We start from the raw sequence: 229136 nt of genomic DNA on the forward strand, positions 1-229136 counted from the left end.
GCGGGGGGACCCTCGTCGCCTCTCGACCCACCCAAAGGGAGGCGGCCCGGAACCGAGGGTGCCGGGCCGCCGTGAACTGCGCGTGACTACGTGATTTTCACCGGGTTGACGACATCCGCCACCAGCACCAGCAGGGTGAAGCAGACGAAGATTCCGGCCACCACGTAGGCCACCGGCATCAGCTTCGCCACGTCGAAGGGACCCGGGTCGGGGCGCTTCAGTACGCGGGCCACGTTCCGCCGCAGCGACTCCCACAGGGCGCCGGCGATGTGGCCGCCGTCGAGGGGCAGCAGCGGGAGCATGTTGAACAGGAACAGGGAGAGGTTGAAGCCCGCGACCAGCATGACGAACATCGCCAGCTGCTGGGTGGCGGGGATGTCCAGGGTGAAGATCTCGCCGCCGACGCGGGCCGCGCCGACCACGCCCATCGGCGAGTCGGGGGCGCGTTTGCCGTCGCCGAAGGCGGCGTCCCACAGGCCGGGGATCTTGGCGGGCAGGGCCGCGATGGAGTCGACGGCCTCGCCGACACGGTCGCCCATCCAGGTCAGCGACTCGCCGAAGTCCTGCTGGACGATGCCGGTGGCGGCGCTGAAGCCGAGGAATCCGGCGCTGACGTACTTGCCCTGGACGATCTGGCCGCTGGAGTCCTTCTTGGCGACCTGGTTGGTGGCGATGGTGGCGTGGAGGGTGACCTCCTCGCCCTTGCGGTCGACGACGATCGGCACGTTCTTGCCGGGGCTCTGCCGGATGAGGTCGGAGAGCTTGTTCCAGTCGGTGGTCCGCACCCCGGCGAAGGAGACGATCTTGTCGCCGGGCTTGAGGCCCGCGGCGGCGGCCGGGGAGGCCGGGTCGCTGTTCTTGCAGGTGTCCCGGTTCTCGCTCTGCGCGATCACGCACTGGGACACCGAGCTGACCGTGGTGGTCTGCTGCGAGATGCCGAAGCCCATCAGGACGGTCAGGAACAGCGCGACCGCGAGGATGAGGTTCATGAACGGGCCCGCGAACATCACGATGACCCGTTTCCAGGGGGCGCGGGTGTAGAAGAGCCGGGTCTCGTCGCCGGGCTTGAGCTCCTCGAAGGCCGCGGAGCGGGCGTCCTCGATCATGCCGCGCCAGGGCGAGGTGGAGCGGGCGGTCAGCTGTCCGTCCGGGCCGGGCGGGAACATGCCGATCATGCGGATGTAGCCGCCGAAGGGGACGGCCTTGACCCCGTACTCGGTCTCGCCCTTCTTCCGCGACCAGATGGTCGGGCCGAAGCCGACCATGTACTGGGGCACGCGGATGCCGAAGAGCTTCGCCGTGGACAGGTGCCCCAGCTCGTGCCACGCGATCGAGACCAGCAGGCCGAACGCGAAGACGACTATGCCGAGGATCATCATCAAGCTCGTCATGCACGCGCCTCCGCGGTCGCCGTCTGCGCTGTCAGTTCCCGGGCCCGGGCCCTCGCCCAGGTCTCCGCTTCGAGGACGTCCGACACGGTGAGCGAGGTTCCCGTGACCGGTGTGCCGTGCTCCTCCACGACCCGTGTCACGGTCTCCATGATCCCGTTGAAGGGCAGCTCCCCGGTGCGGAACGCCTCCACGCACTCCTCGTTGGCCGCATTGAACACCGCCGGGGCGGTGCCCGCGAGCTCACCCACGTGCCGGGCGAGGTTCACCGAGGGGAACGCGTCGTTGTCGAGTGGGAAGAACTCCCATGTCGAGGCCTTGCTCCAGTCGAAGGCCGGCGCCGCGTCCGGGACGCGCTCGGGCCAGCCGAGCCCGATGGCGATGGGCCCGCGCATGTCGGGGGGCGTCGCCTGGGCGATCGTCGATCCGTCCGTGAACTCAATCATCGAGTGGACATACGACTGAGGGTGCACGACCACCTCAATGCGACTGAAGGGAATGTCGTAGAGGAGGTGTGCCTCGATGACTTCGAGCCCCTTGTTGACAAGGGTCGCGGAGTTGATCGTGATCACCGGGCCCATGGCCCAGGTGGGGTGCGCGAGGGCGTCCTCGACCGTCACGTCCGCCAGCTGGGCCTTCGTACGGCCGCGGAACGGACCGCCGGAGGCGGTCACGACGAGCTTGCGCACGTCGGCCCGGGTGCCGGCCGCGAGCGCCTGGAACAGGGCCGCGTGCTCGGAGTCGACCGGGATGATCTGACCGGGCTCGGCCAGCGCCTTGACCAGCGGGCCGCCGACGATGAGCGACTCCTTGTTGGCGAGCGCGAGGGTGCGCCCCGCCTTCAGGGCGGCGAGGGTGGGCGCGAGGCCGATGGAGCCGGTGATGCCGTTCAGCACGGTGTGGCAGTCGGAGGCGGCGAGCTGGGTGGCCGCGTCCGGGCCGGCGAGGATCTCGGGGAGCGGCTCCCCGGCGCCGTAGCGGCTCGTCAGCGCCTCGCGCAGCTGCGGTACGACGTCCTCGCGGGCGACCGCGACGGTGCGTGCCCGGAGCCGGTGCGCCTGCTCGGCGAGGAGGGTGACGCGGCCGCCGTTCGCGGAGAGGCCGGTGACCCGGAAGCGGTCGGGGTTGCGCAGCACGAGGTCGATGGCCTGGGTGCCGATCGATCCGGTGGAGCCGAGGATCACCACGTCCTTGGGACCGCCGCCGGTCACGGGGTCGTAGACGAGGTGCGGGTCGGCGAGGGCGCGTGCGTGGCGTCGCGGGGCGGACGGGGTTTCCGGGCCGCGCCCTCGGAGTGCTGGACTGTCGCTCATCCCTCCATTGTGGCCGTAAGGACGGTGTGTGAGGACAGCGCGTCCCCCTCGTCCCCCGCACGGGGGGTCGTGAGGGACGCGCTGTCCGTGACCGGTCAGCGGATCGGCCGGTGCACGTTGTCCTTCTCCGACGGTCCAGGGGCCGCCTCGGCGATCCACGGGCCCTCGCCGGACGGGTCGACGATGCCCTCCTCCAGCCAGGTGTAGGTACCGGACATGACGCCCTTGACCAGCTTGCGGTCGAGGTCGTCGGTGTTGGTCCACAGGCGGTTGAAGAGTTCATCGACGCGGATGCGGGCCTGGCGGCAGAAGACGTCGGCGAGCTGGTAGGCCTCGCGTCCGTGGTTGCCCTGGCTGCGCAGGAGTTCGGCGCGGACGCAGGCGGCGCTCATCGCGAACAGTTCGGCGCCGATGTCGACGATCCGGCCGAGGAAGCCCTGCTTGGTCTCCATCTTCCCCTGCCAGCGGGACATGGCGTAGAAGGTGGAGCGGGCGAGCTTGCGGGCGTGCCGTTCGACGTAGCGCAGGTGCGGCGACAGGTCGACCTCGTGCTTGAACTCGCCGTAGGAGACCGGTAGTTGTCCGGGTCCGGCGACGAGTTTGGGGAGCCACTTGGCGTAGAAGACGCCTGCGTTGGCGCCTGCCTTCGCCTTGTCCTGGAGGGACTTCTCGGGGTCGATCAGGTCGCCGGCGACGGTGAGGTGGGCGTCGACCGCCTCGCGGGCGATGAGGAGGTGCATGATCTCCGTCGAGCCCTCGAAGATGCGGTTGATGCGCAGGTCGCGCAGGACCTGTTCGGCGGGGACCGCGCGTTCGCCGCGGGCCCGGAGGGAGTCCGCCGTCTCGAAGCCGCGGCCGCCGCGGATCTGGACGAGTTCGTCGGCGATCAGCCAGCCCATCTCGGAGGCGTACAGCTTGGCGAGCGCGCCCTCGATGCGGATGTCGTTGCGGTTCTCGTCGGCCATCTGCGAGGAGAGGTCGAGTACGGCCTCCAGGGCGAAGGTGGTCGCCGCGATGAAGGAGATCTTCGCGCCGACGGCCTCGTGGTGGGCGATCGGCTTGCCCCACTGCTCGCGGGCCGCCGACCACTCGCGGGCGATCTTCAGGCACCACTTGCCGGCCGCCACGCAGGAGGCGGGCAGCGAGAGGCGGCCGGTGTTGAGGGTGGTCAGCGCGATCTTGAGGCCGGCGCCCTCGGGGCCGATGCGGTTGGCGGCGGGCACGCGGACCTGGTGGAAGCGGGTGACGCCGTTCTCGATGCCGCGCAGGCCCATGAAGGCGTTGCGGTTCTCGACGGTGACGCCGGGCGAGTTGGTCTCGACGACGAAGGCGGTGATGCCGCCCTTGTGGCCCTCGCTCTTCGGTACCCGGGCCATGACGACCAGCAGGTCGGCGACGACGCCGTTGGTGGTCCACAGTTTCACCCCGTCGAGGACGTAGTCGTCCCCGTCGGGTACGGCCGAGGTGGCGAGCCGGGCCGGGTCGGAGCCGACGTCGGGCTCGGTGAGGAGGAAGGCGCTGATGTCGGTGCGCGCGCACCGCGGCAGGAACCGCTCCCGCTGCTCGTCGGTGCCGAAGAGCTTGAGCGGCTGGGGTACGCCGATCGACTGGTGGGCCGACAGCAGTACGCCGATGGCCGGGCTGGCCGAACCGACCAGTGCGAGGGCCTTGTTGTAGTAGACCTGGGTCAGGCCGAGGCCGCCGTACTTGGTGTCGATCTTCATGCCGAGGGCGCCGAGCTCCTTGAGGCCGTTGATGACCTCGTCGGGGATGCGGCCCTCGCGCTCGATCAGGGAGCCGTCGACCTTCGTCTCGCAGAAGTCGCGGAGTTTGGCGAGGAACTCCTCGCCGCGCTGGGCGGCCTCGGTGGAGGGGGTGGGGTGGGGATGGACCAGGTCGAGCCGGAAGCGGCCGAGGAACAGTTCCTTGGCGAAGCTGGGCTTGCGCCATTCCTGTTCCCGGGCGGCCTCCGCCACCTGACGGGCCTCACGTTCGGAGACGGTGGGGCGTCCAGCGGAATCGGAGGGACTGGCGGACATGAGGCTCACCTCGCCGCGAATCGGGATCTTGGGCCGTTATGGTTACCGACGGGTGCTACCCGATCGTATGTACCCGATCCCGGGCGGCCCCACCACCCCGCGCGCAGCCGTTCGGCCGAACAGGCGCGTGAACGGGTGGCTCCGCGGTGTTGCGCCGGAAGCCCTTACCGGGGGACCGTTCGTGTTGACCCCCACGACATCGGCATCCCCTGTGTGAGAAAAGCTGTCGAAGCGCTTCGACAGACTATGGACACCCACCCGCGCTAGAGCTAGTGTCGAACCACCCTCACACCCGCCCCTGTACGTCATGCGCACTGTCGAAGCGCTTCACACCGCTTGGAGAGCTGGATGGTCACCCTCGCCGAGGTCGCCCAGCACGCCGGAGTCTCGGCGAGCACGGTGAGCTATGTCCTCAGTGGCAAGCGGTCCATCTCCACGACCACCCGGCAGCGGGTCGAGCAGAGCATTCGGGAGCTGGGCTACCACCCGAACGCGGGCGCGCGGGCGCTGGCCAGCAGCAGGTCGAACATCATCGCGCTGATGGTCCCGCTGCGCACCGACATGTACGTGCCGGTGATGATGGAGATCGCCATCGCGGTCGCCACGACGGCCCGTACGCACGGCTACGACGTCCTGCTGCTGACCGGCGAGGAGGGCCCGGACGCGGTGCGCCGGGTGACCGGCAGCGGGCTGGCGGACGCGATGATCCTGATGGACGTGGAACTCGACGACGAGCGGCTGCCGTTGCTGCGCGGCACCGACCAGCCGTCGGTCCTGATCGGACTGCCCGCCGACACGTCCGGTCTGACCTGCGTCGACCTGGACTTCAGGGCGACGGGCGCGCTGTGCGTGGAGCATCTCGCGATGCTCGGTCACCGCGACATCGCTGTCATCGGCGAGGCGCCCGCGGTCTACGAGCGGCACACCGGCTTCGCCGAGCGCACCCTCGACGGACTGCGGTCGCGCGCACAGGAGTTGGGCGTACGACTGCTGCACCGGCCGTGCGAGGGCGGGTACGACGCGATGGCCGTGACCCTCGCCCGCATCCTCGACGAGCGCCCGAGCACGACCGGGTTCGTCGTGCAGAACGAGTCGGCGGTCGAGCCGATGCTCGCCCTGCTGCGCCAGCAGGGCCGGGCCGTCCCCGAGGACGTGTCCGTGGTCGCGATCTGCCCGGAGCAGGTGGCCGTGCAGGCCTCCGTGCGGCTGACCTCCGTGGCCATCCCCGCGCAGGAGATGGGCCGGTACGCCGTGGAGCACCTCATCGCCAAGCTCGACGGCCGCGGCACGGACGACGTCGTGCTGATCGCACCGGAGCTGACGGTACGGGCGAGCACGGGCCCGGCGCCCTCCGGCTCTTCCTGAGACCCGCCTTCCATCGCCCTGCGGGGCACCACTGTGTCCCGGCCGGGACATGTCCTTTCGGGAGCACCCTTCGTGAATCAGCCTGCCGAAAACCAGACCCAGGTCTCACTCGCACAGTCGTCCCCCACCGTCGGCACCTTCCGTGAGCGGGACGGCGCGCTGGAGTGGAGCGGCCGCCAGGAGACCCTCCGTATCGAGCCGTGGGGCCCGGACGCGGTCCGGGTCCGGGCGCGGCTCGGCGGCCCGATCCTGCACGGCCTGCCGGGCGCCCTCCTCGACGAGGCGCCGGCCACCGAGAGCAGCGTCAAGATCGGTGACGGGGAGGGGCAGTTGACGGTCGGTGCGCTGACCGTGCACGTCGACGCCGAGGGCCTGGTCCGCTTTCTGCGCACGGACGACCTCGGGGAGCTGCTGGCCGAGGAGCGCGCCCACTTCTGGTGGCCGGGCTCGCGGCTGTACACCGCCGTCGGCAACGGCCACCACCGCCTGGAACAGCGGTTCGCTGCCTACGACGACGAGAAGCTGTTCGGCCTGGGCCAGCACCAGCACGGCCGGCTGGACCAGAAGGGCCTGGTCCTGGACCTGGTCCAGCGCAACGCCGAGGTCGGCATCCCGGTGCTGGCCTCCAGCCGCGGCTACACCCTGCTGTGGAACAACCCGGCGATCGGCCGGGTGGAGCTGGCGGGCAACGGGACCCGGTGGGTGGCCGACTCCGCCCGGCAGATCGACTACTGGATCACGGCCGGCTCTCCGGCCGACGGCCAGCGCCGCTACAGCGCGGTGACCGGCCGTACGCCGATGCTGCCGGAGTGGGCGGCGGGCTTCTGGCAGTGCAAGCTGCGCTACCGCACGCAGGACGAACTCCTCGCCGTGGCACGGGAGTACAAGCGGCGCGGCCTGCCGATCTCGGCGATCGTCTGCGACTTCTTCCACTGGACGCACCTGGGCGAGTGGAAGTTCGACCCGGCCGAGTGGCCGGACCCGGCGGCGATGGTCCGTGAACTGGAGGCGCTGGGCATCAAGTTGGTGGTGAGCGTGTGGCCGTCGGTGTCCCCGCTCTCCGAGAACCACCCGGTGATGGAACAGCGCGGCTACTTCATCGGCACGCAGTACGGTCCGACGGCCCACGCCGACTGGCCGGACAAGGAGGTCGCCTCGACGGTCCAGGTGGCCTTCTACGACGCGACGAACCCGGACGCGCGTGAGTTCGTGTGGTCGAAGGTGCGGGACAACTACCTGCTTCCGTACGGGATCACGGCGTTCTGGCTGGACGCGTGCGAGCCCGAGCTGAAGCCCGGCTTCCAGGAGAACCTGCGGTACTGGGCGGGCCCCGGGCTGGAGGTCGGCAACATCTACCCGGCGGAGAACTCCCGGACCTTCCACGAGGGTCTGCGGGCGGCGGGCGAGGAGGTCGTCACCCTCAACCGCTCGGCGTGGGCGGGCAGTCAGCGCTACGGCGCCGCCCTGTGGTCCGGCGACATCGGCACCGACTTCCCGACGCTGCGCCGCCAGATCGCGGCCGGCCTCAACACCGCGCTGTCCGGAATCCCCTGGTGGAACACGGACATCGGCGGCTTCCACGGCGGCGACCCGGACGACCCGGCGTACCGCGAGGTCATGGTCCGCTGGTTCCAGTTCGGGGCGCTGTCCCCGCTGATGCGGCTGCACGGCTTCCGCGACCCGGGCATGCCGCTCGGCCCGGAGATGACCGGCGGCCCGAACGAGGTGTGGTCCTACGGCGAGGAGGCGGGCGCGATCCTGGAGCGGTATCTGCGCCTGCGCGAGCGGCTGAAGCCGTACGTGCTCCAGGTCATGCGGGAGGCGCACGAGGAGGGGCTGCCGGTGATGCGGCCGCTGTTCCTGGAGTTCCCGGAGGACCAGGCGGCCTGGTCGGTCGACGACGCGTATCTCTTCGGCCGGGACCTGCTGGTCGCTCCCGTGCTGACGGCGGGCGCGACGGCCCGCACGGCCTACCTTCCGGCGGGCGCGACCTGGACGGACGCGTGGACCGGGCAGACGTACGAGGGTGGTGCCCGCGTGACCGTCGACGCTCCGCTGGACCGCATCCCGCTGTTCCTGCGGGACGGGGCGCGGTTGCCCGTGCGGGGCTGAGCCACGTCGGGCTGCTGCCGCGTCGTCGTGGCTGGTCGCGCGGTTCCCCGCGCCCCTCAAAGCAGGTCAGTCGCGGCAGACGTGGGCCAATGAGCGGCCCAGGGCCGCGGTGTGGAGCAGGTCCGGGTGCTTCTCGTGGTGGACCTCGACGGCGGCCAGGAGGAGTTCGGGACGGCAGGACGGCGCCGCGCGATCCGCGGTGCTGTCCGCCAGGGACCGGACCAGGTCCGTGTTGATGCGGTTGATGGTCGCGCGGACGACGCTCAGGTCGGGCTTGGTGTTCGGGGCCCGGTCGGGGTGGGCCGTCCACTCGGCGAACAGTGCGCGCTGGACGAGCTTGTTGGCCTCGATCTGGTCGCGGAAGACGCGCCGGATCTCGTCGGGGTCGGCGCCGATCTCCTGTGCCTGCGCGGCGACCGTGTCGAGGACCTGCTGTTCGCGTGCCGGGTCGTCGATGGGGCTGTCGGTGCCCCACTTGGCGGCCGCGACCAGGTCGGCGGTGGCGAGGCGGTCGGCGGCGAGGGCGGCCACCGGCCGAAGGGCGTCGGAGGGGTACCGGGCGGTCGCGGAGGCCGCCGCCGCGGTGCCCGGCACGGCGAGCAGTGCGGCGGCGACGGTCAGGACGGTGCGGTGGGGGGTGGAGATTCGCATGCGCCCATGAAACCCCACCCCCGACCGCCGTCGGGTCAACTACTGCTGACGCTTTCGCTGTTGACGGTGAAGTTCAGGCCACCGGACGAGGACGTGATCTCGAAGCCGAACTGCAGGTCGCCGATCGTGACGTTGCCGAACCAGCCCTTGGTGTCCTTGATCCACTTCAGGATCGGCAGGACGTTGACGGTGCCGGAGCTGGAGTTGGACGTGCGGACGAACGAGAACACGTCGTTGGAGCCGTTGTTGCCCTTGTAGACGGTCCAGGTGTGGCCGCCGAGCGTGACGGTGCCCTGCGAGGTGCCGAGCGGACCGACGGCTCCCGTCTTGTTCATCCAGAGCATGATCTCGTACTTGTAGTTGGTGTCCCAGATGTCGTAGGCGGTCTCGTACGCGCCGGACGACGGGACCGTGACGTTGTAGCCGCTGGAGAGCGAACCGAGCGAGGTGATCGACTTGTTGATCACCTTCTTGGCGTTCGGGTAGGACTTGATGCCGCCGGTGTTGGGGTGGTCCGCCCACACGCCCCAGTTGGTGCCGGAGTTGGCCCAGATGCACTGGCTGCCGGCGCCGGAGCCCCAGATGTCGTTGTAGAGCGTGTAGCCGTTCAGGGTCGTGCTGGCCCACTGGTCGCAGGAGTTCCATACGGCGGCCGAGGCGGGGGCGGAGGCGAGGCCGACGGTGGCTCCGAGCGCCAGAGCGGGGGCGATCACGGCCATCGTGATCCGGCGGCGGAGGGTGTTTGCTGCCATGGTGTCCCTTCCATGGGTGGGGGGAGTTGCGGGGGTGGTCACCACGCCCCCAGGGTGAGGACGTGGTCTTCCCCGGCGACGAGGTCGAGCGGGGTCGCGCCGGAGGAAGTCCTTAGTTCGACGCGGTGGGTCCGGGTGGGGCGGATCACCGCTTTCGCTTCCCGCGGGTTCCAGGTGAGGTCGAGTTCGGCCCCGAACCTGGTGCGCAGGCCGGTGAGCCGGCCGGTCGGGCACACCGCCGGGAGCGCGGGCAGCAGGACCAGCCGGTCGGGCGTGGACTGTACGAGCGTCTCGACGAGCAGGGCGGGCAGGGTGTGGGCGGCGTCGGCGTTGTAGACGTCGCGGTTCGGGTAGTGCGCGCTCATCAGCGAGGCGTGGAAGAAGTCCCCCTCGAGCACCTGGCCGAGGGCGTGCGCGACCCGTTCGCCGTCGCGCAGACGGGCGGCCACGAGGGCGTGGTGGAGATGGCCGTGCGCGGAGTCGTTCTCGGCGCCGCGCAGTTCGAGGGCGCGGTGGGCGGCGGCCGCGAGGTCCGGGGTGTCGTAGGGGTTGATCTCGTCGAGGGGCCAGACGCCGTAGAGGTGGCTGAGGTGACGGTGGTCGTAGGTGTCGTCGAGGCCGGGCCAGGCCCATTCGGCGAGGGCGCCGTCGGCGTTGACCCGGTGCGGGGGCAGCCGCTCGGCGAGCACGCGCCAGCGGTCGGCCTCGGGGGTGCCGGGGTGGTACGCGGCGGCGGTCATGAGGGCGTGCCGGGCGGCCGAGAGGTCCATGGCCGCGTTGATCACGCCCCAGCCGGCGTTGGCCGGACGGTTCTCGGGCGAGTAGGAGGGCACGACGACCGGTCGGCCGTCCTGATCCACCCGGCTGAGGAAGTCCTCGTAGAAGAGGGCGACTTGGGCGAGAATGCCGGCTGTGCGGGGGTCCCGTTCGCCGCGGGTGTCGTCGTGGTCGACGAGCGGCTTGAGCAGCCAGTCGGCGCCCGCGGTCCACAGGTGCAGCGGGTATTCGCGGCTGAAGTGGTACGACAGCCCGGACTCGCCGTCGGTGTGGGCGGGGGCGACGACGCCCCGGCAGCCGAGGACGGTCCGGGCGTTCTCGGCCCAGTCTCCCTGTTGACGGTCGATCAGGTCCGCCAGGGCGGCGGTGACTTCGGGGAGGGCGGTGGCCGCGGCCGAGGCGGTCTGGAGGTTGAGGTTGGCGTCGTTGGTGAAGGCGCCCGACCAGGCGGTGTCCCAGTCGCCGGTCCACAGGCCCGTGAGGCGCGGCGGGTTCAGGCCGCTCGCGGAGAGCAGATGGTAGCGCCCGGCGGCGAAGAGGCGTTCCAGCAGGGCGGGACTCGCCGGGCGGGTCAGCAGCTCCGAGCCGGGCAGCGCGCGTTCGGCGGGGTCGGCGCCCAGGTCGAGGGTGACGCGCTCGTAGGCGGTGCGGTGCAGGGCGGTGTGGCGGGACAGCAGGGTGGCGTACGGGTCCTGGCCGGCCGGCAGCAGGTCCCGCAGGGCGCGGGCCTGCGGGGTGGTGTCCAGCTCGCCGGAGTGGCGCAGTACCCGGGTGAGCAGCAGCACGGATGCCGCGCCGGTGACGCGGACGCCGGGCGGTGTGAGGGTCGTGACTCCACCGGTGGCGACGACGAGCGTCAGCCCCGTGTACGCGGTGTCGCTGCCGGGGTAGCGGACGCGCAGGGTGAGCAGCGCGCCGTCCGCGGTGAGGACGGCGCCGTCACCGACGGCGAGCCGCGTGGGGGCGTTCGGGAGGCGGTGGTCCAGGGCGATGCGCAGGTCGGCGGTGGTGACCTGCTGGACGATGACGTCGTCGGCGCGTGAGACGAAGACGCGGCTGCGCCAGTCGTCGCAGGTCTCCTCCACGACACCGGTGGGGAAGTCGACGTTACGGCGGTAGTGGCGCGGTGGGTCGCCGGGCGTTCTGCGCAGCCGTACCTGGAAGGCGGGGTGGAAGGGCTGTACCCACTGCAGGTCGCGGCCGTCGGTGAAGGTCTCGGCGGCGTGCAGGTCACCGGCGAGCAAACGGTCCTGCAGCAGCGGGAGCTGTTCGGCGAGCCGGGGCGGGCGGGCGCTCTCACCGCCGTTGGGGCGGACCAGGGTGTGCTGGGTGACGACCACCCGCTCGTCGTTCGGATCGCCGAACACGAGTGCGCCGTGACGGCCGTTGCCGCTGAGGAAGCCGTCCTCCCAGCGCGCGGCGGGCCGTGCTTCCCAGGTGCCGTGCATGATGTTCATGGGCGCAACACCACCACGCCGTAGCGCTCCAACGTGCACGGGCCCTCGAAAGTCGCCCGGGTGAGCAGATCACGGTGGCTGCCGGGCAGCTCGACGGTGACCGCGTCGCGGCCGTGGTTCAGCAGGAACAGCAGGTCGCCCCGGCGTACCGCCTCGACCTGGTCGGGGAGACCGGGCAGGACGGGGTGGCCGCCGGCCTCGGCCGCGATTGCGGTGAGCAGGTCGCGCAGGGCGTGCGGCTCGGGCAGCGTGGACAGGTAGTGCGCCCGTCCCCTGCGCAGCACGGCGGGCATCCCGTCGAGTTCGCCGCCCTTGTACGTGACGTCCGCCGTGGTGTCGGCGTCCTTCTCGATCTCCTCCGACCACAGGGTGCCGAGGAACCCGTCGGTCCGGACGTTCTCGTCCTCGTCCAGGGGCCACCACTCGTGCAGGGTGCGGATGCCGAACAGTTCGCGCAGCCGGGCGTCCATGCCGCCGGCCCGCACCCGGTCGTGCTCGTCGGCGATGCCGGTGAGGAAGCCGCTGACGAGGGTGCCGCCGTCGCGGACGTAGGCGAGGAGGTTGTCGATCGCCGTGTCCGTGAGGGCGTACGCCTGCGGGACGACGACCAGCTTGTAGGCGCTCAGGTCGTGTTCCGGACGGGCGAAGTCGGTGGCGAGGTGGGCCTGCCAGAGTGCGCGGTGCCAGGCGGTGAGGATGCCGGTGTGGTCGACGAGCGTGGAGAGGCGGCCCTCGTGGGCGCCGGCCCACCAGGAGTGCCAGTCGTGCAGGATCGCGATGTCGTTGCGCGTGTGACTATCCGTCACTTCAGCGCCGATCAGCGCGAGTTCGGCGCCCAGCTGCTTGGTCTCCTGGTACGTCCGCCCCTGTTCCCCCGCGTGGCCGACCATGCCGGAGTGGAACTTCTCGGCGCCCTGCCGGGACTGGCGCCACTGGAAGTAGCAGACGGCGTCGGCGCCGCGGGCGACGGCCTGCAGGGACCACAGGCGGTTGAGGCCGCGCGGCTTGGGATGGTTCACCCCCCGCCAGTTGACCGCTCCGGCCGCCTGCTCCATCAGCATCCAGGGGCCGCGGGCCTGGGAGCGGGTCAGGTCCTGCACCAGAGCCCCGTGCTGGGCGCCGAACGGATCGCGCGGGTCGGGGTAGAGGTCGACGGAGACGACGTCCTCCTCCTCGGCCCACCGCCAGCCGTCCTGCCCGGCCCACAGCGGCATGAAGTTGGTGGTGACCGGGATGTGGGGAGGGGTGTGCCGGCGGACGATGTCGCGTTCGGCGACGTAGCACTCCAGGAGCATGTCGGAGGTGAACCGCTTGAAGTCCAGCACCTGGGCCGGGTTCTTCAGATAGTGGGCGTGGCGGGGCGGCAGGACCTCCTCCCAGTCGCCGTAGCCCTGACTCCAGAAGGCCGTTCCCCAGGCGGAGTTGAGGGCGTCGAGAGTGCCGTGGCGGTCACGCAGCCAGCGGCGGAAGCGGGCGGCGGCCTCGTCGCCGTAGTCGTAGGTGCAGTACTCGTTGTTGATGTGCCACATCGTGAGGGCGGGGTGGCGGCCGTAGCGGGCGGCGAGGTCCTCGGTGATGGCGGCGGCGTGCCGGCGGTAGACGGCGCTGGAGTGCGAGAAGTGCTGGCGGCCGCCCCACCACTCGGTCCGGCCGTCCTCGTCGCGGGGCAGGGTCTCGGGGTGCAGGCGGCCGAGCCAGGGCGGGGGCGAGGAGGTGGGGGTGGCGAGGACGACGCCTATGCCGTGGTCGTGCATCAGGTCCATCAGCGTGTCCAGCCACCCGAAGTCCCGCTCCCCCGACCGGGGTTCGAGCTTCGCCCAGGAGAAGACGCCCAGGGTCACGGAGTTGACGCCGGCGTCCTTCATCAGCCGGACGTCCTCGTGCCAGGTCTCCTCGGGCCACTGCTCCGGGTTGTAGTCGCCGCCGAAGAGGATGCGGCCTCGGGTGGCGTCGGCCAGGGCGGCCCGACGGCCGGGACGAGACGCGAGCATGACATACCTCGATCTGTGAAAAGAGGGGGACCGCGGCGGCCCGAAGGGATCAGCCCTTGATCGCGCCGGTCAACATGCCCTTCTTGAAGTGCCGTTGCACGAACGGCGACAGCACGGCCACCGGCAGCAGCGCCATCACCATCACGGCCATCTGCACGGCCAGCCCCGACAGCTGCCCGGTCCTGATGGCCTGCCCCAGCCCCACCGGCGCCTGCTGCTTCTGCACCAGCTGGATCATCACGTTCTGCAACGGCATCATGTCCTGGTCGTTCAGGTACAGCGACGCGTTGAACCAGGCGCTCCAGTACCCCACGGCGTAGAACAGCGTGATCACCGCCAGCACCGCGCGGGACAACGGCATCACGATCTGCCACAGGATCCGGAAGTCCCCGGCCCCGTCGATCCGCGCACTGTCGATGAGTTCCTGCGAGATGCCCATGAAGAACCCGCGCAGGACGAGGATGTTGAACACGCTGAGCGCGCTGGGCAGGATGAGCGCCAGATAGCTGTCCGTCAGCCCGATGGACTGCACGAGCAGATACGTCGGGATCAGACCGGCGCTGAAGAACATGGTCGCCAGCAGGACCATCAGGATCCAGCGGTGCCCCAGCGAGCCGGTCCGCGACAGTCCGTACGCGCACAGCACCGACACGGCCATGGAGAACAGCGTGCCGACGAGCGTGATGAGGACACTGATGATCGCGGCCCGGGTGACCTGTCCCCCGCCGAGGAGCTCCTTGTAGGCGATGAAGGTGATCCCCTTGGGCACCATCACCAGCCCGCCGGCCTCGCTGATGGTCTTGCGCGAGGACAGGCTGGTGACCACGACGATCCACAGCGGGAAGAGGATTCCCAGGCAGGCCAGACCGAGGACGAGTCCCTTGCCCGCCACTCCCGCCCTGCTCGGCTCCTCCTCCCAGGAGGGCCGGGGCGGAGCGGCCCAACGGGACTGCTCGCGTGCCGGTTTCGTCATCACGGCGGTCACTTCTTGTACACCCCCTGCTCGCCCATGAGATGGGCCACCTTGTTCGCGGCCAGCACCAGTCCGATGCTGACGACGCCCTTGACGAGGCCGGCGGCGGCCGCGTAGCTGAAGTCCTGGTTGCGGACGCCGTTCCACCACACGAAGGTGTCGAGGACCTCTCCCGCTCCGGGGCCCACGGCATCCCGCTGCAGCAGGATCTGCTCGAAGCCGACGGTCAGCGCGTCACCCACGCGCAGCACCAGCAGCAGGGCGACCACCGGCCGCAGCGCCGGAAGGGTGACGTGCCACATCCGCCGCCAGCGCCCGGCACCGTCCATCGCGGCGGCCTCGTAGAGGTCCGGCGGGACGGAGGCCAGCGCGGCGAGGAAGACGATGATCCCCCAGCCGGCGTCCTTCCACACGCTCTGCGCGGTGACGAGGAACTTGAAGGTCGACGGGTCGGTCATGATGTCCAGCCCGTCGAAGCCGTGCTGCCGCAGCAGCTGCGACAACAGCCCCGCCCCGCCGAAGAGTTGCTGGAAGACGGCGATGACCAGGACCCAGGAGAAGAAGTGCGGCAGGTAGAGGATCGCCTGGGAGACCGCCCTGACCCGGGGCCTGACGACGCTGTTGATGAGCAGCGCGAGTCCGATCGGGATCGGGAAGTAGAGCACGAGCTGGACGAAGAAGAGCACCAGCGTGTTCTTCACCGCGTTCCAGAAGGCCGAGTCCTGGAAGATCTGCTGGAAGTTCTCCAGGCCCACCCAGGGGCTGTGCAGGATCGAGACGATGCCGTTGTCGCTGACGTAGGGGTCGTAGTCCTGGAAGGCGACCACGTTGCCCAGGATCGGCAGGTAGTTGAAGATCAGGACCAGCACGATCGCCGGCACCGTCATCAGGAGCAGGGTGCGGTCGCGCCGGAACCTGAGCCTGAGGCTCAGCCTGCCCGGCTCGTTCTTCTCCCGGGAACCGGTGGCGCCGCCGGACGCCACCGGGGTCTCGACCGGTGTGCTGGCCTCGGCCCTCCGAGGCACCGTGCTGTGGGACACGGCGGATCTCCTTGCCTCGGTACCGGGTCAGCTCGCCGCCGAGCCGTTCTCGTCGAGCAGCTTCTTGTACCAGTCGCGCAGTCTGTCGCCGCCCTTGCTCTTCCAGTCGGAGATGAACTGCTGCATGTCGCTCATCTTCTTGTGGCCCCGGACGATGTCGTCCTCCAACTGCTCCATGTCGTTGGTGAGGTTGGTGTAGCGGTTGGGCTCGACGATCTGCAGGCCCCAGAAGGACGACTTCTTGGTGAAGTCGCCCATCCGCTGCTGCCAGCCGACCATGCCCTTGGTGTACTCCGGGAGGTCGGGGTGGGCGATGGTCGAGGCGGGGCTCGCGACCATGACGAACGCGTTGATGACCTCGTTGTTGCCCTTGTCGGTCTTGACGGGCACGCCGTTCTTGAGGGTGTAGTGGGTGCCCTCGACGCCGTAGTTGGTCATCATCCACTCCTTGGTGCCGTACGGCGCCGCGGTGACGTTGGCGACGGCCAGCACGTCGCGGATGACGGACTCGGAGGCCTTCTTGTTGACGAAGGCGAAGATGCCGGCCGGGTTCGCGGCCCACAGGACGGGGTTGCCGCCGTCGTGGCCCCACAGGTCCATGCCCCAGATCTTGAAGTCGGGGTTCTGGGCGGCCTGGACGGCCTGCTGCGCGTACCAGTTGGAGATGTCGTTGTTCCAGATCAGGAACTCACCGGCGGCGAACTTGGCGCTGGGGTCGGTGGCCTGGCTCTTGCCCAGCTTGAAGTCGGGGTGGACGTATCCGGCGGCGAACAGCTTGCGCGTCCACTCCAGCGCCTCGAGGTACTCCGGGGTCTCCATGCGGTGGGTCATCTTGCCGTCGACCATGGTCCAGCTGAGCGACTTCTCCCCGCCGCTGATCACGCCGAAGGTGTTGAACGCGGTCCACTTCATGTCGCCGCACGCCCACCGCTTGGTCCTGGGGCTGGTGATCTCCTTGGCCAGGGACATGAACTCGTCGGCGGACTTGGGTACTTGGTAGCCCTGCTTCTCGAAGAGGTCCTGCCGGTACAGCGGCACGATGTTCTGGACGTAGGACGCGGGCATCGGCAGGCCCATCAGCTTGCCGCCGAAGATGGAGCGCTGCCAGGCGTCGGACGGGATCGCCGCCAGGTTCGGGTACTCCTTGACCTTGTCCCCGGAGAGATACGGGCCGAGGTCGGCGAACTTGCCGACGATGGCGCTGGGTATCTTGGCGGTCATGTTCCAGCCCGGTATGACCACCACGTCCGGGATGTCGCTGGAGGCGAGGACCGCGCCCAGCTTCTGGTCGTAGGTGTTGCCGTCCTGGTTCTGCCACTGGACGTCGACGCCGATCATGGAGTTCGCCGCCGTGTAGTAGGCGCAGTTCCCCTTGGGCGGCGAGCCCCAGAACGGCGACATGATGGTGACCTTGCCGCCCTTGCCGAGCTTCTTGGGCACGGAGGTCTTGAGGGTGTCGACGTCGAGCTTGCCGGTGAAGCCCATGGACGACCCGTTCTTGGACGGGATGTCCGGGCTCACCACGTTGCTGGCCACGTAGGCCGGCAGGATCTTCTTGGCGTTCTTGCCCGAGGTGGTCCCTCCGCGCGACCCGCCGTCCGAACTGCCGCAGGCGGCGAGCAGTGGCATCCCGCCCGCCACCGCTGCGGTGGCGACCGCGGTGGAGGCGAGGAAGCTTCTCCGGCTCGTCCCGGAGGAGCCGGCAGAACCGGAAGCGGCGTTCGGCGTCATTGCGTCAACCCTTCATGGCGCACCAGGACACCCGGCGGTGGCCGTCGGCTGTGGTGTCTCGAGTGGAACTGGCTGAGCTGAAGCGATCCTTCGACCATTGCGGCTCGCGATGTCAGTCGAAGCGCTTCGATGTGTTGTGAGGTTAGGTGAACACCCATGGGTGCACAAGGGTCGCTCCCAACATTCCTCGGAGCCGGTCCGGCCGACCTTTTCTTCATGCACCGCTTGAAGTGTTGGTGAGCGACCCTTGACACCCGACCGTCCGTCGAATGAGCATCGAAGCGCTTCGAAAGCGCCCGGCCGCTCCATCGCAAGGGGATCCCCACGTGACCGAACAGACGCCGTCCACGCCGCCGTTCCGCGATCCGCACCTGCCGTTCGCGAAGCGCATCGACGACCTGCTGCAGCGGCTGACGCTCGATGAGAAGTTCTCTTTCCTGCACCAGTTCACACCGGCCGTCGAGCGCCTGGGCGTCGCCGCCTGGCGCACCGGCCAGGAGGCCCTGCACGGTGTGGCGTGGATGGGTCCGGCGACGGTCTTCCCGCAGGCGGTCGGCCTCGGCGCCACCTGGAACACGGACCTGGTGCGCCGGGTCGGCGAGGCCGTGTCCAAGGAGGTCCGCGCGATGCGCGCCCACGACGACCGCGTGGGCCTCAACGTCTGGTCCCCGACGGTGAACCTGCTGCGCCACCCCCTGTGGGGCCGCAACGAGGAGGGCTACTCGGAGGACCCGAGACTGACCTCCGCCATCGCCACGGCCTACACCCGTGGCCTGCGCGGCGACCATCCGACGTACTGGCGCACGGCCCCCGTCCTCAAGCACTGGCTGGCCCACAACAACGAGACGGACCGGGCGACCTCGTCCAGCTCGGTCCGTCCGCGCGTGCTGCACGAGTACGACCTGCGGGCCTTCCGGGAGACGGTCGAGGCGGGCGCGGTCGCCGGGGTGATGCCCGCGTACAACCTGGTCAACGGCCGCCCCAACCACGTCTCCCCGTACCTGCGCGAGCACCTGCGGGCCTGGACGGACGAGGAGCTGCTGGTCTGCTCGGACGCGGGCGCGCCCTCCAACCTGGTCGACCACGAGCACTACTTCGACACCCACGAGGAGGCGACGGCGGCCGCGCTGACCGCCGGCGTGGACAGCTTCACCGACCACGGCACGGACAGCTCCCAGATCGTGGGGCGGGCCAGGAAGGCGTACGAGCGGGGCCTGTTGACGGAGGCCGACATCGACACGGCCGTCCGCCGCCAGCTCTCCGTGCGCTTCCGGCTCGGCGAGTTCGACCCGCACTACGACCCGCACGCCGGCACCGGGGAGTTCGACACCCCGGCCCACCGCGCCCTGGCCCGGGAGGCGGCGGAACAGGCGATCGTGCTGCTGCGCAACGACGGCCTGCTGCCGCTCGCCCCGGACACCCGGATCGCGGTGGTCGGCCTGCTGGCCGACGAGTGCAAACTCGACTGGTACAGCGGCACGTTGATCCACCGCTCCACCCCGCTGGAGGGCCTGTACGAGCGGTTCGGCGCCGAGCGCGTGGAGTTCGCGGAGGGCGTGGACCGCATCCGTCTGAGGACCTCCGCCGGCGCCTTCCTGCACGTGCCCGAGGCGCCCGAGGTGGCGGACGGCGTGCGCGGCGCCGAGGGCGCCCTGGACCCGGCCCTGCTGGCCGGCCGCACCGACCTGCCGCCGCTGACCACCGACGCCACCGGCACCGAACTCGCCCTGATCGACTGGGGCGAGGGCCTGCTGACCCTCCGCGCGCCCGACGGCCGCTACCTCTCGGTGGCCGACGACGGATATGTGCGGGCCTCCGCCGACCAGCCCGGCGGCTGGGTCGTCCAGGAGACGTTCCGCCTCGAACCCCACGAACACGGGCACCTCCTGCGGCATGTGGGCACGGGTCGTCACGTCTGCGTCGCCGCCGACGGAGTGAAGGTTGCCGAGGGCGGTCCCGAACTCGCCGGGCCGGAGCCGGAGGTGTGGGAGCTGGTCGTCGCCGAGCGCGGTGAGGAGGCCGTGCGCAGGGTCGCCGAGCGCGCGGACGCGATCCTGGTCTTCGCCGGGAACGATCCGCACCTCAACGGCCGCGAGACCGAGGACCGTACGACGCTGCGCCTGCCGGCCCAGCAGGAGCGGCTGCTGCGCGCGGCCCGCTCGGTGAACCCGCGCACGGCTCTGGTGCTGGTCTCGGCGTACCCGTACGCGGTGGACACGACCGCTCTGCCCGCCGTGCTGTGGACGGCGCACGGCGGCCAGGCGGCGGGGACCGCGCTCGCCCGCGTCCTGTCCGGCGACGTCTCCCCTGCCGGCCGCCTGCCGCAGACCTGGTACGCGGACGACGCCGACCTGCCCGGCCTGCTCGACTACGACGTGATCGGCGGCCGTCAGACGTACCTGTACTTCGAGGGCACGCCGCTCTTCCCGTTCGGACACGGCCTGTCGTACGCCTCGTTCTCCTACGGCGATCTGACGACCCGGGTGGACGGCGGCTCGCTGCACGTCGGCTTCACCGTCACCAACACCGGGGACATGACCGCGGACGAGGTGCCCCAGCTGTACACCCGCGCCGTGGAGCCCTCCGTGGCCCGTCCGCGCCGCGAGCTGCTCGGCCACGAGCGCGTCACCCTCGGCGCGGGCGAGAAGAGGGAGCTCTCCTTCGAAGTCCCGCTGTCGGCCTTCGAGTTCTGGGACGTGGCCCGGGGCGGCCCACGTCTGGAGCCGGGCCCCTACGACATCCTGGTCGGCGCCTCCAGCGAGGACGTCCGCCTGCGGACGACCCTGCGGCTCGACGGCGAGCCCGGCGCGCCGCGCCCGGTGCTCCGACGGGGCCTGGAGGGAGCCGACTTCGACGAGCAGAGCGGTGCCGCGATCGTCGACCGGACGAAGACGGCCGGTGACGCGGTGACGCCGCAGGAGGGCCGGACGGCCGAACTGCTCTACCGGGCCTGCGACTTCGGGGACGGTGCCACGCGGCTCGTCGCGACGGTCGCCGGACAGGGGGTCGTGGAGCTGTCCGTGGACGGGGGCGCGCCGCTCGCCGTACTGGCCCTCGACACCGCCACGGCGACGCCGTACGACTACACCTCGCTCGGCGCCGGTGTCGCCGTCGAGGGCGTGCACGACGTGCACCTGAGGCTGCGCGGCCCACTGCGGCTCGCGCACGTCGGCTTCTCCGGTTGAGGGTCCGGAGCAGGCCGACGACATGAAGGGGCCCGGCACCGGAAGGCAGCGGTGCCGGGCTTCTTCGTCCAGGAGCCTAGCTGGAAACGGTTCCCATCAACCAGAGGTGCGGGTGCTTCAGAGCGCGAGGCCGGTCAGCACCAGCACCCGCTCGTAGGTGTAGTCGTCCATCGCGAACTTCACGCCCTCGCGGCCCACACCGGACTGCTTGGCGCCGCCGTACGGCATCTGGTCGGCGCGGTAGGAGGGCACGTCGCCGATGACGACACCGCCGACCTCCAACGCCCGGTGGGCCCGGAAGGCGGCCTGCAGGTCGTGCGTGAACACCCCTGCCTGGAGGCCGTACTTGGAGGAGTTGACCGCGGCGAACGCCGCGTCCTCCCCGTCCGTCTTCTGCACGGTGAGGACGGGCCCGAAGACCTCCTCGCAGGAGATCGTCACATCGGCCGGCACGTCGGTGAGGACGGTGGGCGCGTAGGAGGCGCCGTCGCGGTCGCCGCCGGTGAGCAGGGTCGCGCCCGCCTCCACGGCCTCCTTCACCCAGGACTCGACGCGCCTGGCGGCGTCCTCGCTGACCAGCGGGCCGACGTCCGTCTTGTCGTCGCTCGGGTCGCCGGTGACCTGGGCCTCGACGGCGGCGACGATCCGCGGCAGCAGACGGTCGTAGACCGAGGCGTCCGCGATGACCCGCTGCACCGAGATGCAGGACTGGCCGCCCTGGTAGTTGGAGAAGGTCGCGATACGGCCGGCGGCCCAGTCCAGGTCGGCGTCGGAGGCGTAGTCGCCGAGGACGACCGCGGCGCCGTTGCCGCCCAGCTCCAGCGTGCAGTGCTTGCGGGGCACCGAGTCCATGATCGCGTAGCCGACCTTCTCGGAACCGGTGAAGGAGATGACCGGCAGGCGCTCGTCCTGAACGAGGGCGGCCATCTTGTCGTTGGCGACCGGAAGGATGCTCCAGGAGCCCGCCGGCAGGTCGGTCTCGGCGAGCAGGTCGCCGATGATCAGGCCGGAGAGCGGGGTGGCGGGCGCCGGCTTGAGGATGATGGGCGCGCCGGCGGCGATCGCGGGGGCGACCTTGTGGGCGCACAGGTTGAGCGGGAAGTTGAAGGGCGCGATGCCGAGGACGACGCCCTTGGGGAAGCGGCGGGTCAGCGCGAGCCGTCCCTGGCCGCCGAGGTCGGTGTCGAGCCGCTGGGCCTCGCCGCTGTTGAAGCGCCGGGCCTCCTCGGCCGCGAACCGGAAGACGGACACGGCACGGCCGACCTCGCCGCGCGCCCACTTGATCGGCTTGCCGTTCTCGGCGGAGATCAGCCGGGCGATCTCCTCGGTGCGCTCGGCCAGACGCCGGCTGACGTGGTCCAGGGCGGCGGCGCGGACGTGCGCGGGAGTGGCGGCGAACTCGTCGCGTACGGCGTACGCGGCGGCGACGGCCTCCTCGACCTGCGCGTCGGTCGGCACGCTCACCCTGCCGACCGGGCTGCCGTCCCAGGGGGAGGTGACGTCGAAGGTGTCCTCGCCGGTGACCTGGCGGCCGGCGAGCCAGAAGGCGGTGGTGGAAGTCATTGTGCGAGTCCCGGCCCTTCCCGTTGGGGTGCTGTTCGTGGCTTTCGGGTCCACGGTAGGACGGGCCGTCCCAGGAGGTGTTTGTCCAGGGTGTAGCAGTGGCGGCCGCCGACGCTACGGTTTGGCGCCTCAGCCGTGCTCCGTCGCCACCGCCTTCAGGGCCAGCCACAGCTCCATCCGCACGTCCGGATCGTCCAGCGAGCGCCCCAGGATCTCCTCCACCCGCCGCATCCGGTAGCGCAGCGTGTGCCGGTGCACCCCCAGGTCCGCGGCGGCCGCGTCCCACTGGCCGTGCCGCGACAGCCAGGCCCGCAGCGAGGCCACCAGGTCGCCCCGTCCGGTCGCGTCGTGTTCGTACAGCGGCCGCAGCAGCCCGTCGGCGAACGCCTTCACCGCGTCGTCGGCCAGCAGCGGCACCACCGACCCCGCCGCCAGCTGCTCGTGCTCCACGTACGCCCGGCCCCGCCGACGGGCCACCGACAGCGCCTGCTCGGCCTGCTTGTAGGCGGCGGCAGCGGCGACCGGCCCCACGGGCGCGGACACGCCCACGACCAGCTCCCCCTCGTCGGTGCCGCCCGTCTGCTCGCGCACCGCCGTCCCGGTCCGCGCGGCCTCCAGCGCCGCCGCGTACTCTCCGCAGGCCGCGACCGCCGCGCCGCCGTCCGCCGCGAGCACGATCAGCCGCATCCCGTCGCCGTCGCCCTCGGGCACCACCAGCACGGCCTCCCCGGCCCGCGCGGCGGCCGACTCCACGGCCTCGGCGAGCGCGGCCAGCGGATCGCCGTGCGTGGCGTTGGCGGCCACCGCGGCGGGGGCGTGCGAGTCGACGGACATCCGTGGCGCCGCCGGGGCCGCCTCGGCGACGATCATCCGGAAGGGCGCGTCGAGCAGCCCGCCGTACAGGCCGCCGGCCACGGCCCGCGCGTGGTCCGGCTCCCCGGCGAGCAGCATCCTGAGCACCGCGGCTCCGAGCCGTTGCTCGGCGGCGTGCAGGGACCGCGACCGTTCCGTCGTGAGGGTGAGCAGGGCGATCGCCGAGTGGACGGCGTAGCGCTCGGCCGTGCCGGGTGCCGCGGCCGTTCCGACGGCCAGCGCGGCGCGCGGCCGCCGCCCGGTGCCGAGCGAGTGCAGTTCGACGCGGTCCTCGTTCTCCGGGCCGCCCACCACCGACGACGCCGGCGCCGGCCGCTCGCGCAGCCGCTCCACGTCCGCCGTCAGCCGCGCGGCCCGCCGGCCCGCCCACTCCGGCGCGGTGGCGACGACGGTGCCCGAGGCGTCGTAGAGCGCCGCCCAGCCGTCGACCTGCGAGGCGAGCGCGGACAGCAGGCCCTCCGGGCCCTCGGCGATGGCCTGCTTGGTCAGCTCGCGCTGGGCGGCGAAGCCTGCCGTCACCGCCCGGTACTGGTCCGCCGCGTTGGCCGCGGACACCGCCTTGCTGATGGCCAGGAACGGGGTGCGGCGCGGCACCTCGAGGAGCGGCAGCCCCTCCTCCTCGGCCGCGTCGACGAGCGCCTTGGGTGTCTCCTCGTAGTTGACGCCGACGGCGAAGCCGAGCCCGACGACCCCGGCCCCCACCAGCCGCTTCACATACCGGCGCATCGCCTCCGGGTCCTCCGCGTCCAGCGTCAGCGCGGTGATCAGCAGCAGCTCCCCGCCCTCCATGTACGGCACGGGATCGGCGAGCTCGCTGACGTGGGCCCAGCGGACGGGCACGTCCAGACGGTCCTCACCCGCCCGCACGGTCAGCTTGAGCGCGGAGTGGTGGACGAGCGCGGCGAGGGTCAGGGGCATGAGGCCTTCAGGTCTGCGAGGCTCGGGCAAGCTGCGGGGATCGGGCGAACCTTGTGATCATTTGGCCTTCACGTATGAACGCCCTATGGCGATTCTGCCTCACCGTACGGTCACCCGGTCACCCGAAAGCACGGACCCGGAAGATCACTGACCCCGCAGATCCACCAGCAGCGGAGGTGCGTGTTCGCCCTTCACGTCGGTCAGTGACAAAACCGCGTGGCCCGGTGGCACCCCGTGCGCCAGCTCGGACGCCGACCAGCGCTCGCGTTCGACCTGGCGGACGGTGACGGCACGCTGGGTCGGCGCCTTGCCGGTGATCACGCGGCGCAGCATGTGCAGGGCCTTCCCGGCGGGCGTCTCGGCGATGATCTGCCGGTCGGTGACGTCCCGTGCCTCGATCCACTCCTTGCCCCACACCTCGGCGAAGTCCTGCCCGTCCCACGGGGTCAGACCGGACAGCGCCATGCGGCACCCGGCGGCGCCGAGCAGCGGACCGCGCAGCGGCCTCGGTACGTCGTCCAGGGTGCGCAGCGTGAGCACGGCTCCCGCGTTCGCCGACCGCAGCCGCTGGATGCCGCGCACCGCCTCCGGGGTGACGACCCCGGTCGCGTCGTCCAGCACCAGACAGGCGAACAGCGACCGGTCCTCGCGCACCGCCACGCTCGCCGTGAACTGCGCGAGCACCAGCCGGGCCAGCATCCGGGAGGCGTCCGCGTGGCCGCGCTCGGGCAGGTCGACACGGACCCGCACCGGGTGGTCGAGGGCCTTCAGCGAGAACGGCTGCGTCTGTCCCGAGGTGTCGAAGAACCCGGCGAAGGCGGGCCGGTCGAGCAGCGCCACGCGGTCCGCGAGGACCGCCGCGACATCCCCGGGGTGTGCCGACTGCCGCTCCCGGGCGTCCAGTTCGCGCACCAGCGACTCCTGCCCTGAGCCCTCCAGGGCCGTCCGCAGCGCGGCCAGCGGACCGGGCGCCCCGTCCAGCAGCTGCCGCAGCTCCGGTACGGAGGGGAAGCGGCCGTGGACCGCCCGGAACGGCCCGAGGAGCTGGGCGAGCACGGTCGTGGAGCGCCGGCTGTCACTGCCGGGGTGCGGATCGGCGAGGTCCCCGACCAGCGCCTCGGCGAGCACGGCGGCGGCCTCGTCCGGGTCGCTCGTCCCGCCGTACAGGTCCAGGTCGTACACGGATTCCGGGTTCCCGATGCGGACGACCACGTCGTAGGCGTCGGCCGGTCCGAGCCCGGCGCCCGCCGCGCCGACCACCACGACCGCGGCCCGTCCGGCGAGGGCGTGCAGGCACAGCGACTCGGCGAGCGGCCGGATCACCGTGCCGGTCTTGCCGGAGCCGGCCGGGCCGACGGCCAGCAGGGAGGTGCCGAGCAGGTCGGGGCCGAGGGCGAGGCCGGCCCCGCGGTAGGCGTAGGGGTTGCGGGGGTCGTCGGCGGCGGTGCCGAGCCGCACCTGGCCGGTGAGGAGGTCGTGGCGGGCGATGCGGGCGGGCAGGTCCCGTTCGCCGGAGGGGTGCAGACAGGCGGCTGAGCCGTTCTTGAGCACGGCGCCGGTGAAGGCGGCGAGGTCGTGACGGCCGTTGCGCACGCCCTGCCAGGCACGGGAGATGCGGGCGTGGTCGACGTCCCGCATCAGACCGGCGCGGGCCTCGGCGGCGAGCCGCTCGGCCGCGTCGACGGCGCCGACGGCGCGCAGCTGGGGCCACTCCGCGGGATCCTGTTCGGGAGCGGGAGGTCGTTCGGTACCGGCGGCGGGCGTCCTGCCGCTCCAGGCGGGCGGGCCGTAGCGGCGCCAGATCTCCGACCAGCGGCCGAGCCGGCCCACACCGATCATGATGACCACGGCGATGAGCACGTAGTAGGCGTAGACGACCACGACGGAGGCGAAGCTGTGCGGCGAGGCCCAGGAGTCGGGGATCATCGCGTAGAGCGGGAGCAGCCACCACCCGCCGAGGTAGCCGTTCCACAGCAGCGACCAGATCAGCCAGCCGACGAGGAAGGCGATCAGCGCACCGCTGATCAGCTGGCGGGCGGGGATGAGCTCCGGCTCCTCCGCCGCCCGGGGCCGGTGCCCGAACCGCCACACACCGGGCAGCGCCTCGGGCCGCGGCGTCCGCAGCCAGGCCAGGAACGCCGAGCCGTCGGGCCGCGGCGGCACGCCCGGCGCCTCCGTGGGCCTCGGTGGTACCGCGGAGCGTGCCCGTGGCACAGGATTCGCATGCGTACCCCGCGCGTCCTGCGTCCCGTCGCTGTCCATCGCCCTCGCTCCCTGACCAGCCGCTTCCGTCGACCTTCAGCGGTCAATCTAACGCCCTCGCCAAGGGAGTTCACCGATTACGGGGCCGGGCGGCGCGGGACGGTCCGGGCGGGGTCCGGCGCCGGTGCCGTGCCGCCGCCCCGGCCCGGTGGCGGCCACCCGGCTCGCGCGCTATGTCCACGGCGGACAACGCCGATCGCCGACAACGCCCACATGGAGCATGCCCACTCCCCTCCCCCCGTCCTAGCCTGCGAGAAAAGAAGGCAAGAAACCGCAATTCCCCCCAGGAGCCCCTCATGAGCGCACTTCCGCAGGAGCGCCGCGTCGTCACCGCCATCCCCGGCCCGAAGTCGCAGGAGCTGCAGGCCCGCCGCATCGCCGCGGTCGCGCAGGGCGTGGGCTCCGTGCTGCCCGTGTTCACCGCGCGCGCGGGCGGCGGGATCATCGAGGACGTCGACGGCAACCGGCTGATCGACTTCGGTTCCGGCATCGCCGTGACGAGCGTCGGCGCCTCCGCCGAGGCCGTCGTACGCCGGGCGTCCGCGCAGCTCGCGGACTTCACCCACACCTGTTTCATGGTCACCCCGTACGAGGGCTACGTCGAGGTCGCCGAGGCGCTCGCCGAGCTCACCCCGGGTGACCACGCGAAGAAGTCGGCGCTGTTCAACTCCGGCGCCGAGGCCGTCGAGAACGCCGTCAAGATCGCCCGCGCGTACACCAAGAGGCAGGCCGTCGTCGTGTTCGACCACGGCTACCACGGCCGGACCAACCTCACGATGGCGCTGACGGCGAAGAACATGCCGTACAAGCACGGCTTCGGTCCGTTCGCGCCCGAGGTGTACCGCGTGCCGGTGGCGTACGGCTACCGCTGGCCCACCGGCCCGGAGAACGCCGGTCCGGAGGCCGCCGCGCAGGCCATCGACCAGATCACCAAGCAGGTCGGCCCGGACAACGTCGCCGCGATCATCATCGAGCCGGTGCTCGGCGAGGGCGGCTTCATCGAGCCCGCCAAGGGCTTCCTGCCGGCGATCCGGAAGTTCGCCGCCGACAACGGCATCGTCTTCGTCGCGGACGAGATCCAGAGCGGCTTCTGCCGGACCGGCCAGTGGTTCGCGTGCGAGGACGAGGGCATCGTCCCGGACCTGATCACCACCGCCAAGGGCATCGCGGGCGGCCTGCCGCTCGCCGCCGTCACCGGCCGCGCCGAGATCATGGACGCCGCGCACGCCGGCGGCCTGGGCGGCACCTACGGCGGCAACCCGGTGGCCTGCGCCGGCGCGCTCGGCTCCATCGAGACGATGAAGGAGCTCGACCTCAACGCCCGGGCGAAGGAGATCGAGGCGGTCATGAAGTCCCGCCTGACCGCCATGGCCGAGAAGTTCGACATCATCGGCGACGTGCGCGGCCGCGGCGCGATGATCGCCATCGAACTGGTCAAGGACCGCGCGACCAAGGAGCCGAACCCGGAGGCGACCGCCGCGCTGGCGAAGGCCTGCCACCAGGAGGGCCTGCTGGTCCTGACCTGTGGCACCTACGGCAACGTGCTGCGCTTCCTGCCTCCGCTGGTCATCGGCGAGGACCTCCTCAACGAGGGTCTCGACATCATCGAGCAGGCGTTCGCGCGCATCTGAGCAAACGGAATCCGCAGCTCACCCACAGGATGTGCGCCATGTGGCTTCCGCCGAGCGGCAGGCCGTGTGAAGAACGTGTGCGGGGTGGATGGCGGGACGGGATTCCGTCTGTCTTCGGCCACCGAGCTGCCGTAGGTTCTACCCAGATGAGAGATACACCCCGCCCACAGGGGACTGTGGGCGAACTCAGGCCGTGGCCTCCCCAGCTACGACCTGGTCGTGCCCTCGCGCACACTCCCGGAGCTTCCGGCTCCGGATCTCCTCACCGATCGGACAGTCGCCCGCCCCAAACCCCCCGGGGTGGGCGTCGATCCGGTCTGGACGGCCGCCTCGGAACCACCCCCCCTGTTCCGGGGCGGCCGACCCTCCTCTTCCTCCTTCTCGGGCTTCCGGCCCTCTGCTTCGGGCTCATCACCTGGCAGGTCGTCTCCGGCGGCCTGCTCGTGCGCGTGGACGAGCGGGTCAGCCACGCCCTCGTCGACCCGCAGCGCTTCTACGGCGCCCTCGCCGACCTGGGCAGCGTCACCGTCGCGGTCCCCGTGCTCGCCGTCGTCATCGGGTACGTCGCCTGGCAGGGCCGGTCCGCCGGTCTGTACCGGTGGTGGCTGCCGCCCCTCGCGGCCGCCGTACTGATGGCCCTGGTCCCGGCGCTGGTGGTGCCGCTCAAGGTGCTGGTGGACCGTCCGGGCCCGCCGGTCACGGGCCCCGGCACCGGCTACTACCCCTCCGGCCACACCGCCACCGCCTCCATCGCCTACGGCGCGGCGACCCTGCTCCTCCTCCCCTGGCTGCGCGGCATCAACATCCGCCGCGCAGTGGTCGCCGCCTGCGCCGTCGTCAACCTGGCCGTCGGCTACGGCCTGGTCCGGCGCGGCTACCACTGGCCACTGGACGTCGTGGCCAGCTGGTGCCTGTGCGCCATGCTGCTGACGGTTCTGTGGGTGTTCCTCGGCCGAAGCGGCCGTCAGCCGAAGTAGCCGTCGAACGTCTTCTGGAACTCCCAGTTCGAGTAGCGGTCCCAGTTGACCGACCAGGTCATCAGGCCGCGCAGGGCGGGCCAGGTGCCGTGGGTGGGGTACGAGCCGCAGTTCGACTTCTTCGTCAGGCAGTCGAGGGTCTTCACGACCTCGGCCGGCGCCACGTAGCCGTTGCCCGCGTTCGTGGACGCCGGCATGCCGATGGCCACCTGGTCGGGGCGCAGGGGCGGGAAGACGTTGTTCGGGTCGCCCGCCACGGGGAAGCCGGTGAGCAGCATGTCGGTCATGGCGATGTGGAAGTCGGCGCCGCCCATGGAGTGGTACTGGTTGTCGAGGCCCATGATCGGACCGGAGTTGTAGTCCTGCACGTGGAGCAGGGTCAGGTCGTCGCGCAGGGCGTAAATGACCGGCAGATAGGCCCCGCACCGGGGGTCCTGGCCGCCCCACTTGCCGGTGCCGTAGTACTGGTAGCCCATCTGCACGAAGAAGGTCTCCGGGGCCATCGTCAGAACGAACTTCGCGCCGTACCTGGCCTTGAGCGTCTTCAGCGCCGAGATCAGATTCACGATCACCGGGGTCTTCGGGTTCTTGAAGTCCGTGTCGTCGGCGTTCAGGGACAGGGAGTGGCCCTCGAAGTCGATGTCCAGGCCGTCGAGTCCGTAGGTGTCGATGATGTCGGAGACGGAGGAGACGAAGGCGTCGCGGGCCGCGGTGGTGGTGAGCTGGACCTGGCCGTTCTGGCCGCCGATCGAGATCAGCACCTTCTTGCCCGCCGCCTGCTTGGCCCTGATCGCCGCCTTGAAGTCGGCGTCGGACTCGGCGTTCGGGCACTCCGTGACCGGACAGCGGGTGAAGCGGATGTCGCCGGAGGTGGCGGAGGTCGGCTCGCCGAAGGCCAGGTCGATGACGTCCCAGCTGTCGGGGACGTCTGCCAGGCGCGTGTAGCCGGAGCCGTTGGCGAAGCTCGCGTGGAGGTAGCCGACCAGGGCGTGGGCGGGCAGCTGCGAGGTGCCGCCCGAGGACCCGGCCGTGGTGGTGGCGGTGACGGCGGCCGACCTCGCGGACTCTCCCGCGGCGTTCACGGCGGCGACCTGGAAGCCGTACGCGGTGGAAGGGGACAGGCCGGTCACGGTGGCCGAAGTACCGCTCGCCGTCTGGACCTTGGCGCCGTCGCGGAAGACGGCGTAGCTCGTCGCGCCGGTGACCGCCGACCAGGACAGGGTGGCGGAGGAGGAGGTGACGGCGGTGACCGTGAGACCGGTGGGGGCGGCCGGCGGCTGTCCGGCGCTCGCGCCCGGGCCGACGAGGGAGACGTCGTCGGCGTAGTACGCGCCGGTGCCGTACCAGCCATGGGTGTAGATCGTGACCTTGGTGGTGGCCGGGCCGGTCCGGAAGCCGGTCGTCAGCCGCTGCCAGTCGGGGGCGGACTGGGTCCAGGCGGAGACGTCGGTGGTGCCGGTGCCGGACGCGCCGAGGTAGACGTAGGAGCCGCGGACGTAACCGGACAGCGTGTACTGCGCGTCCGGCTGCACGGTCACCGTCTGCGCGCACTGCGCGTTGTCGCTGCCGGCCGGGGTCGCCTGCAGTGCCGAGCCTCCGCTGTGCACGGGCGAGCCGACCGTCGTTCCCGCCGTGCAGCTCCAGCCGTCCAGGCCGGACTCGAAGCCTCCGTTCTGCGCGAGGTCCGCGTCGGCCGCACGGGCGGCCGACGAGAGCGCGGTGATGCCGGGCACGGCCAGCAGGGCGGCCGTGAGCGCGGCGAGGACGGGCCTGGTGCGTCTGGGGCGATCCACAAGGGCCTCCGGACAGGGGGAAATTGGAGGGTGGAGCGCGCCCAACTTGGTCCAGACCAATCTGGTTGTCAAGGCCTTCCGTCGTCAGCCGCCGTCCTGGGCCAGGCCCGCCGCCGCCTCGTGCATCGCCAGTTCCAGCAGGGCCGGGTCGGTGAGGGTCCCCGAGCCGTCCGGGGGCACCAGCCAGCGGACGCCTCCGGTGGCGCGGCCCGGGTACGGCACCACGATCCAGGTGCCGGCCCCGGCCGTGCGGATGCCCGTGCCCAGCCAGCGGGCGGCCGTGCCGGCCGGCACGAAGAAGCCCATCCGGTCGTCGCCGAAGTCGACGAGGACCGGGCCGAGCTGGTCCAGCACCCGGGTCAGCACGTCGAGCGTGGGATAGCCGAGCTCGCCCGGCAGGATCAGCACGTCCCACGCCTTGCCGGCGGGCAGCAGCGCGACCCCGAGGGGATTGCGCTCCCACTCCCAGCGGCAGGCCTCGGGATCGGGAGCCACCGATGCCAGCCACTCGACCGCCGTCCTCGCCCCGGTCATGAGAAGACCTCCCTCTCTGTCGTGGACGCTTCTCGCGTCACGAGGGAGAGGGAGGTCCTCGGCCGGCATTACGCGGCTTCCGGGAACTTCCTCGAAGTGAACCGGATCACACGCGCCGGGGGCGGGTCAGCTGTCGAAGCCGAGTCCCAGTCTGTCCATCGTCCGCAGCCACAGGTTGCGGCGCCCGCCGTGGGAGTCGGCGCGGGCAAGGGACCACTTGGTGAGGGCGATGCCCGTCCAGGCGAAGGGCTCGGGCGGGAAGGGCAGCGGCTTCCTGCGGACCATCTCGAGGGAGGTGCGCTCGGTGGCCTCGCCCGCCAGCAGGTCCAGCATCACCTCGGCGCCGAAGCGGGTGGCACCCACGCCGAGGCCCGTGTAGCCGGCCGCGTACGACACCCTGCCCTGGTGGGCAGTGCCGAAGAACGCCGAGAAGCGCGAGCAGGTGTCGATCGCGCCGCCCCAGGCGTGCGTGAAGCGGACGCCCTCCAGCTGCGGGAAGCAGGTGAAGAAGTGCCCGGCGAGCTTGGCGTAGGTCTCGGGCCGGTCGTCGTACTCGCGGCGCACCCGGCCGCCGTAGTGGTGGATCGCGTCGTAGCCGCCCCACAGGATGCGGTTGTCGGCGGACAACCGGAAGTAGTGGAACTGGTTGGCGCTGTCCCCGAGGCCCTGGCGGTTCTTCCAGCCGACCGATGCCAGCTGCTCCTGGCTGAGCGGCTCGGTCATCAGCGCGTAGTCGTAGACCGGGACCGTGTAGGCCCGCACGCGCTTGAGCAGGTTGGGGAAGATATTGGTGCCGAGCGCGACCTTGCGGGCGCGGACCGAGCCGTACGGGGTGCGTACGGCCATGCCCGCGCCGTACGGCTTCAGGTCGAGGGCGGGGGTGTGCTCGTAGACGCGGACGCCGAGCCGCAGACAGGCCCGCTTCAGGCCCCAGGCGAGCTTGGCGGGGTTGAGCATGGCGACCCCCCTGCGGTCCCACAGGCCCGCCTGGAACGTCGGTGAGTCGACCTGCTCGCGCACCGCGTCGGCGTCCAGGAAGTCGACGCCGTCGGCGAGCCCCTCGCGCTCCATCTGCTCGTACCAGTCGCGCAGTTCCCACGCCTGGTACGTCTCGGTCGCCACGTCGATCTCGCCGGTGCGCTCGAACTCGCAGTCCAGGTCGTGCCGGGCGACCGCCTTCTCGATCTCGTCGAGGTTGCGGGCGCCCAGCTCCGCCAGCTTGTGGATCTCCTCCGGCCAGCGGGCGAGGCCGTTGGGCAGCCCGTGGGTGAGGGAGGCGGCGCAGAAGCCGCCGTTGCGGCCGGAGGCGGCCCAGCCCGCCTCGCGGCCTTCCAGCAGGACGACCTCCCGTGCGGGGTCGCGTTCTTTGGCGATGAGCGCGGTCCACAGTCCGCTGTAGCCGCCGCCGACGACCAGCAGGTCGCAGGTCTCGGCGCCGGTCAGCGCGGGCTCGGGGTGGGGCTTGCCGGGGTCTTCCAGCCAGTACGGGACCGGCTGGGCTTCGGAGAGTGCCTTCGTCCAACGGCTCATGGCGCTCGGGGCCATGATTTCAACTCCCTACAGAGGGTTTTCCGGAAAAGGCCTACGCCTTTTGCCTGTTACGACGGTTGCCGACGACCATGGAGGTCAGGACCAGCAGGACGGCGACCAGGAACATGGTCGTACCGATGACGTTGATCTGGACGGGTGTGCCGCGCTGTGCCGAACCCCAGACGAACATGGGGAAGGTGACGGTCGAGCCCGCGTTGAAGTTGGTGATGATGAAGTCGTCGAAGGAGAGCGCGAACGCGAGCAGCGCGCCGGCCGCGATGCCGGGGGCGGCGATGGGCAGGGTGACCCGCAGGAAGGTCTGCGCGGGGCCCGCGTAGAGGTCCTGCGCGGCCTGCTCCAGGCGCGGGTCCATCGACATCACACGGGCCTTGACCGCGGTGACGACGAAGCTCAGGCAGAACATGATGTGGGCGATCAGGATCGTCCAGAAGCCCAGCTGGGCGCCCATGTTCAGGAACAGGGTGAGCAGCGAGGCGGCCATGACGACCTCGGGCATCGCCATCGGCAGGAAGATCAGCGAGTTCACGGCGCCACGGGCCCGGAAGCGGTAGCGGACCAGCGCGAAGGCGATCATCGTGCCGAGGACGGTGGCGCCGATCGTCGCCCAGATCGCGATCTGCAGGCTGAGCGACAGCGAGCCGCACATGCCCGCGACCCCGCACGGCTGTTTCCAGGCGTCCAGCGAGAACTGCTGCCACTCGTAGTTGAAGCGGCCCTTCGGTTTGTTGAAGGAGAACACCGTCACGATGACGTTGGGAAGAAGCAGATATCCGAGCGTCAGCAGTCCCGCGATGACGACGAGATTGCGCTTGAGCCATTTGACGAAGGCCATTTAAACCAGATCCTCCGTCCCGGACCTGCGGATGTAGAAGGTGACCATGATGAGGATCGCGGCCATGAGGATGAACGACAGGGCCGCGGCCGTCGGATAGTCGAGAATTCTCAGGAACTGCGTCTGGATGACGTTTCCGACCATGCGTGTGTCCGTGGAGCCGAGCAGGTCCGCGTTGACGTAGTCGCCGGCCGCCGGGATGAAGGTCAGCAGCGTGCCGGAGACCACGCCCGGCATCGAGAGCGGGAAGGTGACCTTGCGGAAGGTGGTGAACGGCTTGGCGTACAGGTCGCCCGCCGCCTCGTGCAGCCTGCCGTCGATGCGCTCAAGCGAGGTGTACAGCGGCAGGATCATGAACGGCAGGAAGTTGTACGTCAGACCGCAGACGACGGCGAGCGGTGTCGCGAGGACGCGGTCGCCGGCCGTCCAGCCGAGCCAGTTGGTCAGGTCCAGGACGTGCAGCGAGTTGAGGGTGTGCACGACCGGGCCGTTGTCGGCGAGGATCGTCTTCCACGCCAGGGTGCGGATCAGGAAGCTGGTGAAGAACGGCGCGATCACCAGGATCATGATCAGGTTCCGCCAGCGTCCCGCGCGGAAGGCGATCAGGTACGCCAGCGGGTAGCCCAGCAGCAGGCACAGCACGGTCGCGGCGGCCGCGTAGAGCACCGAGCGCAGGAACTGCGGCCAGTACTCGCTCAGCGCGTCCCAGTAGGTGGCGAAGTGCCAGGTGACCTTGTAGCCCGTCTCCAGGGAGCCCGTCTGCACGGACGTGGAGGCCTGGTAGATCATCGGCAGCGCGAAGAAGACGATCAGCCAGAGGATGCCGGGCAGCAGGAGCCAGTACGGCACCATGCGGCCGCGTTTGCGCGGGGGCTTCTTCTCCGGCGCGGTGGGGGCGAGAGGCGGCGGGGCCTCGGTGACGGCGGCCATCAGGCTGCGTCCTCCTCGACCTCGGCGACACCGGCGTCGATGTCCTGTGCCGCGTCCAGGCCGAAGGTGTGCGCCGGGTTCCAGTGCAGGACGACCTCGGCGCCGGGCACGAGCCGGGCGTCGCGGTCGATGTTCTGGGCGTAGACCTCGAACTCGGGGCAGACCGGGCTGTCTATGACGTACTGCGTGGAGACGCCGATGAAGGAGGAGTCGGCGATCCGGCCGGTGATGCAGTTGCGGCCCTCGGAGATCTCGCCGGCGTCGTCGGCGTGGGTGAGGGAGATCTTCTCCGGGCGCACCCCGACCAGCACCTTGCCGCCGGCCGTGGTGGGCGCGGAACATCGCGCCTCGGGCAGCACCAGCTTGCCGCCGCCCGCGCGCAGCACGATGTCGTCGCCGCTCTTGGTGTCGACCTCGGCCTCGATCAGGTTGGAAGTGCCGAGGAAGTTGGCGACGAACGTCGTCTGCGGGTTCTCGTACAGGTCGGAGGGCGAGCCGAGCTGCTCGACGCCGCCCGCGTTCATCACGGCGACCGTGTCGGCCATGGTCATGGCCTCCTCCTGGTCGTGCGTGACGTGGATGAAGGTGATGCCGACCTCTGTCTGGATGCGCTTGAGCTCCAGCTGCATCTGCCGGCGCAGCTTCAGGTCGAGGGCGCCGAGCGGCTCGTCGAGCAGGAGCACCTTGGGGTGGTTGATCAGGGCGCGGGCCACTGCCACGCGCTGCTGCTGGCCGCCGGAGAGCTGGTGCGGTTTCTTGCGCGCCTGCTCACCGAGCTGGACCAGCTCCAGCATCTCCTCGACCTGCTTCTTCACGCTCTTGATGCCGCGCCGGCGCAGACCGAAGGCGACGTTCTCGAAGATGTCGAGGTGCGGGAAGAGGGCGTAGGACTGGAAGACGGTGTTCACCGGGCGCTTGTACGGCGGCAGGTGCGTGACCTCCTGGTCGCCGAGGTGGACGGCGCCCGTGGTGGGTTCCTCCAGGCCGGCGATCATGCGCAGGGTGGTGGTCTTGCCGCAGCCGGAGGCACCGAGCAGGGCGAAGAAGGAGCCCTGCGGGACCGTCAGGTCGAGCGGGCGCACTGCGGTGAAGCCGTTGTCGTACGTCTTGCTGATACCGGAGAGGCGGACGTCGCCGCTGTTGTCTGTCGTCGTCATCTTCGTCACGCCCCTGTGAGCTTCGCGAACTTCTGCTGGAAGGCCGTCTCTTCCTTCGCGCTCAGCGAGCGGAAGGCGTGGGACTTGGCCTGCATGGCCTTGTCGGGAACGATCAGCGGGTTGGTCGCCGCCTTCTTGTCGATCTTGGAAAGGTAGGGCACCACTCCCGCGACCGGGCTCACGTAGTTGATGTAGGCGGCGAGTTCGGCGGCCGGTTCGGGCTCGTAGTAGTAGTCGATGAGCCGTTCGGCGTTCGTCTTGTGCCGGGCCTTGTTGGGGATCAGCATGTTGTCGGTCGACGTCATGTAGCCGCTGTCGGGGATGACATAGCCGACGTCCGGGTTGTCCGCCTGCAGCTGGACGATGTCACCACCCCAGGCGACGCACGCGGCGAAGTCGCCCTTGGTGAGGTCGGACGTGTAGTCGTTGCCGGTGAAGCGGCGGATCTGGCCCTTGTCGACGGCCTTCTGCAGGCGGGCGATGACCGCGTCGTAGTCGTCGGCGGTGAACTTCCCCGGGTCCTTGCCCATGTCCAGCATGGTCATGCCGACGGAGTCACGCATCTCGGTCAGGAAGCCGACCCGGCCCTTGAGCTTGGGGTTGTCGAGCAGGTCGGAGATCGACTTCACCTCGACGCCGTCGAGGGCCTTCTTGTTGTACGCGATGACGGTCGAAATGCCCTGCCAGACGTACGAGTAGGCGCGACCCGGGTCCCAGTCGGGGCTGCGGAACTGGTCCGAGAGGTTGGCGTAGGCGTGCGGCAGGTTCGAGGCGTCCAGCTTCTGGACGTAGCCGAGCCGGATCATGCGGGCGGCCAGCCAGTCGGTGAGGACGATCAGGTCCCGGCCGGTGTCCTGGCCGGCGGCGAGCTGCGGCTGGATCTTGCCGAAGAACTCGTCGTTGTCGTTGATGTCCTCGGTGTACTTGACCGCTATCCCGGTCCGCTTGCGGAACGCGTCCAGCGTCGGGTGGTGTTTCTCGCTGTCGTCCACGTCGATGTACTCGGGCCAGTTGGAGAAGTTCACCACCTTCTCCTTGGCCGAGTGGTCGTCGGCGGACACTCCGCCGCTCGTCTTGCCCGCGGCGGGGATGCCGCAGCCGCTCAGGGTCGCGAGACCGCCGACGGCGAGCGCGCCGCCGGCGGAGGCACGTATCAGGGACCGGCGGGTCATCGCCGCCCGGCCGTTGCGAAGGCTGCGCCGCATCGCGGCCGCCACGACCGGTGACAGGCGGTCGGGCTCGTACTGCTCCATGCGCGTGGTGCCCTTTCGGGAGTGGCGGCCGCGGGTCGGGCGGCCTTTCCTGCTGCTATCGGTCCCCGAAGATCGTGCGGTGCCAGTCCTTGCGGGCCACCGCCGTATTGTCGAACATGACGTGTTTGATCTGGGTGTACTCCTCGAACGAGTACGAGGACATGTCCTTGCCGAAGCCGGACGCCTTGTACCCGCCGTGGGGCATCTCGCTGATGATCGGAATGTGGTCGTTGACCCACACGCAGCCCGCCTTGATCTCGCGGGTTGCGCGGTTCGCCCGGTAGACGTCCCGGCTCCAGGCGGAGGCGGCGAGGCCGTACGGGGTGTCGTTGGCGAGGGCGATCCCCTCGTCGTCGCCGTCGAACGGCAGGACCACCAGCACCGGGCCGAACAACTCGGACTGGACGATCTCGCTGTCCTGGGCGGCGTCCGCGACCAGGGTAGGCCGGTAGTAGGCGCCCTTGGCGAGTTCACCGTCGGGCGCCTCGCCGCCGGTGACCACGCGCGCGTAGGCACGCGCCCGCTCGACGAACCCGGCGACCCGGTCGCGCTGGGTGTGGGAGATGAGCGGGCCGAGGTCGGTGCCGGGGGCGAACGGGTCGCCCAGCCGGACGGTCTCCATCAGGGCGGCCGTCCGCTCCACGAACGCGTCGTACAGGGGCCGCTGCACGTACGCGCGCGTGGCGGCCGTGCAGTCCTGCCCGGTGTTGATGAGGGCGCCCGCGACGGCGCCGTGCACGGCCGCCTCCAGGTCGGCGTCGTCGAAGACGACGAAGGGGGCCTTGCCGCCCAGCTCCAGGTGGAGGCGCTTGACGGTCGCGGTGGCGATCTCGGCGACGCGCTTGCCGACGGCGGTGGAGCCGGTGAAGGAGGTCATGGCGACGTCGGGGTGTCCGACGAGGTGCTCGCCGGCCACCCGGCCGGTCCCGGTGACGATGTTGACGACACCGTCCGGGATGCCGGCGTCCGTGGCGGCCTGCGCGAACATCAGCGAGGTGAGCGGGGTGAGCTCGGCGGGCTTGAGCACGATCGTGTTGCCCGCGGCGATCGCCGGGAGGATCTTCCAGGCGGCCATCTGGAGTGGGTAGTTCCAGGGGGCGATCGAGCCGACCACGCCGATGGGCTCGCGGCGGACGTACGAGGTGTGGTCGCCGGAGTACTCGCCGGCGGACTGCCCCTGAAGGTGCCGGGCGGCGCCCGCGAAGAACGCGGTGTTGTCGATGGTCCCCGGCACGTCGAACTCACGGGTCAGCTTCAGCGGCTTTCCGCACTGCAGGGACTCGGCGCGGGCGAAGTCCTCGGCGCGGTCGGCGAGCACGGCGGCGAAACGGTGCAGGGCGTCCGAGCGGTCGCCCGGGGTGAGGCCCGCCCAGCCGGGGAACGCCTCGCGGGCGGCGGCGACGGCGGCGTCCACGTCGTCGGTGCCGGCCAGCTCGTACGTGCAGACCTCCTCGCCGGTCGCCGGGTCGACGACGGCGTGCGTGCGGCCGGACGTGCCTTTCGTCAGACGGCCGCCGATGTACTGGGCGCCGTCCGCGAAGCGGTCCTGCGCGGGGAATCGGTCCGGGGTGGCGGTACCCGGGTTCTGCATGTCGCTCTCCTCCGCCGTCGCCCCGCTGCCGAAAAGGGCGGGTGGCGTAGCTCCAGCTCGATTTGAGTGCCGATCCTGACAGAGCAATAGCGGTCCTACAAGTGATTCCGTTGTTGCCTTTCGGTTACGCGACGGAATCTGTCGACCAGGTGTCGAGTGACCGCGGAAAAGGGAGGACGGAGTGTCAGTGGTGGCTGCGAGACTCGCGTGCATGGAAAGGATCACGGGGAGTATCGACTCGCGGGAAGCCCTGGTCAGGGAGGTCCGCGCGGGGTCGAGGGTGAAGTACCTGCATTTCTGGGGGCACCGTCCGCTGCCGGACGGACGGATCGGCGCGAGCTGTCTGAGTCAGTGGTGGCCGGCGCCGTTCACCGTGGACGGAGTGACGTACGGGACCGCCGAGCACTGGATGATGGCGGGCAAGGCACGGCTGTTCGCCGACCCGGAGGCCGAGCAGCGGATCCTCGCCGCCGGGCACCCCTCGCAGGCCAAGAAGGCGGGGCGGCTGGTGCGCGGCTTCGACGAGGAGACATGGCGGCGCGAGCGGTTCGCCGTCGTCGTCGAGGGCAGCGTCCACAAGTTCGCCGCGCACCCGGAGCTGCGGGAGTTCCTGTTGAACACCGGGGACCGGGTGCTGGTGGAGGCGAGCCCCGTGGACCGGGTGTGGGGCATCGGCCTCGCGGCCGACGACGAGGCGGCGGCGGACCCGGAGCGCTGGCGCGGACCGAACCTGCTGGGCTTCGCACTCATGCGGGCCCGGGAGCGGCTGCGGCAGGAGTGAGCCGCCCGGGCGTCGGGCGCGGTGCCCTCGCTGTCAGACCTGGGGCAGGAGCGGGGCCGTGACGCGGGGCGCGGAGTTGTAGGAGGGGCCGTCGTCCACGTTGTTCCGCTCGTCGTTGACGGCGGCCACGATCGCGAAGACGATCAGGGCGATCGTGGCGATGCCGAGCACGATGCCGACGATGCCGGTGACGAAGCCGGCCTGCGCCTGACCGCGGTTGGTCGCCTCACCGCGGTCGGCCCGCCGCTTGCCCTTGATACCGAGGATCACGGCGAGGACGCCGAGTATCAGGGAGACGATGCCGTAGAGGCAGAACAGGCAGCACGACAGGATGCCCAGGATCATCGCCGAGGTGCCGAGGCCGTTCTGCGGGGGCGGCTGCATACCGGGCCAGCCGTAGCCCTGCGGGTAGGCGGGATAGCCGTAGCCGCCGGGCGCGCCGGGGTTCTGCGGTCCGGGACCGGTGGGCGCGATGGGCGGGGGCGGCACGGCGGACTCGGACCAGCCACCGGGGGCGGCGCCCGAGCCGGGCGGGGCATAGCCGGGGGCTCCGTAGCCGGGAGCGCCGTAACCGGGGGCTCCGTGAGCGGGCGTACCGGGGCCGGGGTAGCCGTAGCCGGGGGTTCCGGGGGCGGGGGTTCCAGGGGCGGGAGTGCCGGCTCCGGGCGGCGCGAAACCGTCGGAGGGCACGGACGTCACGGTCGCCTGGTCGTACACGGACGGCGGCCGCGGCGAGCCGGGCGGCTGATCACGCGGCCCCTTGTCCAGCGACGTCTTGCGCTCGGGCGGCGCCCACGGATCGTGCTCCGGCGCCGCGCCCCCACCCGGCTGTGTCTGATCCGCCACGTCCCCGTCCCCCTCGCTCGATGGTCCGGCCATCGTAAAGCCTCGACCTGCCCGTACGACGGGCCGGTAGCCGACCCGCGCCGTCCCCGCCGTCCGCCGCCACCGGCGTCCGCCAACCACCGCCGAGCCCGGCCCGCGGGCGGTCTGTCTACGATGACCACGATTCACCGATCAGCCGATCACCCGCGTCCCGCGCCCACAGGGCACCGGACGCCGTTCCCGGGGAGGAACCTTGACCGACCACCGCGACCTGCACAGCTTCATCGCCGGACTGCCGAAGGCCGAACTCCACGTCCACCACGTCGGCTCCGCCTCCCCCCGGATCGTCTCGGAACTGGCCGCCCGCCACCCCGACTCCAAGGTCCCCACCGACCCCGAGGCCCTGGCCGACTACTTCACCTTCACGGACTTCGCCCACTTCATCGACGTGTACCTGTCGGTCGTGGACCTCATCCGCACCCCCGAGGACGTACGCCTGCTCACGTACGAGGTGGCCCGGGACCTGGCCCGGCAGCAGGTGCGCTACGCCGAGCTGACCATCACGCCGTTCTCCTCCACCCGCCGCGGCATCGACGAGCGGGCCTTCATGGACGCCGTCGAAGACGCCCGCAAGGCGGCCGAGGCCGAGTTCGGGACGGTGCTGCGCTGGTGCTTCGACATCCCCGGCGAGGCGGGCCTGGAGTCGGCCGAGGAGACGGTCCGGCTCGCCACCGACGACCGGCTGCGCCCCGAGGGGCTGGTCTCCTTCGGGCTCGGCGGACCCGAGATCGGCGTGCCCAGGCCGCAGTTCAAGCCGTACTTCGACCGGGCCGTCGCCGCCGGACTGCACTCCGTGCCGCACGCCGGCGAGACCACCGGCCCGGAGACGGTGTGGGACGCGCTGACGCATCTGCACGCCGAGCGCATCGGGCACGGCACCCACTCGTTCCAGGACCCGAAGCTGCTCGCCCACCTCGCCGAGCACCGCATCCCGTTGGAGGTCTGCCCGACCTCCAACATCGCCACCCGCGCGGTCCGCACCCTCGACGAGCACCCGGTCAAGGAGTTCGTGAAGGCCGGGATCGTGGTGACGATCAACTCCGACGACCCGCCGATGTTCGGTACCGACCTGAACAACGAGTTCGCGGTCGCCGCCCGCCTCCTGGACCTCGACGAGCGGGGCGTCGCCGCCCTCGCGAAGAACGCGGTCGACGTCTCCTTCCTGGACGAGCCCGGCAAGACCCGCATCCGCGAGGAGATCGACGCGTACACCTCGGCGTGGCTGGCCCCCTGAGCCGTACCGCCTTCGCCGGCCACCACAATGGGGCCATGCAGAACCTGACCGCCGTGGCCCACCGGGGCGACCCGTACCGCGTCCGAGAGAACACGGTCGACTCGCTGCGTTCCGCGCTCGACCTGGGCGCGGACGCAGTCGAGATCGACGTACGCCTGACCAGGGACGGCGTCCCCGTGCTGCTGCACGACGCGACGCTCAAGCGGCTGTGGGAGCACGACCGGCCGCTTCGGTCGCTGTCCGCGGACGAGGTCCGCGGCCTGACCGACGGCCGGATCCCCACGCTCGCCGAGGCCCTGGCCGCCACCGAGGGCAGCCGGGTGATGATCGACCTGCCCGGCACTCGGGACGTGCGGGAGGCCCGCCGGGTGGTGGACGCCGTGCGGGAGGCCGGGGCACGGGAGCGGGTGTACTACTGCGCGGGCGCCGAGGAGATGCTCGCCGTGCGGGCGGCCGACCCGTCCGCGGAGATCGCGCTGACCCGCACCACGCTGGCGCCCGCGCGTCCCGTGCTGCTGGAGGCGGTGCGCCCGCGCTGGCTCAACTACCGCTTCTCGCTGGTCGACCGGGCCCTGGCCGCCCGGGTGCACCGCGACGGCCTGCTGCTCTCGGTCTGGACCCCGGACACCCGCCGCTCGATGCGCCGCCTGATCGACCTGGGCGTCGACTCGATCACCACGAACCGCGTCGACGTCCTGCGCGCGCTGCGGGAGGCGCCCTACACGCGGGAGCGCTGAGGCACCGTCGCGGGATCGGCGGGCGTCGCCCGGGTGACGTACTGCGGGACGGGGGTGTCGTCCTTGCCGGTGTCGCGGACCAGGCCGTAGCGGATCGCGCCCCGGGCGGGGCCGGTGGTGATGTCCTTCTCCGCCGCGTCCCAGGTGCTGGGGAAGACGCTGAGGCCGTAGTCGGCGCCGCGTTCGTTGACGGTGAGGGTGACACGGCCGTCGAGGTAGAAGTACTCGTTCTGCCACATCTGCTGGGTGCCGGCGGGCAGTACGTCATAGCCGGTGGCCTTGCTGCCCATGCCGGTGGCGGTGGGGTCGGTCCCGCCGACGGGGTCGTCCATGCGGCGGCCGCCGCCCGAGGCGACGTGGAAGAGTCTGCCCTTCAGACCGGTCCAGGAGGGCGGGACCAGACCGCCCGGGCGGTACTGCGGGGAGATCTGCCAGCGGACGAGGACGTATCCCGTGCCGGTGAGGGTCACGGCGTCGCCGCGGTGGTTCAGGACGGCGTGCGCGCCGCCGGTGCTGGTGACGCCGGACCCGGGGCGGCGGGGCAGGACGGCGGGCGGGGTGTCGGGGTCCGGTGCCCTGTCCACGGCGTCGACGACGCTGCCGTAGAGCGCGGTCGTCCTCTTCGTCGCCGACGGGGACGGGCTGGGCGACGCGGAGGCGGACCGGGTGGGGGCGGGCGGGCGGTGGGTGCTCGCGGCCGTGGGGGCGGCCGCCACGCGCGGCGGCGGCGCGTCGGGGGTCCGCGTGACGACGTACGCGCCGCCGACCGCGACCGTCACGCCCGCCGTCACCGCGACCGCCGGCTTGGTGAGCAGGCCGAGGATCTTGGCGGACCAGCCGGCGGACGAGGCGGCTGCCGCCGTCTTGCCGCCGAGGGCCAGGGAGAGGGTGAATCCGGCCGGGAGCGGGACGAGCGCGATGCCGACGAGCAGGCGTTCGGCGGGCACGACCGCCTCGCGGGCGTCGCCGCAGTAGCCGCAGCCCCTGATGTGCCGGGCCAGCCGCTTGCGCCAGACCGAGTCGGGCCGGCCGTCCCAGCGGGCGGTGAGCTCGCGCAGGTCCGGACAGGCGCCGTCGAGGGCGCGCACGATGCCGCGCGAGGTCTCCAGGCGTTCCTTCACCCGCTGGACGCGCACGGCGGCGTGCTGCCTGCTGATGCCGACGGCCGCGGCCAGCTCGCGCCGGCTCAGCTCCCCCGCGACCTCCAGCCACCACAGCGACAGCAGTTGCCGGTCCTCGTCGTCGAGCCAGCGCACCGCCTCCGCGACCTCCCGCCGCTGCCCCGCCAACTGCAGCCGCAGCACGGTGAGTTCGGCGAAGTCGGTGGTCTCCCCGGCCGCACTCTCGTCGAGCTGCCGGGGGGTCCTGCGGCGGGCACGGTCCCGGATCTGGCGCATCGCGATCGCCATCAGCCAGGACCGGAAGCTGTCCGGGTCGCGCAGTGAGCCGAGGTGGTCGACGGCCCGCAGCATCGTCTCCTGGACGACGTCGTCGACGTCGGCGTGGCCGTTGAGGGCACGGCCGACGACGTTGTAGACCAGCGGCAGCCAGCCCGCGACCAGGTCGTCCAGCGCCCGCCGGTCACCGGCCTGCGCGGCGGCGATGGTGGCACGCCACTGCCGTCCGGCTCTTTCGTCCACGTCCGTACTCTCCCGGCTCATACGCTTCGCGACCGCACCTTCTCAGTCCGACCGGTCGTGTTGTCCATGTCGGAGGTCACAGTCGGGGACGCGGAGGGGACGCCGGCGATAACACTTTTTCCGCGCGCCCGGGGCGGAAGGCGCTTCCCGTAAGGGCGATCCCCCACAACTCCTGTCTCCAGTAAGGGACTTGCTCCGGGAACCCTCAGGGCCCGGCCCCTCCTCAGCGACGATCCCCGTGCGCCCGCACCGGCCGAGGATGATCTCGACACCCACCGCCGAAACCTCCGGAGCAGCCCATGCGTGCCCGTGTCTCGACCGCTCTCGCCGCCTCCCTCGTCCTCGCCCTGGCCGCCGGTCCCCTGGCGGCCCCCGCGTTCGCCGCCCCCGCTCCGGCGTCCGCGCACGACACGTCCGGGCCCGACGCCGAGGCCCTGCGCGCCGCGATCGCCGGCCTTCCCGACGCGGACGCGACCGCCGCGCTCATCCGGGTCGGCGGCGACGGGACCTGGAAAGGGACGGCGGGCGTCCGGGACGTCCGCACCGGGGCGCCGGCGCTGGAGAACGGGCGCTTCCGGGCCGGTTCGGTGACGAAGGTGGTCACCGCGGCGATCGTGCTGCAGCTGGCCGCGGAGGGCCGTATCGACCTCGACGGCACCGTGCAGCGCTACCTGCCGGGTCTGCTCACCGCGGACTTCAAGCCCATCACCGTACGGCAGTTGCTGAACTACACCAGTGGCCTGCGGTCGGGCGCGTCCCTCGGCGACACGGTCGAGGAGGGCTATCCGCACCGGTTCGAGACGCTGACCCCGCGGCAGGTCGTGGCGGCCTCCGTCGCCAAGGGCCCGGCGTACGACCCCGGCACGCACCAGGACTACGACAACATCCACTACACCGTGCTCGGCATGCTCATCGAGAAGGTGACCGGGGACTCCTACGCCCACCAGGCCGCGGTACGGGTCTTCCGGCCGCTCGGCATGCGCGACAGCTCGTTCCCCGTCGGCGCCGACCCGCGCGTCCACGGCCCCCACAACCGCGGATACGACTGGATCGACGGCGAGTTGACGGACGTGACCGACTGGAACATGACCGACCGCAAGGCCGCAGGCGACCTGATCTCCACCACCGCCGACCTGCAGAAGCTGCTGGTGGGGCTGTTCCGCGGCCGGGTGGTGCCCGAGCCGCAGCTGCAGGAGATGTTCACGCTTCCCGACGTGCCCGGCGCGCGGTACGCGGCGGGGCTGGAGCGGTTCGAGCTCAACGGCAGGGTGATCTGGGGCAAGACCGGCTCACGGCCCGGCTACGCCACGGTGATCGCCGCCACCCGCGACCTCTCCCGCACCCTCGTCTACTCGGTCGACTCCACCGACGCCAAGGGCGACGGCCAGGCCACCGCCGAGCGTTTCGCCTACCCCGCCTTCAACCGCTGAGGCCACCGGGGCGGCCTGCTCCAGCCGCTCCAGCCGCTTGATCTTCTTCCGGACGACGTAGAGCGGGATCACTCCGAACACCCCGAACGACATGTCGATCAGCGACCACCAGAAGGGGATCCCCCGGATCGGCCCGCAGACCAGCGCGAGCGGGATGATCCCGGCGCAGGCGATCATCGCGAACTCGACGACCCAGATGTTGCGGACCGGGTCCCGGTACGGCCCGTAGAAGGCGACCGCGATGACGAGGTGGGCGAAGGCCAGCCAGTCGGTGCCGTAGAGGAGGAAGGGGTAGTCGGCGTCGGCGGTGTCGAGGCCGCGCCGGACGTGCTCGATCCAGTCCATGAGCGCGGGGAGGTGCTGCGGCACGGACAGCGACCGCAACAGGGTCTCGGCCCAGTGCAGTTCGTGCACCAGTGGGAACGCGGTGGCGCCGCTGAGCACCAGGCAGACGACGAAGAGGACCAACCAGGCGCGGATGCCCTTCAGCAGGGCGGCTCTGTCGCTCATGAGGGCAGCGTACGCCGCTGTTGAACACGTTCAAAAACTGGGTCCGGGTATCGCCGTGTGCTCCGCCCGCCTATCGCCGCGCGCTCTGACCGGGTGACGCTCCGGGCACGCTGCGGACGGCGGACGGTTCCACCGAGGGGACGCCGGTCGGCGTGCGGGTGGACCGGGTCGAGGACGCGGTGGTGGGCACGGAGCGGGCCGACTCGGTGGGGCCGGCGGTCGGCCTGCCGGTCCGGGGGTCCGGGGTGGGGTGGGGGCTCGACGGGCGGGGGGTGGGCGAGTCGGGCGGCCGGGTCGAGGGGCTGCTCACCGGTGGCGGAGCGAGGGGGGCCACCGGGGAAGGGCGGGTGTCCGAGGCGGACAGGCGCAGCGGAAGGATGGCCAGGGCCGCCACACCGCAGGTCAGGGCGGCGCCGGCGGCGGCCTTGAGGAAGCGGCGGCGGGCCGCGCCGCGACGGATGGCCCGGTAGCGGCCGGGGGGCGGGCCGAGGTGCCGGGCGGGCGGCTGGAGCAGGACCGTGAGCGGGTCCTCGGGGTCGATGTCCGGGCCCTCGTCAGAGTGTGTGATCAACGCTTCTCCTCAGGTGGGCGCGGAGCAGTTCGCGGGCCGCGTGGAGGTCCGCCTTGACGGTCCCCTCCCGGCGTCCGGTGAGGGCGGCCACCTCCCGGATCGGCATGTCAGCGTAGTAGTGGAGCAGGATCGGCACGCGCAGGCGTTCGGGGAGGGACTGCACGAGCAGGCGCACCGAGGGGTCCGTCTGTTCGGGGTGCGGGGCCACCGCCGCCTCGGTCTTCGCGCGGCGTACGGCGCGGCGTTCGCGCTCCAGCTTGCGCCAGTGGTCCCGGACGATGTTGGCCGCGGTGACGTAGAGGAAGCCGCTCGGCTCCGCCACGGTGGTCCAGCGGGCCCAGAGCCGGGTGAAGGCCTCCGAGGCGATCTCGTGCGCGGTCTCGTCGTCGTCGACCAGCCGGCGGACCCAGCCGGCGAGGCGCGGATAGAGGGCGGCGAACAGCTCGGACGCGGCCTTCTCGCGGGAGCGTTTCAACGTTCTCCATGGTCGTGGGGGTGCGGGGCGGCTCTGGGAGGAAGAGCCCGGGCCGGGGCGGATCGTTGCCCCGGCCCGGATTCTGTGACGCGGTTCAGGGGCTTGCGGAGGTCAGCGCCGCGAAGACGATCACGTTGTCGCGGTAGCCGTCTCCGGTACGGGCTCCCCCGCACGTGATCAGGCGCAGCTCGGGCCGGTCCACGTCGCCGTACACCTCCTTCGTGGGGAAGTCGGCCTTGGCGACCGTGCGGACGTCAGTGACGGCGAAGGCCGCATCCGTGCCGTTCTCCAGGCGCACCTCGATCCGCTCGCCCCGGCGCAGGTCCTTCAGGTGCCGGAAGACGCCGTCCCCGTAGGCGCCGACCGTGACATGGCCGAGGATCACGGAGGGTCCCCGCTGGCCGGGTGTCGGCGAGTGGCGGTACCAGCCCGCCCGGTCGTGCGCCTGGACCGGCGGGACCTGCACGGTGCCGTCCGCGGCCAGGCCCAGCCGCAGTACCGGGGTGTCGACCCCGATGGCCGGTATCCGGAGCCCGACCGGGACCGATCGCCCCACCGCGGACACCGACTTGGCCGGTGGCCGGGCGGAGGACGACGGGGCGCTCGCGACGTGCCCGGCGGTGTTCCCCCCACCGCCGCCGCAGCCCACGAGCAGGGCGGCCAGCGCCGCGGCGGCCAGAGCGCGCCCGGCGAGCGGCCTCATGCCCCGTTCGCCCGCCGGCGGCGCAGGAGGAGGACGGCGCCGCCGCCCACGACGACGGCCGCGGCGGCACCCCCGCCGATCAGCGCGCCCCCGGACCCCGACGAGGTGTCGGCCACACCGGTGTTCGGCGCTCCGCTGGGCACGACGGACACCTGACCGCGGGACGGCGCGCGGGTCGGCTCGGCGCTCGCGCGTCGGCCCGGGACGCTCGGGACCGGGGAGGGCTCGGTGGAGGTGCTGGGCCGCTCGGTCGGCGTGGCGGCGCTCGGCACGGGAGAGGGGGCCTGGGACGCCCCGTCGGCGAACGCGGGCATCGCGCCCGCCAGTACGGCGGTGCAGGCAAGTGCCAGGGCACTGAGGCCGGTTCGGCGCATGACTGGGTCTCTCTTTCGTCGGTCCGCCCGGCCGGTGGTCGGCCGGCGGGCTGTGGGGTGGATCGAGCGGAGAGACGAGGCGGGGCCGGAACGGGTTGTAAAGAGAAGGCAAAGCCGTCGAGGCCGCGATCGGCGCACCACGGCCCAACCACCGTGCGGGAAAGGCCTCTTGCCGAACGGCCGGAGAACTTCTCCACGTCCGAGGGCAATTCGTGACGACCGTGTGTGCGGGTTGCCAAGGAGGCTTGCGGCCGCAGTTGGCATGACGTAAGTACGTGAATCATGAACCTGTTCACCCGTGCGTCGTCCCTGCGCCGCCCGGCTCCCCCCACCGCCCCCGCCCCCACGACCCCGGCACTCCCCCAACGCAGGCCGGGTCAGCAGCAGTCGGCACCGACCGGGGTGCTGGACCCCTCCCTCGCGCCACTGACCGGGGAGTGGGTCGTCGACCCGGCGCACAGCCGTATCGGCTTCTCCGTCCGGCACGCCCTGGTGACCACCGTGCGGGGGTCGTTCGCGGAGTTCGAAAGCCGTCTGTACTTCGACGGTCGCGACCCCTCGCGCTCACGGGCCGAGATCGTCCTGCACACCGCGTCCGTCGACACCGGTGTGGAGCAGCGGGACGCCCACCTCGTCGGCCGCGACTTCCTGGACGCCCGCTCCTACCCGCAGATGCGCTTCGTCAGCACGGCCGTACGCCTGGTGGGAAACGATGTCTACCGCATGACGGGCGACCTGACCATCAAGAAGGTCACCCGCCCGGTCGACCTGGAGCTCACCTACATCGGCCATGTCACCGACGCGTTCGGGGACGAGCGCGTCGGCTTCGACGGCACGACCACCATCAACCGTTCCGAATGGGGCCTGACCTATGACCAGCGGCTGGCGGAGGGCGGCGCCATGGTGAGCGAGAAGGTGCGCCTGCAGTTCGACATCGCCGCGATCCGCATGTCCCGCCGCTGACGGGGGCGCGCCGCCGTCGACTCACAGCCCCACGATCGCGTTCCACCGCTTCGCGAACCCCACCCGCTCCTGCGACGTGATGTCCCGGGCGATCACGAGCCGCTTGCGCATCTCGGCGTCCGGGAAGATCAGCGCGTTCTCGGCGAGGGCCGCGGTGTCCTTGTCCTTGGCGGAGGCGAGGACGTCCCGGGCGGCGGGCACGGGGCAGACGTAGTTGACCCAGGCGGCGAGTTCGGCGGCGACCTCGGGCTCGTAGTAGTGGTCGACGAGCCGCTCGGCGTTGCGCTTGTGCAGGGCGCGGTCCGGGATCATCAGGGAGTCCGACCACAGTTCGGCGCCCTCCTCGGGCACCACGAACCGGATGTCGGGGTTGTCGGCCCGCAGTTGGATGACGTCACCGGAGTACGCCTGGCAGGCCAGGACGTCCCCGGTGACCAGGTCCTTGGTGTAGTCGTTGCCGGTGAAGCGGCGGATGTGGCCGCTCGCGACGTACTTCTCCACCTGGTCGCAGACCTTGTCGAAGTCCGCGGCCGTCCACCGGGTGATGTCGACGCCGTTGCCCTGCATCAGCAGCGCGAACGCCTCGTCCAGGCCGGACAGCAGCGTCACCCGCCCCTTGAGGTCGCCCGCCCACAGGTCGGCGACACCGCGTATCTCGCGGCCGAGCTTCTTCCGGTTGTACGCGATTCCGGTGATGCCGGACTGCCACGGCACCGTGTACCTGCGGCCCGGGTCGAAGGCGGGCGAGCGCAGCAGCGGGTCGAGGTACTCGGCGACGTTCGGCTGCTTCGACCGGTCCATCTGCTGGACCCAGCCCAGCCGTACGAAGCGCGCGCACATCCAGTCGCTCATGACGATCAGGTCGCGGCCGGTCTGCTGGTGGTTCATCAGCGCCGGACTGATCTTGCCGAAGAACTCGTCGTTGTCGTTGATCTCCTCGGTGTACTTCACGGAGATCCCCGTGCGCTTCTCGAACGCCTCCAGCGTCGGGCGGCTGTCCGGGTTCTTGTCGTCGGTGTCGATGTACAGCGGCCAGTTCGCCCAGGTCAGCTTCTTCTGACGGGCCGACAGGTCCGCGACGGCACGCTCACCGGGCCGCACGTAGGCGGCGGGCACCCCGCAGCCGGCCACCCCGCCGAGGAGCGCGAGCAGCAGCGAACGACGGGAAAGCGCAAGGTTCTTCGGTGTGAGGGGCATTGCCGCAGCATCCCGCCCCCGACTGTGCACCGACAATCGACGCTGCGTCGAGGACGCAGGCGGGGGGACCGGACACCTTGTCGATGCCGGTCCCACTCACCCGCTACGCCCTACGCGTCCAGCGACGTCATCACGTGCTTGATGCGCGTGTAGTCGTCGAAGCCGTACGCCGACAGGTCCTTGCCGTAACCGGACTTCTTGAACCCGCCGTGCGGCATCTCCGCCACCAGCGGGATGTGCGTGTTGATCCATACGCAGCCGAAGTCCAGCTTCTTCGACATCCGCATGGCCCGCCCGTGGTCCCTGGTCCACACCGAGGAGGCCAGCGCGTACTCCACGCCGTTGGCCCACTCCACCGCCTGGTCCTCGTCCGAGAAGGACTGCACGGTGATGACGGGCCCGAAGACCTCCTTCTGGATGATCTCGTCGTCCTGCTTCAGCCCGGAGACGACGGTCGGGGCGTAGAAGTAGCCCTTCTCGCCGACCTGGTGGCCGCCGGCCTCGACCTTGGCGTGCGCGGGCAGCCGCTCGATGAACCCGGAGACCTGCTTGAGCTGGTTCGGGTTGTTGAGCGGGCCGAACAGCACGTCCTCGTCGTCCGGCTGCCCCGTCTTGGTCTCGGCGGCGGCCTTCGCCAGCGCCGCCACGAACTCGTCGTGGATCGCCTCCTGCACGAGCACGCGGGTGGCCGCCGTACAGTCCTGCCCGGCGTTGAAGAAGCCCGCCACGGAGATGTCCTCGACGGCCTTGGCGATGTCGGTGTCCTCGAAGACGACGACCGGCGCCTTGCCGCCGAGCTCCAGGTGGACCCGCTTGAGGTCCTTCGACGCCGACTCCGCGACCTGCATGCCCGCACGCACCGACCCGGTGATGGAGGCCATCGCGGGCGTCGGGTGCTCGACCATCAGACGGCCCGTCTCCCGGTCACCGGTGATGACGTTGAAGACGCCCTTCGGCAGGATGCCGCCGATGATGTCGGCGATCAGCACGGTCGACGCCGGGGTGGTGTCCGAGGGCTTCAGCACGACCGTGTTGCCGGCCGCGATCGCCGGGGCGAACTTCCAGACGGCCATCATCATCGGGTAGTTCCACGGCGCGACCTGCGCGCAGACGCCGACCGGCTCACGGCGGACGATCGAGGTCAGTCCCTCCATGTACTCGCCGGCCGACCGGCCCTCCAGCATCCGCGCCGCGCCCGCGAAGAAGCGGATCTGGTCGACCATCGGCGGGATCTCCTCGGACCGCGTGAGCCCGATCGGCTTGCCCGTGTTCTCGACCTCCGCCGCGATCAGTTCCTCGGCACGCTCCTCGAAGGCGTCCGCGATCTTCAGCAGGGCCTTCTGCCGCTCGGCCGGGGTCGTGTCGCGCCAGCCCGGGAAGGCCGCGGCGGCGGCCGCCATCGCGGCGTCCACGTCCGCCGGCCCGGACAGCGGCGCGGTGGCGTACGCCTCGCCGGTCGCGGGGTTGACCACTTCGGTGGTCCGTCCGTCGGCGGCGTCCCGGAACTCACCGTCGATGTGGTTGCGCAGACGACGTAGCTCGGTGCTCACTGCCGGCCCTCCAAGTTCGAGTGGATCCAACGTGTCCATTGGCTGAGACACCCACCCTAATCGGCAAGCCCACGTTTTCAACACCCCCGATCGCACCAAGGCTGCGAAATCCGCAGGTCTCAGTCGCGTAAACAACGAATTTCATCGGTCCACCCTTGCGGAACTGTCGAGACGTCGTGCACAGTGAGGGCGTGGCCAGTCGAAGCGCAGAGCACAGGGACTCGACCCGCGAGTCCAGGAACGGCACCCCTCATCTGGATGCCGTCTCCCTCGCCATCATCGAACAGCTCCAGGAGGACGGCAGGCGCCCGTACGCCGCGATCGGCAAGGCCGTGGGCCTGTCCGAGGCGGCCGTGCGCCAGCGCGTGCAGAAGCTGCTCGACCAGGGCGTGATGCAGATCGTCGCCGTCACGGACCCGCTCACCGTGGGATTCCGCCGGCAGGCGATGGTCGGAGTCAACGTCGAGGGCGATGTCGAGTCCATCGCGGACGCGCTGACGGACATGTCGGAAGTCGAGTACGTGGTGATGACCGCGGGCTCGTTCGACATCCTCGCCGAGATCGTCTGCGAGGACGACGACCACCTGCTGGACGTCATCAACAAACGCATCCGGGCGCTGCCCGGTGTGCGCTCCACCGAGAGCTTCGTCTACCTCAAGCTCAAGAAGCAGACCTACATGTGGGGAACCCGATAACCGTGAGCCAGAAGGACCTCAGCAAGACCGCGTACGACCACCTGTGGATGCACTTCACCCGCATGTCCTCGTACGAGAACTCCCCCGTCCCCACGATCGTGCGGGGCGAAGGCACCTACATCTACGACGACAAGGGCAAGCGCTACCTGGACGGTCTCGCCGGTCTGTTCGTGGTCCAGGCCGGTCACGGCCGCACCGAGCTCGCCGAGACCGCCTTCAAGCAGGCCCAGGAGCTGGCGTTCTTCCCGGTCTGGTCCTACGCCCACCCCAAGGCCGTCGAGCTGGCCGAGCGGCTTGCCGACCACGCGCCGGGCGACCTGAACAAGGTCTTCTTCACCACCGGCGGCGGCGAGGCGGTGGAGACCGCCTGGAAGCTGGCCAAGCAGTACTTCAAGCTGGTCGGCAAGCCCACCAAGTACAAGGTCATCTCCCGCGCGGTCGCCTACCACGGCACCCCGCAGGGCGCCCTGTCCATCACCGGCCTGCCGGGCCTGAAGGCCCCCTTCGAGCCGCTCGTCCCGGGCGCGCACAAGGTCCCGAACACCAACATCTACCGCGCCCCGATATTCGGCGACGACCCGGAGGCCTACGGCCGCTGGGCCGCCGACCAGATCGAGCAGCAGATCCTCTTCGAGGGCCCGGACACGGTCGCCGCGGTCTTCCTGGAGCCCGTGCAGAACGCCGGCGGCTGCTTCCCGCCCCCGCCCGGCTACTTCCAGCGCGTGCGCGAGATATGCGACCAGTACGACGTGCTGCTCGTCTCCGACGAGGTCATCTGCGCCTTCGGCCGCCTGGGCACGATGTTCGCCTGCGACAAGTTCGACTACGTCCCGGACATGATCACCTGCGCCAAGGGCATGACCTCGGGCTACTCCCCGATCGGCGCCTGCATCATCTCCGACCGCCTGGCCGAGCCGTTCTACAAGGGCGACAACACCTTCCTGCACGGCTACACCTTCGGCGGCCACCCGGTCTCGGCCGCGGTCGGCCTCGCCAACCTCGACCTCTTCGAGCGCGAGAACCTCAACCAGCACGTCCTGGACAACGAGGGCGCCTTCCGCGCGACGCTGGAGAAGCTGCACGACCTGCCCATCGTCGGCGACGTCCGCGGCAACGGCTTCTTCTACGGCATCGAGCTGGTGAAGGACAAGGCCACCAAGGAGTCATTCAACGACGAGGAGACCGAGCGCGTCCTGTACGGCTTCCTCTCCAAGGCCCTCTTCGACAACGGCCTGTACTGCCGTGCCGACGACCGCGGCGACCCGGTCGTCCAGCTCGCCCCGCCGCTGATCTCCAACCAGGAGACCTTCGACGAGATCGAGCAGATCCTGCGCGCGACGCTGACGGAGGCGTGGACGAAGCTCTGATCCTCCTTGAGGAACGTACTCAAGAAAGATCAATCACGGCCCCGGTGCCGCCCGTTCGAGTGAGAAACGGGCGCCCGGGGCCGTGTGCTGTCCGGCCTTCGGGCTACGGCTGCCTAGCGTGCGAGTGACCGATCGGCCCTGTCTTCGTTCCCCCGCACGGGGGATAGGCACGGCAATAACGGATCTGAACCGAGGTGTACGCCCATGGTGGCCCCGCCGGACAACGACGTGCTCTGGGCACGCGCCCTGCACTTCCAGCACAGCGACGGCTCGCCCGCGCTTCTCGGCGTCTCGCTCGGCGTCCAGGAGGGCGAGATCCTCGCCGTCAGCGGTCCGCGCGGCAGCGGCAAGACGACCCTGCTGCGCTGCCTGTCCGGACTCGTGCCGGCCCAGCGCGGCGAGGTCTGGTTCAACAGCGTGCCCGTGCACACGATGGGCCCGCTCACCCGTGAGCGCCTGCGGCGCGACCGCTTCGGCTGGATCGACCCGGCGCCGGTCCTCGTCCCCGAACTGAACGTGTGGGAGAACGCCGCCCTCCCCCTCATGCTGCGTGGCACCGGCCGCCGCCTGGCCAAGACGACCGCCCTGGAGTGGCTGGAGCGCCTGGACATCGGCGACCGCGCACGCAACCGACCGCACGAACTCACCCAGGCGGAACGCCAGCGCGTCGCGATCGCCCGGGCCCTGGCGCCCGCGCCGACGGTCCTCTTCGCCGACGAGCCGACCGCCCCGCTGCACCGCGCGGACCGCGCACACGTGCTGCGGACGCTGACGACCGCGGCCCGCTCGCACGGCATCACGGTCGTCCTGGCCACCCACGACCCGGAGACGGCGGCCCTCGCCGACCGCACCGTGTCCCTCCTGGACGGCCGCCGGGTGAACACCCTCCACCTCCCGGCGTTCCCGGAAGCCAGATCGACGGACCAGGAGAGGCCCGCGCAGGCCCGGAAAGCAGAACCCGGAAGCCGAAGGAGCGGGCCGCACAGCCGAGGAACCGAACACGAAGGCCCGACGAGCCGGGCGCGTGCCCGGGAGACGGGTCCCGCGGGCCGAGCAACCGACGAACGCGAAGGCCTGACGAACCGGGGCCGGGAGACCGGTCCCGCGGGCCGAACAACCGAACGCGAGAGCCGGGCGAGCCTGGCACAGTGCGAGGACATGGGTCCCGCGGGCCGGGAGACCGAACGCGAGAGCCGGGCGAGCCGGGCGCAGGGCCAAGGGGCCGATTCCACGGGCCGAGGGGTGCAAGCGGACGGCGGAGCGGGTCGGCCGGAAGGCGAGGGGCCCGAGCCGGAAGGCCACGCGGCGAAGCCGGAAGGGCGAGGGGCCGAGACGGAAGGTCAGGGGGCCGCGTGCTCGCTCTCCGTCTGACCCGCGGCGCCCACCCGGCCGTACACCTGCGCCGCCTCCTGGTGGCCATGGCCTCGGCGGGCACGGGCTTCCTCCTCCTATGCACCCTCGGCCACGCCCTCGGCCACCCCGACTACCCCTCCGCCTCCCTGTTCCGCCTGGCCTGGTGCCTGACCCCGCTGGCCGCCACGGTCCACTTCGCGGTGGCGGTGGCCCGCACGGACCCCGCCACCAGGCCCCGCCCCGGCCTCTCGGCCATCGGTCTCGGACCGGGCCGCCTGATGACCATCTCGGCCACGACCACGGCCCTGTCCTGCACGCTGGGCTCGATGACCGCCCTGCTGTTCTTCCTGCACCTGCGGGGCGACCTCACGGGCATGCCGTTCGACGGAGCGGCGTCGCTGTTGCTCGCCGCGGACCAGCCGCTGCCGCTGCCGGCCGCGCTGACGCTGCTGGCGCTGGTACCGGTGATCGCGTCGGTAGCGGTGATGCTGGTGCTCAGGCCGAAGGAGACCCGCCCGAAGCCGGCACCGGGCGCGGACCGCTCCTTCGGCCGCTTCGGCGCGTACCGCAGGTCGACGACTCGGGACACCTTCGGCGCGTACGGCCGTTTCGGCGCCCGCCTGCGCCCGCTGTCGGCGGGAACGCCCGCAGGCGAGGCAGCGGGCCCCCGGCCGGCACGCGCCGACGGGACGCCCCTCGCGGACGTCGCGCCGCCCGAGACCGGCCCCGACGGCCACGACCGTCTCCCCGCGCCCCGCAAGCCCCCCGCCGGCCTGCCCTGGGGCATCGCCACCCTCACCGCGGGCCTCGCGGTGGAGGCGTACGCCGCCGCGGCCACGAACACCCGCAGCCTCGCCCTGCCCGGCAACCTGGCGTCCACCACCCCGGCCGTACTCGCCGGCCTCCTCCTCACGGCCGTGGGCCTCGCCCTCACCGCCCCCGGCCTGACCCACCTCACCGGCCGTCTCCTCCAGTCCGCCCGGCCCGGTGCCCTGCGTCTCCTCGCGGGCCGTGTGCTCATGGAGGAGGCCGGCCGCATCGGCCGCCCCCTCGGCATCGTCTGCGCGATGGCCTCCGCCGCCTTCGCCATGACCGCCCTGTACACCCCGGAACCGGACGAGCCCGCCTTCGGCCCGCTCACCACCCTCGGCACCCTCCTCGTCACCGGCTGCACGATCGCCACCCTCCTCACCGCCGCCGTGGAGGCACGACAGGCCAGGGCCGACACCACGGCCGCACTCCAGCGTCTGGGCGCCCCCGCCACCATGCTGCGCAGCGCGGCCGCCCTCCGCGCCGCCGCCCTGCTGGCCCTCTTCGGCCCGCTCACCCTCCTCGTGGCCGAGCTGGCGGCCCTGCCCCTCACTCGCTGAGAACCCGTAGGAAGAAATTCGCAGGCAGAAGTTCGTGGGCAGAAGTTCGTAGAAGAAATTCCCCGAGCGCCGATGAGTCGCGCGCCGCACCGCGGTCTACCCACCGAACAGCACGAACACCCGATGGGAGAGACCCGCATGTACCAGCAGATGATCTTCGTGAACCTGGCGACCAACGACGTCGACGCGTCGAAGAAGTTCTTCACGGAGCTCGGCTACGCGATCAACCCGCAGTTCAGCACCGACGACTGCGCCTGCGTCGTGATCAGCGACACCATCGTCGCGATGCTGCTGAGCAAGCAGCGGTACGCGGACTTCACCAAGAAGGAGATCGCGGACTCGACGAAGACGAGCGAGACGCTGATCTGTCTGAGCGCCGAGAGCCGCGGGAAGGTCGACGAACTGGTCGACAAGGCCATCGCCGCGGGCGGCACGGCGACCGGCGAGACCCAGGACCACGGCTTCATGTACGGCCGCGCCTTCGACGACCTCGACGGCCACACCTGGGAGGTCATGTGGATGGACCCTGCGGCCGTCCAGAGCTGAACGCCCTCCGGCCTCACGACAGCTCGGGCGGCTCCGGGTTCCACCGGTACCGGACGTCCTCCTCGGCCGGGCGGCCAGGACCTCCCTGAGCTCCCGTGTCCCTCCGTCAGGGTTCCCCGCCCGGTCGACGACGTTCTCCTCCTTAGCATGGCCGGGTGCAGACCAGCCCGGCCCATGCGGCCCACCACGACGAACGCGAGATCGAGACGCTCGAGGACTTCGACGCGACCGTCTCGGCCCGCGGCACCCTCGCCGGCTACCGAGTGCAGGCCGTCGATCTGACGGACCGTACGCGGGAGTTGCTCACCACCGACACCGCGGGCGCGGTCTTCCTCGGCTGCCCGATGCGGGAGGACGCGGCGCAGAAGATCCGGACCGACGGCGCCCTGGTCTTCCCGCCGGTTCCGGACCTCCCCTTCGATCCCTACCGCGGGCACCTCTACACGGCCGACCAGCTGTTCGCCTCGCTGGAGAAGGGGTACGAGCAGACGCCGGACGCCCTGGCCTACGCCTGGTTCCAGCGCACCAAGGCGGACGGCGACATCTTCGCGTCAGCGCTGCGGGCCGTGCACGACGACTCCATCTCCGACGCCCTGGACGAACTCCTGCGCGGGGCGCGGGTGGTGGGCGTCATGGGCGGCCACGCGATGGCACGCGGCACGGAGGCGTACGCGGGCGCGGCACGCCTGGGTCGCGAACTGAGCCGCGCCGGGCTGACCGTGGCGACCGGTGGGGGGCCGGGGGCGATGGAGGCGGCGAACCTGGGCGCGTACGCGGCGCCGTACGAAGACGAGATGCTGGAGGAGGCCTGCGAACTCCTCGCCCGGGCACCCTCGTTCACGCCGTCGGTCACCGACTGGGCGCGGGCGGCCTTCGAGGTGCGCGGCCGCTGGCCGAAGGGCAACCACTCGGTCGGCATTCCCACCTGGTTCTACGGCCACGAGCCGCCGAACCCCTTCGCCGCCTACATCGCCAAGTACTTCGCCAACGCCACCCGCGAGGACGGGCTGCTGGCCCGGTGCAACGCCGGCGTGGTCTTCCTGCCGGGCGCGGCCGGCACCGTACAGGAGATATTCGACAACGCGACGCCCAACTACTACGAGTCGCGGGGCGAGCCGACGCCCATGGTGCTGGTCGACCGGGAGCACTGGACGCGGCGGCTGCCGACCTGGCCCCTCTTGCAGGCACTCGCCCGGGAACGCTCGATGGAGTCCCGTATCGCCCTCGTTGACCGGATCGAGGAGGCCCCGGAGGCATTGAAACGTCTCGGTGGTTAATAAGCGAGTAAAGCCAACCCGCGGTGCAGGCCTTTGGATTGACACTCCTTATGGAACGCTTATAGACCTGTGAGCCTCATGGGGATGGTGAAGCCTCACCTCACCGTCGCGTCACCTCCCCTACAGCCCCCCGCAGTTGTGCCATCCCGTGAAGGGCAAACGTGTCCATAACTCGCCGCACCGCGCGTCGTTCAGCGCAGATCCTGGGCGTCGCCGCCGCCTCCACCGCGCTCGCCGTGAGCGCCGCGGGCTCCGCGCTCGCCTGCAACATCAGTGAGTTCTCCGCCGAAGCCAAGTGCGACGGCAGCAAGGGCGTCATCGTCGTCACCGACAAGGACGCCTCCGGCACCCCGGCCACGATCACCGTGTTCCTCGAGAGCAACGGCGCCGACGCGAAGCAGATCGGTGAGCAGGACGTCACCGGTTCGCGCGAGGGTGTCACCGTCACGTTCAACGAGGACTGGCAGCCCAAGGCCGAGTACCGCGTCCACGTCACGGCCGGGAAGGACAAGGACCACCCGATCGTCGACAAGGACATCACGCCGAACCTGACCACCCCCGCCGAGGGCTGCTCCAAGGGCGAGTCGACCCCGCCGGCCACCCCCTCGCCGTCGGAGTCCGCCTCGACCCCGGCCTCGGAGTCCCCGACCCCGTCGGCCTCGGAGAGCAGCACCACTCCGGCGGGCAGCACCGACAACGAGCCGTCCCCGGCGGCCGGCGACTCCAACCTCGCCGAGACCGGTGCGAGCTCCAACACCGGTCTGATCGCCGGTATCGCGGGCGGCCTGGTCGTCGTGGGCGGCGGCGCCGTCTACTTCGGCATGCGCCGTCGCGGGGCGAACAGCACGCGCTGACGCCTCACTTCGCAACACGCTGTGGCCCGTCCCCGTATCCCCGGGGGACGGGCCACGGTCGCGTTCAGCCGAACGTCGCCCGCTCCAGCCAGAACTCCAGCAGCTCCCGCTCGCCGACGACCTCCAACCCCGGGCCGTCCAGGGGCAGTCGGCGGTAGAAGGCGAGCAGCACCGAGGTGAGCGGCCCGCGCAGGGCGACCGTGGCCTTCTCGTGCCCGCGCCGCCAGACGAAGCCTTCCCCGGTGCCCTCGACGAGCCACTCGGCGTCCAACTCCGGCGCGGCGTCGGTGGCGTGCAGATGAAGGCTGCCGCCGGTCCGCAGCGGCGGCTCCGTCTCCCTGCGCCGGCCCATGAACTCCACGATCTCCAGCCACTCGTCGATCGCGTCGGCCGCGATGTCGGGGGCCACGTCGTACGGCACTCCCGCGGCGAGCGTGGCGTCGGCGCGGTGGACGGTGATCTCGTGGGCCATGCGGCGGGCCCAGAAGCCTGCGGTCTGGGGCTCGGCCCAGCTCCATACCTTCGCGTCGGGACCGGCCTCGCGCAGCGCGCCCACGACCAGTTCGCCGGCCTCCGCCAGCCAGGCGTCGAGGGCGGCCGCGTCACCGGGGGTCTCGGGGCCGTCGCCGCGCGGCACCAGTTCGTCGGCGATGTTCTCCGCCGCCCGCGTCCGCACCAGCGTCCCCGCCCAGCGCAGGGCGCCGCCCATGTGCAGCACGAGCTGTTCCAGGGTCCAGTCGGGGCAGGTGGGGACGGTGGCGGACAGGTCGGCGCCGGAGGTCACCACCGCCCTCAGCCGGCCGACCTGGTGGGCGATCTCGGCACAGTAGCGGTCATGCGGAAGGAGTGTCATGTCCGCACCCTACGGAGGGAGTGATCAGTTCAGCACCACGATTTCGGCCGCGTCGAACTCCACCCCGACCGTGTCCCCGACCTCCGGCGCCGCCCGCAGCGCGCACGCCGCCTCCAGCCGCGGCGCCTCCCTCGGCTGCAGGTGTACGGCGACGTGGGTGCCCCTGAAGGTGCGGGCGGCGACCGTGCAGCGCAGCCCCTGGTCGGCCGGGACGAGCCGGACGCCGGCCGGGCGGACGAGGAGGACGTGGCTGCCCTGGGGGGCGTCCTCGGGCACCGGCACCTTGCCCCAGGGGGTGTCCGCCGCCTCCCCAGCGACCGTCCCCTCCACGACGTTGTCGAAGCCGAGGAAGCGGGCCACGAACTCGTCCGCCGGCCGCTGCCACACCTCGAGTGGCGTACCGGACTGGGCGATCCGCCCGTCCCGCATCACCACGACCCGGTCGGCGAGCGCGAAGGCCTCGCCCTGGTCGTGCGTGACGGCCAGCACGGTCGTGCCCAACCGGCCGAATAGCTCGCGGAGTTCGACCACCAGCCGCTCCCGCAGCGAGCGGTCGAGCTGGCCGAGCGGCTCGTCCAGCATCAGCAGCCGCGGCCGCGGCGCCAGCGCCCGGGCGAGCGCCACGCGCTGCTGCTCGCCGCCGGACAGCGAGGCGACGGCCCGGCCCGCGGCCCCCGGCAGCCCGACGAGCTCCAGCAACTCCCTTACGCGCTCGCCCTGTTCACCCTTGGACGCCCCGTGCATCCGCAGCCCGAAGGCGACGTTGCCGCCCACGTCCCGCTGCGGGAACAGCTGGTGGTCCTGGAACATCAGCCCCACCCCCCGCCGGTGCGCGGGCACGCCCGTCTGATCCCGCCCGTCGAGCGAGACCCGCCCGGAGTCCAGTTCCTGCAGCCCCGCCACCACCCGCAGCAGCGTCGACTTGCCGCTGCCGCTCGGCCCGAGCACGCACACGACCTCGTGCTCGGCGACGTCGAGGCCGACGGCGTCGAGCACGGCCCGCCCACCGAAGCGGACGGTGGCGTCTTCCAGGCTCAGCAGCATTCAGAACTCCCCGTTCCGGTCGGTACGCAGCCGCTCGAGCACCAGCAGCGCCACCGCGCACACCACCATCAGAATCGTCGAAAGGGCCATCGCCTGGCCGTAGTTGAGATCACCGGGCCGGCCGAGCAGCCGCGCCACGGCGACCGGCAGCGTCGGGTTGTCGGGCCGCGCGATGAACACGGTCGCCCCGAACTCCCCGAGCGACACGGCGAACGCGAACCCGGCCGCGACCAGCAGCGCCCGCCGCACCAGGGGCAGATCGACCTCGCGCCACACCCGCCACGGCGAGGCCCCCAGCACGGCCGCCGCCTCCCGCAGCCGCGCGTCCACGGCCCGCAGCACCGGCAGCATGGTCCGTACGACGAAGGGGGCGCCCACCAGCGCCTGGGCGAGCGGCACCAGGATCCACGACGAGCGGAGGTCCAGCGGCGGCCGGTCCAGGGCGATCAGGAAGCCGAAGCCGACGGTCACCGCGGAGACGCCCAGCGGCAGCATCAGCAGCGCGTCGAAGCCGCGCACCAGCCGGCCGGCGTCCCTGCGGGCGAGGGCCGCGGCGGCCAGCGCGCCGATCACGACGGCGATGGCGGTGGCGGCGAGGGCGTACTGCAGGGAGTTGCCGATCGCCTCGATCGGCGGGACGAGGAAGGTGTCGTCGTCCTTCGTCAGCGCCCGGTAGTAGCCGAAGTCCGAGCCGCCGAACGAGCGTTGGACCAGCACGGCCAGCGGGAGGAGCAGCAGTACGGCGATGGTGGCGAGGACGCCCGCCAGCAGTGCCCACTGCCCGGCCCCGCGCGGCCGCCGGGCGGTGCCGCCCGCGTCCACCAGCCGCAGGGCGCTCTCCCGCCGCCGTACCGTCCACGCGTGCACGGCGAGGATCGCGCCCACCGCGACGAACTGCACGGTCGTCAGGACGGCGGCGGTGGACAGGTCGAAGATCTCCGACGTCTGCCGGTAGATCTCGACCTCCAGCGTGGAGAAGGTCGGGCCGCCGAGGATCTGCACCACGCCGAAGGAGGTGAAGGTGAAGAGGAAGACCATCAGCGCGGCGGCGGCCACGGCGGGCCCGAGTGCAGGCAGGGTGACCGTGCGCCAGGCCCGCAGGCGGGACGCGCCGAGCATCCGGGCCGCCTCCTCCTGCCTCGGGTCCAGCTGCCCCCACAGCCCGCCGACGGTCCTGACGACGACGGCGTAGTTGAAGAAGACGTGCGCCAGCAGGATGGCCCACACGGTCGTGTCCAGCCGTACGCCCCACAGCTCGTCCAGCAGTCCCCCGCGGCCCACGAGCGCCAGGAACGCCGTACCGACGACGACCGTCGGCAGCACGAAGGGGACGGTGACGACGGCCCGCAGGACCTGTCTGCCGGGGAAGTCGAAGCGGGCGAAGACGTACGCGCCGGGGAGCGCGATCAGGAGCGTGAGCGCGGTGGAGGCGAGCGCCTGCCAGGTGGTGAACCACAGGACGTGCCGGATGTCGGACTGCGTGACGACGTCCGCGATCCGACCGAGGTGCCACATCCCGTCCGCCTTCAGCCCGCGCGCCACGATCGCGGCGACGGGCCAGGCGAAGAACACGGCGAAGAACGCGACGGGCAGGGCCATGAGCCCGAGCCGAGCCGCGCTCCCCCGCCGCGTCGGACGCGGGGCTACTTCAGTACGAGTGACGTCCACGACTTGACCCACTGGTCACGGTTGGCGGCGATCTTCGTCGGGGCCATGGTCTCCGGGTCCTTGGCGGCGGGGCCGTACTCGGTGAACTCCTTGGGCACCTTCGCGCCCTCGACCACCGGGTAGACGAACATGTTCAGCGGCATGTCCTGCTGGAACTCCTTGCCGAGCAGGAAGTCGATGAACGCCTTGCCGCCCTTGGTGTTCTTCGCGTTGCTGAGCAGACCGGCGTACTCGATCTGCCGGAAGCAGGTGCCGTACGAGACCCCGGTCGGCGCGGTCGTGGGCCGCGGGTCGGCGAAGACGACCTCGGCGGGCGGCGAGGAGGCGTAGGAGACGACGAGCGGGCGGTCGGCCTTGGCCTTCTTGCCGCCGGCCGAACCGGAGAACTCCTGGTTGTAGGCCTGCTCCCAGCCGTCGACGACCTTCACGCCGTTGGCCCTGAGCTTCTTCCAGTAGTCCTGCCAGCCTCCGTCGCCGTACTTCGCGGCGCTGCCGAGCAGGAAGCCGAGGCCGGGCGAGGAGGTGGAGGCGTTCTCGGTGACGAGGAGGTTCTTGTAGGCGGGCTTGACCAGGTCGTCGAAGGACTGCGGCGGGGTCAGCTTGTGCTTGCTGAAGTACGCCTTGTCGTAGTTGACGCAGATGTCGCCGTAGTCGATGGGGGTGACCCGGTGCTTGTCCTGGTCGACGCGGTAGGGGGACTGGACGGTGTTCGCGCCCTTGGCCGCGTATGACTGGAAGAGTCCGTTGTCGAGGGCCCGCGAGAGGAGGGTGTTGTCGACGCCGAAGAAGACGTCGCCCTGGGGGTTGTCCTTGGTGAGCAGGGCCTTGTTGACGGCCTGGCCGGCGTCGCCGCTCTCGAGGACCCTGACCTTGTAGCCGGACTGCTTCTCGAAGTCGGCGAGGACGCTCTTGGAGACGGCCCACGAGTCGTGGCTGACGAGCGTGACGGTCCTGGAGTCGCCGGACGACTGGCCGCCGGACGACGATCCGCAGGCGGACAACGTGATCAGGCCGAGGCCGACGGCCGCGGCGACGAACGTCTTGGTGTGCACTGAAGTTCCTCCTGGGTGACCAGGAAGAGACGCGGCCCTGCCCGGAAGGATCTGGGCAGGGCGCAACAGCTTGAGTGATGACCGAACTTCCTACCCAGAATGACCTGGGCAAGGTTCAGAGGGTCTGCGGCCCGGTTGCCGCACTCTCAGCGCTGTGGCGCTCCCCTGTCGGAATATGAATATGTATGGACGGCCTCAGGTTACCGCTCGGTGGCCGCGAGCTGACCGCAGGCACCGTCGATCTCCTGCCCGCGGGTGTCCCGGACGGTCACCGGCACCCCGTGCGCGGCGATGGCCTCGACGAACGCCTTCTCGTCCTCGGGCCGGGAGGCGGTCCACTTCGAACCGGGCGTCGGGTTGAGCGGGATGAGGTTGACGTGCACGGGCTTGCCCCGCAGCAGCCGGCCGAGCCGGTCGCCGCGCCACGCCTGGTCGTTGATGTCGCGGATGAGCGCGTACTCGATGCTCAGCCGCCGCCCGCTCTTCTCGACGTACTCGAACCCGGCGTCGAGCACCTCCCGCACCTTCCACCGCGTGTTCACGGGGACGAGGGTGTCGCGCAGTTCGTCGTCGGGGGCGTGCAGGGAGATCGCCAGCCGGCACTTGAAGCCCTCGTCGGCGAACCGGTGGATGGCGGGCACGAGCCCGACGGTCGAGACGGTGATCCCACGCTGGGACAGCCCGAGCCCGTCCGGGGCGGGGTCGGTGAGGGCCCGCACCGCCCCGACGACCCGCTTGTAGTTGGCGAGCGGCTCCCCCATCCCCATGAAGACGATGTTGGACAGCCGAGCAGGTCCCCCGGGCACCTCTCCGTCCCTGAGCGCCCGCATCCCGTCGACGATCTGATGCACGATCTCGGCGGTGGACAGGTTCCGGTCCAGTCCCGCCTGCCCGGTGGCGCAGAACGGACAGTTCATCCCGCAGCCGGCCTGCGAGCTGATGCACATGGTCACCCGGTCCGGGTACCGCATCAGCACGGACTCGACGAGCGTGCCGTCGAACAGTCGCCACAGCGTCTTACGGGTCGTGCCCTGGTCGGTCGACAGATGCCGTACGACGGTCATCAGCTCGGGCAGCAGCGCCTCCTGCAGCTTCCCGCGCGAGCCGGCCGGGATGTCCGTCCACTCCGCCGGGTCGTGCGCGTACCGCGCGAAGTAGTGCTGCGAGAGCTGCTTGGCGCGAAACGGCTTCTCCCCGATCTCGGCCACGGCGTCCTTGCGCTCGGCGGGCGTGAGATCGGCAAGATGCCGCGGCGGCTTCTTGGCTCCACGGGGGGCGACGAAAGTGAGTTCTCCGGGCTTCGGCATAACCCTTCCAGTGTGGCAGATCATCGCCGGCGGCCCAGGCCGGAGCGGGGTGGGGGTGGTCACCCGCGGGTGCCGACTGTCAGCGTTGGTCGGCTTCGGACGGCCCAGGGACGGCCCAGGACTCGGTCGGCCCCGACAAGCCACGCCCAGGCAGCGGCATCACCGCCCCTCACTCCAGCTGCATGGGAGCGACCTGGAGCTGTTCCCTGTATGGCCATGTGAAGGTGCGGTCGGGTTCGAGACGGGCGTCCCCCCAGTGGATGGCATGGATGCCGTTCTCGGCGTCGGCTGTGAAGAACACACAGACCAACCTGGTGGAAGCTCCCAGCTCCTCGAACGCTTTGAGTCGTGCCCACGCACGTGGCGAGCCTGTGGTGAGCGATGGGTCCGCCCTGGAGGCACTGCCATCCTTATCAGGTCGATCACGGCCCCCCGGAAGCTGGAGGGATCCAAGCCTCGCGACGGTCTCTCGACCGCTGGGCGCCGCTCTCGTCCGTTTACGTTCGCCGCCGTTGGTGTCAGCCGTTGGTGTCAGGCACTCCGACGGGCTTGACACGCGGCCCTGCGATCGCCTGCACGACAATCAGAACGATCACTTCGACGACCAGCCACGTTGCCTGGCGGAGAACACCGGACACCGTGTCGCCGTTGATCACGCACGCCATGACGACAGTTGAGTGCCTACCTCGGGATCGCCGCGGTTGTGCTGGCACTTGGGATGGTGCTTGCGCGCCGTAGAAAGTCCGTAGTCCAAATCACGGACGCGACGTCGACTTGGTCGGGAATGACGATTCTGAACATCGCGATCAGCGTGGTGTCCCTGCTTCTCGCTGTGGCGAGCCTCTGGGTGCGCTGGGCTGCCTGGCAACACCCTGTGAAGTGACCTTTCCACTCGCTTCGTGAACGCACGTTCGTAGGTCGGTGGAGTCTCAATGGACCAGTCAAGTCCCTGTGGGAGCGATCAGTAGCAGAAGTGAGCTACGGGCCACCAGCGACCGGGCCCTCAGCGCGGTGTGTGGTCGTGGGCGAGGGCGTTCTCGCGCAGGTTCGGTTCCTGCCGGAGTGTTCTGGTGAACCATGCGCTGTAGCGGTTCCCCAAGAAGGGAGCCGAGGCTCCGTGGAGGATGACGCTCAGGCTGACGGTCACAGCGATGACCCTGCTCAGCAGCGTTCCCCCGGGCAGGTGTTCTTCGAGGGCGAGCAGGCCGAACACGAGGGAGGCGAGCCCGCGCGGACCGAACCAGCCGATGTAGGCCACGGAGGTGACGCGCAGCCCGGTGCCGATCAGCGCGAGAGCGACCGGCAGCATCCGGAGGACGGTGAGGCTGAGCAGCGCGTAGACGACCATCCGCCACGTCAGGTGCTGGAGCGTCGGTCCGAGGATGACCGCGCCGAACACGAGGAAACTCAGCGAGGCGAGCAGCAGGCCGAGCCGTTCGGTGAACCTCGTGCTCTGCGCTGGATCCGAGTCCTGGGGACGGAGGCCCAGACCGGTGGGCGTCCCGCGCAGGTGGATGCCGAAGGCCAGGCCGGCGGCCCAGGAACCGATGAAGCCGCTTCCCTCGCCCATGAGGCACAGCGCGTAGGTGACGGCCGGAACGGCGAGGGCCAGGAACTGCCGCCAGTCGGAGCTGCTCCACCCGCGGGCCAGCGACCAGCGCAACAGGCTCGCCCCGGCCCAGCCGGCCGCGATGCCGATCGCGCCGCTCAGCAGCAGTGCCCGCAGGAACGTCTCGGCCACACCCGGATGACCGTGGCCCTCACCCGCCGCCGCGAGTGCCAGCACGAAGAACGGAAGCGCCAGACCGTCGTTCAGACCGGACTCCACCGTCAGGCCGCCGCGGACCAGGGGCGGCACCCGCTTGTTGGAGAAGGCCTGCTGCCCCAGCGCGGCGTCCGTCGGCGCCAGGATGATGGCGGCCAGGGCCAGCTCCCACACACCCAGGCTGGGGAGCAGGGGCCAGGCCGCCAGCCACCCCAGAGCCATCGTGGCCGGCAGGCCCACCGCGAGCAGCCGCAGCGGCAGGAACTCCTCCCGGCGCAGGTCCCGGGCCCTGATTCCCGCGGCGTCCGCGAACAGCAGGAGCACCAGTGCGCTCTCCAGCAGCGTTCGCGTGACCTCGGGATCCTTCGCACGGTCCAGCAAATCCAGGCCCAGGGGGCCGATCGCCACACCTACGAGCATGAACACCAACGGTCCCGAGAGCACCGTGGTCGACAGGCGCCGCGAGAGCATCCCGTAGCCGATGACCACACCCCCGGCGGCCACGACGGCCCAGCCGTTCATCCGCACTCCTCACATCGGACATCCGTCGTCGCCGGGGCGGCTGCGCCAGGGTCAGCTAGACGGGTTTCCGGCGCGTCCTCTCACCGTCCGGCCGGGCCCCGGAAACCTTGGGCCGAACCCGCCCGGCCGGCTCGGTTGGCCCAACGGCCGTCGGCGATCGGCTTCGCCGTGGCGCGACCCCGCCGACCGGAACCGCTTCCGATGAACGCCCTGCTCACCTGGTGTCGGCACCGTGTGACAATCGGAGTCGACTGGTGTTTGTGCACAAGTGAGGTGGTCTCGATGGCGGTGACGGTGCCGGTGGGCGATGCCCGGGTCGCCGCGGTGCGTGCCGCTCTGGAGCCCTTCGGATGGCAGTCGTTCACGGCCGAGCTGGTCTGCCGCCGTGCGGTGGCCGCCATGGACGGTGGGCAGGCATTTCCCCGCCCACGTGGTCCGCGGAACGGGCGCGGCCCGCAGCACGAACTCGCCGAAGCGCTGGTGGAGGTCCTGAGGGCCTGCCGGTGGCGGTCGCTCACCGTCGACGGTCTGAGCCGGCTGCTGGTGGGCGCCGCGGAGATCTGGCGACACGAGCGGGCCTGGTTCGACATCCGGCTGGGCCTGCTGCTGGACGGCATCGGCTGACCACCAGCTGGCCCGGCCGGGCACTCACTGCCGGGCCATGTGCATGCGCATCTCGCTCGGCGCGTCGACGATCAGGTCGCCGGACAGGTCGACGGTCACGCCGTGCAAGGTGCCGGTGAACCGGAACGGCGCCCGGTAGTCGGCGGTGACGGCCGATCCGGGGTTCGCGCCACAGCACATGCCGCCCGGGTTGAAGGCGACCGGGGTCGTGAACGGCATGTCGATCTCGCCGACCAGGCGGTCGTCGACGTAGAGCTGAGCGCGGCCGGGCGAGCCCTTGCCCGCCGCGATGTCCGGGCTGCCGGTGGGCTCGAACTCGAAGCGCAGCGTGTGACGGCCTTCGGGGACGGATTCGCCCGACGCCACGTGGTGCAGTGTGCGGTGGACGTAGTTGTGGGCGTAGTGCAGACGGTTGTCCTTGACGTAGAAGGACCAGCCTCCGGCGTTAGTGCCCTGGCACAGCAGGACGCCCTCGGCGCCGCCGGGCGGGATCTCCACGTCGGCGGTGATGCTGTGCGGGCGGTTGAGGACCCGGGGAGCGACGGCGGCCGGCAGGACCTGCGTGTCGGGGCGGAACGTGTAGCTGGTCCGGGCCTGGGTGATCTGCGGCCGTTCGAGCATCATGCGTTCTAGGGCGCTGCCGTCGATCGGCAGCACGTTGTACTTGCCGGCCTCGACGTACCACATGGCGATCATCTCGATGAGTTTGCTGCGGTGTTCCTCGGCGAGGTCGCGGGTCTCGGCGACGTCTTCTTCGACGTGGTAGAGCTCCCAGTGGTGGGCGTCCAGGTCGTCCAGGTCCGTCATGGAGATCGGGGTGCCGAACGGCTTTCCGGCCTCGACGAACGAAGGGCCGGGCCAGGGGCAGACCGCGCGCCACCCGTTGTGGTCGATCGCCCGGTGTCCGAACATCTCGTAGTATTGGGTGCGGTGTCGGGTCGGGGCGGCGGCGTCGTCGAAGGTGTGCGCGAAGCTGACCCCGTGCAGGGGCGACTGTGTGACGCCCCTGATGGTGGCGGGCGGCTCGACCCCCAGCACGTCGAGCACGGTGGGCACCATGTCGATGATGTGCGCGAACTGGTCGCGGACCTCGCCGCGGGCCTGGATGCCCGCCGGCCAGTGGACCAGGAACGGGTCGCTGACGCCGCCCCGGTAGGTCTCCCGCTTCCAGCGCCGGAACGGCGTGTTTCCCGCCCACGTCCAGCCCCACGGGTAGTGGTTGAACGTCTCGGGGCCGCCGATCTCCTCGATCCGCGCCAGGCTCTCCTCCAGGGGCTCGGGCGCGTTGTTGAAGAACTGCAGCTCGTTGGTCGTGCCGGTGACCCCGCCCTCGGCGCTGGCGCCGTTGTCGGAGACCACCATGACCAGCGTGTTGTCGAACTCGCCGATCTCTTTCAGGAAGGCCATCAGCCGGCCGATGTGGTGGTCGGTGTGGGAGAGGAACCCGGCGAAAACCTCCATCATCCGCGCCGCGAGGCGGCGGGCGTCCGGCGACAGGGACTCCCAGGCCGGCACGTCCGGGTCGTGCGGGGACAACTGGGAGTCCGCCGGCACGATGCCGAGCTGTTTCTGCCGGTCGAAGGTGCGCTCGCGGTACGCGTCCCAGCCGTCGTCGAAGACGCCTCGGTAGCGGTCCGCCCACTCCTTGGGCACATGGTGCGGGGCGTGCGTCGCGCCGAGGCAGAAGTGCAGGTAGAAGGGCTTGTCCGGCGCGACCTGCTTGGCGTCCGCGATGAACGACATGGCCCGATCGGTCAGGTCCTCGGTCAGGTGATAGCCCTCCTCCGGCGTCGCCGGCTGCTCGACCTGGTGGTTGTCGTACACCAGGTCCGGATACCACTGACTGGTGTCTCCACCCAGGAAGCCGTAGAACCGCTCGAAGCCCCGCCCCAGGGGCCACCGGTCGTACGGCCCCGCGGCCGACTCCTGCTCCGAGGGCATCAGGTGCCACTTGCCGACCATGTAAGTGTTGTAGCCGTGCTGGAGCAGCATCTCGGACAGCATCCCGTTCTCGAACGGGATCTGTCCGTTGTAGCCGGGATACCCGGTGGCGAGCTCGGTGATCGACGCCATCCCGTTGGCGTGGTGGTTGCGGCCGGTCACGATGCAGGAGCGCGACGGCGAGCACAGCGCGGTGGTGTGCATGTTGCGGTACAGGAGCCCGCCCGCCGCCAGCGCGTTCAGGCTGGGCGTCTCGATCGGGCTGCCGTAGCAGCCCAGCTGCCCGTACCCGGTGTCGTCCAGCACGATCATCAGCACGTTCGGCGTACCCGGCACTGCCCGTACAGGCTGCGGCCACGCCGGAGTGGACTCGTCTGTCGTCCGGCCGATCACTCCGGGGAACGACCGCCCCGGCTTGTACTCACTCCAGGATGTCTGCGGCATTCCGGGTCTCCGATTCCGCCGGCGCACGACGCCGTCCTGCCGGCACTTGACGTCTCTGAGACATGAGGCACGCCGTGGACCACCTGCCGGGTCGCCGACCCGTACCGTCCATCCACGAGAAACGCCCTGCGCCGTACCAGGCGCCTGCCCTGGGCCGTCGAAGGCGCGCCTTCAACGCTAGGCCAGGAAGGATGACGCCGCCATCCGGACAGGCCGCTTGGCCGCCGCGCCCAGGACCTACGCGCCGGTGCTGCTGGACTCGGAGGAGAACATCAAGGCCCTGGCACGAACAGTCAGGACCGTGCCGACGGGGCCATCGATGCCGCGTGATACCGCGTTCGGCGTGCCGGGTGTGGACATCGGTCCGGCGAGGCCGATGCGCTGATCTGAGCGACGGCCCGGCCGCAGCCCCGACGACCGATCGTTCGCGGCCCGGGGCACGAAACAGGCCGTCGGCCGTGCCCTTCCCCGCAGGGAAGAACACGGGAAACCCACTCTGACCTGGGGGGATATCACACGTCAAAGTCCTGGGAGGCGATGACCCCGGGCTGCGTTAGCTGGCGCACGCGGTCGGCGTAGCGACTTTGGCCGGGAGCTGCTTTGGCGCGAGTGATCATGGCCCCGTAAGCTTCCGGCGCGTCGGGCAGTCTGTTGACCTGCCCGTTAAAGCACGACGTTGGGGCCATGATCTTCGAGGCTCGCGCCAAAGTGGCTGGCTAAAGCCGTGGAGCCGACCGCCCCAGCCACCACGTGTTCTGACCTCATGCTCCGTGTGCCTGCCTCTTGGGCGGGAGCGGGCAGCCGGCGGTGCCGAGCGGGGCGGAGACATGAGCGCGGGCGCCGCCGGCCGCCCGCGCCCGCCCGGAGGAGCGAAGCGACGACGGGTGCTTGATGAAGTAGGGAAAGTCTTATCCCGCTGGATGAGGGCCTTCGACCTCGGCTACGCCGCTACATCGCCCGGCGCCTGGCCGTGCTCGAGGTATACCGGGGCGCTTGCCGCTCGGGCATCGATCGCCGCGAGAATGCGTCGGGCTAGACGAGGGATCGTCCGATCCGGGATCTCGTCCGGGGCCACGAACGTGACGCTCTTCAGCTCCTCGCCCTGCGGGCGGATGTCCTCCACGGCCTCTGGGGCAAGCTCGCCGCCGTCGAACAGGTACAACACCTTGTCGCCCTCGGTAGCGCTGGGCGCCCAGTCGACGGCCAGGAGGCGGCCGAGCGTCGGCGTGATGCCGAGTTCTTCCTGTACCTCGCGGCTGGCAGCCTGCAGCGGAGACTCACCGGTCTCGACGTAGCCCCCGGGGACGTCCCAGTAGTCCTTGTACGTGGGCACCACCATGAGGACGCGCCCGCCGGCATCGAAGAAAAGCGCACCCGCTGCCATACGCGGATGCGCCATCTTTGCTTCGTGCTCGTTCGCTGCCATGCAGCCGAGCGTACCCACCTAGACCACATGCAGCCGATCGGCGAGATCCGCCATGGCCCGGCTCGGTCGGCCGCGCTGGTTGCGCACCCACGTGAGTACGAGTTCACGGGCCAGGTAGTGACTCCGCAGCTGCTCCGGCGCCCAGGACTCGGCTTCAAGGATCAGCGCCAGAGCGTCGTCGACACGGTTGTACGCACTGAGGGCACGGGCTACCTCGATGTGGTGCCGCGTCCGCCGCTCCGTCGGGAGGCTGCTGGTGTCGATACGCGGCCCGAGGTCGACGGCTACCTGCATGTCGCCCAGCTCGGCCGCGGTGGCCACACGGTGGATGTCGACGTTGGTCGGGCCGAAAGCGGTCCACATGTGGTTCGCGTCCTGCCCGAGTCGGCGGGCTGCTTGGTCGGCCTCGGCAAGGAACTCGCGCACGGTCGAGCGCTGGTCTGCTCGGGCCGCCGCCATCGAGCCAGCGAGGAAGAGCGTCCCATAGATCGACAGGAACTCCGGACTGGCGGCCCCAGAGAGGCCCGGGCGAAGGTAGTCGGACGCATCACCGATGAGCTGTACGGCGGCGTCGAAACGACCGGTCGACAGAAGGCAGTGCCCCACGGACCGGAAGAGTGAGCCGATGACCGTGAGATTGCCGGACTGCTGTGCCGCGCCCAATCCGCGATCGGCGGCGATCCAAGCGAGGTCTACCTCGCCCACCTTCCCGAGAACCATGGCGGCGCTGTGATAAGTGAGCGCAAGCAGCTCGCTCGCCTGCTCACGCTCACGGCCGTCGTAGGACTGCGCGGCGATGAGAGCGTCCGCCAGCACCAGGGGCAAGCGCCGGGTCGCGAAGCCGTAGCGGGAAGCCTGGTAGGCATCCATGATCTCTACGACGCTGGTGCGAAGCTCGTCCAAGGGCGTGGGGTCACCCTCGGTCGGCACCCCCAACAACGGTGTCAGCTGCCGGTAGTTCATCAGCGCCGACCGAAGTGCCGGCACCGTGCGGTTGCCGCTGTCAGCGGTCCACTCCATGAGAGTCGGTTCGGCGAGCAGGTCGCCAAGGGACACATCAAGGGCGTCGGCCAGGGTCTTGATGACCGAGAGCCGGTCGAGCTCCATGCGGTTGTTCTCAGCCTTGCTCAACCAGTCGACCGTGCGGCCGACGAGCCCGGCCAACACCTCTTGGGACATGCCGCGCCTACGGCGGTACCAAGCGACTCGCTCACCGATCGTCAGGTTCGTCGTCATTCCTCGCATGGGAAGAGCGTCCACCCGTCTGTCTCTGCGGACCCGGAAAAATTCTCTGGGGGGAAATTTCTTCCGGGTCGGTGAGTTCCTTCGGCCCTAGCGTTGCTCACAGGCCGAGGGGCTGTCAGATCGGAAGGGCAACGAAGGGGCTGTGAGCGTGCTGAGCCCGGCAGAGAAGCAAGAACTGATCAACCAGGTAAGGGGACTTGGTGAAGAGCTGGCAGAGGTTGCGCGTCGAGCGGACGCCTTGGTCATCGCCCTTGAGCCTGCTGCCGAACCAGGTCCTCCAGCTGGTCCATCCGCTCCGCAAGGCGGCGCACATCCCGACGGACCTCGGACAGGTACTCCGTGATCTGCTCAAACTCGGGGCTGCGCTTGGCGGAACCGCCTTCGCCAGGCAACGCGGCAAAGCTGCCCTTGCCTTGGTGGGAGATGGCGTAGCCGTCCTCGCGGAGACGCGAGATCGCCTGCCGGGCGACTGTGCGAGACACGGAGTGCTGCGCCATCAGGTCCGACTCTGAGGGGAGCTTGTCCCCCGGTGTGAGCTCTCCGTCGCGGATCCGGCGCTTGAAGTCGTCCGCGATCTGCAAGTACGCGGCACGTCCGGCAGTGAAGTCGGCCATAGCCCCTCTCAGTGGTTGTCGTACCTAGTGCAGCACATCCCGCTGACAGGCGTCGAGACAACCACTTGACACACCAAGTAGTACAGGTCCATGCTCTATTCCAAGATGACGTACTAAGTACGTTAGGTTTATCGATCCCAGGAGCGCGTCATGCGTCAGATTCCCGTCGACACCTCCAACGCGACCGTGATGGTCGCCAAGGCTCCGCAGCCGAAGGTCAAGGACCGCCGCACCGGTGAGATCGCCATCGACAAGGACGGCGTCACGCTGATGACCGTGGAGGTCATGTTCTCCACGCCGGACGAAGTGGAGATCCTGAAGCTCACCGTCCCCCAGCCCGGCGTCTCCGAGGACCTCGCCATGGGTACGCCGGTCGCGCTGACCGGCCTGGTCGCCTCGGCGTGGGAGAACGAGTTCAATGGGCAGAAGCGGCACGGAATCGCCTTCCGCGCGGTCGCCGTGACCTCGCTCGCCGACGCCGCCTCGAAGCCCCAGGCGGCCTGACCATGTCCTGGTTCATGGTTGCGCTGGTGCTGGTCGTCGCTGCCGCAGTCATCCTGCGGTGGCGGCGCCCCGCCTGGTACTGGATGACCTTCGGGGTCACCCTCGCCGCCCTGCGGGTCCTGGTCCGCTACGCCTCCGTCATGGACGCCTGCGGGCTGACCGTCCCGCCCTCCCGTTGGCGCCTTGCTCTAGCCCGGATGACCAACCGTCCGGCACCAGAGTCCCGCGCTCCCCGCATCCTGCGACTGCGGCCAACCCGGACCGGCCTGGTGCTCCGGCTCAAGCTCCGCCCCGGACAGGACGCCTTCGACGTCTCCGCGGCAACAGACCGGCTCCGTCACTCCTTCGGCCTGTACGGCGTCACCTCCCGCGAACTTCGCTCCGGCGTCGTCGAGTTGCGGATGACCGGCTATGACGTGCTCAAGCGGGTGCAGATGCCTGCCAAGACCGAGACTCAGCCGATGCGAGTTCCGGTCGCCCTGCGCGAGGACGGCGCGGTCCACTACCGCGACTACCGCACTGTCCCGCACGGCCTCACGCTCGGCGCCACGGAATCCGGGAAGTCCGTCTACCAGCGCAATCTCGTTGCCGGGCTGGCCGCGCTGGATGTCGCCCTGGTCGGTATCGACTGCAAGCAGGGGGTCGAACTCTTCCCGCTGGCCCGCCGCTTCTCCGCCCTCGCCGACAACCCTGACACCGCCCTCGACCTCCTCGAAGCGCTGGTCACGCACATGGAAGGCGTCTATCAGCTGATCCGGGCCAACCAGCGGATCACGGTGGACGTACCGGATTCCGAGATCGCCGCCGACATCTGGGACCTACCCGCCGACATACGTCCCGTCCCGGTCGTGGTCCTGGTCGACGAGGTCGCCGAACTCGCCCTGTTCGCCACCAAGGACGACGAGAAGCGCCGCGACCGCATCATCACCGCCCTGGTCCGCCTCGCCCAGCTCGGCCGCGCCGCCGGCATCTACCTGGAAATCTGCGGACAGCGCTTCGGCTCCGAACTCGGCAAGGGCATCACCATGCTCCGCGCCCAGCTCACCGGCCGAACCGCCCACCGCGTCAACGACGAATCCTCCGCCAACATGGCCTTCGGCGACATCTCCCCGGACGCCGTCCTCGCCGCCATCCAGATCCCCACCGACACCCCCGGCATCGCCGTCACCGGCGACGCCTCCGGCGGCTGGGCCCGCATCCGCGCCCCGCACACCTCGCTGCGCGAGGCCGTCAACATCTGCAACCGGCACGCCGACCGCACCCCGGATCTGCCCGCTCTGGCGGCCTTCCGCCCTGCGGTCGCCCCGCTGCCCTCGGCCCGCGTACGGCTGTCCAAGACAGCCCCGGCCACCGCCTGACCCCTCCCCGCTCCACCGGTCGGCGCGACCGCCTTCGCGCCGGGTCCCTACCCGCCCCATGCCTACTGAAGGGAGAGCACGTCATGTGCCCCGACTGCGAGGACTTCGCCCGCACCGTGCTCCTGCTGGGCCAACTCGCCCTCTACGCCGACGTACTCGACGCTGACCACGGCTTCATCGAGGCGGTGGGCCCGTCCCTCGCCGCGTCCCTGCCCGAGCCGCCGCCCGGTACGTTCCCGCCCGGCTCCGACCCGACCGACGGTCCCGACTACCCCGGCGGCTCGTGATGGCCCGCCCTTCATTCCGCGTGGACGCCGTCCTCGTCCAGGCCGTCATCGCCGGAGCGCTGTCCTTCGCCCACCTTCACGACCTCGCTGCCGCTGCCGGACAGGACGGCTGGAAAGCCTGGGCCTACCCGATCTCGGTGGACCTGCTCCTGGTCGCCTCTTGGCGGCGGCTGCGCAGTGAGGGCCCGTCCCGGCTGGCCTGGTGCTGGTTCCTGATCGCCCTGGTGGCCTCACTCGGCGCCAACGTCGCGACGGCCGGACTCCTCGACCTCCAACAGGTCCCGGCCTGGCTGCGCATCCTCGTCGCCGCCTGGCCCGCACTGGCCTTCATGGGCGGCACGCTCCTCGCCCACTCCGCCACCGACCACCCGGCACCCGAAGTGCCGGCCACCACGCCCGAGCCCGAGCCGGTCACCTCGCCCGAGTCCGAGACCCTCCCGGCCGCAGTCACCGAGGCCGAGGAAGCCCCGGCACTCCCGGCCGCCGATCCCCCGGCACCCGAACCCGCGGCCCCTGCTGCCCCGGCTGCGCCCGCCGTTCCGGTCGCTCTGGTCGACCACGCCCGCAAGGTCGCCGACGACTACCGGACCCGCACCGGAACACCGATCGACACCGACACCTTGCGTGCCCGTCTCGGCGTCCCGCCCCAGCTCGCCAACGCCATCGCCGCCCAACTCGCCTGAGCCGAAAGGACACGACCTCGATGCCTGCCCGCGACCACTTCCACTCCGTCATGCGAATCGGCCCCGTGCAGATCGGCACCCACCGCGACCGCCACGGCCAGACCAAGCACGCGGCCGTGTGCACCAACGACCGCTGCGGCTGGTCCTCCGACTACTCCAGTCAGTCGGCCGCCCAGCTCGCCGCCCGCACCCACCGCTGCCGCGTCCGCTAGGAGGCACCACTCATGGACGTCCCTCTCTGGTTCGCCCTCGCCGTCGTCGGCTACCTCGGCTGCAAGCTCATCCGCCCGCCGCTCTGGCTGGTCCTGGTGCTGCTCCTGGGCGGCTACCTCATCGCCGAAAGCTTCCTCGCCCCGGTCATCGACACCGCCGTCAAGTAACCACCCGCGAAGGAGATCCGCCATGATCCGCCCCAAGATCCCCGCCATGCCCCAGCCGACCGGGCTCATCACCCCGCCCGTCGTCGAGCCGACCACCGTCATCCAGCAGCCGACCACCGCCCCCGCGTCGGTCGCCCCGGTCACGGCGTCTGCCCGGCCCACCATCCAGCTCACCCCCGGCGCTGTCGTCGCCCTGATCGGTGGTGGGACGGCCGTGGTCCTGGTCGTCGGCGCGGTCCTGGTCTCGATGCTCCTCGCGGTCGCCATCACCGGCGCCTCGGTGGCCGTCTGCGCCCTGGTCATCCGCTCGCTCATCAACACCGAGGCCAAGCGACGCTGACCGGCCCCCGGGCGGCCTCAACCGCCAAGTCTCCGCTGCCCGGGAGCCCTGCCCATTCCGAACCCGAAGATCCGGAAGGAACCTCCAGCATGACGCACCGCGTCACACCGCCGCCCCGCATCTGCCCCAACTGCGACGGCTTCGCCTCCGCCGCCATCACTCTCGGCGGCCGCGACCCGCACGGTCACCTGCGCACCATCACCGCGCACTGCCCGGCCTGCCAGGGCACCGGCACCACTCACCGCCGCACCCGCCGCACCCGCCGCACGCGGGAGGGCGCCCGTGCCTGATCTGCTCCTCGACCCGGCCACCCTCGGCGACCTGCTGAGGGTGGCCTCGGCCGATGACTATGACCGCTGGAATGAGCAGATCCGCCGCACCGGAGGCTGCGCCGACCCGATCCACTTGACCGGCTGGACGATCGCCAAGGACAAGACGACCGGCGAAACCCTGCATCACTACTCCACCGAGAACGAACCCGGCGGACGTCTCCGCGTTGCGTGCGGCAACCGCCGTGCCTCCCGCTGCCCGTCCTGCGCCTGGACGTACGCGGGCGACACCTACCACCTCATCCGCGCGGGCCTGGCCGGAGACGACCGCCGCGACATCCCGTCCACCGTTCGCGAGCACCCCCGCGTCTTCGCTACCCTCACCGCCCCCTCGTTCGGCCCAGTCCACAACCGGCCCGACCAGGGCATCTGCCGCTGTGGCACCCCCCACCCTGCCGACGACCCCGCCCTTGGTACCGCCCTGGACTCGAACACCTACGACTACGCAGGCGCCGTCCTCTTCAACAACCACGCGGGCAATCTGTGGCAGCGCTTCACCACCCGCCTCCGCCGCGAGATCGCCGCCCGCGTCGGCATAACCCGTCGGGAACTCGCCGACCACGCACGCGTCTCGTACGGCAAGGTTGCCGAGTTCCAGAAGCGCGGTGCCCTCCACTTCCACGCCGTGATCCGGATCGACGGCCCCGAGGGACCAGGCACCCCTCCCCCGGCCTGGGCCACCGTGCAGCTGCTCGACGACGCGATACGCGCCGCCGCCGCGCATTCCTACACCTCGGTCTCGGTCCCGGCCGCCGACGACCAACCCGCCCGCACCTTCCGATGGGGCACGCAACTCGACGTCCGCCCCGTCAAGGCCTTCGGAGACGGCTCCGACATCACCGAACAGGCCGTCGCCTCCTACGTCGCCAAGTACGCCACCAAGGCCGCCGAGAACACCGGCACCCTTGACCGCCGCATCGGCGAACTCTCCGAACTCGACCGCTACCAGGTCCCCGACCACACCCGCCGCCTGATCGAAGCCTGCAAGCTGCTCGACCCCCTGTACCCCGATCGCCGTATCTGGGCCTGGGCACACATGCTCGGCTTCCGGGGCCACTTCAGCTCGAAGTCCCGCCGCTACTCGACCACCCTCGGTGAACTCCGCCAGGCCCGCGCCGACTTCCGTGCAGCCCAGGAACGCGAAGCCCTTGGCCTGGACGACCGCGAGCCGGACACCGTCCTCGTCCTCTCCGACTGGCAGTACGCCGGACACGGCCACACCCCCGGCGAATCCGCCCTCGCCGCCACCATCGCCCGCGACCTCCAACTCAACCGCGAGACCGCCCGCGAAGCCCTACGCGACCAATCCGCCGACGAAAGGGAGTGGTGACATGTCCTCCGAGCTGCCGAGCCGCTTCCTGACCCCCGACGACTTGGTCGACATGTTCGAGCTGCCCAGCGTCGAGACGGTCTACCAGTGGCGCCGCAAGCGCACCGGCCCCCGCGGCTTCCGCGTCGGCCGGCACCTGCGCTTCGACCCGAATGACGTACGGGCCTGGGTGGACTCCCAGATCGGGGAGGCTGCCTGATGGCCGGGCATATCCAAGACCGCTGGTACAAGACCGAGCCGGGGTCAGACGGCAAGCCGGTGAAGGTGAAGACTGACCGCTACGGCAGCGGGCTGCGTTATCGGGCCCGATACGTCGGTCCCGACGGCACGGAGAAGAGCCGGTCCTTCCCCGACCGCCAGAAGCGCAAGGCGGAGGAGTGGCTGGCCGAGACGGCGGCCGACATGTCCCGTGGTCAGTACGTCGACCCCAAGGCTGCCCGGATGACCTTCCAGCAGTACGCGGAGCGCTGGATCACCGGGCAGACGACCGACCTGAACACCCGTATCGGAGTGGAGATGCGGCTTCGACGGCACGCCTTCCCCCGCATCGGGGCGCGTCCGCTCGGGTCCTTCCGGCCGGTCCACATCCGCGAGTTCGTGCGTGACCTGGAGACCGACTCGACGATAGGCGACAGCTACGCCCGCAACATCTACGCCAACGTCCGCGCGGTGCTGTCGGCCGCCGTGGATGACGGCCACCTCGCCCGGAACCCGTGCTCGGCGGCATCGGTCCGCCCGCCGTCCGTCTCGGCGGCTCGGGTCGTGCCCTGGCTCCCGTCCCAGGTGCGGGCGGTCCGCGACGCGCTGCCCGAGCGCTACCGGGCCATGGTCGACGTGGGGAGCGGCTGCGGTCTCCGCCAGGGCGAGATCATCGGTCTGTCCGAGGACTCCGTGCGCTTCGACGGCGACACGGTCAGGGTCACCACTCAGGTCAAGCTGATCCGGGGCACAGCCGTCTTCGCTCCGCCCAAGGGCAACAAGGAGCGGGACGTGCCGCTGCCGTCCTCCGTGGCCTCTGCCCTGCGCCGGCACATGGAGCGTCACCCGCCCGTGGGCATCAAGCTGCCGTGGGGTCGGCCGGACGGCCCGCTCACCGAGCGGCGTCTGATCTTCACCAACACGGTCGGCGGCATCGTCTGGCGGAGCAACTTCAACTTCCACGAGTGGAAGCGCGCTCTCGCCGCGGCCGGTCTCATCCCTACGCCGGAATCCGGCAAGCCGCACGCCTCCGCCCGGCAGCACGGAATGCACGCCCTCCGCCACTTCTACGCCTCGGTCCTCCTGGACGCGGGCGAGAGCATCAAGGCCGTGAGCGAGTACCTCGGCCACGCCGATCCGGCGATGACACTGCGGGTCTACGCCCACCTGATGCCCAGCAGCAGCGAGCGCGCCCGCCGGGCCTTGGACGACGTCTTCGGGACGGCACAGGAGCCCTGACGGCCCAGGGACGGCCCACCGGGCACAAGACGGCCCCCTACTGGCGACAAAACCGCTGGTAGGGGGCTTCTTCATGCCCGTGAAAGATCAGTTCTCCGGGCTTAGGCATGGCCGTACCAGTGTCGCAGATCAATTCCGTGCCCCGGGATGCCCGGCCCGGTGAGGCAGCCCGGGGTGCTCTGCCACGGGGGTCGCGTCAAGCGGCCGTCTGTTCCAGCTTGTCCTTCAACAGGCGCTCGTTGCGGGGCATCTCCCTGCGGGCCTGGCGGCGGACGACGAGCGGCAGCAGGAGCTTGCCGATGCCGTGGCCCTCGAAGTCGAGGTCCATCGTCACGTGGGTACGACGGCCGTCGTCGAGGGGCGTGAGCTCGGCGTGGAACCTGCCCCTGACCGGGCCGTCGATTCCGTGCACGGACCAGGAGTGCTGCGGGTCGTACTCGGTGCACTCCATCGTCATCGGAACCTCGCGCCGACCCATGTGCCGGGTGACACGGACGCGGGAGCCCAGACCGAAGGGGTGGTCGTCGAGCTGTTCGGCGGAGACCGCGCTCAGCTGCCATTCCGGCAGGTGGGAGGGGTCGATGACGTACGCCCAGACATCCTCGGGACGGCGGTCCACGTCGAACTCTTCATGGATGGCGGTCATGGCGCCTCCTCTTCGGGACATTCCCTTTGAGGGCTTATACCGGGATCGTCCCACTCGCCCGACGGCCGCGCCATCGAGCGAGCGGGACTTCACAGGCCTGTCAGCCCATCCCGACGAACAGCACCAGCAGCAGCCACACCACGGGAGCCGTCGGCAGCAGCGAGTCCAGGCGGTCCATGATGCCGCCGTGGCCCGGCAGGAGCGTGCCCATGTCCTTGATGCCCAGGTCCCGCTTGATCATCGACTCGCCGAGGTCGCCCAGTGTGGCACTGCCCGCGACCGCGAGGCCGAGGACGAGGCCCTGCCACCAGGCGCCGTCGTCGATCAGGAACTGCATGCACAGCGCGCCCGCCACCATCGCGAACGACACCGCGCCGAACAGGCCCTCACGGGTCTTGCCCGGGCTGATGCGCGGCGCCAGCTTGTGCCGGCCGAAGCGCCAGCCGACGGCGTACGCGCCCGTGTCGCTGACCACCGTCAGGAGAAGGAACGTCAGGACGCGCCAGGGGCCGTCGTCGGCCGTCAGCATCATGGCGACGAAGGTCGCCAGGAACGGGACGTAGAAGGCCGCGAAGACGCCCGCCGTGACGTCCTTGAGGTAGCCCTCCGGCGGCTCCGTCATACGCCAGACCAGGATCGCGAGTGCCGTCAGAGCCATCGCCACCCACGCGCCCTCGGCACCGCGCACGTATCCGGCGACGACCATCGCGGCGCCGCCGAGTGCCAGCGGAACGAGGGGCGCCTTGATGCCCTTGCGCTCCTGCAGCCGGCTGGTCAGTTCCCACAGGCCGACGACCACGGCGACCGCGATGACGCCGACGAAGACGGCCTTGACAACGAACAGCGACGCGATGATCACCACGCCGAGCCCGACACCGACCCCTATGGCCGCGCCCAGGTCGCGCCCCGCGCTCTTCTTCTGCGGCTGCGGCGCCGGCTGGGGGGCGTCGGGCATGGGCTCCGGATTCTGCTGCGCCGCCGGGTGGGGCGGTGCCTGCTGCATGTCGTAGGTCTGCGCCTGCGGCGATTGTTCGCGGAACAAGGGGCCGCTCAGCCGAGCGGCCCCCCGGTCGTCATCCTGGTCTTCGCCGTATCGAGGCACGGGTCCGTCGGGCGCGATGGGCATGGGGCGAGTCTGCTGCGCCTCAGGCGCATCGTACGCGGGACCCGCCGGGGCGGCCCCCTGGACAGGCCCCTGGTCGGTGGGCCCCCAGTAGCCGCCCTGCGACCCGGTGTGTGGCGGCGCTCCCCAGGAAGAGTCGTTCATCAGACCTCGAGCAGCTCCGCTTCCTTGTGCTTCAGGAGCTCGTCGACCTGTGCCACGTACTTGTGGGTGGAGTCGTCGAGTTCCTTCTCAGCACGGCGGCCCTCGTCCTCGCCGACCTCGCCGTCCTTGATCAGCTTGTCGATGGCGTCCTTGGCCTTGCGGCGCACGGAACGGATGGACACGCGCGCGTCCTCGGCCTTGCCCTTGGCGACCTTGATGTAGTCGCGACGGCGCTCCTCGGTGAGCTCGGGGAACACCACCCGGATGATGTTGCCGTCGTTGCTCGGGTTGACGCCCAGGTCGGAGTCGCGGATGGCCTGCTCGATGTTGCGCAGGGCCGTCTTGTCGAACGGGGTCACTACCGCCATGCGCGGCTCCGGCACGGAGAACGAAGCCAGCTGGTTGATCGGCGTCGGCGCGCCGTAGTAGTCGGCCACGATCTTGTTGAACATCGCCGGGTGCGCACGACCGGTACGGATCGCGGCGAAGTCCTCCTTGGCGACCACGACGGCCTTCTCCATCTTCTCCTCGGCCTCGAGGAGGGTCTCTTCGATCACCACTTGCTCCTGCGTGTCTTGAGTGAGGCCCGGCTGCGGTTCCTGTGGGGCGGCGGCCGGCTGCGTCGCGTCTTCTTCCTGCACGGTTCCCGACCTGCGGGACATTGTCCATCCCCCGGTCAGGGTCCGTAGGTGTTGCCTGTCAGTCCCGGCTGTCCTGGTCACCCACAAGCGTGCCGATCTTCTCACCCTTGACGGCGCGGGCGATATTGCCCTCGACCAGAAGCTCGAAGACGAGGATCGGAAGCTTGTTGTCGCGGCACAGCGTGATGGCGGTGGCGTCGGCGACCTTGAGGTCGCGGGTGATGACCTCGCCGTAGCCGAGGGAGTCGAACTTGACGGCGTCCGGGTTGCGCTTGGGGTCGGAGTCGTAGACCCCGTCGACACCGTTCTTGCCCATCAGCAGCGCCTCGGCGTCGATCTCCAGGGCGCGCTGCGCGGCGGTGGTGTCGGTGGAGAAGTACGGCATGCCCATACCGGCGCCGAAGATGACCACGCGGCCCTTCTCCAGGTGGCGCACGGCACGCAGCGGGATGTACGGCTCGGCGACCTGCCCCATGGTGATCGCGGTCTGCACCCGGGAGTCGATGCCCTCCTTCTCCAGGAAGTCCTGGAGGGCGAGGCAGTTCATCACGGTGCCGAGCATGCCCATGTAGTCCGAGCGGGCCCGGTCCATGCCGCGCTGCTGGAGCTCGGCGCCGCGGAAGAAGTTGCCGCCGCCGATGACGACCGCGACCTGGGAGCCGTCGCGGACGACGGCCGCGATCTCACGGGCGATCTTGTGCACCACGTCGGGGTCGACCCCCAGGCCCCCACCACCGGAGAAGGCCTCACCGGACAGCTTCAGCAGAAACCGGCCGCATACTTTGCCGTCGTCGCTCTTCTGGGGCTTGGTGGTCATGGAGATCCCGCCTCTTTCACGTGTTGCACATACGAAGAAGGCCATTGCCGCTGGGGTGGCATTTCGCTCCCATGCTCGGCAATGGCCTCCTCGTCAGATCCGCTGTCGTCCGTCACCCGCTGACAACTGCGTACGACCCTATCGGGGTCGCGCGCCGATCGCGGTACGGACTCAGATGCCGACCTTGATGCGCGCGAAGCGCTTCAGGGTGACACCGGCCTCGTCCAGGACCTTCTGGACGGACTTCTTGTTGTCGAGCGCGTACGGCTGACCGAGCAGCGTGGCGTCCTTGAAGAAGCCGTTGAGGCGACCCTCGACGATCTTCGGCAGGGCGGCCTCGGGCTTGCCCTCGGCGCGGGTGGTCTCCTCGGCGATGCGACGCTCGGACTCGACGACCTCGGCCGGCACGTCCTCCTTGGAGAGGTACTTCGGCGCGAAGGCGGCGATGTGCTGGGCGACGCCCTTGGCGACCTCGGCGTTCGGCTTGTCCAGCTCGACGAGGACACCGATCTGCGGGGGCAGGTCGGGCATCGTGCGGTGCATGTACGCGAGGACGTAGCCGTCGGAGTACTGCGCGAAGCGGTCCAGGACGATCTTCTCGCCCAGGTTGGCGTTGGCCTCGTCCACGAACGCCTGGACGGTCTTGCCGGCCTCGATCTCGGAGGCGAGCAGGGCGTCGAGGTCGGCCGGGGAGGTCTTCGCGACGTGCTCGGCGATCGCGGTGGCGACGGCCTGGAACTTCTCGCCCTTGGCGACGAAGTCCGTCTCGCACTTCAGCTCGACCAGGACGCCGGAGGAGTTGTCGTCGGCGATGATGGAGACCACGGCGCCGTTCTCGGCGGAGCGGCCCTCGCGCTTGGCGACGCCCTTCTGGCCCTTGATGCGCAGCGCCTCGACGGCCTTGTCGACGTTGCCCTCGGCCTCGTCCAGCGCCTTCTTGCAGTCCATCATGCCGGCGCCCGTGAGCTCACGAAGCTTCTTGACGTCGGCGGCGGTGTAGTTCGCCATGAGTCTGTGAATCTTTCTCGAAGTCTGGAAGATCGAAGATCTACGGGGTCTACCGCCCTCATGTAGCCGGGGGCCGCCGACTCTCCGCTGATCTACGGGTGAACGGCGGGGGCGGACTTGATGTCGCCGCCCCCGCCGTCACCACTGACGCTGACGGGTCAGGCCTGCTCGGCGTCCGCGGCCGGAGCGGCCTCGGCGGCCGGAGCCTCGGCCGCGGGGGCCTCGGCAGCGGCCTCGGCGGGAGCCTCAGCGGCCTCGGCCGGCTTCTCGGCCTCGGCGGCGGGGGCCTCGTCGGCCTTCTTCTCACCCTCGAGCAGGTCGCGCTCCCACTCGGCGAGCGGCTCGCCCGCGGCCTTCTCCTTGCCCTCGGTGGCCACACCGCTGCGGGCGATGAGGCCCTCGGCGACGGCGTCGGCGATCACGCGGGTGAGCAGGGTGACGGAGCGGATCGCGTCGTCGTTGCCCGGGATCTTGTAATCGACCTCGTCGGGGTCGCAGTTGGTGTCGAGGATGGCGACGACCGGGATGTTGAGCTTCCGGGCCTCGCCGACCGCGATGTGCTCCTTCTTGGTGTCCACGATCCAGACGGCGCTGGGCACCTTCTGCATCTCGCGGATACCGCCGAGGGTCTTCTCCAGCTTGGCCTTCTCGCGCGAGAGCACGAGAAGCTCCTTCTTGGTCAGACCCGAGGCCGCGACGTCCTCGAAGTCGATCTGCTCGAGCTCCTTGAGGCGCTGCAGACGCTTGTAGACGGTGGAGAAGTTGGTGAGCATGCCGCCCAGCCAGCGCTGGTTGACGTAGGGCATGCCGACGCGGGTGGCCTGCTCGGCGATGGCCTCCTGCGCCTGCTTCTTCGTGCCGACGAACATGACCGTGCCGCCGTGGGCGACGGTCTCCTTGACGAACTCGTAGGCGCGGTCGATGTACGACAGCGACTGGAGCAGGTCGATGATGTAAATGCCGTTGCGCTCGGTGAAGATGAAGCGCTTCATCTTCGGGTTCCAGCGACGGGTCTGGTGACCGAAGTGGACGCCGCTTTCCAGCAGCTCCCGCATCGTGACGACGGCCATGGCCGTTTCTCCTTGAGTTTCTCGGTTGTGCCGCGGGGACCGGACGGCTCCCGCGCCTGACGCCCGCGTGCGCCTTGCCGCGAGGGACCGAGAGGCGCTGACACCGGCTTGTGACCACCTGATGTCGGGGCGTGCGAAGTCGACCCGGTGACCCGGATCGCCAGAAGAAGTGTACGGGACCGGCGGGGCACCGGGTGACGCCGCTGTCCACAACCCGGAAGTCGTCCACAGATCCCGGCCATGATCGGCTCGGGTGCGGGACGGTTTCCCCATGCGAGCGAAGCGATACGTACCCCTGACGGCGGCGGCGTTGCCGGCTCTGACGTGGGCCGTTCTGACCCCGTGGGCGTGGGCGCAGCCCCCGCCTGTCCCGGCGGCCTCCTCCCCCGGCGCCCCCGCGATCGGCCGCGCCTGGCCGGTGGGCGCCCACCCCGTGGTCCTACGGGGCTGGGAGGCCCCGGCGACGGTCTACGGCCCCGGTCACCGCGGCGTGGACCTGGCGGCGCCGGCCGGGACTCCGGTACGCGCCGTGGCGGCCGGCCGGGTCTCCTTCGCGGGCCGGGTGGCGGGCCGGGGCGTGGTGTCGGTGGAGCTGACCGGGACGGCTCTGCGCACGACGTACGAACCGGTCCGGGCGTCCGTGCGCAAGGGGGACGAGGTGGCGGCGGGCGAGGTGGTGGGGGTGGTGGAGCGGACGGGTGCGCACTGCGCGGTCGCGTGCGTGCACTGGGGCCTGCTCAGCGGGCGGACCTATCTGGATCCGCTGTCGCTGCTCCCGCCGTGGCTGCTGCGCGGTGGGCCCTCGAGACTGCTGCCCGTGCTCGGAGTGCCCCTGCCCCGGCCGGCCTCAGCCGCGTACGCCCCGTAGCGCCATGCCCACCGCCGCGTCCGCGACCACCGCGGGGTCCTCGGCGCCCAGCTCGATCCGCCGCACGGCCGCGTCCACGACGCCCTGCACCAGCATCGCGGCCAGCCGGGGCTCCGCGTGTCCCATCTCCGCCAGCGCCTCGACGATCATCGCGACGAGCCCGCCGTGCGCGGCCCTGATCCGCTCCCGCGCCCCCGCGTCGAGCTCGCTCGCCGAGATCGCGACCACGGCCCGGTGCCGCCGGTCCCCGACCAGCTCCAGCTGCCGCCGCACGTACGCCGCGATCCGGTCCTCGGCCGCGGCCTCCCGCTCCATGGCCGCCCCGACCTCGGCCGCCCACACGGGGAAGTCGACCTCGCACAGTTCCTCGACCACCGCGGCCCGCGACCGGAAGTACTCGTACACGGACGACCGCGCCAGCCCCGTCCGCTCGGCGAGGGCCGGGAACGTCAGCGCCTCCGTCCCGCCGTCGGACAGCAGGGACCGAGCCGCGTCCAGCAGGGCGGCTCGCTGCATCGACCGGTGTTCGGCCACGGAGGCCGCTCGAATCCTTGGCACGTCAACCACTTTACGGACGCACCACCCCTGACGGGAGCGAGTCACGCCCTCCGGCGGGCCGTCACCGCCCGAAGCCGGCCAGCTTCGCCCGCAGCTGCAGCACCGACTTGGTGTGGATCTGGCTCACCCGGCTCTCGGTCACCCCGAGCACGTTGCCGATCTCGGCGAGCGTGAGCCCCTCGTAGTAGTAGAGCGTGACGACGGTCTTCTCCCGCTCCGGCAGGGTGTTGATGGCCCGCGCCAGGAATCGTCGCAGCTCCCGGTCCTCGGCCACCTCCACGGGGTTGTCCGCGGCGGTGTCCTCCAGGGTGTCCATGACGCTCAGCCCGTCGCCGCCCTCACCCCCGACGTGCAGCAGCTCCTCCAGCGCGACCACGTTCGCGAGCGACAACTGACTGAACACCGCGTGGAGTTCGTCCACCGCGATGCCCATCTCGGCGGCCACCTCCCCCTCCGACGGCGTCCGTCTGAGCCGCGCCTCCAGCGTCGCGTACGCCCGCTCCACGTTGCGCGCCTTCTGCCGCACCGAGCGCGGGATCCAGTCCAGCGCCCGCAGCTCGTCGATCATCGCGCCCCGGATCCGGGTGATCGCGTACGTCTCGAACTTGATCTCCCGGTCGACGTCGAACTTCTCGATCGCGTCGATCAGCCCGAAGACGCCGGACGAGACGAAGTCGGCCTGTTCGACATTGGGCGGCAGACCGACGCTCACCCGTCCCGCCACGTATTTGACCAGCGGCGAGTAGTGCAGGATCAGCTGCTCCCGCAGCCGCTCGTCCCCCGTCGCCTTGTACGACCGCCACAGCTCGTCGAGCGTCGAGGGAGCGGGCGGCCGCACGCTGCCACCGTCACGGGCGGCTGGGGGGATCGCCGCCCGGTCGGACCCGGAGGTGTGCTGGGGCATTCGTCGCCTTGTGCCGTTCTGCCGTGAAGTACGCGTTCTACGTAAAGTGCGTCGGAATCCCCGTGAGCGTAGCGTGACTGGAGCGTCGCGGTGGGCGAGGAGCGGCGCGAAACGGGTACGCAGATACGTTCCGAGGGGTGCCCCACCCGCTCACGGCGATTGCCGTGCGTGACCGTCCGGGACCATCCCGCCGGGCGTTTGCCCTGGTGTCAGGCGTTCCCCCGGACGGCCGAACACGCTCCGTCGACATCGACGGCCCCCTCGCGCCCGGAGATCACGGCCCGGCGCGTCAACTTCCAGCCGTCGCCGTGTCGTTCGACGTAACCGAGTGATCGGAGTTCGTACAGTCTCGCGACCGCGTCCTCCTGCGAGGTCTGCGCGCCCCGCGCGACGGCGGCGGCCGACGCCGTGCCACGCCCGGGCAGCGCGGCGAGCACGCGCCGGGCGGCGGCCTCCAGCAGGTCCCGGGGCAGCACGGGTCCGCGCCGTTCCGGTGCCAGCTGACCGATGTCGCCGACCAGTTCGACGACCTCCGCGGGGTCGGTGACGAGCACGGCGTCGCCCCGCAGGAGTTCGTGCACGCCCGCCGACAGGCCGCTGGTGGCGGGGCCGGGCACCCCCATCGTGTGCCGGCCGAGCCGCTGTGCCGCCCGGGCCGTGACCAGCGAGCCGCTGCGGTGGGCGGCCTCCACGACGACGGTGCCCCTGGTCAGGGCGGCGATGACCCGGTTGCGGACGACGAAGCGGCCGGCCGTCGGGTGCTCGCCGGGCGGCAGCTCCCCGACGACGAGTCCCTGTTCCGCGATCCGGTTGATCAACTCGGTGTGCCCGCGGGGGTAGGGCCGGTCGACCCCGCAGGCCAGTACGGCGACGGTGGCGCCGCCGGCGGCGAGCGCGCCCCGGTGTGCGGCGCCGTCGACTCCGTAGGCACCGCCGGAGACGACCACCCAGCCGTGCTCGGCGAGACCCGCGCCGAGGGTGGCCGCCATGTGGGCGCCGTACTCGGTGCAGGCGCGGGCGCCGACGAGGGCGACGGATCTCAGCGCCCACATCCGCAGACTGGGCCGGCCTCGCACCCACAGGCCCAGGGGGCGGGCGTCACCCAGGTCGTCGAGCTGGCCGGGCCACTCCGGGCCGCCCGGCGCCACGAACCGCACACCGGCGTCCCGTGCGGCCCTCAGGTCCCGTCCGGGGTCGGCCTCCCGGGCCCGCCCGAGCATCCCCGTCCACCGATTGTCACTGACGCCGGCCGGCTGCGGCCCCCCGACCCGCAGGACCCGCGCCACCTCCACGACCCCCCACTCCCGAACCCACCGCCCCCCGACCGGATCCCCGGGCTCGAAAACCCGACCGAGCAGCACCCGCGCGAGCAGTTCGTCGTCCAGGTCCTCGTCCGCGCTCATGTCAGCGCCCCGATGGCCATGGGCGCGCCCCTCGGCACTCCCGTGCGCAGCTGCAGCGCGAGGGCGACGTCCGTGGCGTCGGGCCTGTCGTGACCGACGAGATCGGCGACGGTCCAGGCGACCCGCAGGACGCGGTCGAGTCCGCGGGCGGTCAGGACGCCGCGCTCCAGGTTGCGCTCGGCCTCGTCCATCGCGCCGCTCGCCGCGTGCCAGCGGCTGCGCAGTTCGCGGCCCGGGATCTCGCTGTTGGTCCGCCAGGGTGTGCCGGCGAGCCGGGCCGCCGCCCGTTGCCTGGCCGCCCGTACCCGGTCGGCGACCGCCGCCGTCGACTCGCCGCGTGCGCCGCGCTGCGTCAGCTCGGCGCGCGTGACCCGGTCCACTTCGACGCGAAGGTCGACGCGGTCGAGCAGCGGCCCGGACAGCCGCGCCTGGTAGCGGCGGACGGCCGAGGGCGGACACTCGCAGAAGTCGTCGGTCCGCGAGAAGCGGCCGCAGGGGCAGGGGTTGGCGGCGAGCACCATCAGGAACTTCGCCGGGAAGCGCACCACCCCGGCACTGCGGGCGATCACCACATGACCGGCCTCCAGCGGCTGCCGCAACGCGTCGAGGGCCCGGCTGCTGAACTCGGGAGTCTCATCGAGAAAGAGAACACCGCGGTGCGACAGGGACACGGCCCCGGGCCGCGCGACTCCCTGTCCGCCGCCCACGAGCGCCTGCATGGTCGCCGAGTGGTACGGGGCGCAGTACGGGGCGATGTCGATCAGCGGCTTGCCCGGTGGCAGCAGACCCGCCACCGAGTGGACGGCCGTGACCTCCAGGGACTCCTCGCGCGTGAGCCGGGGCAGGATGGCCGGGAGCCGTTCCGCGAGCATCGTCTTGCCGGCGCCCGGCGGCCCTTCCAGGAACAGGTGGTGTCCACCCGCCGCGGCGACCTCCACCGCCGTCCGCGCCGAGATCTGGCCGACGACGTCGGCGAGGTCGTGGCCCTGCTCGTGCTGGGCGGCGCCGAGGCTGTGCATACCGGTGGCCGCGCCCGTGCCGGGCACCCGCAGACCGGCGAGGAGGGGGTCCGGGCGGCCCAGCTCGTCCGGTTCCTCCTCGGGTACCGGCTCGTCCGCCAGGACGGCGATCAGCTGCCGCAGGCTGCGCACCCCGAGTACGGAGACACCGGGCACCAGCGAGGCCTCGGCGGCCGCGCACTCGGGCACGACCACCTGCTCGTATCCGGCGTCCGCCGCGGCGAGCACCGCCGGCAGGATGCCCCGGACCGGGCGCACGCGGCCGTCCAGTCCGAGCTCCCCGATCATCACGATGTCGGCGAGCACCCGAGGATCGATCCGCTCGGAGGCACCGAGCACCGCGCAGGCCACGGCGAGGTCGAACCCGCTGCCGGCCTTCGGCACCGAGGCGGGGCTGAGGCCGACCGTGAGCTTCTTCTGCGGCCACTCGCCGCCGGAGTTGACGACCGCGGCCCGGACCCGGTCCCGGCTCTCCGTCAGGCTCTTGTCGGGCAGCCCCACCAGGGTGAATGCGGCCACTCCCGGTTCCAGGTCGGCCTGGACCTCGACGACGACGCCTTCGACGCCCACCAGCGCCACCGCGCACGTTCGAGCGAATCCCATTCAGGCCACCCCCCGCGCATGCTCGACCCGGGCGGCTCCACGCCTGGGCAGGACCACGCCGACCAGGTCGATGCGGACCCCTCCTGGTGGGGCTCCTCCGTATGCGTGGATCCACTGCTCGGCCAGGCCGCGCAGCCGTCGGGCCTTCCCTGGGGTGATCGCGGCCATCGGGTGCTGGAAGGAATCCGCCCGCCGCGTCTTCACCTCGCAGACGACCAGCACCTCGCCGTCCCGCGCCACGATGTCGATCTCTCCGGACCTGCCGCAGCGCCAGTTGCGCTGCAGCACCGTCATTCCGGCCTCGGTCAGCCGGCGGGCGGCGAGGTCTTCTCCGTACTTGCCGAGTGCGCTCCGTGCGTTCATGTCGGCACCACCTCCGGCGCCAACCGTCACGCATCCCGCCCCACCGATTGGATCTTGGTGGACGACCGATCGGTTGTGGAAAACTCCGTCACCCACAAGGGCGACGCAAGAAGGCCAGGCGCCTCAGCTGCCCGGCAGCTCCAGGTCGCTCTTGTTGAGCTCCTCGATGTTCACGTCCTTGAACGTCAACACGCGGACCTGCTTCACGAAGCGCGCCGGCCGGTACATGTCCCACACCCAGGCATCCGCCATCGACACCTCGAAGAACACCTCACCCTGAACCGAGTGGACCTGCATCTCGTAGTCGTTGGTCAGGTAGAAGCGACGCTCGGTCTCGATCACGTATTTGAACAGACCGACGACATCGCGGTACTCCCGGTAGAGCTTCAGCTCCATCTCGGTCTCGTACTTCTCGAGGTCCTCGGCGCTCATGGCATGTTCCCCTTCAGCCGTGCGATCCCCCCATTGTGCGCCAGTCCCGTGCGCCCCCAGTCGATTTCCGGGTCACGGGACGACTTCCGGATCGAGGGTCACGGGCCTGGCCGGGGGACCTTCGTCGAGCAGCCGGCTCAGCAGCTCGGCGAGTCTGGTCGGATACACCGTCTCATGTGCCCGGGTCAGTTCCGCACACGTCCACCACCGCGCACCGGCCACGCTGCGCCGCTCCAGCTCCGTCAGGGCCGTCGCCCGCGTCGCCGTCTGGGCCGTATGTGCCAGGTAGTACCACTCGTCCTGGTCCCAGCGGCGGCCGGCGAACGGGAACGAGCACATCCGCCGCCACAGCACCGGCCCGAGCTCGACCTCGGTGATTCCGGTCTCCTCGGCGAGTTCCCGCAGGGCGGCCTCCTCACGACTCTCCTCGCCCTCGAGTCCGCCGCCGGGCGTGAACCACCAGTCGTCGGCCGGATCGTCCGGCTCGTGGCCGTGCAGCAGCAGGATGCGGTCATCGGGGTCCAGCAGGACGACCCGCGCGACCCTGCGCAGCTCTCGCGGTGAGGAGTCCTCGTGTGCGTCGGTCACCTCAGCGGGCACCCACGGGCTCCGTCCGCGTACGGGCGCGGCGGTTGCCCAGCCGCTTGGCGATCGGGCCGTAGGCCCCGCCGCCGAGGACCAGGACGCCTCCCACGACGATGAGGGTGACGATCACCCGCAGCGGTCCCGGCGTGGACAGCGCGCCGAGCGTCGCGAAGCCGGTCGGACGCTCCAGCATGCCCTTCGCGGGCCAGACGACGGCGTCCACGCGGGCGGTCACGGCAGAGCGCGCGACGGTGCCCTGGGCGGCGTCGCTGAGGTGGGCGGAGGAGTCCAGGGAGCCCGAGCGCTCGTCACCGAGCAGGAACAGGCGCCCCTTGGGGACCTTCACGGTCGGGATCTTCTTGTCCTCGACGGCGCCGCCCTTGAGGTAGCCCTCGTCGATCTGCTTGCCGTTGACGGTCAGCTTGCCGTCGGTGCAGCAGGAGACGGTGTCGCCGCCGACGGCCACCACGCGCTTGACCACGGAGGCGTTGGTCACCCAGGTCTTGTCGTTGAAGACGACGACGTCGCCCCGGCGGATCTCGCTGCCGTCGACGCGCTGCGCCAGCACCCGGTCACCGGCGTCGATGGTCGGTGTCATCGAGGTGGTCGGCACCGTGTACGGCCGGTACACCACCGCTCCCCAGCCGAATCCGCCGAGGAACAGCACAATGCCCAGCGCGACGGCCAGTCCGGACAGTCGCTGTCCGGCCTTGCTGCCCACCGGGCCCGTGCTCTTGCCACCGCTGCGCGGTGCCGTACGTGTCGTGCTCTCGCCACCCATGGACCCGCACCCTACCCGGCGGTACCTGACCCGGTCAGCCCCTCCGGGCCGCACCCGGGTCACAACTGCACCAGGGCTTCACCAAGCCGCCGCGGGCCGGGTCCGTGGACGGACTGTCCGTGAACAGGCTGTCCGTGAACAGGCTGTCCGTGGACGGGCTCAGCGGGTCTCGGCCGCCGAGGCCTTCCTACGACGCCACAGCGCGACCGGCACGACACCGACGAGGGCGACGGCGTTCGGCGCGGCCGTGAGGGCGGCGGAGGCCGAGGACTTGTCGTTGATGCCGGTCTGGTCGAAGGTATCCGGGATGGGCAGGTTGTCCCAGCGGTTGATCGGCCAGGCGATGACGATGGCGCGGCCCACGACGTCCTTCACCGGGACCATGCCGTGGTGCTTGTCGTTCTGGTTGTAACGGGAGTCGCGCGAGTTCTGGCGGTGGTCGCCCATGACCCAGATGTAGCCCTTGGGGACCTTCACGGAGAACTGCCCGCCCTGGTCGTCGACACTGCACGGGGTGTTGCCGGCGTAGACGAACGACTTGTCGTTCAGCGCCTTGCCGTTGACCTTCAGCGGGCCGGTGCCCTTGCAGGAGACCGTGTCGCCGCCGACGCCGATGACGCGCTTGATGAGGTCCTTCTCCTCGGCGGACGGCATCAGGCCGATCCAGCTGAGGACCTTCTGCACCGGGTTCGGGTTGGGCGTCGGCTCGCCGGCCAGCCAGTTGTCCGGGTCGTGGAAGACGACGACCTCGCCGCGCTCGGGCTTGGAGCCGAACCAGGGGGTGAGCTTGTCGACCAGGACCCGGTCGCCCTGCTGGAGGGTGTTCTGCATCGAGTCCGAGGGGATCGAGAACGCCTGCACCAGGAAGGTCTTGATCAGCAGCGCCAGGACCAGCGCGATACCGATCAGGATGGGCAGCTCCTTCCAGAAGGAGCGCTGCTTCTTCGCCCTGGGCGCCGAGTCGCCCGGCCCCTCGCCGTCGGTCCGGGTCTGCTCACCGGGCATGGTGCCGTCCTCGCCGGTACCGGAGTCACTCCCGGAGGTCACGGCGCTGTCCGCGGCCGGGACGGCTTCCGCGGGGCGTCCGCGATGCTCCTCGCCGTCGTGTCCGGACCGTGCGCCAACCGCCACATCCCCCACGCCAACTCCTCACTCTGTGCCGCCGCCTGCCCCATGCGCGGCGCAGGCCCACCACTCCCATAACGAGCGGGAGTTCCGCAGGGCTCGGGAGCTGGATCGCTGTCTTCAGATCGTCTGGGGCAACCCTATGCGACAGCTCGGGCGCGGCGGTCGTCCCCGACACGGAGTTGGAAACGGAAGCGAAAGTTTTAGGTTCGTCGAGCGAGGTCCAGTGGCCGAGGGGCCAGGCGATGACCTTGGCCCGCCCCACCACGGAGTCGACGGAGACGGTGCCGCCGTAGGCGGTGTTCATGTGGGCGCGGGAGTCCGCGGAGTTGCCTCGGTGGTCGCCCATCACCCACAACCGCCCCTGGGGGACGGTGATGTCGAACTGCTGGGTCGACGGTGCGTTCCCGGGGTACAGGTAGTCGCCCTCGGTCAGGGGCACCCCGTTGACGGTCACCCGCCCCTGATCGTCACAGCACTTGACGTGGTCACCGCCGACGCCGATGACCCGCTTGATGAGGTCCTTGTCGTTGGCCGACGGCAGCAGACCGATGAAGGTGAGCCCTTCCTTGATCTGCTTGACGACGACGGGATCGTCCTTCGTCGTGGTGGTCTGCTCGCCCGCGAGCCAGCCACCGGGGTCCTTGAAGACGACGACGTCCCCGCGCTCGGGCTTGGAGCCGAACCAGGGTGTGAACTTGTCGACCAGGACGCGGTCGCCGATCCGGATCGTCTGCTCCATGGACCCGGAGGGGATGACGAACGCCTGCACCAGGAACGTCTTGAGGACGAGAGCTATGAGGACGGCCACGCCGACCAGGAGGGGTATCTCCTTGACCGCGCTGCGCCGGCGCTTCCGCTTGACCTTGCGCTGCAGCTTGCGCCGCTCGGCGCGGGTACGGCCGCCGCTGGGCGCGGAACCCGACGTCGGTCCGGAGGTGCGGCGGGAGCCCGTGGGCAGCAGGTTCTCGGTGCCGAAGGTGCCGTAGCCGCCGCCGCTCGGCTCGGGGCGGCGCGGTTTGCCGCGGTTACCCATGGGCACCGCCGGCCGTCGCGGACGCGGCGGGCACGCGCGCGTAGGCGCCCGGTCGCTGCAGGCGGGTCCAGTGGGCGGTGGGCCAGACGATCCAGTCGGCCCGGCCGATGACGTCGGAGACCGGAATCATGCCGCCGCCGGGTGAGCCCAGGTGGTCGCGGGAGTCGCTGGAGTCGCTGCGGTGGTCGCCGAGGACGAAGAGGGTGCCGTCGGGCACGACGACATGGAAGGGAACCGTCGACGGGCTGTCCCCGGGGTGCAGGAACGCCGACTCGTCGACCGACCGGCCGTTCACCTCGATCCTCCCCTCCTTGTCACAACAGACCACCCGGTCTCCCCCCACTCCCACGACGCGCTTGATGTAGTCCGCGTTCCCGAAATACCCACTTCCGTCGAACACCACAACATCGCCGCGCCGCGGCTCGGCACCGAAACGGTACGCCAACTTATTTACGAGAACGCGGTCCCCGATCCTCAATCCGTCTTCCATGGATCCGCTGGGAATCTGGAAGGGCTGGACCACGAAAGCGTTGAGGATCAGCAAAAAGACCAGGCAGACCAGCAGCGTCAGGGAGATCCGGCCGCCGGGCAGCCACTCGGTGATCCGCGACACCAACGCGAAACGCGACCGTCCCTCCACAGCCTCTGGTTCAGGGCGGGAGGAGCGGTCGCGCTCCGTGTGCTGTGCTTCGGTGTCCATCGGGGCGGAATGTTATCCGGCCCCCATGTGAACACCCGCGCGAGCTCAGTTGTCGCGCTTCTCCTTGATCTTCGCGGCCTTGCCGCGCAGCTCGCGCAGGTAGTACAGCTTGGCGCGACGCACGTCACCGCGGGTGACGAGCTCGATCTTCTCCACGATCGGGGTGTGCACCGGGAAGGTGCGCTCGACGCCGACGGAGAAGGAGACCTTGCGGACCGTGAAGGTCTCGCGGACACCGGCGCCCTGGCGGCGGATCACAACGCCCTTGAACTGCTGCACACGGGAGCGGTTGCCCTCGATGACGCGGACGTGGACGTTGACGGTGTCACCCGGGCGGAAGGCCGGGAGGTCGCTGCGCAGCGACGCGGAGTCGACGGAGTCGAGCAGGTGAGACATTTCGTCTGCTTTCTTCGCTGATGCCACAGGTCATCAACGGGAGTTAGATGCTTCAGGAGGATGCTGTCCGTGTCGGGACGGGCGTCGTGTCCCCCTGTGGCAGGGGCGCACGCCGGACGACGCACAACAGCGGCCTATTCTTCCACGCCCTGAGTCCTGCGCCAAAATCGGCCGTACGGCTCCCCCTCCGGGTCAGGCGTCCAGCCCAGGATGGAGAGCATCTCGCGGTCCTTCTTGTCGAAGGCCTTGGGCTCGCAGCGCTCGATCAGGTCGGGCCGGTTGGCCGTCGTACGCCGGAGGGCCTCGTCGCGGCGCCAGCGGGCGATCTTCCCGTGGTGGCCGCTGAGCAGCACGTCCGGGATGCCGCGGCCGCGCCACTCGGGCGGCTTGGTGTAGACGGGGCCCTCCAGGAGGTTGGCCATGGCGCCGGGCGCGAAGGAGTCGTCGCGGTGCGACTCGGCGTTGCCGAGGACGCCGGGCAGCAGCCGGGCCACGGCCTCCGTGACCACCAGGACGGCCGCCTCGCCGCCGGCGAGTACGTAGTCGCCGATGGACACCTCGTAGACGGGCATCCGGGTCGCGTACTCGTCGATGACCCGCCGGTCGATGCCCTCGTAGCGGGCCGGCGTGAAGACCAGCCAGGGCCGCTCGGAGAGCTCGACGGCGAGTTCCTGCGTGAAGGGGCGGCCGCTGGGCGTGGGGACGATCAGCGCGGGCGCCCGGGAACCGGTCTCGTAGCCGTCGGCGAGGACGTGATCCAGGGCGTCGCCCCAGGGGTCGGTCTTCATGACCATGCCGGGGCCGCCGCCGTAGGGGGTGTCGTCGACGGTGTTGTGGCGGTCGTAGGTCCACTCACGCAGGTCGTGCACATGGACGTCGAGCTGTCCACGCGCGCGTGCCTTGCCGACGAGGGAGACGTTCAGGGGTTCGAGGTACTCGGGGAAGATCGTGACGACGTCGAGGCGCATCGCTTACGACTCTTCCCGCGAGGAGGCGATCTCCGCCTTGTCGTCGATCAGACCGGGCGGCGGCGTGATGACGGCCTTCTGCTCGGCGAGGTCGATCTCGGTGACGATCTCCTCGACGAAGGGGATCATCACCTCGCTGCCGTCCGGGCGCTCGACGATGAAGAGGTCCTGGGACGGCAGGTGCGAGATCTCGGTGATCCGGCCGATCTCGACCCCGTCGGCCGTGACCACGTCGAGGTCGATGAGCTGGTGGTCGTAGTACTCGTCCTCCTCCTCGGGGAGCTCGTCCGGGTCGACCTCGGCGATCAGCAGGGTGTTGCGCAGGGCCTCGGCGCCGTTGCGGTCGTTCACGCCCTCGAACCGCAGCAGGAGCCGGCCGCTGTGGACGCGGCCCGTCTCGATGGTGAGGGGACCCGTGGAGGACGGGTCGGTGGCCAGGACGGCGCCGGGGGCGAGCCGCAGTTCGGGCTCGTCGGTACGGACCTCGACGGTGACCTCGCCCTTGATGCCGTGGGCGCGGCCGATCCGCGCGACTACGAGCTGCACTTCTCAGGATCTCCTGTCATACGACTACGGGCCGGGGACGGCCCAGTGGCCCTCCCCGGCCCGAGCCGGTGCTGCGTTTGGCGTCAGCGGACGTGGTCGACGTCGACGAGGTCGACGCGGACACCACGGCCGCCGATTGCGCCCACGACGGTGCGCAGAGCGCGCGCGGTGCGGCCGTTGCGGCCGATCACCTTGCCGAGGTCGTCGGGGTGGACCCGGACCTCGAGGACGCGTCCGCGGCGCAGGTTGCGGGAAGCGACCTGCACATCGTCAGGGTTGTCGACGATGCCCTTCACGAGGTGCTCGAGAGCCTCCTCGAGCATGCTCAGGCCTCGGCCGACTCGGACTCGGCGGCGGCCTCGTCCTTCTTCTCCGCCTTCTTCTTCTGGGTGATCGCCTCACCCTTGCCCTCGTCGTCCCCACCCAGGGCCTCGAACGACGGGCGCGCCTTCTTGGGCTCGGCCACGAGCAGCGGAGCCGGGGCGGGCTCGCCCTTGAACTTCTGCCAGTCGCCGGTCTTCTTCAGGATGGCGAGAACCGGCTCGGTCGGCTGCGCGCCGACACCCAGCCAGTACGCCACGCGCTCGGCGTCCACCTCGATGACCGACGGGTGGTAGGTCGGGTGGTACTTGCCGATCTCCTCGATCGCACGGCCGTCACGGCGGGTGCGGGAGTCGGCGACGACGATGCGGTAGTGAGGCGAACGGATCTTGCCCAGACGCTTCAGCTTGATCTTGACTGCCACGGGAGTGGGTTCTCCTGGATTTGACGTGGTTGGGCACGGCGAGAGAGCCGCGTGGGGTTGCGGTACCCGAGTGCCCGATGGACGCGTCAGCCGGAGGAGAGAGGGGTCCTGTGCGGCTGTCGAGTACAGCTAGCCATTGTGCCACACCTCGAGGGTCGCCTCGGACCGGCGGTTCCCGGCGCCGGGCATGCGGAAGCGGCACCCGGCCTCGCGCGCCGTCACGGCGTCCGCACGGCCCGGCGCTGCCGGGTGCCGCCCGCGGTCCACTCGTGCCGGCAGAGCGGCACTGCTTCCCGCGAGCGGCGGTCGGCTCCCCCGACCACGGTGCCCGGATCCCGGCAGCCACGAGTTGCCGGCGCTCCAGGGCGCGCGGTCAGGCCGCCCCGACGACCTCCGGGATCCGGAACGGCTTGCCGCAGCCGCCGCAGACGATCGGGGCCTGGGCCAGGACCGAAGGGACGACCCGGACGTTGCGACCGCAGTCGCAGACGGCCTTCACCCGCACCCCGCCCCCGGATGAGCCGTGGCGGGCGGCGGGGCCGCGGAAGCTCTTCGGGGTGTCCGCCGCCGTCGCCACCGTGTGGGCCTTCAGCGCGCGCTGGAGGCGGTCGATGGTGGGACGGTAGCGGCGCTTGGCCTCGGGGTTGAGCGTGACCAGCGAGAAACCGCTGCTGGGATGCGGCTCCTCGGGGTGGTCCAGGCCCAGCTCCTCGGCGATGGCGAGGAATCGGCGGTTGTGGTACCGGCCGGCGCGGGAGGTGTCGCGCACGCCGCGCGCGGCGGCGATGCCGTGGACTGCCTCATGGAGCAGTCGCTCGAAGGAGAGCTCGTGCCCGCACGCGGACGACGACTCTCCGATCAGGGACTCTGGCGCGGCGAGATCGGGCAGCTCGGGGTGGTACCGCTGAATGTCGGCCCACGCCTGTGCCAGCTCCGCGGCGAGAACAGGTGGTGTCTGTGTCGTGCTCACGTAATGACAACGAGCGGGGGTGCCGCTGTGTTCCTATTCCGGGGCATCCCAAATAATTTGCACGTACCCGTCAGTTGCCGCTGATGCGTGGAGACGAGGGCGGGTGCGCTGATCTGCGGAGAAGCCTCGCAGCTCGTACCAAGCCGGTACGTAGCCTGACGTACGCCCCGCCGCGTAGATCGCGTCCACGCGTGGGTGCGGCTGTGCTCCGCGGATACGCAAGAGGCGTTTCGGTCGCTCTCGCGCCGGAACGGCCCTGCCTCAGTAAGCGCCCGAGAGGGCAGCGACGTTACCGGGCGCGTGCGCACCCCCCGTCGCCGGCCCGTCGGCGCAGAGCAGACACCCTACGGGCCCAGGTTGCCGGAATGTGAAATCTCGCCACTCGGACGCCGAACCCTCAAGCCGGGGCCCACGAGCACTGGACGAGCGGTCGAGTGCGGAGTTACCTGGCATACGGGGGGAGTGCGAGCGCACGTCACGGGGGCCAAGGAATCGGGCACAGCTGCAACTCTCGGCGGATTGGGGCGCTTTACATGACACCTACGCTCGTGCGGCAGCACCGGACTCACGCGGGCGCGAAACCCCGTGTGGACCTGTGTGCACGCGCGCGTGACTGGTCCGAGATCCAGGAGCGGATGCTGGTGCCGCTCTACGAGGCCGTCTACGAGCGACTCGAGGTCGGGACCGGCACGCGCCTTCTGGCCCTCGGTTGTGGCAGCGGGCTCTCCCTTCTCATGGCCGCTTCCAGAGGCGCGGCCGTCACCGGTGTCGAGCACTCCTCCCCCGAACGGCTGGCCCTGGCGCGGGAGCGGCTGCTGCCGGACGCGTGGGACGCACGCGGGCGTGCGGACGTCCGGATCGTCGACGGTCCGCCCGGGGACCTGGGGACCGCGGGCGGCGCGGAGACGCCCGCGTACACCCTGGTGACCGTCTTCGAGCCCCTCGGGTGGGCAGGGGACTCGGAGGGGGTCGGCGGGCTGCTGCGGGCGGCGATACCGCTCGCCGAGCGCGGGGCACCCGTGGTCCTCGCCGGCTGGGGTCCGCCGGAGCGCTGCGCCACGGCGTCCGTGCTGCGGGTGGCCGGCAAGCTGGCGGACCCGCTGCGCGGCGCGGGCAGCCCGCGTCCCACCCTGCGCGACGACCTGGAGGAGGTGGCCCAGCGGTCCGGTCTGCGGCCGGACGGCTCCGGGCGGGTCGCCTGCCCCTTCGGATACGCCGACACGGACAGCGCGCTCAAGGGGCTGCTGTCGACCGGTCTGTTCGACGCGGCGATCTCGGCGACCGACCGCACGCAGGTCAACAAGGAGTTGACGGAAGCGCTGCACCCGTATGTGCGCGGCGACGGCACGGTGTGGATGCCCAACGTCTTCCGGTACGTGATCGCGCGCGTCCCCTAGGCGACACGATTGGCCGAAAGCAGCGGGGCCGGTCGTCGTCGCGACGCAATGTCGTGACGACGACCGACCCCGGTGGGCCGCACGGTCAGCCCATGAACTTCTTGAACTCGTCCGGCAGCTCGAAGTCCTGCGGGGCCTGCTGGCCGGGTACGCCGAAGGCGCCGCCGCCCTGAGCGGCCGCCGCGCGCCGGGCGGCCTCCTCCTGCTCCTGCTGCTTGCGCTTCATCGGGTTGCCGGAGCGCTGCTTGCCCTTGGCCTTCTTCGGCTGCTTCTTCGCGCGGCCGGGGCCGCCGCCCATGCCCGGGATGCCCGGCATACCGGGCATGCCGCCGCCCTGGGCCATGCGGGACATCATCTTGCGGGCCTCGAAGAACCGCTCGACGAGGTTCTTCACCGCGCTGACCTCGACACCGGAACCCTTGGCGATACGGGCGCGGCGGGAGCCGTTGATGATCGTCGGGTCCTGGCGCTCGCCCGGCGTCATCGACTTGATGATGGCGGCCGTGCGGTCGACGTCACGCTCGTCGAGGTTGTTGATCTGGTCCTTGATCTGGCCCATGCCGGGCAGCATCCCGAGGAGCTTCGAGATGGAGCCCATCTTCCTGACCTGCTCCATCTGGGCCAGGAAGTCGTCCAGGGTGAAGTCCTGGCCCTTCTTCGACGCCAGCTTGGAGGCCATCTTCTGGGCCTCTTCCTGGCTGAACGTCTTCTCCGCCTGCTCGATCAGGGTGAGCAGATCACCCATGTCGAGGATGCGGGAGGCCATCCGGTCCGGGTGGAAGGCGTCGAAGTCCTCGAGCTTCTCGCCGTTCGACGCGAACATGATCGGCTTGCCGGTGACCTGGCGGATCGACAGGGCGGCACCGCCGCGGGCGTCGCCGTCGAGCTTGGACAGCACGACACCGTCGAAGCCGACGCCGTCGCGGAAGGCCTCGGCGGTGTTGACCGCGTCCTGACCGATCATCGCGTCGACGACGAAGAGGATCTCGTCCGGGGAGACGGCGTCGCGGATGTCCGCGGCCTGCTGCATCATCTCCTGGTCGATGCCGAGGCGGCCGGCGGTGTCCACGATCACGATGTCGTGGACCTTGGACTTCGCGAAGTCGATGGAGTCCTTGGCGACCTTGACCGGGTCGCCGACGCCGTTGCCCGGCTCGGGCGCGTACACCGCGACGCCCGCGCGCTCGGCGACGACGCTCAGCTGGTTCACGGCGTTCGGACGCTGCAGGTCGGCGGCGACCAGCAGCGGCGAGTGGCCCTGCTCCTTCAGCCAGTGGCCCAGCTTGCCCGCGAGGGTGGTCTTACCGGCACCCTGCAGACCCGCCAGCATGATCACGGTGGGCGGCTGCTTGGCGAAGCGCAGGCGCCGGGTCTCGCCGCCGAGGATCGTCACGAGCTCGTCGTTGACGATCTTCAGGACCTGCTGCGCCGGGTTCAGCGCGCGGGAGACCTCGGCGCCGAGGGCGCGCTCCTTGACGTTCTTGATGAACGTCCGCACGACGGGCAGCGCCACGTCCGCCTCGAGGAGCGCGATGCGGATCTCGCGCGCGGTGGCGTCGATGTCCGCCTCGCTCAGACGCCCCTTGCCGCGCAGATTCTTGAAGGTCGCTGAGAGGCGATCGGAGAGAGTGTCGAACACGGCGGCGTCGGTCCTCGGAGTCGGGGGCAGTGTGAGCGTCTTCCAGGGTATCCGGACGCGCAAGACAATCGTCCCCGCCCGGCACCTTCCAGGGTCTGTCGTTCGGATCAGCCTGGCTGTGACGTGCGCTGCCTTGCAGCCGGCCCGAGCGGGGTCCGGTGCGTGCGGCCGCAAGGCGGAGGAGGGCGTCGACGCGGAGCATCGGCACGCGGCGACAACGCCGCGGAAGTGCGTGCCAGACCCCGCGACGCCGGGATGATCCGAACGACGGGCCCTGGGTCACCCCCGCAAGGTCTCCTCCAGCTTGCGTGCCACGGAGGCCGCCTCCTCGCCGGGCAGCGGCACCCCTTCGGCCCCGGTGACGTAGAAGGCGTCCACGGCGTTGGCGCCGAGCGTGGACACGTGCATGCTGCGCACCCGCACCTTCGCGTCGTCCAGCGCCCGCCCGATGCGGTGCAGCAGTCCGGGTGCGTCCTGCGCCCGCACCTCGATGACCGTGGCGTGCCGGGAGGCCGCCGAGGCCACCGTCACACGCGGCGGCGGCGCGACCACGCCCCGGCGGCGCGGATACGCGGCGTCCCGCTCGGCGAGGCGTCCGGCGATGTCCAGGGAGCCGTCCAGGGCCCGTACGAGATCGGCCCGCAGACGGGCGGCCTGGGGCAGGGAGCCGTACTCGGCGGCGACCCGCCAGTCCAGCAGCAGGACCGCGCCCTCGACGCCGTCGGGCAGGTCCAGGGCGCGCAGCTCGGCCGTGCGGACGGTCAGCCGGTGCATGGCGAGGACGCCGGCGACCGCGGGCAGCACGCCCGGCTGGTCCGGTACGGCGATCAGCAGCTCCACGCCCAGCGGTTCGGGGTCGCCGGAGGGCTGGTCGTCGGCCGGCGGCTCGGTCTGCGCGCGCAGGGACAGCACGGGGCTGCCGGTGGCGAGCGCCTCGATGGCGAGGCGTTCCTGCTCGGCCGTGGGCGCGGCGGCCTCGGGCTCGTCCGGCGCGTCCCCGGAGAGCGCCGCGTGGACGCGCTTGACGAGGTCGGCGACGAGCGAACCGCGCCAGGACGACCAGGCGGCCGGGCCGGTGGCAAGCGCGTCCGCCTCCGTGAGCGCGTGCAGCAGCTCCAGCGTCCCCTGCGAGCCGACCGCTTCGGCGACCGACCGCACGGTGGCCGGGTCCTCCAGGTCACGCCGGGTGGCCGTGTCGGCGAGCAGCAGGTGGTGGCGTACCAGGGCCGCGAGTACGGCGACGTCCTCGCGGTCGAAGCCGATGCGGGCGGCGACGTCGCGGGCGATGATCTCGCCGGCCACCGAGTGGTCGCCGGGCCAGCCCTTGCCGATGTCGTGCAGGAGCGCGGCGACCAGGAGGAGGTCGGGGCGGTGGACGCGGCGGGTGAACTCGGAGGCGCGCACGGCTGTTTCGATCAGGTGCCGGTCGACGGTCCAGATGTGCACGGCGTTGCGCTGCGGCCGGCAGCGTACCCGCTCCCAGTCGGGCAGCAGCTGGGTGATCAGGCCCTCCGCCTCCAGCGCCTCCCACACCTCGATGGTCGGACTGCCCGAGCCGAGGAGGGTCACGAGCTGTTCGCGCGCCTCGGCGGGCCAGGGCGTGGGCAGGGGGCGCACGAGGGACGCCATGCGCCGTACGGCGTGCAGCGAGAGCGGGAGGCCGGCCTGCGCGGCGGCCGCGGCGGCGCGCAGCGGCAGGACGGGGTCGCGCTCGGGGCGCGCGGCGCGGGCGAGCACCACCTCGCCGTCCTGCTCCACCACGCCCTCCGCCAGGGGCGAGCGCTCGGCGACCGGCTTTCCGCCGCCCAGCATGGCGCGCAGCCTTGGCCGCACGGCGCGCGATCGCAGCACGCGCCCCACCTCGCGCCAGGTGACGTCACTGGCGTAACTGATGACCCGCGCGGCCTCGTAGACCTGGCGCAGGAGGGTGTCGGCGTCCAGGAGGCCCAGCTCGGCGGCGACCTGGTCCTGTTCCTGGAGCGCGAGCCGGTCGGTGGCGCGCCCGGTGGCGAGGTGGAGCGCGTCGCGGACGTCGAGGAGCCGGCGCCGGGCGTCGTCGAGGCCCTCGCGGGGGGCGTCGGCCAGCCAGGAGGCGGCGACGGCGCGCAGGGCGGTGGCGTCGCGCAGGCCGCCGCGGGCCTCCTTGAGGTCGGGTTCGAGGAGGTACTGCAGCTCGCCCTGGCGTTCGGCGCGCTCGGAACAGAGCTCCTGGAGTTCGGGGAGGCGTTTGGGCGCCTGGTTGCGCCAGTCGGCGAGGACGGCGGTGCGCAGGCCGGCCGTCAGACCCAGGTCGCCGGCGATGTGACGGGCGTCCAGGAGACCGAGTTGGACTTTCAGATCCTCTCCGGCCGTCTTGCGCGCCTCCCCCGGGGTGCGCACGGAGTGGTCCAGGGAGAGGCCGAGGTCCCAGACGGGGTACCAGATGCGGTCGGCCAGGGCGGCGACCGCCTTGGGGTCGCTGCCGTCGTGGAGCAGGACCAGGTCGAGGTCGCTGCGCGGGGACAGCTCGCCGCGGCCGTAGCCACCGACCGCGATCAGCGAGGCGCCGCGCAGTCCCTCGGCGCCGGCGGCGAACAGGCCGGTCAGCCATTCGTCCGTCAGCCCCGAGAGGGCCGCACGGCGCGGCGGCCCGGACCGCGCCCCCTCCGTGAGGAGACGCAGCCGGGCCGCCGCGTAGCCGCTGGGTCCCGAGTCCTCTGCTTCGTTGTGCACGTTCGTACTCGACACCCGGCAGCTCCTGTTCTTCTTCTGTCAGAGCGCGTCGGGGCCGCGCTCGCCGGTCCGGACCCGGACGGCCGTCTCGACCGGGATCGACCAGACCTTGCCGTCACCGATCTTGCCGGTTCGGGCCGCCTTGACGACGACATCGATCAGCTGCTCGGCGTCGTCGTCCTCGGCCAGCACCTCGATGCGGATCTTCGGCACCAGATCGACGGTGTACTCCGCACCGCGGTAGACCTCGGTGTGGCCCCGCTGACGACCGTAGCCGCTCGCCTCGGTGACCGTCAGGCCGTGGACTCCGAAGGCCTGGAGGGCTTCCTTGATCTCGTCGAGCCGGTGGGGCTTGACGACGGCGGTGATGAGCTTCATGCGTCCACCTTCTTGCTCGCGGCACCGACACCGGCCGGGACCGTGCTCTTGACCGCGCCGCCACCGGCGCCGCTGAAGTCGTATGCGGTCTCGGCGTGCTCGGCCTGGTCGATGCCGGAGACCTCCTCGTCCTCGCTGACCCGCATGCCGATGGTCTTGTCGAGGATGAAGGCGAGGATCGCGGAGGCGATCAGCGAGTAGGCGAGGACACCGAAGACACCGGCGCACTGGATCCAGAACTGGTGCATGCCGCCGCCGTAGAACAGGCCCTTGACGTCGGACTGGCCCTTGCCGCTGGCGAACAGACCGATGAGCAGGGAGCCCGCGATACCGCCGACCATGTGGACACCGACGACGTCGAGCGAGTCGTCGTAGCCGAACTTGAACTTCAGGCCCACGGCCGCGGCGCACAGGACACCGGCGATGACGCCGACGGCGATCGCGCCGAGCGGGGAGACGGCACCACCCGACGGGGTGATGGCGACGAGGCCCGCGACGGCACCGGAGGCGGCGCCCAGCGTGGTGAACGCGCCGTGGCGGATCTTCTCGTAGGCGAGCCAGGCGAGCATGGCGGCGCCGGTGGCGATCTGGGTGTTGACGAACATCAGCGGGCCGACGCCGTCGTCGTTGCCGAGCCAGGAGCCGGCGTTGAAGCCGAACCAGCCGAACCACAGCAGACCGGCGCCGAGCATGACCAGCGGCAGGCTGTGCGGGCGCATCGGGTCCTTCTTGAAGCCGACGCGCTTGCCGATGACCAGGATGACGCCGAGCGCCGCGGCACCGGCGTTGATGTGGACCGCGGTACCACCGGCGAAGTCGATCACACCGAGCTCGAAGGCCCAGCCGCCGGTGCCCCAGACCCAGTGCGCGACCGGGAAGTAGACGATCGTGGCCCACAGGATGAGGAAGAGGGTCCAGGCGCTGAACTTCACCCGGTCCGCGAGCGCGCCGCTTATCAGAGCGGGCGTGATGATCGCGAACATCATCTGGAAGATGGCGAAGACGAACACCGGGATGGTGTAGCCCGGCCAGAGGTCCATCTTGTCGATGCCGGCCCAGCCGACGAAGTCGCCGGTCCAGCCGATCACTGAGCCGTGGTCGGTGCCGAAGCTCATGGAGAAGCCGTAGAGCACCCACAGGATGGTCACGACACCCATGCTGATGAAACTCATCATCAGCATGTTCAGGGTGCTCTTGACACGGACCATGCCTCCGTAGAAGAAGGCAAGACCGGGGGTCATGATCAGCACAAGCGCGGATGCGATCAGCATGAAACCCGTGTTCGCGGATGACAGCTTGGGTGCCTCCGCGGCAAGCGTGATGGCGGCTGATGCCATCGGCGTCTCCTCGTCGGTTGTACGGCCCCGTGCGGGTCGGAGCGTGTGAGCGGTCCGGTCATGAGGGGTGGGCCGGTTATGCGCCATGAGATTGGCGCAGCGCGGTTTCGGTGGAAGCCCCTGGTTGTTTCACCGGAGTGACGAAGACGCCCTGCGTGTTACGGATCGATGAATTGCCAGATGCCCGGCCGGGCGATCGTTATCGTGGCGCAACCTTCGAGGAAGGCGAAAACCGGCCGCGGCGGGCCTTCCGATGACCTGGCATGGGGGAGCCGAGTCGGGCAGTTCGGGAGGGCCGGCCGCGGCCGGGGTTCAGGGAGTTCAGACCGCTTCGGCGGTCTCGGGGAGCTCGATCGCGAGCTTCTCCGTGAGATCCACGACCTCGGCGAGGTCGCCGAAGTCGCGTACAGCCGTGTCGACGGTCTTTCGGATACGAGTGTTGACTCGCTCGGAGCGGACCTTCTTGGCGATGTGCATGGCCTGCCCGGCCAGCACCGCGCTCTGCCCGGGCTCGCGCCGCAGCAGGTGCACGGTGGCCATGCCGATCAGGTTGAGCGCGTACGACCGCTGGTGCTCGGGGTCCTCGGCGAACAGCTCCACGGCCCGCTGCATGAGGGGCTCGGACAGGGACGCGTACGTGGGGCTGCGGCCGGCCACGTAGGCGAGGTCGCGGTAGGAGTGGCTGTTCTCGCCGTACAGCTCGGCCTCGGAGAAGAAGCGGATCCAGTCGGGGTCCGGCTCGTCCCACTCGTCGACCTCGCCGAAGGTGTCCTCGGCCATCCGCACCGCCCGCTTGCACTTGCCGGGCTGCCCCATGTTGGCGTAGGCGCGGGCCTCCATCGCATACAGCATCGACTGGGTGCGCGGACTCGCGCAGTCCCGGCTGCCGTACTGCGCGAGGTGGATCAGCTCCAGGGCGTCGTCGGGCCGGCCGAGGTGGATCATCTGGCGGCTCATGCTGGACAGGACGTACGAGCCGAGCGGCCGGTCGCCGGCCTCCTTGGCGGCGTGCAGGGCGAGGACGAAGTACTTCTGCGCGGTGGGCTGCAGTCCGACGTCGTACGACATCCAGCCCGCGAGCTCCGCCAGTTCGGCCGCGACCTTGAACAGCCGACGGGTGGTGCTCTCGGGCTGGGGTTCCTGGAGGAGGTCGGTGACCTCGTGCAGCTGGCCGACGACCGCCTTGCGGCGCAGGCCGCCGCCGCACTGGGCGTCCCACTGGCGGAACATCACCGTGGTGGACTCCAGGAGGTCCAGCTCGGGCTGGGAGAGCCGGCCGGGGCGGCGGCTCGCGGCGGACTGCTCGGCCTCCGGCTGCGGGGCCTGGGGGCCGGGCACCAGCCAGCGCTGCATCGGCTCGATGAGGGACGGGCCCGCGGACAGCACCAGCGAGGTCCCGAGGAAGCCGCGCCGCGCCAGCATCAGGTCGCTGCGCGAGAACTCGCTGAGCAACGCCACCGTCTGAGGGCCCGTCCAGGGCAGGTCGACGCCGGTCGCCGAGGGCAACTGGCGTGCGGCGCGCAGGCCGAGGTCCTCGACGGAGACCACGCAGCCGAAACGCTCGGAGAACAGGTCGGACAGGATCCTGGGGATGGGCTCGCGGGGGTTCTCGCCGTCCAGCCAGCGACGCACCCGGGAGGTGTCGGTGGAGATGTGGTTGGCGCCCAACTGGCGTGCCCTGCGGTTGACTTGGCGGGCGAGTTCACCCTTCGACCAGCCGCTGCGCACGAACCAGGACGTGAGCAGCTCGTTCGGGCGCTTGTCCGTGCTGGTCGCGGTTGTCCCGCTTCCGCCGTTGCCGCTCACTGGAACGCCCCCATCCCTGAGACCACTTGTCGCTGAGTGCGCCAAGCCCTATCAGAATGCCGGTAAATAGGGCCTCCCGTCCGCCGGTTCTCACCCTTCGAACGGAAAGCCGACTTGCCTCCGGCATACCCACGAGCGCATGTGCCCCCAGGCCTCGCACACTCAAAGTAATCCCACGATCACGCTTCCAGCCATGGCGATCCCGGAAACGCCACCATTCGCCACCCCATCGAATGAACTAACGGTGGCCTTCACACGATTCACTTGACATAGGACGGCCAGGAGTAGGCGGAGCGATGCACTCAGGGGCGCGCACCGCCGAGTTCACCACCCGGGGCACTTCGGAGCGCCGTCTGGACCGAGCGGATCCGGTGACCCGGAACACGCAGGGTCACGTTCCGCATCCGCGTCGTAACCACCGGTGCGTCGGACACGTTGGAGGGGGTATGGGCTTCACGATCGGCGGCATCCGGGAAATCCGCTCCGGCACACGCAGGCGCGGTCGTTCCTCGGAGAGCACCACCGCGGTCGCCGAGTTCACCGGCCTGTGGGGCTGGGACGTCGTGGCAGGGGCGCGAGCCGCCGCGGGCGCCTGCTCCTGCGGCCGGGTGGACTGTGACGCGCCGGGGGCGCACCCGCTCAATTTCGCGCCCCAGGTCCAGGCCGGCGCCACCCTCGACGAGGTCACCAAGACCTGGGGCGAGTTCCCCGGAGCGGCGGTGATGCTCCCCGTCGGCCGGGCCTTCGACGTCATCGAGGTCGCCGAGACCGCCGGCCGCAACGCCCTGGTCCGCCTGGAGCGCATGGGTCTCCCCCTCGGCCCGGTCACCGCCACGCCGGACGGCCGCGCACACTTCTTCGTCGCCCCCGGCGCCGCCGCCGAACTTCGCGACCTGCTGTACCGCATGGGCTGGGACGACCCCACCGCCCTCGACCTGCGCGGCCTCGGCCCCGGTACGTACATCACGGCCCCGCCTTCGGACCGGGGCGGGCTGGGTCCGGTGCGCTGGCTGCGGCCGCCGGCCCTGGACTCGGCGACCAGGCCACCGGCGGCCCGGCTGCTGCTGGGGACGCTGGCCTACGTGGCGCACCGGTCACGGGCATAGCCGGCACACGGAGAAGCGCCCGCCTCCCGGACCGTACGGGAGACGGGCGCTTCTTGGGCCACGTACCGGACTCGGCAGGTGGTGGGGTCACTCCCCGATAAGGGCGTCAACGAACGCCTCCGGCTCGAACGGCGCCAGATCGTCGGCGCCCTCCCCCAGTCCGATGAGCTTGACCGGGACGCCCAGCTCGCGCTGCACGGCGACCACGATGCCACCCTTGGCCGTGCCGTCCAGCTTGGTCAGGACGATGCCGGTGATGTCGACGACCTCGGCGAACACGCGGGCCTGGACGAGACCGTTCTGCCCGGTGGTCGCGTCGAGGACGAGCAGCACCTCGTCGAGCGGCGCGTGCTTCTCCACGACCCGCTTGACCTTGCCGAGCTCGTCCATGAGGCCCGTCTTGGTGTGCAGGCGGCCGGCGGTGTCGATGAGCACGACGTCCGAGCCCATCTCCTTGCCCTCCTTCACCGCGTCGAAGGCCACGGAGGCGGGGTCGCCGCCCTCCGGCCCGCGCACGGTGTAGGCGCCGACCCGCTCGCCCCAGGTCTGCAGCTGGTCGGCGGCGGCGGCACGGAAGGTGTCGGCGGCGCCGAGCACGACGGAACGCCCGTCGGCCACCAGGACGCGGGCGAGCTTGCCGGTGGTGGTGGTCTTGCCGGTGCCGTTGACGCCGACGACCATCACGATGCCGGGCTTGCTGGTCTCCGGCTCGGTCCTCACCGTGCGGTCCAGGTCGGGGCCGACCAGCTTCAGCAGTTCCTCGCGCAGCAGGCTGCGCAGCTCCTCGGTGGTGCGGGTGCCGAGCACCTTCACGCGCTCGCGCAGGCCCTCGACCAGCTCCTGGGTGGGCTGCACACCGACGTCGGCGGTGAGCAGGATGTCCTCGATCTCCTCCCAGGTGTCCTCGTCGAGGTGCTCGCGCGACAGGAGCGTCAGCAGGCCCTTGCCGAGCGCGTTCTGGGAGCGGGAGAGTCGGGCACGGAGGCGGACGAGCCGGCCGGCGGTCGGCTCCGGCACCTCGATCTCGGGGACTTCCAGAGCCGGCGGTTCCTCGACGACGACCGGCGCCGAGCCGTCGGGTAGATCCACCTCCTCTATCGTCCGGCGCGGTTCGTCGCGCGGCGTCTCGGCCTCGTCGCCGACGTGCGGCTCGGCCGGAGGGGCGGTGATGTCGGGCGCTGCGGGCGGCGGCGGGGGCAGCGACTTCTTGCGCCGGCTGCCGACGATGAGCCCGCCGAGCGCGCCGAGCACGACCACGGCGATGACTACAGCAAGGATGACGGTTTCCATAACCCGTCCAGTATCGGCCATGGCCCAGGCCGGGCCCAGTGCGGAGTGCGTGCCGGTCTCGTGGGTTCCTCCAAAGAGCCGCGCGCCCGGGACGGCGGCGTCTTGCGCACCCATGGCGATCTGACGCTGCGTCAGCTAACGTCCCCCGCACATCCGCCCGGCGAAGGGGACCCCCATGCCCGTCACGGTCGTACGCTTCAACCTCGTCGCGCCCGGCGCCACCCCCGCCGAGCTGGGCGCCCGCTACCGGGCCGCCCTGGAGATGGCCGCGTACGCGGACCGGCAGGGGATCACCACCGTGCAGACGGAGGAGCACCACGGCGTCGCGAACAACTGGCTGCCGTCGCCGTTCGCCTTCGCGGCCGCCGTGTTCGGGGCGACCAGCCGGATCGCGGTGACCGTCTCGGCGGTGATCGGTCCGCTGCACGACCCGCTCAGGATGGCGGAGGAGATCGCCGTACTGGACCTGCTGAGCGGCGGGCGGCTGGTGACGGTCGCCGGGATCGGCTACCGCCCCGAGGAGTACGCGCTGTTCGACGTCGACTGGAAGCGCCGCGGAAAGCTGCAGGACGAGCTGCTGGAGACGCTGCTGAAGGCGTGGACCGGCGAGGAGTTCGAGTACCGGGGCCGTACGGTACGGGTCACCCCGCGCCCCTGCACCGAGCCGCACCCCCTGCTGCTGGTCGGGGGCTCCTCCAAGGCCGCCGCCCGCCGGGCCGCCCGTCTCGGCCTGCCCTTCTTCCCCAGCGCGCACCTTCCCGAACTGGAGGCGTACTACAAGGAACGGCTCGTCGAGTACGGCACCGAGGGCTGGACCATGATGCCGACCGCCGAGACCCCGCTGCTGCACATCGCCGAGGACCCCGACCGGGCGTGGGGCACCTACGGCGAGCACTTCCTGCACGAGGCGCGGACCTATGCCTCCTGGCAGTCCGGGGAGATCCGGTCGGCGGTGAAGTCGGCGGCGACGACCGTGGACGAGCTGCGCGCGGAGGGCGTGTACCGGATCCTGACGCCGGACCAGTGCGTGGAGCAGGGGTTGGACAACCTCGTCCTGCATCCGCTGGTGGGCGGGATGCCGCTGGAGGAGGGCTGGCGCAGCCTGCGGCTGTTCGCGGAGCGGGTGCTGCCGGAACTGGAGGGCTGAGCCGGCCGACATCCCGTGGGCCCGAGCCGGGCGGTCTCCCGTGAGCCCGAGCCGGGCGGTTCCGCGTGAGCCACGCACCGCCGCCCCCGTCCGGACGGTGAATCCGGGCGGGGGCGGCGGACGGTACGAGGAGAGGGGCAGCGGGGATTGGGCCCTTCTCCCCGAGTCGGTGCGGGCGTTCAGCCCATCTCCTCCAGCGTCTTGCCCTTCGTCTCCTTGACGAACTTCCAGACGAACGGCACGGAGAGCGCGGCGAAGACCGTGTAGATCACGTAGGTCGCGGAGAGGTTCCAGTCGGACAGCGACGGGAAGCTCGCGGTGATGGCCCAGTTGGCGATCCACTGCGCGGAGGCGGCCACGCCCAGCGCGGCGGCGCGGATCTTGTTCGGGAACATCTCGCCGAGCATGACCCAGACGACCACACCCCAGGACAGGGCGAAGAAGAGGACGAAGACGTGGGCGGCGATCAGGGCGGTCCAGCCCTGCGCGGCGGGCAGCTTGCCGTCGACGAGGTCGAAGGAGAAGGCCCAGGCCTCCAGCGCGAGGCCGATCACCATGCCGACGGAGCCGACGATGGCGAGCGGTCGGCGGCCGACGCGGTCCACGAAGATCATCGCGATCACGGTGCCGATGATGTTGATGATCGACGTGGTGAAGGAGTAGAGGAACGAGTCCGTCGGGTCGACGCCGACCGACTGCCACAGCGTCGAGGAGTAGTAGAACGCGACGTTGATGCCGACGAACTGCTGGAACACCGACAGGCCGATGCCGATCCAGACGATCGGCTTGAAGAAGAATCCGCCGCCGAGCAGGTCCTTGAAGGTGGACTTGTGCTCGCTCTTCATGGCGTGCTCGATCTCGGCGACGCGGGCGTGCAGGTCGGCGCTGTCGCCCTCGACCTCGGCGAGGATCTCCCGGGCCTTCTCGCGCTTGCCGACGGAGATCAGGAAGCGGGGGGACTCGGGGATCGCGAGGGAGAGCAGCCCGTAGAGGACCGCCGGGATCACCATGACGCCGAGCATGACCTGCCAGGCCTCCAGGCCCATCAGCTTGCCGCGCTGGTCGCCGTCGGCGGCGTTGAGCAGACCCCAGTTGACCAGCTGGGAGATGGCGATGCCGATGACGATCGCCGCCTGCTGGAAGGAGCCGAGCCGGCCGCGGTACGCCGGCGGGGCGACCTCGGCGATGTAGGCGGGGCCGATGACCGAGGCCATGCCGATGGCGAAGCCGCCGACGACCCGCCAGAAGGCGAAGTCCCACAGCGCGAAGGGCAGCGCCGAGCCGACGGCGCTGACCGTGAACAGCACGGCGGCGATCTGCATGACCCGGATGCGGCCGATCCGGTCGGCTATGCGGCCGGCGGTCGCGGCGCCGATGGCGCAGCCGATCAGGGCGATGGCGATGACCTGCGCGAGCGCCGCGGAGCCGATGTCGTAGCGGTCACGGATGGCCTCGACGGCGCCGTTGATCACGGAGCTGTCGTAGCCGAAGAGGAAACCGCCCATCGCGGCCGCGGCCGCGATGAAGATGACATGCCCGAGATGATCGGGATGAGCCGTTCCGGCTCCGGACTTCTGTGCCTGCGCTGTGCTCACGCGTTCAACTCCTCGGGCCACCGGCAGCGCTGCCGGGTGGGGGACCCTTCCAGGTAGGTGGTACCTGAAGGTAAAAGCAACATTGCCGAGACTATGCCTTCAAGTTTCGAAGTCAAGAGGGCCCACGTGTGAGTTTTTTGCGCAGGGGTAATGGGCAAGTGTTCAAGTCTTGAAGAGATGTGGTGGGGGCGGCGCTCAGCGCAGTCGCTGGCTGATGACCTTCGACACGCCGTCGCCTTGCATGGAGACGCCGTACAGGGCGTCGGCGACCTCCATCGTGCGCTTCTGGTGGGTGATCACGATGAGCTGGGACGCCTCCTGCAGCTCCTGCATGATCCGGATCAGCCGCTGCAGGTTGGTGTCGTCGAGCGCCGCCTCGACCTCGTCCATGACGTAGAACGGGCTCGGGCGCGCCTTGAAGATCGACACCAGCAGCGCTACGGCGGTGAGCGAGCGCTCGCCACCGGAGAGCAGGCTCAGCCGCTTGACCTTCTTGCCCGGCGGCCGCGCCTCCACGTCCACGCCCGTGGTCAGCATGTTGTCCGGGTCGGTCAGGATGAGCCGGCCCTCGCCACCGGGGAAGAGCCGGCTGAAGACGCCCTCGAACTCCCGGGCCGTGTCCCGGTAGGCCTCGGTGAAGACCTGCTCGACGCGCTCGTCGACCTCCTTGACGACCTGCAGCAGGTCGGCGCGGGTCTTCTTCAGGTCCTCCAGCTGCTCACTGAGGAACTTGTGGCGCTCCTCCAGCGCGGCGAACTCCTCCAGGGCGAGCGGGTTGACCTTGCCGAGCTGCTGGTAGGCCCGCTCGGCCGCCTTGAGCCGCCGCTCCTGCTCGGCCCGGTGGAAGGGCTTCGGCCGGTTGCGCGGATGCTCGGGGTCCTCGGGCAGCTCCTCGCCCTCGGCGGGCGGGGAGGGCGGTACGAGCTGGTGGGGGCCGTACTCGGAGACGAGCCCCGCCGGCTCCACGCCCAGCTCCTCCAGCGCCTTGGTCTCCAGCTGCTCGATCCGCATCCGCTTCTCGGCGCCGAGGACCTCGCCGCGGTGCACGGAGTCGGTGAGCTTGTCGAGCTCGGCCTTGAGGTCACGGCCGGCGGTGCGGGCGGCGGTGAGCTCCTGTTCCCGGCGGGCCTTGGCGGCCTCGGCGGCCGTGCGCTCCTCCTCGGCGCGGCGCAGGGACACCTCGACGTGCGCGAGCAGCTGGCGCGCGCCGGAGGCGACGGCCTCCGCGACGGCCGCCTCGTGCCGCAGCCGCGCCCGCCGCTGCTCGGCACGCGCGCGTGCGTCGCGCTCCGCGCGGGCGGCACGGTCGAGGGAGTCGGCGCGGCCGGACAGGCCCTTCACCCGCTCTTCGTGCGTACGGACCTGGAGGCGGGCCTCCATCTCGGTCTGGCGGGCGTTGGCGCCGTCGGCGGCGAGGCGGTCGCGGACGGAGGTGTCGGGTTCCTCCTCGACCGGCATCTCCTCTGCGACGGCGAGGCGCTCGGCGAGTTCCTCGACCTCCTGGAGGGCCTTGTCGAGGGCTTCCTGGGCGCGGGCCGCCGCCGCGACGGAGCGCTCCGCCTCGCCGGCCGCGCCTCTGGCCTGGCCGGACAGCCGGCCGAGCTGCTGGGCCACGGCGGACTTCTCCCGGTCGGCGGCCCTGCGGCGCTCGCCGAGTTCCTCGACGAGGGTGGTGCACTGCCCGCGGCGCCCCTGCGCGGCGTGCTGGGCCTCGGTCAGCTCCTCGCAGCGGACGGCCAGCTCCTCCAGCTCGGCCGCGGCCTCGTCCACGGAGGCCTGCACTTCGAGGAGGCTCGGGGCGCCCGCGGAGCCACCGTGGGCGAAGTGGGCGCCGAGGAGGTCGCCTTCGGCTGTGACGGCGGTCAGGTGGGGGTTGGCGTAGACAAGGTCTTCGGCGTCTTCGAGGGTGCCTACGACGACGATGCCTTCGAGGAGACGTTCTACGGCCGGCATGAGGTCGGAAGGGCCGCGGACGAATGACGCCGCGTCAGGTTGTGGCGCGTCTGCGGGTTCGTCGGGGCTGGTCGCGCGGTTCCCCGTGCCCCTTGGGGGCGTCTCCGGGGACCCTGCCAGGATGAGTGACGCACGTCCACCGTCCTGCTTGCGCAGCAGGCGGATCGCGTCCGCCGCAGCCGAGGGGGACGTCACCGCGATCGCATCCGCCGCCGCGCCGAAGGCCGCCGCCAGCGGGACCTCGTAGCCCGGGGTGACGGTCAGCAGTTCGGCCGCCGGGCCCAGCAGGCCGGTGAGACGGTCCTTCGCGCCGAGCAGCGCTCCCGTGCCGTCCTTGCGGCGCAGGCCCAGCGCCAGCGCCTCGTGGCGGGCCTGGGTCGCCGCGCGCCTGCGTTCCGCCGCCGTGGCCGCCTCGCGGGCGGCGCTCAGCCGTGCCTCCGCCTCTGCCAGCGCGGCCTTCGCCGCCTCGTGCCGCTCGGCCAGCTCCGTGTCGCCGGCGTCGAGTGCGTCGACCTCGGCCTTCAGGGACTCGTACTCCTCCTGCGCGGCGACGGCACGCTCCTGGGCCTCGTCCCTCGCCGCGGCCAGGCGGTCGATCTCGGCCTGGGCGGAGGCGGCGCGCGACCGGGCCGCGTTGACCTGCCCGTTCAGCCGGGCGAGGCCCTCGCGGCGGTCGGCGATGGCGCGGGCGACGTCCTTCAGGCGCCGCTCCTCCTGGGCGAGTTCGCGCTCCAGCTCGGCGCGGTGCGCGACCGTGTCCTCCAGGGCCCGCTCGGCCGCCTCCAGGGCCGCTTCGAGTTCGGCCTCCTGCTCCCGGATGCGTGCCGCCTCGCGTTCCATGTCCTCGGGGTCGCGTCCGCGCCGCTCCTCCGGCGGCACCGACGTCGCGCTCTTCACGCGCGCGTCTGCCAGCGAGATCGTGCCGCGGACGCGTTCGGCGAGCTGGGAGAGCTCGTACCAGGTCTGCTGGGCCCGCTGGAGGCGCGGCGCGAGCCGGCGGACCTCGTCCTCCAGCAGACCCTCGCGCTGGAGCGCCTTCCTCAGCTCCTGCTCGGTGGCCTCCTTGCGTTCCTTCAGCGCGGCCTCGTCCGCGACCTCGGTCTGCAGCGCCTGGCGCAGTCGTACGAGATCGTCGGCGAGCAGGCGCAGACGGGCGTCCCGGAGATCGGCCTGGATGACGGCGGCCCGGCGGGCGACGGCCGCCTGCCTGCCCAGCGGCTTGAGCTGGCGTCTGAGTTCGTCCGTCAGGTCCTGCACGCGCGCGAGGTTGGCCTGCATCGCGTCCAGCTTGCGCAGGGCCTTCTCCTTGCGCTTGCGATGCTTGAGGACGCCGGCCGCCTCCTCGATGAAGGCGCGGCGTCCCATGGGGTCGGCGTGCAGGACGGAGTCGAGCTGGCCCTGGCCGACGATGACGTGCATCTCGCGGCCGATGCCGGAGTCGGAGAGGAGTTCCTGGATGTCCAGCAGGCGGCAGGTGTCGCCGTTGATCTGGTACTCGCTGCCGCCGTTGCGGAACATGATCCGCGTGATGGTGACCTCGGCGTACTCGATGGGCAGGGCGCCGTCGGAGTTGTCGATGGTCAGGGACACCTCGGCGCGGCCCAGCGGCGGGCGGCCGGTGGTGCCGGCGAAGATGACGTCCTCCATCTTGCCGCCGCGCAGCGACTTGGCGCCCTGTTCGCCCATCACCCAGCTGAGGGCGTCGACGACGTTGGACTTGCCCGAGCCGTTCGGCCCCACGACACACGTGATGCCGGGCTCGAACCGGAGCGTGGTCGCCGAGGCGAACGACTTGAACCCCCGGAGGGTCAGGGCCTTGAGGTGCACGCCGCCGGACTCTACCTTCCGCCGGTATCTCACTCCATGAACCCGCGGTTTCACCCTTGAACGTGCAGGGCACACCAAACGTTAAAGAGAGTGAAAGGGTGCGGGGGAAAGAAAGAAGGGACGCCGAAGCGTCCCTTGCAAATCTGACAATTCAGCGGCTGATACGGGCAGCCCAACCACTGCTGTCGTGGTGCGATGCAGTGATCAGGTGAGCGCAGGCTCCGCCTGGTGTGCGTCGATGCTCTCCATGATCCTGTCGTGAGAAGCGGCAGCCGTCAGGGCGTCGTTCTCGGCCTGGATCCGTCCGAGCTCGGATTCCAGGTCCTGGACGCGCTGCTGGAGCCGTCGCATCTCGGCGAGGAGTCGAGGGTCGGAGCCGCCGACGTAACCGAGAAGCGCCTTTGCCATGATGGATGGTCCTCCACACTGAGTGACCGACCGAAGCGGTGTGGGTCGTGAGGGATTCGCACCCGCGGTGCTTGACACTGTTGAGTTCGTGCTGCCGTTCATCCATGCCAAACAGCTAAGGTGCGCGGGGTGCTTTCAGCGTCTCACCAAAAAGTTTGACGGTCAACACGATCACGCCCGTATTGGCGGGCATCCGGGGGGCACGCGGCCTGGAACTGGCGGCGTTGCGACTCCCGCGGGCCTCTTGGGGCGTGACGATCATCCTTGCGTGCGGAGCCTGCCAGAGCAAGCCCGTTCTTGGCAACCACCAGGCAATTTCCGCTCGGGGCGGGCGCCGGAGCCCTCTCCCTCCGCTTCAGCCTGGCCGGTCTCCCGGAAACGGCTCAGCGGATGGCGAAGCCCTCGTACCCGCCGCGGGGTGTGTCCCAGATCTCGGTGACGCCGTCCACCCGGCCGGGCGTGTCGTCTCCCTGGAGCCACTCCAGCAGTCCTTCACACCGCTCCCGCGCCCCCTCCGCGACCACCTGGACCCGTCCGTCCCCCAAATTGAGAGCAAAACCACTCAGGCCGCCGAGCTCCAGTGCCTTGGCCCGCGTGAACCAGCGGAAACCCACACCCTGGACCCGTCCGCGCACCCAGGCGACCAGCCGTACATCCTCGCTCATGGGTGCAACCTAACGGGCCAATGTCTCTCCGGGCACTTCCTCCCCTGGCGCCATGCGGTACCGTCCCCTGCCAAGCAATCTCACACGAAACTCACTCGAAGGTGTGAGTTTTGTGATCATGGTTGACCGGGGGGACGTGTCGACCGCCAGGACGAGGAAGGCCAGGACATGGGACGCCACCGACGCTCCGCCGCCGGCCGCGCCGCCACGGGCCGCGCCACGACAGTCACAGGAACGGACGGCTCGTACGCGGGCGGCTACGACCCTCAGCAGTACTCGTACAGCTACGACCCGCCGGAGTCGTTCGCTCACGACACGCGGGAGTCCTTCACTCACGAGGTGCGGGAGTCCTTTGCTCACGACGCGCGGGAGTCCTTCGCGGCAGGCTCCACGCCCGCCATGGGCACCGCCCCGTACCTGAACACCGACGAGTACGCCGAGACCTCCGCGCGCAGCGCCGCGTACTTGTTCGCCACGGAGGACGACTACCGCACGGTCTTCCCCGAGCACGGGCCCGCCTCCGGCAAGGACGCCCGCCGAGGCGGATCGCGTCGGCGCAAGAAGCGCGCCGCGACACCGGTGAAGACCGGGCTGCTCGGCGTCTCGGCTGCCGTCGCCATCGGCACAGTCGCCGTGGCCACGGGCGCGATGCCCGGGCTCGACAACTACAAGCTCGGCGGCGGCGCGGGCGGCGACAAGGCGCAGGCCGCGAGCTCGCCGACCAACTCGGCCAGCGAGCAGGGCGGCGCCTCGGGCAGCGCCGACAACCGTGACGAGGGCTCCTCCACGAGCCGCGGCGCCGGCCGAGCGGCCTCGCCCGCGCCGAGCGTGTCCGCCTCCACGGCCGCGCCCACCCAGGCCCCGACGAAGAAGCCGAAGGCCACCCCGAGCAAGAAGCCGAAGGCGACCACGCCCCCGAAGAAGGAGAAGACCTCCGCGCCGGCGGCCTCCGCGGTGGCGACGGTGTCCACCCAGGCCGCCGCCGAGGCGGAGGTGTTGCGCCTGGTCAACGTGGAGCGGGCCAAGGTCGGCTGCAGCCCGGTGGCCGCCAACAGCGCGCTCACGGACCTCGCCGAGAACTTCAGCGACGCCATGGCCGCGCAGGACTTCTTCGACCACACCGACCCCAGCGGCGCCACGCCGTGGGACCGGGCGGCGAAGGCCGGGATAGCCAATCTGGGCGGGGAGAACATAGCCCGCGGCCAGGCGGACGCCGCCGCGGTGATGGACGCCTGGATGAACAGCCCGGGCCACAAGGCGAACATCCTGAACTGCGACTTCAAGACCCTGGGGGTCGGCGTCCACTTCGGGACCGGCGGTCCTTGGTGGACGCAGGACTTCGGCTACTGAGATAACCGCAGGTCAGACACCTAAGAACCTTCCTGGGCCGTCTCCGGGCCGTCATCCGCAGGTTCGTCGTCCTCGAAGACGCGGTCCACGGCGGCCCGGGTCCGGGTCTCACTCGACGGCATCAGGTGCGTGTACGTGCGCAGCGTGAAGCCGGGGTCATGGTGACCCAGGTACTCGCTCAGCGCCTTGATGCTCTCCCCCGCGTCCAGGAGCACCGAGGCGTAGAAGTGCCTCAGCGCGTGCATCCCGTTGTCGCGGCCTGTCTCGACACCCACGGCCCGAAGCGCAGGACGCCAGACGCGATCGTTGAAGCGGTTCCGGTCCAGCGCCAGGCCGGCGGAGCCGGTAAAGAGGAGCGATGCCGTGACCGGTGGGCCGTCGAGGGTCTTCCACGGCAAGGTGATCTGCGCAGCCGGGTGACGCTTCGGGTGAGCGGCGAGCGCGAAGGCCACAGACTCGGGCAACGGCACGTCACGCTCTTTGCCTCCCTTCGGCGGAGCGAAGATCGGCCGGTGACGTTGGAGCAGCTTGACCTGCCGCACGACGTGCACCACCCCGCCAAGGAAGTCGACCCGCCTTTCGTGGGACGACGGGGCGAGACTCGAACATCAGCGCCAAGCGTTTCGACCGAAACGCTTGCGGGCGGACCGGATTCACCCTGAAATCGGCCTTGACATGCGCACCCGGGGGAGAACGTGTACTTCTACTCATACCTACCCGTCCTCTTCTCTCCAGGGAGCTTGAAATGTTGACCAATGTCCTCGGTTCTGTTGGCAATTTTCTGGAAATCGTCATCGGCGCCCTCTTCTGAGCAAAACAGGAGCCCCGAAGGGGTGTCCTGACCAGGGCTGTCGCAAGGTCGAGGTGATCTTGTGAGGGCCAGGTCAGAGTGTGCGTGACCAGAAAGACCGTAGCTCCGTTGGGGCGAGTGACCTGTGGGGTCGCTTACCCCTAACGGAGCTTCGGTGTTTCGTGAGTCTGCCATGCCCGAGACAACGCTCCGCGAAAATTGGCCCCCTGCCGCTCCCGGAAAATCGACCCCTTGGGGTTTGTTCAGTCGCGGAGTGGCCGGCCTAGCGGTGACCGTTACTGCCCTGACTGCTCCCGAGTCTTCACCCCGGAGGAGCTAAAGGCGCTGCGAGAACGGCAGAGTCGAGAAAGCCAATCCGGGCTTCGAGTGCGGTACAGCAGCGAAGTACAGCAACCGTGGTGACCGCAGGCCACCGCCCCGAACCGATAACGTCCCCGTGACCAGGGCGGGAGACCTCCGTGACCTCCCCGCCCGTAGTTCGCATCGAGGGGCATGGGAAAGCACGACCGTCGTGGCGGTGTCAGTCCTGCCGTGCACAATGCCGTCCATGAGTGAGCGCTACGAGGTCGTCCTTTCTTGCTACTTGCGCGACGACACCCCCGAATGGGTCATGGCCGCCCTGCGGTGGCACTTGGGCATGGACGCCGAGTTCCCCGAAGGTCTCGATGACCAGGACGAGTATCTGTACCCACTGCTCGTCCCGGACAACTACGCCAACCGCCGGATACCAGGTGGAGACGTCGTGTCCCTCCGTCGCGAGGTGCAAGAATTCACGAGCTCCGGGGAGCGGTACGAATGGGAACTCTTCGCACGCAAGGGCTGGATCGACGACTCCATGCTTTACCTCCGGGGCCTGTTGGACCTGCTCGCCCCACACATCGCGCAGCCCGGCTATGGGGGCCACTTCCGACACATATCCGACACCGAAGTGACTGTCTTCGACTTCCGCGAGGGAGCGTACGAGCCCATCAAGATATGGGGTGTCGACCCGCGGTGACCGGACGGCAAGGGATTCGCGTCCCGCTCGCCCCATCGGAGGCAGTCAGCGGAGAATGACGGAGCGGCCGTTCCAGGACGAAGAGCGATCGTGCCACATCCGTGCCAGAACGGGCGGGGAGTCACGGGGAATCGGCGTACACCGAGGCGCGTGCCGCCGGACTCTGCTCTGGGCGGGGAACCCGCAGGTCACAGCATGCGTTGCCCCACCTCGCTCCTGAAGCGGTGCGCGGCGACATCTAGGTAGCGATCCGCCGTATGCCAGCACGCCGGCCGCGCTGTCGCCATGGGCGTCCGCCCAGCCGACCAGGACGAGGAACTCCCACCACGCTTGGAGGCAATCGGACCGGACACACGCCGAGGGCCTGACCACCCTGGTCAGGCCCTCCGTGCGGTACAGCGTCGATCTGTCAGTGCTTGAGGGAGCCTTTGGACCGTTCTTTCGCGCCGCGCGTCATCCCCCGTGCTTCGAGAGCGGCGCCTTTTGCTTCGAGGGTTCCTTTGTGCACAGCGTGGGCCGCCTTCCGCACAGTCTTTCCGACCACCTGTTCGACCTTCGCCTTGGCCCGTTCTCCGGCACTCATCTCAATACCTCCGCGGAGATGTCACTGGCCGTGTGCCCTTGAAGCAGGCGACAAAACCAGTCTGGGGGATGTGCCGACCATGGACGGCCGAGTGCACCCTGGCTCGGGCCGTGCGGGGGTGCTCAATGACGACCAACGCTGACAACCACCGACAGCTAAGTCGCAGGTCGCAGCGTTGATCAACGGCACGGCCGCAGGTCAGAGACCCGGCCCGTCACTTCTTCGGCTACTGGTCCGGTACGGCGGTCAGGCGGCGCGGCCCTGGAGGAACACCCGCGCCGTCTCCGTGACGCGGCGGCCGAGGTGCTCGGCGGTCTGGATGTCGGCCTTGTGGACGGCGTCCGGACCCTCGTCGACGTTGGTCTGGGCGGCCGCGCCGGCGAAGACGCCGAGGCGGTTGAGGTCGTGCTCGCTGCCCTCGCTGTTGTTCCAGCCGGGGTGCAGACCGAGGTTGACCCAGTGCATGCCGTGCTGCCCGGCGAGGATCTGGAAGAACTGCAGGGTGTGCAGCTTGTCGCCGCTCTTGGAGCCGGAGTTGGTGAAACCGGCGGCCAGCTTGTCCTTCCAGTCCTGGCCGAACCAGCGCTTGGAGGACGCCTCCGCGAAGACGTGGAAGGCTCCCGACGCGGTGCCCATGTAGGTGGGCGAGCCGAAGACGATCGCGTCGGAGCGGTCCAGCGTCGCCCACTGCTCGTCGGTGATCTCATCCACGTTGATCAGGTGGACCTCGGCACCCGCTTCGGCGGCACCGGCGCGGACGGCCTCCGCGAGCACGGCGGTGTGGCCGTAGCCGGAGTGGTAGGCGATGGAGACAACAGGGGTGGTCACGATGCGAACTCCTGGTTCAGCAGGTCAGTGGCAATGACGAAAGGAAAGCACTAACTTCGAGTTAGTGCAACCTGCCGGTTAGCGCTGCTTTCGAGTACGCTTGAGGTATGGACATCACGCAGGAGCGCGCGGAGGCGCGTGACCTCCCCTTCAACGTGTTCGCCAAGGCCTGCCCCTCGCGCGGCACGCTGGAGCACGTCACGGGCCGCTGGGGCGCGCTCACGCTGGGCGCCCTGCACGAGGGCTCGCTGCGCTTCAACGAGCTGCGCCGCCGGGTCGACGGCGTGAGCGAGAAGATGCTGTCCCAGACGCTGCACGCGCTGGAGCGCGACGGCCTGGTGCACCGCGAGGCGCAGCCGACCAACCCGCCGCGCGTGGACTACGAGCTGACGCCCCTCGGCCGGGACGTCGCCGAGCGGCTGCTCGGCCTCATCCACCTGCTGGAGGGGCGCATGGACGACGTCCTCGCCGCCCGGTCCCGTTACGACGAGACGCGCGGCGCCCTCTGACACTTCGGGCAGAAGTAGCTGGACCGGTTCATCCAGGGGCGTCGGCGCATCGGCGTACCGCACCTCTTGCACGGCAGGCCCTCACGGCCGTACGCGTCGAGGGACCGGTCGAAGTAGCCCGACTGCCCGTTGACGTTGACGTAGAGGCTGTCGAAGCTGGTGCCGCCGACGGCGAGGGCCGCGTTCATCACGTCCCTGATGTGACCGATGAGTTCGGCCGTGCGCGGGCGCGTGAAGCCGGCCGTCGGACGCTCGTAGTGGACGCGGGAGCGCCAAAGGGCCTCGTCCGCGTAGATGTTGCCCACTCCGCTGATCAACGACTGGTCCAGCAGGGCCCGTTTGATCGTCGTGCGCTTGCGCCGCAGGGCCTGGTGGAAGGCGTCCTCGTCGAACAGCGGATCAAGGGGATCGCGGGCGATGTGCGCGATGACGTCGGGCAGCCCCACGGGGGTGTTGTCGTGCAACGACAGTCCGCCGAAGGTGCGTTGGTCGACGAAGCGGAGTTCGGTGGCCAGGTCGTCGGCGAATCGGACGCGGATGCGCAGGTGCTTCTCGTCGGCGGCCGACTCCGGCTGGACCAGCAGCTGGCCGCTCATGCCGAGGTGGGCCAGGACCGACTGGTGGGTGTCCTCCAGGGGCAGCCACAGGTACTTGCCGCGGCGGCTGGGGACGCCGACGCGATGCCCCTTGAGCCGGTGCGCGAAGTCGTCCGCCCCGGCGATGTGCCGACGCACGGCACGCGGGTGCAGGACCTCGGCGTCGGCGACGACGCGGTGGGCGACCCACCGCTCCAGACCCCGCCGGACGACCTCGACCTCGGGCAACTCGGGCATGCGCTCCCCCGTGACTACCGGTGAACGGTCCGAGCGCCCGCCCCACGGCGGGGACGGGCGCTCGGGACGCGCTGTACGTCGGACAAGACTCTTCTGTCAGGCCGAGACGGAGGTGGGGCCTTCGCCGTCCTGGGCGGCCTTCTCGGCGGCCGCCTTCTTGGCGCGCTCGTCCGCCGCGGCCCGGATGGACCGCCAGGCGGACTCGGCGGCCTGCTGCTCCGCCTCCTTCTTGCTGCGGCCGGTGCCGGTGCCGTACGAGACGCCTCCGACGCGGGCGGCAGCAGTGAAGGTCTTCTCGTGGTCGGGACCGGTCTCCGTGACGAGGTACTCGGGCACGCCGAGGCTCTCGGTCGCGGTGAGCTCCTGGAGGGAGGTCTTCCAGTCCAGGCCGGCTCCGAGGTTGGAGGACTTCTCGATCAACGGGTCGAAGAGCCGGTGGACGAGCTCGCTCGCCGCATCGAGACCCTGGTCGAGATAGACCGCGCCGATCACCGCTTCCAGGGTGTCGGCGAGGATGGACGCCTTGTCCCGGCCGCCCGTGCCCTCTTCACCACGGCCGAGCCGGATGAAGGAGCCCAGTTCCAGGCCGCGGCCGACCTCCGCCAGCGCACGAGAGTTGACCACCGCGGCCCGCAGCTTGGCCAGCTGGCCCTCGGGCAGGTCGGGGTGGGTGCGGTACAGCGTGTCCGTGACGACCAGGCCGAGCACGGAGTCCCCGAGGAACTCCAGCCGCTCGTTGGTCGGCAGACCGCCGTTCTCGTACGCGTAGGAACGGTGGGTCAGCGCTCGCACCAGAAGGGCGGACTCGAGCTTGTACCCGAGCCGCCCTTCCAGAAGCGTGTGGGACGAGGCTGTGTTGTCCGCCTTCTTCTTGGCGGGTGGGTCCGCCTTGGCGTCATCCGCCTTCTTGGCAGTGGACACGGTGCCTCTCACCAGCCGCTCAGACCTCGAGGACCTGGCGCTTGTTGTAGGTGCCGCAAGACGGGCACGCGATGTGCTGCTGCTTGGGCTCGTGGCAGCGCTCGCACGCAACCAGGGTGGGGACCGCAGCCTTCCACTGCGACCGGCGGTGGCGCGTGTTGCTGCGCGACATCTTCCGCTTCGGAACAGCCACGGCTACTTCTCCTGCTTCTCGTCGACGCCCGGTTCGGCGCCGCTCATCTCGTCCTTCTCGCCGTCCTGCATGGTGCCGGCGAGTCCCTGCAAAGCCGCCCAACGGATGTCGACGGCGTCGTGGTGGTGGTCCGGGTCGTCCGCGAGACGTGCTCCGCATTCGGCGCACAGTCCCGGGCAGTCTTCCTGGCACACCGGCTGCATCGGCAGTGCGAGCACCACCGCATCGCGCAGCAGAGGTTCGAGGTCGAAAAGTCCGTCCTCGAGGAAGAACCTGTCCTCGTCGTCCTCGGCGTCGTCGCCCGGTTCCGCGATCACACGGCCCCGGTCGTCGGCGTCAGGGTACGTGAACAGCTCCTGGAATTCCGCTTCGACGTCCAGCTGAAGCGGCTCCAGACACCTTACGCACTCTCCCTCGGCCTGTGCACGGGCGGTGCCTGTGACAAGCACCCCTTCCATGACCGACTCGAGCCGGAGTTCGAGCTCCACCGGGGCGCCTTCCGGCACTCCGACGACTCCCTGGATTCCGAGGTCCTTGGGAGCGTCGATCGAGCGGGTCAGCCGCTGCAGCGCACCAGGACGCCGACCCAGCTCGTGTGTGTCGAACACGAGAGGGTTTCGATGGTCGAGGCGAGCGTTGGGAGCCATTCCTGCTTTCGATCTTCGAGCTCAGAGGGACGCCGCCCTTCGGTGTCCCCGGGCAGCGTTGATCGCGGACGTACGCGCGACCGAAGAGCCAGGATACTGGACCTTTCGCTCACGGCCCAATCCGGTGGTTCCTTACTGGCCGCGACCCTGCTCGTACGCCCTCAGCTGCTCCGGCGTGATCATGCCCGTGTCGAAGAGGCTGGTCTCGTCGAGGGCGTACGACTGGTGCGGCTGCTGGGTCTGGTTCGGGTCGTACTGCTGGGTGTCGTAGCCCTGGTAGGCATAGGGGTCGGCCTGCTGGTAGCCGTAGGCGTCCTGCTGGGCGTAGCCCTGTTGCTGCTGGTACTGGCCCGCGTACGGGTCGGCCTGCTGCTGGTAGCCGTATGCCGGCTGCGGTTCGGCGTAGTCCTGCTGCGGGACGGGCTGCTGCTCGGCCTGGGCTTCCTGCTGCGTGAGGGCGGCGAGGTCGGCCAGGTAGTCGGCGTCGCTGGAGTGCTGGAAGGACGTGGTGTCGTCGGCGAGGGCACCGAGGTCGTCGGTGGCGATACGGCCGTGCAGCTTGGCGCGGCCCTTGCCGACCGCCTCCAGCGTCTTGGCCAGCACAGCCTCGAAGGCGCCGAGCTTGACGTCGACGTAGGCGTCGGCGTCCTTGCGCAGGGTCTCCGGGTCGTGGCTGCGCTCGGGGGCGTCCTCGTCCTCGTAGCCCTGCTCGTCGAGGCCCGGGCCGGTGCCCAGCAGCTTCTCGCGGCCGCGGCCGACGGAGCCGAGGGTCTTGGTGAGGACGACCTCGAAGTTGGCGAGCTTGGAGTCGACGTAGTCGTCGGCCTCCGCACGGACCTCCTCGGCCTCCTGGCGGGCCTCGGCGAGGATCCGGTCGGCCTCCGCCTGGGAGCGGCGGGCGATCTCGGTGTCGGAGATCAGCGAGCCGCGCTCGGCGTGGGCGCCCTGGATGATCCGGTCGGCCTCCTGGCGGGCCTGCTCGACCAGCTGCGCACGGTCGCCGATCAGCTCCTGGGCCTGGGCGAGGGAGTCGGGCAGCGCCGCGCGCACCTCTTCCAGCATCGAGAGCAGTTCGGCGCGGTTGACCACGCACGAGGCCGACATGGGCATCGACCGGGCGCCGGAGACCGCGGCCACGATCTCGTCGAGCTTCTTCTGCACGTCCACCGTGTGCTCGCCACTCTCTACCGATGTGTTGGAGACGGACGGGACGACTGTAGTCCCATCAGTTCTGGCGGAGGCGCTCGTTGAGGGCTTCGAGGACGGTCGGCGGTACGAGGTGGGAGACGTCGCCTCCCCAGGTGGCGACCTCCTTGACGAGCGAGGAGGACAGGAAGCTGTAGGTGGGGTTCGTCGGCACGAAGAGGGTCTCCACGCCCGACAGGCCGTTGTTCATCTGGGCCATCTGCAGCTCGTAGTCGAAGTCGCTGACAGCGCGCAGGCCCTTGACGATGGCCGGGATGTCGCGCTCCTTGCAGTAGTCGACGAGCAGGCCGTGGAAGGCCTCGACGATCACGTTGCCGTACTCGGCGGTGACCTGGCGGATCAGGTCGATCCGCTCGTCGATCTCGAACAGGCCCTTCTTGGACTTGTTGATCATCACCGCGACATAGACCTCGTCGTAGAGGCGGGAGGCGCGGGAGATGATGTCGAGGTGTCCGTTGGTGATCGGGTCGAACGACCCGGGACAGACGGCGCGGCGCACTTGTGTTCCCTCGCTCTCCGGTCCGGTCATCGTGCGTCTTCGCACGTAGAGGCGGCGCGACCGTACCAAAACGTTCCCTCGCCGTAGCGACGGGCCTTGACCGCGTCGAAACCCTCGGGCCACCTGAATTCTCCGCCTCTGGTGCTGCGCTCCACGGTGACGATCGCCTCCGGCGCGAGCCAGTGTTCAGTGCGGAGTGTGAGCAGGATCTCGCGAAGATCGTGATCTGTCACACGGTACGGGGGGTCCAGGAAGACGAGGTCGTACGGGGCCGTCGGCGCCGACTGGATGATCTGCTCGGCCTTGCCGGACCTGACCTCGGCGCCGGGGAGGCCGAGGCTCTTGACGTTCTCCCGGATCGTGCGGGCCGCTCTGGCGTCGGCCTCGACGAGGAGGGTGTGGCTCGCGCCCCGGGAGAGGGCTTCCAGGCCGACCGCCCCCGAGCCGGCGTACAGGTCGAGGACGCGTTCGCCGTCTAGGGGGCCGCCGAGGAGGGACTGCCAGGTGGAGAGGAGGCCTTCGCGTGCGCGGTCGGAGGTGGGGCGGGTGCCGGTCCCTGGCGGGACGGCCAGGCGGCGTCCGCCGGCTGCACCGGCGATCACGCGGGTCATCTTCGGTCCTTGATGGTGAGCGGCTTTACGTTCAGTGTGGCTGGTCGCGCGCACGCGGCGGTAGCCGCATTCAATGGTGCCCCGCGCCCCTGACAGGAGTCTCCCTCACCCCTTCTCCAAGTACTGCTCCCTTTCCTCGTCCAAGAGGGCGTCCAGGGCCGTCCGCAGGCCCGGGAGGCCGGTCAGCTCCGGGTCCGCCGCGACGACCGCCGCCGCCTCCTCCCGCGCCTCCGCGATGACCTCCTCGTCCTCGATGACGGCGAGGACTCGCAGGCTGGTGCGGGCGCCCGACTGGGCCTGGCCCAGGACGTCGCCCTCGCGGCGCTGCTCCAGGTCGATGCGGGAGAGTTCGAAGCCGTCCAGGGTCGACGCCACCGCGGTCAGGCGCTGGCGGGCCGCGGTGGCCTCCGGCATCTCGGTGACCAGGAGGCACAGGCCGGGGGCCGAGCCGCGGCCCACGCGGCCGCGCAGCTGGTGGAGCTGGGAGACGCCGAAGCGGTCGGCGTCCATGATCACCATGGCGGTGGCGTTCGGGACGTTGACGCCGACCTCGATGACCGTCGTGGCGACCAGGACGTCGGTGTCGCCGGCGGCGAAGCGGCGCATCACGGCGTCCTTGTCGTCGGGGTGCATACGGCCGTGCAGGACTTCCACGCGCAGGCCCTGGAGGGGGCCCTTGGCGAGTTGCCCGGCCACGTCGAGGACGGCGAGCGGCGGGCGCTTCTCCGCCTCGTCCTCCGGGGACTTCTTCTTGCCGGACTTCTTGGGGTCGTCCTCCTCGTCGCCGATGCGGGGGCAGACGACGTACGCCTGATGGCCGTTCTCCACCTCCTCGCGGACGCGCTCCCAGGCGCGGGCCAGGAAGTGGGGCTTGTCGGCGGCCGGGACGACGTGGGAGGCGATGGGTGAGCGGCCCGCGGGGAGCTGGTCGAGGACCGAGGTCTCCAGGTCGCCGAAGACCGTCATCGCGACCGTGCGGGGGATGGGGGTCGCCGTCATCACGAGCAGGTGCGGGGGCTGCTTGCCCTTGCCGCGCAGGGCGTCGCGCTGCTCGACGCCGAAGCGGTGCTGTTCGTCGACGACGACCAGGCCGAGGTCGTGGAACTGGACCTTGTCCTCGATCAGCGCGTGTGTGCCGATCACGATGCCGGCCTCGCCGGTGGCCAGGTCCAGCATCGCCTGCCGGCGGGCGGCCGTGCCCATGGATCCGGTGAGGAGCACGACCTTCGTGGCGTGCTCCGCGCCGCCGAGCATGCCGCCCTCGGCCAGCTCGCCCATCATCTCGACGACGGAGCGGTGGTGCTGCTGGGCGAGGACCTCGGTGGGCGCGAGCATGGCCGCCTGCCCCCCGGCATCGACGGTGGCGAGCATGGCACGCAGGGCCACCATGGTGTTGTGGGTGACCGTGAAGTTGTCGGTGACATAGGCGTGGCCGGGGTGCGCGACGCTGATGCACTGGACCGGCTTGCGCCCCACGTACTCGACCGCCCTGACTCCGCGCCGGAAGGTGCTGTGCTCCGGTCGGGAGCGGACCCGTTCCGCTTTGCGTGTCAGCCGGAACGGGGCGTACTCGTCAGGCAGGGCCACCGAGACATTGAAAGCGGCCTTGTTCGGCAGGACCTGCGCCCGGCCGCCGAGCGACCGCACGAGCCAGGCGACGTCGTCCGCCAGTCGCCGTGAGGCCGAGCAGAGCGAGATGCTCATGCCGTCCGCATGGATGGTTCCGTCGGTGTCCAGAAGGCCTTGCAGCAGGGCGAGACGGTTCTTGATCGACGTGTTCTTGAACCGGTCGGGGATGAATGTGCCGTGCGACGTCACGCCCCACAGGTGCAGGTCCCGCAGCACTTGGATCACTGGGTTCCGCAAGCCTGCGGCACGCTGTGCCGACTGAATCGTGAAGTCGCGCTTCGAACCCCTCACCGGCACGAGGCGGCAGTCGGGCGCCACGGCTGCCGCGACGGCGTCACGGATCTCGTCGTCGATCGTGGACAGGTGCAGATCGTGCCGGAAGGAACCGTCCCCCAGGAGGAGGCCGAAGAGGTACGGATCGAGCGGCAGCCCTGAGTCGTCCCCGAGTTCGACGGGAGTTGCCGCCGGGATGTACCACTTCGAGGATCCGTCGGCTTTGAACGTGTCGAGACGGATCTCCCGGGTCGTCATGACCTTCGGTGCCTGACCCCGATGCCGTCCGCAACTCGTGCCGACGATCCAAAGATGTTCGTCGTCGCACTCCACGGAACTTCCGTCGGAGAGCACCAGCCGCCAGACATCGCGCTCTCCTTGCGGAAAGACACCGTCGATCAGTGCGATCTCCCCGTCCGGCACGACGACCTCGTCTCCCACCCGCATGTCCCCCATCCGGCGGAATCCCGTGGGTGTGAGCACGAGCGAATCCAAGGGCTGGGCCTTGCCGGAACCGACCTCTCCCTGCAGCAGTCGGTGCATCGGGTGTTCGGTGGCGAGGTCGTCGAAGATCTCCTTCGAGACCTTCCGCTGGCCCTCGGTGAGGGTGAAGGGGAGGCGGTCGTCGAAAGCGGTGAGAAGGCCGTCCGGTCCGGGTCTGCGGGCCACCGCCGGGAGCTGGGCGTCGGCGTGGCGGCGGCGGGCGAGGGCGACCTGCAGGACGAAGGCCTCGTCCCACTTCAGGCGGGAGCGGGCGTCCTCGATGTCGGCCTTGGTGTGCGGCCGGTGGATCTTGAGCAGGGCCTCGTGGAGGGTGACCAGGCCGCGGCCCTCGCGGAGGGCGGTCGGGAGGGGGTCCACTGCTTCCTGGGCGCCGGGCAGGACCGTCTGGATCGCCTTGCCGATCTTCCAGGACTCCAGCTTGGCGGTGGCGGGGTAGATGGGGATCAGCGCGCCGGCCCAGCTCTCGACCGTCTCCTCGCTGTCGCCCCGCAGCAATTCGTAGGCGGGGTGGGCAAGTTGGAGACGGCGGTTGAAGACGGAGACCTTGCCGGAGAACATCGCGCGGGTGCCCGGCAGGAGTTCCTTGTGGGGCTTGTGCACGCCGTTGCCGAAGAAGACCAGTTGGAGGCGGCCGCTGCCGTCGGTGATCGTGACCTCCAGCCGCTGGCCCTTGCCCCGGGGGGCCTTGGCGGAGGCGAAGGTGTGCAGGCGGGCGTCGGCGACCATGGCGACCACCGTGACGTGCTCGTCCATGGGGAGGTCGGCGAGGTGGGTGAGCTGGCCGCGCTCCTCGTATCTGCGCGGGTAGTGGTGCAGGAGATCGCCGACGGTGTGCAGGCCGAGGTGCTCGGCCATCACCTTCGCGGTGGCGGGGCCGAGCACCTTTTTCAGTGGTTCTTCCAGTGCGGGCACGAGATCCATTGCACACCACGCCACTGACAATGCCGTAAACGTCTCGGGAAACCCCTGGTCAGCCGGGCTGTTCGGGCTCTAGGATGGCGCGCTCCGGCCATCCCCGCGGTCACCGCCCCACCCGGGACCGCCCGACCCCGCGCCGTCCGAAGTCCCCCCACCGGCGCTGCGACGATGGACTCCCAGACCTCGAAGTCATCCCAGCCGTCCCAGTCACCCCAGCCGTCCCACACCTTCCAGGTCGACCTGCGCGGCCTGGTGGACCTGCTCTCGCACCATCTGTACTCCAGTCCCAGGGTCTACCTGCGCGAGCTGCTGCAGAACGCCGTGGACGCCATCACCGCCCGGCGCGCCGAACAGCCAGACGCCCCGGCCCGGGTGCGGCTGTACGCGGAGGCCGGGTCGCTGCGGGTCGAGGACACTGGAGTGGGGCTCACCGAGGCGGACGTGCACAGCCTGTTGGCGACCATCGGGCGCAGCTCCAAGCGGGCCGAGGGCCTGGAAGCGGCTCGCTCCGACTTCCTCGGGCAGTTCGGCATCGGCTTGCTGGCCTGTTTCGTGGTGGCCGAGCGGATCCGGGTGGTCAGCCGCAGCGCCCGTACGCCGGACGCGGCGCCCGTGGAGTGGACGGCGAGCGACGACGGTTCGTACACGGTGCGGACGTTGGGGCCCGAGGCGCGGCCGGAACCGGGCACCACCGTGCATCTGGTGGCGCGGGCCGGTGCCGGGGAGTGGCTGGCGCCGGAGCGGGTGCTGACGCTGGCGCGGGACTTCGGGTCGCTGCTGCCGTACGACGTGCGGGTCGGCGAGGAGGCGGTCACCGACCTGCCGGCGCCCTGGGACCGCTCGTACGTCTCCCCCGCGGGCCGGCGCGTGGCGCTGGCCCGGCACTGCCACGAACTGTTCGGCTTCACACCGCTGGACTCGATCGAGCTGGACGTGCCGCTCGCCGGCATCCGGGGCGTGGCGTACGTCCTGCCGTCGGCGGTGAGCCCCGCCCAGCGGGCGACGCATCGCGTGCACCTCAAGGGCATGCTGCTGACGGAGCGGGCCGAACAGCTGCTGCCGGACTGGGCGTTCTTCGTGCGGTGCGTGCTGGACACGGACAGCCTGCGGCCGACGGCGTCGCGCGAGTCGCTGTACGAGGACGAGACGCTGGCCGCCGTGCGGGAGGCGCTCGGGGAACGGATACGTTCCTGGCTGACCGGGCTCGCGGCCGGGGATCCGGAGCGGCTGGCGGCCTTCCTGTCGGTGCACCACCTGGGCGTGAAGTCCCTGGCGCGGCACGACAGGGACATGCTGCGGACGATGCTGCCGTGGCTGCCCTTCGAGACGACCGACGGGCGGCTGTCCCTGGAGGAGTTCGCGCAGCGCCACCCGGTGGTCCACTTCACGCGGACGGTGGAGGAGTACCGGCAGGTCGCGCCGATCGCGTCCGCGCAGGGCATCGGGGTGATCAACGGCGGTTACACGTACGACAGCGAGCTCGTCGAGGCGCTGCCCTCGGTGCGGCCGGGGACGGTGGTCGCGGAGCTGGACGCGGACACCGTGACGGCTCATCTGGACGCGGTGGACCCGGTGGAGGAGCTGGCGCTGTCGGAGTTCCTGGCGGCGGCGCGGGCGAAGCTGGACTCCGTGCAATGTGACATTGCACTGCGCGCCTTCCACCCCATCTCCGTCCCCGCCCTCCACCTCGACGACCGCTCCGCCCGGCACGAACAGGCCCGCGCCGAGGCCGAGGAGCGGGCCGACGACCTGTGGGCGGGCATCCTCGGCTCGCTGCGCGGCAGCGCCCCGCGCGCGCGTCTGGTGCTCAACCACCTCAACCCGCTGGTCCGCAGGATCGGTTCGCTGGGCGACGCGGAGCTGATCGGCACCGCCATCGAGTCCCTGTACGGGCAAGCGCTGCTGATGGCGCAGCGGCCGCTCAGGCCGACGGACACCGCCCTGCTGAACCGGGCGTTCCTCGGCCTTCTGGAATGGGCCACCCACGGAGAGTCCACGCACGGAGAGTCCGCACACGGGGAGGACGGCCGCTGATGGCTGAGATCACGGACTTCGACTCCCTGCGCCGGGAGATGGCGGTCAACTCCGAACGGCCGGAGGGTCCCGCCCGCAACGCGCGCGCGGAGCAGTTGCTCGCCGAGGCCGAGAAGCTGGGCATCCCGCTCGCCGTGATCGAGGCGCTCGGACACCAGCTGAAGGTCTACAACTACAGCTCCGAGAAGGACAAGATGTTCGTCCCCTTCGCGCGCCTGCTGCGCATGTGGGACGAGCGGCCGGAGGACTTCGACGAGTACGAGACGCACTCGCTGCACTGGGTCTTCAAGTGGATGTCGTCCGGCATGCTCGACCAGCCGCACGTCCCGCTCGCCTCGATCGAGAAGTGGCTCGGCGAGATGGAGCACCGCTACCGGCTCGCGGGGCACTCGGAGAGGGCGGTGCGCGGCGCCGAGTTCAGTGTGGCCGCGCACGTCGGTGACGTCCCGCGCGCGGAGCGGGCGTACGCCGCCTGGCTGGCGGCGGACCGGGACAGCATGGCGGACTGCCACGCGTGCGAGCTGCACGGACAGGGCTGGTGGCAGGCGGAGCGGGGGCGGGACGCGGAGGCGCTGCTGCTGTGGCGGCCGGTCCTGGAGGGCGAGTTCAGCTGTGCGCACGAGCCGCACACGGTGCTCGCGTCGTCCCTGGTGCCGCTGCTGCGGCTGGGCCGTACGGACGACGCGCGCGCCAACCATCTGCGGGGCTTCCGGCTCGTGCGGCCGATGGAGAGCATGCGGGGCGCGTACGCGGACCACGTGGAGTTCTGCGCGCTGACCGGCAACGAGGCGCGCGGCCTGGAGCTGCTCGCGGAGCGGCCGGCGTACTTCACCGACACCGGCCATCCGCGCAGCCGGCTGGACTTCCTGGCCGTGGTGGCGCTGCTCATGGGCCGTCTGACCGAACTGGGCCTCGGCGACCGCGAGGTGCCCGGCCCCACCGGCCGGGCGTGGCGCGCGGCCGAGCTGGCCACGCACGCGCGTGCGGAGGCTCTCGCGCTGGCGGCCCGTTTCGACGAGCGCAACGGCACGGCGTACGTGAGTGAGCGGGCACGCGCGCGTATGGGGCAGCGTCCGCTGGCGGACCGGCTGCCGCTCGGTGTGCGCGCGGTGCGCCCGGTCTCCGTGCCCGTGCCGCCGGCACCGGTCCCGGCGGCCGCGGCGGCGGACGTGCCGGACCTGTCCGCGCTGTTGGCCGAGGCCCGACGCCTGTCGGACAGCCTGCGCCCGGACGCGGTCGAGGCGTGGGCGGCGGTCGCCCGGGCGGCCGAGGGCGTCGAGCTGGACGCGCGTGACCGCGCGGAGATCGTCGACCACGAGGCGATGGAGCGGGGCCCCGAGGGCGCCGAGCTCTTCGAGCGGGCGGCCGAGCTCTACGCCGCGGCGGGCGACCTGGGTGAGGCGCTGGCGGCACGCACGCGTGCGGCGTACGTACGCGCCCTGACGGGCCAGGTGGACGAGGCCCTGGCGGCGGTGGCCGAGCCCTACGACGAGATCCTCGCCCTGTACGCCGACGACGCCACCGGCGTACACCAGACGGCGTCGGTCCTCATGGGACGGGCACGGATCCTGATGCGGCGGGTGGTCGAGTCGGACGAGGCCCCGGAAGGCGACCGCGAGACGGTTCTGGGTGCCGCCGAGGCCGCTGTTCGCGAGTTGCTCGCGTTCGTCGGCGGGTACGACGGTGACGACGTGCGGATCGTCTCCCGGGACGCGGAGGCGCGGGCCATGCTCGCGGAGCTGGCGGTGCGGCGCGGGGATCTCGAAGAGGCCGTCGCGTTGTTCGGGCGGGCCTCGGCCGGCTTCGTGGGCGCGGGACTGCCCTGGTTCGCGGTGGAGTACGAGGCCCGGCTCGCCGGGCTGGCGCACCACCTGGGCGACATCGCCGAGGCGGAGCGGGCGCTGCGGGCGGCCCTCGCGCACGGCGGGCCGCATCTGGAGGCGGTCGGACGGGCCCAGTTGCATCTCCAGCTCGCCGAGGTGCTGGGCGGCCGTGGACAGGCCGTGGAGGCCGCCGAGCACGCCCTTGAGGCCGCGCACTGGGCCGACGAGGCCGGTGAGGGCCCGACCCTGGGCGCGTGGGCGCGGCACCAGCTGGGCGGACTGCTGCTGCGGCAGGGCAGGTGGGCCGAGGCCGCGGAGGTGCTGGAGTCGGCGCTGCCCGACCTCAGCGAGGAGACGCACGGCGACGGGGCGGTCGTACAGGCGCAGTGGTGGCTGGGTGACTGCCTGAGCGAGCTCGGCGAGCACCGGGAGGCGGCCGACCGGCGGCTGCGGGCCGCCGAGATCGCCCGGCACTGGCCCGAGCAGCACGACCACGCCACGCTCGCCCACCTCGCCGCCGAGTCGCTGGGAGCGGCGGGGCTGCCGGCCGAGGCGGAGCTGGCGTACGCGCGCGCGGGCGAGCTGTGGCGCGTGGTCGGCAACGTCCACGGACTGGTGCGCTCCCTGCGTGCCCGCGCGTGGCTGGCGCTGCGGGCGGACGACGGGGCGGACGCGGCGCGGCAGCTGATGGCGGGCGCGGTCCACGAGTGCGAGGCGGCGGCCGACGCAACGGACGACGAGGAGGCGCGGGAGCGGCTGGTCGCCGAACTCGGCCACACCCACCGCCAGTTCGGCGACCTGCTGGCCCGCTCGGCCGCGGAGGACGCCGACGACGACGCGATCCGGGCCACCCTGGAGGAGGCTCTGTCCCAGGTCGTCGAGGCCGCCGCGGTGTTCGCCTCCCTCGGGGAGGGTGCCCTGGACGGCCGTACCGGCGCCGAACTCGCCGCGGGCTGGCTGGAGACCGACCTCGGCCGCTCCGAGCGGGCGGCGGCACGCGCGCGTGCGGTCCTCGCCGCCTACGACGGAGCGGACGGCACCGACGAGACGGCGCAGGCGCGGCGGGCCGAGGCGGAGCAGATGCTGCAGGTGGCGCAGGAGCAGGAGGCCCGGTAGGCAGCGGCCGTCACTCCACGCCGATCAGGAGCAGCGCCCCCTGCCGTCCGCCCCGGTAGACCACGGTGTCCACGGCGAGGTGGGTCTCCCGCACGCGTGCCTCCAGATGGTCGGCGATGGACTCGGGCGCGTCGTCGCCGAGGACCAGGGTGACCAGCTCGCCGCCGGCCTGGAGCATGCGGTCCAGGACGGTCTCGGCGGCGGCGGTGACGTCCGAGCCGATCACGGCCACGTCCCCTTCGATGAGGCCGAGCACGTCACCGGCCTGGCAGATGCCGGCCATCGTCCAGGACTGGCGCTCGGCGACGCAGACCTCCGCGTAGCGGGTCGCGCCGGCCGCCGAGGTCATCGACACGACGTCCTCGTCGAAGCGGCGCTCCGGCTCGTGCACGGCGAGCGCGGCGATGCCCTGGACCGCGGAGCGGGTCGGGATCAGGGCCACCCGGATGCCCTCGGTGCGGGCCTGCTCGGCCGCCGCGGCCGCGGTGTGCCGCAGGTCCGCGTCGTTGGGCAGCAGCACGATCTCGCGCGCGTGGGCCCGTCGTACGGCGTCCACGAGTTCCCCGCTGGCGGGCGGCTCCCCGGGGCGGGCGAGGACCGTGGTGGCCCCGGCCTCGCCGTACAGCCCGGCCAGGCCCTCGCCGGGTACGACGGCCACCACCGCGCGCTGGACCCTGGGCCGCGGGGGCCGCCCGCCGCGGGCCGTGTGGACGTCCCCGGCGCCGAAGTGGGTGATCCTGATCCGGTACGGCCGCCCGGCCTCGACACCCGCCTCCACGGCGGCGCCCGCGTCGTCCACGTGTACGTGGACGTTCCACAGGCCGTCGCCGCCGACGACGACCAGGGAGTCCCCGAGGGCGTCCAGCCGTTCCCGCAGCCGCGCGACGGCCGCGTCCTCGGCCTCGAGGAGGTAGATCACCTCGAAGGCGGGGCCGTCCTCCTCCGCGGCGGAGGTGCCCGCCGCGCACTCACCGATGTCGTCCGGGCCGCCGTCCACGCGCGCGTGGGGCGCGGCAGCGTCCCCCTGTGGATCGCCTCCGGGCTCGTCCACCGTGTCCGTGGGGCCCGCGGCGGCCGCGACCGGCCTGGGCGTCTCCCCGGTGAACGTCTCCACCAGCGCCCCGAGCACCGCCACCAGTCCCCGGCCGCCGGCGTCGACCACCCCGGCACGTCTGAGGACGGCCAGCTGCCCCGGGGTCGCGGCGAGGGCGGCGCGCGCCCCTTCGTAGGCGGCCCTCGCCACCGTCCCGCAGTCGCCCTCTGCCGCGTGGGCCGCGTCCGCGGCTGCCGCGGCGACGGACAGGACCGTGCCCTCGACGGGATGCGCGACGGCCTGGCGGGCGGAGTCGGCTGCGTGCCGCAGGGCGAGCCGAAGACCGGCGCCGTCGGTGTGAGGCGTCTCACCGTCGGCGGCGAGGACCTGGGTCATGCCGCGCAGCAACTGGGCGAGGATCGTCCCGGAGTTGCCCTGGGCGCCTATCAGGGCCCCGTGCGCCATCGCACGCACGGCGTCGGCCAGCGCGGGCTTCCCCGATGCCCGGGAGTCCACCTCGTGGGCGGCGAAGACGGCCTCGACCGCCGCGACGGCGGACTCCACGGTGAGGTACAGGTTGGTGCCGGTGTCCCCGTCGGCCACGGGGTACACGTTGATCGCGTCGATCTCCTCGCGCGCGCTGCCGAGCGCCTCCAGCGCGAGGCCGCACCAGGTGCGCACCGCGAGAGCATCGAGGAATGTCTGCGGCACCTGCGCCACCTGCGCCTCCTGTAGCTGCTGGACTGGACGCAGCGTAGACCGCGGAGGGGTGTCCGCCGGAAGAGGGCCGGGGGCTGGCTCCTGATCAGCCATGGTAGTTTCGTTGTACTGGCGCAGTCGTTGTATGCTGCTCCGGTTGCCCGATGCAGATCGGGCTTTCCCACCTGGCAACGCCACTCAGATCACTGATCCTGCGATCTCGATCCCGGCATGCCGGGAACCAACCGTAAGTGCATCTGAAGTCTTTGGAGTGACCCGTGGCTGCCAACTGCGACGTCTGCGGCAAGGGGCCGGGCTTCGGCAACAACATCTCGCACTCGCACCGCCGTACGTCCCGTCGCTGGAACCCGAACATCCAGCGCGTCCGTACCGTGGTCGGCGGGACGCCGAAGCGCGTGAACGCTTGCACCTCGTGCATCAAGGCCGGCAAGGTCTCGCGCTGACGCCCACAGCTGAGCGCGCGGCCACTGCTGGTTCGCTGCACTGAGCCGGTCCACCGAGAGGTGGGCCGGCTTTTTGCCGTACCCGGCGGCGGACCTGACAGGCTGGGCGCATGCGCTTCGGGATCCTGGGCCCACTGGAGGTTCGCACCGACGACGGCCGCCCCGTCGACCCCGGCGGTCCCCGTCCCCGCGCCCTGCTCACGCTCCTGCTCCTCGACGCGGGCCGTACGGTCTCCGCCGAGCGCCTCGTCGACGGCCTGTACGGCACCCGGCCGCCGGCCGGTGCGGCGAACGCGCTCCAGTCGCAGGTCTCCCGCCTGCGCCGCCGGCTCGCCCCGCACACCGAGATCGAGGCGACCCCCGCCGGCTACCGCATCCTCACCGCTCCGGACACGGTCGACGCCCACCTGTTCGAGCAGCTGGCCGCACAGGCGCGTGCCGTCGCCGCGGATCCCCGGCAGGCAGCGGCGCGACTCGCCGACGCCCTCGCCCTGTGGCGGGGGCCGGCGCTGTCCGACCTCCCGGACGCGCAGGCCGAGGCCGCGCGGCTGGAGGAGTTGAGGCTCTCCGCGTTGCATGACCGGATCGAGGCGGATCTGGCGCTCGGGGGCGGCCCTGGACTCGTACCGGAGCTGCGGACGCTGCTCGCCGCCCATCCGCTGAGCGAACGGCTGTACGGACAGCTCATGCGGGCCCTGCGGGCCGACGGACGGCCCGCCGAGGCGCTGAGGGTGTACGAGGAGGCCCGGCGGACACTCGCCGACGAGCTGGGCGCGGACCCCTCGCCCGAGCTGGCGGCGCTGCACCTGGAGCTGCTCCAGGGGCGGAGCCCGGGCGCCCCCGCCTCCCGGTCCAGCTCACCCGGTTCGTCGGCCGCGAGCCCGAACTCGCCCGCATCGCCGCCCTCCTCACCGACTCCCGCCTGGTCACCCTCACCGGCCCGGGCGGAGCGGGAAAGAGCCGCCTGGCGATCGAGGCGGCCGCCGCACTGGCGGGATCCCCCGCACCCTGCTTCGTCGAGCTCGCCCCGGTCACCGACGGCGGGCGGATCGCGTACGCCGTGCTGGCCGCTCTCGGCATGCGTGACGGGTTCCGGTCGCCCGCCACCGACGTCACCGACCGTCTGCCGGCCGTCCTGGAGGACCGTGAGCTGCTGCTCGTCCTCGACAACTGCGAGCACCTCGTCGAGGACGCCGCCCGGCTGGCCTCGCTGCTGCTGTCCACCTGCCCCGGCGTACGGATCCTCGCCACCAGCCGTGAGTCCCTGGGGATCACCGGTGAGGTGCTGGTCCCCGTGCCGCCGCTGCCGCCGGAGCCGGCCGTCCGGCTCTTCCTCGACCGGGCCCGGGCCGTGCGCCCGGACTTCGTCGGCCACGCGCGCGTGGCCGACGTCTGCGCAGCCCTCGACGGGCTGCCCCTCGCCATCGAGCTCGCGGCGGCCCGGCTGCGCACCCTGACCCCGGACGAGCTGGCCGACCGCCTCGACGACCGGTTCCGGCTGCTCTCGCGCGGCGACCGCTCCAAGGCGCCCCGGCACCGCACCCTGCGCGCGGTCGTCGAATGGAGCTGGGACCTGCTGGACGAGGAGGAGCGGGAGCTGGCGCGGCGGCTGACGGTGTTCTCCGGGGGCGCGACCCTGGAGGCCGTCGAGGCGGTGTGCGGGCTGCCGTATCCGGAGGACGTGCTGGCGTCGCTGGTCGAGAAGTCGTTCCTGGAGGTGTCCGAGGGGCGCTACCGGATGCTGGAGACGATCCGGGTGTTCGCGGCGCAGGAGGCGCCGGACCTCGGGGACGCCCACGCCGCCTACTTCCTGCGGCTGGCCGAGCGGGCGGAACCGCACCTGCGCGGCGCCGAGCAGCTGCCCTGGCTGGCCCGGCTGGCCGCCGAGAGCGCCGATCTCGACACGGCACTGCGCCACCTCGTACGCCACGACCCCGCCGGCGCCCTGCGTCTCATGGGGCCGCTGTCCTGGTTCTGGCGGCTGCGCGGGGTGCACGGCGAACGGGTCGCGACGGCACGGGAATTGCTGGCCGCCGTCGGGGAGGAGCCGCCGCCCGGGCTGGAGGAGGAGTACGTCCTGTGCGCGATCAACGCGCTCTCCGGAGCGGGCGAGGAACCGGAGCTCATCGCACGGGTGGACGACGTCCTCGCGGCCTACCGGGGGCCGTTGCGGCTGCCGTACGTCCTCGTGCTGTGGGCGGTCGCGGCCGGTCCGCGGCCCGCGGCCGACGACCACGCCCTCGCCCTGGCCGGCGGCTCCCCCTGGGCGCAGGCCCTGCTCGACGTGGGCCTCGGCTTCCGGGCGCAGTTCGCGGGGCGGCCGCCGGAGGCCGAGGAGTTCTTCACGCGGGCGCTTCGGGGCTACCGGGCCACCGGTGACCGCTGGGGCCTGGCCAACTGCCTCGACCCGCTCGGCATGTTCGCCCACACGCGCGGTGAGACCGAGCGTGCTCTGGAACTGCTCGACGAGGGGCTGGCGTACGTGCGGGAGCTGGCCGCGCCGGAGGAGACCGCCGACCTGCTGCGCACCCGGGGCATCGTCCTGCTGCACCGGGGCGACGCGGCCGGTGCGGAGGGCCACTTCGAGGAGGCGCTGACCCTGGCGCGCGGCGCCGGGCTGCCCGACAAGGTGGCGGCCGCCCGGCGCGGCCTCGGCGACGTGGCCCGGCTGTCCGGGGACACGGCACGCGCGCGCGTGCATTACGAGGACGCCCTGCGGGAGTGCGCCGCCAACTGGTTCAGCGTCGGCGAGACCGTCCGCGCGCTCATCGGGCTCGGCCGCACGGCCGCCGCCGAGGGGCACACCGAGGAGGCGGTCGACTGGTTCCGGCAGGCGGCCGGTCTCGCCGTGGAGGGGCCGGGCGACCTGGAACTCGCCGACGCCGCCGAGGCCCTGGCGTCCGTCGCCGTCCCGGAGCGGGCGGCCGAACTGCTCGGCGCCGCGGCGGCCCTGCGCGGCGCCGGCAACGCGTTCGACCCCGATGTCGTACGCACCGAGCGGCACGCGCGCGCGGAACTGCCCGCGCGGGCGTACGACAAGGCCTTCGAGCAGGGGCGCGCCCTGCGGTCAGCGGCGGTCAGCGAACGGTAGGGGGACGGTCAGCGCCTCCGCCGAGGCTCTTCGCATGACGAAGAACCTCAGCGACCTCCGAGTCCTGATCTCCGGCGCGAGCGTCGCCGGCCCCGCCCTCGCCCTGAACCTGGCCCGTCTCGGCGCCCGGGTGACCGTCGTGGAGAAGGCTCCGGAACTGCGCGGCGGCGGCTTCGCGGTCGACTTCCGCGGCCACGTCCACCGCCGGGTCCTCACCTCCATGGGCATCTGGGACGAGATTCACGCCCGTCAGACCCACATGGGCCGCCAGACCGTGGTCGACGCGGACGGGAGGCCGCGCGTCGACCTGCCCGCGGACATGATGAGCGGCGACGTGGAGATCTTCCGCGGCGACCTCGCGCAGATCATGTACGAGCGGACCAAGGACGACGTCGAGTACGTCTTCGGCGACTCCGTCGCCACGATGGCCGAGGACGCGGACGGCGTCGACGTCACCTTCGACAAGGGCGCGCCCCGCCGCTTCGACCTGGTCGTCGGCGCGGACGGACTGCACTCCCGCACCCGTCGGCTGGTCTTCGGCGACGAGTCCCGCCATCTGCGCTTCCTCGACCACTACGTGGCCGGCTTCGACGCCCCCAACCACCTGGGCCTGGACCGCACCGGCCGCGTCTACAGCGAGCCCGGCCGCGCGATCGTCTTGGCCAACTACGACGGCGACCCGGAGCGCTGTCACGCGCTGCTGGTCTTCCGGTCCGGGGAACTGTCGTACGACCGCCGGGACCTCACGGCTGTCAAGCGGATCCTCATGGAACGTTTCGCCGGAATGGGCTGGGAGACCCCGGCCGTCCTCAAGGCCCTCGAACAGGCCGACGACGTGTACTTCGACGCCATCGCCCAGATCCACGTCGACCGCCTCACCAAGGGGCGTGTGGCGCTGCTCGGGGACGCCGGGTACGGGGCGACCATGGGCGGCATGGGGACGGGGGTGGCGATCGTCGGGGCGTACGTCCTCGCCGGTGAACTCGCCCTCGCGGGCGGTGACTTCCGCACCGCGTTCGCCGAGTACGAGAGCCGGGTCCGGGACTTCGCGAGGGGCTGCCAGAAGATCTCCGGCAACGCGGGCCCGTTCTTCGCCCCGCCGACCGAGCGGCGCATCCGCAGCCGGGACCGCATGTACCGGATCCTCGCCTCCCGCCCGCTGGCCCGCTTCTTCAAGCGGCTGACCGAGAAGGCGGCGACGGGCATCACGCTGCGGGACTACCCGTTCTGAGCCGTTCGCAGGGCCCAGCCGTGGTCGACGGGCCCGATCCCGCCGCCGAGCGCGAACCCGGCGGCGATCGCCCCGGTGACGTACTCCTTGGCGGCCCGTACCGCCTCCGGCACGGACTGCCCCTTCGCGAGCTGCGACGCGATCGCGGAGGCGAGGGTGCAGCCCGTGCCGTGCGTGTGCCGGTTGTCGTGGCGTGGGGCGCGCAGCCAGTGCTCCTCCGAGCCGTCGGTGAGCAGGTCCACGGCGTCGCCGGGCAGATGGCCGCCCTTGATCAGCACCCACCTCGGCCCGTACGCCAGGACGGCCGCCGCCGCCGGCCGCAGCTCGTCCTCCGACCGGACGCGCACACCGGTGAGTTGGGCGACCTCGTCGAGGTTCGGGGTGGCGACGGTGGCGACCGGGAGCAGTCGCTCGCGCATCGCGTCCAGGGCGGAGTCGGCGAGCAGCGGGTCCCCGTGCTTGGAGACGCCCACCGGGTCCACCACCGCCGGTGCGTGTGTCCCCGCGATCAACTCGGCGACCAGGGCGACCAGTTCGGCCGAGGCCAGCATGCCGGTCTTCACCGCCTGGACGCCGATGTCGTCGACGACGCTGCGGTACTGCGCCCGCACCGCCTCCGCGGGCAGCTGCCAAGCCCCCTGTACGCCACGGGAGTTCTGGGCGGTGACGGCCGTGACGACGCTCATGCCGTGCACGCCGAGCGCGAGCATCGTCTTCAGGTCGGCCTGGATCCCGGCCCCTCCGCCGGAGTCGGAGCCGGCGACCGTCAGCACCCGGGGCTTCACGACTCGATGTCCCCGAAGTGGTCCCAGCCGCCCTTGCTGGTCCACGGCGCCCCGTCGACCGTCACCTGGGGCAGCGCCGAGGGGTTGAGGACCTCGCCGATCACCTTCCAGCGGGCGGGCAGCTTCACGTCGGGCGGGAAGGTCGCCACGATCGCGTGGTCCTCTCCCCCGCTGAGCACCCACTGCATGGGGTCGACGCCGACGGCCTGCCCGATGTCGTTCATCTGCGAGGGGATGTCGATCGCGCCGGAGCGGATGTCGATGCGGACCTTGCTGGCCTCCGCGATGTGCCCGAGGTCGGCGATCAGCCCGTCGCTGACGTCGCACATCGCGGTCGCCCCGAGCCCGGCCGCGGCCGGTCCCGCGTGGTACGGCGGCTCCGGGCGCCGGTGCGCCTCCACGAACGCGCGCGGCGAGCGGAACCCCCGGGACAGCACGGCGTACCCGGCGGCGGACCAGCCGAGCCAGCCGGTGACCGCGACGAGGTCGCCGGGCTGGGCGCCGCCCCGGGTGACGGGTTCCTGGTTGCGCAGATCGCCGAGCGCGGTGATCGACACCACGATGGTGTCGCCCCGTACGACGTCGCCGCCCACCACCGAGGCGCCCGCGACCTGGCACTCGTCGCGCAGACCGTCCATCAGCTCGCTGGGCCAGGTCACCGGGAGTTCGGCGGGCACGACCAGGCCGAGCAGCAACGCGGTCGGGACGGCGCCCATGGCGGCGATGTCCGCGAGGTTCTGCGCGGCGGCCTTGCGGCCCACGTCGTACGCCGTGGACCAGTCGCGGCGGAAGTGCCGGCCCTCCAGCAGGATGTCGGTCGAGGCCACGACCCGGCGGTCGGGCGCGGCGACCACCGCGGCGTCGTCGCCGGGGCCGACCCGGACCGCCGGGGTGGTGGTGAGACGGGAGGTGAGCTCCCTGATGAGCCCGAACTCCCCGAGCTCACCAACAGTGCCCTTCATTGCCTCTGCTCCCCTTCTGTCCCGTGCCGTTCCCGGTCGCGCGTCATCAGTGTCCTCGATACGGTCGAGTTGTCCGTCAACCTGTGTCCTGCCCGCACCCCGGCGCGGGGACCACGGTCGCCGCGGGTCTCCCCGTGGCGAGCGGCGACGCGATACCGTGGCGTTCCTTTTCCCCACATGATCCTCGTGGCCGCCCTGGAGGTTCCGTGGTACAGGCGTACATCCTGATCCAGACGGAGGTCGGCAAGGCGTCGACCGTCGCCGAGACGATCAACAAGATCCCTGGGGTGATCCAGGCCGAGGACGTGACAGGACCCTATGACGTGATCGTGCGGGCGCAGGCCGACACCGTGGACGACCTCGGCCGCATGGTGGTCGCGAAGGTCCAGCAGGTGGACGGCATCACCCGCACCCTGACCTGCCCGGTCGTCCATCTGTAGCCCCCGTCTACCCTTGGCCGGTGAACTTCTTCCGTCACCGGCGCCGCACCCTTGCCGGGCTGCCCGCACTCGCCCTGCTCACTGCCGTGGGCTGCTCATCAGCAGACGACGGTGCGTCGGCGGCGGTTCCCTCGCCGGGCGCGAAGGTCACCGGGTGGTGCGAGAAGCTGGACAAGTCCCTGCCGTCCGAGGTCGACGGTCGGGATCGCCGGGATCCCACGCCCGCGTCCGCGCTGACCGCGGGCTGGGGGAACCCGGCGATCATACTGCGCTGCGGCGTCGACCGGCCCGCGAAGATGGGTGATCCCGAGGCCGACGGGGTCGAGGTGAACGGCGTGGGGTGGCTGCTGGAGAAGCAGGGCGACGGCTCGTTCCGCTTCACGACGACCCTGCGCAAGGCGTACGTCGAGGTCACCATCCCCAAGACCCGCACCGCGGACGGCATGTCCCCGCTCGTCGACCTGGCCCCGGCCGTGAAGAAGGCGATCCCCGAGGGGATCGCCGACTAGTACCCCGCGCGGGGTCAGCGCAGGCCGGTCGGCCTGCGCAGGGCCGCCTGGATGAGGCGGTCGACGAGTTCCGGGTAGGTGACGCCGCTCGCCTGCCACATCTGCGGGTACATCGAGATGGGCGTGAAGCCGGGCAGCGTGTTGATCTCGTTGATCACGAAGCCCTCGTCGGTGAGGAAGAAGTCCGCGCGGACCAGTCCCTCGCACGAGGCCGCCTCGAAGGCCTCCACGGCGAGGCGCTGGACCTCGGCCGTCTCCTCGGGGGTCAGCGGCGCGGGCACGATCCCGGGGGTGGAGTCGATGTACTTCGCCTCGAAGTCGTAGTACGCGTGCTCCTGCGGCGGCGGGATCTCGGCCGGGACGCTCGCCCGCGGACCGTCCTCGAACTCCAGCACCCCGCACTCGATCTCGCGTCCCCGCAGAGCGGCCTCGACGAGGATCTTCGGGTCGTGCCGCTGAGCCTCGGCGATCGCGTCGCCGAGCCCGGCGATGTCGTCGACCTTGGTGATGCCGATCGACGAGCCCGCGCGGGCGGGCTTCACGAACAGCGGCCAGCCGTGCTCGCCGGCGAAGTCGACGATCTTCTTGCGGGCGGCGGCCTCGTCGCGCTCCCACTCGCGCGGCCGGATCACCACGTACGGGCCCACCCTGAGCCCGAAAGAGGTGAACACCCGCTTCATGTACTCCTTGTCCTGGCCGACGGCCGAGGCGAGCACACCCGCGCCGACGTACGGCACGCCGGACAGCTCCAGCAGCCCCTGCAGGGTGCCGTCCTCGCCGTAGGGGCCGTGCAGGACGGGGAAGACGACGTCGACCTCACCGAGCGCCTTGGGCACCGATCCGGGTTCGCTGACGACGACTTCACGGTTGCCGGGGTCCAGCGGGAGCACCACGCCGCCCTGGCTCGACTCGGCCACGTCCTCGACCTCGGGCGTACGGCGGTCGGTGATCGCCATGCGTTCCGGTTCGTCGGCGGTCAGGGCCCAGCGTCCTTCCCGCGTGATGCCGATCGGCAGGACGTCGTACTTGGTCCGGTCGATGGCCTTGAGGACGGCGCCCGCGGTGACCACGGAGATCCCGTGTTCGGAGCTGCGCCCACCGAACACGACGGCCACGCGCGGCTTGCGAGGCGGCTGCTCAGGGCTCTGGGGAAGGTTCTCGGTGCTCATATCGGGTTGAGAGTACCCGTTGGTAGTGCCCTGAGACAGCGTGCCACCGGCGGCGTCGCTCAGCGTCGTTCGGGCTTCGCGCTGCGCGACATCAGCTCCTTGACGGCGACCACCGGAGGCTTGCCCTCGTGCACGATGGCGACGACCGTCTCGGTGATCGGCATGTCGACGCCGTGCCGGCGAGCCAGATCCAGCACGGACTCGCAGGACTTGACGCCCTCGGCGGTCTGCTTGGTGACCGCGATGGTCTCCTGCAGGGTCATGCCCTTGCCGAGGTTGGTGCCGAAGGTGTGGTTGCGCGACAGCGGCGAGGAGCAGGTCGCGACCAGGTCGCCGAGGCCCGCGAGTCCGGCGAACGTCAGCGGGTCGGCGCCCAGCGCGACACCGAGCCGCGTGGTCTCCGCGAGCCCGCGCGTGATGAGCGAGCCCTTGGCGTTGTCGCCGAGGCCCATGCCGTCGGCGATGCCGACGGCGAGACCGATGACGTTCTTCACGGCGCCGCCGAGTTCGCAGCCGACGACGTCGGTGTTGGTGTACGGCCTGAAGTACGGGGTGTGGCAGACGGCCTGCAGCCGCCGCGCGACCGCTTCGTCGGTGCAGGCGACCACGGCGGCGGCCGGCATCCGGGCGGCGATCTCCCGGGCGAGGTTGGGCCCGGTGACGACGGCGATGCGGTCCGCGCCGACCTTGGCGACGTCCTCGATCACCTCGCTCATCCGCATGGTGGAGCCGAGTTCGACGCCCTTCATCAGCGACACCAGGACCGTGCCGGGCGCGAGCAGCGGCACCCATTCGGCGAGGTTGGCGCGCAGGGTCTGGGAGGGCACCGACAGGACCGTGAAGTCGGCGCCCGCGGCGGCCTCGGCGGGGTCGGTGGTGGCCCGCACGTTCTCCGGGAGCTCCACGCCGGGGAAGTAGTCGGGGTTCGTGCGGCGGGAGTTGATGGCCTCGGCCACCTCCGGGCGCCGGGCCCACAGGGTGACCTCGCACCCCGCGTCGGCCAGCACGATCCCGAACGCGGTGCCCCACGAACCGGCGCTGAAGACGGCCGCCTTGACGGGCTTGCTCACGTGCTCTGCCCCTCTTCCTGCTCTGCCTTGGCCTGCGTCTGCGCCTGCGTCCTGCGCCGCTGCTCGATCCGCTCCCGGCGCGGGTCGTAAGGGGTCTCCGGCGCCTTCTCGCCGCGGATCTCCTCCAGCTGGCGGGTGATGGCGGCCATGATGACCTCGGTGGCCTCCTTGAGGACCTCCGCGGTCATCTCCTTGTCGTAGAAGCGCGAGAGGTCCACGGGCGGGCCCGCGAGCACATGGTGGGTCTTGCGGGGCAGGACGTACGCCTTCTTGCTGTACGGCGGCAGCAGTTCGTTGGCTCCCCACTGGGCGATGGGGATCACCGGGCACTTGGTCTGCAGGGCGACCCGGGCGGCACCCGTCTTGGCCGTCATGGGCCAGCCGTTCGGGTCCCGGGTGATCGTTCCCTCGGGGTAGAACACGACGCACTCGCCGCGCTCGACGGCGGCGACAGCGGCGCGGAACGCGCTGAGCGCGTCCGTGGACTCGCGGTAGACGGGGATCTGTCCGGTGCCGCGCATCGCGGCACCGACGAATCCCTTCTTGAAAAGGCCACTCTTCGCGAGGAATCGCGGAACCCGTCCGGTGTTGTACTGATAGTGCGCGTAGGCGAAGGGATCCACGTGGGAATTGTGGTTCACCGCGGTGATAAATCCGCCCTCGGCCGGAATGTGCTCCATTCCGCGCCAGTCCCGCTTGATCAGAGCCACCAGCGGCGGTTTGCAGATCACCGCGGCGAAGCGGTACCAGAAGCCGATTCTGCGGCGGGGCACGCGCGCACCTTCCTCTAGGGGCCAAGGACGTCGGCCCGGGAGATCGGACCTGGGGGCCGCACAAGTGTCGCCCCAGGCCGCCGGTCTGTCGAGAACACCGTACGCCCCGACGGCTCGGCCGCCAGATGGCCCAGGTGACGGCTGAGTGACAATGACCGCGACAGGAGAGGGGCGGAACGCTCGTGCAGTGGACGTTGGTCATACCCCTGAAACCCTTGGCGCGGGCCAAGAGCAGGCTCTCGGACACCGCCCATGCCGGGGTCCGCCCGAGTCTCGCCCTCGCGTTCGCACAGGACACCGTGGCGGCCGCGCTGGCCTGCCCGGCGGTGAAGGATGTGGCGGTCGTCACGGACGACGCCCTGGCGGGCCGCGAGCTGGCCGCGCTCGGCGCCCGCATCGTCGCCGACGAGCCGCGAGGCGGGCTCAACGTGGCGCTGGCGCACGGCGCGGCCGTCGTCCGCGCCGACCGCGCCGACAGCGCCGTGGCCGCCCTGAACGCCGATCTGCCGGCGCTGCGCCCAATGGAACTGTGCCGGGTCCTGGACGCGGCCGCGGAATTCCCGCGCGCTTTCCTGGCCGATGCGGCCGCAATCGGCACCACTCTGCTGGCCGCGTCGCCCGCGCAGGAATTGCGCCCCGATTTCGGCTCGGATTCCCGCGCCCGGCACCGCGCGTCCGGTGCCGCGGAACTGGCGCTCACGGAGGTGGATTCCGTACGCCAGGACGTGGACACCGGCGACGACCTGCGCGCGGCGCTGGCCCTCGGAGTGGGGCGCCGGACGGCCGCGGTGGCCGCGCAGTTGCTGATCCCCGGGCAGTAGGCTGCGCATCATGCAGGCCACCGCATACACGTACGACCCCGAGACCCGCAGCGGGCAGGTCCTCCTGGACGACGGCACGCCGATGCCCTTCGACAGGGAGGCGTTCGACGCGGGCGGTCTGCGGCTGCTGCGCCCCGGTCAGCGGGTGCGTGTCGAGACCAGCGGCCGGCGCATCACCCTGATCACGCTCCAGACGTTCTGAAAACGCCGCGGGCCGGACTCCGTCACGGAGTCCGGCCCGGCGCGTGAGTGCCCCTGTGCCCTTACCTCTTGCGGGCCGTGGCCTTCTTGGCGGTGGTGGTGCGAGCCGTCGACTTCTTGGCGGGGGCCTTCTTGGCCGTCGCCTTCTTCGCCGGGGCGCTCTTGGCCGCGGCCTTCTTGGCGGTGGTCTTCTTCGCCGCGGTGGTCTTGGCGGCGCCCGTGGTCTTCTTGGCCGTCGTCTTCTTGGCGGTGGTCTTCTTCGCGGCGGCGGCCGTGGTCTTCTTGGCCGTCGTCTTCTTCGCGGTGGCCTTCTTCGCGGCGCCCGTGGTCTTCTTCGCCGCGGCCTTCTTGACGGTCGCGGTCGCGCCGCCGGTCAGGCTCCCCTTGGGGGCCTTCTTGACGGCGACCTCGCCGCCGCGCGGGAGCTTCTTCGAGCCGCTGACCAGGTCCTTGAAGCCCTGGCCCGCGCGGAAGCGCGGAACGGAGGTCTTCTTGACCCGAACCCGCTCGCCCGTCTGGGGGTTGCGGGCGTAGCGAGCCGGACGGTCGACCTTCTCGAACGAACCGAAGCCGGTGACCGAGACCCGGTCTCCGGCGACGGTCGCGCGGACGATGGCGTCCAGGACCGCGTCGACAGCGTCGGCGGCCTGCTGGCGGCCGCCCAGCTTGTCGGCAATCGCTTCTACGAGCTGCGCCTTGTTCACGTCTTCCCCTTCGGAGACATCGCCAGAACGAAAGTGTTCAAGCTTTTTCGCACGTTAGGCAGATATATACCGCAAATCAAACACGAAACGGGCTTATCACCCATGCGCCGCAACGAACTCGGCTGCCCCGGCTGCGATCAGCGGTCCTCTTCGGGGATTCGTCCCTCGTCGAGGTCCGCGGTGAACGCCTCCAGTCGCCTTGCCGCGTCGGCGAGATCGTGCTTGGCCGCGGCCGTAATGACCAGCAGCTTCCGGGTCAGCGCCATCCGTACGCCCTCCGGGACTTGCAGTGCGCGCACCCTTGAGTGCGCTTCCTTGAGTCGGTCCGCGACTGCCGCATAGAGCTCGAGTTGGCCGTCGTGTTCCATGCACAGATTGTGCCATCTGGGGCGAGTTGTCGCCTGCCCAGGGTGCAACTGCCACCTCAAACGGCCGTCCGGGCGTATGCGGAAGTCACGGCTACGAACCTCGCGTACCCCGGCAACAACCGTTCTAACGTGGGAAGTTGAACAAAGGCCAGCCTTCGTGCGGGACCGTTCGGGTGCAGAAACGGCAGTACCCCCGATCGGAGCCGATCGGGGGTACTGAGTGGCTGAAACTGGTCTTGCCCGGCTGCCGGGGATCAGACCTGGAGCGTCTGCGGCTTGTACGACGGCCGCTTCGCCTCGTACGCGGCGATGTCGGCCTCGTTCTGGAGGGTGATGGAGATGTCGTCCAGCCCGTTCAGCAGCCGCCAGCGGGAGTTCTCGTCGAGCTCGAAGGAGGCGGTGATGCCCTCGGCACGCACCTCACGCGCCTCAAGGTCCACGGTGACCTCAGCAGTGGGGTCCTTCTCGGTGAGGTCCCACAGCGCGTCCACGATCTTCTGCTCCAGAACCACCGTGAGCAGGCCGTTCTTGAGCGAGTTGCCGCGGAAGATGTCCGCGAAGCGGGAGGAGATCACGGTCTTGAAGCCGTAGTTCTGCAGCGCCCACACCGCGTGCTCACGGGAGGAGCCGGTGCCGAAGTCGGGGCCGGCGACCAGGACCGTGGCGCCCTGCCGCTCGGGGCGGTTGAGGATGAAGTCCGCGTCCTTGCGCCAGGCCTCGAACAGACCGTCCTCGAAGCCGTCCCGGGTCACCTTCTTGAGCCAGTGAGCAGGGATGATCTGGTCGGTGTCGACGTTGGAGCGACGCAGCGGGACGGCCCGGCCGGTGTGCTTGGTGAATGCTTCCATGACTGATCAGACTCCAGCGGGCGCGGGGGCTTCGGACAGGTCGGCGGGCGAGGCCAGGTGACCCAGCACGGCGGTCGCGGCGGCGACCTGCGGCGAGACCAGGTGCGTACGGCCGCCCTTGCCCTGCCTGCCCTCGAAGTTGCGGTTGGAGGTGGACGCGGAGCGCTCACCGGGAGCCAGCTGGTCGGGGTTCATGCCCAGGCACATCGAGCAGCCGGCGTGCCGCCACTCGGCGCCCGCCTCCTTGAAGACGACGTCCAGACCCTCGGAGACGGCCTGCAGACCGACACGGGCGGAGCCGGGGACGACCAGCATCCGTACCCCGTCGGCGACTTTGCGGCCCTTGAGGAGGTCGGCGGCGGCGCGCAGGTCCTCGATGCGGCCGTTCGTGCACGAACCTACGAAGACGGTGTCCACGTTGATCGAGCGCAGCGGCTGTCCGGCCTCCAACCCCATGTATTCCAGGGCCTTTTCGGCGGCGAGGCGCTCCGAAGCGTCTTCGTACGAAGCGGGATCGGGGACGGACGCCGAAAGCGGCGCGCCCTGACCGGGGTTGGTGCCCCAGGTGACGAACGGCGACAGCGAAGCGGCGTCGATGACGACCTCGGCGTCGAACTCGGCGTCCTCGTCCGTCCTCAGCGTCTTCCAGTACGCGACGGCGGCGTCCCAGTCCAAGCCCTCGGGGGCGTGCGGGCGGCCCTTGAGGTACTCGAAGGTGGTCTCGTCGGGGGCGATCATGCCCGCGCGGGCGCCGGCCTCGATCGACATGTTGCAGATGGTCATGCGGGCCTCCATCGAGAGCTTCTCGATGGCGGAGCCGCGGTACTCCAGGATGTAGCCCTGTCCGCCGCCCGTGCCGATCTTGGCGATGATCGCCAGGATCAGGTCCTTGGCGGTGACGCCGTCGGGCAGCTCGCCGTCGACCGTGATCGCCATGGTCTTCGGGCGGGCCAGCGGCAGCGTCTGGGTGGCCAGCACGTGCTCGACCTGCGAGGTGCCGATGCCGAACGCCAGCGCGCCGAAGGCGCCGTGGGTGGAGGTGTGGGAGTCGCCGCAGACCACGGTCGTGCCCGGCTGGGTCAGACCCAGCTGGGGGCCCACCACGTGCACGACGCCCTGCTCGACGTCGCCCAGCGGGTGCAGCCGCACCCCGAACTCGGCGCAGTTCTTGCGCAGCGTCTCCAGCTGGACCCGGGAGACCGGGTCCGCGATCGGCTTGTCGATGTCGAGGGTCGGGGTGTTGTGGTCCTCGGTCGCGATGGTGAGGTCGAGACGGCGCACCGGGCGGCCGTTCTGCCGCAGCCCGTCGAAGGCCTGCGGGCTGGTCACCTCGTGCAGGAGGTGGAGATCGATGAAGAGGAGGTCGGGCTCGCCCTCGGCGCGCCGGACGACGTGGTCGTCCCAGACCTTCTCCGCGAGTGTCCTACCCATCGCTTTCCCTCCGGCCGGCAAACGTCCACCGGCCCAACTAGAGATCTTGAGGAGACGGCGCACCGGCCCCTGTTCACGGGCAACCGTCATCCGGCCCGTTCGGTCAGCGGGCCGCTGTGGATACAAGGGTTGCGCGTCTCACGAAAAAAGGAACTTGCGTTTCACAGAGTGAGACGTGAGTATCGTTGCATGGACAACAGTAGCGGCGTCGGCGTTCTGGACAAGGCAGCCCTTGTCCTGAGCGCCCTGGAGTCCGGCCCGGCCACCCTCGCGGGACTGGTGGCGGCCACCGGACTGGCACGACCAACGGCCCACAGACTGGCCGTGGCCCTGGAGCACCACCGCATGGTGGCACGCGACATGCAGGGCCGTTTCATTCTCGGCCCGCGACTGGCCGAACTCGCGGCGGCGGCCGGCGAGGACCGGCTGCTCGCGACGGCCGGCCCGGTCCTCACCCACCTGCGGGACGTCACCGGCGAGAGCGCCCAGCTCTACCGCCGCCAGGGCGACATGCGCATCTGCGTGGCCGCGGCGGAACGCCTGTCCGGCCTTCGGGACACGGTCCCGGTCGGCTCGACGCTCACCATGAAGGCCGGTTCCTCCGCACAGATCCTGATGGCCTGGGAGGAGCCCGAGCGCCTCCACCGCGGCCTGCAGGGCGCCCGCTTCACGGCGACGGCCCTGTCGGGCGTACGGCGCCGCGGCTGGGCCCAGTCCATCGGCGAGCGCGAGCCGGGCGTCGCGTCCGTCTCGGCACCCGTACGCGGCCCGTCCAACCGCGTGGTGGCCGCCGTGTCGGTCTCCGGCCCCATCGAGCGCCTGACCCGCCACCCGGGCCGTATGCACGCCCAGGCCGTCATCGACGCCGCCGCCCGCCTCTCGGAGGCCCTGCGCCGCTCGGGGTGAGCCCGGCGCCCCTGCGACGGGAACGTCATCGGGGAGGGCCCGCCCCAACGCCGCGGCAGGCCCTCCCCGATCCCCCGATCCCCCGTTCAACCGGCCTTCTCGGCCGCCTTCCGCCCCGACCGGTGCGCGAACCGGTCCTCGGCGTAGCGGCCCCGCCGCTCCAGCGGCACCTGCCCGTGAGCCCCGGCCAGCCCGAACGCCGGCATGTCGAGGTAGATCGCCTCGTACGACCCCTCGGGCACCACGTACGCCTCGTGCCACAGCCCCACGTGCCCGCGCGTCTTCCCGGCGCGCTCCTTGCGGTTGACGATCGCCCACGCCCGGTGGTGGAACATCTCGGGCGAGTGCGCGTAGGCGTACAGCTTCTCCTTGGACTCCCAGTACTGGACCACGTAGTACGTCCGCGGCGAGGCCGTCAGCATCACGTGCCCCAGCAGCCCCCGGTCACGGTTCCGCGCAAGCTCCCCAAGCATGCGGACCATCGCCAGCATGACCGGCAGCCACTGGTGCACCGCCCAGAAGCGGTTGACCCGCATCCCGATGAGCAGGACCACCACGTCCCCCTCGGTATCCGCGGTCGTGCGACCCAGCACCGGTTTCGTGAACATGGCAGCCCCCTGCACTCCGTCGGATAGCGGCACTATCCTTCTGGTCGATGCTTGGATAGTGACACTTCCCAAGGAGAGGCGCAAGAGATGCGGCTGGCGGAGCTCAGCGAACGCAGTGGGGTGTCCACCGCGACGATCAAGTACTACCTGCGCGAGGGCCTGTTGCCGCCCGGCCGCCAGCTCAACGCGACGACCGCCGAGTACGAGGAGGAGCACCTGCGCCGGCTGCGGCTGGTGCGCGCGATGATCCAGGTCGGCCGCATCCCGGTGGCGACGGTCCGCGAGGTGCTGGGACACGTGGACGACGACTCCCTGGGCCGCACGATCCGCCTGGGCGCGGCCCTGTGGGCGCTGCCGCAGGTGCCGGAGCCGGACGAGGAGGACGAGTACGTGCAGGCCGCGCACCGGGAGATCACCGCGCTCCTGGACCGACTGGGCTGGCGGAACGCCAAGCAGCTCTCGACGATCTCCCCCGCGTACCGCTCCCTGGTCGTGGGGGTGGCCGCGTTCCGCCGGCTCGGCTACGGCTGGGGGGCCGAACAGCTGGCCCCGTACGCCGAGTTGATGCACCGGACGGCCGTCCTCGACCTGGACAACATGGAGGCGTACCCCTCGGAGCCCGAGCGGGTCGAGTTCGCCGTCCTGGGGGCGATCCTCAACGAGCCGGTGCTGCAGGCGCTGCACCGGCTGGCCCAGGAGGAGGAGTCGGCACGGCGGTACGGCTTCAAGTGAGCCGGGACACGAAGAAGGCCCTCCACCGAAGTGGAGGGCCTTCCCGGTTTGTACCCCCGACCGGATTCGAACCGGCGCTACCGCCTTGAGAGGGCGGCGTGCTAGGCCGCTACACAACGGGGGCCTGGACTCTGCGTTTCCGCAGGCCCGAGCTGGTCTACCTGGACTCGAACCAAGACTAACTGAACCAGAATCAGTCGTGCTGCCAATTACACCATAGACCAATGATGGTTTAGACCAGTCAGTACCCCCGACCGGATTCGAACCGGCGCTACCGCCTTGAGAGGGCGGCGTGCTAGGCCGCTACACAACGGGGGCCCTAGCAGTCCCGAGTTGATCGGAACCAGTACCCCCGACCGGATTCGAACCGGCGCTACTGCCTTGAGAGGGCAGCGTGCTAGGCCGCTACACAACGGGGGCTTTGCGGATGGGATCCGCGGTGCGGATGCCGTGTTGGATCAAAGCATCCGCGAGCTGGCCTACCTGGACTCGAACCAAGACTAACTGAACCAGAATCAGTCGTGCTGCCAATTACACCATAGGCCACTGGAACGCAAGCCCCTGCGGGGATCTCGTTCTAGTTCGCTCCTCCGGTTTTTGGCCTTTCGGCCCGCTCCCCGGCGGCGCAGGAAGAACATTACCCGAAGGTGGACGGGGCTCCAAAACGGGTATCCGCGCCGAGGATCGCGGGGAGTTCGGCGAGGGAGGCGATCCGGTGGGGCCCGAAGGGGGCGGTACCGCCGGTGTACACGCCGCTGCGGTCGATCCACACCGACAGCAGTCCGGCGTCGGCGGCGCCCCGCCCGTCGATCTCCGGGTGGTCGCCGACGTACGCCACCTCGTGCGGGGCGAGGTCCAGGGCCTCGCAGGCCGCGAGGAAGGCGCCGGCCTGGGGCTTGGAGACGCCGAGTTCCGCGGCGCACAGTATGGTCTCGAAGCGGTGGTGCACCCCGAGGGTGCGGAGCTTGTGGTCCTGGACGGTGAGGCTGGAGTTGGACAGCACGGCGTGCCGGTGGCTGGCGGCGAGGGCGTCCAGGACGGGCACGACGTCCGGGAAGAGCGCCCAGGCGGCCTCGTAGTGCGTCAGGTACCGCCGGAACCAGGCGTCGGCCTCGGCGGCGGCCAGGGGTGTGCCAAGGAACACGCGGATGCGCTCGCGGCGCTGCTCCTCGAAGGACAGCTCCCCCGCCGAGAACCGCGCCCACTGCCGGTCGGTGATCTCCCGCCAGCGCGCGAGGGCCTGCTCCGGGGTCTCGTCCCCGGTGAGCAGACCCTCGGCGGAGAGATGGGACCGCATGCCCTCGCGGTCCGCGGTGGTGTAGTCGAAGAGGGTGTCGTCGACGTCCCAGACCACGGCGCGAATGCTCATGATCCGACGGTAACCCGGAGGTCGGCGGCGCGTCCCCGGAACCGTCAGTCGTGGGCGCCGTACCAGTCGAATCGTGCCAGGGGAATCTGGTCCGTGACCTCGGCCGTGCTGCTGTAGATGGCGTCGCCGTTGTCGGAGGTGCGCAGTTGATGCGCCCAGGTGTTCATGATGCGGTGGCCGTCGGCGTTCCAGAACTGCTGACCGCTGCCGCCGCAGGGGCTCGTCCAGACGGCGTTGTTCTGGCTCTTCCAGTCCGTGGTGAGGCAGTCGCCGTTGGCGTTGCTCACCAGCCGGCGAAAGGTGTAGCCGAAGGCGGTGGTGGTCGTCGCGCCCCAGTGCCAGTTGCGGGTGACGAGCGAGTCGTCGCAGGTGCCCGACCAGACGTTGGCGGTGGTGGGCGACGCCACCAGGCAGTTGCCCTCGTAGTCGTTCGTGTACGTCCAGTTGGTCTGGGCCGACGCCGGGGTCAGGGTGCCGGCGGCCGCGAGAAGCACGGCGGCGAGGCCCACCGGGGTGCTCAGTCTCAGTGACGTTCTCCAGGATGGCATGATCATGAGCATCGGGACGGCCCGCGACGCCCGGGCCAACCGATCATGAACACGTCCTGTCGATCAGGGCAAGCAGGCACGGACGAAAGCGGAAGGGCGGCAGCCGGATCGGCCGCCGCCCTGTCCGCGTGCGTGCGCTACGCCGTCAGCTTCGCCAGTGCCGCGTCGATCCGGGCCAGGGTGCGGTCCTTGCCCAGCACTTCCAGGGACTCGAAGAGGGGCAGGCCGACCGTGCGGCCGGTGACGGCGACACGGACCGGGGCCTGGGCCTTGCCGAGCTTGAGGCCGTGGGCCTCGCCGGCGGCCAGGACGGCCTCCTTCAGGGACTCCGCGGAGGTCCAGTCGGCCGACTCCAGCTTCTCGCGGGCGGTGCGGAGCAGGGCGTCGCTGCCCTCCTTCATCGCCTTGGCCCAGGAGGCCTCGTCGGACACCGGCTCCGGCAGGAACAGGAAGTCGACGTTGTCGGTGATCTCCGACAGGACCTTCAGACGGGTCTGCGCGTGCGGGGCGATCGCCTGCCACTTCGCCTCGTCGAAGTCCTCCGGCGCCCAGGGGGCGAAGGGGGCGCGCAGCCAGGGGGCGCAGCGCTCGGTGAAGTCCTTCACGTCGAGCAGCCGGATGTGGTCGGCGTTGATCGCCTCGCACTTCTTCAGGTCGAAGCGCGCCGGGTTGGGGTTGACGTCCGCGATGTCGAAGGCCGCGACCATCTCCTCGACGGAGAAGATGTCCTGGTCCGCCGAGAGCGACCAGCCCAGCAGCGAGAGGTAGTTGAGCAGGCCCTCGGGGAGGAAGCCGCGCTCCCGGTAGAGGTTCAGCGACGACTGCGGGTCGCGCTTCGACAGCTTCTTGTTGCCCTCGCCCATGACGTAGGGCAGGTGGCCGAAGTGCGGGGTCTGCTTGGCGATGCCCAGTTCGGTGAGCGCCTTGTACAGGGCGATCTGGCGGGGGGTGGAGGAGAGCAGGTCCTCGCCGCGCAGGACGTGGGTGATCTCCATCAGGGCGTCGTCGACCGGGTTGACCAGCGTGTACAGCGGGGCGCCGTTGGCTCGCACGATCCCGTAGTCCGGGACGTTCTCCGGCGTGAACGTCAGCTCGCCGCGGACCAGGTCCGTGAAGGTGATCGTCTCGTCGGGCATGCGGAAGCGGACGATCGGGGCGCGGCCCTGGGCCCTGTACGCCTCCACCTGCGCCTCGGTGAGGTCGCGGCAGTGGCCGTCGTAGCCGGACGGCTTGCCGGCGGCGCGGGCGGCCTCGCGGCGGGTGTCCAGCTCCTCCTGGGAGCAGTAGCAGTGGTAGGCGTGGCCCGCGTCCAGCAGCTTCCGCGCGACGTCCGCGTAGATGTCCATGCGCTGCGACTGGCGGTACGGCGCGTGCGGGCCGCCGATCTCGGGACCCTCGTCCCAGTCGAAGCCCAGCCAGCGCATCGCGTCGAGGAGCTGGTTGTAGGACTCCTCGGAGTCGCGGGCCGCGTCGGTGTCCTCGATGCGGAAGACCAGAGTGCCCTGGTGGTGCCGGGCGAAGGCCCAGTTGAACAGGGCGGTGCGGACCAGGCCCACGTGGGGGTTACCGGTGGGCGAGGGACAGAAACGTACGCGGACGGGTGCGCTAGCCACGCTTGACAACCTTGTTGGTGAGAGTGCCGATGCCTTCGATGGTGACGGCGACCTCGTCGCCGACGGTGAGCGGTCCGACGCCTGCCGGGGTGCCCGTGAGGATCACGTCGCCGGGGAGCAGCGTCATGGCCTCGGTGATGTTGACGATCAGGTCCTCGATCGAGTGGATCATCTCGCTGGTGCGACCGAGCTGGCGTTGCTCGCCGTTGACCGTGAGCTGGACGGTCAGGTCCGAGGCCGTCTTGAGGTCCAGGCCGGTCTCCACCCAGGGGCCGAGCGGGCAGGAGGTGTCGAAGCCCTTGGCCCGGGCCCACTGCTTCTCGCGCTTCTGCACGTCACGGGCGGTGACGTCGTTCGCGCAGGTGTAGCCGAAGATCACGTCCGCGACCCGCTCGCGCGGGACCTCGCGGCACATGCGGCCGATGACCACGGCGAGTTCGGCCTCGTGGTGCAGGTCCTCGGTGAAGGACGGGTAGCGGATCTCGTCGCCGGGCCCGATCACGGAGGTGGAGGGCTTGAAGAAGGCGAACGGGGCGTCGGGCACCTCGTTGCCCAGCTCGCGGGCGTGCTCCGCGTAGTTGCGGCCGAAGGCCACGACCTTGTTGGGGAGCACCGGCGGCAGCAGCCTGACCTTGCTCAGCGGGACCTTCGTACCGGAGAGCTCGAAGTCCGCGAACGGGATGCCCTTGATGATGTCGAGGACGAGCTCGTCCGGCTTGTCGCCCTCGACCGCGCCGAAGGCGACGTTCCCGTCGATGGAGAATCTGGCGATGCGCACGGGATCCTTGCGCCCCTCACTTGGCCGGCTGGAGTCTGACGCTCCAGGCTAACGCGGCAGGGGGGCGCCGACTTGCGCATTACCGCGCGGGGCGCCTCGAAGGATCTTCCGCCGGGCGGGCTGAATGATCAGCCGCCGGCGTGCGTACTACTCGGCGACGGAGGCCGCGACGGGGACCTCCACGAGGACGGTGCGCTTGGGGTTGGCGGTCTGGGTGGGAAGATCGAGGGAGTGCTCCGGCTGCTCCGGGGTCTGCAGTTCGCCGGAGTCCTCGAGGTGGGCCAGCGTCGTGCGCCGCGGGTTGGCTATGTTGCGGAACATCATCGTCGTCTTCACGGTTGTACTCGACCCTGTCGTCCGTCGGGGGTTGGCAGTTGCCTACGTCTTGTAAAGCGCCAGGCTAAACATCGGATTCCCCGGCGAAGTCGTGAAGACCCCATGATCAGCATGTGAGTTTGCTCACGACCGCACGGACAAACCGGTCAATCCCGACCCCCAACCCATCCCAGCGAAACGGACATTGGCCCCCTGAAGCCATCATTCCGCTCCTGATCATGGCGACTGGGACAGCGTCCGATCCCGTGGAACTCGCGGGCATACGCCCCTTATGCGGGATTTATCCTTCTACGGCAGGTGACTCGGCACTCACATGCTGTCACGTAGGTCACGGCATGGCCCATGAGCCTTGTTGGAGATCCTGCACTGTGCTGGAATGCCACGGACCGCCGCAGGATCGAGCCGGCGCACAGGGGGCGCTACGAGCGCTGGGTGGCGGCGAGAAGGGGGAGCCAGCGCCGGTCACTCACGACCACCAGGGGGCGCGTTCAGGGCGCCTTCGAAAACGCCGACACCGTGTCTTTCCGTTCACGCGGAGGGGCGCCTGGTCCAGAGGTTGCGACGCTAGTGCAGGGACGTTTCAAGAGGGATGGCAGTGCTTCGGCGGAGCCGGAGCCGCACGGCGGGACTGGCCCCAATGCCGGCAGTCCCTCCCCCCAGCACGCCCAGAACCCGGGCCCGGCAGCGTCCGGCGACGGCGGTGAGCGCTCCGGGCGCCCCGGCGCGTCGGCATCCGCCGGGTCGCCGAGCCCCGCGGCTCCGCCGATCAAGCCGGTCCAGGGCCCGAGCGGCCCGGGGTCGCGAATAGCGCTGCGCAACTGGCGTATCTCCACGCGCCTTGTCTCGCTGCTCGCCCTCCCCGTGGTCGCGGCCACCTCGCTGGGCGCGCTGCGCATCAGCGACAACATGGACGACATCCAGCAGCTCGACAACATGCGGCTGCTGACGGAGATGACCAAGCAGGCCACCGAGCTCGCGGCCGCGCTGCAGGACGAGCGCGACCAGTCCGCCGGTCCGCTGGCGCACGGCTCGAAGGCCAGCGACTACACGGTCAAGGGCTACCGGGACAAGACGGACCGGGCCAAGCAGAACTTCATCGACGCCGCCGAGGAGATCGACACCTCCAACAAGGACGGCTCGCTCCTCGGTGTGCGCGAGAGCCTCGTCGGTGTGGTCGGCGACCTCGAGACGCTGTCGAAGATCCGCTCCACGGCGTACGAGGCCAGGCTCAACTCCTCGCAGACGGTCGAGGCCTACCACCGCCTGATCACGCACCTGCTGGACCTCTCCCAGGACATGGCGGAGGCCACCAGCAACCCCGAGATGATCCAGCGCACGCGCTCCCTGGCCGCCTTCTCCTCGGCCAAGGAGTACGCGTCGATGCAGCGCGCCGTCCTCGCGGCGGCGCTGCCCGCGAGCAACACCACGGTCGGCCGGCTCTCCGAGAACGACCGGCTCTACGCCCAGTCGGCACTGGAGAGCCAGAAGTCCGACCTGCGCAGCTTCCGGAGCATCTACGGCTCCGACAACGCGACCTCCCTCCTCAAGCCCATCGAGGAGAACAACGCCACCATCAAGGCGTCCGACACCTACGCCAGCCGTGCGCTGGCCGCGCAGAACGGCCTGGACGACCTGCAGAAGCGGTCGTACCAGGACTGGGTGGACGACAGCTCGACCAAGATCGAGCAGATGAAGAAGATCGAGCACTCGCTGCTCGAGAACATGGAGCAGAAGGCCCGCGAGCTGCGGAACTCCTCGGAGCAGGAAGCGATCATCTCCGGTGCGCTGATCCTGCTCGTGCTCGGTGTCTCGCTGGTCGGCGCCTTCGTCATCGCCCGGTCCATGATCCGCTCGCTGCGCCGCCTGCAGGAGACCGCCAACAAGGTCGCCCAGGACCGTCTGCCCGAGCTGGTCGCGCAGCTGTCGGAGTCGGACCCGCAGGACGTCGACACCTCCGTCGAGTCGGTCGGTGTGCACTCGCGGGACGAGATCGGCCAGGTGGCCGCGGCCTTCGACGACGTGCACCGCGAGGCGGTCCGCCTCGCCGCCGAGCAGGCCCTGCTGCGGGGCAACGTCAACGCGATGTTCACCAACCTCTCGCGCCGCTCGCAGGGTCTCATCCAGCGTCAGCTCTCGCTCATCTCCGAGCTGGAGTCCCGCGAGGCCGACCCGGACCAGCTGTCCTCGCTGTTCAAGCTCGACCACCTCGCGACGCGTATGCGCCGTAACGGTGAGAACCTCCTCGTCCTCGCGGGTGAGGAGCCCGGCCGCCGCTGGACCCGCCCGGTCCCGCTGGTCGACGTGCTCCGCGCCGCCGCATCCGAGGTGGAGCAGTACGAGCGCATCGAGCTGGCCGCCGTGCCGACCACCGAAGTGGCCGGCCGCGTGGTCAACGACCTCGTGCACCTGCTCGCCGAGCTGCTGGAGAACGCGACCTCCTTCTCCTCGCCGCAGACCAAGGTCAAGGTCACCGGTCACGCGCTGCCCGACGGCCGCGTGCTGATCGAGATCCACGACACCGGTATCGGCCTCTCCCCCGAGGACCTCGCGGCGATCAACGAGCGGCTCGCCTCGCCGCCCACCGTGGACGTCTCCGTCTCCCGCCGCATGGGTCTGTTCGTGGTCGGCCGGCTGTCCCAGCGCCACGGCATCCGCATCCAGCTGCGTCCGTCCGACTCCGGTGGTACGACCGCGCTGGTCATGCTGCCCGTCGACGTCGCCCAGGGCGGCAAGAAGCCGCAGGGCAAGCCCGGTCAGAACGCCGGTGCCGTCGGCGGTCCGGCCGCCGCGCAGGCCGCCGCCGGTGCGGCCGCGGCCCGCCGCCAGGCGGCCGGTGCGGGCGCCCAGGGCGGTCCCGCCCTCGGCGGGGCTCCGGGTGCCGGGGCTCCGGGCGGTGCGCTCGGTGCCGGTGCGCCCGGTGGCGGTCGGCTCGGGGCCGGTCAGGGGCCGCGGGCCGCACTGCCGGGCACCGGCCAGGGCGGCAACGGCCGTTCCGGTGCGCCGGGTGGCGCGCGCGGACCGCAGGCTCCGAACGCTCCGCAGCAGGGCCGGCCGGCCCCCGCGGGCGCCGGTGCGGGGTTCGGTCAGGCGCCGGGTGCGCCGCAGGGCATGCAGGCCGCGGGTGCGGCCCAGGACAGCTTCGGCGGCGCTCGTGGCGCCGTACCGCCGCAGTCCCAGGCTCCCGCCGAGAACGAGGGCCGCGGCCGTCGTGGCCGTCGGCCGCAGCTGCCGGGCCGTGGCGGTCCGCGGGCCGAGCTGCCGGGCGGCGAGCAGCCGCGTACGCCGAGCTGGAGCGACGAGAACGCCCAGCCGCCGGTGCCGCGCGCCTCGCTGGACACCCCGCGCGGTCACGACGAGACCTCGCGGATGCCGCGCTTCGACGACCACCAGGGTCCGGGCGCCACGACGGAGATGCCGGCCATCGGGCGCGGCGACGACCGTCAGGGCCTCGGCCAGGCCGCCGATTTCGAGCGGCCCGCCTTCGGCAACGACCCGCAGAACACGGGCCAGTTCGCCCGTCCCGGCATGGACTCGCCGCACAACACCGGCGAGTTCGCCCGCCCGGGCATGGACTCCCCGCAGAACACCGGCCAGTTCGCCCGTCCCGGTGCGAACGGTTCGCAGAACACCGGTGAGTTCCCGCGTCAGGACTACGGCGTCCCGCAGAACGGCGGCGCGCAGGGCCCGGGCCAGTTCGTCCGGCCCGACGTCTTCGGCAGCCCGAACGGCCAGGGCGGCAACCCGCAGAACACCGGCCAGTACCCGAGCCCGTCGGCGTTCGACGTCGGCTCCACCGGCCAGTTCGCGGTGCCGGGCTACGACGGCGGCTCGACCGGGCAGCACTCCCTGCCGGGGCGTCAGAACCCGTCCGTCAACGGACAGTTCGAGCGCCCGCAGAACGGCGGCGCCGACTTCGGTGCCCCGCGCCAGTCCGTCCCGCCGCGTCCGCAGCGGCCCGTCCGGCAGGAGCCCGAGGCGCTGCCGCCGGCCACCGGTCCGGGCGACGGCCGTACGCCGCTGTACGACACGCTGGAGACCAACTGGTTCCACGGCGGTCAGGGCGGCGAAGGCCGGCCGGGCAACGGCAACAGTTCCGCCCCGGCCCAGCAGCAGCCACCGGCCGCTGCTCCTCAGCGTCCCGCGACCTCTTCCTGGCGCACCTCCCCGAACGACGACCTCGTCCGGCAGGCGGAGCGCGTACGGCAGCCGGCCGCGGGCGGCGTCACCACCTCCGGCCTGCCGCGCCGGGTGCCCCGGGCGAACCTCGTCCCGGGCACGGCTCAGCAGCAACAGCACCAAGCAGGTCCGCAGGTCTCGCGTGCGCCTGACGACGTACGCGGCCGGCTGACCAATCTCCGTCGGGGCATCGCACAGGGTCGACAGGCCGGTACCGGTACCGGCCAGACCGGCAGTTTCCCCAGCCCCACTCACCAGCAGGAGCGATAGTTGAGCCAGATGAGCCAGGCGGCACAAAACCTCAACTGGTTGATCACCAACTTCGTGGACAACACCCCCGGGGTGTCCCACACCGTCGTCGTATCGGCCGACGGACTCCTTCTGGCGATGTCCGAAGGCTTCCCGCGTGACCGCGCCGACCAGCTGGCGGCCGTCGCGTCCGGACTCACCTCGCTGACGGCCGGGGCCTCCCGGATCTTCGAGGGCGGTGCCGTGGCGCAGACGGTCGTCGAGATGGAGCGGGGTTTCCTCTTCCTGATGTCCGTCTCGGACGGCTCGTCCCTGGCCGTGCTCGCGCACCCCGAGTGCGACATCGGCCTGGTCGGCTACGAGATGGCGCTGCTGGTCGACCGCGCGGGCGCGGTCCTCACGCCCGACCTGCGCGCCGAACTCCAAGGCAGTCTGCTCCACTGACCCTCACCGGCACCACCTGTCTCACCAAACCACCGTCCGGCCGCCACAATCCCCCCACCGGCCCCGTCAGACGGCTTGCCCGACCGACTTGCTGTCCCGCCCGGAGGATTCATGACCCCGCCCACCGCCTCTCATGATCCGTACGCGGAGCCGTACGAGGATGAGGGCGACCAGCCGCTGGTACGTCCTTACGCGATGACCGGTGGCCGGACCCGGCCGCGCTATCAGCTCGCCATAGAGGCACTGATCAGCACCACGGCCGACCCGGCAGCACTCATGGGGCTGCTCCCGGAGCACCAGCGCATCTGCCACCTGTGCCGTGAGGTCAAGTCGGTGGCCGAGGTGTCGGCACTCCTCGCCATGCCCCTGGGTGTGGCCCGGATTCTCGTCGCGGACCTGGCCGAGGCCGGGCTCGTCGCCATCCACCAGCCGGGTGGCGACGAGACGACCGGTGCACCGGACGTGACCCTGCTCGAAAGGGTGCTCAGTGGACTTCGCAAGCTCTGACGGAGGTAGGGCGACCACCTCCGCGAAGATCGTCGTGGCGGGAGGGTTCGGCGTCGGCAAGACCACGTTCGTGGGTGCCGTCTCCGAGATCAACCCGCTGCGCACCGAGGCCGTCATGACGTCCGCCTCCGCGGGCATCGACGACCTCACCCACACCGGGGACAAGACCACCACCACGGTGGCCATGGACTTCGGACGTATCACGCTCGACCAGGACCTGATCCTGTATCTGTTCGGCACGCCCGGCCAGGACCGCTTCTGGTTCATGTGGGACGACCTGGTGCGTGGCGCGATCGGCGCGGTGGTGCTCGTGGACACCCGGCGCCTGGCCGACTGCTTCCCCGCGGTCGACTACTTCGAGAACAGCGGTCTGCCCTTCGTGGTCGCCCTCAACGGCTTCGACGGGCACCAGCCGTACGCCCCCGAGGAGGTTCGGGAAGCGCTGCAGATCGGCCCGGACACGCCGATCATCACGACGGACGCCCGCCACCGCGCGGATGCCAAGAGTGCGCTGATCACGCTGGTCGAGCACGCGCTCATGGCACGGCTGCGATAGCACCCAAATCAGCCATGTCGTACGGCAGTTGTCGTAGACGCATCGGAGCCGGCTGTGGCCTTTGACACGGTCGGCCCCGGTGTTCATAACGTTTCGGCAGAGGAATCGGGTGGTACGGCCACGGGTCGTTGCCAACTGGTGTCGCTGCGCACACAAAGGCCCCGTCTTTTGACGGGGCTCGCTCTTTATGACCGTTTTATCTGGGGCTTACATCACACGCAATCAGCGCTTTCCACTGTTTGGAAGAGCGCAGGCCGTCGTGCTGGAATGCCTGAACTGCCTAATAGTCAAAGACGTACTCCGTAGTACTGCGTACTCAATGACGTACTGGGCTCTGAGACACTGCGGCACGACGTTGGTGCCCGCCGCCGAGAGGTTGTTGGTCGAGTGAGGCGAAGCAAGAACGGTCCCGAGCCGTCGGCCCGGGGCAACTTCACCCCGCCGCCGCGCGGAGCGGCGCCCGTCCCTGTGCCCGTATCCGAGCCGACGGCCGCGCCCGCTTCGAGCGGCGGCCGTTTCTCCCCGCGCAACTGGCGGGTGCCCACCCGGCTGAACGCGATCCTGCTCATACCCGTGGCCGTCGGCCTGGTCATGGGCGGCTTCCAGGTGAAGAACTCGATCGACACCTGGCAGGACGCCCAGGACGCGGAGAACACCGCCCGCCTGGTCGCGGCCGCCCTCACCTACAGCAACGCGATCCTCGTCGAGCGTGACACCACCGCCGCGCCGCTGCTGAAGGGCAAGAGCCAGACCGCGGCCGACAAGGCCCTCGTCGCCAAGCTCCGCAAGCAGACCGACCAGGCCGCCGACGAATTCGACGCCGCCGCCCGCAACATGCCGGACCGGCCCAACCTGGTCCGCCGCCTGGAGCGCTTCCGCAAGGTGGAGCCGGAGCTCGCGACGATCCGGCAGAAGGCCTACACCTCCAAGTTCAAGGGGGTGGAGACCGAAGAGACCTACGTCGACATCGAGCACCCGCTGCTGGAGTTCTCCAACGAGCTCGGCCTCGGCACCGGCAACATCACCAGCTACGGCCGCTCTGTCTACGCCATCGCCCTCGCCAAGGGCGCGCTCTCGCTCGACCGCTCCATCGGTATGCACCTGCTGGTCAACCCGGGTCCCAAGGACACCGACCTGGCACGGCAGCGCACCGCCCTGACCTCGTACGCCTACCTGGAGGGCATCGCCCTGCAGGAGTACCAGGCCGGTGGCACCGACGAGGACCTCGCCAAGCTCAAGACGGCCGAGAACCAGATCAAGGTCGACGGCGCGGCGATGGCCAAGCAGGCCGCCGCGCAGGCGGCCGCCCAGAACGAGAAGTACGTGCCGCCGCCGGCCGACCCCACGGACATGATCGCGGGGATGTCCCAGCTCCAGACGACGGCTCCGGCCGCTCGTGAGGCGCTGGCCCAGGAGGGCATCAGCGCGCAGAACTGGTGGGGTGTCACCACCCTCAAGTTCGACGCGTACCGCAAGCTGGAGAAGGAGAAGGCCGACACCGCGGTGAGCGAGGCGTCGACCATCGCCGACAACGCCAAGCGGGACGCCCTGATCACCGGCGCCATCGTCATCGTCGCCCTGCTGCTCGCGTTCATCCTGGCCGGCGCCGTCGCCCGCCAGATGTCCCGCTCGATGCGCCAGCTGCGCAACGCCGCCTTCGGCATCGCCGAGCAGCGCCTGCCGATGCTGGTCGACCAGCTCTCGCGCACCGACCCCGGCCGGGTCGACACCCGGGTCGCCCCGATCCCGATCCACACCAAGGACGAGATCGGCGAGGTCGCCCGCGCCTTCGACCAGGTCCACCGCGAGGCCGTCCGGCTCGCCTCCGAGCAGGCCCTGCTCCGCGGCAACATCAACGCGATCTTCACCAACCTGTCCCGGCGCAACCAGTCGCTGATCGAGGGCCAGCTGACCCTGATCACCGACCTGGAGAACAACGAGGCCGACCCGGACCAGCTGGAGAACCTCTTCCGCCTGGACCACCTCGCGACCCGTATGCGCCGCAACGGCGAGAACCTCCTGGTCCTCGCCGGCGAGGAGCCCGGCCGCCGCTGGGACCAGCCGGTCCCGCTGGTCGACGTGCTGCGCGCCGCCTCCTCCGAGGTGGAGCAGTACGAGCGCATCGAGCTGTCGGGCGTCCCGGAGGCCGAGATCCACGGCCGTGCCGTGACCGACCTCGTGCACCTGCTCGCCGAGCTGCTGGAGAACGCCACCACGTTCTCCTCCCCGCAGACCAAGGTCCGCGTCACCGCGACCCGTCTCCCCGACGGCCGCGTCATGATCGAGATCCACGACAAGGGCATCGGCCTGACGGCCGAGGACTTCGCGGACATCAACCACAAGCTGGCCAACCCGCCGACCGTGGACGCCGCGATCTCCCAGCGCATGGGCCTGTTCGTGGTCGGCCGCCTGTCCGACCGGCACGGCATCCGCGTCCAGCTGCGCCCCTCCGGCGAGCAGGCGGGCACCACCTCGCTGGTCATGCTGCCGGACGCGATCACCCACGGCGGTGGCGGCGAGCAGCAGATGCAGCGCGACGAGTTCACCGTCTCGCAGATCATCCCGGAGCAGAACTTCCAGGGTGAGGACTTCAGCCAGCCGATGCGTACGGCCGCGGAGCTCGGCTTCGACGACACCCGCTACTCCGAGGTCCCGGACGACATCCGCGAGCTCGACCCGGTCGGCCGCTCGCTGATGCGCGAGGAGCGCCGTGCGGCCCTGGAGGCCCAGCAGTCGCCGGACCCGCAGGCGCAGGAGCCGGCCGCCGAGACCTCGTCGTACGCGGACGCCTTCGACGCGCAGCCGGCCTACGACAACGGCTTCCCCGAGCAGCAGACCGGTTCGTTCGACCCCCGCCCGGCGTACGAGGAGCAGCAGCAGAACCCGTACGAGGAGCAGGCGCGTCCGGCATACGAGGAGACGGCCCAGCAGCCGTCGTACCAGGACCCGTACTTCGCGCAGAACGGCTCCCTGCCGCAGAACGACACCTTCTCGTCGAACGGCGGCTACCCCGAGCCCGGCTATTCGGAGCCGGCGCAGGAGGAGCCCTCGGTCGCCCACGCCGCCGCCCCGGAGACCTACTCGGCCTTCGAGCAGCGTCGCTACCAGGACGACTGGCCGCAGCAGGACGGCTACCAGAACGGCTACCCGGACCAGTACGCTCCGGAAGCGGAACCTGCGCAGGCCGCTGACGTGAGTGAGCGCGACCGCGTAGGCTTCGACCGTCCGGGACCGGCTTCTTCCGTCGCCCACCAGCTGACCGACGCCGGCCTGCCCCGCCGCGGATCCTTCGCGAGCGGTACGAACGGCTCGAACGGCACGCGGCACGCGCACCAGGAAGCGTCGGCCCCGGCATCGGCTCCGGCTTCGGCTTCGGAGAGCAACGGCTCCGGCGACTGGCGCTCGGCGAACGACCAGCGCTGGCAGCAGGCTTCGCAGCTGAAGAAGCCCAAGGCGGGCGGGGTCACCTCCTCCGGCCTGCCGCGGCGGATACCGAAGGCCAACCTGGTCGACGGGGCCGCCGAACCCACCCCCCAGGGAGGCCCACAGGTCTCCCGAGCCCCGGAGGACGTCCGGGGACGACTGAGCAACCTGCGGCGCGGTGTCCAGCGGGCCCGCACCGCAGGCGGAGAAACGAACGGCCAGGGCTTCGGTCCTGACAGCACCTACAACCAGGAGCGTTAGTGTGAGCCCGATGAGCCAGGCGGCACAGAACCTGAACTGGTTGATCACCAACTTCGTGGACAACACCCCGGGGGTGTCCCACACGGTGGTGGTCTCCGCCGACGGACTCCTTCTGGCGATGTCCGAAGGGTTTCCGCGCGACCGCGCCGACCAGCTGGCGGCCGTCGCCTCCGGTCTGACCTCGCTGACCGCCGGTGCCTCGCGGATCTTCGAGGGCGGCAGCGTGAACCAGACGGTTGTGGAGATGGAGCGGGGATTCCTGTTCATCATGTCCATCTCCGACGGTTCCTCGCTCGCGGTACTCGCACATCCTGAGGCGGACATCGGCCTCATCGGGTACGAGATGGCCCTTCTGGTGGACCGTGCCGGTACGGTCCTGACACCCGATCTGCGGGCCGAGCTCCAGGGCAGCCTGCTCAACTGACAGACGGACGGTGCGTTTTGACGTCCCGGGGCCGTAAGGTTTCGGGACGCGGCTCCACAGCGATGGGTGCCCGGCACGGTCGGAGGAGGAGAAGAGAGTGGCAACACCACCAGGCGGTTCGAATACGGGCAACTGGTCGTACGGCCCTGCCCAGGGCCAGGGCGACGGTTCCCAGAACCCGAACCGTTACAACTTCCCCTCCGCCCCGAACCAGCGGCGTCACCAGCCGTACGCGCCCCAGGGCCCCCAGGGTCCCGGGTCGTCGCCGTACGACCAGCCGCCCGCTCCCCGCATCCAGCCCGTGCAGCCGCATCGACGCTCCCCCGAGCCGGCGCCCGCGGGTGCGTCGAACAACCCCCTGGTGCGTCCGTACGCCATGACCGGCGGCCGGACGCGCCCGCGCTACCAGCTCGCCATCGAGGCGCTGGTGCACACCACCGCGCAGCCGCACCAGATGCAGGGCCAGTTGCCCGAGCATCAGCGGATCTGCAACCTCTGCCGGGAGATCAAGTCGGTGGCCGAGATCTCGGCCCTGCTCACGATTCCTCTCGGCGTGGCCAGGATCCTCGTCGCCGACTTGGCGGAGGCAGGACTGGTCGCCATTCATCAGCCCGGCGGCGACGAGAACGCCGGCGGCCAGCCAGACGTGACACTGCTCGAAAGGGTGCTCAGTGGACTTCGCAAGCTCTAGCGGCGGTCCTTCCCGCTCCACCACCTCGGCGAAGATCGTGGTGGCGGGTGGCTTCGGCGTGGGCAAGACCACGTTCGTCGGGGCCGTTTCGGAGATCAACCCGCTGCGCACAGAGGCCGTCATGACGTCCGCTTCGGCAGGCATCGACGACCTCACCCACACCGGAGACAAGACGACCACCACGGTCGCCATGGACTTCGGCCGCATCACCCTGGACCAGGACCTGATCCTGTACCTCTTCGGTACGCCGGGCCAGGACCGCTTCTGGTTCATGTGGGACGACCTGGTCCGCGGCGCCATCGGTGCCATCGTGCTGGTCGACACCCGGCGCCTGGCCGACTGCTTCCCGGCGGTCGACTACTTCGAGAACTCGGGTCTCCCGTTCGTCATCGCCCTGAACGGCTTCGACGGCAACCAGCCGTACAACCCCGACGAGGTCCGCGAGGCCCTGCAGATCGGTCCCGACACCCCGATCATCACGACGGACGCGCGGCACCGCGCGGACGCGAAGTCGGCGCTGATCACTCTCGTCGAGCACGCGCTGATGGCTCGCCTGCGGTAAGTGGTCTGTGCGGCCACCGGGCTGCCTCGGATGGTTCGATGCCGTCTGCGGGTGCTCGGTGGCCGTTCGCGCAGTTCCCCGCGCCCCTGCGCCCCCGCGCATGACTGAGGGCCCCTCCAGATGGAGGGGCCCTCAGTCATGCGTTACCGAACTGCGCTCAGCGCCAGCTGTGCGGGGCGCGGAAGCCGTTCTCGCGTTCCAGGCGGCGCCAGCCGGCCTTCGGGCGGCCGCGGTGGGCCGGCTCGGTGGCGGGCTGGGCGGCCGCGCGGGCGAGGAGGACGGCCGTGATGGCGGCGACTTCCTCGGGGTCGGCGTGGCCCTTCTCGACGCGGATGTCAGGGAGGTTCATGGGTGTCAGTCTCCGTGAGAGAGGTTTCCGCGAGGGTGTCGCGGAGGGTCCGCTGGGTTACTGCGGGGGGTTGCCGTGCTTGCGGGAGGGCAGGTCGGCGTGCTTGGTCTGCAGCATCGCGAGCGAGCGGATGAGGATCTCGCGGGTCTCGGTCGGGTCGATGACGTCGTCGACCAGGCCGCGCTCGGCGGCGTAGTAGGGGTGCATCAGCTCGGACTTGTACTCCTTGACCATGCGGGCCCGCATGGCCTCGGGGTCCTCGGCCTCGGCGATCTGGCGGCGGAAGATGACGTTGGCGGCGCCTTCCGCTCCCATCACGGCGATCTCGTTGGTGGGCCAGGCGTACGTGAGGTCGGCACCGATGGACTGGCTGTCCATGACGATGTACGCACCTCCGTAGGCCTTGCGCAGGATCAGCGAGATCCGCGGGACGGTCGCGTTGCAGTAGGCGTACAGCAGCTTGGCGCCGTGGCGGATGATGCCGCCGTGCTCCTGGTCGACACCGGGGAGGAACCCGGGGACGTCCAGGAAAGTGACGATCGGGATGTTGAAAGCGTCACACATCTGGACAAAGCGCGCAGCTTTTTCACTCGCCTCGATGTCCAGGACGCCGGCGAGGGACTGCGGCTGGTTGGCGACGATGCCGACGACCTGCCCGTCGAGGCGGCCCAGCGCGCAGATGATGTTCCGCGCCCAGCGCTCGTGGACCTCGAGGTACTCGCCGTCGTCGACGATCTCCTCGATGACCTTGGCCATGTCGTACGGCCGGTTGCCGTCCGCCGGGACCAGGTCGAGGAGCACGTCGCTGCGGCGGTCCACGGCGTCCGAGCTCTCCACGCGCGGCGGGTTCTCGCGGTTGTTCTGCGGCAGCAGGGAGAGCAGGTAGCGGACCTCCGCGATGCAGGTCTCCTCGTCGTCGTAGGCGAAGTGGCACACGCCGGAGGTCTCCGCGTGGACGTCCGCGCCGCCCAGCCCGTTCTGCGTGATCTCCTCACCGGTGACCGCCTTGACGACGTCCGGGCCGGTGATGAACATCTGCGAGGTCTCGCGGACCATGAAGACGAAGTCGGTCAGGGCGGGGCTGTAGGCCGCGCCGCCCGCGCACGGGCCCAGCATCACGGAGATCTGCGGGATGACGCCGGAAGCCCGGGTGTTGCGCTGGAAGATGCCGCCGTAGCCCGCGAGGGCCGAGACGCCCTCCTGGATCCGGGCGCCGGCGCCGTCGTTGAGGGAGACCAGCGGGGCACCGGCCGCGATGGCCATGTCCATGATCTTGTGGATCTTCGTGGCGTGGGCCTCGCCCAGCGCGCCGCCGAAGATGCGGAAGTCGTGGGCGTAGACGAAGACGGTACGGCCCTCGACCGTGCCCCAGCCGGTGATGACACCGTCGGTGTGCGGCTTCTTGGCCTCCAGGCCGAAGCCGGTGGCGCGGTGCCGGCGCAGCTGCTCGACCTCCTGGAAGGACCCGGCGTCCAGCAGCAGCTCGATGCGCTCCCGGGCGGTCAGCTTGCCCTTGGCGTGCTGCGCCTCGGTCGCCTTCTCGCTCGGTCCGGCCAGCGCCCGCGCACGGATCTCGTGCAGCTCGGCCACCCGTCCACGCGCGTCCGTCGGCTCACCCGTCGACTCACCCGGCGCCTCATCCAAAACGGTCATGTAGTGACCTTACGAAGGACACCGGGGAAAGCGAGCCGTCGACTCCGTACAGTCTCCGGCCCGTTTTCCTGGTAGCACTGAACAGAACCTGAGCCGCATGCAGCCGTTCCGACTGCTCAGAGGGCGTCGGGCTTGTAGGGGGCTTACAAAGCCGTCAGCCGAGAGTCAGCTCACATCGGTGCGTCGTACATGACACGCCTGGGGTAACGCGCAGGGTCGTACGGCGGCCCGTCGACAGTACCTGGACCGCATCGTCGGCCCGGATCACGCCGCGGACCGGATGATGCCAGATGATCTCCAGCGGTTCGCCCGTTCGGGGCGGCTCGCTCACGCAGATCGTGGCGGTGCGGCCCTGCCGGCGCACGAGGACGCTCGCGGGCGCGGAGGAGGTCAGGGGGCCGGCCGTGCCGGGCTGCCAGAAGTTGGCGGCCGTCACGCCGAGGGAGGGGAGGTGGACGGCCTGGCGGTCGGCGTCGTTGGCGAGGAGGGTCAGCCAGTGCCGCTGGGCGGCCCGGGCGGCGACCGTGTGCCGGGAGGCGCCGGGCATGAGGACGTAGAGGTAGGAGGCCTCCCGCGGGTCGGTGCCGTGGTCGAGCCAGAGGGTCTGCCAGCGGCGGGTGGCCCGCTCGTCCGTGCTGGTGGTGTTGATGTCGGACCAGGCGCCGGTGCGGTCCTCGCGCAGGGTGCGCAGGTGGCCTTGCGGGACGACCCAGCCGCCGTGCCCCTCCAGGTGGGCCCAGTCCGGCCCCCGTACGAACTTCTGTGTGCCGCCCTCCCCCAGGTTCCGGTTGTCGACGACCGTCTCCACCGGGACGCCGTCGGCGCAGCTGATGCCGGCCCCCAGGCAGATCACCGCGTCCGCCAGGCAGAACCACGACTTGTGGGCCCGCAGCGTCGAGCCGAGGCCCTCGAGATGCTGACCGACGGCCGCGTACTCGCCGTCGGTGGTGCCGCCCACCCAGCGGACGTCCGGCTTGGGGGCGCCCCACTCGCCGCCGGCGCGGTCGGGCAGGCGGAGGGTGGAGACGGTGGTGCCGGGCAGGCGGTAGGGGTCGACGGTGGGCCAGTACCAGTCGGTGTACTGGTCGGCGGGCCGTCCGGCGGCCCACCAGGAGAGCATTCCGGCGCCGGTGTGCCAGCCGCGCGGGTTCTCGCCGTTGCCGCATTCGTAGTAGGTGATGCGGTCGCTGCACATGGAGATGTTCGCGGTGAACGCGGGGCGGCGGTGGACGGCGCGGTCCATGGCCGGGAAGAGGCGGTGTCCCACGGGTTCAGGGGCGGCGGGGACCGGCGCGTCGGCGACCGCGTGCAGCCGGGCCAGGTCGGCCACCTCGAACTGAGGCGCCGTCAGGACCGGTGCCACCGTGTCCCGTTCGATCCAGCCCTTGACGTACGACGTCCAGCGGGCGCTCTCCGCCGCGCTCGCGCCGCCCGCCAGCAGGGCGATGGCGGCGATGAGGTTCTGTCCGTGGAAGTGGTCGCTGCGCATCACGTGCAGGTCGTCGCTCTTGAGGTAACCCCGGCTGATGGCACGGCCGTTGACGCTGTCCATCACCAACCCGTCGTGGACGAGCGGCGCGTAGGCGTGCTCGACGGCGTCGAGGACGATCTGCCGGTCGGGGTCGGTGACCTCCCAGGGGGACCCGGCCAGCAGGGTGAACAGGCGGCCCAGGCCGTCGAGCATGACCTGGCCGTAGGTCCCCGAGTAGGCGACCCAGGTGTGCTGGACGAAGGACCCGTCGGCGTAGAGCCCGTCGCCGTGGGTGACGTACGGGAAGACCGGGGAGAGGGCGTCCCGGGCGAGGGCGATCTTCGCGTCGGCGCGTCCGAGGATGCCGCGCAGGGCGACCGAGCGGCACAGGTCGACGCGGTTGGCGCCGGTGGAGGTGCCGGAGTAGTCGGTCAGCATCGCGTCGGGGACGAAGTGGTCCACGGCCGCGCAGGCGGCCTGCCGCCGGGCTTCGGAGAGGTGGTCGTAGAGGGCGGCGGTGATGTCCATCAGCAGCCGCGGGCTGCCGATCTGCCACTCCCACCAGTTGCCGTAGCGGGTGGTGGAGGGGTTGTAGACGGTGGCGGAGAGGTGGTCGAGGCCGCGCAGTACGTCCGCGAGGAGGCCCGGGTCGCCGGTGGAGCCGGTGCCCTGCTGGACGTAGGCCTGGGTCATCGTCCACAGGCGGCTGTAGCTCTGGGTGATGCCGGCGGGCGGGTCGTAGGGACAGCCGGGCCAGAGGGACGTGGGGGTGGGGGCCATGGCGGCCCGGAAGGCGCGGGCCAGTTCGCCGGTCCGGGCGAGGCGGGAGGCGTACGGCTCGGCGGCGGGGTCGTAGCCGGTGCCGAGGGCGATGTCGAGCCAGCGCAGGCGGAGGTCCTCGTACGGGTCGGGGGTCGTGGCGCGGGCGGGGGGCGCGGTCGTGGCAAGGAGGGCGGCGGCCAGCAGGACGGCGCGACGGGTGGGTCTCATGAGGCCTCTACGACGAGAGTTCATGCCCTGGGCATCTACCACCTTCCGGTCGTCTCGCCAACACTTCCCGGATGATGTTGAAACTTGAAGGGAATAGGTCTACCGTCATCCGTGTTGAGTAGTTCAACGTTCAACATCCTCTCGAAGGAGCACCTCATGAGCACCGACCTCACCACCCTGACCGGCGACTACACGATCGACGCGGCGCACTCCACGATCGGCTTCACCGTCCGGCACGCCATGGTCACCAACGTCAAGGGCAAGTTCGGCGACTTCAGCGGCTCGCTGCACCTGGACGGAAGCAACCCGTCGGCCTCGACCGCCTCCATCGACGTCAAGATGGAGAGCATCGACACCGGGTCGGCCGACCGTGACGGGCACCTGAGGAGCGCGGACTTCTTCAAGACCGAGGAGTTCCCGACCATGACCTTCCGCTCCACCAAGGCGGAATCCCTGGGCGGCGACGACTACCGCATCACCGGCGACCTGGAGATCCTGGGCACGACCCGGCCGATCACCATCGACCTGGAGTTCAACGGCGCCGCGAAGGACCCCTTCGGCAACGAGCGCGTCGGCTTCGAGGGCAAGGCGGAGATCAAGCGCTCCGAGTGGGGCCTGACCTGGAACGCCGCGCTGGAGACGGGCGGCGTGCTGGTCTCCGACAAGATCAAGCTGAACTTCGACATCTCGGCGATCCGCAACGCCTGACGCGTCGCCGCACCGTGCGGGGTCTTCCCCGCACGCGCACCCGAGAGCGCCCGCCGACCCGTGTCAGGGAGGCGGGCGCTCGGTCCGTTCCGGTCAGGTGCGCGCGGGCGGAGCCTCCCGGCCGAGCCGGGCGACGGCGGCCGCCAGCCTGGCCGCCCGTCCTTTCGGGGTACGGGCCGTGAGCAGCGCGAAGATCACCTGGTACCGGTCCGTCCGGCCGAGGCCGTCGAAGGCCGCCCGGGCCCGCGGGTCCCCCGCCAGCGCCGCCTCGAGGTCCTCGGGCACCTCGGCCTCCCGCTGCGAGGCGTACGCCGCCGCCCACCGCCCGTCGGCCCGGGCGGCCGCCACCTCGGCGAGCCCCGCCGGCCGCATCCGGCCGGCCTCGGTCAGCTCCGCCACGCGCCGCACGTTGACCATCGACCACAGGCTCCCCGGCCTGCGCGGGGTGATCTTCTGCAGGAAGTACGAGGCCTCGAGTGCCTTGCGCTGCCCGGTGATCCACCCGTGGCACAGGGCGACGTCGTTCACCTCCGCCCAGTTCACGGAGGCGATGCCCGAGCCCTTCTTGGCGACCTTCACCCACAGCCCGGCGTGCGGGGCGGGGTGGGCGGCCAGCCAGGCGTCGAGAGCGGCGGCGGAGGCGAAGGGGCGGGACGGCTCGTCGTTGCGCGGGGTCATGACGGCACCGTAGGAGCGAAGTAGGTCACATCTCGTCCTCCATCCGCACGGTTCCCGGGTGTCCCGCAGCCTGAACAGCGCTCCCCCCGGCATCAGCAGGCCCCCGCGGTTCGGCCGGACCCTAGCGGTCGACGGCTTGTCCTTCACGGTCGAGCCGGGCACGGTCACCGGCTTCGTCGGACCCAACGGCGCCGCCCTGCACCCCGCCCCACCGCGGCCGCGACCACCCCCGCCGGTTCGCCCACTCCCACGGTCTGCCCACCCGGCGCGTGGACGAGGTGCTGGAACAGGTCGGTATGGAGACGGGGCTGGTGGTGCCGCGGACCGGTTGAGCGGCCGGTCCCCGCCTGCTCAGGCCTCGCTCGGTCGTACGACGGCCCGGGCGGCAGCCGTCCGCCTGCGCGGTACCGGCAGCAGCCACCAGGCGGACGCCACCGAGAGCACGGCGCCGACGGCGATCCCCTCCAGCCGGGTCGGCAGCAGGCTCTGGGCGTCCTGGCCGAAGTAGCCGAGGAGGAGCGAGAGGGCGCAGGTCATACCGGCGGCCCAGTAGGCGTAGTTGAGGGGGCGCAGCCACAGCGCGACGGTGAGGACGGCGAACATCAGCGCCACGGAGGCGTGGCCGGTGACGCCGGCCGCCGCCACGGCCACCGCGAGCAGCGTGCCGGCGCAGGCCCCGGCGAGCCGCTCGATCCCCTTGCGCAGCACGTCGTTGCGGCCCCGGTTGCCGCTCGCGGCGACGTACGCGGTGAGGACGACCCACGGCCAGTGGTGGTCGAACAGCAGGGTGCCCAGGGTGAAGGCGGCGGCGATCCCGGCCGCCATCTGCAGGGCCATCCGGGTGCTCGGGCGGGGGTGGAGGCGGGAGGGGCGGCGCGGCGGCTCGGGGGCCGGTTCGGCGCGCCACGGCCCGAACCGGTCGCCCAGCCCCTGCACCAGCCAGACGGACCCGCACGCCAGTGCCCCGGTCAGCGCCGACCAACCCCAGGTCACCAGCCCGTTCTGTGCCTCGGGCGGCAGCGCGGGGCCGGGCACGACCAGGAGGGCGACCAGCGGGAGGGCCAGCAGGGTGCCGACCCGGGCTGCGGTGGGCCCGTAGCGGCGGATCCAGATGGCCAGCGCCATCCAGAGTGTGTAGACGGCGGCGCCGGCCGCGTAGTGGGATGCGATCAGCCGGCCGAGGAAGATCGAGGCGCCGGCCGTGGCGGGCACCAGGACCAGCGAGAAGAGCCGGCGGCGGGTGTCGGCGGTGCGCTGGGTCGCGGAGAGGGTGAGGGTCAGGGAGACCGCGAGGACGAGCACGTCGGTGTGCAGTCCGAAGGCGCTCTCCAGCACCAGGGCGGCCGTCCAGCAGAGCAGCACGGCGGTCATCGTAAGCACCGCTTCATACGCGTTGCGTATCAGTTTGGCGGTCACCATCCTGAGAATACGGGTTCTGAGTCCGTCAGAATAGTAAGTTTCTGCGTACCATCTCTGGCATGGAACTCCTCTCCGAAGCCGCCCGTGTCCGTCGCGGCGTCCTCCGGTTCAACCGCCGGCTGCGGCAGGAGCGCGGCGACGGGAGCCTCAGCCCCAACCAGCTGTCGGTCCTCGGGCATCTGCACCGGCACGGGCCGTCCACACCCGGTGAGGTCGCGGCGGCCGAGCGGCAGCGGCCGCAGTCGCTGACCCGGGTCTTCGCGGAGCTGGAGGCGGAGGGCCTGGTCGTGCGCGAGCCCGGTACGACGGACCGACGCCGCTCCGTGCTCTCGCTGACCGAGGAGGGGAGCCGGGCCCTGGAACGGGACATGGCCGAGCGGGACGCGTGGCTGGCGCTGGCCCTTCGGACGCTCAGCGAGACGGAGCGGGGGGTGCTGGCGCTGGCGGCGGGGGTGATGGAACGACTGGCGAACGCCGAGGTTCGCGTACCGGCGTCGGAAACCCCCGCGCAGGACGGCTGAGCCCGGGCGTCAGAAGCCTCCGCCGAAGTCGCCGCCGCCCCCGAAGTCCCCTCCCCCGCCGTCGCCGAAGCCGCCGCCGAAGTCGCCGGGGTCGAAGTCCGCGCCGGAGACGTCACCGCCGTCGTAGCCGCCGGTGCCGAAGTCGCCGTAGCCGGAGCCGTAGTCGGCCGCGTAGGACGGGGTCGCCATCATGCTGCCGAGGAGGGTGCCGACGAGGAGGCCGGGCAGCAGCCCACCGCCGAAGTAGCCGCCCGCCCAGGGGCCGTAGGCCGGGCCGGCGTCCCAGTACGGGCGGCGGCCGTAGTCCGTGTCGACCTCGCGGACGACGGGGTCGCGGCCGTCGGCGAGGCGGGTTGCGTCGGCGGCGCAGACGGGCACGTCGCGCGGGGCGCCGCCGGGCGGCGTCCAGGTGGCGTCCGCGACGGACGGGCCGTGGCGCGGGTCGAAGAAGCAGGGCGGCCGGCGCTCGGGCAGCGGGCGGCCCTCGCGGCGGGCGGCGAGCTGGGCGAGGCTGAAGCGGCCGTCCTCCAGGGCCTGGGTGACGGAGCGGACGTCCTCGGGTTTCGCGGCGGCGGCCATGTACGACTTCGCCTGCTCGTAGGAGTCCAGCGCGCGTTCGTAGTCGGCGCGCATGGCGTCGTCGGCGCCGGCCTCCGCCGGATGGAAGTCGAGCCGGTCCAACTCCTCGCCGAACGCCGTGATGTCCTCGTCGACGACGACGCTCAGCCGCTCCAGCGCCGCCCGCTGCTCCTCGGCCCGGCGGCGCCTGTTGCGGCGTACGAGCGCGTAGGCGCCGCCGCCCCCGGCGACCAGCACCACGCCCACGGTGATCAGCGCGGTGGACGACAGTCCGCCTTGGCCGCCGGTGGAGCCCCAGCTGCTCGGCGCCGAACCGCCCATGTTGGCGAGGGCACGGTCGGCGAAGTCGTTCAGCTGGGCCTTGGCGTCCTCGCCCTGCACGCTGCCGACCAGGTTCTGCACGGCGCTGCGCGGCAGCACCGAGGAGTCGGCGCGGGCGTCGAAGCGGTCACCGAGGCGGATGCCGTAGAGGCCGGTGATGCCGGTGGCGGTGCGCAGGTTCGGGAAGAGGTTCCGGGTCGGGTAGTCGGCGGGCAGGACGGCGATGAACAGGGGTTTGTCCGCGTCTTTGATCTTCTTGGCCAGGGCGTCGGCGTCGCCGGCGGACAACTGGGCGGAGGCCGCCGGGTCGACGTAGACCGGGCTTTTGCGCAGGGCCTCGGCGATCGTCGAGATGCCGGTCGTGGCCTGGGCCCGGGGCGCGGTCACAGTCAGCAGGGCGATCACCAGGGCCAGCAGCAGCCCGGGGAGGCTTCGGGTCCGTACGACGGCCTTCATGGTTCGAAGCTACCCGAAGCCTCCCAAAGCTGGTCATTCGCGCAGGTCAGTCCACCGCCTTCCAGGCCGTCTCCAGGCGCTGGACGGCCGCCCCGTAGCGCCCGGTGAGCGCGAGGTGGTCGGCGTCGGCGAAGGGCTTCGCGACCGCCGGGGTGATGGTCTGGTCCGTCTTCTGCTGGACGATCAGCCGGGCCTTGGCCACCAGTGCCCGGCCGGCCCGGTCCGCGCCGGCCCGCTCGGCGACGGCCGCGGCCACCGCGAGGGCCTTGAGGGTGCCCGCGCCGCCCTGCGGCACCTTGGCCAGGGTGGTCAGGCCCCAGCCGTAGGGGAACTGCGGATCGTACGAGGTGTCGCCGACGTTGATCGGCAGCTGGGCCTGCGACCTGGGCCAGGTGACGGGCAGTTGTCCGGTGAAGGGCCGCTTGCCGTAGAGCACGTCGGCGACGCCGTCGCCCTCGGTGCCGGGCAGCCAGGACGCCACCAGGGCGTCGATCTCGCCGAGCCGGTCGCCGATCAGCTGGGGGCGCCCGGAGACGATCAGCACCGCGCACCTCATGGCGGTGCACACCTTGTCGACGGCCGCCTTGTCGGCGGCGGACAGCTGGAGGTCGTGGCCGTTGCCGACGTCTCCGACGCCCTCGGCGTACGGCGTCTCGCCGACGACGACCACGCCGACGTCGTAGCCGGACGTGGGCGCGGAGGCGTCCTTGGAGTAGGTGACGTCCCCGTCCTTGCGCATCGCGTCGAGGATGGTGGTGCCCTTGGTGTGGGTGCCGGACGCGCCCTGCCAGGTGATGGTCCAGCCGCCGGTCTGGTTGCCGAGGTCGTCGGCGTTGGATCCGGCGACGTAGACCTTCTGGTTCTTCCTCAGCGGCAGCACGCCGTGCGCGTTCTTCAGCAGGACCTGGGACTCGGCGGCCGCCTGCCGGGCCACGGCCCGGTGTGCGGCGGAGCCGATCCGGGAGGCGTTGGTGGTGTCGGCGTACGGGTGCTCGAAGAGTCCGAGCCGGAACTTCTGGGTGAGGATGCGCGACACGGCGTCGTCGATCCGCTTCCCGCTCACCCGGCCGGCCTCGACCTCGTCGACGAGGGTCGCGGTGAAGTCCTTGTAGGAGTACGGCACCATCATCATGTCGACGCCCGCGTTCACCGCGGTGCGGACATGGGCCGGGTAGTCGCCCGGGAGCTGGTCGATGGCGTTCCAGTCGCTGATGACGAACCCGTCGAAGCCCATGCGGCCCTTGAGCACACCGTTGATCATGTCGGCGCGGGCGTGCATCTTCACCGGACCCTGTCCGTCGCCGAGGATGTCCAGCGACGAGTAGGACGGCATGACCGTGCCGACACCGCGGTCGACGGCCGTGCGGTACGGCGCCAGGTGGACGGCCTCCAGCTGCTGCCGGGTGACCTTGGTGACGCCCTGGTCGATGGTGTACGTGCCGGTGGTGGAGGAGCCGTACTCGGTGCCGCCGTCGCCGACGAAGTGCTTCGCGGTGGCGAGGACCTTGTCATCGCGGCTCAGGTCCCTGCCGTCGGCCCGCCCCTGGAGGCCCTGGACGACCGTCTCCATGGACTCGACGAGGGCCGGGTCCTCGCCGAAGGACTCGTAGGCGCGGCCCCAGCGTTCGTCGCGGGAGACGCAGAGGCAGGGGGCGAAGTCCCAGGGGATGCCGGTGGCGCGGACCTCACTGGCCGTCACCGCAGCTGTCCGCTCGGCGAGTTGGGGATCGCGGGTGGCTCCGATGCCGATGTTGTGCGGCATGATCGTGGCGCCGGCCAGGTTGTTGTGGCCGTGCACGGCGTCGACGCCGTAGACGAGGGGGATCTGCAGGCGGGTGGCCTGCGCCCGGAGCTGGAAGGCGTCGATCATCTTCGCCCAGGCCCCGGGGGTGTTGGGCGTGGGGGTCGATCCGCCGCCGGAGAGCAGTGAGCCGAGGTCGTAGGCGGTGACGTCGGCGCCCTCCCCGACCGCCCCGCGCTCGGCCTGCGTCATCTGCCCGGCCTTCTCCGCCGGGGACATGCGGGAGAGGAGGTCGGCGACGCGCTTCTTCACCGGCAACTTGGCGTCGAGATAGGGCAGTCCGTGCGCGTCGATGACGATCTGCGGGTTCTCCGCGGGGGCCTTGGCGCCGGTGACCGTGAGCTTGAGGGGGATCGTCTCGGCGGTCTCGGCGGACTTGTCGCGCAGGGTCGCCACCTTGACGGTCCGCGTCGCGCCGGAGGCGGTGCCGGCGGGGAAGGTGAGGGTGCCGGAGACCGGCGTGTAGTCCTTGCCGGGCTCGGCGGTGCCCGTCGCGGCCGTCTCGTAGGCGACGGTGACCGGTTCGTCCAGCGGGGCCGAGCCCGTGGTGGCGAGGGTGAACCGGACGGTGGCCGTGCCGCCTTCCCGCACCGTGTGGACGGCGGAGTCGGTGGTGACCGAGGCGCGCAGGGACTGGTCGGCCTTGCCGTACAACTCCACGTCGTCCATGGCGAACCGGCCCTGGACGCCGACCGGCAGGGTGAGGGCGTAGCCCCACATCGAGGTCAGCCCGAGGACGTGGTCGATGCCGCCGACGGGCTGGTAGTCCGTGCGGTACTGGAAGTCGGTGAACGGGATCTCGATCTGCTTCCAGCCGGTGAAGTCGTCGGTGAAGGACGTCGTCCACAGTTCGGAGGCCTCGCCGTTCGCGCCGCCGTCCTTGATCTCGAAGGCGATCTTCTTGCCGTTGTCCTGGCCGTCCCACCAGAAGCGGATGCCCTTGTGGGCGGACCAGTCGTGGCCCGGCTCGGTGGCGGCGAAGTCGTGCGTGAAGCCGCCGTAGCCGCTGATGTCGTAGGTGCCGGTGAGGACCTTGGCGCCCTCGGGGGCGTCGGGCCTGGCGGTCAGCCGCAGAGCGGGCGGATCGTCGGCGTCGCCGCCCCAGGTGAAGATGCCCTCGGCCGGCTGGGAGGCGAAGGGGACCTCGCCCTCGAAGCGGTCGACGGGGACGGGGGCGGGGTCGTCGGCCGCCTGTGACACGGTCGGCGTCAGCAGTGCGGCGAGCACTGCCACGGAGGCGAGCAGGGCGGTTCTTGGCATGGACCTTCCCTCGACTCTCTGGTTCACTCTGGCTCGAGCTGTTCACTCATGACTTAGATCACGTCGTGAGTTAACTAAGGCCCCGCAGACCCGTCAAGACGTCTCGTCAGGAAGGGATGCACCCCCATGAGAAGAACCCCCCACACACTCCGGCTGCTGCTGGCCGGCGTGCTCTCGGCGGCCGGCTTCACCGCGGCCGTTCCCCCCGCACACGCGGCCGGTGAGCAGGTCACGGCCTGGCTCACCACCACCGACGACGCCGCCGGACGCCATGTCACGCGCGGGCTCCAGCCGCAGACGCCGTTCGCCTTCCAGTCCGGGACGGGTGGCGGCGGCGAGAACATCACCGTCGACGAGAACACCCGGTACCAGACCTTCACCGGCGGCGGCGCGTCCTTCACGGACACCGCGGCCTGGCTGATGAACTCCAGCGGCGCGCTCTCGCAGGCCACGCGCGACGCCACCATGAAGAAGCTGTTCTCGCCGACGGACGGCATCGGGCTGTCGTTCCTGCGCAATCCGATGGGGGCCTCGGACCTCGCGCGCTACGGCTACACCTACGACGACGTGCCGGCCGGGCAGACCGACCCGAACCTGACCGGCTTCTCCATCGCGCACGACCTCGCCGACGTCGTCCCGCTGACCAGGCAGGCGCTCCAGCTCAACCCCTCTCTGACTGTCATGGCCTCGCCATGGACGGCTCCGGCCTGGATGAAGGACAGTGGCTCTCTCAACGGGGGCTGGCTGAAGGCGGAGGACTACGGGGCCTACGCGAACTACTTCGTGAAGTACCTCCAGGCGTACAAGAACCAGGGCGTGAACGTCTCCTACGTCACCCCGCAGAACGAGCCGACATGCTGCTCCGGCTATCCGTCGATGAGCTGGAACGCCTCCGGCATCCAGTACTTCCTGAAGAGCGAGCTGCTGCCGAAGCTCCAGTCCGCGGGCCTGTCCACCAAGGTCCTGGCGCACGACTGGAACTGGGACGTCTACGACTCCTACGCGGCCGCTTCGGTGGACGACGCCGCGATCCGCAACCACCCCAACTTCGGCGGCATCGCCTGGCACGGCTACGGCGGTGACATCTCCCGGCAGACCACGGTGCACAACCAGTACCCGAACCTGGACGCGTTCGGCACCGAGCACTCCGGCGGCACCTGGATCGCCAACCAGCAGCGCGAGGACATGAACAACATCATCGACTACACCCGCAACTGGGCGAAGTCGGTGACCAAGTGGTCCCTCGCCGTGGACCAGAACATGGGTCCCCACAACGGCGGTTGCGGCACCTGCACCGGACTGATCACCGTGCACAACGGGGACGGGGCGAGCGGGACCGTCGACTACACGGTCGAGTACTACACGATGGGCCAGCTGACGAAGTTCGTCCGGCCCGGCGCCCAGCGCATCGCCTCCACCGCGTCCACGAACGTGCCGAACGTGGCGTGGCGCAACCCCGACGGCTCCAAGGCGCTGATCGCGTACAACGACGCCTCCAGTGCCAAGACGGTCACCATCAACTGGGGTTCGCAGCACGCCACTTACTCGCTGCCGGGCAAGACCTCGGCCACCTTCACCTGGAACGGCACCCAGTCCGGCGGCGGCGGCACGACCGGCTCCTTCGTCGGCCTGGCCGGCAAGTGCCTCGACGTCGCGGGCGGTTCGGCCGCCAACGGCACGGCCGTCCAGCTCTACGACTGCAACGGCTCCGCCGCCCAGCAGTGGACCGTGCAGGGCGACGGGTCGGTCCGCGCCCTGGGCAAGTGCCTCGACGTCACCTCGGCCTCGGTCGCCGACGGCGCGAAGGTCCAGTTGTACGACTGCAACGGGACCGGCGCCCAGCAGTGGTCGTACAACTCCTCCACCGGGGACGTCGTGAACACCGCGGCGAACAAGTGCCTGGACGTCACGGACAACTCCTCCGCGAACGGAGCCCGCGCGCAGATCTGGAGCTGCACCGGCGCCGCCAACCAGAAATGGCGACTTCAGTAGGGCCTCGGCCCGCGTCCACTTCCCCGGCATAATCTGGAGGTCCATTCGGCCCGTCGGGAGCGTGCGCCTCTCGGACCCGTCGCAAGGAGAGCCGTGAGCAGCGCAGTCGACGCCGACCGCGTCAGGCGGGAGATCCTCGACGAGGGCGCGGGCGGGCGGCCGTATCTGCTGCGCGACGCCCGCGTCACGGGCGAACTCCGGCTCGACGGGGCCGGGATACGGCGGGCCGTGCGGTTCGAGGGGTGCCGGTTCGACCGGCCGGTGACGCTGGAGGGGGCGAGCACGCTCGCCTTCGAGCTGGTGGACTGCGTGCTGCCGGGGCTGCGGGCCTCCACCGCCCACGTCGGCGGACGGCTCGACCTGCGGCGGTCCACCGTCGGCGAGAGCGACGGCCCCGACAGCGCCGTCGACCTGGTGCACGCGGACATCGCCGGCGGACTGCGGCTCGACGGGGCGCACCTCATCGCGCCGGGGCGGATGGCGCTCGAAGCCGGCGGTCTGGTGACGCGGGGCGGGGTGTTCTGCGAGGACGGATTCGTCGCCGAGGGCGAAGTAAGCTTTCCCGGCGCCGAGTTGGCGGGCGGGGTGTGGATGCGTGGGGCCCGGATCACGGTCGGTGATCCGGAGCGGTTCGCGTTCCACGGCGACGCGATCAAGGCGTCCACCGTACGGCTCTCGCACGGGTTCCGGGCCGACGGCAGGGTGCGGTTGCGCGGAGTGCGGATAGAGGACCTGGTGTCGTTCAACGACGCCGAACTCCTCGGCTCCGGCTCGTCGTTGATGTGCGTGGGTATGCAGGTGGGGGCGCTCGACCTGCGGTTCGCACGCAGGCCGGCGGGGAGCGTGAACCTGCGTACCGCGCACGCGGCCCGCGTCCAGGACGACCCGTCGACCTGGCCGCTGTCGCTGGGGCTGGACGGGCTGACGTACGAATGGCTCGGCGAGATCGCCGGCACCCGGCACGAGGACGTCACCAACCGCCTCGCCTGGCTGCGCCGCCAACCGGTGTACGCGCCCCAGCCCTACGAGCAGCTCGCCTCGCACTACCGCCGGTCCGGGCACGAGGACGAGGCGCGGCGCGTGCTGCTGGTACGGGAGCGGCGCCGGCGGGCGACGCTGGGACCGGCGGGACGGCTCTGGGGCTGGCTGCTGGACGGCGTGGTCGGCTACGGCTACCGGCCGTGGCTCGCGGGACTGTGGCTGGCACTGCTCACCCTGTGCGGCTCGATCGTCTTCGACGAGTACCGGCCCGTACGGAACAAGCCGGGAGAGGGAGGGCCGTTCAACCCGGTCGTGTACACCCTCGATCTGCTGGTGCCGGTCGGCGGCCTGGGGATGCGCGGCGACTGGCACTGGTCACAGGCGGGCGTGCAGGCGCTCGCCTACGGGCTGGTGGGTGTCGGCTGGATCCTGACCACGGCCGTGGTGGCGGGTGTGACGCGAACGCTCAGCCGCGGCTGACGCCCGGCGCCGCGCCCGCCACCGGCGGAGGTCACTCGGCGGGTTCGACCCCGGCCCGCAGCAGACCGTAGGTGTAGGCGTCCTCCAGTGCCTGCCACGACGCCGCGATGACGTTCTCCGCCACGCCCACCGTGGACCACTCGCCGCTTCCGTCGGACGTGGCGATCAGCACGCGCGTGGTGGACTCGGTGCCGTGGACGCCCTCCAGGATGCGGACCTTGTAGTCGACGAGGTCGAGCTTGGCCAGCTGCGGGTAGATCTTCTCCAGCGCCACGCGCAGGGCGCGGTCGAGGGCGTTGACCGGGCCGTTGCCCTCCGCGGTGGCGACGATCCGCTCGCCCTTGGCGTAGAGCTTGACCGTGGCCTCGTTGGCGTGGGTGCCGTCGGGGCGGTCCTCGACGATGGCACGCCAGGACTCGACCTCGAAGTACTTCAGCGGCCTGCCCTCGACCTCGCCGCGCAGCAGCAGTTCGAAGGAGGCGTCGGCCGCCTCGTACGTGTAGCCCTTGAGCTCGCGCTCCTTGACGCGCTCCACGACCCGGCCGACCAGCTCGCGGTCGCCGCCGAGGTCGACGCCGAGCTCCTTGCCCTTGAGCTCGACGGAGGCGCGGCCCGCCATGTCGGAGACCAGCATCCGCATGGTGTTGCCGACCAGTTCGGGGTCGATGTGCTGGTACAGGTCCGGGTCGACCTTGATGGCGGAGGCGTGCAGGCCGGCCTTGTGGGCGAACGCGGAGACGCCGACGTAGGGCTGGTGGGTGGAGGGGGTGAGGTTGACGACCTCGGCGATCGCGTGCGAGATGCGGGTCATCTCGCGCAGCTTGCCCTCGGGCAGGACCTTCTTGCCGTACTTCAGCTCCAGGGCCGCGACGACCGGGAAGAGGTTGGCGTTGCCGACGCGCTCGCCGTATCCGTTGGCGGTGCACTGGACGTGGGTCGCGCCCGCGTCCACGGCGGCGAGGGTGTTGGCGACCGCGCAGCCGGTGTCGTCCTGGGCGTGGATGCCGAGCCGGGCGCCGGTGTCCGCCAGGACCGTGGCGACCACGGCCTGGACCTGCGCCGGCAGCATGCCGCCGTTGGTGTCGCACAGGATGACGACGGAGGCCCCGGCCTCCGAGGCCGCCCGTACCACCGCCTTCGCGTACTCGGGGTTGGCGCGGTAGCCGTCGAAGAAGTGCTCACAGTCGACGAAGACCCGGCGGCCCTCGGAGACCAGGTACGAGACGGTGTCGCGGACCATCTCCAGGTTCTCGTCCAGCGTCGTCCTGAGCGCCAGCTCGACATGGCGGTCGTGGGACTTGGCGACCAGCGTGATCACTTCGGCGCCCGACTCCAGGAGCGCCTTGACCTGCGGGTCCTCGCTCGCCTTGGCTCCGGCCCGGCGGGTGGCGCCGAAGGCGACGAGCTGGGCGTGACGGAAGTCGATCTCCTGCCGGGCGCGGGCGAAGAACTCGGTGTCCCGCGGGTTGGCGCCGGGCCAGCCGCCCTCGATGAAGCCCACGCCGAAGTCGTCCAGGTGCCGTGCGATCGCGAGCTTGTCGGCGACGGTGAGGTTGATGCCCTCACGCTGCGCGCCGTCGCGCAGGGTCGTGTCGAAGACGTGGAACGAATCGTCGAGCTCGCTGGTTTCGGTCATGGTGTCAAGGCTCCTGTGTTGGATCTCGGTCGTACCGGAATGACCGGCTCCACCGTCCTCCAATGATCCCTCGCGCTGGGCCTCCGGCTGCAGGTGGGCCAGAAATGCGAAAAACCTCTCGCGGGTGCGAGAGGTCTGCGCGCGGGTCGAGGACGACGGTGTCCGCCCGTACCTGGTCGTACGTGGCGGTCACTGCGGACCGGCGCGCCTGCTGCCAATAATCATGGCGAACGAGAGCACGGGGGCAGTCTGGCACAGACCGCCCCCGTGCTCACCGGTCGTCTCAGTATGCGAACTCCGCGTGGTCAGTTCGGGTGACTCACGAAGACGTCTGCCACGCCGTTGGTGTCGTCCGGCACCAGGTCGGGGGCCTCGGAGCGGAACTCCACCGCGCGGCCGCCTCGGGAGACCGAGCCGGGCACGGCGAGGGCGGCCGACGTGGTCACGGTCCGGCGGCCGCCGGTGCGCACGTCCAGCAGCGACAGGGCGTACTCGCCGTCGGTGAGCAGGACGTGCCGGGCGGCGGGGTCGGCGGCGACGGGCAGCACGCCGTCGGGGCCCAGCCTGCGGACGTGCCCGCGGCCCAGGTCGACGAGGCGGGCGCTGTCCACGCCGTCCGGGTAGGACCGGGAGCCGAGCACCACGCGCCGGCCGTCCGCGGAGAGCGCGGCGAGCGTGGAGTCTCCGTAGTCGTCGGCGTCCGCGCGGACGGTGACGCCGGTGTCGAGGTTCTCGACGTAGACCCGCCCGGTCCGGTCGAAGCCGCCGGGCACGAGCATCCCGTACGCGAGCGTCCGCCCGTCCGCGCTGAGCATGACCTCCGTCAACTGGCCCCGCAGCGGCGGCGCCAGGACCTGGGTGTCGGTGCCCGTGACCAGGTCTCGCACGTACAGGACGCTCTCGTACTCGGGCGGGGTCCGGCTGCCGATGGTGTACGCCACGTACCGGCCGTCGGCGCTGACCGCCTGCGCGGTGCCCAGTTCGTAACGGCCGCCGCCGTCCGCGGGCCACAGTTGCTGGGTCCGCCCGGTCGCGCGGTCGTGGACGTAGGGCTTGGTGAAGCGGTTGCCGGACGAGTAGGCGACGATCCGGGCGTCGGCGCTGAGCAGCGGCCCGCTCGCGTAGTACTGGGTGTCGGGCACCCGGATCAGCGCCCCGGTGCGCAGGTCCTTGAGGTACACGCAGCCGCTGCCGCTCGCGGGGCAGTCCGGTGCCGGGCCGGTGGCGGTGAACGCCGCGAACCGGCCGTTCGCGCTGACCGGGCCGCCGTAGACGTAGGTGCTGAACTGGCTTCCGTCGCTGCCGGTGTCCACCCGCTCGACGCCGGGTCCACCGGGTGCGGCGCTGGCGGTCGGCACGGCCGCGGTCAGGGCGAGCGCCAGCACGGCGGTCCGCACGAGTCGTCTCATCGCCGGCTCACCCCAGCTTCCGTACGAAGATGTCGGCGACGCCGTTGGTGTCGTCCGGGACGAGGTTCGTGGCCGTGGAGGAGAAGGCGGCGCGGTGACCGCGGGCGTCCAGGGACACGGCGGTGGAGGCGCCGTCGGCCTGGGTGCCGTCGGCTCCGAGGCTGATGCGGGTGACCGCGCCGGTGGCCAGGTCCTTGACGAAGATGTCGGCGACGCCGTCGGTGTCGCCGGGGACGAGGTTGTCGGCGGTCGAGGTGAACGCCACATGGCGCCCGTCGGCACTCAGGCTCGCGCCGCCGCTCGGCCCGTCGGCCTGGGTGCCGTCGGCCGCCGTGCTGACGCGGACGGTGGCCCGCGCCGCCCGGTCGTACACGAAGACGTCGGGGACCTTGTTGGTGTCGCCGGGGACCAGTGAGTAAAGGCTGGACTCGAAGGCGACCCGGCCGCCGTCGCCGCTGAGGGAGGAGGCGTCGGCGTACGCCTTGTAGTCGTATCTCGTCGGCCGGCTGACCAGTTCCGTGGTCCGTGTGCGCCGGTCGCGCAGGTAGACCAGCCTGGTCTTGGACACATCGACGTCGGGGACGAGCAGGGCCGGGGTGTCGAAGGAGACGTAGCGGCCGTCCGCGCTGAGGGAGGGGAAGAAGGCGTCGGCGGAACCGAGGGCCCCGGAGGTCGTGTACTGGACCAGTTCGTCCCGGCCCGTCCGGCGGTCGTGGACGACCACGTCGTTGCGTCCGTTGTCGTCGCCGGGGACGACGTCCGGGGCGGAGGTGACGTAGGCGACGACGCGGCCGTTCGCGCTGATCGCCGGCATCGCGTTGGCGCCCCAACTGGTGGGGTGGCCGAAGCTGACGCGTTCGGTGCGGTGGGTGCGGCGGTCGAGGACGTAGATGTCGTCGGCATCGTTGTCGTCGCCCCGGGCGAGGGCGGCCGAGGTCGCGAAGACGACGTGCCGGCCGTCGCCGCTGAGCGCCGGATGGCTCGCCGGGCCCTCGGCGACGCGTTCGGTGCGGCCGGTGCGCAGGTCACGGACGAACACGTCGGCGACACCGTCGGTGTCACCCGGGACCAGGTTGTCGGCGGCCGAGACGAAGGCCACGTAGCGGCCGTCGGCACTGAGCGCGGGAGCGGCGGAGGCGGCGTCCGCCTCGCGGCCGTGCGGGCCCGTGCTGACCCTGGTGGTGGACGGGTGGTGGGGTGCGGAGCGCGCCGCGGCGGGCGCGACGGCGGTGCCCGCGAGGGCCGCCACGAGGGCGGCGCCGAGAGCCGTTCGACGTGCGAGACGCATGGAAGTTCCCCCTGGGTTCTCATCGGCTCGAACGGATGCAACCGCACCGCACACCCCGGGTCAATCCGCTCCATTACGTACAACCCGGGCGGCTGATCAGTCGTCCGCGAGCCCCGCCACCGGCAGCGAGCCGTCCAGGAACTCCCTTACGTGGCCGAGAACTTGCTCCCGGTCGGTACCCCGCAGGCCGATCGCCACATGGATGGAGAAGCCGTCCAGCAGCGCCCGCAGCCGGGAGGCGAAGCGGTCGGGGTCGACCCGCCGGAACTCGCCCCGCGAGACGCCTTCCGCGACCAGCGCCACCAGGTCGCGGTGCCAGGCGCCCTCGATGGCTGCCTGGCGGTCGCGGGCGTCCTCGTCGGCGCCCCGCGACCGGTTCCAGACCTCCAGCCAGAGGGTCCAGTGCGGGTCGCGGTGGCCGTCGGGGACGTAGAGGTCGACGTAGGCGTCGAGCCGCTCGCGGACCGTGCCCCGACGGGCCAGCAGCCGGCTCCGCTCGGCGCCCAGCCGGCCCTCGCTCCACTCCAGGGTGCGCAGCAGCAGTTCGTCCTTGGAGTGGAAGTAGTAGAGCAGGTGTCCGCTGCTCATCCCGACCTCACGGCCGAGCGCCGCCATGGTGAGCTGCTCCAGACCGCCCTCGGCGATCATGGCCATGGCGGCGGCGAGGACGTCCTCCCGGGGCGGGGCCTGTCTGCGCCCACCGGCCATGCGCTGCTCCTAGATCCTCGGCTGCTGCTGGGTGATGCAGTGGATGCCACCGCCACCGGAGAAGATCGTACGGGCGTCGACGAGCGTCACCGTCCGCCGCGGGAACAGCCGGCGGAAGATCCCGGCGGCGATCTCGTCGCGCGGGTCGTCGAAGCCGCACAGGACGACGCCGCCGTTGCAGAGGTAGTGGTTGATGTAGGAGTAGTCGGCCCAGTGGCCGTCGGCCTCCAGGACGGTCGGGGCCGGCACCTCGACCACCTCCAGCCTGCGGCCCCGGGCGTCGGTCCGGGACCGCAGCAGTCCGATGATCTCCTCGGTCACCTCGTGGTCGGGGTGGGCGGGGTCCGGCTGGGAGTGCGCGACCACGACTCCGGGGCGCGCGAAGGCGGCGACGATGTCGACGTGGCCGAGGGTGCCGAAGCCGTGCGGGGGGTAGTCGCCGGTGAGTCCGCGCGGCAGCCAGATCGCCTTGCGGGTGCCGAGCATCCCGTGGATCTCCGCCTCGACCTGCTCCCGTGTCCAGCCGGGGTTGCGTTCGGGGCCGAGCTGGACGGTCTCCGTCAGCAGGACCGTGCCCTCGCCGTCGACATGGATCGCCCCGCCCTCGTTGACGAGCTTCGAGGCGTACGTTCGGGCGCCCGCGAGGTCCGACACATACGCGGCGATCTTCGCGTCGTGCTCCCAGCGGGCCCAGTGCTGCGCGCCCCAGCCGTTGAACGTCCAGTCGGCGGCGGCCAGTTGCCGCCCGTCGGTCAGGAAGGTCGGGCCGATGTCGCGCATCCAGGCGTCGTCGAGGTCGCGTTCGACGGTGTCGACGCCCGGGCCGAGCAGGCCGCGCGCGTCCGCCGACTGTCCCGGTCCGCACACCACCGTCACCGGCTCGAAGTGGCGGACGGCACGGGCGACGGACGCCCAGGCGGCCCGGGCGGCGGCGAGGTCGTCGGGATCGTCGAAGGTGGGGTTGGGGCCGGGCCAGGCCATCCAGGTGCGCTCGTGCGGGGCCCATTCGGCGGGCATGCGGAAACCGTCGGCGGCAGCGGACATGGTGGGTCCTTGTCAGAGGAAGTAGAGGCGGTTGAGGGAGACGGAGTCGGCCGGTTCCGAGCCGATCGGCTCGCCGTCGAGGGTGACCAGGCCGGTGCGCCCGTCGACGTCCACGGCTCCGGTACGGGAGTTGAGCCGCAGGTCGGCGGGCCCGATGCCACGAGTGCCGCGCACGGCCACCCGTCGGCGCCGGGTCGGCATGCGGTCGTCGCCCTGCTCCAGGGCCGCCCGCGCCACGAACGCGACGGAGATGTCGGCCGGGGTCGCGCCGTGCGCCCCGAACTGCGGTCCCAGGACGAGGGGTTCGCAGGTGTCGGTGGCCGCGTTGGGGTCGCCGACCACGCCGTACGCCGGGAAGCCCGCCTTCAGCACCAGCTGCGGCTTGGCCCCGAAGTACTCCGGCCGCCACAGCACGATGTCGGCGAGCTTGCCGACCTCGATCGAGCCGACCTCGTGCGAAAGGCCGTGCGCGATCGCCGGGTTGACGGTCAGCTTCGCGATGTAGCGCAGGACGCGCTCGTTGTCGTGCTCGTCCGGGGCGCCGAACTGGGCCTTCATCTTGCCGGCCATGGCGAGGGTACGGCGCACGGTCTCGCCGGCCCGCCCCATGCCCTGCGCGTCGGACGAGGTGATGCCGATCGCGCCCAGGTCGTGCAGGACGTCCTCGGCGCCCATGGTCCCGGCGCGGATGCGGTCGCGGGCCATGGCGGCGTCGCCGGGCAGGTCGGTCTTCAGGTCGTGGACGGAGACGATCATGCCGTAGTGCTCGGCGACGGCGTCCCGGCCGAAGGGCAGGGTGGGGTTGGTGGAGGAGCCGATGACGTTCGGGACGCCGGCCATCTTCAGCACGTTGGGGACGTGCCCGCCGCCGCAGCCCTCGATGTGGAAGGCATGGATGGTGCGCCCTTCCAGAACCCGCAGGGTGTCCTCGACCGAGAGGCACTCGTTCAGCCCGTCGCTGTGCAGGGCGACCTGGACGTCGTGCTCCTCGGCGACCCGCAGTGCCGTGTCCAGCGCCCGGGTGTGGGCGCCCATGTCCTCGTGCACCTTGAACCCGCAGGCGCCCCCTTCCGCCAGCGCCTCGACCAGCGGCGCCTGGTGCGAGGACGAACCCCGGCCGAGGAAGCCGATGTTGACGGGCCAGGCGTCGAAGGCGTTGAACGCGTGCCGCAGCGCCCACGGCGAGTTGACGCCGACGCCCCACACCGGCCCGAACTCCTGGCCGATGATCGTGGTCACGCCGGAGGCCAGCGAGGCCTCCATGATCCGCGGCGACAGCAGATGGACGTGCGTGTCCACGGCGCCCGCGGTCGCGATCAGCCCCTCACCGGACACGATGGACGTCCCGGTCCCCACGACGACGTCGACCCCGTCGAGCGTGTCCGGGTTCCCGGCCCGCCCGATGGCGCAGATCCGTCCCTCCCGGATACCGATCGAGACCTTCCGGATCCCCTGCACGGCGTCGATGACGACGACGTTGCTGACGACGACGTCACAGGTCTCCCGCACGGCGGCGGCCTTCAGGTGCAGTCCGTCCCGCGCGGTCTTCCCGAACCCGGCCAGGAACTCGTCGCCCGGGCGCTGCGAGTCGGACTCGACGCGGACGACGAGCCCGGAGTCGCCGAGGCGGATGCGGTCCCCGGCGCGGGGTCCGTGGGTGGCGGCGTACTCGTGGGGGGTGAGGCGGCGGGCCTCGGCGGGGTGTCCTGCGGGGCGGCTCATCGCGCGGCCCCCTCGGCGCCGACGCCCAGATAGCCGCAGGCGGCGGCGCGGCGCAGCGCCTCCTCGCGGGCGCCGGGGGCGTCCAGGGGCCCGTCGACGAGCCCGGCGAAGCCGATGGCGACGCGGGCGCCCCCGATCGGCACCAGGCCGACCTCCAGCGACTCCCCGGGCCCGAACCGCACCGACGACCCGGCCGGCACGGCGAGCCGCATCCCGTAGGCCTTCTCCCGTACGAAGTCCAGGCGCGGGTTGGCCTCGAAGAAGTGGAAGTGGGAGGTGACGGAGACGGGCACGGTCGCGGTGTTGGTGACCGTCAGCCGCAGCTCCGCCTCGGGATCGCCGTACGCGGGCCCGGGCAGCAGGGCGCCGGGCGCCTCCTCCCCGAGACCGCCGCCGATCGGGTCGCTGACGACCGCGAGCCGGGAGCCGTCGTCGAAGACCGCCTCCACGTGCACCTCCGTGACGACGTCCGCGACGCCGGGCAGCACGTCCTCGGGGCCCAGCACCGAGCGGGCCGCCTCGATCGCCTCGGCGAGACGGGCGCCGTCGCGGGCGGCCTCGCACACGGTGTCCGCGATGAGCGCGGTCGCCTCCGGCACGTTGAGCCGCAGGCCGCGGGCCCGCCTGGCACGGGCCAGCTCCGCGGCCCCGAAGAGGAGCAGACGGTCGCGTTCCGTGGGGGTGAGTCTCATCTCGCATCCCTCCTTTAGAGCGACACTCTAAACAATGAATCCCCGATACGAAACGCTTGGCACCATCCAAGCCTCAGGTTCACATTGAGCGGCACTCAAACCGAGGGGAGACCACCATGCCGATCTCGAGGGAACAGCGCGGAGTCGACACCGTCCCCGACGAGGAACGCACCAGCGGGCCGCGAGACCTCGTCTCGGTCCTGCTCCCCCGTGGGCTGCCATCACCCTGATCGGCTTCGTGCGCTGCCGCGGGGTTTCGACGCGGACGCGCTGCAGGTCTTCAACCGCCGTGCGCGGGGCGGCGTCTACCGGTACAGGGCCGGCTGGAACATCCCGGCGACGGTCTCCTGGGCCGTGGGCGCCGCCGTCGGCCTGCCGGCGGTCTCCCTCCCGTCGTACGAGTGCCCACTGCTGTCGCTGACGGGCGGGGTGGACTGCAGCTTCGCACTGTCGGGCCTGGCGGGAGGCGCGGTGTACCTGCTGCTGCAGCCCCGGCTCCGAACTGAGCAGTCGTCAGCCCTCGCAGCCCGTCCGGCGTTTGAGGACGAGGCCGCTCAGGCCGAAGCGGGGGCCTGGGGGCGGCAGCCCCGGACGACGGCCACGAGAACGCCGAGCACAGGTCAGCCCACGTCCAGTCCCGGCAGAAACGCGCTCGCCCCGAACGCCGGCTTCAGATCGCTGAACCAGGTCGCCCCCTCGTCGTACGCGGCGAAGAACGGCCGGCCGACGAGGTCCGGGTTCCGCGCCTGGATCAGGTGCAGCACGAAGACCTTCTCGCCGGCCACCTCCGCGACACCGTCCACGCACACCTTGCCCGGCATCGCCGACATCACCGGCCCGCGGACCGTGCGGGCCAGACCGGACACCCGGGCGTAGGCGTCACGGAAGATCCGGTGGGCGCGGACCAGGGGGACCCCGAAGTAGCCCTGGGGTCCGGTGTCGCGCTCCACGAACTGGTAGTACGGCACCGCGCCGAGGGTGGTCGTCGTGTCCCACAGCTCGGCCCAGGCGTCCGCGCTGTCGTTGATCCCGGCCACCAGCGGCCCCTGGCAGCGGATCACGGCGCCCGTGTCGCGCACCCTGCGCACGGCCTCGCGCACGACCGGCGGTGCCAGCTCCCGGGGGTGGGTGAAGTGGGCCATCAGGGCGAGGTGCCGGCCGCTCGCCACGACCTGCTCGAACAGGCGCAGCAGGTCGTCGGCGTCGCGGTCGGCGGTGAAACGGTAAGGCCAGAACGCGAGGGACTTGGTGCCGACGCGGATCGAGCGGACGGTGTCGATCTCCAGCAGCGGCTCCACGTACCGCCGTAGCACCTCGGTGCTCATCACCAGCGGGTCGCCACCCGTGATCAGGGCGCTGGTGACCTCGGGGTGGGCGCGCAGATAGGCGGAGGTGGTCGCGATGTCGTCGGTGGCGATGCGCAGTTCGGCCTCGCCGACGAACTGCGGCCAGCGGAAGCAGTACGTGCAGTAGGCGTGGCAGGTCTGGCCCTGGCGCGGGAAGAGCAGCACCGTCTCCGGGTACTTGTGCTGCAGGCCCGTCAGCCGGCGGCCCTCGTGCACGGGGACGTTGGCGTCGAGCTGGCCGGAGGGGTGCGGGTTGAGCTTCATGCGGATCTCGTGCGCCGCGCGCTGGATCTCGGCCCGGGGCGCGTCCCCTGCCAGCAGCCCGGTCATCCGGCGCAGGTCGGGGGCGGGCAGCATGCCGGCCTGCGGGAAGGTCAGCCGGAAGACGGGGTCGTCGGGTACGGCCGACCAGTCGATGAGTTCGTCGACGACGTAGGCGTTCGTGCGGAACGGCAGAACGGCCGCGACGGCGCGCAGCGCGAGCCGGTCGGCGTCGGTCAGGGACACGCGCCGCAGCAGACCGTCCAGGTCACGGGGCGTGAAGGCGCGGAAACGCGGGTGGTGCGGTGAACTCATGGAGCAGGGCCCTCTATTCCGTGACCAGGACCGTGGGCGGCCGCAACTCGACGAAGGCGGCCGCCTGCGCATCGTACTTCTCCGCGAAGTACTGGATGAGTTGCTCGTGCAGCGCGCTGCGGTCGTCGACGACGATCACCTCGTGCGCCCGGCCGCGCCCCAGGGCCTCGCTGTGGGCGGAGAGCTGGTCGAGGCGGCGCCGGGCGAGGTAGGTGACGAGGTCGGGCGCCTCGACGTACGGGCAGTCGTCGACGAAGACGAAGCGGCAGGTGAACTCCCGTCGCCCGTCGGCCGCGTCGACCAGGGTGACCGGCAGATGGGTGAACCGTTCCATCGGCTTGCCCTGCTGCCACAGCTCGTCGAAGCGCTGTTCGACGAAGGTGCCGAGCGGGGAGCGGACCGCGACCTCCAGCTGGACGCCCTCGCCGGAGAGCCGGCCGACGGTGAGGAAGGAGACAAGACAGCGCTCGTCCCAGCGGTAGAGCGTCACTCCGGGGGACGTCGAGCACAGCCGCACCTCCAGCAGGCTGCGGGACTGCTCGTCGAGTTGCCGCGCGAACCGGTCCAGGGTGCGCAGGTTGCGCATGATGTCCCGGCGGATGTCGGCGCTCTGCTCGCCCAGTTCGCGTCCCCGCAGGATCACGGCGAGGGAGTCCGGGTCGAGCAGCAGGATCTGCACCCGGGCGCCGTGCGCGGTGGCCGAGCGGACACCGCGGAAGAGGCGTTCGGAGAACTGCGGTCCGAAGAGGTTGGAGAAGGTGTCCAGCACCTTCACGTTGGAGGTGGAGCCGTGGACCTGCGCGGCGAACCACTCGTAGTCGAGCCGGGTGTGCTCGCGCACCCGCCCTTCCTGGGCCCGGGAGATCAGCGGCCCGATGACGAAGACGGTGACGACCACGCCGACGAGGTCGGTGCCCAGGTTGAGGGCGAGGTTGGCGCTGTAGCTGTCCATGCCGGCGGCCCGCCACAGCAGCAGCCCCGCCACGACGGCCAGCAGCGCCAGCACCGTCAGGCTCTGCGGGCGGCGCGGTGTGCGCAACGCCCGGATCAGCCATCGCAGCCGCGGTATCGGCCCAGCACGCACCCCGCGCTCCCCTCCCCCGTGTTCCGCGGAATCAGTGGATACCCGCACGGGGGAGGCGATACGCGTCGAACCGCCGGCCGGTGTCGGGCCGGCGGCCGGGGACCAGGGACTATCCGAGCCGGTGCATCCAGCCGTGCTTGTCCTCGGAGGTGCCGCGCTGGATGTTCAGCAGTGCCTCGCGCAGCTTCATGGTGACCTCGCCGGGTTCGCCGCCCGCCTGCTGCCACTCGGCCCTCTCGCGCTTGACCGTGCCGACGGGGGTGATGACGGCCGCCGTGCCGCAGGCGAAGACCTCGGTGAGGGCGCCGTTCTCGGCGTCACGCTGCCACTGGTCGATGGAGACGCGGCCCTCCTCGGACTCGTAGCCGAGGTCGCGGGCGACGGCGAGGAGGCTGTCGCGGGTGACGCCCTCCAGGATGGAGCCCGTCAGGGTCGGCGTGACGATCTTGTTCCCGTAGACGAAGTACAGGTTCATGCCGCCGAGTTCCTCGACCCACTTGTGCTCGACCGCGTCGAGGTAGCAGACCTGGTCGCAGCCCTTGGCGGCGGCCTCGGCCTGGGCGAGGAGGGAGGCGGCGTAGTTGCCGCCGGTCTTGGCGTCGCCGGTGCCGCCGGGGACGGCGCGGACGCGGTTCTCGGAGAGCCAGATGGTGACCGGCTTGACGCCGCCGGGGAAGTAGGCGCCGGCCGGGGATGCGATGACCAGGAAGAGGTACTCGTTGGCGGGCTTGACGCCCAGGCCGACCTCGGTCGCGATCATGAACGGGCGGAGGTAGAGCGACTCCTCGCCGCCGTGCGCGGGCACCCACGCCTTGTCCTGCTGGACCAGGGCGTCACAGGCCTCGATGAACGTCTCGACCGGCAGCTCGGGCATGCCGAGGCGGTGCGCGGAGCGCTGGAAGCGTTCGGCGTTCTTCTCGGGGCGGAAGGTGGCGACGGAGCCGTCGGGCTGGCGGTAGGCCTTCAGGCCCTCGAAGATCTCCTGCGCGTAGTGCAGGACCATCGTGGCGGGGTCGAGGGAGAGCGGGGCGTACGGCACGAGCTGGCCGTCGTGCCAGCCGCGGCCCTCGGTCCACTTGATCGTCACCATGTGGTCGGTGAAGTGGCGGCCGAACCCGGGGTTCGCCAGGATCGCCGCGCGCTCGGCGGCGGCGAGCGGGCTGGCGGAGGGCTTGAGCTCGATCGTGGGCGTCGTCATGAGTGGTTGTCCTTCACCGGTTGTGTAGTGACGGGCCGCGCCACGCCCTTCACTGCCAGTGGCCAGTGCTAGGACGTCCGAGCATTCCCTCAATCCGCGGCTCCACGTTCGATTATCGCAAGCGGGGAGCCGGGGAAGAAAACGGCGTGAATGCGACCCAGGGGATGATGGTGGCACCCGGCGGGGGACATGCGAAAGCCGCCGGGTGCGAGTGACCCGGCGGCTTCGGATGCTTTTCGAGTGAACCGCCCGGTCAGCCGGCTACTCGTACGGCCAGCGCGTCGCCGATCTCCGACGTGGAGCGGGCGGGCTTACCGACGCGCTCGGTGAGGTCGGCGGCGACCGCCGCGTCGATGCGCTCGGCCTCGCTCTCGTAGCCGAGGTGGCGCAGGAGCAGGGCGACGGACAGGACCGTGGCGGTGGGGTCGGCCTTGCCCTGGCCCGCGATGTCCGGCGCGGAGCCGTGGACCGGCTCGAACATCGACGGGAACTCGCCGGAGGGGTTGATGTTGCCGCTCGCGGCGACGCCGATGCCGCCGGAGACGGCCGCGGCGAGGTCGGTGATGATGTCGCCGAAGAGGTTGTCGGTGACGATCACGTCGAAGCGCTCGGGCTGCGTGACCAGGTAGATGGTCGCCGCGTCCACGTGCATGTACTCGGTGGTGACCTCGGGGAACTCCGCGGCCACCTTGTTGAAGACGTTCGTCCACAGGTGGCCCGCGAAGGTCAGCACGTTGTTCTTGTGGATCAGCGCGAGCTTCTTGCGGGGGCGGGCCTGGGCGCGGGCGAAGGCGTCCCGGACCACGCGCTCCACACCGAAGGCGGTGTTGACGGAGACCTCGGTGGCGATCTCGTGCTCGGTGCCCTTGCGGATGGTGCCGCCGTTGCCGGTGTACGGGCCCTCGGTGCCCTCGCGGACGACGACGAAGTCGATCTGCGGCTCACCGGCGAGGGGGGTCGCCACACCCGGGAGCAGCTTGCTCGGCCGCAGGTTGACGTGGTGGTCGAAGGCGAAGCGGAGCTTGAGCAGGAAGCCTCGCTCCAGGACGCCGGAGGGGACCGACGGGTCGCCGATGGCGCCGAGCAGGATGGCGTCGTGCCCCTTGAGGGAGTCGAGGTCGGCGTCCGTGAGGGTCTCACCGGTGGCGTGGTAGCGCTTGGCGCCGAAGTCGTACTCCTTGGTCTCCAGCTTCACATCCTGCGGGAGGACGGCGGAGAGGACCTTGAGGCCTTCGGCCACGACTTCCTGCCCGATGCCGTCACCGGGGATCACTGCGAGATCGATGCTGCGAGACATGTCGGCACCCTACTCCTCGTCCCATGGGATGACATGCGCTGTCCGCGATACGGACATCGGGCGGCATCGCGTCAACGCGTCACCCCTCGTTCACCCCTGCGTATGGCGGGCGTCGGCAACCGGGGGGAACGTCCTCTCCATGGACCTCCCCGACTTCGGCATTCCGCCCCGGCTCGCGCACCGGATGAGCATGGCCGAGCAGCACGAGTACCTGCGGGCGAAGCTGGTGCCGCGGCGCACGCTGGTGACGGCGGGCGCGGTGGCGGCGGGCGGAGTGCTGGCGGGCTGCGGCGGCAGCGGCGGATCACCGGGTACGGCGTCCCGGTCGCCGGCGGCCCCCTCCTCGGCCTCCGCGGTGCACGGCTCGGCCGTCGCCCCCTTCGGCCGCCACCTCGCCTTCGGCGCCGACCCGAAGACGCAGATGCGGGTGTCCTGGCAGGTGCCGCTCGCGGTGCGCGGGCCGTACGTGCGCGTCGGCGTGCGGCCGGACGACCTGGGCCGGCGGGTCCCGGCCGAGGTCCGGGGCCTGCACACCCCCGGCGTCACCGGTGTGCGCCCGGCCCTGCAGCAGTACTACCTGCACGCCGCCCTCGACGGCCTGCTGCCGGGCACGACGTACTACTACGGCGTCGGCCACGAGGGCTTCGACCCGGCCGCGCCCGCGCACCGCGCCACCATCGCCTCCTTCCGCACCGCGCCCGCGACGCCGGAGAGGTTCGTCTTCACGGCCTTCGGCGACCAGGGCGTCAGCCAGGCGGCTGCCGCGAACGACCACCTCGTGCTCCGCCGCAAACCCGCCTTCCACCTGCACGCGGGCGACATCTGCTACGCCGACACCAACGGCCGCGGCAGCAGGTCGGACGGCTACGACCCCGCGTACTGGGACCTGTTCCTCAAGCAGAACGAGCCGGTCGCCGGCTCGGTGCCGTGGATGGTGACCACCGGCAACCACGACATGGAGGCCTGGTACTCGCCGGACGGCTACGGCGGCCAGCTGGCCCGCTTCTCCCTCCCGGAGAGCGGCTTCGACGCACGCCACTCGCCCGGCGCGTACGCGTTCACGTACGGCAACGTCGGTTTCGTGGCGCTGGACGCCAACGACGTGTCGTACGAGATCCCCGCCAACCTCGGCCACACGGGCGGGAAGCAGACCAGGTGGCTGGACGACAAGCTGGGCGAGCTGCGGTCGTCGAAGGGCGTGGACTTCGTCGTCGTCTTCTTCCACCACTGTGCCTACTCGACGTCCACGCACGCCTCCGACGGCGGGGTGCGCGCCGCATGGGTGCCGCTGTTCGCCCGGCACCAGGTGGATCTGGTGATCAACGGCCACAACCACGTCTACGAGCGGACGGACGCCGTCCGGGGCGGCGCGGTCGGACGCGCGGTCCCCATCGGCGCCTCGACGGACCCGACGCGCGACGGGACCGTGTACGTCACCGCGGGCGGCGGGGGCCGGGACCTGTACGGCTTCCCGTCCGGAGTGCGGGAGAGCTACGAGGGGCACGTGACGCGCCACGAGCCCGTCGACACCTTCCGGTGGACGAGGTCACGGTCGGCCGCCGAGGAGACGGTGGAGTGGTCGAGGGTGCGCTACCGCGGCTTCTCACTGCTGTCGGTGGAGGCGGTGAGCGGCCCCCGGCCGGTCCTGAAGGTGTCGGCGCTGGCGCAGAACGGCGAGCGCATCGACCACTTCGAGGTGCGGCGCGGGGTGTGACTCCGCGCCGCACCTCATGCGGGCGGCTCCCGGCTGGTGGATGATGCCCGGCTCAGTGGCCGGTCGAACCGCCGTTGTCCCTGCGGTCCAGGGCGCGCTGGAGAGCGGCCGCGGCGGCCTTGCGGTCGGACTCGCTCGTACGGGAGGTGTGACGGACTCGGCGGCGGGCGGTCGTCTCGGCCATGGGAAATCGACTCCTTCGACATCGGGGAGTGCCATAAAGGGGGTTACGAGACGCCGGAAGGGGCGGGGAGCGGTGCCGCAGGGGTTACCTGCTCGGGGCCCGGCTCCTGACCGCCATTCGCTTGTCGAGCGAGACGTTCGGCTCCTACAAAGCTAAGGGAGCCGACCGTGTCTGTCTCCACAATTACTCGGACTTCCTACTATCTGAGACGGTGCATTGGGTCGCACGGCTCTGAGCTGCGCTTTCGAGGCGGCGGAGGTCGGGGAAGTCTGGGACGATGTACGGGTCGGAGCCCGGGGGCCACGATGGGCGGAAGGCGGTCATGCGGGCCGGCCGCAGGTCCGTACTCGGTCCGTACTCGGGAGGGAGACCCGATGGCCACGGAACAACCCCGCGCAACTGTGATCACCCAGCACCGCTTCGGCGGACCGGAGGTCCTGACCGTCGAGGACCGCCCCCGCCCCGCGCCGGCCCCGGACGAGGTGCTGATGCGGGTACGGGCCGCGGGAGTCGACCCCGTCGACCTGCTGGTGCGCTCGGGCACCGCCCCGCTCCTCGGGGAGCCCCCGTTCACACTCGGCCGGGACGTCTCCGGCACCGTGGAGGCCGTCGGCGGGTCCGTCACCCGCTTCCGCCCCGGAGACGAGGTCTTCGGCATGATCGACGCCGGTGGGTACGCCAGCCACGTCACCGCTCCCGCCGACCGTTTCGCCGCGAAGCCCGCCGGCGTCGACCACGTCCACGCGGCCGCCGCCCCGACGGCGGCCCTCATCGCCTGGCAGGCCCTGATCGACATCGCCCGGATCGGTCCCGGCAGCCGGGTGCTGATCCACGCGGCGGCCGGCGCCATCGGTCACACCGCCGTCCAGCTCGCCAAGGCGGAGGGCGCGTACGTCGTCGCAACCGAACGCGCCGACTGCCACGGCTTCCTGTACGACCTGGGCGCGGACGAACTCGTCGACCACACCAGCGTCGACTTCTCCGACACGGTGCACGACATCGACGCGGCCCTCGACCTGGTCGGCGGCGACTTCGGCCCGCGCACCCTGAACACCCTCCGCCCGAACGGCCTGCTGCTCGCGGCGGTCCCCGGCGACCTGGGCCTGTCCCCGGAGGACGTGGAGGCCCGCGGGATGCGCTTCGCGGTCGTCCAGGCGGAGCCGTCGGGGGAACGCCTCGCCAAGGTCGCCGCCCTCCTCGCCGGCGACCGCGTCCGCGTCCACGTCGAGGCGGCCCTGCCGTTCGCCGAGGCGGCCAAGGCACACGAACTGGGCGAGGCCGGCCACATCAAGGGCGGCCTCGTACTCGTCCTGCCGGACTGACTCCCGGCCGGCAGACGCATCCGATCCGACACAGGGAACGGTGAGGTCATGAACGACAAGGTCAAGGCACTTCTCGAAGGCGGCCCGCAGGACCTGCCCGCGCGCATCGTCGCGGTCACCACACCCGGCGCCGACCTGAAGATCGAACTCCGCAACGGCTACGAGCACTTCCGCCCCACCCCGCGCCAGGCGGACACCGCGGAGGGCACGCTGCCGGTGTACGAGTGGTGGGAGCGGACGGAGATGCCCGGTTGAGCACGCGGACGGGCCGGGTCGCCGCGACCCGGCCCGTCCGTGTGTCCGCGGGCGTCAGCCCATGTGCGGGTAGGTGTAGTCGGTCGGCGGGACCAGGGTCTCCTTGATGGCGCGGGTCAGCGTCCAGCGCAGCAGGTTCTGCGGGGCGCCGGCCTTGTCGTTGGTGCCGGAGGCGCGGCCGCCGCCGAAGGGCTGCTGGCCGACGACGGCACCGGTCGACTTGTCGTTGATGTAGAAGTTGCCGGCCGCGTAGCGCAGCTTCTCCATCGTGTACGCCGCCGCGGCACGGTCGTTGGAGACGACCGAGCCGGTGAGCGCGTAGTCGGAGACGGACTCCATCTGCGTCAGCATCTCGTCGTACTTGTCGTCCTCGTAGACGTACACGGCGAGGAAGGGGCCGAAGTACTCGGTGCGGAACACCTCGTTCTCCGGGTCGGTGCACTCGACGACGGTCGGGCGGACGAACCAGCCGACGGAGTCGTCGTAGGTGCCACCCGCGACGATCGTGCAGGTCGGGTCGGACTTGGCGCGGTCGATGGCGGCCTTGTTCTTGGCGAAGGCACGGTCGTCGATGACGGCGCCGATGAAGTTGGCCAGGTCGGTGACGTCACCCATGGTCAGGTAGTCGACCTCGGCCGCGAACTCCTCCTTGAAGCCGGAGTTCCAGATGGACGCCGGCAGGTACGCCCGGGAGGTGGCCGAGCACTTCTGGCCCTGGTACTCGAAGGCGCCGCGGGTGAGGGCGGTCTTCAGCACCGCGCGGTCGGCGCTCGGGTGGGCGACGAGGAAGTCCTTGCCGCCGGTCTCGCCGACCAGACGCGGGTAGGAGCGGTACTTCTCGATGTTGTTGCCGACCGTCTTCCACAGGTACTGGAAGGTCTTGGTGGAGCCGGTGAAGTGGATGCCGGCGAGGTCGCGGTGTTCCAGGGCGACCTCGGAGACCTCGATGCCGTCGCCGGTGACGAGGTTGATGACGCCCTTGGGCAGACCCGCCTCCTCCAGCAGCTCCATCAGCAGGACGGCGGCGTGGGTCTGGGTGGGGGACGGCTTCCACACCACGACGTTGCCCATGAGGGCGGGGGCGGTGGGCAGGTTGGCCGCGATCGCCGAGAAGTTGAAGGGCGTGATCGCGTAGACGAAGCCCTCCAGCGGACGGTGGTCGAGGCGGTTCCACACGCCCGGGGAGTTGGCCGGGGGCTGCTCGGCCAGGATCTGGCGGGCGTAGTGGACGTTGAAGCGCCAGAAGTCGACGAGCTCGCAGGGGCTGTCGATCTCCGCCTGCTGGGCGGTCTTCGACTGGCCGAGCATGGTGGACGCGGCGATTGTCTCGCGCCACGGGCCGGCGAGCAGTTCGGCGGCGCGCAGGACGATGGCGGCACGGTCGTCGAAGGACATCGCGCGCCAGGCCGGCGCGGCGGCGAGGGCCGCGTCGATGGCGTCGCGCGCGTCCTGGTGAGTGGCGTGGCGCAGGGTGCCGAGGACGGCCTTGTGGTTGTGCGGCTGGACGACCTGGAAAGGCTCACCGCCGCCCATCCGCTTCTCGCCGCCGATGGTCATCGGCAGGTCCATCGGGTTCTCGGCGAGCTCCTTGAGCTTGGCCTCCAGCCGGGCACGCTCGGGCGAACCGGGGGCGTAGCCGTGCACCGGCTCGTTGACGGGGGCGGGGACCTGGGTCACAGCGTCCATGGGTTCCGTAACTCCTTGTACGTGAGCGGGTGTCGCGGGGAGGTGGGTGGGAGGGTGGCTGCCTCAGCCCTTGCTGATCATGCTGCGCGCGAAGAACCGCAGGTTGGCGGGCTTCTCCGCCAGCCGGCGCATGAAGTAGCCGTACCAGTCGGTGCCGTAGGCGGTGTAGACGCGCATGCGGTGGCCCTCGGCGGCGAGCCGGAGGTGCTCGTCGCTGCGGATGCCGTACAGCATCTGGAACTCGTACTCGTCGGGCTTGCGGCCGGCCCGGCGGGCCAGTTCCTGGCCGATCGAGATCAGGCGCGGGTCGTGGGAGCCGATCATCGGATACCCCTCGCCCTCCATGAGGATCCGCAGGATCCGCACGTACGCCTTGTCGATCTCCTGCTTCTGCTGGTAAGCGACCTCGGCGGGCTCCTTGTACGCACCCTTGACCAGCCGCACCCGGCTGCCGGCCGCGGCGAGGCGGCGGGCGTCGGCCTCGGTGCGGAAGAGGTAGGCCTGGATGACGCAGCCGGTCTGCGGGAAGTCCTTCCGCAGCTCCTCGTGGATGGCGAACATCGAGTCGAGGGTGGTGTGGTCCTCGGCGTCGAGCGTGACGGTCGTACCGATGGCGGCGGCCGCCTCGACGACCGGACGGACGTTGGCGAGGGCGAGCTCGTGTCCGCCGGGCAGCGCCTGGCCGAACATCGACAGCTTCACCGACATCTCGGCGCGGGCGCCCAGCTCAAGCTCGCCCAGCCGCTCGACGAGCTCCAGGTAGGCGTCGCGGGCGGCGGCGGCCTGCTCCGGCCGGGTGATGTCCTCGCCGACGACGTCCATGGTCAGCTCCAGGCCCCTGCCCGTGAGCTCGCGGACGATCGGCACGATCTCGTCGACCGTCTCGCCCGGGATGAAGCGCTCGACGACCTGCTTGGTCACCGGGGCCGCCGAGATCAGGCGTCGCATCCGGTCGCTGCGCGACGCGGCAAGAATCACGGGACCCAGCACGGGGCACCTCCACAAACCAGCAGATAGAACCACCGTGAAACCTAAGGATCCCTCCGATCGTCAGCCATCGACAGCTGTCACGCATCTATGCCACAGATCTCAGACAGATGTATGAAGCACCTGGGGTCGTGCGGGAGAATGCCCGTGTGACGGCCGACAACCAAGGTGACTACCAGGAACTGGTCGACGAGATCTCGGAGCTCCTCGGCGCCCCCGCGACACTGGAGAACCGCGACTTCGAGCTGATCGCCTTCGGGGCGTACGACAGCGAGGGCGAGCTGGACGCGTCGGCGCTGGACCCCGTCCGCACCCGCTCGATCCTCACCCGGCGCTCCACCGCGGCCGTCCGCACCTGGTTCGAGGGCTTCGGCATCACCCGGGCGACGGGTCCGGTCCGTATCCCGCCGACGCCCGAGGCGGGCGTGTACCGGGGGCGGATCTGTCTGCCCGTACGCCACCGTGGCGTCGTCCTCGGCTACGTCTGGCTGCTGGACTCCGACCCGGGCCCGACCGACCAGCAGCTGACGGCCGCCATGGAGGTCACCGTCCGCATCGGAGCCCTCCTCGCCGACGAGGCCCAGCACGGCGCCGACCTCACGCGTGAGCTGCGTGCGGTGCTGACCGCCGAGCGGGACTGGCGGCGGGACATGGCGGTGGCCGAGCTGCGCACCGCCCTCGGCTCCCGCGCCGACGGCCCCCACACGATGGTCTGCGTGGCGCCCTGGCCCTCCGCCGACCCGGACGACGCGCCCTCGGTGCGTACGGTGCCGGGTGCGACGGCGCTGTGCACGGTGCCCTGGGCGGCCGCCGACCAGTGCCTCGCCCTGCTGGTGCGGCTGCGCTCGGCGGACGTGCTGACGCCGGCGACGTCGGCGGCGGGGCGGCTGCTGGAGCGGGCGGGGCGGCTGGGCCCGGTCCGGACGGCCGCGGGGCTCGCCACCGCGCGCGCCGGCCTCGCGGAACTGGGCACGTCCTGGCGGGAGGCGTCGGCCGCGGCGCGGGCGGCCCTGGCGGAGCCCCGGCTCGGCCCGGTCGCCGAGTGGGCGCACATCGGCCCGTTCCGGCTGCTGACCGCACTGCCCCCGGAGACGGCGCACGATGCCGCCGTACAGGTCCTGCTCTCCCCCGCCCACCGCGAACTGGCCCACACCGCCGAGGTGTACCTCGACCGCGCCGGCCAGGCCGGGCGCACGGCGGCGGAACTGGGCATCCACCGCCAGACCCTCTACTACCGCCTCTCCCGCGTCGAGAAGCTCACCGGCCTCGACCTGGCCGACGGCGAGGACCGGCTGCTGCTCCACATGGCGCTCAAGGGGGCGCGGCTGTAGCCCGCCTCCCTCACGGCCCGCCGAGCAGATCCGCCACGGCCGCCACGCCCTCGGTGATCGCACGGTCCGGCACATGGCCGAAGCCCAGGACGAGTTGTGGGGGGACCGTGGCGCCGGAGGTCCGGCAGGCGCTCATGCCGTACAGGCCCACCCCGCGGGCGCGGGCCCGCGCCACGACCGTCTCCTCCTGGGTGTCCCCGGGCAGGTGCGCCACCGCGTGGAACCCGGCCGCCAGCCCCGACAGCCGTATCGCGGGGGCGTGTTGGGCCAGGGCGGAGAGGAGGGTGGTGCGGCGGGCGGCGTACACGGAGCGCATGCGGCGCAGGTGGCGGTCGTAGCGGCCGGACTCGATCAGACGGGCGAGGGCCAGCTGGTCGAGGGTGGGTGAGCCGCGGTCGGCGACGCGCTTGTGGTCGGCGAGCGCCTCCAGCAGAGCGGGCGGGCACAGCAGCCAGCCCAGACGGAGCGCGGGTGCGAGGGACTTGCTCACGGTGCCGATGGAGACCACCCGGTCGGCGGCCAACCCCTGGAGCGCGCCCACGGGTTCGCGGTCGTAGCGGAACTCGGCGTCGTAGTCGTCCTCGACGACGTACGCGTCCCGGCGCGCCGCCCACTCGATCAGCGCGTGACGGCGGGCGGGCGCCAGCACCACGCCGGTCGGCCATTGGTGGGCCGGGGTGACGATCACCGCCCGAGCGCCGGTGGCGTCCAGCTCCGCCACGTCGAGGCCCTCTTCGTCGACCGGGACCGGTACCGCCGTCAGCCCCGCCGCCTCCGCGGCCGCCGTCGCCGTGGCCGGACCGCCCGGGTCCTCGTAGGCCACGACGCGCACTCCGGCACGGGCCAGGGCGCGCAGGGCGAGGCTCAGCCCCTGTGCGTAGCCGGAGCAGACGACGGTACGGGCGGGGTCGGCCGCGGCGCCCCGGACCCGGCCCAGATAGCCGGCCACGACCTCGCGCAGCGCCCAACTGCCTTGTGGGTCGCCGTAGTCGAGTTCGGCGGTCGGCATGCGCCGGGCCGCCTCCCTGGTCGCCCAGAGCCAGTCGGTGACGGGGAAGGAGGTCAGGTCCGGTACGCCGTGGCGGAAGTCGGCGATCATGCGGGGCGCCGCGTCGGGCGGAGGCGGCGCGGGGGCGTCGGGCACCTGCGCGCAGGCGGCCACGCGGGTGGCCGAACCGACCCGGGTGACGAGGTAGCCCTCGGCCTGGAGCTGGGCGTAGCAGTCCTGGACGAGTCCCCGGGACAGGCCCAGCACCCGCGCGAGTTCCCGGGAGGACGGCAGGCGCTCGCCCGCCCGCAGCCGGCCCGAGCGGACGGCGTCCCGCAACTGGCCCTCCAGCTGCGCGGACAGCCGCTGCCCGCTCTCCCGGTCGAGCGTCACAAGGAGCTCGGGTGACAAACCGGCCCACTGCACAGGCATGGAATTGGAGCTTAGCGGAGGGCCGGTACGTCTCTACCGTCGACGGTATGACGACTTCGGCGAACTGCCCTCCCCGGACGGCCCCGGCGCGACCGTCGCTGCTGACCCGGCCCCTGCTGCTGCGCTTCGTGAGCCTGGTCGGCGCGAGCGTCAGCTTCTTCCTGCTGCTTTCGGTCGTCCCCGCCCACGCGGCCCGGTCGGGCGGCGGGAACGCGGCGGGCCTCGCCACCGGCTCCCTGATGCTCGCCACCGTCCTCGGCGAGCTGATCACGCCCCGCCTGGTCGCCCGCCACGGCTATCGTCCGACCCTCGTGGCCGGCCTGGTCCTGCTCGGCGCCCCGGCCCTGGTGCTGACGCTCTCGTCGGACATCGCGTGGATCGTCGCCGTGTGCCTGCTGCGCGGTCTGGGCTTCGCGCTGACGATCGTGGCGGGCGGCGCGCTGACCGCGACCCTGATTCCCGCCGAGCGCCGGGGCGAGGGGCTGGCCCTGGTGGGCGTGGTCTCCGGGGTGCCGTCCCTGGTCGCGCTGCCGCTGGGCCTGTGGCTGGTGACGCACGCGGGCTACGGGACGGTCGCCGCGATCGGCGGGACGGCCGCGCTCGCCGCGACGGTCTCGGTGCTGGGACTGCCTGCCGGGGACACGCGCAGGACCGTGGGAAGGGATCAGGAGCGGCGGCCCCGCCCGGACGACCGGCCCGTCGGCGTCCTGCGCGGCCTGCGCACCGGCGCCCTGCTCCGCCCCGTCCTCGTCTTCGCGACCACCGCGACGGCCGCCGGGATCATGGTCACCTTTCTGCCGCTGGCCGTTCCCGAGGCGCACTCCGGTGTCGTCACGGTGGCTCTGTTCGTGCAGCCCGCGGCCGCGACGGCGACCCGCTGGCTGGCGGGCCGCCACGGCGACCGGCACGGCAGCGCCCGGCTCGTGGTGCCCGGCCTGCTCCTGTCGGCGGCGGGCGTCGCCGTGACCGCGGCGACCGGCACCCCGGCCGCCGTGATCGTCGGAACCGCCCTGTTCGGCGCCGGGTTCGGTATCGCCCAGAACTCCACCCTCGCGCTCATGTACGCCCGGGTCCCGCCGTCCTCGTACGGCACGGTCAGCGCCCTGTGGAACCTGGCCTACGACGGCGGGATGGGCGTCGGCGCCGCGGGCTTCGGTGTGCTGGCGGGGGCGACCGGCTACCCGTGGGCCTTCACGGTGACGGCGCTGCTGATGCCGCTCGCGCTGGCCCCGGCCCTGCGGGATCTTCGCCCGGCGCGAGGGCTCAGCCGTTCCTGACGCCCTCGATCACCTGCCGCAGTCCGTCGGTGAGCGACTCGGCGTCGGGCGCGGTCTTCGGGTCGAACGTCCACTGCGAGATGAGTCCCGACATCAGGGTCATGTAGAACCGGCCGAGGCTGTCGGCGGTCTCGTCCGACACCTCCTCCTCCGGTACGCCCTGCAGCAGCGAGACCAGTCCCCGGCCGCCCTCGCGCTGCGCGCGGGACAGCTGCTCGCGCACCTCGGGAAGCCGGTCGCCCATGCCCATGATCTCCATGCTCAGCCGCCACATCGATCCGGGCTCCCGCATGGAGTCGACGATGTTCGACCAGACCTCCCGGAAACGCTCCAGCGACCCGGGCGCACCGCCGATGCCGGCGTCCCCCTCGAAGGACATGTCCTCCACCAGCGCGATGTAGGCCTGGGCCAGCAGCGCGTCCTTCGACCCGTAGTGGTAGCCGATGGAGGCGAGGTTCGTCCCCGACTCCTTGACGATGTCCCGCGCGGTCGTACGCAGGAACCCCTTCTCCAGCAGGCAGCGCTTGGCGCCCTCGAGCAGATCCTCACGGTGTCCCATGCCGACCACCCTACCGCTCGATCCATACAACCGTCCTAGACGAACGATTTATACAGCCGTTCTAGACAATCGTTTAAGACGCGCGTACATTCCTCGGCATGACGAACTCGACGAGCACCACCGCGACCGCGGCCGGCACCGCCCGCGCCGGCCGCCGCGAATGGACCGCCCTGGGCGTGCTGATGCTCCCGCTGCTGCTGGTCTCGATGGACGTGTCGGTCCTCTACTTCGCGATCCCGGCGATCAGCGCGGACCTGGAGCCGAGCGGCACTCAGCAGCTGTGGATCTTCGACATCTACGCCTTCGTCCTGGCCGGCCTGCTGATGACGATGGGCTCGCTGGGCGACCGGATGGGCCGCCGCAGGCTCCTGCTCCTGGGCGCCGCCGCCTTCGGCACGGCCTCCCTGATCGCCGCCTACGCCGACAGCGCCGAGACCCTGATCGCGGCCCGCGCGGTCCTCGGCATCGGCGGCGCCACCCTGATGCCCTCGACGATGGCGCTGATCCGCACGATGTTCACCGACCCCGCCCAGCGCGCGAAGGCGATCGGCCTGTGGTCCGGCGTCATGACGGCGGGCATCGCGCTCGGCTCGGTGATGAGCGGAGTGCTGGTCCAGTACTTCTGGTGGGGCTCGGTCTTCCTGGTCAACCTGCCCGCGATGGCGCTGCTGCTGATCCTCGGCCCGTTCCTGCTGCCGGAGTCGAAGGACCCGAACCCGGGCCGCTTCGACTGGCCGAGCGTCCCGCTGTCGATGGCGGGCGTGCTCCCGGTGATCTACGGCCTGAAGGAGATCCCGTCCGAGGGCTGGCACGCGCAGTACGTCGTCTCGATCACCGTCGGCCTGCTCTTCGCGGCCGCGTTCGTCCACCGCCAGCGCACCACGGCCTCACCGATGATCGACCCGGCCCTCTTCCGCGGCCGCGGCTTCGCCCCCTCGGTCGTCCTCAACCTCATCGGCTCGTTCGCCATGATGGGCTCGGCGTACTTCACCACGCAGTACCTGCAGTCGGTGCTCGGCAAGAGCGCGATGGAGGCGGCCCTGTGGGCCCTGCTCCCCTCGGTGCCGATCGGCATGGCGGCCCCGCTGGCGACCACCCTGGTCCAGAAGGGAGTCGACCGCGCCCATGTCGTCACCGCCGGTTTCGCCGTCGGGGCCTGCGGCTACGGCCTGCTCGCCCTCGCGGACACCGACTCCCTCTGGCTGGTCCTGGTCGCCTGTGGCGTCCTCGCCTCCGGCATCGTCATGGTCATCTCCCAGATCACCGACCTGGCGCTGAGCAGCGCCCCGGTGGAACGCGCCGGCTCGGCGTCCTCCCTGATGGAGACGGGTGGCGAGTTCGGCGGCGCGCTGGGCATGGCGATCCTCGGCTCGATCGGCACGGCGATCTACCGCCACGACATCCCGGCCTCGGCACCGGACGTGGCCCACGAGACCCTGGGCGGCGCGCTGGCGGTCGCCGACCGGGTCCCGGGGCTGGCGGCGACGGCACGAGAGGCCTTCACCAACGGGATGCAGGGCGCGGCCATCGCGGGGGCGGTGCTGCTCGCGGGGGCGGCGGTGCTGGCAGCGCGGGCCTTGCAGGGAATCCGCGTCGGCGACAAGTAACGGAACACACGAACGCCGGACGGGCGCACTTCAGCCCGTCCGGCGTTTGAGGACGAGGCCCCTCAGGGCCGAAGCGGGGGCCTGGGGGCGGCAGCCCCCAGCACCGACCGCAACCTCAGACGAGGTTCACGGATCGAGCGAACGTCGCCCCGATCTCCGTCTCCACCTCACCCAGCACCCCGGAGGGCACCGTGTCGTCGACGGTCAGCACGGCCAGCGCCTCGCCGCCGGCGACCGAACGGGAGACCTGCATACCGGCGATGTTGATGCCCGCCTCGCCGAGGATGCGGCCCACGGTGCCGACGACACCGGGACGGTCCTCGTACCGCAGGACCACCATGTGGTCGGCGAGGGCGAGGTCGACGTCGTACTCGCCGACGGCGACGATCTTCTGCAGGTGCTTGGGGCCGGCCAGGGTGCCGGAGACCGACACCTCCTCGCCGTTGCCGAGGGTGCCGCGGACGGTGACGACGTTGCGGTGGTCGGCCGACTCCGAGCTGGTCGTCAGCCGCACCTCGACGCCACGCTCCTGGGCGAACAGCGGGGCGTTGACGTAGGAGACGGTCTCGTCGACGACGTCCTCGAAGACACCCTTGAGGGCGGACAGCTCCAGCACCTTCACGTCGTGCTGGGTGATCTCGCCGTAGACCTCGACGTCGAGGCGGACGGCGACCTCGCCCGCGAGCGCGGTGAAGATGCGGCCGAGGCGCTCCGCGAGGGGCAGACCCGGCTTGACGTCCTCGGCGATGACACCGCCCTGGACGTTCACCGCGTCGGGCACGAGCTCACCGGCGAGGGCGAGGCGCACCGAGCGGGCGACGGCGATACCGGCCTTCTCCTGGGCCTCGTCCGTCGACGCGCCGAGGTGCGGGGTGCACACCACCTGGTCGAACTCGAACAGCGGGGAGTCGGTGCAGGGCTCCTTGGCGTACACGTCGAGACCGGCGCCGGCGACCCGGCCCTCCTTCAGCGCCGAGTACAGCGCCTCCTCGTCGACGATCCCGCCGCGCGCGGCGTTGACGATGCGCACGCTCGGCTTGACCTTGCGCAGCGCCTCGTCGCCGATGAGGCCGAGGGTCTCGGGGGTCTTGGGGAGGTGGACGGTGATGAAGTCGGAGACCTCGAGCAGCTCGTCCAGCGACAGCACCTTGACGCCCATCTGCGCGGCGCGGGCGGGCTGGATGTAGGGGTCGTAGGCGACGACCTTCATGCCGAAGGCGGACATGCGCTGCGCGACGAGGGCACCGATGCGGCCCAGGCCCACGACACCCAGCGTCTTCTCCGCCAGCTCCACGCCCGTGTACTTGCTGCGCTTCCACTCGCCGTTCTTCAGCGCGGCGTTGGCCTGCGGGATGTGGCGGGCGGTGGCGACGAGCAGACCGCAGGCCAGCTCGGCGGCGGTCACGATGTTCGAGGTGGGGGCGTTGACGACCATCACGCCGGCCTTGGTGGCGGCGGAGACGTCGACGTTGTCCAGGCCGACGCCGGCTCGTGCGACGACCTTCAGCTTGTGCGCGGCGGCGATGGCCTCGGCGTCCACCTTGGTGGCCGAGCGGATCAGGATCGCGTCGACGTCGGCGATGGCCGGGAGCAGTTCGGCTCGGTCCGCTCCGTTGCAGTGCCGGATCTCGAAGTCCGGGCCAAGCGCGTCCACGGTGGCGGGCGACAGCTCTTCAGCGATGAGTACGACGGGTTTCGAGCTCACGTGAGTCCTCACAAGTCCAATGCGGACGGCCGTCCCGACGGCCGCAGGCGGTGGAGGGGTGTCGCGACCCGAGGGCCGCTTGAGCCGCGTGGAAGACGCACGACGCTGTGGGCCTGACGCGTATGTATTACGGCAGTGTAGTGGCGCGGCAGTGGTCGTCTTGCGCCTCTGCGGAAGGATCACCCGTCCGTGATGCGACGGGTTGGACAACGGGGCCGGAGCGGTCCGCTCCGGCCCCGTGGCCATGAGGCTTACGCCTCCTCGTCGACCCAGCTCATCAGCTTGCGCAGCTGCTTGCCGGTGGTCTCCAGCAGGTGCTCGGAGTCCTGCGTCTTGTACTCGTTGTACTTCTTCAGACCGCCGTGGTACTCGGCCATCCACTCACGGGCGAAGGTGCCGTCCTGGATCTCGGCGAGGACCTTCTTCATCTCGGCCTTGGTGGCGTCGGTGATGATCCGCGGGCCGGTGACGTAGTCGCCCCACTCGGCGGTCTCGGAGACGGACCAGCGCATCTTCTCCAGGCCGCCCTCGTACATGAGGTCGACGATCAGCTTCAGCTCGTGCAGGCACTCGAAGTAGGCGATCTCCGGCTGGTAGCCCGCCTCGACCAGGGTCTCGAAGCCGGCCTTGACCAGGGCGGAGGTGCCACCGCACAGGACGGCCTGCTCGCCGAAGAGGTCGGTCTCGGTCTCCTCGGTGAAGGTCGTCTTGATGACGCCGGCGCGGGTGCCGCCGATGCCCTTGGCGTACGACAGCGCCAGCGCGAAGCCGTTGCCGGTGGCGTCCTGCTCGACGGCGACGATGCAGGGAACGCCGCGGCCCTCCTCGTACTGGCGGCGCACCAGGTGGCCCGGGCCCTTGGGGGCGACCATGCACACGTCGACGCCCGCCGGGGGCTTGATGAAGTCGAAGCGGATGTTCAGGCCGTGGCCGAAGAACAGCGCGTCGCCGTCCTTCAGGTTCGGGGCGATGGACTCCTCGTAGACCTGGGCCTGGATCGGGTCCGGGACCAGGATCATGATGACGTCGGCCTCGGCGGCGGCCTCGGCGGGCGTCACCACGCGCAGGCCCTGCTCCTCGGCCTTCGCCTTGGACTTGGAGCCCTCGTGCAGACCGACGCGGACGTCGACACCCGAGTCACGGAGCGACAGCGCGTGGGCGTGGCCCTGGCTGCCGTAACCGATGACCGCGACCTTGCGGCCCTGGATGATGGACAGGTCGGCGTCGGCGTCGTAGAACAGCTCGGCCACTTTGGGTTCTCTCCTTGTGTGCAGGTGTTGCGTCCCACCGTATGACGGCGAGCGGAAGGGAAGTCTCGGGGTCTCGGTATACGGGCGGCCGGAACCGCCCGTACGCGCTACGCGCTGCGGTCGAGGGCCCGCAGCGAACGGTCCGTGATGGAGCGGGCGCCGCGGCCGATCGCGATCGTGCCGGACTGCACGAGCTCCTTGATGCCGAAGGGTTCCAGCATCTTGAGCATGGCGGACAGCTTGTCGCTGCTGCCGGTGGCCTCGATGGTCACGGCCTCCGGGGAGACGTCGACGGTCTTGGCGCGGAAGAGCTGGACGATCTCCACGATCTGGGAGCGCGTCTCGTTGTCGGCCTTGACCTTCACCAGAACGAGTTCGCGCTGAACCGCCTGCGCGGGCTCCAGCTCGACGATCTTCAGCACGTTGACGAGCTTGTTGAGCTGCTTCGTCACCTGCTCCAGCGGGAGGTCGTCCACGCTGACGACGATGGTGATACGGGAGATGTCGGGGTGCTCGGTGACACCGACGGCGAGCGAGTCGATGTTGAAGCCGCGGCGGGAGAAGAGGGCGGCGATCCGGGCCAGGATGCCCGGGGTGTTCTCCACCAGGACGGAGAGCGTGTGCTTGGACATGGTCTTTTACGTCTCTCTCGCTCAGTCGTCTTCGTTGTCGCCGAAGTCGGGGCGGACGTCCCGGGCGGCCATGATCTCGTCGTTGGAGGTGCCGGCGGCGACCATCGGCCACACCATCGCGTCCTCGTGGACGATGAAGTCGACGACGACGGGCCGGTCGTTGATGGAGTTCGCCTCTTCGATGACCTTGTCGAGGTCGTCCGGGGACTCGCAGCGGATCGCGTAGCAGCCCATGGCCTCCGACAGCTTCACGAAGTCGGGGACGCGGGTGCCCCTGGCCTCCGGGTTGACGTCATCGGGGCCGGAGTGCAGCACGGTGTTGGAGTACCGCTGGTTGTAGAAGAGGGTCTGCCACTGGCGGACCATCCCGAGGGCGCCGTTGTTGATGACGGCGACCTTGATCGGGATGTTGTTCAGGGCGCAGGTGGTGAGCTCCTGGTTGGTCATCTGGAAGCAGCCGTCGCCGTCGATCGCCCAGACCGTCCGCTCCGGCACGCCGGCCTTGGCGCCCATCGCGGCCGGGACCGCGTAGCCCATCGTGCCGGCGCCGCCGGAGTTCAGCCAGGTCGCGGGCTTCTCGTACTGGATGAAGTGCGCGGACCACATCTGGTGCTGGCCGACGCCCGCCGCGAAGATCGTGCCCTCGGGCGCGAGCTGTCCGATGCGCTCGATGACCTGCTGCGGGGAGAGCGAGCCGTCCTCGGGGAGGTCGTAGCCCAGCGGGTAGGTGTCCCGCCAGCGGGACAGGTCCTTCCACCAGGCGCTGTAGTCGCCCTGGTGGCCCTCGCTGTGCTCCTTCTGCACGGCCTGGATGAGGTCGGCGATGACCTCGCGCGCGTCCCCGACGATCGGCACGTCGGCGGCGCGGTTCTTGCCGATCTCGGCGGGGTCGATGTCGGCGTGGACGATCTTGGCGTGCGGGGCGAAGCTGTCCAGCTTGCCGGTGACGCGGTCGTCGAAGCGGGTTCCGAGGGCGACGATCAGGTCGGCCTTCTGCAGCGCGGTGACGGCTGTGACCGCACCGTGCATACCCGGCATCCCCACGTGCAGCGGGTGGCTGTCGGGGAATGCGCCGAGCCCCATCAGGGTGGTGGTGACGGGGGCTCCGGTGAGTTCGGCGAGGACCTTCAGCTCGGCGGTGGCACCGGCCTTGATGACGCCGCCGCCGACGTACAGGACGGGCCGCTTGGCCTGGGTGATCAGCTTGGCGCCCTCGCGGATCTGCTTGGCGTGCGGCTTGGTCACCGGGCGGTAGCCGGGCAGGTCCATCACCGGCGGCCAGGAGAACGTGGTCTGCGCCTGCAGGGCGTCCTTGGCGATGTCGACCAGCACCGGGCCGGGGCGGCCGGTGGAGGCGATGTGGAAGGCCTGCGCGATGACCCGCGGGATGTCCTCGGCCTTGGTGACGAGGAAGTTGTGCTTGGTGATCGGCATCGTGATGCCGACGATGTCCGCCTCCTGGAAGGCGTCGGTGCCGATCGCCTTCGAGGCCACCTGCCCGGTGATCGCCACGAGCGGCACCGAGTCCATGTGGGCGTCCGCGATCGGGGTGACCAGGTTGGTGGCGCCGGGGCCCGAAGTGGCCATGCAGACGCCGACCTTGCCGGTGGCCTGGGCGTAGCCGGTGGCCGCGTGGCCGGCTCCCTGCTCGTGGCGGACCAGGACGTGACGCACCCGGGTCGAGTCCATCAGGGGGTCGTACGCGGGCAGGATCGCGCCGCCGGGAATGCCGAATACCGTGTCGGCCCCGACCTCCTCGAGAGAGCGGATGAGGGACTGCGCACCCGTGACGTGCTCGGGGGCGGACTGGTGTCCTCCGGATCGGGGCCGCGGCTGCGGATGGGCCCCGGTGGCCTGCTCGGTCATCGTCAGTCTCTTCTCGATGCTGAGGGTTTTTGCGAGGTTTGTACGGTGTTCGGCAGCTGCACGAAAAGCGCCTGTGCAACAAAAAACCCCTCGTGCCGTAAGGCAAGCGAGGGGAGCGCGCCGGGTGGAGGTCGCTGAGCGATGGTGGGCTCAGCGTCAGCCGACGCGCTTTCCAAGTACGAGAATTCGGGTGCGCATGGCACTGACCCTCCCCCCGACGCGCACCACGTGTCAAGTGGGTGGGACGGGAGTCTCATCATGTGAGCGCAGGGCGGTCCCGCCTCCCAGAACGACCGGTACCCCGGTGGTGCGCGCCCCCGAGCCCCTTTCCATGGCCCGTTCGCCTCCGCCGCCGCCCGCAAACGCCGGCTCGATCGGGCCGTGCGGCACCGGATAATGGCCGGTTCCCAGCGCCCGCCGCAGCCGGTACTCGTCCAGCGGGCCGGAGAAGGCCATGCCCTGGCCGTGCGTGCAGCCCATCGCGCGCAGGGCGACGACCTGCTCGGGGAGGTCCACGCCGTCGGCCACGGACTGCAGCCCGAGGTCGGTCGCTATCCGCAGCAGCCCACTGGTGATCTTGTGCAGCCGCGCGGACTCGACGACGCCCTCGACCAGGCTGCGGTCGAGTTTCAGCACGTCGACGGGGAGTCTGCGCAGCGCCGTGATCGCCGCGTGGCCGCTGCCGAAGCCGTCCAGGGCGATGCGGACGCCGAGCCTGCGCAGGGCGGACAGCCGGCGCTCCAGCTCGTCCAGGGACACCTTGGGGTCGGTGTCGGACAGCTCGATCACCAGGGCGCCGGACGGCAGGCCGTGCCGGGTCAGCAGGGCCTCGACGGAGCCGAGCGGCATCGAACGGTCCAGCAGACGCCGGGCGCCGATCCGCACCGCGACCGGCACGGCCAGGCCCGTGGCGGTGCGCTCGGCGGCCTGCTCCACGGCCTCCTCCAGGATCCAGCGGCCGAGCTCCTGCGTCCTGTCGCCCTCGTCGGCGACCCGCAGGAACTCGGCGGGCGTGAAAAGGACCCCCTGTGAGGAGCGCCAGCGCGCCAGCGCCTCGACCGATGTGATCCGGCCGTTCTCCAGGCAGACCACGGGCTGGTGCAGCAGGGCGAACTCGCCGTCGTGCAGCGCGGCCCGCAGGCGCGTGGCCAGTTCCGCCTTGCGTACGACGTCCTGCTGCATCTGGGGTGCGTACAGCTCGACGCGGCCCTTGCCGCCGGCCTTGGCGCGGTACATGGCGAGGTCGGCGTTGCGCAGCAACTCGCCCGCCCCGAGGCCCGGTTCGGCGAAGGCGACGCCGATGGACGCGGCCACCCGGACATCGTTGCCGTCGATGATGTACGGCTGGGAGAGGGTGATTCTGAGGCGGTCGGCGAGCTCGAGGATGTGCCGTTCGCGTGCGGAGCGGTCACGGGTGCCGTCCCCGACGATCAGGGCCGCGAACTCGTCGCCGCCGAGCCGGGAGGCGGTGTCCCCCTGCCGGACCGCGTCCTGGAGCCTGCGGGCGGCCTGGACGAGGAGCTCGTCCCCGGCCTGGTGCCCGATCGTGTCGTTGACGGCCTTGAAGCCGTCGAGGTCGATGAAGAGGACGGCCGTGCCGCGCAGGGACGCCCGGTCGGCGGCCCGGCGGCCGGACAGTGCCTGCTGGACCCGCTGGGTGAACAGGGCGCGGTTGGGCAGGTCGGTGAGCGGGTCGTGCTCGGCGTTGTGCTGCAACTGCGCCTGCAGGCGCACTCTTTCGGTCACGTCCCGGCTGTTGAAGATGAGGCCGCCGTGGTGGCGGTTGACGGTGGACTCGACGTGCAGCCAGCCTCCCCCATCGCCGGCCCGGAAGCGGCACTCGATGCGGGTGGTGGGTTCCTCCTGGGGGCTGGCGGCGAGGAAGCGGCGCACCTCGTGCACCACGCAGCCCAGGTCCTCCGGGTGGATGAGACCGGCCAGTTCGGTGCCCACCAGTTCCTCGGCGGGCCGCCCGTAGACCCCGGCGGCGGCCGGGGAGACGTACCTGAGGACGCCGCTGGGCGCGGCGATCATGATGACGTCGCTGGAGCCCTGCACCAGGGAGCGGAAGTGGTTCTCCTTCTGCGCGAGTTCCTGGGTGAGGGTGATGTTGTCGAGCAGCATGATGCCCTGGCGCACCACGAGGGCGAGCACCACGGTGCCGCCGGTGACGAGCACGGTCGGGTCGGGCTTCCTGCCGTTGAGGACGTTGTAGAGGATGCCCAGGGTGCAGACGGCCGCCGCGAGATACGGCGTGAGCGCGGCCAGGGAGCCGGCGATGGGCCGGGCGACCGGGTACTGGGGCCGATCACCTCCCTGTGGGGGTGCGTGGTGCTGGTGGGTGCCGCCGTGCGGGCCGGGCAGGTGCTCGTGGACCACGCGCGTGTGGCCGTCGCCCTCCGCGGACTCCTGCCCCTGCCGGGGGGCGGCCCAGGGGGCGTACGCGAGGAGCAGCGAGCCGGCGAACCAGCCCGCGTCGAGCAACTGGCCCGACTGGTAGTTGTTCTGCAGCAGTGGGGAGCTGAACAGGGCGTCGCACATGACCGTCAGCGCGAGCGCCCCGAGGGCGGTGTTGATCGCCGCCCGGTTGGCGGCCGTGCGCCTGAAGTGCAGCGCGAGCACCACGCTGACCAGGGCGATGTCCAGCAGGGGGTAGGCCAGCAGCAGCGCGCTGCGCGCGAGGTGCGGCCCGTCGGCCTCGGCGGTCTTGGCGAGCGCGAGGCTCCAGGACAGCGTGAGCAGCGAGCCGCCGATCAGCCAGGCGTCCAGCCCGAGGCACATCCAGCCGGCCTTCGTCACCGGCCGCTTGGCGAGCACGAGCAGGCCCACGATGGCGGGCGGCGCGAAGCCGACGAAGAAGATGTTGGCGTAGCTGACGGTGGGCACTTTCTCGCCGAGGACGACCTCGTACCACCCCCAGACCCCGTTGCCGAGGGCGGCCATCGCCGAGGAGAGGGCGAACAGCAGCCAGGCGGAACGGAAGCGTGCGCAGTGCCCGTAGGCGTAGAGGAAGCAGGACACTGCGGCGGTGGCCGCGGCCGCGCTGAGCCCGAAGTCACCCATGATGTCGGCGAGTTGCTGCGAACCCCAGCCGATCGCGGAACCGACGGCGTATCCCGCGCAGACCAGGGCCAGGACGAGCTGGTGAACGACGCCGGTCCGGCCGCCGTCGGACGGCGGACGGGTCGGCCGTGCCTCCGGTGCGGGCTGTACCCGCAGCACTCCGTCGAGGGCGGTGGTGACAGTCGGCGAGTTCACCGGGCCCTCCCGGTCCGCGCAGCTCCGGGGTCCCTCGGGTCCCGGTGCGCCGGGTGCGCATGCCTCCTGCGGCTGCTGTGCCTGCGGTGGTGATGGCTGTGACGGCAGCCGTGACTGCCGTGGTGACCGCGTCTGCGCGCGGCCGTGCGCAAGGGTCGCCGCCGGCGGCCCCGCCGCGTCGGATCGCTCGTCCATAGGCCGTGCATCGCCCGTCGCCCCCCATCACAGTCTGCAATGTCCATCCCCGGCGCCGAACGGTGCGCGGCGCAGCCCCTGTCGGGACGATACACCAGTCTCGTCACTCAGGGACATAGTTCCTCTACGCTCCGTGACGACCAGCGGCGTTGTGAGTACGGACCGCGTCCGAGAGGTTGCGGAGGGTACCGGAAATGGATTACACGCCTGTTGCGCCCGTCGCGCGGGACGCGCGCGGGACGCTCAAGTCGTCGGGGTCACGCGCCGCTTGTTCCTGTCTCAAGGATCACGTTGCGCAGCGGCTTCCGGTTCAAGAACCGGGTCAACTGGTCCACGAGAAGTCGTTCGGCGCGGGGCCGGAAGGCGGAGGTGGGGCCGCCGACGTGGGGGCTGATGAGCACGCCGGGCGCGCGCCACAGGGGGTGTTCGGCGGGCAGCGGCTCGGGGTCGGTGACGTCCAGGGCGGCGGTGATCCGGCCGGTCTCGAGTTCGGCGAGCAGCGCCTTGGTGTCGACGACGGGGCCGCGCGCGACGTTGACGAGGAGCGCGCCGTCCTTCATGCGGGCGAGGAAGTCGGCGCCGACCAGACCGCGGGTGGAGTCGGTGAGGGGCGTGATGAGGACGACGACGTCCGCCTCGGGGAGCAGGCGGGGCAGATCGGTGAGCGGGTGCACCGGCCCGCGCTCCGTCGTGCGCGCGGAGCGCGCGACGCGCACCACCCGCGCGACCTCGAACGGAACGAGCCGGTCCTCGATCGCGGATCCGATCGAGCCGTAGCCCACGATGAGCACGCTCTTGTCGGCGAGTGCCGGCCGGAACCCGCCGAGCCACTCCCCGCGCTGCTGTGCGCGCACGAAGTCGGGAATGCCCCGAAGCGAGGCCAGGATCAGGGTGAGCGCGAGTTCGGCGGTGCTCGCCTCGTGCACCCCGCGCGCGTTGCACACCTGCACGCCCGGCCGCAGCCGGGGCAGCCCGGGCTGCACGTTGTCGATCCCGGCGGACAGCGTCTGCACCACCTGGACGGAGCTCAGTTCGGGCAGGGGCCGTACGGCGACCTCGGCGGGCTTCATGTAGGGGACGACGTAGAAGAGGCAGTCGGCAGGGTCCGCGGGGTAGTCCTGCTCACCGTTCCAGAAGAGGTAGTTCGGACCCGCGGGAAGGTTCTCGATCTCCTCCGGCGGAAGGGGAAGCCACACGTCAGCAGTCATGACAGGAGGCTATGTCAGGGCCATGGGGAGGCAGAGGTTAGGTTGGGGGCTCGGCAGAGGGAGGGTCACGGGCAGGTGGAGCGCAGGACGATCGGCGCGGGGGCACTCGCGGTGGGGGCCGTCGGCCTTGGGTGCATGCCGATGAGCTGGGCGTACAGCGCCTCGCGGCGGCGGGGCGACGAGTCGCTGAGGGCGGTGCACCGGGCGCTGGACGCCGGCTCGACGCTGCTCGACACGGCCGACATGTACGGCCCGTTCACCAACGAACTGCTGCTGGGGCGGGTGCTCAAGGAGCGGCGCGGGGACGCGTTCGTGTCGACGAAGGTCGGCCTGCTGGTCGGCGAGCAGCACATCGTGGCCAACGGCCGCCCCGGCTATGTGAAGCGCGCCTGCGACGCGTCGCTGCGGCGGCTGCAGACGGATGTCATCGACCTGTACCAGCTGCACCGCGCGGACCCCGAGGTGCCCGTGGAGGAGACGTGGGGCGCGATGGCGGAACTCGTACGGGCGGGAAAGGTACGGGCGTTGGGGCTGTGCGCGGTCGGTGCCCGCGGCGGCCGCCGGTCGGGGGGCCGACTGCACGACGCAACGATTCTGCAGCTCCAGCGGGTGCAGCAGGTGTTCCCGGTGAGCGCGGTGGAGGCCGAGCTGTCGGTGTGGTCGCCGGACGCCCTCGACGCCCTGCTGCCGTGGTGCGAGGCGCGTGACGTCGGCTTCCTGGCCGCGATGCCGCTGGGCAACGGCTTCCTCACCGGGACCCTGACCCCCGGCGAGGGCTTCGAGGCGGACGACGTGCGCGCCCGCCACCCGCGCTTCACGGCGGAGATGATGGCCGCCAACCAGCCGATCGTGGCCGGTCTGCGCCGCGTCGCGGCCCGGCACGGCGAGGACGTGACCGCGGCGCAGGTGGCCCTGGCGTGGGTGCTGGCGCAGGGCCGGCACGTGGTCGCCGTCCCGGGCACCAAGCGGGAGCGGTGGGCGGCCGAGAACGCGGCGGCGGCCGGTCTGCGGCTGACGCCCCAGGACCTGGCCGAGGTGGCGAAGCTGCCGCGGGCGCGGGGATCCTGGGACTGAGCGAGAGCGGGTCCGCGGCCGTGTCCGCTCCGGCCATGGGTTCGACACCGCCCGACCGGGAACCTGGAGGGCGCGAGCGGTCGTAGGACAAGGAGAGCCCGCCGCCCGACCGCCGCCTCGAAGGGACCAGGACCGTGCTACGACGAGCTGTGCCGGCCTTACTCGCCACGACCGCCCTGCTGCTGACGGCCGCCTGCTCCTCCGGTGGCGGGGACGGCGGCTCCTCGGGCGGCAGCGGCGGTGCCACGAGCGCCTCCCCCTCGCAACGGGCGGCCGGACAGGCCCCGCCGGCCAAGGGCTCGGTCAAGGTGGTGCGCACGGTCGCCACGGGCCTGAACACCCCCTGGGGCCTGGCCGCGCTCCCCGGCGACGGCGGTCTCCTCGTCGCCTCCCGCGACCGGGGCTCGATCACCAGGGTCGACGAGAGGACCGGCGGCAAGACGGAACTGGGCAAGGTGTCCGGCGTCTCCCCGTCCGGCGAGGGAGGCCTTCTCGGCATCGCCCTCTCCCCCGACTACGCGTCGGACCACATGGTCTACGCGTACTTCACCTCCGCCTCCGACAACCGCATCGTCCGCGTGCTGTACGACCCCAAGAAGCCCGCCGGCGAACAGCTGGGAGCCCCGGACACGGTCTTCAAGGGCATCCCCAAGGGCTACATCCACAACGGCGGACGGATCGCCTTCGGCCCGGACGGCATGCTGTACGCGGGCACGGGCGAGAGCGGCGACCGCGGTCTGGCGCAGGACACCAAGTCCCTGGGCGGCAAGATCCTCCGCCTGACCCCCGAGGGCGACCCGGCCCCCGGCAACCCCTTCCCGGACTCGCCGGTGTACTCGTACGGCCACCGCAACGTGCAGGGCCTGGCCTGGGACCCCCAACAGCGCCTGTTCGCCTCCGAGTTCGGCCAGGACACCTGGGACGAGCTGAACGCGATCAAGCCGGGTGCCGACTACGGCTGGCCGAACGCCGAGGGCAGGTCGTCCGATGCCAAGTACCAGAACCCCATCGCCCAGTGGCACACCGACGACGCCTCCCCCAGCGGCATCGCCTACGCCGAGGGCTCGGTGTGGATGGCCGGCCTGAAGGGGCAGCGCCTGTGGCGCATTCCCCTGCAGGGCACCGAGGCGTCGGCCGCCCCACAGGCGTTCCTCACCGGCAGCTACGGCCGTCTGCGCACGGTGGTCTCGGCGGGTGGCGACAAGCTGTGGCTGACCACCAGCAACACGGACGGGCGGGGCACGCCGAAGGGCAGCGACGACCGGATCCTGGAGCTGGAGGTGAGCTAGGGCCTCGGGGTCGCGGCTGCCGGGCCGGGCGTCACTTCTCGGCGCCGCCGGTGTCGTCCTCGTCGGCGGTCTCGGACGGGCGTATGACGACCTTGCCGGAGTCGAGGTCTATCGGGCCGCGTCCGGGGTCGTTGTCCCCCACGTCCTCGCGGCTCAGCTCCAGCCGCTTGCGTTCGTCCTGGGTGTGCTTGCGACTGGGTGCGAACACTTCCTCGAATGCGTTGAACACGGTCCCTGCCTCCTCGTCGGTGCCCTCACCGGGCCGGGTCGAGCGCGTCGGCCGCGAAGAGCCCGAGCCGATGCGCCGTCGCCGCCGCCTCTCCCCTTCCTGAGACGCCGAGCTTGCCCAGAATGTTCGACACATGGACGCTGGCCGTCTTCGGCGAGATGAACAGCTCCTCGGCGATCTGGCGGTTGGTGCGGCCGGCGGCGACCAGGCGCAGGACGTCCCGTTCGCGGCTGGTCAGGCCCAGGGCCTCGGCCGGGTCGGCGGGCCGCTGTTGCGGGACGCGGGTCAGGGCCAGACGGGCGCGCTGGGCGAGGAGGGCGACGGCGTCGCCGAGCGGGCGGGCACCGAGGTGGCCGGCGACGGCGTGGGCCAGGTGCAGCAGTTCCGTGGCCCGGTCGCGTTCGTCGTCGCCGCCCGCGCTCAGCAGGGCGGCGGCCAGACGGTGACGGACGCGGGCGAGGTCGTAGGGGCGGTCCAGGCCCTCGAAGGCGGTGACCACCTCCGACCAGGTGTCGACGGTGTCCCGGCCCTCGGCGCGGGCGAGTTCGGCGCGGACCCACTGTTCGTGGGCGAGCCACACGGGGACGACGGTCGTGAGCCGCTTGGCGGCCTCCAGAAGACCTTCGAGGGCCTCGGTACGGCCCTGCTGGACCGCGGGCAGCGCGCGGGTCTCGGCCTCGGCGATCGCGGCGCCGAGCAGCAGCGGCCAGACGTAGCGGTGGGTGCCCGGCGGGACGCCGGCGTCCAGGCTGCGCCGCACTTCGGCACGGACGTCGAGGAGACGGCCCTCGGCCGCGGCGACACCGACGGTGAGGGCGGCGAGGGGCAGCGACTGCTGCGGCATGGGGTCGTGGGTGCCGAAGTACCGTTCGGCGGCGTCCCGTTGACGGGCGGCCTCCCCCACGTCGCCCCTGCCCAGGGCGACCTGGGCCAGCTTCAGCGCGGCCGCGCCCTGCGGTTTGGCGCTCTGCCCCCGGCGCAGCGCCTTGTCGGCCGCCTCGACCGCCTCGTCCCAACGGCCCAGGGAGTACAGGGAGTCGGACAGGTTGGACCACACCCACGCCTCGGTGTTCAGGAGGCCGTAGCGGCGCGCGTAGGCGGTGCCCTCCTCGAGGATGCCGACGGCCTCGCGCGAGCGGCCGACCGCCTCCAGCTCGGACGGCAGGTTGACGTGGGCGCGGCCGGCGACGGAGGCGATGCCGTCCTGCCGGGCCTGGTCCTTGACCTCGCTCATCACGGCGAGGCCCGCTTCGACGTCCCCCGCGTCGACCATCAGGGTGCCGAGGGTGAGGCGGGCGTTCATCTCCGTCTCGCGGGCGCCCACCATCCGCGCGTACTCCACCGCGCGTTCGGCGGCGGACAGCGCCTCCGGACCGGGGGCGCGCAGCATCGACCAGCCGGCGACGTGGGTGAGCACCTCGGCGTGCACCTCGGAGGGCGGCAGACCGCGCACCAGCTCCTGGGCGGTGGCGAGTTCCTTCCAGCCGTCGCCCCGGGCCAGGTTCTGCACCATGACGGCGCGCTGGGCCCAGAACCAGGCCGCGCGCAGGGGGTCGCCCTCCTCCTCCAGGAGGTGCAGGGCCCGCTTGGTGATCTTCAGGGCGCGTTCGCGTTCCCCGGACAGGCGGCCCGCGACGGCGGCCTCGGCCATCAGGTCGAGGTAGCGCAGCGGGGTGGTGGCGGGGTCGCAGCCGCAGGGAGGGTAGACCTCGGTGTAGTCGATGGGGCGCAGCTCGTCGCGGACCGCCTCGGGGGTGGTGTCCCACAGTTCCATCGCCCGTTCCAGGAGCCGCAGTTGCTCGCTGTAGGCGTGGCGGCGCCGGGCCTCGACGGAGGCGTCGAGGACGGCGGGGAGGGCCTTGGCCGGGTCGTGGGCGTGGTACCAGTAGCTGGCCAGGCGCATGACGCGCTCGTCGGCGGGGACGAGCGTCGGGTCGGCCTCCAGGGCCTCGGCGTAGCGGCGGTTGAGGCGGGAGCGCTCACCGGGCAGCAGGTCGTCGCCGACGGCCTCGCGGACCAGCGAGTGGCGGAAGCGGTAGCCGTCGCCGGCGGGGGTGGCGATCAGGATGTTGGCGTTCACCGCGGCCCGCAGGGCCTCGATGAGGTCGTCCTCGGCGAGCCCGGCGACGGCCGCGAGCAGCCGGTACTCCACGGTGGAGCCGCCCTCGGCGACGATCCGGGCCACCCGCTGGGCGCTCTCCGGCATGCGCTCGACGCGGACCAGGAGCAGGTCGCGCAGGGAGTCGGTGAGGCCGGTGCCGCAGCCCTCGGTGGCGCAGACGGCGAGTTCCTCGACGAAGAAGGCGTTGCCGTCGGAGCGTTCGAAGATCTCCTCGACCTGGCCGGG

General features: G+C 71.0%; 195 protein-coding genes, 5 tRNA genes and 6 pseudogenes (1 of these 206 cut by a window edge). 69 read left to right on the forward strand and 137 right to left on the reverse strand.

Going from position 1 to position 229136, the window contains the following annotated elements; all coding sequences use genetic code 11:
* Positions 1-86 precede the first annotated feature (86 nt).
* The 3 genes from ACQF4J_RS14565 to ACQF4J_RS14575 form a co-directional block, all read right to left on the reverse strand.
* A complete protein-coding gene (locus ACQF4J_RS14565) occupies positions 87-1379 on the reverse strand; it encodes a M50 family metallopeptidase (protein WP_351568399.1) in 1293 nt (430 codons plus the stop codon).
* Positions 1380-1387: 8 nt separating this feature from the next.
* Entirely contained in the window at positions 1388-2701 is a 1314-nt protein-coding gene (dxr, locus tag ACQF4J_RS14570; protein WP_427165773.1) for a 1-deoxy-D-xylulose-5-phosphate reductoisomerase, read from the reverse strand.
* 95 nt (positions 2702-2796) lie between these two features.
* Positions 2797-4740, reverse strand: coding sequence for an acyl-CoA dehydrogenase family protein (locus ACQF4J_RS14575; protein ID WP_427165774.1), 1944 nt, complete (start codon positions 4738-4740; stop codon positions 2797-2799).
* 348 nt (positions 4741-5088) lie between these two features.
* Between ACQF4J_RS14575 and ACQF4J_RS14580 the strand changes: the two genes are divergently transcribed.
* Positions 5089-6105 (forward strand): LacI family DNA-binding transcriptional regulator, encoded by a 1017-nt coding sequence (locus tag ACQF4J_RS14580; RefSeq protein WP_351568120.1) that lies wholly within the window; start codon positions 5089-5091, stop codon positions 6103-6105.
* A gap of 72 nt (positions 6106-6177) precedes the next feature.
* A complete protein-coding gene (locus ACQF4J_RS14585) occupies positions 6178-8217 on the forward strand; it encodes a glycoside hydrolase family 31 protein (RefSeq protein WP_427165775.1) in 2040 nt (679 codons plus the stop codon).
* 66 nt (positions 8218-8283) lie between these two features.
* Here ACQF4J_RS14585 and ACQF4J_RS14590 read toward each other — a convergent pair whose 3' ends face one another.
* Genes ACQF4J_RS14590 through ACQF4J_RS14620 form a run of 7 tightly spaced genes read right to left on the reverse strand, consistent with a single transcriptional unit; the run spans position 8284 to position 17589 of the window.
* On the reverse strand, positions 8284-8868 hold the full coding sequence (locus tag ACQF4J_RS14590; RefSeq protein WP_351568126.1) for a chorismate mutase: 585 nt from the start codon (positions 8866-8868) through the stop codon (positions 8284-8286).
* A gap of 35 nt (positions 8869-8903) precedes the next feature.
* A complete protein-coding gene (locus ACQF4J_RS14595) occupies positions 8904-9620 on the reverse strand; it encodes a glycoside hydrolase family 12 protein (RefSeq protein WP_427165776.1) in 717 nt (238 codons plus the stop codon).
* A gap of 38 nt (positions 9621-9658) precedes the next feature.
* A complete protein-coding gene (locus ACQF4J_RS14600; RefSeq protein WP_427165777.1) occupies positions 9659-11854 on the reverse strand; it encodes a glycosyl hydrolase family 95 catalytic domain-containing protein in 2196 nt (731 codons plus the stop codon).
* Entirely contained in the window at positions 11851-13845 is a 1995-nt protein-coding gene (locus ACQF4J_RS14605; protein ID WP_427165778.1) for a beta-galactosidase, read from the reverse strand. The genes ACQF4J_RS14600 and ACQF4J_RS14605 overlap by 4 nt, the downstream gene beginning before the upstream one ends.
* Before the next feature lie 49 nt (positions 13846-13894).
* On the reverse strand, positions 13895-14818 hold the full coding sequence (locus ACQF4J_RS14610; protein WP_351568138.1) for a carbohydrate ABC transporter permease: 924 nt from the start codon (positions 14816-14818) through the stop codon (positions 13895-13897).
* Between the two features lie 8 nt (positions 14819-14826).
* The gene (locus ACQF4J_RS14615) at positions 14827-15858 is read right to left on the reverse strand and encodes an ABC transporter permease (RefSeq protein ID WP_351568141.1); all 1032 of its coding nucleotides are present in this window, start codon (positions 15856-15858) and stop codon (positions 14827-14829) included.
* Positions 15859-15885: 27 nt separating this feature from the next.
* On the reverse strand, positions 15886-17589 hold the full coding sequence (locus ACQF4J_RS14620) for an extracellular solute-binding protein (protein ID WP_427165779.1): 1704 nt from the start codon (positions 17587-17589) through the stop codon (positions 15886-15888).
* Positions 17590-17915: 326 nt separating this feature from the next.
* Between ACQF4J_RS14620 and ACQF4J_RS14625 the strand changes: the two genes are divergently transcribed.
* Positions 17916-20774, forward strand: a complete 2859-nt coding sequence (locus tag ACQF4J_RS14625) for a glycoside hydrolase family 3 C-terminal domain-containing protein (protein ID WP_427165780.1) — start codon at positions 17916-17918, stop codon at positions 20772-20774.
* Positions 20775-20891: 117 nt separating this feature from the next.
* Here the strand turns inward: ACQF4J_RS14625 and ACQF4J_RS14630 are convergent, their stop codons facing one another.
* From ACQF4J_RS14630 to ACQF4J_RS14640, 3 genes are all read right to left on the reverse strand, one after another.
* The gene (locus tag ACQF4J_RS14630; RefSeq protein ID WP_351568150.1) at positions 20892-22337 is read right to left on the reverse strand and encodes an aldehyde dehydrogenase family protein; all 1446 of its coding nucleotides are present in this window, start codon (positions 22335-22337) and stop codon (positions 20892-20894) included.
* A gap of 129 nt (positions 22338-22466) precedes the next feature.
* Positions 22467-24128, reverse strand: coding sequence for a PucR family transcriptional regulator (locus tag ACQF4J_RS14635; protein ID WP_351568159.1), 1662 nt, complete (start codon positions 24126-24128; stop codon positions 22467-22469).
* Between the two features lie 144 nt (positions 24129-24272).
* Entirely contained in the window at positions 24273-26390 is a 2118-nt protein-coding gene (locus ACQF4J_RS14640) for an ATP-binding protein (protein ID WP_351568162.1), read from the reverse strand.
* A 296-nt stretch (positions 26391-26686) separates the two neighbouring features.
* Here ACQF4J_RS14640 and gabT point away from each other — a divergent pair, with 296 nt between their 5' ends.
* Both gabT and ACQF4J_RS14650 read left to right on the forward strand, forming a co-directional pair.
* Complete coding sequence (gene gabT, locus ACQF4J_RS14645; protein ID WP_351568164.1) at positions 26687-28021, forward strand: 4-aminobutyrate--2-oxoglutarate transaminase; 1335 nt, start codon at positions 26687-26689, stop codon at positions 28019-28021.
* A 449-nt stretch (positions 28022-28470) separates the two neighbouring features.
* Positions 28471-28998, forward strand: a complete 528-nt coding sequence (locus ACQF4J_RS14650; protein ID WP_427165781.1) for a phosphatase PAP2 family protein — start codon at positions 28471-28473, stop codon at positions 28996-28998.
* Here the strand turns inward: ACQF4J_RS14650 and ACQF4J_RS14655 are convergent.
* The 8 genes from ACQF4J_RS14655 to ACQF4J_RS14690 form a co-directional block, all read right to left on the reverse strand.
* Entirely contained in the window at positions 28986-30791 is a 1806-nt protein-coding gene (locus tag ACQF4J_RS14655) for a chitinase (RefSeq protein WP_427165782.1), read from the reverse strand. The two genes, ACQF4J_RS14650 and ACQF4J_RS14655, sit on opposite strands and share 13 nt — an antisense overlap.
* Positions 30792-30875: 84 nt before the next feature.
* Entirely contained in the window at positions 30876-31325 is a 450-nt protein-coding gene (locus ACQF4J_RS14660; protein WP_351568180.1) for a hypothetical protein, read from the reverse strand.
* 126 nt (positions 31326-31451) lie between these two features.
* Complete coding sequence (locus ACQF4J_RS14665; protein ID WP_351805092.1) at positions 31452-32870, reverse strand: NAD(P)/FAD-dependent oxidoreductase; 1419 nt, start codon at positions 32868-32870, stop codon at positions 31452-31454.
* 37 nt (positions 32871-32907) lie between these two features.
* Complete coding sequence (locus tag ACQF4J_RS14670; RefSeq protein ID WP_351568186.1) at positions 32908-33708, reverse strand: ABC transporter permease; 801 nt, start codon at positions 33706-33708, stop codon at positions 32908-32910.
* Positions 33709-34638 carry an ABC transporter permease gene (locus ACQF4J_RS14675; RefSeq protein WP_351568189.1) on the reverse strand — a complete coding sequence of 310 codons (930 nt, stop codon included), beginning with the start codon at positions 34636-34638 and terminating at the stop codon, positions 33709-33711.
* Positions 34638-35795, reverse strand: a complete 1158-nt coding sequence (locus tag ACQF4J_RS14680; RefSeq protein ID WP_427165783.1) for an ABC transporter ATP-binding protein — start codon at positions 35793-35795, stop codon at positions 34638-34640. The genes ACQF4J_RS14675 and ACQF4J_RS14680 overlap by 1 nt, the downstream gene beginning before the upstream one ends.
* Positions 35796-35800: 5 nt before the next feature.
* Positions 35801-37048: an ABC transporter substrate-binding protein gene (locus ACQF4J_RS14685; protein WP_351568195.1), complete on the reverse strand. Its 1248-nt coding sequence runs from the start codon at positions 37046-37048 to the stop codon at positions 35801-35803.
* A 55-nt stretch (positions 37049-37103) separates the two neighbouring features.
* On the reverse strand, positions 37104-38639 hold the full coding sequence (locus ACQF4J_RS14690; protein WP_351568198.1) for a gamma-aminobutyraldehyde dehydrogenase: 1536 nt from the start codon (positions 38637-38639) through the stop codon (positions 37104-37106).
* Positions 38640-38850: 211 nt separating this feature from the next.
* Between ACQF4J_RS14690 and ACQF4J_RS14695 the strand changes: the two genes are divergently transcribed.
* Positions 38851-39420: an NADAR family protein gene (locus ACQF4J_RS14695; RefSeq protein WP_351805094.1), complete on the forward strand. Its 570-nt coding sequence runs from the start codon at positions 38851-38853 to the stop codon at positions 39418-39420.
* Between the two features lie 33 nt (positions 39421-39453).
* On the opposite strand, the gene ACQF4J_RS14700 is transcribed toward ACQF4J_RS14695, so the two are convergent.
* A complete protein-coding gene (locus ACQF4J_RS14700) occupies positions 39454-40266 on the reverse strand; it encodes a DUF4190 domain-containing protein (RefSeq protein ID WP_427165784.1) in 813 nt (270 codons plus the stop codon).
* A gap of 178 nt (positions 40267-40444) precedes the next feature.
* Between ACQF4J_RS14700 and ACQF4J_RS14705 the strand changes: the two genes are divergently transcribed.
* On the forward strand, positions 40445-41539 hold the full coding sequence (locus ACQF4J_RS14705; RefSeq protein ID WP_351568402.1) for an adenosine deaminase: 1095 nt from the start codon (positions 40445-40447) through the stop codon (positions 41537-41539).
* 35 nt (positions 41540-41574) lie between these two features.
* Positions 41575-42276: a glycerophosphodiester phosphodiesterase gene (locus ACQF4J_RS14710; protein ID WP_351568207.1), complete on the forward strand. Its 702-nt coding sequence runs from the start codon at positions 41575-41577 to the stop codon at positions 42274-42276.
* On the opposite strand, the gene ACQF4J_RS14715 is transcribed toward ACQF4J_RS14710, so the two are convergent.
* Positions 42258-43937 (reverse strand): RNA polymerase sigma factor, encoded by a 1680-nt coding sequence (locus ACQF4J_RS14715; protein ID WP_427165785.1) that lies wholly within the window; start codon positions 43935-43937, stop codon positions 42258-42260. The two genes, ACQF4J_RS14710 and ACQF4J_RS14715, sit on opposite strands and share 19 nt — an antisense overlap.
* A gap of 278 nt (positions 43938-44215) precedes the next feature.
* On the opposite strand from ACQF4J_RS14715, the gene ACQF4J_RS14720 reads away from it, so the two are divergent.
* Positions 44216-45346, forward strand: coding sequence for a serine hydrolase domain-containing protein (locus tag ACQF4J_RS14720; RefSeq protein WP_351568213.1), 1131 nt, complete (start codon positions 44216-44218; stop codon positions 45344-45346).
* Here ACQF4J_RS14720 and ACQF4J_RS14725 read toward each other — a convergent pair.
* From ACQF4J_RS14725 to ACQF4J_RS14745, 5 genes and pseudogenes are all read right to left on the reverse strand, one after another.
* Positions 45341-45856, reverse strand: a pseudogene (locus tag ACQF4J_RS14725) (hypothetical protein); the annotation flags it as partial. The gene ACQF4J_RS14720 and the pseudogene ACQF4J_RS14725 sit on opposite strands and share 6 nt — an antisense overlap.
* A gap of 70 nt (positions 45857-45926) precedes the next feature.
* Entirely contained in the window at positions 45927-46427 is a 501-nt protein-coding gene (locus tag ACQF4J_RS14730) for a hypothetical protein (RefSeq protein WP_351568216.1), read from the reverse strand.
* A complete protein-coding gene (locus ACQF4J_RS14735) occupies positions 46411-46902 on the reverse strand; it encodes an RNA polymerase sigma factor (protein WP_272177376.1) in 492 nt (163 codons plus the stop codon). Before ACQF4J_RS14735 ends, ACQF4J_RS14730 begins: the two co-directional genes overlap by 17 nt.
* Positions 46903-46996: 94 nt before the next feature.
* Entirely contained in the window at positions 46997-47605 is a 609-nt protein-coding gene (locus ACQF4J_RS14740; RefSeq protein WP_427165786.1) for a class F sortase, read from the reverse strand.
* Positions 47602-47979: a sortase-dependent protein gene (locus ACQF4J_RS14745; protein WP_351568223.1), complete on the reverse strand. Its 378-nt coding sequence runs from the start codon at positions 47977-47979 to the stop codon at positions 47602-47604. The genes ACQF4J_RS14740 and ACQF4J_RS14745 overlap by 4 nt, the downstream gene beginning before the upstream one ends.
* 282 nt (positions 47980-48261) lie before the next feature.
* Between ACQF4J_RS14745 and ACQF4J_RS14750 the strand changes: the two genes are divergently transcribed.
* On the forward strand, positions 48262-48942 hold the full coding sequence (locus tag ACQF4J_RS14750) for a YceI family protein (RefSeq protein ID WP_351805104.1): 681 nt from the start codon (positions 48262-48264) through the stop codon (positions 48940-48942).
* A 21-nt stretch (positions 48943-48963) separates the two neighbouring features.
* On the opposite strand, the gene ACQF4J_RS14755 is transcribed toward ACQF4J_RS14750, so the two are convergent.
* Both ACQF4J_RS14755 and ACQF4J_RS14760 read right to left on the reverse strand, forming a co-directional pair.
* Complete coding sequence (locus ACQF4J_RS14755; RefSeq protein WP_351568229.1) at positions 48964-50139, reverse strand: polyamine ABC transporter substrate-binding protein; 1176 nt, start codon at positions 50137-50139, stop codon at positions 48964-48966.
* Between the two features lie 110 nt (positions 50140-50249).
* Positions 50250-51689, reverse strand: a complete 1440-nt coding sequence (locus ACQF4J_RS14760; RefSeq protein ID WP_351568232.1) for a gamma-aminobutyraldehyde dehydrogenase — start codon at positions 51687-51689, stop codon at positions 50250-50252.
* A gap of 176 nt (positions 51690-51865) precedes the next feature.
* Here ACQF4J_RS14760 and ACQF4J_RS14765 point away from each other — a divergent pair, with 176 nt between their 5' ends.
* From ACQF4J_RS14765 to ACQF4J_RS14795, 7 genes and pseudogenes are all read left to right on the forward strand, one after another.
* Complete coding sequence (locus ACQF4J_RS14765) at positions 51866-52384, forward strand: Lrp/AsnC family transcriptional regulator (RefSeq protein ID WP_142142785.1); 519 nt, start codon at positions 51866-51868, stop codon at positions 52382-52384.
* Between the two features lie 2 nt (positions 52385-52386).
* Positions 52387-53751 (forward strand): aspartate aminotransferase family protein, encoded by a 1365-nt coding sequence (locus ACQF4J_RS14770; protein ID WP_351568235.1) that lies wholly within the window; start codon positions 52387-52389, stop codon positions 53749-53751.
* A 204-nt stretch (positions 53752-53955) separates the two neighbouring features.
* Positions 53956-54660: pseudogene (locus ACQF4J_RS14775) on the forward strand (ABC transporter ATP-binding protein); the annotation flags it as partial.
* Positions 54661-55103: 443 nt separating this feature from the next.
* Positions 55104-56474 (forward strand): hypothetical protein, encoded by a 1371-nt coding sequence (locus ACQF4J_RS14780; protein WP_427165787.1) that lies wholly within the window; start codon positions 55104-55106, stop codon positions 56472-56474.
* Between the two features lie 138 nt (positions 56475-56612).
* Positions 56613-57020 carry a VOC family protein gene (locus ACQF4J_RS14785; RefSeq protein WP_351805147.1) on the forward strand — a complete coding sequence of 136 codons (408 nt, stop codon included), beginning with the start codon at positions 56613-56615 and terminating at the stop codon, positions 57018-57020.
* Between the two features lie 155 nt (positions 57021-57175).
* Positions 57176-58297, forward strand: a complete 1122-nt coding sequence (locus ACQF4J_RS14790; protein WP_427165788.1) for an LOG family protein — start codon at positions 57176-57178, stop codon at positions 58295-58297.
* A gap of 161 nt (positions 58298-58458) precedes the next feature.
* Entirely contained in the window at positions 58459-59151 is a 693-nt protein-coding gene (locus ACQF4J_RS14795; RefSeq protein WP_351568244.1) for an LAETG motif-containing sortase-dependent surface protein, read from the forward strand.
* Positions 59152-59215: 64 nt separating this feature from the next.
* Here the strand turns inward: ACQF4J_RS14795 and ACQF4J_RS14800 are convergent, their stop codons facing one another.
* The 8 genes from ACQF4J_RS14800 to ACQF4J_RS14835 form a co-directional block, all read right to left on the reverse strand.
* Positions 59216-60004 carry a maleylpyruvate isomerase family mycothiol-dependent enzyme gene (locus tag ACQF4J_RS14800; RefSeq protein WP_351568247.1) on the reverse strand — a complete coding sequence of 263 codons (789 nt, stop codon included), beginning with the start codon at positions 60002-60004 and terminating at the stop codon, positions 59216-59218.
* A gap of 24 nt (positions 60005-60028) precedes the next feature.
* Positions 60029-61048, reverse strand: a complete 1020-nt coding sequence (locus tag ACQF4J_RS14805; protein WP_427165789.1) for an ABC transporter ATP-binding protein — start codon at positions 61046-61048, stop codon at positions 60029-60031.
* Positions 61049-62647 carry an ABC transporter permease gene (locus tag ACQF4J_RS14810; RefSeq protein ID WP_427165790.1) on the reverse strand — a complete coding sequence of 533 codons (1599 nt, stop codon included), beginning with the start codon at positions 62645-62647 and terminating at the stop codon, positions 61049-61051.
* A 44-nt stretch (positions 62648-62691) separates the two neighbouring features.
* The gene (locus tag ACQF4J_RS14815; protein ID WP_351805112.1) at positions 62692-63768 is read right to left on the reverse strand and encodes a thiamine ABC transporter substrate-binding protein; all 1077 of its coding nucleotides are present in this window, start codon (positions 63766-63768) and stop codon (positions 62692-62694) included.
* Positions 63769-63968: 200 nt separating this feature from the next.
* Complete coding sequence (rlmN, locus tag ACQF4J_RS14820) at positions 63969-65075, reverse strand: 23S rRNA (adenine(2503)-C(2))-methyltransferase RlmN (RefSeq protein ID WP_351568258.1); 1107 nt, start codon at positions 65073-65075, stop codon at positions 63969-63971.
* A 169-nt stretch (positions 65076-65244) separates the two neighbouring features.
* Entirely contained in the window at positions 65245-65376 is a 132-nt protein-coding gene (locus ACQF4J_RS14825; RefSeq protein ID WP_427165791.1) for a hypothetical protein, read from the reverse strand.
* 217 nt (positions 65377-65593) lie between these two features.
* Positions 65594-65740: a hypothetical protein gene (locus tag ACQF4J_RS14830; protein ID WP_427165792.1), complete on the reverse strand. Its 147-nt coding sequence runs from the start codon at positions 65738-65740 to the stop codon at positions 65594-65596.
* Positions 65741-66078: 338 nt separating this feature from the next.
* Positions 66079-67362: a cation:proton antiporter gene (locus tag ACQF4J_RS14835; RefSeq protein ID WP_427165793.1), complete on the reverse strand. Its 1284-nt coding sequence runs from the start codon at positions 67360-67362 to the stop codon at positions 66079-66081.
* A gap of 282 nt (positions 67363-67644) precedes the next feature.
* On the opposite strand from ACQF4J_RS14835, the gene ACQF4J_RS14840 reads away from it, so the two are divergent.
* Positions 67645-67986, forward strand: a complete 342-nt coding sequence (locus tag ACQF4J_RS14840; RefSeq protein WP_386379384.1) for a hypothetical protein — start codon at positions 67645-67647, stop codon at positions 67984-67986.
* A 24-nt stretch (positions 67987-68010) separates the two neighbouring features.
* Here ACQF4J_RS14840 and ACQF4J_RS14845 read toward each other — a convergent pair whose 3' ends face one another.
* The 4 genes from ACQF4J_RS14845 to ACQF4J_RS14860 form a co-directional block, all read right to left on the reverse strand.
* Complete coding sequence (locus ACQF4J_RS14845) at positions 68011-70371, reverse strand: arylsulfatase (RefSeq protein WP_427165794.1); 2361 nt, start codon at positions 70369-70371, stop codon at positions 68011-68013.
* Between the two features lie 940 nt (positions 70372-71311).
* Positions 71312-71797: an NUDIX domain-containing protein gene (locus ACQF4J_RS14850; protein WP_427165795.1), complete on the reverse strand. Its 486-nt coding sequence runs from the start codon at positions 71795-71797 to the stop codon at positions 71312-71314.
* Between the two features lie 18 nt (positions 71798-71815).
* The gene (locus tag ACQF4J_RS14855) at positions 71816-73033 is read right to left on the reverse strand and encodes a helix-turn-helix domain-containing protein (protein ID WP_427165796.1); all 1218 of its coding nucleotides are present in this window, start codon (positions 73031-73033) and stop codon (positions 71816-71818) included.
* Between the two features lie 251 nt (positions 73034-73284).
* Entirely contained in the window at positions 73285-73656 is a 372-nt protein-coding gene (locus ACQF4J_RS14860) for a winged helix-turn-helix domain-containing protein (protein WP_062043675.1), read from the reverse strand.
* A 150-nt stretch (positions 73657-73806) separates the two neighbouring features.
* On the opposite strand from ACQF4J_RS14860, the gene ACQF4J_RS14865 reads away from it, so the two are divergent.
* The 11 genes from ACQF4J_RS14865 to ACQF4J_RS14915 all read left to right on the forward strand — a co-directional run bounded on the left by ACQF4J_RS14865 (position 73807) and on the right by ACQF4J_RS14915 (position 80304).
* The gene (locus ACQF4J_RS14865) at positions 73807-74160 is read left to right on the forward strand and encodes a hypothetical protein (RefSeq protein ID WP_427165797.1); all 354 of its coding nucleotides are present in this window, start codon (positions 73807-73809) and stop codon (positions 74158-74160) included.
* Positions 74161-74162: 2 nt separating this feature from the next.
* Positions 74163-75518: an FtsK/SpoIIIE domain-containing protein gene (locus tag ACQF4J_RS14870; RefSeq protein WP_427165798.1), complete on the forward strand. Its 1356-nt coding sequence runs from the start codon at positions 74163-74165 to the stop codon at positions 75516-75518.
* A gap of 83 nt (positions 75519-75601) precedes the next feature.
* On the forward strand, positions 75602-75805 hold the full coding sequence (locus tag ACQF4J_RS14875) for a hypothetical protein (protein ID WP_351805119.1): 204 nt from the start codon (positions 75602-75604) through the stop codon (positions 75803-75805).
* Complete coding sequence (locus ACQF4J_RS14880) at positions 75805-76488, forward strand: DUF2637 domain-containing protein (protein WP_427165799.1); 684 nt, start codon at positions 75805-75807, stop codon at positions 76486-76488. The genes ACQF4J_RS14875 and ACQF4J_RS14880 overlap by 1 nt, the downstream gene beginning before the upstream one ends.
* 20 nt (positions 76489-76508) lie before the next feature.
* Positions 76509-76700, forward strand: coding sequence for a mobile element transfer protein (locus ACQF4J_RS14885; protein ID WP_280895874.1), 192 nt, complete (start codon positions 76509-76511; stop codon positions 76698-76700).
* 12 nt (positions 76701-76712) lie between these two features.
* Positions 76713-76868: a hypothetical protein gene (locus tag ACQF4J_RS14890; RefSeq protein WP_280895873.1), complete on the forward strand. Its 156-nt coding sequence runs from the start codon at positions 76713-76715 to the stop codon at positions 76866-76868.
* Between the two features lie 22 nt (positions 76869-76890).
* On the forward strand, positions 76891-77208 hold the full coding sequence (locus tag ACQF4J_RS14895; protein WP_427165800.1) for a SpdD-like protein: 318 nt from the start codon (positions 76891-76893) through the stop codon (positions 77206-77208).
* Positions 77209-77297: 89 nt separating this feature from the next.
* Positions 77298-77498, forward strand: a complete 201-nt coding sequence (locus ACQF4J_RS14900) for a hypothetical protein (RefSeq protein ID WP_427165801.1) — start codon at positions 77298-77300, stop codon at positions 77496-77498.
* Complete coding sequence (repSA, locus tag ACQF4J_RS14905; protein ID WP_427165802.1) at positions 77491-78867, forward strand: replication initiator protein RepSA; 1377 nt, start codon at positions 77491-77493, stop codon at positions 78865-78867. Before ACQF4J_RS14900 ends, repSA begins: the two co-directional genes overlap by 8 nt.
* A gap of 1 nt (position 78868) precedes the next feature.
* Positions 78869-79066 (forward strand): helix-turn-helix transcriptional regulator, encoded by a 198-nt coding sequence (locus tag ACQF4J_RS14910; protein ID WP_352389447.1) that lies wholly within the window; start codon positions 78869-78871, stop codon positions 79064-79066.
* The gene (locus tag ACQF4J_RS14915) at positions 79066-80304 is read left to right on the forward strand and encodes a tyrosine-type recombinase/integrase (RefSeq protein ID WP_427165803.1); all 1239 of its coding nucleotides are present in this window, start codon (positions 79066-79068) and stop codon (positions 80302-80304) included. The genes ACQF4J_RS14910 and ACQF4J_RS14915 overlap by 1 nt, the downstream gene beginning before the upstream one ends.
* Positions 80305-80500: 196 nt before the next feature.
* Here ACQF4J_RS14915 and ACQF4J_RS14920 read toward each other — a convergent pair whose 3' ends face one another.
* From ACQF4J_RS14920 to rpsB, 6 genes are all read right to left on the reverse strand, one after another.
* A complete protein-coding gene (locus ACQF4J_RS14920) occupies positions 80501-80950 on the reverse strand; it encodes an SRPBCC family protein (RefSeq protein ID WP_351568261.1) in 450 nt (149 codons plus the stop codon).
* 100 nt (positions 80951-81050) lie between these two features.
* On the reverse strand, positions 81051-82217 hold the full coding sequence (locus ACQF4J_RS14925; protein WP_351805139.1) for a phosphatidate cytidylyltransferase: 1167 nt from the start codon (positions 82215-82217) through the stop codon (positions 81051-81053).
* Positions 82217-82774 (reverse strand): ribosome recycling factor, encoded by a 558-nt coding sequence (frr, locus tag ACQF4J_RS14930; RefSeq protein ID WP_030943211.1) that lies wholly within the window; start codon positions 82772-82774, stop codon positions 82217-82219. The genes ACQF4J_RS14925 and frr overlap by 1 nt, the downstream gene beginning before the upstream one ends.
* Before the next feature lie 142 nt (positions 82775-82916).
* On the reverse strand, positions 82917-83675 hold the full coding sequence (gene pyrH / locus ACQF4J_RS14935) for a UMP kinase (RefSeq protein WP_351805141.1): 759 nt from the start codon (positions 83673-83675) through the stop codon (positions 82917-82919).
* A 171-nt stretch (positions 83676-83846) separates the two neighbouring features.
* Positions 83847-84683 (reverse strand): translation elongation factor Ts, encoded by an 837-nt coding sequence (gene tsf, locus ACQF4J_RS14940; RefSeq protein ID WP_058922724.1) that lies wholly within the window; start codon positions 84681-84683, stop codon positions 83847-83849.
* Between the two features lie 158 nt (positions 84684-84841).
* Positions 84842-85753: a 30S ribosomal protein S2 gene (rpsB, locus tag ACQF4J_RS14945; protein ID WP_351568271.1), complete on the reverse strand. Its 912-nt coding sequence runs from the start codon at positions 85751-85753 to the stop codon at positions 84842-84844.
* Positions 85754-86024: 271 nt separating this feature from the next.
* On the opposite strand from rpsB, the gene ACQF4J_RS14950 reads away from it, so the two are divergent.
* Complete coding sequence (locus tag ACQF4J_RS14950) at positions 86025-86621, forward strand: M23 family metallopeptidase (protein WP_351806243.1); 597 nt, start codon at positions 86025-86027, stop codon at positions 86619-86621.
* Here ACQF4J_RS14950 and ACQF4J_RS14955 read toward each other — a convergent pair.
* From ACQF4J_RS14955 to ACQF4J_RS15035, 17 genes are all read right to left on the reverse strand, one after another.
* Complete coding sequence (locus tag ACQF4J_RS14955) at positions 86601-87155, reverse strand: TetR/AcrR family transcriptional regulator (RefSeq protein WP_351568408.1); 555 nt, start codon at positions 87153-87155, stop codon at positions 86601-86603. The genes ACQF4J_RS14950 and ACQF4J_RS14955 overlap by 21 nt on opposite strands.
* Positions 87156-87240: 85 nt before the next feature.
* Positions 87241-88083: an RNA polymerase sigma factor WhiG gene (gene whiG / locus ACQF4J_RS14960; protein WP_351568277.1), complete on the reverse strand. Its 843-nt coding sequence runs from the start codon at positions 88081-88083 to the stop codon at positions 87241-87243.
* Positions 88084-88292: 209 nt separating this feature from the next.
* Positions 88293-89486 (reverse strand): DNA-processing protein DprA, encoded by a 1194-nt coding sequence (gene dprA, locus ACQF4J_RS14965; protein ID WP_427165804.1) that lies wholly within the window; start codon positions 89484-89486, stop codon positions 88293-88295.
* Positions 89483-91108 carry a YifB family Mg chelatase-like AAA ATPase gene (locus ACQF4J_RS14970; protein ID WP_427165805.1) on the reverse strand — a complete coding sequence of 542 codons (1626 nt, stop codon included), beginning with the start codon at positions 91106-91108 and terminating at the stop codon, positions 89483-89485. Before ACQF4J_RS14970 ends, dprA begins: the two co-directional genes overlap by 4 nt.
* Positions 91109-91471 (reverse strand): YraN family protein, encoded by a 363-nt coding sequence (locus tag ACQF4J_RS14975; RefSeq protein ID WP_427165806.1) that lies wholly within the window; start codon positions 91469-91471, stop codon positions 91109-91111.
* Between the two features lie 123 nt (positions 91472-91594).
* Entirely contained in the window at positions 91595-91903 is a 309-nt protein-coding gene (locus tag ACQF4J_RS14980; RefSeq protein ID WP_005311352.1) for a DUF2469 domain-containing protein, read from the reverse strand.
* 72 nt (positions 91904-91975) lie between these two features.
* Positions 91976-92503 carry an NUDIX hydrolase gene (locus ACQF4J_RS14985; RefSeq protein WP_351568289.1) on the reverse strand — a complete coding sequence of 176 codons (528 nt, stop codon included), beginning with the start codon at positions 92501-92503 and terminating at the stop codon, positions 91976-91978.
* Complete coding sequence (gene lepB, locus ACQF4J_RS14990; protein ID WP_351568292.1) at positions 92493-93269, reverse strand: signal peptidase I; 777 nt, start codon at positions 93267-93269, stop codon at positions 92493-92495. Before lepB (ACQF4J_RS14990) ends, ACQF4J_RS14985 begins: the two co-directional genes overlap by 11 nt.
* Before the next feature lie 159 nt (positions 93270-93428).
* Positions 93429-94409, reverse strand: coding sequence for a signal peptidase I (lepB, locus tag ACQF4J_RS14995; RefSeq protein WP_351568295.1), 981 nt, complete (start codon positions 94407-94409; stop codon positions 93429-93431).
* Positions 94300-95430 (reverse strand): signal peptidase I, encoded by a 1131-nt coding sequence (gene lepB, locus ACQF4J_RS15000; protein ID WP_351568298.1) that lies wholly within the window; start codon positions 95428-95430, stop codon positions 94300-94302. Before lepB (ACQF4J_RS15000) ends, lepB (ACQF4J_RS14995) begins: the two co-directional genes overlap by 110 nt.
* Complete coding sequence (lepB, locus tag ACQF4J_RS15005) at positions 95423-96130, reverse strand: signal peptidase I (protein WP_351568301.1); 708 nt, start codon at positions 96128-96130, stop codon at positions 95423-95425. The genes lepB (ACQF4J_RS15000) and lepB (ACQF4J_RS15005) overlap by 8 nt, the downstream gene beginning before the upstream one ends.
* Before the next feature lie 45 nt (positions 96131-96175).
* Positions 96176-96526 carry a 50S ribosomal protein L19 gene (gene rplS / locus ACQF4J_RS15010; RefSeq protein ID WP_351568304.1) on the reverse strand — a complete coding sequence of 117 codons (351 nt, stop codon included), beginning with the start codon at positions 96524-96526 and terminating at the stop codon, positions 96176-96178.
* 134 nt (positions 96527-96660) lie between these two features.
* Positions 96661-97494: a tRNA (guanosine(37)-N1)-methyltransferase TrmD gene (gene trmD, locus ACQF4J_RS15015; RefSeq protein WP_351568307.1), complete on the reverse strand. Its 834-nt coding sequence runs from the start codon at positions 97492-97494 to the stop codon at positions 96661-96663.
* Between the two features lie 3 nt (positions 97495-97497).
* On the reverse strand, positions 97498-98040 hold the full coding sequence (gene rimM / locus ACQF4J_RS15020; protein ID WP_351568310.1) for a ribosome maturation factor RimM: 543 nt from the start codon (positions 98038-98040) through the stop codon (positions 97498-97500).
* An 83-nt stretch (positions 98041-98123) separates the two neighbouring features.
* On the reverse strand, positions 98124-98363 hold the full coding sequence (locus tag ACQF4J_RS15025) for an RNA-binding protein (RefSeq protein ID WP_003973401.1): 240 nt from the start codon (positions 98361-98363) through the stop codon (positions 98124-98126).
* Positions 98364-98365: 2 nt separating this feature from the next.
* The gene (gene rpsP, locus ACQF4J_RS15030) at positions 98366-98785 is read right to left on the reverse strand and encodes a 30S ribosomal protein S16 (RefSeq protein WP_351568313.1); all 420 of its coding nucleotides are present in this window, start codon (positions 98783-98785) and stop codon (positions 98366-98368) included.
* Between the two features lie 373 nt (positions 98786-99158).
* Positions 99159-99755, reverse strand: coding sequence for a hypothetical protein (locus tag ACQF4J_RS15035; protein ID WP_058922931.1), 597 nt, complete (start codon positions 99753-99755; stop codon positions 99159-99161).
* Positions 99756-100288: 533 nt separating this feature from the next.
* Between ACQF4J_RS15035 and ACQF4J_RS15040 the strand changes: the two genes are divergently transcribed.
* Positions 100289-101152, forward strand: coding sequence for a class I SAM-dependent methyltransferase (locus ACQF4J_RS15040; protein WP_351568316.1), 864 nt, complete (start codon positions 100289-100291; stop codon positions 101150-101152).
* Between the two features lie 85 nt (positions 101153-101237).
* Here ACQF4J_RS15040 and ffh read toward each other — a convergent pair whose 3' ends face one another.
* The 5 genes from ffh to ACQF4J_RS15065 form a co-directional block, all read right to left on the reverse strand.
* The gene (gene ffh, locus ACQF4J_RS15045) at positions 101238-102791 is read right to left on the reverse strand and encodes a signal recognition particle protein (protein ID WP_351806251.1); all 1554 of its coding nucleotides are present in this window, start codon (positions 102789-102791) and stop codon (positions 101238-101240) included.
* Positions 102792-103070: 279 nt separating this feature from the next.
* Positions 103071-105518, reverse strand: coding sequence for a [protein-PII] uridylyltransferase (locus tag ACQF4J_RS15050; RefSeq protein ID WP_427165807.1), 2448 nt, complete (start codon positions 105516-105518; stop codon positions 103071-103073).
* Between the two features lie 24 nt (positions 105519-105542).
* Positions 105543-105881, reverse strand: coding sequence for a P-II family nitrogen regulator (locus tag ACQF4J_RS15055; protein ID WP_054235369.1), 339 nt, complete (start codon positions 105879-105881; stop codon positions 105543-105545).
* Positions 105878-107218: an ammonium transporter gene (locus ACQF4J_RS15060; RefSeq protein ID WP_351568325.1), complete on the reverse strand. Its 1341-nt coding sequence runs from the start codon at positions 107216-107218 to the stop codon at positions 105878-105880. The genes ACQF4J_RS15055 and ACQF4J_RS15060 overlap by 4 nt, the downstream gene beginning before the upstream one ends.
* A 321-nt stretch (positions 107219-107539) precedes the next feature.
* A complete protein-coding gene (locus ACQF4J_RS15065; RefSeq protein WP_351568328.1) occupies positions 107540-109024 on the reverse strand; it encodes a transcriptional repressor NsdA in 1485 nt (494 codons plus the stop codon).
* 446 nt (positions 109025-109470) lie between these two features.
* Here ACQF4J_RS15065 and ACQF4J_RS15070 point away from each other — a divergent pair, with 446 nt between their 5' ends.
* Positions 109471-110130: a bifunctional DNA primase/polymerase gene (locus ACQF4J_RS15070; protein WP_351568331.1), complete on the forward strand. Its 660-nt coding sequence runs from the start codon at positions 109471-109473 to the stop codon at positions 110128-110130.
* An 87-nt stretch (positions 110131-110217) separates the two neighbouring features.
* Here the strand turns inward: ACQF4J_RS15070 and ftsY are convergent, their stop codons facing one another.
* The gene (gene ftsY / locus ACQF4J_RS15075; RefSeq protein WP_351568334.1) at positions 110218-111420 is read right to left on the reverse strand and encodes a signal recognition particle-docking protein FtsY; all 1203 of its coding nucleotides are present in this window, start codon (positions 111418-111420) and stop codon (positions 110218-110220) included.
* Between the two features lie 175 nt (positions 111421-111595).
* Between ftsY and ACQF4J_RS15080 the strand changes: the two genes are divergently transcribed.
* Positions 111596-112567: an LLM class flavin-dependent oxidoreductase gene (locus ACQF4J_RS15080; RefSeq protein WP_351568337.1), complete on the forward strand. Its 972-nt coding sequence runs from the start codon at positions 111596-111598 to the stop codon at positions 112565-112567.
* A gap of 179 nt (positions 112568-112746) precedes the next feature.
* On the opposite strand, the gene ACQF4J_RS15085 is transcribed toward ACQF4J_RS15080, so the two are convergent.
* The 4 genes from ACQF4J_RS15085 to ACQF4J_RS15100 form a co-directional block, all read right to left on the reverse strand.
* Positions 112747-114162: a sugar porter family MFS transporter gene (locus ACQF4J_RS15085; RefSeq protein ID WP_427165808.1), complete on the reverse strand. Its 1416-nt coding sequence runs from the start codon at positions 114160-114162 to the stop codon at positions 112747-112749.
* 195 nt (positions 114163-114357) lie between these two features.
* Positions 114358-117942, reverse strand: a complete 3585-nt coding sequence (gene smc / locus ACQF4J_RS15090) for a chromosome segregation protein SMC (RefSeq protein ID WP_427165809.1) — start codon at positions 117940-117942, stop codon at positions 114358-114360.
* Between the two features lie 204 nt (positions 117943-118146).
* Positions 118147-118350: a hypothetical protein gene (locus tag ACQF4J_RS15095; protein WP_030048901.1), complete on the reverse strand. Its 204-nt coding sequence runs from the start codon at positions 118348-118350 to the stop codon at positions 118147-118149.
* A gap of 383 nt (positions 118351-118733) precedes the next feature.
* Positions 118734-119015: an acylphosphatase gene (locus ACQF4J_RS15100; protein ID WP_351568355.1), complete on the reverse strand. Its 282-nt coding sequence runs from the start codon at positions 119013-119015 to the stop codon at positions 118734-118736.
* A 168-nt stretch (positions 119016-119183) separates the two neighbouring features.
* Here ACQF4J_RS15100 and ACQF4J_RS15105 point away from each other — a divergent pair, with 168 nt between their 5' ends.
* Positions 119184-120365, forward strand: a complete 1182-nt coding sequence (locus tag ACQF4J_RS15105; protein ID WP_427165810.1) for a CAP domain-containing protein — start codon at positions 119184-119186, stop codon at positions 120363-120365.
* A gap of 20 nt (positions 120366-120385) precedes the next feature.
* Here ACQF4J_RS15105 and ACQF4J_RS15110 read toward each other — a convergent pair.
* Positions 120386-120937, reverse strand: a pseudogene (locus ACQF4J_RS15110) (tyrosine-type recombinase/integrase); the annotation flags it as partial.
* A gap of 786 nt (positions 120938-121723) precedes the next feature.
* Between ACQF4J_RS15110 and ACQF4J_RS15115 the strand changes: the two are divergent.
* A complete protein-coding gene (locus ACQF4J_RS15115) occupies positions 121724-122173 on the forward strand; it encodes a hypothetical protein (RefSeq protein WP_427165811.1) in 450 nt (149 codons plus the stop codon).
* An 829-nt stretch (positions 122174-123002) separates the two neighbouring features.
* On the opposite strand, the gene ACQF4J_RS15120 is transcribed toward ACQF4J_RS15115, so the two are convergent.
* Positions 123003-123584 carry a flavodoxin family protein gene (locus ACQF4J_RS15120; RefSeq protein WP_351568364.1) on the reverse strand — a complete coding sequence of 194 codons (582 nt, stop codon included), beginning with the start codon at positions 123582-123584 and terminating at the stop codon, positions 123003-123005.
* Between the two features lie 107 nt (positions 123585-123691).
* Here ACQF4J_RS15120 and ACQF4J_RS15125 point away from each other — a divergent pair, with 107 nt between their 5' ends.
* Positions 123692-124093, forward strand: a complete 402-nt coding sequence (locus tag ACQF4J_RS15125) for a winged helix-turn-helix transcriptional regulator (RefSeq protein WP_351568367.1) — start codon at positions 123692-123694, stop codon at positions 124091-124093.
* On the opposite strand, the gene mutM is transcribed toward ACQF4J_RS15125, so the two are convergent.
* The 8 genes from mutM to ACQF4J_RS15165 all read right to left on the reverse strand — a co-directional run bounded on the left by mutM (position 124066) and on the right by ACQF4J_RS15165 (position 132330).
* Positions 124066-124926, reverse strand: a complete 861-nt coding sequence (gene mutM, locus ACQF4J_RS15130; RefSeq protein ID WP_351806262.1) for a bifunctional DNA-formamidopyrimidine glycosylase/DNA-(apurinic or apyrimidinic site) lyase — start codon at positions 124924-124926, stop codon at positions 124066-124068. The genes ACQF4J_RS15125 and mutM overlap by 28 nt on opposite strands.
* A gap of 96 nt (positions 124927-125022) precedes the next feature.
* On the reverse strand, positions 125023-125859 hold the full coding sequence (gene rnc, locus ACQF4J_RS15135) for a ribonuclease III (protein WP_351568373.1): 837 nt from the start codon (positions 125857-125859) through the stop codon (positions 125023-125025).
* 7 nt (positions 125860-125866) lie between these two features.
* Complete coding sequence (gene rpmF / locus ACQF4J_RS15140) at positions 125867-126040, reverse strand: 50S ribosomal protein L32 (RefSeq protein WP_003951102.1); 174 nt, start codon at positions 126038-126040, stop codon at positions 125867-125869.
* 2 nt (positions 126041-126042) lie between these two features.
* The gene (locus ACQF4J_RS15145) at positions 126043-126687 is read right to left on the reverse strand and encodes a YceD family protein (protein ID WP_351568376.1); all 645 of its coding nucleotides are present in this window, start codon (positions 126685-126687) and stop codon (positions 126043-126045) included.
* A gap of 132 nt (positions 126688-126819) precedes the next feature.
* Positions 126820-127854: an ATP synthase F0 subunit B gene (locus ACQF4J_RS15150; protein ID WP_351568379.1), complete on the reverse strand. Its 1035-nt coding sequence runs from the start codon at positions 127852-127854 to the stop codon at positions 126820-126822.
* A 58-nt stretch (positions 127855-127912) separates the two neighbouring features.
* Entirely contained in the window at positions 127913-128392 is a 480-nt protein-coding gene (coaD, locus tag ACQF4J_RS15155; RefSeq protein WP_272177448.1) for a pantetheine-phosphate adenylyltransferase, read from the reverse strand.
* Positions 128393-128418: 26 nt separating this feature from the next.
* Positions 128419-129057, reverse strand: coding sequence for a 16S rRNA (guanine(966)-N(2))-methyltransferase RsmD (rsmD, locus tag ACQF4J_RS15160; protein ID WP_351806266.1), 639 nt, complete (start codon positions 129055-129057; stop codon positions 128419-128421).
* A gap of 51 nt (positions 129058-129108) precedes the next feature.
* A complete protein-coding gene (locus ACQF4J_RS15165) occupies positions 129109-132330 on the reverse strand; it encodes a helicase-related protein (RefSeq protein ID WP_427165812.1) in 3222 nt (1073 codons plus the stop codon).
* Positions 132331-132495: 165 nt separating this feature from the next.
* Here ACQF4J_RS15165 and ACQF4J_RS15170 point away from each other — a divergent pair, with 165 nt between their 5' ends.
* The gene (locus ACQF4J_RS15170; protein WP_427165813.1) at positions 132496-134361 is read left to right on the forward strand and encodes an HSP90 family protein; all 1866 of its coding nucleotides are present in this window, start codon (positions 132496-132498) and stop codon (positions 134359-134361) included.
* Positions 134361-137300, forward strand: a complete 2940-nt coding sequence (locus tag ACQF4J_RS15175) for a tetratricopeptide repeat protein (protein WP_427165814.1) — start codon at positions 134361-134363, stop codon at positions 137298-137300. Before ACQF4J_RS15170 ends, ACQF4J_RS15175 begins: the two co-directional genes overlap by 1 nt.
* A 10-nt stretch (positions 137301-137310) precedes the next feature.
* On the opposite strand, the gene ACQF4J_RS15180 is transcribed toward ACQF4J_RS15175, so the two are convergent.
* The gene (locus tag ACQF4J_RS15180) at positions 137311-139053 is read right to left on the reverse strand and encodes a DAK2 domain-containing protein (protein WP_427165815.1); all 1743 of its coding nucleotides are present in this window, start codon (positions 139051-139053) and stop codon (positions 137311-137313) included.
* A 257-nt stretch (positions 139054-139310) separates the two neighbouring features.
* Between ACQF4J_RS15180 and rpmB the strand changes: the two genes are divergently transcribed.
* From rpmB to ACQF4J_RS15195, 3 genes and pseudogenes are all read left to right on the forward strand, one after another.
* Positions 139311-139496: a 50S ribosomal protein L28 gene (gene rpmB, locus ACQF4J_RS15185; RefSeq protein WP_003993230.1), complete on the forward strand. Its 186-nt coding sequence runs from the start codon at positions 139311-139313 to the stop codon at positions 139494-139496.
* Positions 139497-139606: 110 nt separating this feature from the next.
* A pseudogene (locus ACQF4J_RS15190) lies at positions 139607-142587 on the forward strand (BTAD domain-containing putative transcriptional regulator).
* Positions 142588-142621: 34 nt separating this feature from the next.
* A complete protein-coding gene (locus ACQF4J_RS15195; protein WP_351574211.1) occupies positions 142622-143818 on the forward strand; it encodes an FAD-dependent monooxygenase in 1197 nt (398 codons plus the stop codon).
* Here the strand turns inward: ACQF4J_RS15195 and thiD are convergent.
* Together thiD and ACQF4J_RS15205 are read right to left on the reverse strand one after the other, a co-directional pair.
* Positions 143806-144603: a bifunctional hydroxymethylpyrimidine kinase/phosphomethylpyrimidine kinase gene (thiD, locus tag ACQF4J_RS15200; RefSeq protein WP_351574214.1), complete on the reverse strand. Its 798-nt coding sequence runs from the start codon at positions 144601-144603 to the stop codon at positions 143806-143808. The two genes, ACQF4J_RS15195 and thiD, sit on opposite strands and share 13 nt — an antisense overlap.
* Entirely contained in the window at positions 144600-145565 is a 966-nt protein-coding gene (locus tag ACQF4J_RS15205) for a thiamine-phosphate kinase (protein ID WP_351802980.1), read from the reverse strand. The genes thiD and ACQF4J_RS15205 overlap by 4 nt, the downstream gene beginning before the upstream one ends.
* Before the next feature lie 206 nt (positions 145566-145771).
* On the opposite strand from ACQF4J_RS15205, the gene ACQF4J_RS15210 reads away from it, so the two are divergent.
* Together ACQF4J_RS15210 and ACQF4J_RS15215 are read left to right on the forward strand one after the other, a co-directional pair.
* Positions 145772-146005, forward strand: a complete 234-nt coding sequence (locus ACQF4J_RS15210; RefSeq protein WP_030040983.1) for an Lrp/AsnC family transcriptional regulator — start codon at positions 145772-145774, stop codon at positions 146003-146005.
* 20 nt (positions 146006-146025) lie between these two features.
* Positions 146026-146514 (forward strand): DUF3515 domain-containing protein, encoded by a 489-nt coding sequence (locus ACQF4J_RS15215; RefSeq protein WP_351574220.1) that lies wholly within the window; start codon positions 146026-146028, stop codon positions 146512-146514.
* Between the two features lie 14 nt (positions 146515-146528).
* Here ACQF4J_RS15215 and ACQF4J_RS15220 read toward each other — a convergent pair whose 3' ends face one another.
* The 3 genes from ACQF4J_RS15220 to ACQF4J_RS15230 are packed head-to-tail and all read right to left on the reverse strand — an operon-like array spanning position 146529 to position 149526.
* Positions 146529-147683, reverse strand: a complete 1155-nt coding sequence (locus tag ACQF4J_RS15220) for a D-alanine--D-alanine ligase family protein (RefSeq protein ID WP_351574223.1) — start codon at positions 147681-147683, stop codon at positions 146529-146531.
* A 59-nt stretch (positions 147684-147742) separates the two neighbouring features.
* A complete protein-coding gene (locus tag ACQF4J_RS15225) occupies positions 147743-148753 on the reverse strand; it encodes an NAD(P)H-dependent glycerol-3-phosphate dehydrogenase (RefSeq protein WP_351574226.1) in 1011 nt (336 codons plus the stop codon).
* Positions 148750-149526 carry a lysophospholipid acyltransferase family protein gene (locus ACQF4J_RS15230; RefSeq protein WP_351574229.1) on the reverse strand — a complete coding sequence of 259 codons (777 nt, stop codon included), beginning with the start codon at positions 149524-149526 and terminating at the stop codon, positions 148750-148752. The genes ACQF4J_RS15225 and ACQF4J_RS15230 overlap by 4 nt, the downstream gene beginning before the upstream one ends.
* 182 nt (positions 149527-149708) lie before the next feature.
* Here ACQF4J_RS15230 and cofC point away from each other — a divergent pair, with 182 nt between their 5' ends.
* On the forward strand, positions 149709-150347 hold the full coding sequence (gene cofC, locus ACQF4J_RS15235; RefSeq protein WP_351574232.1) for a 2-phospho-L-lactate guanylyltransferase: 639 nt from the start codon (positions 149709-149711) through the stop codon (positions 150345-150347).
* Positions 150348-150357: 10 nt separating this feature from the next.
* The gene (locus ACQF4J_RS15240) at positions 150358-150549 is read left to right on the forward strand and encodes a hypothetical protein (protein WP_200698409.1); all 192 of its coding nucleotides are present in this window, start codon (positions 150358-150360) and stop codon (positions 150547-150549) included.
* A gap of 61 nt (positions 150550-150610) precedes the next feature.
* On the opposite strand, the gene ACQF4J_RS15245 is transcribed toward ACQF4J_RS15240, so the two are convergent.
* The 4 genes from ACQF4J_RS15245 to leuC form a co-directional block, all read right to left on the reverse strand.
* Positions 150611-151252 carry an HU family DNA-binding protein gene (locus ACQF4J_RS15245; protein ID WP_351574235.1) on the reverse strand — a complete coding sequence of 214 codons (642 nt, stop codon included), beginning with the start codon at positions 151250-151252 and terminating at the stop codon, positions 150611-150613.
* A 137-nt stretch (positions 151253-151389) separates the two neighbouring features.
* Positions 151390-151620, reverse strand: coding sequence for a hypothetical protein (locus tag ACQF4J_RS15250; protein WP_058922967.1), 231 nt, complete (start codon positions 151618-151620; stop codon positions 151390-151392).
* 254 nt (positions 151621-151874) lie between these two features.
* Positions 151875-152468: a 3-isopropylmalate dehydratase small subunit gene (gene leuD, locus ACQF4J_RS15255; RefSeq protein ID WP_351574238.1), complete on the reverse strand. Its 594-nt coding sequence runs from the start codon at positions 152466-152468 to the stop codon at positions 151875-151877.
* Between the two features lie 6 nt (positions 152469-152474).
* Positions 152475-153899, reverse strand: a complete 1425-nt coding sequence (leuC, locus tag ACQF4J_RS15260) for a 3-isopropylmalate dehydratase large subunit (RefSeq protein ID WP_351574241.1) — start codon at positions 153897-153899, stop codon at positions 152475-152477.
* A 189-nt stretch (positions 153900-154088) separates the two neighbouring features.
* Here leuC and ndgR point away from each other — a divergent pair, with 189 nt between their 5' ends.
* Positions 154089-154805, forward strand: coding sequence for an IclR family transcriptional regulator NdgR (ndgR, locus tag ACQF4J_RS15265; RefSeq protein ID WP_026278050.1), 717 nt, complete (start codon positions 154089-154091; stop codon positions 154803-154805).
* 86 nt (positions 154806-154891) lie between these two features.
* Here the strand turns inward: ndgR and ACQF4J_RS15270 are convergent, their stop codons facing one another.
* Positions 154892-155413, reverse strand: a complete 522-nt coding sequence (locus ACQF4J_RS15270; protein WP_351802976.1) for a DUF4188 domain-containing protein — start codon at positions 155411-155413, stop codon at positions 154892-154894.
* A gap of 87 nt (positions 155414-155500) precedes the next feature.
* Between ACQF4J_RS15270 and ACQF4J_RS15275 the strand changes: the two genes are divergently transcribed.
* Positions 155501-156145, forward strand: a complete 645-nt coding sequence (locus ACQF4J_RS15275) for a MerR family transcriptional regulator (RefSeq protein ID WP_351574247.1) — start codon at positions 155501-155503, stop codon at positions 156143-156145.
* Positions 156146-156196: 51 nt separating this feature from the next.
* Here the strand turns inward: ACQF4J_RS15275 and ACQF4J_RS15280 are convergent.
* The 10 genes from ACQF4J_RS15280 to ACQF4J_RS15325 form a co-directional block, all read right to left on the reverse strand.
* Positions 156197-156269, reverse strand: a tRNA-Glu gene (locus ACQF4J_RS15280).
* Positions 156270-156297: 28 nt separating this feature from the next.
* Positions 156298-156369 (reverse strand) — tRNA-Gln (locus tag ACQF4J_RS15285).
* Between the two features lie 21 nt (positions 156370-156390).
* Positions 156391-156463, reverse strand: a tRNA-Glu gene (locus ACQF4J_RS15290).
* A gap of 29 nt (positions 156464-156492) precedes the next feature.
* A tRNA-Glu gene (locus ACQF4J_RS15295) sits at positions 156493-156565 on the reverse strand.
* A 54-nt stretch (positions 156566-156619) separates the two neighbouring features.
* Positions 156620-156691, reverse strand: a tRNA-Gln gene (locus ACQF4J_RS15300).
* A gap of 91 nt (positions 156692-156782) precedes the next feature.
* A complete protein-coding gene (locus ACQF4J_RS15305) occupies positions 156783-157514 on the reverse strand; it encodes an HAD family hydrolase (RefSeq protein ID WP_427165816.1) in 732 nt (243 codons plus the stop codon).
* A 44-nt stretch (positions 157515-157558) separates the two neighbouring features.
* A complete protein-coding gene (locus ACQF4J_RS15310; RefSeq protein WP_351574253.1) occupies positions 157559-158062 on the reverse strand; it encodes a hypothetical protein in 504 nt (167 codons plus the stop codon).
* Positions 158063-158199: 137 nt separating this feature from the next.
* Positions 158200-159684 (reverse strand): glutamate--tRNA ligase, encoded by a 1485-nt coding sequence (gltX, locus tag ACQF4J_RS15315; RefSeq protein WP_427165817.1) that lies wholly within the window; start codon positions 159682-159684, stop codon positions 158200-158202.
* Positions 159668-160453 carry a fumarylacetoacetate hydrolase family protein gene (locus ACQF4J_RS15320; RefSeq protein WP_351574259.1) on the reverse strand — a complete coding sequence of 262 codons (786 nt, stop codon included), beginning with the start codon at positions 160451-160453 and terminating at the stop codon, positions 159668-159670. Before ACQF4J_RS15320 ends, gltX begins: the two co-directional genes overlap by 17 nt.
* Before the next feature lie 147 nt (positions 160454-160600).
* Positions 160601-160789 (reverse strand): hypothetical protein, encoded by a 189-nt coding sequence (locus tag ACQF4J_RS15325; protein WP_351574262.1) that lies wholly within the window; start codon positions 160787-160789, stop codon positions 160601-160603.
* Positions 160790-161356: 567 nt separating this feature from the next.
* Here ACQF4J_RS15325 and ACQF4J_RS15330 point away from each other — a divergent pair.
* From ACQF4J_RS15330 to ACQF4J_RS15365, 8 genes are all read left to right on the forward strand, one after another.
* The gene (locus ACQF4J_RS15330; RefSeq protein ID WP_351574265.1) at positions 161357-165235 is read left to right on the forward strand and encodes a sensor histidine kinase; all 3879 of its coding nucleotides are present in this window, start codon (positions 161357-161359) and stop codon (positions 165233-165235) included.
* A 9-nt stretch (positions 165236-165244) separates the two neighbouring features.
* Entirely contained in the window at positions 165245-165658 is a 414-nt protein-coding gene (locus ACQF4J_RS15335) for a roadblock/LC7 domain-containing protein (RefSeq protein WP_058928156.1), read from the forward strand.
* 111 nt (positions 165659-165769) lie between these two features.
* Positions 165770-166165 (forward strand): DUF742 domain-containing protein, encoded by a 396-nt coding sequence (locus tag ACQF4J_RS15340; RefSeq protein ID WP_016432454.1) that lies wholly within the window; start codon positions 165770-165772, stop codon positions 166163-166165.
* Positions 166146-166721, forward strand: coding sequence for a GTP-binding protein (locus tag ACQF4J_RS15345; protein ID WP_058922977.1), 576 nt, complete (start codon positions 166146-166148; stop codon positions 166719-166721). Before ACQF4J_RS15340 ends, ACQF4J_RS15345 begins: the two co-directional genes overlap by 20 nt.
* 387 nt (positions 166722-167108) lie before the next feature.
* On the forward strand, positions 167109-170405 hold the full coding sequence (locus ACQF4J_RS15350; RefSeq protein WP_351574268.1) for a sensor histidine kinase: 3297 nt from the start codon (positions 167109-167111) through the stop codon (positions 170403-170405).
* 10 nt (positions 170406-170415) lie between these two features.
* On the forward strand, positions 170416-170829 hold the full coding sequence (locus tag ACQF4J_RS15355) for a roadblock/LC7 domain-containing protein (protein WP_004983065.1): 414 nt from the start codon (positions 170416-170418) through the stop codon (positions 170827-170829).
* Between the two features lie 97 nt (positions 170830-170926).
* Positions 170927-171520, forward strand: a complete 594-nt coding sequence (locus ACQF4J_RS15360) for a DUF742 domain-containing protein (RefSeq protein ID WP_351802968.1) — start codon at positions 170927-170929, stop codon at positions 171518-171520.
* Positions 171501-172082 (forward strand): GTP-binding protein, encoded by a 582-nt coding sequence (locus ACQF4J_RS15365; protein ID WP_026248371.1) that lies wholly within the window; start codon positions 171501-171503, stop codon positions 172080-172082. Before ACQF4J_RS15360 ends, ACQF4J_RS15365 begins: the two co-directional genes overlap by 20 nt.
* Positions 172083-172239: 157 nt before the next feature.
* Here ACQF4J_RS15365 and ACQF4J_RS15370 read toward each other — a convergent pair whose 3' ends face one another.
* The 3 genes from ACQF4J_RS15370 to ACQF4J_RS15380 form a co-directional block, all read right to left on the reverse strand.
* Complete coding sequence (locus ACQF4J_RS15370; protein ID WP_351574272.1) at positions 172240-172431, reverse strand: acyl-CoA carboxylase subunit epsilon; 192 nt, start codon at positions 172429-172431, stop codon at positions 172240-172242.
* Between the two features lie 57 nt (positions 172432-172488).
* Positions 172489-174084, reverse strand: a complete 1596-nt coding sequence (locus ACQF4J_RS15375) for an acyl-CoA carboxylase subunit beta (protein WP_351574275.1) — start codon at positions 174082-174084, stop codon at positions 172489-172491.
* Positions 174085-174238: 154 nt separating this feature from the next.
* A complete protein-coding gene (locus ACQF4J_RS15380; protein ID WP_351574278.1) occupies positions 174239-176545 on the reverse strand; it encodes a polysaccharide lyase 8 family protein in 2307 nt (768 codons plus the stop codon).
* A gap of 156 nt (positions 176546-176701) precedes the next feature.
* Here ACQF4J_RS15380 and ACQF4J_RS15385 point away from each other — a divergent pair, with 156 nt between their 5' ends.
* The gene (locus tag ACQF4J_RS15385; RefSeq protein ID WP_351574280.1) at positions 176702-177253 is read left to right on the forward strand and encodes a YceI family protein; all 552 of its coding nucleotides are present in this window, start codon (positions 176702-176704) and stop codon (positions 177251-177253) included.
* A 93-nt stretch (positions 177254-177346) separates the two neighbouring features.
* Here the strand turns inward: ACQF4J_RS15385 and ACQF4J_RS15390 are convergent, their stop codons facing one another.
* Positions 177347-177931: a YdeI/OmpD-associated family protein gene (locus tag ACQF4J_RS15390; protein ID WP_427165818.1), complete on the reverse strand. Its 585-nt coding sequence runs from the start codon at positions 177929-177931 to the stop codon at positions 177347-177349.
* A 70-nt stretch (positions 177932-178001) separates the two neighbouring features.
* Between ACQF4J_RS15390 and ACQF4J_RS15395 the strand changes: the two are divergent.
* A pseudogene (locus tag ACQF4J_RS15395) lies at positions 178002-178230 on the forward strand (hypothetical protein); the annotation flags it as partial.
* Between the two features lie 52 nt (positions 178231-178282).
* Here ACQF4J_RS15395 and ACQF4J_RS15400 read toward each other — a convergent pair.
* Positions 178283-179302, reverse strand: a complete 1020-nt coding sequence (locus ACQF4J_RS15400; RefSeq protein WP_427165819.1) for an FUSC family protein — start codon at positions 179300-179302, stop codon at positions 178283-178285.
* A 107-nt stretch (positions 179303-179409) separates the two neighbouring features.
* Here ACQF4J_RS15400 and ACQF4J_RS15405 point away from each other — a divergent pair, with 107 nt between their 5' ends.
* Positions 179410-179871, forward strand: coding sequence for a MarR family winged helix-turn-helix transcriptional regulator (locus ACQF4J_RS15405; protein WP_351574288.1), 462 nt, complete (start codon positions 179410-179412; stop codon positions 179869-179871).
* Positions 179872-179880: 9 nt separating this feature from the next.
* Here ACQF4J_RS15405 and ACQF4J_RS15410 read toward each other — a convergent pair whose 3' ends face one another.
* Positions 179881-181227, reverse strand: a complete 1347-nt coding sequence (locus ACQF4J_RS15410; RefSeq protein ID WP_351574291.1) for a hypothetical protein — start codon at positions 181225-181227, stop codon at positions 179881-179883.
* Between the two features lie 46 nt (positions 181228-181273).
* Positions 181274-184288 (reverse strand): glycoside hydrolase family 3 protein, encoded by a 3015-nt coding sequence (locus ACQF4J_RS15415; RefSeq protein WP_427165820.1) that lies wholly within the window; start codon positions 184286-184288, stop codon positions 181274-181276.
* A gap of 126 nt (positions 184289-184414) precedes the next feature.
* Between ACQF4J_RS15415 and ACQF4J_RS15420 the strand changes: the two genes are divergently transcribed.
* The gene (locus ACQF4J_RS15420; protein WP_427165821.1) at positions 184415-186280 is read left to right on the forward strand and encodes a ricin-type beta-trefoil lectin domain protein; all 1866 of its coding nucleotides are present in this window, start codon (positions 184415-184417) and stop codon (positions 186278-186280) included.
* Between the two features lie 93 nt (positions 186281-186373).
* Complete coding sequence (locus ACQF4J_RS15425) at positions 186374-187741, forward strand: oxidoreductase (RefSeq protein WP_427165822.1); 1368 nt, start codon at positions 186374-186376, stop codon at positions 187739-187741.
* Positions 187742-187772: 31 nt separating this feature from the next.
* On the opposite strand, the gene cimA is transcribed toward ACQF4J_RS15425, so the two are convergent.
* The 7 genes from cimA to ureA all read right to left on the reverse strand — a co-directional run bounded on the left by cimA (position 187773) and on the right by ureA (position 196240).
* Positions 187773-189377: a citramalate synthase gene (gene cimA / locus ACQF4J_RS15430; protein ID WP_351574306.1), complete on the reverse strand. Its 1605-nt coding sequence runs from the start codon at positions 189375-189377 to the stop codon at positions 187773-187775.
* 305 nt (positions 189378-189682) lie between these two features.
* Complete coding sequence (locus ACQF4J_RS15435) at positions 189683-190786, reverse strand: WD40 repeat domain-containing protein (protein ID WP_427165823.1); 1104 nt, start codon at positions 190784-190786, stop codon at positions 189683-189685.
* Positions 190787-190793: 7 nt separating this feature from the next.
* Entirely contained in the window at positions 190794-192074 is a 1281-nt protein-coding gene (locus ACQF4J_RS15440) for a TolB family protein (RefSeq protein ID WP_351574312.1), read from the reverse strand.
* 96 nt (positions 192075-192170) lie between these two features.
* Complete coding sequence (locus tag ACQF4J_RS15445) at positions 192171-192782, reverse strand: TetR/AcrR family transcriptional regulator (protein WP_351574315.1); 612 nt, start codon at positions 192780-192782, stop codon at positions 192171-192173.
* 9 nt (positions 192783-192791) lie between these two features.
* The gene (locus ACQF4J_RS15450; protein ID WP_427165824.1) at positions 192792-193826 is read right to left on the reverse strand and encodes an agmatine deiminase family protein; all 1035 of its coding nucleotides are present in this window, start codon (positions 193824-193826) and stop codon (positions 192792-192794) included.
* Between the two features lie 12 nt (positions 193827-193838).
* Positions 193839-195548, reverse strand: coding sequence for an urease subunit alpha (locus tag ACQF4J_RS15455; protein ID WP_351802956.1), 1710 nt, complete (start codon positions 195546-195548; stop codon positions 193839-193841).
* Entirely contained in the window at positions 195545-196240 is a 696-nt protein-coding gene (ureA, locus tag ACQF4J_RS15460; RefSeq protein ID WP_351574324.1) for an urease subunit gamma, read from the reverse strand. The genes ACQF4J_RS15455 and ureA overlap by 4 nt, the downstream gene beginning before the upstream one ends.
* Positions 196241-196448: 208 nt before the next feature.
* Here ureA and ACQF4J_RS15465 point away from each other — a divergent pair.
* Positions 196449-196735 (forward strand): annotated as a pseudogene (locus tag ACQF4J_RS15465) (cytosine permease); the annotation flags it as partial.
* A 125-nt stretch (positions 196736-196860) separates the two neighbouring features.
* Here ACQF4J_RS15465 and ACQF4J_RS15470 read toward each other — a convergent pair.
* The 4 genes from ACQF4J_RS15470 to ACQF4J_RS15485 form a co-directional block, all read right to left on the reverse strand.
* The gene (locus ACQF4J_RS15470; protein WP_351574327.1) at positions 196861-198162 is read right to left on the reverse strand and encodes a KamA family radical SAM protein; all 1302 of its coding nucleotides are present in this window, start codon (positions 198160-198162) and stop codon (positions 196861-196863) included.
* A gap of 13 nt (positions 198163-198175) precedes the next feature.
* Positions 198176-199246 (reverse strand): hypothetical protein, encoded by a 1071-nt coding sequence (locus ACQF4J_RS15475; RefSeq protein WP_351574330.1) that lies wholly within the window; start codon positions 199244-199246, stop codon positions 198176-198178.
* A gap of 109 nt (positions 199247-199355) precedes the next feature.
* On the reverse strand, positions 199356-200444 hold the full coding sequence (locus tag ACQF4J_RS15480; protein WP_351574333.1) for a branched-chain amino acid aminotransferase: 1089 nt from the start codon (positions 200442-200444) through the stop codon (positions 199356-199358).
* A gap of 253 nt (positions 200445-200697) precedes the next feature.
* Positions 200698-201741: a 3-isopropylmalate dehydrogenase gene (locus tag ACQF4J_RS15485; protein WP_351574336.1), complete on the reverse strand. Its 1044-nt coding sequence runs from the start codon at positions 201739-201741 to the stop codon at positions 200698-200700.
* A 139-nt stretch (positions 201742-201880) separates the two neighbouring features.
* On the opposite strand from ACQF4J_RS15485, the gene ACQF4J_RS15490 reads away from it, so the two are divergent.
* On the forward strand, positions 201881-203455 hold the full coding sequence (locus ACQF4J_RS15490; protein ID WP_351574339.1) for a purple acid phosphatase family protein: 1575 nt from the start codon (positions 201881-201883) through the stop codon (positions 203453-203455).
* A gap of 52 nt (positions 203456-203507) precedes the next feature.
* On the opposite strand, the gene ACQF4J_RS15495 is transcribed toward ACQF4J_RS15490, so the two are convergent.
* The gene (locus tag ACQF4J_RS15495; RefSeq protein WP_142142662.1) at positions 203508-203639 is read right to left on the reverse strand and encodes a hypothetical protein; all 132 of its coding nucleotides are present in this window, start codon (positions 203637-203639) and stop codon (positions 203508-203510) included.
* 374 nt (positions 203640-204013) lie between these two features.
* On the opposite strand from ACQF4J_RS15495, the gene ACQF4J_RS15500 reads away from it, so the two are divergent.
* A complete protein-coding gene (locus ACQF4J_RS15500; RefSeq protein ID WP_427165825.1) occupies positions 204014-204961 on the forward strand; it encodes an NADP-dependent oxidoreductase in 948 nt (315 codons plus the stop codon).
* A gap of 48 nt (positions 204962-205009) precedes the next feature.
* Positions 205010-205216, forward strand: a complete 207-nt coding sequence (locus tag ACQF4J_RS15505) for a DUF5988 family protein (protein WP_351574345.1) — start codon at positions 205010-205012, stop codon at positions 205214-205216.
* Between the two features lie 54 nt (positions 205217-205270).
* On the opposite strand, the gene pruA is transcribed toward ACQF4J_RS15505, so the two are convergent.
* A complete protein-coding gene (gene pruA, locus ACQF4J_RS15510; RefSeq protein WP_351574348.1) occupies positions 205271-206902 on the reverse strand; it encodes an L-glutamate gamma-semialdehyde dehydrogenase in 1632 nt (543 codons plus the stop codon).
* A 63-nt stretch (positions 206903-206965) separates the two neighbouring features.
* Positions 206966-207892, reverse strand: a complete 927-nt coding sequence (locus tag ACQF4J_RS15515) for a proline dehydrogenase family protein (protein WP_351574350.1) — start codon at positions 207890-207892, stop codon at positions 206966-206968.
* A 107-nt stretch (positions 207893-207999) separates the two neighbouring features.
* Between ACQF4J_RS15515 and ACQF4J_RS15520 the strand changes: the two genes are divergently transcribed.
* Positions 208000-209220, forward strand: a complete 1221-nt coding sequence (locus tag ACQF4J_RS15520) for a PucR family transcriptional regulator (protein WP_427165827.1) — start codon at positions 208000-208002, stop codon at positions 209218-209220.
* Positions 209221-209230: 10 nt separating this feature from the next.
* Here ACQF4J_RS15520 and ACQF4J_RS15525 read toward each other — a convergent pair whose 3' ends face one another.
* On the reverse strand, positions 209231-210640 hold the full coding sequence (locus tag ACQF4J_RS15525) for a PLP-dependent aminotransferase family protein (protein ID WP_427165829.1): 1410 nt from the start codon (positions 210638-210640) through the stop codon (positions 209231-209233).
* Positions 210641-210687: 47 nt separating this feature from the next.
* Here ACQF4J_RS15525 and ACQF4J_RS15530 point away from each other — a divergent pair, with 47 nt between their 5' ends.
* Complete coding sequence (locus ACQF4J_RS15530) at positions 210688-211917, forward strand: MFS transporter (protein ID WP_427165831.1); 1230 nt, start codon at positions 210688-210690, stop codon at positions 211915-211917.
* Here ACQF4J_RS15530 and ACQF4J_RS15535 read toward each other — a convergent pair.
* Positions 211904-212476 (reverse strand): TetR/AcrR family transcriptional regulator, encoded by a 573-nt coding sequence (locus tag ACQF4J_RS15535; protein ID WP_351574362.1) that lies wholly within the window; start codon positions 212474-212476, stop codon positions 211904-211906. The two genes, ACQF4J_RS15530 and ACQF4J_RS15535, sit on opposite strands and share 14 nt — an antisense overlap.
* Positions 212477-212574: 98 nt before the next feature.
* On the opposite strand from ACQF4J_RS15535, the gene ACQF4J_RS15540 reads away from it, so the two are divergent.
* Entirely contained in the window at positions 212575-214083 is a 1509-nt protein-coding gene (locus ACQF4J_RS15540) for an MFS transporter (protein ID WP_427165833.1), read from the forward strand.
* A 115-nt stretch (positions 214084-214198) separates the two neighbouring features.
* Here the strand turns inward: ACQF4J_RS15540 and serA are convergent, their stop codons facing one another.
* From serA to ACQF4J_RS15570, 6 genes are all read right to left on the reverse strand, one after another.
* On the reverse strand, positions 214199-215788 hold the full coding sequence (gene serA / locus ACQF4J_RS15545) for a phosphoglycerate dehydrogenase (RefSeq protein ID WP_351574368.1): 1590 nt from the start codon (positions 215786-215788) through the stop codon (positions 214199-214201).
* Positions 215789-216039: 251 nt separating this feature from the next.
* Positions 216040-217038 carry a ketol-acid reductoisomerase gene (gene ilvC, locus ACQF4J_RS15550; protein WP_200700185.1) on the reverse strand — a complete coding sequence of 333 codons (999 nt, stop codon included), beginning with the start codon at positions 217036-217038 and terminating at the stop codon, positions 216040-216042.
* 107 nt (positions 217039-217145) lie between these two features.
* Entirely contained in the window at positions 217146-217670 is a 525-nt protein-coding gene (gene ilvN / locus ACQF4J_RS15555) for an acetolactate synthase small subunit (RefSeq protein WP_058923010.1), read from the reverse strand.
* 21 nt (positions 217671-217691) lie between these two features.
* Positions 217692-219536 carry an acetolactate synthase large subunit gene (locus ACQF4J_RS15560; protein ID WP_351574372.1) on the reverse strand — a complete coding sequence of 615 codons (1845 nt, stop codon included), beginning with the start codon at positions 219534-219536 and terminating at the stop codon, positions 217692-217694.
* 231 nt (positions 219537-219767) lie between these two features.
* Positions 219768-222794, reverse strand: a complete 3027-nt coding sequence (locus tag ACQF4J_RS15565; protein ID WP_427165835.1) for a putative bifunctional diguanylate cyclase/phosphodiesterase — start codon at positions 222792-222794, stop codon at positions 219768-219770.
* A gap of 452 nt (positions 222795-223246) precedes the next feature.
* The gene (locus ACQF4J_RS15570) at positions 223247-224197 is read right to left on the reverse strand and encodes a 2-hydroxyacid dehydrogenase (RefSeq protein ID WP_427165837.1); all 951 of its coding nucleotides are present in this window, start codon (positions 224195-224197) and stop codon (positions 223247-223249) included.
* A 75-nt stretch (positions 224198-224272) separates the two neighbouring features.
* Between ACQF4J_RS15570 and ACQF4J_RS15575 the strand changes: the two genes are divergently transcribed.
* Both ACQF4J_RS15575 and ACQF4J_RS15580 read left to right on the forward strand, forming a co-directional pair.
* The gene (locus ACQF4J_RS15575; protein WP_351574390.1) at positions 224273-225271 is read left to right on the forward strand and encodes an aldo/keto reductase; all 999 of its coding nucleotides are present in this window, start codon (positions 224273-224275) and stop codon (positions 225269-225271) included.
* A gap of 149 nt (positions 225272-225420) precedes the next feature.
* Entirely contained in the window at positions 225421-226560 is a 1140-nt protein-coding gene (locus ACQF4J_RS15580) for a PQQ-dependent sugar dehydrogenase (protein ID WP_427165839.1), read from the forward strand.
* A 31-nt stretch (positions 226561-226591) separates the two neighbouring features.
* Here the strand turns inward: ACQF4J_RS15580 and ACQF4J_RS15585 are convergent, their stop codons facing one another.
* A complete protein-coding gene (locus ACQF4J_RS15585) occupies positions 226592-226789 on the reverse strand; it encodes a DUF6191 domain-containing protein (RefSeq protein ID WP_351574400.1) in 198 nt (65 codons plus the stop codon).
* A 25-nt stretch (positions 226790-226814) separates the two neighbouring features.
* Positions 226815-229136, reverse strand: partial view of a helix-turn-helix transcriptional regulator gene (locus tag ACQF4J_RS15590; protein ID WP_427165842.1) — the 3' portion only. Its footprint extends 711 nt past the window's final position; the window shows 2322 of its 3033 coding nt (coding positions 712-3033); its start codon lies off the right edge, out of view; the stop codon is at positions 226815-226817.

Origin of the sequence: Streptomyces sp. C1-1 (assembly GCF_050214755.1) — a bacterium.
Classification (GTDB): Bacteria; Actinomycetota; Actinomycetes; order Streptomycetales; family Streptomycetaceae; genus Streptomyces.

Bases quoted from the DNA above. Each gene is read 5' to 3' on its own strand.
- ACQF4J_RS14750 (WP_351805104.1), top strand. From the start codon at position 48,262: ATGAACCTGTTCACCCGTGCGTCGTCCCTGCGCCGCCCGGCTCCCCCC.
- ACQF4J_RS15390 (WP_427165818.1), bottom strand. From the start codon at position 177,931: ATGACCCCGCGCAACGACGAGCCGTCCCGCCCCTTCGCCTCCGCCGCC.
- ACQF4J_RS14715 (WP_427165785.1), bottom strand. From the start codon at position 43,937: ATGAGCCGGGAGAGTACGGACGTGGACGAAAGAGCCGGACGGCAGTGG.
- ACQF4J_RS14685 (WP_351568195.1), bottom strand. From the start codon at position 37,048: ATGGAGCAGTACGAGCCCGACCGCCTGTCACCGGTCGTGGCGGCCGCG.
- ACQF4J_RS14640 (WP_351568162.1), bottom strand. From the start codon at position 26,390: ATGGACAGCGACGGGACGCAGGACGCGCGGGGTACGCATGCGAATCCT.
- dxr (WP_427165773.1), bottom strand. From the start codon at position 2,701: ATGAGCGACAGTCCAGCACTCCGAGGGCGCGGCCCGGAAACCCCGTCC.
- ACQF4J_RS14740 (WP_427165786.1), bottom strand. From the start codon at position 47,605: ATGAGGCCGCTCGCCGGGCGCGCTCTGGCCGCCGCGGCGCTGGCCGCC.
- ACQF4J_RS14980 (WP_005311352.1), bottom strand. From the start codon at position 91,903: ATGAGCGCCGAGGACCTCGAGAAGTACGAGACCGAGATGGAGCTGAAG.
- ACQF4J_RS14690 (WP_351568198.1), bottom strand. From the start codon at position 38,639: ATGCAGAACCCGGGTACCGCCACCCCGGACCGATTCCCCGCGCAGGAC.
- ACQF4J_RS15570 (WP_427165837.1), bottom strand. From the start codon at position 224,197: ATGACTGCTGACGTGTGGCTTCCCCTTCCGCCGGAGGAGATCGAGAAC.
- ACQF4J_RS15220 (WP_351574223.1), bottom strand. From the start codon at position 147,683: ATGAGCACCGAGAACCTTCCCCAGAGCCCTGAGCAGCCGCCTCGCAAG.
- ACQF4J_RS14975 (WP_427165806.1), bottom strand. From the start codon at position 91,471: ATGAACGCACGGAGCGCACTCGGCAAGTACGGAGAAGACCTCGCCGCC.
- ACQF4J_RS14850 (WP_427165795.1), bottom strand. From the start codon at position 71,797: ATGGCAGCGAACGAGCACGAAGCAAAGATGGCGCATCCGCGTATGGCA.
- ACQF4J_RS14590 (WP_351568126.1), bottom strand. From the start codon at position 8,868: ATGCGAATCTCCACCCCCCACCGCACCGTCCTGACCGTCGCCGCCGCA.
- ACQF4J_RS15440 (WP_351574312.1), bottom strand. From the start codon at position 192,074: ATGCGTCTCGCACGTCGAACGGCTCTCGGCGCCGCCCTCGTGGCGGCC.
- ACQF4J_RS15540 (WP_427165833.1), top strand. From the start codon at position 212,575: ATGACGAACTCGACGAGCACCACCGCGACCGCGGCCGGCACCGCCCGC.
- ACQF4J_RS14620 (WP_427165779.1), bottom strand. From the start codon at position 17,589: ATGACGCCGAACGCCGCTTCCGGTTCTGCCGGCTCCTCCGGGACGAGC.
- pruA (WP_351574348.1), bottom strand. From the start codon at position 206,902: ATGGACGCTGTGACCCAGGTCCCCGCCCCCGTCAACGAGCCGGTGCAC.
- ACQF4J_RS14575 (WP_427165774.1), bottom strand. From the start codon at position 4,740: ATGTCCGCCAGTCCCTCCGATTCCGCTGGACGCCCCACCGTCTCCGAA.
- ACQF4J_RS14805 (WP_427165789.1), bottom strand. From the start codon at position 61,048: ATGCTGCTGAGCCTGGAAGACGCCACCGTCCGCTTCGGTGGGCGGGCC.
- ACQF4J_RS14865 (WP_427165797.1), top strand. From the start codon at position 73,807: ATGCGTCAGATTCCCGTCGACACCTCCAACGCGACCGTGATGGTCGCC.
- ACQF4J_RS15450 (WP_427165824.1), bottom strand. From the start codon at position 193,826: ATGTCCGCTGCCGCCGACGGTTTCCGCATGCCCGCCGAATGGGCCCCG.
- ACQF4J_RS15420 (WP_427165821.1), top strand. From the start codon at position 184,415: ATGAGAAGAACCCCCCACACACTCCGGCTGCTGCTGGCCGGCGTGCTC.
- ACQF4J_RS14680 (WP_427165783.1), bottom strand. From the start codon at position 35,795: ATGACGACGACAGACAACAGCGGCGACGTCCGCCTCTCCGGTATCAGC.
- ACQF4J_RS15495 (WP_142142662.1), bottom strand. From the start codon at position 203,639: ATGGCCGAGACGACCGCCCGCCGCCGAGTCCGTCACACCTCCCGTACG.
- ACQF4J_RS15270 (WP_351802976.1), bottom strand. From the start codon at position 155,413: ATGTTCACGAAACCGGTGCTGGGTCGCACGACCGCGGATACCGAGGGG.
- ACQF4J_RS15525 (WP_427165829.1), bottom strand. From the start codon at position 210,640: ATGCCTGTGCAGTGGGCCGGTTTGTCACCCGAGCTCCTTGTGACGCTC.
- dprA (WP_427165804.1), bottom strand. From the start codon at position 89,486: ATGAGCGCGGACGAGGACCTGGACGACGAACTGCTCGCGCGGGTGCTG.
- ACQF4J_RS14785 (WP_351805147.1), top strand. From the start codon at position 56,613: ATGTACCAGCAGATGATCTTCGTGAACCTGGCGACCAACGACGTCGAC.
- ACQF4J_RS14800 (WP_351568247.1), bottom strand. From the start codon at position 60,004: ATGACACTCCTTCCGCATGACCGCTACTGTGCCGAGATCGCCCACCAG.
- trmD (WP_351568307.1), bottom strand. From the start codon at position 97,494: ATGCGCCTCGACGTCGTCACGATCTTCCCCGAGTACCTCGAACCCCTG.
- ACQF4J_RS15485 (WP_351574336.1), bottom strand. From the start codon at position 201,741: ATGTCTCGCAGCATCGATCTCGCAGTGATCCCCGGTGACGGCATCGGG.
- ACQF4J_RS14660 (WP_351568180.1), bottom strand. From the start codon at position 31,325: ATGACCGGGGCGAGGACGGCGGTCGAGTGGCTGGCATCGGTGGCTCCC.
- ndgR (WP_026278050.1), top strand. From the start codon at position 154,089: ATGGACAACAGTAGCGGCGTCGGCGTTCTGGACAAGGCAGCCCTTGTC.
- ACQF4J_RS15060 (WP_351568325.1), bottom strand. From the start codon at position 107,218: ATGGCATCAGCCGCCATCACGCTTGCCGCGGAGGCACCCAAGCTGTCA.
- ACQF4J_RS15375 (WP_351574275.1), bottom strand. From the start codon at position 174,084: ATGACCGTTTTGGATGAGGCGCCGGGTGAGTCGACGGGTGAGCCGACG.
- leuD (WP_351574238.1), bottom strand. From the start codon at position 152,468: ATGGAAGCATTCACCAAGCACACCGGCCGGGCCGTCCCGCTGCGTCGC.
- ACQF4J_RS14755 (WP_351568229.1), bottom strand. From the start codon at position 50,139: ATGCCCCTCACACCGAAGAACCTTGCGCTTTCCCGTCGTTCGCTGCTG.
- ACQF4J_RS15445 (WP_351574315.1), bottom strand. From the start codon at position 192,782: ATGGCCGGTGGGCGCAGACAGGCCCCGCCCCGGGAGGACGTCCTCGCC.
- ACQF4J_RS14890 (WP_280895873.1), top strand. From the start codon at position 76,713: ATGGACGTCCCTCTCTGGTTCGCCCTCGCCGTCGTCGGCTACCTCGGC.
- ACQF4J_RS15455 (WP_351802956.1), bottom strand. From the start codon at position 195,548: ATGAGCCGCCCCGCAGGACACCCCGCCGAGGCCCGCCGCCTCACCCCC.
- ACQF4J_RS15410 (WP_351574291.1), bottom strand. From the start codon at position 181,227: ATGAAGGCCGTCGTACGGACCCGAAGCCTCCCCGGGCTGCTGCTGGCC.
- ACQF4J_RS15165 (WP_427165812.1), bottom strand. From the start codon at position 132,330: ATGGATCTCGTGCCCGCACTGGAAGAACCACTGAAAAAGGTGCTCGGC.
- ACQF4J_RS15385 (WP_351574280.1), top strand. From the start codon at position 176,702: ATGAGCACCGACCTCACCACCCTGACCGGCGACTACACGATCGACGCG.
- ACQF4J_RS14900 (WP_427165801.1), top strand. From the start codon at position 77,298: ATGACGCACCGCGTCACACCGCCGCCCCGCATCTGCCCCAACTGCGAC.
- ACQF4J_RS14675 (WP_351568189.1), bottom strand. From the start codon at position 34,638: ATGGCCGCCGTCACCGAGGCCCCGCCGCCTCTCGCCCCCACCGCGCCG.
- ACQF4J_RS14630 (WP_351568150.1), bottom strand. From the start codon at position 22,337: ATGACTTCCACCACCGCCTTCTGGCTCGCCGGCCGCCAGGTCACCGGC.
- ACQF4J_RS14860 (WP_062043675.1), bottom strand. From the start codon at position 73,656: ATGGCCGACTTCACTGCCGGACGTGCCGCGTACTTGCAGATCGCGGAC.
- ACQF4J_RS14835 (WP_427165793.1), bottom strand. From the start codon at position 67,362: ATGAACGGCTGGGCCGTCGTGGCCGCCGGGGGTGTGGTCATCGGCTAC.
- ACQF4J_RS15370 (WP_351574272.1), bottom strand. From the start codon at position 172,431: ATGAACCTCCCTGACATCCGCGTCGAGAAGGGCCACGCCGACCCCGAG.
- rlmN (WP_351568258.1), bottom strand. From the start codon at position 65,075: ATGCCGAAGCCCGGAGAACTCACTTTCGTCGCCCCCCGTGGAGCCAAG.
- ACQF4J_RS15100 (WP_351568355.1), bottom strand. From the start codon at position 119,015: ATGAGCGAGGATGTACGGCTGGTCGCCTGGGTGCGCGGACGGGTCCAG.
- ACQF4J_RS14845 (WP_427165794.1), bottom strand. From the start codon at position 70,371: ATGCCGCAGACATCCTGGAGTGAGTACAAGCCGGGGCGGTCGTTCCCC.
- ACQF4J_RS14970 (WP_427165805.1), bottom strand. From the start codon at position 91,108: ATGGGATTCGCTCGAACGTGCGCGGTGGCGCTGGTGGGCGTCGAAGGC.
- ACQF4J_RS14830 (WP_427165792.1), bottom strand. From the start codon at position 65,740: ATGGCGTGCGTGATCAACGGCGACACGGTGTCCGGTGTTCTCCGCCAG.
- leuC (WP_351574241.1), bottom strand. From the start codon at position 153,899: ATGGGTAGGACACTCGCGGAGAAGGTCTGGGACGACCACGTCGTCCGG.
- ACQF4J_RS15380 (WP_351574278.1), bottom strand. From the start codon at position 176,545: ATGAGACCCACCCGTCGCGCCGTCCTGCTGGCCGCCGCCCTCCTTGCC.
- ACQF4J_RS15025 (WP_003973401.1), bottom strand. From the start codon at position 98,363: ATGCTCGAGGAGGCTCTCGAGCACCTCGTGAAGGGCATCGTCGACAAC.
- ACQF4J_RS15310 (WP_351574253.1), bottom strand. From the start codon at position 158,062: ATGCCATCCTGGAGAACGTCACTGAGACTGAGCACCCCGGTGGGCCTC.
- lepB (WP_351568301.1), bottom strand. From the start codon at position 96,130: ATGGACACCGAAGCACAGCACACGGAGCGCGACCGCTCCTCCCGCCCT.
- ACQF4J_RS14600 (WP_427165777.1), bottom strand. From the start codon at position 11,854: ATGAACATCATGCACGGCACCTGGGAAGCACGGCCCGCCGCGCGCTGG.
- ACQF4J_RS15505 (WP_351574345.1), top strand. From the start codon at position 205,010: ATGAACGACAAGGTCAAGGCACTTCTCGAAGGCGGCCCGCAGGACCTG.
- whiG (WP_351568277.1), bottom strand. From the start codon at position 88,083: ATGCCCCAGCACACCTCCGGGTCCGACCGGGCGGCGATCCCCCCAGCC.
- ACQF4J_RS15470 (WP_351574327.1), bottom strand. From the start codon at position 198,162: ATGAGTTCACCGCACCACCCGCGTTTCCGCGCCTTCACGCCCCGTGAC.
- ACQF4J_RS14885 (WP_280895874.1), top strand. From the start codon at position 76,509: ATGCCTGCCCGCGACCACTTCCACTCCGTCATGCGAATCGGCCCCGTG.
- pyrH (WP_351805141.1), bottom strand. From the start codon at position 83,675: ATGACCACCAAGCCCCAGAAGAGCGACGACGGCAAAGTATGCGGCCGG.
- ACQF4J_RS15340 (WP_016432454.1), top strand. From the start codon at position 165,770: ATGACCCCGCCCACCGCCTCTCATGATCCGTACGCGGAGCCGTACGAG.
- ACQF4J_RS14810 (WP_427165790.1), bottom strand. From the start codon at position 62,647: ATGGCCCTGCCCGTCGCGTTCTTCGCCGTGTTCTTCGCCTGGCCCGTC.
- mutM (WP_351806262.1), bottom strand. From the start codon at position 124,926: ATGCCCGAGTTGCCCGAGGTCGAGGTCGTCCGGCGGGGTCTGGAGCGG.
- ACQF4J_RS15070 (WP_351568331.1), top strand. From the start codon at position 109,471: ATGGGCTTCACGATCGGCGGCATCCGGGAAATCCGCTCCGGCACACGC.
- ACQF4J_RS15500 (WP_427165825.1), top strand. From the start codon at position 204,014: ATGGCCACGGAACAACCCCGCGCAACTGTGATCACCCAGCACCGCTTC.
- ACQF4J_RS15250 (WP_058922967.1), bottom strand. From the start codon at position 151,620: ATGGAACACGACGGCCAACTCGAGCTCTATGCGGCAGTCGCGGACCGA.
- ACQF4J_RS15240 (WP_200698409.1), top strand. From the start codon at position 150,358: ATGCAGGCCACCGCATACACGTACGACCCCGAGACCCGCAGCGGGCAG.
- gabT (WP_351568164.1), top strand. From the start codon at position 26,687: ATGAGCGCACTTCCGCAGGAGCGCCGCGTCGTCACCGCCATCCCCGGC.
- ACQF4J_RS15415 (WP_427165820.1), bottom strand. From the start codon at position 184,288: ATGCCAAGAACCGCCCTGCTCGCCTCCGTGGCAGTGCTCGCCGCACTG.
- rpsB (WP_351568271.1), bottom strand. From the start codon at position 85,753: ATGGCCGTCGTCACGATGCGGGAGCTGCTGGAAAGCGGCGTCCACTTC.
- ACQF4J_RS15275 (WP_351574247.1), top strand. From the start codon at position 155,501: ATGCGGCTGGCGGAGCTCAGCGAACGCAGTGGGGTGTCCACCGCGACG.
- ACQF4J_RS15530 (WP_427165831.1), top strand. From the start codon at position 210,688: ATGACGACTTCGGCGAACTGCCCTCCCCGGACGGCCCCGGCGCGACCG.
- ftsY (WP_351568334.1), bottom strand. From the start codon at position 111,420: ATGGAAACCGTCATCCTTGCTGTAGTCATCGCCGTGGTCGTGCTCGGC.
- tsf (WP_058922724.1), bottom strand. From the start codon at position 84,683: ATGGCGAACTACACCGCCGCCGACGTCAAGAAGCTTCGTGAGCTCACG.
- ACQF4J_RS15175 (WP_427165814.1), top strand. From the start codon at position 134,361: ATGGCTGAGATCACGGACTTCGACTCCCTGCGCCGGGAGATGGCGGTC.
- ACQF4J_RS14610 (WP_351568138.1), bottom strand. From the start codon at position 14,818: ATGACGAAACCGGCACGCGAGCAGTCCCGTTGGGCCGCTCCGCCCCGG.
- ACQF4J_RS14920 (WP_351568261.1), bottom strand. From the start codon at position 80,950: ATGACCGCCATCCATGAAGAGTTCGACGTGGACCGCCGTCCCGAGGAT.
- ACQF4J_RS14665 (WP_351805092.1), bottom strand. From the start codon at position 32,870: ATGGCCCCGAGCGCCATGAGCCGTTGGACGAAGGCACTCTCCGAAGCC.
- ACQF4J_RS15095 (WP_030048901.1), bottom strand. From the start codon at position 118,350: ATGGCAAAGGCGCTTCTCGGTTACGTCGGCGGCTCCGACCCTCGACTC.
- ACQF4J_RS15040 (WP_351568316.1), top strand. From the start codon at position 100,289: ATGACACCTACGCTCGTGCGGCAGCACCGGACTCACGCGGGCGCGAAA.
- lepB (WP_351568292.1), bottom strand. From the start codon at position 93,269: ATGGGTGGCGAGAGCACGACACGTACGGCACCGCGCAGCGGTGGCAAG.
- ACQF4J_RS14875 (WP_351805119.1), top strand. From the start codon at position 75,602: ATGTGCCCCGACTGCGAGGACTTCGCCCGCACCGTGCTCCTGCTGGGC.
- ureA (WP_351574324.1), bottom strand. From the start codon at position 196,240: ATGAGACTCACCCCCACGGAACGCGACCGTCTGCTCCTCTTCGGGGCC.
- ACQF4J_RS14870 (WP_427165798.1), top strand. From the start codon at position 74,163: ATGTCCTGGTTCATGGTTGCGCTGGTGCTGGTCGTCGCTGCCGCAGTC.
- ACQF4J_RS15195 (WP_351574211.1), top strand. From the start codon at position 142,622: ATGACGAAGAACCTCAGCGACCTCCGAGTCCTGATCTCCGGCGCGAGC.
- ACQF4J_RS15560 (WP_351574372.1), bottom strand. From the start codon at position 219,536: ATGACCGAGCAGGCCACCGGGGCCCATCCGCAGCCGCGGCCCCGATCC.
- ACQF4J_RS15170 (WP_427165813.1), top strand. From the start codon at position 132,496: ATGGACTCCCAGACCTCGAAGTCATCCCAGCCGTCCCAGTCACCCCAG.
- ACQF4J_RS14950 (WP_351806243.1), top strand. From the start codon at position 86,025: ATGCGAGCGAAGCGATACGTACCCCTGACGGCGGCGGCGTTGCCGGCT.
- ACQF4J_RS15535 (WP_351574362.1), bottom strand. From the start codon at position 212,476: ATGGGACACCGTGAGGATCTGCTCGAGGGCGCCAAGCGCTGCCTGCTG.
- rplS (WP_351568304.1), bottom strand. From the start codon at position 96,526: ATGTCTCACCTGCTCGACTCCGTCGACTCCGCGTCGCTGCGCAGCGAC.
- ACQF4J_RS15335 (WP_058928156.1), top strand. From the start codon at position 165,245: ATGAGCCAGGCGGCACAAAACCTCAACTGGTTGATCACCAACTTCGTG.
- ACQF4J_RS14565 (WP_351568399.1), bottom strand. From the start codon at position 1,379: ATGATGATCCTCGGCATAGTCGTCTTCGCGTTCGGCCTGCTGGTCTCG.
- ACQF4J_RS15480 (WP_351574333.1), bottom strand. From the start codon at position 200,444: ATGACGACGCCCACGATCGAGCTCAAGCCCTCCGCCAGCCCGCTCGCC.
- ACQF4J_RS15105 (WP_427165810.1), top strand. From the start codon at position 119,184: ATGGGACGCCACCGACGCTCCGCCGCCGGCCGCGCCGCCACGGGCCGC.
- ACQF4J_RS15305 (WP_427165816.1), bottom strand. From the start codon at position 157,514: ATGAGCATTCGCGCCGTGGTCTGGGACGTCGACGACACCCTCTTCGAC.
- ACQF4J_RS15125 (WP_351568367.1), top strand. From the start codon at position 123,692: ATGGACATCACGCAGGAGCGCGCGGAGGCGCGTGACCTCCCCTTCAAC.
- ACQF4J_RS15405 (WP_351574288.1), top strand. From the start codon at position 179,410: ATGGAACTCCTCTCCGAAGCCGCCCGTGTCCGTCGCGGCGTCCTCCGG.
- ACQF4J_RS14695 (WP_351805094.1), top strand. From the start codon at position 38,851: ATGGAAAGGATCACGGGGAGTATCGACTCGCGGGAAGCCCTGGTCAGG.
- ACQF4J_RS14670 (WP_351568186.1), bottom strand. From the start codon at position 33,708: ATGGCCTTCGTCAAATGGCTCAAGCGCAATCTCGTCGTCATCGCGGGA.
- ACQF4J_RS15435 (WP_427165823.1), bottom strand. From the start codon at position 190,786: ATGAGACGACTCGTGCGGACCGCCGTGCTGGCGCTCGCCCTGACCGCG.
- ACQF4J_RS15205 (WP_351802980.1), bottom strand. From the start codon at position 145,565: ATGAAGGGCACTGTTGGTGAGCTCGGGGAGTTCGGGCTCATCAGGGAG.
- ACQF4J_RS14915 (WP_427165803.1), top strand. From the start codon at position 79,066: ATGGCCGGGCATATCCAAGACCGCTGGTACAAGACCGAGCCGGGGTCA.
- ACQF4J_RS14745 (WP_351568223.1), bottom strand. From the start codon at position 47,979: ATGCGCCGAACCGGCCTCAGTGCCCTGGCACTTGCCTGCACCGCCGTA.
- ACQF4J_RS14605 (WP_427165778.1), bottom strand. From the start codon at position 13,845: ATGCTCGCGTCTCGTCCCGGCCGTCGGGCCGCCCTGGCCGACGCCACC.
- ACQF4J_RS15080 (WP_351568337.1), top strand. From the start codon at position 111,596: ATGCCCGTCACGGTCGTACGCTTCAACCTCGTCGCGCCCGGCGCCACC.
- ACQF4J_RS15055 (WP_054235369.1), bottom strand. From the start codon at position 105,881: ATGAAGCTCATCACCGCCGTCGTCAAGCCCCACCGGCTCGACGAGATC.
- ACQF4J_RS14720 (WP_351568213.1), top strand. From the start codon at position 44,216: ATGCGTGCCCGTGTCTCGACCGCTCTCGCCGCCTCCCTCGTCCTCGCC.
- cimA (WP_351574306.1), bottom strand. From the start codon at position 189,377: ATGACCGAAACCAGCGAGCTCGACGATTCGTTCCACGTCTTCGACACG.
- ilvN (WP_058923010.1), bottom strand. From the start codon at position 217,670: ATGTCCAAGCACACGCTCTCCGTCCTGGTGGAGAACACCCCGGGCATC.
- ACQF4J_RS14635 (WP_351568159.1), bottom strand. From the start codon at position 24,128: ATGCCCCTGACCCTCGCCGCGCTCGTCCACCACTCCGCGCTCAAGCTG.
- ACQF4J_RS14895 (WP_427165800.1), top strand. From the start codon at position 76,891: ATGATCCGCCCCAAGATCCCCGCCATGCCCCAGCCGACCGGGCTCATC.
- ACQF4J_RS15490 (WP_351574339.1), top strand. From the start codon at position 201,881: ATGGACCTCCCCGACTTCGGCATTCCGCCCCGGCTCGCGCACCGGATG.
- ACQF4J_RS14925 (WP_351805139.1), bottom strand. From the start codon at position 82,217: ATGAACGACTCTTCCTGGGGAGCGCCGCCACACACCGGGTCGCAGGGC.
- ACQF4J_RS15400 (WP_427165819.1), bottom strand. From the start codon at position 179,302: ATGACCGCCGTGCTGCTCTGCTGGACGGCCGCCCTGGTGCTGGAGAGC.
- ACQF4J_RS14855 (WP_427165796.1), bottom strand. From the start codon at position 73,033: ATGACGACGAACCTGACGATCGGTGAGCGAGTCGCTTGGTACCGCCGT.
- ACQF4J_RS14910 (WP_352389447.1), top strand. From the start codon at position 78,869: ATGTCCTCCGAGCTGCCGAGCCGCTTCCTGACCCCCGACGACTTGGTC.
- ACQF4J_RS14580 (WP_351568120.1), top strand. From the start codon at position 5,089: ATGGTCACCCTCGCCGAGGTCGCCCAGCACGCCGGAGTCTCGGCGAGC.
- ACQF4J_RS14595 (WP_427165776.1), bottom strand. From the start codon at position 9,620: ATGGCAGCAAACACCCTCCGCCGCCGGATCACGATGGCCGTGATCGCC.
- ACQF4J_RS15520 (WP_427165827.1), top strand. From the start codon at position 208,000: ATGTATGAAGCACCTGGGGTCGTGCGGGAGAATGCCCGTGTGACGGCC.
- ACQF4J_RS14840 (WP_386379384.1), top strand. From the start codon at position 67,645: ATGGCGGTGACGGTGCCGGTGGGCGATGCCCGGGTCGCCGCGGTGCGT.
- ACQF4J_RS15115 (WP_427165811.1), top strand. From the start codon at position 121,724: ATGAGTGAGCGCTACGAGGTCGTCCTTTCTTGCTACTTGCGCGACGAC.
- ACQF4J_RS14710 (WP_351568207.1), top strand. From the start codon at position 41,575: ATGCAGAACCTGACCGCCGTGGCCCACCGGGGCGACCCGTACCGCGTC.
- ACQF4J_RS14880 (WP_427165799.1), top strand. From the start codon at position 75,805: ATGGCCCGCCCTTCATTCCGCGTGGACGCCGTCCTCGTCCAGGCCGTC.
- ACQF4J_RS15355 (WP_004983065.1), top strand. From the start codon at position 170,416: ATGAGCCAGGCGGCACAGAACCTGAACTGGTTGATCACCAACTTCGTG.
- ACQF4J_RS15145 (WP_351568376.1), bottom strand. From the start codon at position 126,687: ATGGCTCCCAACGCTCGCCTCGACCATCGAAACCCTCTCGTGTTCGAC.
- lepB (WP_351568298.1), bottom strand. From the start codon at position 95,430: ATGGGTAACCGCGGCAAACCGCGCCGCCCCGAGCCGAGCGGCGGCGGC.